Genomic DNA, 230686 nt, shown 5'->3' with positions numbered 1-230686 from the left:
TACCCTTGTAATCAGCCGTCAGGGATATGATGAGATAAAATGGGTGGTAACCAGCGATGAAGATAAAAATAAAGTTATTTTCTTACAGCATAAGCCGTTTCAGATTTCTGAAGTGGCCATCAATCACAGCTCGTTTTTATCAGCCATTACCAAAGTGGATCTGAATAAATTTCCGGTAAGCTCAGCGCAGGATCTGTTGAGAAAAGTTCCGGGATTGTTTATTGCACAGCATGCCGGAGGCGGAAAGGCTGAACAGCTTTTTTTAAGAGGATTTGATGCCGATCATGGTACGGACGTAAGCGTTAATGTTGACGGAATGCCGGTGAATATTGTTTCTCATGCTCATGGTCAGGGATATTCTGATCTGCACTTTGTGATTCCTGAAACCGTTAATAATATTGATTTCGGAAAAGGAGCTTATTATATGGATCGTGGAGACTTTAATACAGCAGGATATGTAGATTTTCAGACCTACAACGGGTTGAAAAACAGTATGATTAAACTGGAAGGAGGTTCTTTCAACTCAAAAAGAGTCTTGGGAATGTTCAATATTCTGCATGATGATCTGGGAAGAAAAAATGCCTATATAGCAGCAGAATACAACTATACAGACGGGCCTTTTGATGTAAAACAGAATTTCAACAGAGTCAATATTTTCGGGAAATATAACCAGTGGCTTACGGATAAAGATTATTTCAATATTCAGTTCTCAACATTCAATTCTTCATGGAATGCTTCCGGACAGATTCCGGAGCGAGCTGTAGATGAAGGAATTATTGGCAGATGGGGAAGTATTGATCCTACAGAGGGCGGTAAAACTTCCAGAACAAACCTTCAGATGAACTTTAAGCACATCATTTCTCCTTCCGAGCAGATTGATGCCATGGCTTTCTATTCAAAATATAATTTCAATCTGTATTCTGATTTTACCTTTAATTTAAAAGATAAAGACCACGGAGATGAAATTCAACAGACCGACGGAAGGAATATTTATGGTGCAGAAATAAAATATACAAAGACGTATTCCTTTGCAAACAGCTCTTTAAACTGGACTTCAGGAATAGGGTTAAGAAATGATGATATTAATACTTTACAGCTTAATCATGTCTATCACAGAGATATGCTGCTTGACAGATTATCAGATGTGACAGGAACAGAAACCAATCTTCACGCCTACTCAGGATTGGTATGGAAAACAGGAAAATGGACCATCAATCCAGCGTTGAGAGTAGATCATTTTATCTTTAATATGCACAATCTGCTGGATGTAGAACAACTGCCGTCCGGACAGTCAAAAGAAGCAACAAGGCTAAGCCCAAAATTGAACTTCTCCTACGCTCAGAACGACAATGTAATGTGGTTTCTGAAAACAGGGATGGGCTTCCATTCCAATGATCTCAGAGTAGTGGTTCCCAATAAAAACGAAAATACTCTTCCGTATTCTATCGGGGCAGATTTCGGGGTAAGATTACATCCGTTCAAATCTTTGATTATTACTCCGGCATTATGGTATATGGATCTGCAACAGGAGTTTGTGTATGTAGGAGACGATGCTGTAGTAGAACCTTCCGGGAAATCAAGACGCTTCGGTGCCGATCTTGGAGTCCGTTTCCAGCCGTTGGAAAACTTTTATCTGAATGCTGATATCAACTATTCTCATGCAAGATTTACAGAAGAAGAAAAAGGACAGGATTATGTTCCGCTGGCTCCGGTAGTAACCAGTACAGGATCTGTAAACTGGGATTTCCTGCATGGCTTTTCTTTAGGACTCCAGTATCGTTACCTTGGAGTAAGACCAGCTGTAGAGGATAACAGTATCAGAACCAAAGCTTACTTTGTAAACGATCTTATGCTTTCCTATAACCGTCAGAAGTGGGGTGCCAATATTCAGGTCAACAACCTTTTCAATGTACAATGGAATGAAGCCCAGTTTGCCACAGAAACCCAGCTAAAAGGAGAGGCAGAACCTATTACAGATCTTACCTATACACCAGGAAGTCCTTTTGGAGTGAGAGTAGGAGTGTACTATAAATTCTAAATGAATGAGTGAGAAAGTATAAGGTTTGGAAAGTTTTCGGGATACGTGTTTCGGGGGTTTTACCATTTACGCTTTAGCTTTTTCACTCTTTTACTTGCCTCCTTTGCTTTCAAATATTTTGTATAACTTTAAATAATCATAACAAGGATATGGAAGTTCTATCCAATTTTCAATATAAAAAACTTTTTCTTTCCAATATTACGGACAAGATATTAGCTAATAATGCTGATATACAGCTCTATCGGATAGAAAATTACCTTAAAGGCATTCTGATGCCGGTGATTCCGTACCGTACAACGTTTAATTTCATTATTTTCGTTACCAACGGTCATATGAGACAATACCTTGAAAATAAAGAATACTATGCTGAAAAAGGCGGGGTTATCTTTATCAAACAGGGAACAATAACAGCAACCGTAGAATTATCCGATGATATTGAAGGGTTCTTCCTTGCCTATGAAAATAATATCCTGTCTGAACAGGAACTGCCTAAGCATAAAAGCAGTATCTTTTTCATGACTCCCTTCCTGAATCTGGACAGCCTGACCTATGGAACCATTACCCAGCTTCTTCCCATTATGGAGCAGGAATTATGGTTGAATAATCTTAATATCAATGATGTAGTGGTTACGATGCTCCATCTTATTTTGATCAAAATGCTGAGTACAGATTCTGATACCCATCACAAATCTGCGACACGCCCTATGGAATTGTCCCTTCAGTTCCGGGATCTTTTGTTTAAATATCATGTGGGAGAAAAAAGAGTGGCATTTTATGCCGATAAACTGTCTGTAACAGAAAGCTATCTGAATAAATGTGTAAAAGGTGTTACCCAGAAATCCCCAAAACAATGGATTAATGAGATTGACATCAATTACAGTAAAGCATTACTTCACTCCAGTAAAGATATTGCAGAGATTGCTTACGAACTGAACTTTCATACCGCTTCCCATTTTACCCAGCTTTTTAAAAAAATTGCAGGCATTACCCCGAAAGAGTACAGAATCCAGTTTTTAAATAATAATAGGATTTCAGTTTGATGTAAAGAATATAATTTTAATATCAATGGTTAGTTTTTGCTGCGCAGGTGAATAGTCAATAGAATCCATGAAGTATAGTATAAAAATTCACTGCGAAGCAAATTCATCATTCACTATTGACCAAAAAATTCCTACATTCTCTCGTTTTCCAGAATTTTCAGAACAAGCCTTTCTTCTTGTGTCAGATCAGCTTTTCCGTCATTTTCTTCTATGATTTCAAGTTCGTCAAGGTATTTTTTGATGCTGTTGTTTTCGTAAAGATTGATAACCAGAGGATGAACGTAATACTTTTTGCAGACAGCCGAAGTATTTCCTAAATTCTCTGCAACCATCTCCAGGGCTTCTTTTACTTTCTTTTTATACTCAGTATTGTTTTCTGCATACCCTATTTCTTTAAATGCAATCAAAGCACTTACTGTTCCGGACCATGTCCTGAAATCTTTAGCTGTAAAATCTTCCCCGCTTATTTCCTTTATATAGTCATTCACCATCCCAGAATCCACAGAATGGCGGTTTCCTTCATCATCAAAATACTGGAAAAGTTCTTTCCCCGGAATATCCTTACATTTCTGAATAAGTCTTGCCAGCCTTTTACTTCTGAGATCAACGTTATGCATAATGCCTTTCTTGCCTTTAAAAGAAAATGTGATTTTCTGTCCATTTACCTTCACATGCTTGTCCTTTAAGGTAGTTAAACCAAAAGAACCGTACAGCTTTTCATAAATGGTATTACCAATACGAATATTGGTTCTTTGCATAAGACTTACAATTAAGGCAAGAATTTTCCGCTTCTCAAAATTTCTCTGAGCAAGATCCTGTTCTACCTGCAGCCGGATGTCTGGTAATGCATACCCGAACTGAAGCATCCTGTAAAATTTCGTATGATTTCTTAAAGCGCTCCAAAGAGGATGGTAGCGGTATTGTTTTCTTTTTTTGATGTCAAAGCCGGTTGCCTGAAGATGCCCGTTATCAAGGGCGCAGATCCATACATTTTCCCAGGCAGGAGGAAGTACCAGGCTGTTGATTCTTGTAATCTCTTCCTTATCCTTTATTTTTTTACCGTCTTTATAATAGGAATATTTTTTTCCTGTTTTCTTACGGGTAATTCCGGCGGTTTCTGCATCGGTGGTATATACAAGATGTACCGCCTTTGCAGAAGCTTCCGGGTCCTTCATTATTTTAACAATTTTGGAAGGCTTAAGGTGAGAAATCATCTCCAAATCTGTGTTCTTCTCCATAAAGCATGGTTAAGAGTTTTTACCCCTCGAAAAAATCAGTAAAAGAATCCCTACTATTACACAGACTAAGAGAATTCCCCACCACATTCCTGCCTTAAAAATTGTTTCTACTGCTTCACAACTTGTTAGTATCAACAAACTTAATATCGTGATACTGTAAAAGCTCCACTTTTTCATAAGATATATTATGTTGAGGTGTTAGATTCTGAGTCGGTCAGCCCTCCATTTTTTGATAGACCTTTTAATTTCATCTCCTGAGATGTTTTCATGAAGAGCTCTGTATAAAAGCTCCTTGAACTCATCGTCATAGGTAAATCTCAATGCAGCAATCTGATCAAATCTTAGTTTTTCAACAGTTTCATCTGATCTTTTATTGAAAATTTCAAAATACCGCTGCTTAAATTCAAGAATCACCATCCGGTTTTGAAGTCCCAATGCGTAATGCTGCCGTGTCATAAATGCCAGATAAAAAAGCAGAAAAATCACTATAGAAAATAAAATCCAGGTCAGCTGATTTCCAGGGTCATCCCAGATTTTATAAATTCCGAAAATCTCCAATAGGATGAGCAAAGGAAGATAAATAAAATGATGAGGTGGATAAAACTTCCTGTGGTTATTATAGTTCTGCTGTTTCATGGAGTAGAATACAGCAATAATCTTTCCAAAAATTTATTATTTTGATAATGTGGTAGTTTTTTTTAAGTGAAAATGATTTATTTTATCAAATATGTTTAACATTTTAATGAGAATATCAAAAGTGTTTTTGTGACTTTAAGGGGGAAATAATCAACATGATTTAATATAAAAACATAAAAAATCAAATTGCATATTTCCTCAAAAAGAATTCCTGATAAAATAACAGATTATTAAGTAAAATAGCCGTTAGATTTCAGCTCCCGACTTCAAATTTTTCGTAACTTTCGGTGTTTAAAAAAGAAAAGAATGACTTCAAAGGAAAAAGTTGCTGCACTTCGTGAAGAAATGCAGAAAAATAATGTTGATGCATTTATAGTATATTCTGCAGACCCGCATATGAGCGAATATCTACCTGAAGAATGGCAGGAGAGAGCTTGGTTGTCAGGTTTCCTAGGTTCCGCTGGTTTTGTGGTAGTTACCAAAGACAAAGCCGGACTTTGGACAGACGGAAGATACTTTACACAAGCCGCTATCGAGCTGGATGGTTCAGGAATCGATCTTTTCAAAGACGGTATGGAAGGAACTCCTAATTATATTGACTGGATCATTTCAGAAATCCCTTCTGGTGGTAAAGTGGCAGTAAATGCTTTAGCAGCTTCTAATGCCAACTGGGAACTGCTTTCTCAGAAATTTAATTCAAAAAATAGTACGTTAGTAGATTTTCCGCTTTTAAAAGAAGTTTGGAAAGAAAGAGGAACGCCGTCTGCCAACCCAATTTTTGTGCATCCGGTAGAAAGAGCAGGTAAATCTGTTTCTGATAAAATTGCTGCCATCCGCCAGAAAATGGAAGATCAGGAAGCTACCGTACACATCATATCAAGTCTGGATGATGTAGCATGGACAGCCAACCTGAGAGGAAGTGATGTAGAAAGCAACCCTGTATTTTTAGGGTATATTGTAATTACTAAAAATGATGCGGTTCTCTTCACAGGATTAGAAAAAATGGAAGTAGGGGCAAGAAAGCAAATGGATGATTCCTTTGTGAAAATGATGCCTTACGAAGAATTCTACAATTACCTGAAGACTTTCAAAAATGAAAAAGTACTGGTTTCTCCCAACAGCAACCAACAGATTTTTGAAACATTAAAAACAGACAACCAGTTTATTAAAGCTCCGGTTCCTGGTAACCTGATGAAAGCACAGAAAAACGAAACTGAGCTTGAAGGTTTCAGAAAAGTAATGGTAAGAGACGGAGTGGCTATGGTGAAATTCCTTTATTGGTTAACTCACAATGCCGGAAAAGAAGCCATGAATGAATATTCTATCGGACAAAAACTGAGAGGCTTCCGTGCAGAAGGAGAAAACTTTGTGGGAGAAAGCTTTGGTTCAATCGTAGGATATAAAGATAATGGTGCCATCATGCACTATTCTGCCAAAAAAGAAGGAAGTAAAGAAGTTACTAATGAGGAAACCATCCTGGTAGATTCAGGAGGTCAGTACCTTGAAGGAACTACAGATATTACAAGAACTTTCGCCTTAGGAACACCTTCGGAAGAGTTTAAAAGAAATTCAACATTAGTATTACAGGGATTGATCCGTTTATCAATGGTAAAATTCCCGAAAGGTACGAAAGGAGTACACCTTGATGCTATTGCAAGACTTCCGTTATGGATGGAAGGCAAAGATTTCAACCACGGAACAGGACATGGGGTAGGAAGCTTCATGAATGTACACGAAGGACCGCAAAATATCAGAAAAGACCTGAACCCTCAGGAACTTCTTCCGGGTATGGTATGTTCAAACGAACCTGGATATTACCTTGAAGGACATTACGGAATTCGTCACGAAAACCTGATTGCAGTAAAAGAAGCAGAAAAAACAATTCACGGAACGTTCTATGAATTTGAAACATTGACATTCTGCCCGTTCTTCAAAGATACAGTAACGAAAGAAATTCTTTCAGAAAGTGAAATCGCATGGTTGAATGGTTACCATAAAACATGTGAAGAAAAACTTGCTCCTTATTTGGAAGGAGAAGTTAAAGAATGGTTCCTGCAATTGGTAAGTCCTCTTTAATAAAGAAAAGTCAGGGTTTAAAGTAAATGAAATCATTGCTTTATATCTTGATTTTTAAACATCAAACAAAAGAATTGTTAGATAAACCAAAGTCCTGTAAGGTATTTCCTGCAGGGCTTTTCTTTTTATACAACCGTATTTTTACGGATATAATTCTAGGGATTCTACTGATGGATAAAAAACAGTGTTGACCTATCTTTGTTACAACAAAACATCATTCATATCTTCATAAATAACTCAAGTAAATTCAAAACGGTGATCATCTCGTCCTGAGATGATTTTTTTTTTGCTGTTAATTGAAGTTTGTATGGGTTATACATTCGCTTAAAAAGGATCAATGGAATTGATCTTATCTTTGCTCACTTAAAATAAAATCTTAGAAAAAATGAAAACTTTGCGTTTATAAAGCATGTTGCATTCATCTTTTATCTATTTTCGTGTTTCATTAGAATGCACTTAATTTGAAGAATGATGATACGTGATTACTTTCAAAGCTTTAATCTGTTTTCAGAGGATGAAATTGAAGAATTTCTGAAATTTTCCGAGGTAAGACTCGTTAATAAAAATGATTATTTTATACAGGAAGGAGAACTTTGCAGAGAAGTAGGATTGGTGAAATCCGGTATTTTCCGTTCCTTTTATACTTCAGATGAAGGAAAAGACATGACCTATTGCTTTAGGTTTCCCAATCATATGATCGCTGCCTATTCATCATTTATTTCAGGATGTCCCAGTAAAGAAAGTATGCAGGCTATTACCAATGCAGAGCTGATTATTCTTAAAAAAGAAGCAGTAGATGAGCTGGTAAAGAATAGCATTAACTGGACAAAATTTTTAAAGATTATTGCAGAACAGGAATATCTTGAACTTGAAACACGCTTTTTTCAGCTTCAGAGAGACAGCGCAGCGCAGCGGTATGAAACATTATTAAAGAATCATCCTGATTACATTCAGAAAATTCCATTACAGTATTTATCTTCTTACCTGGGAATTACACAAAGGCATTTGAGCCGTATCAGAAAGGAAGTTTCTTTTTAGACATTTGTCCTGTTCATTGCAATCCGAGCGCTATACTTTTGTCAAAAAAAGTTATGGAGCAAAATATTTTAATCATTGGAGGAAATGGATTGGTTGGTAAAACTATTTCCCGCATTCTGAAATCAAGAAACCCTCATCTTACTGTTTATATTGGAGGACGAAAAGGAGGACAAACGGATAAGCACCTGAAAATTGATGTCACAGATCCTTCTACTTTTAAGGTTATTCTGGAAAAAAAAATAAACCTCATTATTCTTTCTGTGAATGATAAAGAAGATTATGTACTTCGTTTTGCCATTGCCAATCATATAGATTATCTGGATATTACAAAACCTACTCCGGCATTGGTAAAAGCTTATGATATTGCAGGAAAAGCAGATGTGAACAGCAGAATTGTCTTCAGTTCAGGATGGATGGGCGGAATCGTACCGGGATTGGTCAATACCCTTTCCAATTCAGATGATATTGAGGAAGTAAAGGTATTTGTGTATTATTCTGTAAAAGATCTGGCGGGAGAGAGCTCAGCCCATTTTATGGCAGAAAATGTAGCCGTTCCTTTTGTGCATTATAAGAATGATAAGCCTGTTTCTATCAGACACTTTTTAAACACAGAATCTTTTAAATTCTCTTTTGGAATAGGAGAGAGAAGCGCTTATAACTTTGATGTGCCGGATCTCTATATTCTTAATAAAGTAGAACGGATTCCCGGAGTAAGTGTAAAAATGACTTATAACTCGAAATTCATTACCTGGCTGCTGGGATCTTTTCAATACCTGAGAATCTTTAATATTTTATCATTAAAAGAAAGAAAAATGATCTTTGGATCTAGCGGAAACGGAGATCAGTCTGTGTTTGAAATTGTGGTAAAAGATAAAGAAGGTCAGAAGAAACTGAGCTTACGAAGCATGAAAGGGCAGGCCGAACTTACCGCTTTATCTGCTGTTCTGCATACCGAAGAACTGCTGAGAAATCCGCATGAAAACAATGTTTATTTCAGCCATCAGCTGCATGAACCTTTAGCATTAATGGCGCAGCTTCATACCTATGAAACCATCAACATTAATGTCACACAATGAAAAAAATAGCAATTATCAACGGACATCCCAATAAAGATTCTTTCAACTTTGGAGTGGCAGAAGCTTACAGGGCAGGAGCCGTAGAAACAGGTGCAGAAGTAAAGGAAATTGTCATAAGAGAGTTGAAATTTAATCCTAATCTGCAGTTTGGCTACCAGAAAAGAATGGAGCTTGAGCCGGATCTGATGAAAGCGTGGGAAATTATTCAGTGGGCTGACCATTTGGTTTGGATACATCCTGTCTGGTGGGGAGGATTTCCAGCCGTGATGAAAGGATTTATAGACCGCCTTTTCTTACCGGGAATGGCCTATAAATTCCGTGAGAATTCTGTGTGGTGGGACAAGCTTTTAAAAGGTAAAACAGCCCATATCATTACTACATTAGATCAGCCAGGTTGGTATTACCGTCTGTTTTTTGGCAGACCCAGCGTCAATCAGCTTAAAAAATCCATATTGGAATACTGTGGCGTAAAACCTGTAAAACTGACTTATATCGGAATCATCCGAAATTCTAAAGATGAGCAGCGGGTTCAATGGTTAAGAAAAGTGAAGGAATTAGGGAAGAAACAGAAATAATTTAAATTTTAGGATGTAGTAATGATAACTTTATCCGTCAATAATTTTCTATTGTCGGATAAAGTTTCATTGTTACAGTGAAAATATCAACTGTTTGCCGTTTCTCACAATCCTTTTTTTCCTTCAATCCAATACGCTTGTGATTTTATACATTTGGGTGAAACTCCTCTGGCTTTAAGAAATTTCCTGATCAGAGACATTCGTTCTCCATTTCCGGTAAGGTAGAAAACAGCATCATCATTATAGATAGCTTCTTTTTCTTCCCTCAGAAAATCATTCAGCGCTTCAATCATTCTCATAGTATTGTTTTTTGGACAATGATAGCCGTATAAATTCAGTTTTTCAAGAGCAGAGCACTCTTCCAGTTCATGAAGACAGATAAATAAAGAATCATTTTCCTCCACAGCTTCTTTGATTGAAAGAGAACTTCCCAGTGAGGTTTCGTCCCCCACAGAAAAATGAATTTTCGCATCGGGAGCAAAAAATTGTTTTCCTCTGGGCATTAAAAGTTTTATGGAATCTCCGGGAGATAGCTGGGTCACAAAATGGCTTCCGGCAGCAGAAGAGTCATGCAGATGAAATAAAACATCAAAAGTTCCTGCTTCCTGGTTGAAGTTGAAGGGAGAATAATTCCGGAAATCACGCCCGTTGATTCTTATCCCAATTGCATAGGCAGGTTCGTAAGAAACATCCTGTAAATCTGTTTTAAAACGTATGAGACGAAGATCATTCGTAATTTTTTCTATATGGATAACGGTGCAGTCTTTAAATTTTGAGGACCAGACATTTTCTACTGTGTCATTGATCCATTTTGGTAAGCTCGGCATAAATGATTTTTATTGCAAAGGACGTTGCAAAATCAGAAAATACCGATAGCTGTTTCGTGGGAATAATTGGACTATTCGTGGTTAATGTTTGTTATGATGTAGGTTCCGGAATTCTGATGGAGATTGGTCTTCCAGTTTGGAAAATAAGCGGCTAAAATAAGTGTGATCGCTATATCCAAGCTCATAAGCAATCTCTTTTACACTTAGGCTAGTAAATACCAACAATCTTTTAGCTTCAATTAAAATTTCCTGGTGAATCCAGTGCTGCGCAGGCTTCCCGGTTGCTTCCCGGACAGCCTCCGTCAAATATCCTCTTGTAATATTTAAAATCTCTGCATATTCGGATGGACTTTTCGAGGTTTTAAAATCCTTCCTAACCAAGCTTCTGAATATTCTGGATAGTTGTAAAGTCCGGTTTTCACTGGAAGCAGGAGATTGATTATTTCGGGAATAGATCAGAGCAAACATTCCCAGGAACGCATTAAGCAATGACTGTACAACCAGAAATCCTTCTTTAGAGGAAAGCATCTCATCTGTATAAGAAGCATGGAGCATACCGGCTGTGGTATTTATTTCTTTAATGAGGCTTTTATCTATCAATAGTGGCTGTATTTCACTCAGAGATTCATCAAAAAAAGAACGCACCGTATCAGGAACAAGCTCTGCTTTTACAGCCACAAACCATCCGCAAACGTCTTTCATCAAAAGCCCCTGATGTACCTGTCCCGGCAATACACAGAAAATACCGGAATCTTTTGATTCAATCATTTTAAAATCTACCATCATTTTTACATGGCCGCTTTCCATACAGGTGAAAATATAATGACTGTCCCGGTGTATTCCTTTATCCAAAAGAATATCCTCAGCATCCTGAGTACGCTCATCCATTCTTTTGACATGGAATTTGTGGTGAGAAATGCCGTTTAAATCATACGTAGGAATTGTCTGCTTCATCTGTAAACCTGTTGTTATGAGGATAAATACGCAACCGTAAAATTACGTATTTTCACGGTTTTACATCCGGTATATTAATCTCAAATTCGCGGTGCATAGTGATGATGCTTTCTTCAGATCAGATTTTATATGAATATACACCGGAATTCGGAACAGAAAGAAACCTGTTCCGGATTCTATTTCGCTTTTGAAAATGCCATTTTTATAGCCAGATAGGTCAAGACACTTGCCATAAACCACTTCTGAACCTTTACCCAGACCGGATTGTTGGAAAAGAATAGCGCAACTCTTGCTGCTGTTAATACAATGATAAAGTTAATACTGAAGCTGATCAATACCTGAATAACTCCAAGTTCAAGGCTCTGTGTGAATACGGAACCATACTCAGGTTTGATAAACTGAGGGAAGAAAGACAGATAAAATACAGCCACTTTCGGATTTAATACATTCGTTAAAAAACCAATGGTGAAAAGCTTTTTAGGGCTGTCATGAGTTCCTGTCTTATCTACATCAAAAATATTCCTGCTCTTTGGTTTAATGGCCTGATAAGCTAAGTATAAAAGATAAACAGTTCCTAAACCTTTAAGAACGGTATAAGCCAATGGAACGGCAAGCAAAACAGCAGTCAGCCCAAAAGATACCATGATAATGTGGAATAAAAAACCGCATACCACTCCGGCTAAGGAGATAAACCCGGACTTTTTTCCCTGTGTTATCGATTTTGAAATCAGGTAAATCATATTTGGACCTGGACTGATCACTAAAATGAGTGCTGCCAGGATGAAAAATATAAGTTCGTGAAATGGAATCATTGGTAGTTGGTATTTAAATGAGAGTATTCCCGGCACAAAGATACAGACTGTACCTGATCTAATTTTATAAAAAATTGAGCAAATATTAATTTTTACTCAATTAAATTTTATTTTCCACTTGAATGTGATTTAAAAATAAATACCAGTCTGTTTTTTTTGTAATTTCAACACATAAAATAATTATCATTCACAAATAAATACTATCATGACTACTGAAAACATCTTTGAAGCCATCAGAAAATGGAAAAATCTTATTGATTCTTATAAAAACGGAATTGATACAAATGGGGCAGAAATTTTGAATTTTTTAAATCAGGGAACTCATTTCAGTGTTTCGGGTGAGAATATTGAACAATGGAAAAATAATCTTGGAACCGAAGAACTCAAGAGAATTCATGCGTATGTAGGCATTGATGGTGGTCATTTGAAATTTTTCCTGATTGATTCTAAAAGTGATAAAGATGCTAATTTTAGTAACATCATTATTAAAGAGTTTTCCCGCAATTTCAGTGAAGAAAAGATGGAAAGCAGAAATGACTTTGAGGTGAATCCTCCGCCCATTACTTCCGAATCAGCCATTAACCGTAATTTCAGATGGAACATGTTTGGTACTGCGTGGCTGCAGGCTCAGAAAACAGAAGATATTTTTCAGCTGATTTCTATTCCATTTTCAGATTATGACAGAATGGGAATTACTGGAGGACAAACCTGTACCAGTTTCTTCGGGCTTACTGATGATCTGGAGAAAAAAGATCCGGAGTTTCCTTATCATATCGAAATTATTACTGTGAAAAGCCTGGCGGTAAATCATATGAGTGAGACTGCAGAAAATTATTCCACGCCAAGACCTCCTTTTACCATTGATACTCTTAATGATTATCAACTTTTGAAGCAAAGCACCAGTGTTTTCGTATAACAGCTTATCCCTGTATTTACAAATTATTATTAACCTGGTCTTATGCACAGGATTGATTGTATTGGTAAAAGAAGGGATAAAAACAAAAATCCCTGTGATTGTGCTTCTTTCAGGTGAGTTTTTGCTGGAGCTCACGGACTTGGCAAACCGGCTGATGAAATTAAATACACTCAACATCTACAATTATACACTGAGCCAGTTTTTTGGTTTGATGATTCTTACCGTGATCTATAGTAACTATTATATCCAGCTTTCCCGTGAGGTAAGATGGGCTATCTACGGCTATGCAGTATTGACATTCATTACTAATATATTGTATGTACAAAACGGCAATCTGATTACTTTTTATTCCAATATTGTGACCAGTGTTATTATTTGTAGTTATGCAGCCTCTTATTTTATGAAGATTATCAAGGAGGGCAGGGCAGAGAAGAATATGTTTATTGTGAACGTTATTGTGTTTCTGTTTTTTTCTATTGAATGTATCATTTCTACTACCTTTAATTTCTTAATCAGTAACCATCTGAATTGGGTCGCTCCTATCTGGCTTTTCAGAGGCTTCTTGTTATTATCTTTTTATATTGCTTTTATTAATCTGGGATGTGGCGTTGGGAAAATCAGGATCAGATAGTTCTATGGATATGGATTGGTATTGCATTGTTTTTTTTAACAACGGTATTCATTACGTTATTGGTTATTAATTATTTAAAAAGTATTAAGAAAAACAAACAGAAAGTCTCTCAGCTTGTCCGGAATACGAAAAAGGAATATTGGGAGAACATGCTGCTTTTACAGGAACAGGACAGAGAGCGACTGGCAGAAGAACTTCATGATAATATTATCTCACAGCTGAACCTCATCCGTTTGAATCTTACGGATAAAAATTCTGAAGAGCTCAATCATGATTTAAAAAGATCCATGCAGCTGATACGGGAATTATCCCATAATCTTACACCGCCGGACCTCGATGAGATTGAACTGGCAGATTTAATTGCAGATTATCTGGAACAGGTTAATAAAAATATAGAGGTCATTTTCCGCCAAATCACCATAAAAACACAGATCAGCAACCCTGTAAAACTGAATCTTTTCAGAATTGTACAGGAACTGATTACCAATATTTTGAAACATGCTGAAGCCACCAGAGTAGATGTATCTTTGAGAATATCCCTAAATTATCTGATGCTGACCATAGAAGATAACGGGCGGGGTTTTATCATGGAAACCCATTCAGGAGGTATTGGGCTGAGAAATATTCAGTCACGAGCACAAAAAATTGAAGCAATCTATAAACTTAAAACACAGCCTGAAAAAGGAACAAAATTCATAGCCTGTATGGCAATACAATAAAAATAAACATGGAACACACAAAAATTAAAATCGGAATTGTAGATGATGATCTGCTGTTTGTACAGCTTTTGAAAAATTATATCGATAATAATGGGGATTATCAGGTTATACTGACCTCAACAGGCGGTTATCAATTTCTAACCGAGGATTCCGGGGCTTTAGATATTCTGATTCTGGATCTGAGAATGACAAACGGTGATGGCCTTGAAGTAATGTCCGAACTGGCTAAAAGGGAAACTGAAACAAAAATCATTGTTCTTTCCAGTTTTTACCGCCGTTCCTTTATGGGACAGATGCTGAAAATGGGAGCCCATGCTTTTTTGCCCAAAGAAATTGAATTGGAAGAATTATTGGCTGTCATCAAAACCGTTCATCACACAGGACATTATTTTTCAAATGATCAGATTGACGTTATGAGAAGCCAGCTTTCCAATAAGCTTCCGGAGTTTCATGCCTTTTCTAAAAATGAGCTTACCGACAGGGAAATTGATGTTCTGCGACTGGTTTGCCAGCAGATGAGTACTAAGGAAATTGCAGATTCTCTTTTTATTTCTCCTAAAACGGTAGAAACCCATAAAACCAATCTGATGATCAAAACAGGAGTGAAAAATATGGCGGGACTTGTTATTTACGCGGTGCAGAATCAGGTGATAGATCCGAACGAAATCGTATTATTTGATAAATAGATTGTATCCAAAAAAGAATCAGGGAGCACATGAATGTACTCCCTGACCACAAGAAATCTAAAAATACACTATAATTTAGGATTCAATACTTTAGCAATAGAAACCGCATCTGCTACAGTGTCCAGGCTATAGATCTGCAGAATACCCTGAGTGGTAGCTGCCTGACCTAAAATGTTTTGCTGGTTTTGTGCATTCACTGCATTTTCAAACATGATTCCTGTAGAATGAGCAGCGGATTGATATACGTTACTTAAAGCCATTGCAGGAGATTCTGCTACTACTTTTACGTTCGATTGCGTTACTGCGTCTGTGATTTGTTCGTTTACTGGCATAATGATTATTGTTTATTTGGGTTAAAGAACAACCAGGTTTTCAGGTTATTCGGATAATGGTATTTAAGCTTTTCGCAAAAATGGATTATGGATTAAGAATTTTGGCCATAGAAACCGCGTCTGCTATAGTATCCAGGCTATAGATCTGTGCAATTCCTTGTGTAGTAGCTGCTTGATTTACAATGTTCTGTTGGTTTTGTGCGCTCACCGCATTTTCAAACATAATTCCCGTAGAATGGGCAGCCGTTTGATATACGTTGCTTAAAGCTACTGCAGGAGATTCTGCAACTACCTTTACGTTCGATTGCGTTACTGCGTCTGTGATTTGTTCGTTTACTGGCATAATGATTATTGTTTATTTGGGTTAAAAACAACCGGATTTTCCGGTTGCTCGGACAATGGTATTTAAGCTGTTCGCAAAAATGAATTACGGATTAAGGATTTTCGCCATAGAAACAGCATCAGCAATGGTATCAAGACTGTAGATCTGAGTGATTCCCTGTGTAGTCGCTGCCTGAGTGACAATGTTTTGTTGGTTTTGTGTATTTACTGCATTTTCAAACATGATTCCTGTAGAATGTGCAGCTGACTGATATACGTTGGCAAGTGCCATTGCTGGAGATTCTGCTACTACTTTTACGTTGGATTGAGTTACTGCGTCTGTGATTTTTTCGTTTACTGGCATAATGATTATTGTTTATTTGGGTTAGAATAACCGGTTCTTCCGGCTTTTAAAAAGTTTTTATTTGCGGTCTGCAAAAATGAATTAAGGTTTAAGGATTTTAGCAATTGAGATGGCATCAGCTATGGTATCTTTACTGTAGATTTGAGTGATCCCTTGTGTAGTAGCTGCTTGCGTTACGATGTTGTGCTGATTTTGAGCAGTCATCGCATTTTCAAACATAATTCCCGTAGAATGGGCAGCAGACTGATACACATTACTCAAAGCCATTGCAGGAGATTCTGCCACTACCTTTACGTTCGATTGGGTTACTGCATCTGTGATTTGTTCGTTAACTGGCATAATGATATTGTTTATTTAGGTTAAAAAACGACCGGGTTTTCCGGCTGAGCATTACTTTTTATCAAAAAAGTCTAAAATTAAGGCTTAAGAACCTTGGCAATAGAAACTGCATCTGCTACCGTATCCAGGCTGTAGATCTGCAGAATACCCTGAGTGGTAGCTGCCTGACCTAAAATGTTCTGTTGGTTTTGTGCATTCACTGCATTTTCAAACATAATTCCTGTAGAATGGGCTGCAGATTGGTACACGTTGGCTAAAGCCATTGCAGGAGATTCTCCTACTACTTTCACGTTCGATTGCGTTACTGCGTCTGTGATTTGTTCATTAACTGGCATAATTGTTTTTGTTTTTGTTGAGATCTGATCTCGGTTAATAATTATTGAGGTAAACTAGTTTTCTATTTTATTTTAAACTCACTACAGATCCTGCAGATGAATACATTTCAAAAGCATTGGTATTGACAGGTTGTAAGTGATTGGATCTGAAGGATGGCTCTGAATACAATGATTGAAACCCTATCTGTAAAATCTGCGTGAGTTTTAAAGCATATATTTTGATAAAAAGGATGCGGTTTTTATTTTTAATATCTGTCTTAAAAATAAATTTCTACTGCAGGTATGCTGGCAATGCTGGATTCCTTTGGGCTAAAGATGGATTCTGAAAAATTGCTTCTGTACACAGACAGCATCTGAAAGGCGGTGTAAGATAAATGTTGACCTGATTGTATATATATGGAGGGCACCGGATTTCATCTTAACAGAGGATATAAACCGCATCCGTGGTTGTGTGGAAACCGGAACTAAAAACGTCCCTTCCTAATGGTCTCCAATTCTTTTATTTTCATATTCTTTGGACTCATTTTTTTTACTCCCATGACATAGCTGCTGATGGCGGTCATGTTATTTCGTTGCTGGTTCAAGGCAGAATTGATCTGCATTGCACCCGTAGAATGTGCACTTACCTGTGTTGAAATAGCGTTAGGTACAGCGGTAGACATTCCCATAACTATGGTATCAATTTCGTTCATACTATTATCTGTTGGTTTTGATGTTTTTATGGACGGATATTACCAAATCTGGCACTCAGCTTATTCATTCTGTCCATTATTTTGAGTTCTTTCTCCTTTACCTTTGCCGTAGATGCCTCCTGAAGTCTTTTCAATTGTTCTTCGTAGTTCATCATGGGAGCATCAGCCTGGGCTGGGGCGGCGGCAGTCTGTACCTGAGGAACTTCTTGCTGTTTCACGGCTTCTTCCAGCTTTTCCAGCAGTGGAGCCAGTGATTTCATCGTTTCTTTGATGGCTTTATCCCTGATATAAGTAATGATCTCATCTTCATGTCTTAAAACAAAAGGCATGATTTCTTTTTCGATGATTTCAGGTTCCGTTACAGGGATCGGAGGTTTGTGAGCGGGGGCCTTCTTGCGGATTCTTCTGCGCATAAGTACTGTTTTATAAAGTTGAAAAATGAGCGTTTACTTTACAGCAGATAATTAATAAATGCCGCCGCAGCCCTCCAGTCGTGGTTAATATCTTTTACTACATTATAACCAGTTATCTCTAAAGCTATACACGCTGAAATAGCAGTAGCTGACAACATTTCTTTTAACTGATTGGGAGGAAGGGTAAGGATATAATCATCCGGAATTACAGGAAGCCTGCCGTTGTTTGGAGGGTTTTCATTCACTACAATACTCAGGATTTCCTGGAAATAATGCGCAATCAGTTTAGAAGCCTGGAATTCCAGTTCTCTTTTTAATTCAATTATTTCTTCCTGGCTTACCAGTTCGGCAATAGCAGCTACATCCACATCATGTACCGAATACTGGGCTTCTCCCGTATCAGATGGCGTAATCGTGATATCAGTTTTAAGAATCCACTTTGCCTTTTCAAGATTAATCGTAAGAAGTTTTGAATCAAGATCTGAAACTGCAATTTCGTTTAAGGTGGTAAAAGGTAAAATTCTCACATTACAATAAAAAGCTTTTGGATCATCCAGTTTCACCATGATGACTGCAATTCCCGTTGATCTATCTATAGGTTCCACTACAAAAGACTGGAAATGATTGTATCTTTTATTTCCTCTGTTGATGCAGTTGACCAGTCTTATAGCAGGCTGAATATTAATGTTTGAGGTCTGAAGATTAAATATAACTCGCTCTGCATTATGTTCTGTCTTTTTCACATCAGCACTTCTCGTGTCAAAATAAGAAATATCACTGCTTCGGGTCAGGTAAAGTCGTTCATTTAAATCATTTAAATTTTCTAGATTTAAAATTTTGGCGGGTTTGGTTGTTGAAGAATAATTCATATTTTATTTATTTTAATTTTTTCAAGGAGTTGGCTTATTATTGTTTTTTTCTTTCGGTTAACTTCAGGTTCTACTGAAGGAATTACTGCTTCCTTAATCTCTGGTTTTACGAGTGGCTGTGTCAGTTTTACTGACTTTAATACTAATTTTCCCCCATGATCAGCCGTGATAAAGCTTTTTCTCATACCTTCCTTTTCTGATGAGATTTCTTCCGGAACCGGATCTACCTGTTTTTTTTTTCGGGATCTTCATTCTCAGGAGAAACTTCCGTAAACGAGGGAGGAGAAGGAAGAGCCACTGGAACCGGAGGCGTGTTGACATTATAAATAGTATTGGAAATCTTAGCCTTCACTTCAGCATATTCACTTACCATTTTGAATAAATCCTTCATCATTTCATTTCCTTTCCCTGCATCCTGGCCTTGCAGATGCTCTGCCATCTGAGTGGAGGTTTCCTTACTGCCCGGTGCCGGCCCGAAAGTCGTTCCATACGTCAGTAGATTATTGGCCAATCTGCTTAATGCAATCAAACCTACCTGCTCAAATCCTTTCAAAAAAGACTGTAAATCCTGAACCATCATTCCTGTAGACTGTTCTATCATTACTTTTGTCACTCCGGTCATTGGGGAAGCCTTAGGCGGGGCCAGTACCTCATTGTTCACAAATACTACAGCTTTCTCCGCCGGAGTGGTAGCATTTGCTGCCTGGGATTGTTGGGTTTCACTGTTGTTTTCACTCATGATCGTAAGGTTTTATATTATCCTTTTAAAATTTTAATGGCATCTGCAACAATCGCAGGGTTGAGCTGGTTCAAGTTCTGCTGATTCGTTACAGAATTCTGAATGGAAATTCCACTGGCATGGGTGGCCATCTGGTAAAGCATACTCATAGCCTGTGCGGGAGACTCACCAAGTACGGTAACATTGGTCTGCGTTACTGCATCTGTAGTCTGGGTGTTTACTGTTTCTGCCATATTCTGGTTTTAATGGGTTATTATTATTTTTATTTTCAAGCCTCTTTTTTCAAAGATTTTCTTTCAACTCAACCTTAATAGTATTTCTTGATTAAGTCTTAACTGTGAGACTGTTGATCTCTTTTGTCTGATACAAATTTCATCAAACGAAATAAATCTTCATTAAGGGAAAAAACTGAATTTTAAAAAATAAGGGAATTCTCCTACGAGTGAAATTTTTAGATAAAACATTGGATTTACTAAATAATAGAATCCGGAAAAATAAACCAGAATCTATAAGTGTATTTAATCATCATGAATGCATGATACACAAATACACTGTCTGCCGATACGGGTAAACCCTGAATTTCTAAAAATGGGTGGATCCCCTCTACTTAGCCGGGAGCTTTACCTTGAAATTTGTTCCCTAACGTAATAATAAACGATATGCCAAGAAATAAGACAAAAAAGAAAGCAGGTGCTTCCAATACCGATGATGCTAATCGCAGGCCAGCACCAAGACCAGAACCACAACGTGACCCTAAGCCTAAAGTTAAAGTACTTACCCAACCCGGTTATGCTACAGGTGATATGTTTGGGATTGCCGCGGCTTTAATTGATGATGAGGAACTTCATGTTGTCATCTCGAAAGGCGACGGTAGTCTTACAGATCATACGGATAAAGCAGATTCTATAAAAAAATTCTATGAAGATTCCGGAATAAGTGAGGACAGGATACATATTGTAAAAGTAAGACAGCTAAGGGGAGCCGGTAATAGAAAATTAGAAAATGAAGCACACAAGTATAAACGAAGAGGATATATTAAAGGGGTAAACTATGGAACAGATTACATTGCCAGAAAATACTCACCGGAATTAAGGGGTAAGCTAAAAGAAAGATGGAAGGTAAATATCAGTAACGATGAAAATGAGGCTATAAAAAGATGGCTGGAACAAAAAGGAATCCCTACCAGTGGAAACAATTTGCTTATTTTATGGTCACGTTTCAGTGGGAAAGGAGGAGATATTCATATAGAACACGATACCAGCTATACAGGAATCAGGCAGATTGTTTATAGAGTAGCAGATATGTATGATGCGATTATTATTACCGGAGACAAAGGCTATGTGAAAGAGAAAGGATCTAAGTTTGATGATATTGTCAATGATGTCAAAAGTACTATTCATCCTTCCAAAGTATTCAATATCACCGAATTCTGGGATGACAAAACACCATCTTTATTAGCATGGGGAGGTGATACGCGTTTTGGACAGTTTAAGCTGTATGAGTACTTTGAGAAAAACTTTACCCATGTAAAGCATCTGGGCTTCAGAAGCGGTAACCTGGAAGTGATGGCGATGTTAGGATACACGGTAAGGTATATGGAAGAAGAGGGAAGTGAGAGTGGTCGCAGAATGCTTGCCTGGAAGAAGGTAAATGGAGGCAAAACCCAAAAAGGAGGAGATGCCACCGGATACGAACGCTTACTGTTGAGTCAACCTCCAACACGATCAGGCAAATTTCTTCAGGAAAGAATAAGGGAAATCAATAAGAAAACTGCAGAAGAAAAGGCTAAGACAAGAGATGAAAAAGAAAAGGAAGCAATAGAGAAAAACGCTGGAAAGGAAAAAAGAGATTATATAGGACCGCATTTTGCTCCACGTAAGAAAGATGGAACAACCCCAACTCCCATATCAAAAGAAGAGAAAAGTAAATATTTGGAAGGATTTAATGATGATGATATGAAGACTATTCTCACATTCTTACGGCCAGAGCGCTGGATCGATAAAGAAATTACTTATAACCCTATCATTCCACAGAAAAGAAAAGATTACACAAAACTGTTGGAAATTGCCAATTAAACAGTAAGCCCGAACTTCACTGATATTTCAAAAAAAACAGTCTTCTACGCAGAAGGCTGTTTTTTTGACTATAATGTTATGCAGAAACAAGAGCATCTTCAGTACCTCTTTCAGGTAATTCTTTTCTTTTCCTCCAAAAGAAATAAGCTACAACAGCAGTTGCAATGGGCAGAGCAATACCAAACTCATCAATATAATAATTGGTGTTTCCCGTATCTACAGTAAGCGGTGTAAAAATAGACTGTATAAAAAGGTTGTGGCTAGCATGTAAAATAGCACCAGTCCATAAACTCCCGGATTTTAATCGCAGCCAGGTGAAAATGAAGCAGGATGCAAATATCATCACTGTAAAACATAAAAGAGCCAGCCACTTGGGCCCGCCCGTGTTGTAATTGGAAAACAGCAGAAGAGGATAATGATAAATAGCCCATATAAGACCCATCCAAAGAGAGGTAGCAGTATAAGAATTGATCTTAGCCAACTGCGGAGTAAGAAGACCCCGCCAGCCTATTTCCTCACCCAATGCTGAGCCCACAGAACGCACCATACCAAAGCTGCTCATCAGAATGACATACAGGATGATGGTCTGACCATCAGAAAGATTCCAGCCCATCCCTTTACCAGCTTCTGCTACAAACTCATGATTATAAAATCCGCCAGCTCCACTGATCCAAATGATGAGATAAGGAACAAAAGCGTAAACAATAGGAATACAGTAAGCTATGATCTGGTATTTCGTAAGTCCCCATTTCCAGCCCAGAGAAGAAACAGGAATTTTTCGGATACGGCAGGTAAGAAGTGCCGCAATAGCCGGACACCACATTACAATGGTAGCGTAAGATATAATTCCGCCACCCAGCTTGCCGGTACGAATACACATATAATACACTGGAAGACAAAAAAGCAGGGTAAGGCACAGATAAGTGGCAATATTTTTCCTGATTTCGGATTTGGATATTGTATTTTCAATAAACTGATCTGGTGTTGAAGTTTATAAACGGTTGAAAAATAGAAGGTTATTTTTAAATAAAAATACACTTATTTCTTATATGAATAATAATTTTAGCATTGTTCAATTTAAAAAAAGAGGTCTTCTGTTTTTAATAATGGAAAACAGTAAATTAGCCAAAACATTTTTTTTCCGAATTACTAGAACATGTCCAGACTAAAAGCGATAAGAGAACAAAAAAATCTGACTCAGGAAGAGCTGTCAGAAAAATCAAAAATTTCTGTAAGAACCATTCAGCGCATAGAATCCGGAACAGAACCTAAGGGACATACTTTAAGAGCGCTGGCGCAGACTTTGGAAATAGAGGAGTCTTTATTACTGCAGGAAGAAACCATCATTTCCCAGGAAAATGATGAGGTAAAAATAGAAACCGCAGAAGAAGCTGAAACGGTCAATTATTCTTTGGTTAAAATGATCAACCTTTCCTCCTTATTATTTGTGGTAGTACCGCCATTAAATATTCTGGCTCCCTTTCTGCTGATGTTTATCATGAAGCAGAGGAACAGCCTCATTAAACAGATTGTCTCTTTGCAGATGTTTTGGACTGCTATGGCACCCATTGTCTTTATGCTCGGTATCTTTTTAAAGCTCGGAAAACAGTTTACTCTTATCCTTATGATCCTTATTGTGCTGTCTAATGTATTCATGATCCTCCGAAATACCGCAGAGATTGATCGTAAAAAGAGATTATATTTTAAACTGAAATTCAGCATGTTATAATTTATGTCGTGGCTTTGTCGGGTTTTTGTCGGGTTCATTTTTATTTGAAAAACAAAATGAAATTGAATCTTTGTCAAAAAAATAACAATGACAAAATCAGCACGGTTTATCCTTCCTTTTTTTATTCTGTTGATGAATATGTTTTATGCACAGACAGAAAAAACAGATGCTCTTTACAAAACAATTCTATCAAAAGACAGCCTGTTTTTTTCAGAAGGTTACAATACCTGTAACATTGGAAAGATGGAAAGTATGTTAAGCGATGGGTTTGAATTTTATCATGATAAAGGCGGTTTTGAGGACAAAAAGAAATTCATTATTGATTTTAAAAACGGATTGTGCAAGTCTCCGGAAACCTATCAGTTAAAAAGAGTCTTAGTGGATAAAAGTACCGAGATTTATCCCATGTATAAAGAGGGAAAGATCTATGCAGCTATTCAGAATGGAGATCATTTGTTTTATGAAAAGGTAGGAGATCAGGCTGAAAAATTAGTCGGGGAAGCAAAATTTACCCATCTGTGGATCCTGGAAAATGCTGAGTGGAAACTTAAGAATTCATTGAGTTTTGATCACCATCCTAAGCAGACTACCGATAGTGACACAATGTTTGATAACGACCAGTCGATGCAAAGCTGGCTGAAAGAAAATAATATTCCAACTCTTGGATTAGGAATTATCGAAGGAGGAAAGCTACAACAGATAAAAGTTTTCGGAGATACAAAAAAAGGAGTTTTAGCTCCCGTGAATGCTTATTTTAACGTAGCATCCCTTACTAAACCTGTCACTGCAATGGTAGCATTAAGACTGATAGGTCTTGGAAAGTGGAAACTGGATGAACCTCTTGATTCCTATTGGACAGATCCTGATATCTCTAATGACCCGAGACATAAAAAACTGACCACTAGAACAGTTTTAACCCATCAGACAGGCTTCCCAAACTGGAGATGGATGAATACAGACAAAAAACTGAACTTTCAGTTTGATCCCAGTACAAAATACCAATACTCAGGAGAAGGCTTTGAATACCTTCGGAAAGCAATGGAAAAGAAGTTCGGAAAATCACTGGACCAACTTGCGCAAGAATTGATTTTTCAGCCTCTCAAAATGCATAACACCAACTATATCTGGGATCAGAACACAGATGAATCAAGATTTGTGACAGGATATAATGAAAAGGGAAATCCATATCCAATAGAAAAAATTAAAACGGCAAATGCTGCCGATGATCTGCATACTACGATTGAAGATTACGGAAATTTTATGATCAGTGTTATGAAAGGGAAAAATCTGAAGCCGGAAGTCTTTCAGGAAATGACCAAAAAACAGGTCAACGTAAAAGAAGGTAAATATTTCGGATTAGGCTTTGAAATCTATGATCTTGGAAATGGGGAATATGCTTTATCCCACGGTGGAGCAGACCAGGGAACAAGATGTATTGCCATTGTGCTGCCCAATTCTGGAAAGGGGATTGTAATATTTACCAATGTAGATGATGGCTACAAAGTGTATGAAAAACTGGTACTTCATTACCTGGGAGAGCAGGGACAAAAAATTATTAAGATAGAAACTAAATAACTATTTATGCTGTAATAAATCTTTGTATATTCGGGTATTAATCTGAAAACAAATGAAATAACATACTGTTTGTTTTCAGATTGTAATAGATATGAGCAGAAATAAAAAGAAAGTTATGTGGCAATATTATATCATTCTCGGTGCAGGAATAGTGCTGTTTATTTTTGCATTCTTAAGTTTAAGAAGTACTCTTTCATTCTTAAAGAAAGCAGAAAAGGCAACGGCAACCGTTACCTCATTGCGGGAATTTGAATCGGATGGAATAGTATTCAGTCCCCTCTTTACCTTCCGTACCCGGAATAATATTGAATATACCTATGAACTGCCGGAAGGCACCAATCCTTCAGCCTGGTCAGTAGGGGAGACGGAGACTGTTATTTACGATCCGAATGACCCTTCTTCCGTAGAATTATATACGTATTTCAGAATTTTTGCCTTGCCTTTAATCTTGATTTCTATTGCATTGCCATTACTGGTGATAGGAGGAGGTTATTTTATTGCAGACCAGTTTTTGAAATAACCAGCTCCTTCTGTATTTCTACTTTACCTTTTCAAGAAGATACAGTTTAGCTCCGGAAAATGCTAATTTTGGCATCAGGTTTCCTTCCAGAATCATAGTCTTATTATTGGCATCTATGACAGAAATATAATTGTTGGAATTGTATTCAATATAATTTTCCTTTTCTTTTGTTGAAGGATTTTTTCCGAACTCCATAGAATATTTCACCCAGTCTTCATCCTGTGAACTGCAGTGTACCGGTTTGAATTTAGACTTTTTAGCCTTGAAAACAATTTGATCAAAACCTTCCGTACAGTCTGAGGTGAATGAGCCGTCAGGATTCTGATCTTTTGAAAAATCCTCGAAAGAACCACGGTAAACACCTACCACTTTCCAGGTTCCGTCCAGACGGTCTTCATCAATCTTCCCTTTCGCTTTGCTTACCGCCCAGCTGATTCCGTTTACCGTTCCTTTTACGGCTTTATAACTTAAGCTTACAGCTCCCGATACCACTTTTGTAGCCGTTCTTACCACACATGAATTGAGAACAAGGACTGCCGAAGCCAGAAATATTATTTTCTTCATTTTGTCAAATTTTTTCAGGTACGAAGATAATGCTTTTGGAAAAACTGCTTGATGATGAATTGTGTTTTGCACATTTGGATAATACTTTCAGGCATCTTTAGGAATTCTGCTGTCTGGTTTACCGCCCGATAATCAGTATTCACCGTTCAATATGACCTGTTCAAAGTATTTACACTTATTCCTGGCTCTGTTTTACCATAATTTTACCATCACAAAACATCACGATTATGAATACTACATTGAACTTCAGTAAAAAAGTACAGGCCATTTTATCTTTGGTCATTTTTATAGGAATGGGAGTATGGTCTCTTAAAGCACAGACTTATACCACAGGCGGGAAAGATACAGAAAATACAGCTGTAAGATCAGCTTTCCAGAATACAAAGAAAATCAGAGCCGGGCTGCTGGATGTAGGCTATGCAGAAGTAGGGCCCGAAAATGGGAAACCTGTCATTCTTCTTCATGGATGGCCTTATGATATCCACAGTTTTGAACAATCCTCAGCTATCCTTGCTGAAAAAGGCTACCGTGTTTTGGTACCTTATTTAAGAGGTTATGGTACAACGACTTTTGTTTCACCCAATACAAAACGCAACGGCCAGCAGAGTGCTGTTGCATTGGATATCATTGCTTTTATGGATGCCCTGAAAATTGATAAAGCGATCATCGGCGGTTTTGACTGGGGAGCAAGAACTGCAGATATCATGGCAGCATTGTGGCCAGAACGTTGTACAGGCCTGGTTGCCGTAAGCGGATATTTAATTGGAAGCCCAAAGGCCAACGAAAAACCTCTCCCTCCAAATGCTGAACTTTTATGGTGGTACCAGTATTACTTTTCAACTGAAAGAGGGTATAAAGGCTATAAAGCCAATACTACAGCATTTAATAAACTGATCTGGAAAACGGCTTCACCAAAATGGGCTTTTGATGACCAGACCTACGAGCGCTCTGCCGGAGCATTCAATAATCCTGACCATGTTGATATTGTGATCCACAATTACCGCTGGCGTCTGGGATTGGCGAAAGGAGAAAAACAATATGATGCGTTTGAAGCTAAGCTGGCGAAGTCTCCTTCTATTACAGTCCCAACAGTTACGCTGGAAGGTGATGCCAACGGAGCTGCATTTCCTGCCCCGGAAAGTTATGCTTCCAGATATACAGGAAAATATGCCCATCATACCCTAACAGGCGGAATTGGACATAATTTACCACAGGAAGCTCCAAAAGCATTTGCAGATGCGATTGTAGAAGCAGACTCCATGTCACAGTCTAAATAAAATCTGTTGGATTTAAGAGGCTTTATCAAAAGTGTCATTCTGACGAAGGAAGAATCTCATTAATAAAAATTCTTCCTTCGTAAAATGGCAGTCAAATGATTTAATTGATGAGACAGTCTCTTTTTTACCCTAAACTATCCTTCAGAACCTTCTTCAAGCTTCAGTTTATTCACCAAAGGATTTGCATACATTGCAAGGAAATACTCCTTAGAAACGGGATCTGACGGATCTATACGCATTTCAAGCCTTCGGATAAACAACTGTTTCTCCTGTTCAGTATATTGTGAAGCGTAGGTATCTGTATTATGAATCAGATCGTAGGCAATATATTTTGTTGGCCAAAGCTTGTAATTCTTAATGATGGAATTATCAATCACCTGTGCAACAGCCTGCAATTGTTTGTTTTTATTCTCGATCGTAGCGGCAATTTCATCCAGTTCTGTATCAATAACGTCACCGGCATGCAGATGAATTCGTTTCTTTTGCCCTAATATACCGCTGAGCATAGTGGTAAAATCTTCATTTTTACCTTTGATGTATTCCTCATCCCTGTGCTGTGCCAGAAGCTGAGGCATTTTCAAGGAGTCCGTAGGATCATATTCGTAAGAAATAGATACAGGTACAATCTTTAAGGTTTTAAAATACTCTATCAGTGACTGATCTCCTGATGCCATGGCAAGCATTTTCAAAACACCCTGCTGAGTGGCATCATTACCGTTTTTAGTACGGCCTTCACGCTGAGCGATCCATACAGAGCGGTTTTCATGGTGTAATTGATAATCAATGTACTCAGACATGGTTTGTGAACTTTTAAGCTGATCACGAAGCGACAGTCCTCTTTGAACTAAAAAGTTACGGTTCAGTTTAGCCAATACATTCAAGAAGTTTCTTTTGACAAGATTATCCCCAATGGCTGAAGCAGTCATAATGTGGCCGCTTTCCAGAAGTGCAAGGTTAAGCAGTGAAGTATCCAGTACAATATCTCTGTGATTTGAAATGTAAAGGTATGGCGTATTTTTATCCAGCTTATCGAAGCCTGAGGTCGTTAAACCTTCAGAACTTTTTGCAAGGATCTGACGAACGGTATGTGCTACAAAATGATGCTGAAAATCACTTATAGAGTGGATCTCTTTAAACTGTTCCAGCCAGACCTGCTCATCCACACCGGGAAAAGTAAAGTTCATCAGTGCTTTCATCATAGGATCACGGGCTACACTCTGCAATCTTTCATTCACTTCATGATCATGAAAATACCGTATTTCATCAAACTTCGACATGCGATTATTTAAAAATTAAAACTTTTTGCAAAAGAACGAAAATTTATCTGGGGAATGGGTATAATGGGTGTTAAAGTATTATGAAGGGCGTAGGAGCTAATTGAAATAACCGTGTATAACAAAGCGCTCCACATACACACCCACCTTGTCATTCCGTAGGAATCTAAACTTTTATCTCATCATTATTATCCAAAAGCTTTTCTGTGTCTGGATTCCTACGGAATGACAAACAGTGCGGATAGTCTAAGCGAATAGTTTGTATTATTATCTAAAGCAAATAATTATTCATATAATGCATCATACACGCCCACCTTGTCATTCCGCAGGAATCTAAACTCTTTTTTATCATCATTTATTATCAAAAAGCTTTCTGTACCTGGATTCCTGCGGAATGACAAACAGTGTGGATAGTCTAAGCGAATAGTTTTTGTACCAAGGTCTGAAGCAAATAAGTATCCACATACGCATCATACCCGCTCACCTTGTCATTCCGCAGGAATCTAAACCTTTATTTTATCATCATTTATGTGAACATTCCATATCAAAACCAATTTTCAAACAGGTAATTCAAAAATTCTAAATTAGGATTTGTTCTCCTTATAAGTTCAAGCTTCTTAATTCTTGACCAGTTTTTAATTTCCTTTTCTCTTTCAATGGCGTTATGAATCCAATCATATTTCTCGTAATAAATTAGAAATTCAAGATTATATCTTGCTGTGAAGCTACTGGGGTTTAGCTTTGTTTTGTGTTGATGCAATCTCCTGTGGAGGTTTCCTGTAACGCCGGTATAAAGTACTTTTCTATTTTTATTGGTGAGAATATAGATATAGTAGGTATATCTTCCTTTTGAAAACTCAATCATTTGTGTGTTTGTTTTACAAAAGTTACAAAAAATATATTTCTACTAGGTTTTGCAATTGGGTTTAATCAAAAAACAATTGAAAGATGAAATGGTAGTTTCGTTCTCAATTGAGTATGCATACACATCATATACTCACCTTGTCATTCCGTAGGAATCTATGCTCTTTTTTATCATCATTTATTATCAAAAACCTTTCTGTGTCTGGATTCCTACGGAATGACAAACAGTGTGGATAGTCTAAATGAATACTTTGTATTATGGACTGGGGCAAATAATTATCCATATACACATCATACCCTCCCACCTTGTCATTCCGTAGGAATCTAAACTCTTATATTATGATCATTTATTATCAAAAAACCTTTCTGAATCTGGATTCCTACGGAATGACAAACTGTATGGATAGTCTAAACGAATAATTTGTGTTATAATCTAAAGCAAATAATTATCCATATACACATCATACACGCCCACCTTGTCATTCCGTAGGAATCTATGCTCTCATTCTATCATCAATTTATTATCAAATAACTTTCTGTGTCTGGATTCCTACGGAATGACAAACAGTGTGGATAATCTAAGTCAATACTTTGTATTATGGACTGAAGCAAATAAGTATCTATATATGCTTTACTTGTGATTCCGGAAGGAATCTAAACTTTTTATTATAAAATTTATATCCCAATCACTCTTTTAAGATACTTACATTCGAACTGCCTGAGCTAATAAAATTGTCTTTTGCAAATGATACAATATTTTGTTTCCATTGGTTAATCTCTTTGTGAGTGGAGATAAAAGCGATTCCGCAGGTAAGTTTATCCATTATTATATCATTTTCTATGGCTTCATCCTTTTTGTAAAACATCAAAAACTGAGCACCATCGGCATCTACTGCATTTTGCAAAAATTCGTAGACGGGCTGGCCATCCTTTGCCATGTCTAAAAATGATTTTAGCTTATTTTAGACCATTTTGAGTAGCACTGCTGCTATCCGTATCCCCAAAATATAAATCAAACCATCCTTTTGTTTTCGTAAACTCATAGATAAAAAAATACTGCTTATAAAAACAGTATTTGTATGGGTTTAGTCAAAGGTTATATCTTATATTTCCAGATATTTTAATTGGATTCCTACTTCAGTTTTCCATTCTAAGGGCCCACTTGCTGATCTTGCTAATGTAGCAGCAGCAGCTCTTGAGGAGGAAGTAAAAATATAGTCTTTTGTCAATTTATAAAATCCATTTTCTATTTCTATTATTCCCTCAGACAGCATTTTTCTTCTCTCAGATACAATACCATCAGATAGTGATGGCTGTTCGGCCATCATCAAAAGAGAATCTTTATATACAATAAAGCCTTCTGTAGAAGGGCTGCCTTTACCAGATGCACCAGCCCCATTTTTACAGAACAATATCAATTGACTGGTTTCATCCTGTTCTATTGTTTCTTCCAGGGATTCAAATATTTTATGTCCCAGAGCAGCGGTGAGTATTTTAATATTTGATAGAAACTCTTCCAGTTCTGCCTGTTCTGCTTCAGACAGCTCTGGTCGGTTAGGAGTGTTTTGATTGATTGTATATCGTTCTGCATTTAAAGCCAATTCATGTAAGCGATTCTCTAAATATTTAACACCAGCCTTATTTAAATACTGATCTTTACTACCAAAAAACAAGACTTCGTGCCAGAAATCCCTGTTAGTAATATGATGAGCAAGGCGGTCTGCAATTATTTCTGCTTCTCCAATATAGGCAACGTCTTCATTGTTATCTCCTTTACCAATCAGTATATATACGCCTGGCTTTCTAAACTCTGGGCGGGGACTGAATTCTCTTACTTTAATGCGTGGTACTTTTATACCTATTCCTGTCCAGTTACTAAGTTCTGCAGTGGTAAGGCTATGGGGAGTGCCATCTACAAGGAAGAGACGAATCGTTTTTCCAAAGGTGTTCATAAATAATTTAATGCTTTAATTATGGAAAGTTCCATGATTACTTGTTTACAACTAGCAATAATAATAAAAATCTCCAGTTTCTGCTTACGGGAAAACGTAATTTTCTTTAAAGTCACTATAAATATTGCTCAGAAATACCGCTAGCCCCTTCGGAAGTCCCTCTTACCCCTTCAACAAGCCCCTGGAGGGACTTATATAAGGGGATAGAAACCGTTGCTATACTAACTGGAGGGTGTTATTAAAGGGGGGGAAGAGGAGTAAAAGACTATTGTAAGAATCATGAGCACTATCCACCAGGCTTCATCGGTGGCGCAACCACCATTCCTTTGTTCCCTCTAATCATAAATCTTATTAATAAATTCTTTGCGTTTTAAAAATTTCCTACTTCTTCAGATACAATGATATATTATTTGTTTTAAACGCAAGGACGCAAAGTTTTTTAATATTGATCTGTTTTTTAAGGCGCAAGAAAATCAAAGATTTTCAGCAAGTGAGTATTATATTGGGATATAGAAATTTTATCGGAGATAATATCCTAGTGCCTTAAAAACCCTCCTTATAATAAGAAGTTGCGCCTTTGCGATTGCCAACCAAAATATGGTAAACAGATAACCATAAGAATAATGGGGTCTAGACCGCTACTATATATTTTGTTTCAAATATATTTCAGACTATTTGTAATACATTATGGGATTCCGTAAATACAATAGTTATTTCTAATCTGTTCATATAATTATAATAAAACCTTCTAAAAATTAGAAGGTTTTATACTTATTTTTTACAAGAGGATTTGATACTATTAATGAGTAGATTTAAATAAACTACGAATTTAAATCCATAGCAACAACTTTCGCTCTCCTACACATCCACTTCCTCAATCTCCACACCGGCAAATACACAAATACCACAGACAAAATCCCAGCTAAAATACCCACTACCACAGCCATTGCCGTAGCATCCAGCTTATAATCCTTTGAGAAATTATATTGTCCTATAAAGAGGAGGGAGAGTACCAATGAGCCTGTAATCAAGCCGTGTAGGATGCTTAGCTTGGTCATTAACTTTTTAATATTCAACTGTTCGTCTACCGTAAACTCTATGGCTTCCTGGCTGGCGGCATCCGTTACTCTTTTGATGATATCAATGGTAAGGACTACAGGAAGGAAAATGGCCATCGGCAGGGTAAGACGTGCCAGATTTTGGGTTCCTGAGAAAAAATGGGTGTAGCCTAACTCTTTGAAGCTGGCATAGGCAATAATGAAATTAAAAAATACATTCGGGAGGACATAGTAAATCGTACGCTTGATGAGAAAGCGTTTCAGGGTGGTTTTCTTGATGATTTTAGGCTTCGGAGGCTTTATTTTAAATTTCATAGAGAGGTGGTCAATAGCTCAATGGCTTTATCTTTTATCAGATGGGCTTCTTCTTTGGGAAGAAAATTTTCATTGGACATGAAGGTGAAGTCCATTTGATGGTTGTACGTACTGGTCACAAGGGTGGTTGAGTTCAGCCATGGGAAAGCCACGGTAGGACTGAACACGGTTTCCAGGTTGAAATTGGTGTAATCATTCGGGATATTCACCTTTCCCATATTGGATAAGGTCACATCATGCCCGCCTTCGCTTGATTTCAGCATCCTGATCATGCGGCTTACAATAGGGTGCATACGTTCTCCCATCCAAAGCAGTTCACGGGCTTCAAGCTTACTGATTTTCTCAATAAGGTCTCTTTTGATCTGTTTGGCATTGTCCAGAACATCCTTGCTGTCTTTCTTGATGGAAAGCTCCACCGTTGGGGCAAAAGCAAACAAATGATCTTCTTTGATTTCGGGAATGAAATGGCGTACATCTACAGGGCTGATCACCTTACCTTTGGCACGGTCTCCCTGAATATCACGGAAGGCCTGCATCACGGAAGAACACAGTAAAGCATGGACGGAGATTCCATTGGTCTTACATTTTTCAGTAATCAGTTTCGTATCCTCCGGAGTCATTTTCCAGTGGATGGCGTAGTTTTTTCCAAGGTTTCTCTTTTTACTTTTTCGCTGGATAGAAAAGAATATTCTGGCGAACAGCAGATAAAGACTGGCCTTATATTTTTTAATTCCTGTATTAAAATCCGAAGGCAGAAAATCATCTACCGATTCAAAAGCAACATAAGGAATTAATGGCGAATAAGGATTGTCTAGTAAACTCAAAAGTTCACGCATCAAAGTCACTCCAGTAGTTCCGTCTGAAATGCAGTGAGGCATGATCCAGAGGATTTCGGAAGTATCCTGTCCTTTCACCCATACTACTTCGGCCAGAGGCTTTTTGGGTTGGTCAAAGAGTTGGAACCATCCTTTTTCAGATTCTTTGAACCAGTCATCATCTGTCTTTCGTTCTACAATACGGAGTGGAATAGGTTCAATATCTCTCTGTCCCATAAAATAAGGATACCGTCCGATTGTATGATCAACGATAGCCCTCAGCATGGGATGTTTCTGCTGGATTTTGATCAGAGCTGTTTTAAAAGTTTCCTCAGAAATCTGCCCATTGATCTTTGCGGTATAAATGCAGTTTAAAGGTGTTTCAGGATCTACATACATGATCCTTTCCACCATCATTAATGGTCTTTTGATCATGATACTGCTTTCTGTTTAACTTGTGAATAAATTGTCTCTAGAACCTCATCACGGATGGCCGATACTTCAGAATACGGTATATAGCCCTCGCTTCCCATGATAGAAAAATCCATTCTTCCACGATAGGTAGAAACCACAAGGGTAGTGGTATTTCCCAGCGGACCAATGACCGATGGACTGAAGATGGTTTCTACCGAAAACTCTTTATATTCATGCGGAATCTGAAGCGGTCCCAGATTAGAAAACATACAGTCGTTGGATGACTTTCCGTTCTTTAGCAGCCTGGTGAAATTTTTCAGTGCATCATGTCCGGACTCCATGACCATCATGGTGATATACGGATCCAGCTTTGCGGCTTTTTGTTGAACAGATTTCTGCATCGCACGGAGATTCTCTGTAAAGCTTAGCTTTTCATCAGAAGAAATCACGATCATCAGCCCGAAAGCGAAAATGTGGTCTTCTTTAATCTGCTTGGCAAAACGTCTGATGTCTACGGGACAGGAAACTTTGTTGAAGGATTTTTTACCTCTCACTTTTTTAAATGCATGCAATAGCGCTACACTCAAAAATGTATTGACGGTCACTTCCTGAGATTTGCAATAAGCAATGACTTCCTGACTTGTCGTCTCATCCAGTTTTCCATGGATCAGATAGTCAGTCTGTCTTTCAACAGGTTTTTTGTTTACCGGAAGCCATTTGATTGCTGTAGCTGCCAGTCTTCCGATAAATTTAGCTTTCAGTTTCTGTTTTCTGCTGTTCAGAATATGGGCAGGAACTACATCCTGTATTCCCAGTATCGGATTTTCTATTCCTATATCGGCAGCCGGATTGTCTAGGACGATGAGAAATTCTTTTAAAAAGGCCATTGCAGAACCACCATCGCATAAACAATGGTGAAACGCAAACAGCATATCTGAAACTTCTTCCCCTTTGATCCAGATAAACCGGATCAGGGGTAATTTTTCGTAATTAAAAGTGGTGTTCCATTCTTTCCTGGATTCTTCCTGCCACTGATCTTCACTTTGTCTGGTGATGATTCTTACAGGAATGGAAACAGGTTTTTCCGGAACATTGAACCACGGAATATTTTTTTCATCATGGCTGATTAATGCTCGCAGCCAGGGGTGTTTATTTTGAATTTTGGCTAATGCCTGCTGGATCTCTTTTAATGTAAAAGTTCCTCTCAGTCTGAACGGAATGACCGCGTTAAAAGGTTCTGTTCCATCTCCCAGTAACATGCGCTCACCAAATAGCAATCTTCTTTTCATATGCTGATATCTATCTTTTTAAGGTCTTATGAAGCCCCAGGTCTTCATCTGCCTTTGTGTTTACAAATCATTGCGATTCCATAATTATACGGAAGCTAGTGTTGAATGCTCCTGTACAAAATTTTCTAATAACTCTACTGCTTTATCATTACCGCCGGCAAGGGTAAATGTATTTCTGACCTCCTGAGCAGCGGTTCTGTATTTTGGATTTTCCAACAATTCAAAAACAGTTTCACGAAGGGCATCTACACGCAGTCTTTTGTATCGGATGCTGATTCCGCAGCCTGCCTGCTCAATCAGTTTTGCAATATGGAAATGATCGTAAGCGATAGGCGTGATCAACATTGGTAAACCATTACGGAATGTATCGTTTACAGTATTGAAACCACCGTGGCAAATTACCATGTCCATTTGCTGCATCACCGCAGACTGAGGAACAAAGCTGTTCACGATAAAATTGTCCGGCCATTCTTCAAAGATTTCCGGTGGAGTAGCGGCAATCACTGTTACCGGCTGGTCTTTGAACGCAGCGATGATTTTTTCAAAGAAAGCTTTTCTGATATCTACGAGCAGCGTTCCCAATGATACGAAAATCTTTGGAGTGGTAGACGCATTTAATTTATCCCAGTCGAATGGAGCATCGTTAGGACGTCCTTTTACCGGACCTACAAATTTCATATGAGACGGAACGGTTTCAAATCCTGCGAAAGCCTGTGATGTAAACACCATATTCAGTTTGTGAGAATGGATATAAATTCCTTCCTCATGAATTCCTACTTCTTTTTGCAGGTCTTTGATGAGGTTTTGCTGCCATTCCCAGATTTTTGGAGCACTTTTTTCCGTATCTCCCATTACGTCCGGCGGAACAGGAGTTGTTGTTACACAAGGAATATTGTGTTTGTGAGCAAAAAGAGCCCCTCCGAAAGTGATACAGTCATTCACGATAACATCCGGCATCCAGCTTTCTGTCAGTCTGGTTAATCCCGGCATCATCATTTTAGCGAAAGGAACATAGGTTTCTTCCAGTGCCAGTTTCATTACTTCAGGACCTGAACAGGCCGGGCCGTCATCCTGTCTTTTTAAAATACGGGCAATTTCCTCCTGATACGGAATAAGATCTTCTTCAGGATAGAAATAAGAACCTCCTTCCGGAATATGTTTACTGTCTAAAGGCGTAATTCCGAACCATTTTACTTCATGTCCGCGGGCAATTAAACTTGCTCCCACACTTAAAGTAGGACTCACATGTCCGAAAAACGGAGGAATAACGAATAAAAACTTAGACGGTTTTTCAGGTTTTGAAGCCTTTGATATAGCTTGTTCCAACAAATTAGCTGCTGTAGCTGAGCCTCCTGCTTCCACAAAAGATTGTCCCACTTTCTGAGCTGCTTCTTTGTAGCTCGGATTATTTAAAATCTGGTGTACCGCTTCTCTCAGGTGATTGGCTTTAAATCTGTTAAAATTAAGACGTTCTCCTGCTTCTGTACGCACAACACGTCCTGCAACATGTGACTGGTCATAGGCAATCGGGATCACGACCAAAGGAATACCGTGTGATAGTGTTTCAGATACGGTATTGTGACCACCATGGCATACCACACCGTCAAGATGAGGTAACAGATCAAGTTGAGGAACCTGCTGATAGACCATAAAGTTATCCGGCCATTGCTCGAAAAGCTGCGGATCGGAAACCACTACAACGGTTAAATTTTCATCCTTAAAGGCATCAATGACCTTTTGGAAAAATGCTTTTTTATGATCATGATCGAAGGTAGTCCCAATGCTTACCAGTATCTTTTTGTTGTCATTGCTTTTTAATTTCTCCCAGTCAAACTCACATGAGATACGTCTTTCAGTAAGAACGGGACCTGTGAACTGATATTGAGAAGGGAGATCATCCATTTCGCCAAAGAAATAATTGGAGGTCAGAACAAGCGCCAACAGGTCTGAAGTCGCCAGAGAACGTTCTTCCTGGAAACCAAGTTCTTTCTGCAGAGCCACAATCTGATTCACTTCCCATTCATGTACTTTAGGCAGCTCATTCATGATTTTAATGGCCGCCGGAGCGGTAACGGAAGTCGCGTAAGGAATTCCCAGCGTTTTCGCTGCAACAGGAGCGGCAAATAACTGATGGTCTCCGATAATCAAATCAGGTTGGTATGTTTTAAGTAAAGAAACAACTCCATTATAGCAATGTCTGTTCAGCGGGATAAGAACCTCTTCATAAAGGAACTTCACGCTGTCAATTCCATATACTACTTTCTTTGAAATAATATCGAGATATTGTTCGCTTTCTTTTTTTTCTTCGTCGGTCTGATCGTACTGGATCAGTAATAATTTTCCTCCCTCGGGAAGTTTAGCCTCTAAAGTCGGGTCAAGGCTGATCCAGGCTACTTCATGTCCTCTTTCCAACAGAGTAGCACCGATGCTTAAGGTAGGGTTGACATGTCCTGTCAATGGTGGAACTATAAATGCAAATTTAGCCATGGTTTTTCGTTAAGATATTAGATAAAAATTGAACGATCGTTTCTGCAATCAGATTCGGTTCCTGAATAGGAATATTATGATCACCCGGAATTAATTCAAGTTCAGACTGGCTGATTTGAGATTGCAGCCACTCACCGGTAGGTCTGCAGTTCGAATCAGCGCCATAAAGCAATAAAGCAGGAGCCGTCAAACCACTGAATTGAGCTTCATCCAGGAAATGTTTCTCCCTGATCATATCGGCTTTAATGCTGGTCTGATTAAACAGAAATTCATACATACGGTGGTTCTTTTCCATTTGTCTTTTCCCCATCTGTACTTTGGTGGTATCTGTAAAATTGGCTACATAATGCTCAAGGAATTCTTTGCTGTATTCATCAATGATGTTACGGGCTTTTTCGTCCTGAGGATCCGGAGCTTCCATTACTACAAGCTGATTCACGCGGTCCGGGTATTCTAAAGCTGTTTTTAAAGCAATAAGACCTCCGAAGCTATAGCCTACAAGGTGTACTTTTTCCAGTTGTAGATGATCTATTAAACCTATCAGATCGGATGACATATTGTCAAGGTCGTACCCATCCGGAAAGCGTTCACTCATACCGTGGCTTTTCAGATCGTACATCACCACATGGAAATGCTTGGCCAGCACAGGGGCAATATTAAAATAATAAATAGACAGGTTACTGAACATACCGTGGATGAGTACCACGGTTTGTTCGGCTCCTTTATTGAGTTCCTGTATATGAACTTGTCTGTTATTGACAGTGATTATTGGCATTCGTAGATATAATTGATGATCATACTAAGGTCAAGATTGATAAGCTGGTCAAGATCCATAGAAGATAACCAACCTGTAAAGTCGATCTGATCGCCAAAATGCGCTTTGATCTTTTCAGAGAAAGAGACAATCTCGATGCTGTCCATTTCAAGATCTTTGGTGAATGAACTTTCAGGAGTAATGTCCATCTCTTCTACAAATTCAGCACCTATCACTTCAGTAATAAAACCTTTTAATAAAGTAAAAAGTTCTTCGTGGTTCATTTTTAATGTTGCGTTTACAGTGTCCATCCGATAATATAATTTTTATGTTTAATAATTTTGATTTCAATATTGTTGATCCACAGGTGATCGTCTTTTATCATTTCGACTTCGAAGGCTTTAGGATTTCCTTTCAGTCCTGTTCCCAGGAACTTTCCGTAAGCTTCCTTAGCTACCCAGAAACGGGTAGTCCATTCTGCCTGATCTCTGTCTTTTAATAAGGCTAATTCGTTGTCGGTAAATACCATGTCGTAGAATCCGGCGCTGCGTTCTTCCATCAGTTCCATGTCGATTCCTACAGATTTTCCATATCTCGCGATTCCCACGGCTTCTTTGCCTTTGTGAGCTAATGAAATATGAATATCTTCTGTAAAATCACTGATGAGGTAAGGTTTTCCCACTTCATCGGAACGGATCTCAAACGTAATCGGGAAGCAGGCATGATTTTTTTCCTGACGAAGAAGATTTCTCACGGCATCTTTTACAGCCACACGGCTTACCATCCAGTTTTTCTTTTTGTTGGGTAATAATTGCTGGTGATGCTGTTTTTCCGTTTGGTTGAAATATCTTTTCAGGATAAAATCCCATGAAGCCACTCTGGTATAGGCTTGGTGGAAAAAGAATACTTCAGGAGCAATCTCTTCCGAAAGTCTGTTGTGCAGCGGTGACATGGAAACATTCCATAGAGCGGCATCAATTTCCAGTCTTCTGTTCTGCCAGCCCGTAATGGCGCACCATACTTTTCCGTCTCTTTTCAGAATGATATTGGCGATGGCAAATTCATCATTAAGCTCGGTCAGCATACAGGTGCATTCAAAAATACCTTCCTGATCATGCATATCACCGAAGAATTCGATATCTCTGATTTTTACAGGGAATGCAATACGGTCTTTTACCAAAGTAAGCTGTAGCCAAAGCCCGAATAACTGTCCTGCATTGTCCAGCAGAGAACCTTTACCGCCGTTTCCTTTGATTTTTCCGATGATTCCTTTATCTCCAACAGCAGAAATTTCAGTAATTCCCTGATATTTTTCTCCATGGAACATGTGCATGTCATAGATTTCTTCAGGTGTTCTTTCGATGGGTAAAAGATTACCGATGGAAAGATTGAAATTCGGTGTTGGCACAGGAGAGGATTTTAAGATCACTTCTGCGTTGGCGAAGTTTTCAATATCCAGGTAAGCATGGTTGGCCCCACGCCATTCTCCTTTTACGGTTTTATCGAAAGGTTTGGCAACATTCATCCATTGGAATACACTTACGTTCATGATTTTATGAACCAGCGTTCCCTGAATTTCCGCTTCTGCAATTTCTGCAAGCTGCTCAAAGATCATCGTCATCGGAATTACCGGTTCCATATCCGCTACATGAGCCCAACCTTTTGGCTGTCTCAATAAGCTGTGATCGATCAGGTAAGGATGACTTTCCAGGGTGACATACAAGTCTTTGGTGAAAGTTGTACTTCTTGGTGTTTTTGGAGCAACATGTACTGCAGGAGAAGGACGCTGAATCGTAATTTCCGGACGGTTTTGGAATAATGTCAATACTTCTTCCTGCATACGGATCATATCGGCAACATTGTCCTGGAATGCCTGTACCAGCGGATGCCCGGATTTTGTAGCAATAGCTGAAGCCGTTGCGGTATATTGTTTTGGTGCCTCAAATGATTGAGCCAGCGCTTTCACTTCTTTAAAATTACGGATAATAGGAGAGCCTAATTCCAGTTTAATGCCTTTTCCTGATGCTCTTTTCGTGTGATTCTGAATCTCCAAAAAGTCAAGGGCAATTGTTTTACCTTCTACAAATAGTGAAGCGACTACACGCTGTAACTGCGCCAATGCAGAACGGGTAGGAACGCTGGAAGCAATCGTACTGAATGTTTTTCCTTTTAAGGTATCATCAATAAATCCGATCAGCCCTCCGGTACCCACCTGAATGAATACTCTTGCGCCTTCTTCATATAATCTGTCCGTCAGTTCACGGAAACGAACAGGCTGAACCAAATGCTCTGCACTCAGTTTTCTGATCGCTGCCTGATCTGCAGGATAAGGTTCTAATGTGGTAGCAGACCACAATGGGATTTTTGTCTGCTGAAACTGTGCTTTTTCCATTCCTGCAAGGATCACATCCAGTTTATCGGCAATAAAAGGGGAGTGGAATCCTGACTGGAACGGCAATACCTGATGAAAGATCTGCTTTGCTTTTAATAAAGGAACCAATTCATCCAAAGCAGCATTGCTTCCACAAAGAATCACCTGATTAGGGCAGTTGTCATTGGATACATACAGGTTTGAAATTTCATCAATAAAAGGTTTTATTGCTTCAATACCAGCTCCAATAGCAATGAATTTGGAATCTTTTAATTCAAAAGTTTCGGGATTCAGCACATCGATTAAGGCTTTTACAGAATTCGCTTCTGCCAGCTCAGATGAATATCCTGCCAGCCATTCTCCTAAACTGTGTCCGGCATTCATATCTGGAATAATTCCCAGTTTTTTCAGTGAATTGTCAAGGATACTGCAGTTGTTGAAAATGTTTAAAGCATCTGTTAAAAGTCCTTCACCTTCCGTTTCTATAGGTGCCGTTAATCCGAAATAGCGGCTTACGGTATCTATTTCACCTTTGGCCAGGCCGTCTAAGCCCGGAAATACAAAGGCTACCTTACCGCCATCCTTTAATAATGGGGTAGAGGTGTACCATATATCCTGTTTGTTTTTCCAGATGATATTCTTGGAAACAATTTTAATGGCTTTTTCTATTCTTGCAGGCGTTGGATCGAAGATAGCTACTCTGAAATCTCCTTCACCAATGGCTGTTTCGTTATTTTGTAATGCTGAAAGCAGTTCTTCATGGGTAGGTCTGGCCAATATCAACACGTGATCTTTTTTCGGCATATCATAGCCTTCCAAAACAACGTGAGCATTGATTCCTCCAAATCCGAAAGCATTTACTGCTGCTATTTTTGGCAGTCCTGTTTTTGACCAGTTTTTAGCTTCCTGTATCGGTTCAAATCTTGTATTCTGCATCTCTGCAGTAGGATTCTCACAATATAATGTTGGCGGTAAAGTATCATGGTGTAAAGCCAGACAGGTTTTGATCAATCCAGCGATTCCTGCAGCAGGCATTGCATGTCCGATATTGGATTTCACAGATCCGATACCAGCCACCGGAGTTTCTTCTTCTTTACCAAAGAACTGAGCCAAGGTTTGAAGTTCTGTTTTATCTCCAAGCGGTGTTCCTGTGCCATGAGCTTCAAGATATCCGACTTTATTTTTATCTAAATCAGCATTGATCCAGGCTTGTTCCAACGCTTTGAGCTGACCTTTTACGGACGGGCTCATTACGCTGGTTCCGGTACCGTCACTGCTTACACCCACGCCTTTAATAACGGCATAGATTTTATCCTGATCGCGAACAGCGTCTTCTAGTCGTTTTAACACGACGAAACCACAACCTTCACCAATCAGCAATCCGTCAGCATCCATACTGAATGGCTTGATCTGCTGTTGACGAGACATTGCACCCAGTTGGGCAAAAATACTCCAGAAAGCAGCGTTCTGTCCTGTGTGTACACCTCCAGCAATCATAATATCGGAACGACCTCTCTGAAGTTCCTGTACGGCATGATCTACAGCAATAAGTGCAGATGCACAAGCGGCATCTACCGTAAATGCAGCACCACCTAAATTGAAACGGTTGGCTACAAGAGAGGCAACAAGGTTGGGAATTAATCCCATAGCAGTATCGGCTGCAAAACGCCCTTTGCGTTCCTGAAAAGCATGTTTTACTTTTTCAATATCTGCAGAAGAAACCTGAGGCAGCAATTCCTGTAATAATGAGGATATCTGTTCTCCGGTTCTTACAATTTCGATGGCTCGGGTAGCTCCTGGACCGGTATAGTTTCCTTTACCGATGATGATTCCCGCTTTTTCAAGGGAAGTATTCTTTTGAAATACGCCTGCATCTTCCAGTGCTTTCTGTACCAGATCAAGGGTAAGCAAATGGTCAGGTTCCGTTCCTTCAACAGCCAATGGCAAAATACCAAATGCTGTAGGATCGAATGTATAATCAGGGATAAATCCTCCTCGTTGACAATAAAAACGGTCAACGGGACTTGTGGTATCACTGAAATGAACCGGATCTATCCGATCAGCCGGAGCCAGCTCGGTAGAATCGACTTTATTGACAATATTCTGCCAAAAAGTGTTGGCATCCTGTGCCCCGGGAAAGACACAGGATAAGCCAATTACAGCAACATCTGTTTTTTTCATACTTAGTTTATACAGAGATTTACCAATTATTTCCTGACATGATCAGCACCTGGCTTTCAGTTCCGTATTTAATCTCGTTAAGGAAGATTTCTTTTCCTTCGTCCAATGGGATCATAGAAATACCTCTGCGTTCGTATTCAGATTCCAGAGTGGAAGAAACCATTCCGGCTCCTTTCCATGGTCCCCAGTTGATAGAGATTACTTTTCCTTTTAATCTTTTATTTAAAGCATTCGCGTAATCATCCAATACACTGTTGGCAGCCGCATAATCTGTCTGGCCTTTGTTACCGTATACGGAAGCAATACTCGAGAACAGTACTACAAACTGGCAGTCTGTACGAAGTTGTTCAGCCAATACGCGAAGTGGTTTTACTTTGGTATCAAATACACGTCCGAAAGAGCTTGTTGTCTTTTGTTTGAATAATTTATCTTCTAAAAGACCTGCCCCGTGGATCACTCCGTCAAGACGGTCGTATTTTTCATAAATACTGCTGATAAGGTTACTCAAACCTTCTTCGTCACAAAGATCCAATGATTGGTAAATAATGGTATTTCCAAGTTCTTCCATGTCACGGATCGTGCGAAGGATCTGATTGTTTTTGAAAATCTTGGTGGTTTCTTTTTCTATTTCTGCAGGAGAAGTGAATTTTCCGGATCTGATCAGGAAACCTCTGATTTCCTCTTTGGTTTTCATTCCTTCTAATTCTTTTGTAGATGTTTCATTTCTTGGGTCTGCAGATCTTCCTACCAGAATATAAGTACATGGATAAGCCTGTGACATATGTTTTGACAATTCTGCAGTGATTCCCTGCGCGCCGCCAAGTACTAATACCACAGATTTTTGATCTAACTGGATATGAGCTTCACTTAAACTTGTTGACAATGGGGAAGGGATAATGTCTACTTTATGTCTCTGGTCATTTTTGTAAATGATTTCAGCAGGTTTATCATTGGTAAGGATTTCCTTTAAAGTAATTTCAGCAATCTGATCTACTTCCTGAGGAGTGCTCAAACTGATCAGTCTGCAGGTTGTATTGTCAAATTCTCTTGCCAGACTTTTGAAAAGTCCCGGATATCCCTGATGGTGGCGTAATACACTTACATCAGTAATTTCCTGAAGGTGTGCCGGAATATCTGAGATCAGGTATACCCATTTTGCTTTATCAAAATCCAGTTTTTTGATCAGATCTACATGATCGATAATGCTTGGTTTATCAGTTGTTGAGAATAGGTCCAGCATAATTAATCCGTCAACGTTTGAAAGATCTTTTTCTGTATCCACCAATTCTACGATGGCTCCATGTTTTTCCAATGCTTCTTTGATGGCAGAGGTTTGTTTGCTGTCATTCTGAGTAATGGCGAAACGTTTTCCTTGCAACACTTCTGTATTCTGTACTAAAGAAGCATCTGTGGGAGTAATATCAAAACGAAGACGTGATAAAACATTTTGAGCAGGCTCTACAGTATTGTTTTCTTTAACTTCATGAGTGGTTTCGTTTGTTTCACCATTCATTTCGTTGATCCAGCTTGCCAGACCACGAAGGGTTTTAATAGCAGCCAGTTTTTCCATAACATCATCGGCCTGTTCAAGATTTTGACCAAAACCGATTTTAGTTTTAAGATCACCGATGATTTCCATACGTTTAATAGAATCTATGCTCAAATCTGCTTCCAGATCTAAGTCAAGACCTAGCATTTCTTTCGGATATCCTGTTTTGTCACTTACAATATTCAGAATAGCATTTTGAAGATCTTCAAGAGAGAATGAAGGTTGAGCTGGTGATTGTGAAGTGGACGTTCCAGCTGCTGATCCATTTTTTTCAGGGGCTGCAGAAGTTTCTGTTCCTGTATATTCAGTAAGCCATGAAACAAGACCGCTTAAGGTTTTTATTCCTGCTAACTGTTCCATAACGGTATCTTCGTTGGTATTTCCGTTACCCAGAGTACCCAGTTCGTTACGAAGTGTTCCTATGATTTCTACTCTTTTAATAGAATCAATACTTAAATCAGCTTCCAGATCCATTTCCATACCCAGCATTTCCTGAGGATATCCTGTTTTGTCACTTACTACCTGTAGTAATAAGGATTTGATATCTCTTGAAGGGACTTGCTTCACAGCAGCAACGGCTGTTGGTCTTTCCTGCTGAACAGGCTGAACCGGAATAGTAGAGATCGGCTGATGAGCAGGAGTCTGTACTGGTGTATTATATACAGGAGAAGGGAAAGCCTGAGGATTCTGTCCCATAAAGGAAAGCATCACATCGCGCTGTGCCTGTATCATTAATTTCATGCTGTTTAAATATTCCTGCAGCATACGTTCAGCGGTAGATTGCGCTTCGGTAACTTGGGGCTGGTGATTATTGGTAAAATTGTTCATGGGAATTGGATTTAAAATAGGTAATGCACCATTAGCTGGTAGGTTACCTGTAGTTGGGTGGGCTGTTTGCCCGTTTACACGCCAGATAGCAGGGCTTTTCTTGTAAAGCTCAGGTTGGTTAAGATCAATAACCTTAACGCTTCTGCCGTCAAAAAGTTTGTCGATATTGAAGCTTCGGCCGGTTCCTAAATATTGTGCCAGCATACAAAGCAGATGGCTGAATTTATTACGGCTGTTGTCTTCAACATAGAGAGTCAGCTGATCTTTTTCAATACAGGATTTGGTCAATCCGGTAAGAACTTTTCCTGGTCCTACTTCGATGAATATTCTTGCACCGTCGTTGTACATCGCCTGAAGCTGTTCTACAAATCTCACAGGCTGTACCAGATGGTCAGTAAGTCTTTGTTTTATTTCTGTCGGGTTCGCCGGATATATTTCTGCTGTGGTATTGGACCATACAGGAATCTGCATTTCCCCGAAAGGAACATTTTTCAATACCTCAGCATATAAATCCTTGGATTTCGCTAATAACGGACTGTGGAATGCACAGGCAACTTCCAGTTTTTTAGCAGAAATACCTTCTTGTTTAAGAACTTCAAGTAATTTATTAATCGCTTCCGTACTTCCAGCAATAACACATTGGGTAGGAGCGTTGAAATTCACAGGATAACATCCTTCTACTTTTGCAATGATCGGCTGTAAACGTTCCGCTGTAGCACTTGCTGCCAACATTGAACCAGGATCTCCGCCTTCTACTGAATCTAAAATAGACTGAGCTCTCTGAACACTTAAGTCAACCAGTTTATCCTCTCCAAATACCCCTGCAAAGCATAAAGCTGGAATTTCACCGTAGCTATGACCTGCCAGCATGTCCGGAATAATGCCTAATGATTCTAAGAATTTAGCCAATGCAAGGTCTACAATTCCTAAAAGAGGTTGTGCTAAACGGGTATCTTTAATGGTTTCTTTCTGTTGTTTTAAATCAGCTTCATTGAAGGTTTTAGATGGGAAAACCACTTTTTCAAGTTCAGGATACTCATCAATAATCTTACGCATAGCCGGGAAAACTACAAATAAGTCACGAGCCATATTGATTCTTTGGCTGCCTTGTCCCGGGAATGTGAACGCTACTTTACCTTCTTTCTTGTTAACAGTGAAAGTATCTTTTGTCTCAATCCCTAGCAATACGAGTTCAAGCTTCATCATCAGGTCTTCAGCGGTGTCTGCAACAATACTGAACTGGATTGGCTTTTCTGAACTGATGCTTAAACTGTAAGCGATATCTTTTAATGGAATACCATCATTAATTTCTAATAAAGCTTTGACCTGGCTTGACTGGCCTTTCGCTTCTTCGTAAGTGTCTCCACGGAAAACAAACAGTTCTGAAGGCCATGACTGCATGGCAATTGAATTATCCTGTTTAGGATGGTTCGCAATTACCGTATGGAAGTTTGTTCCCCCGAATCCAAAAGCACTGATCCCTGCATATCTATTTTTCTCACCCCATAATCCACTTTCTGCATGGAATGCAAACGGGCTGGTTTCTGCATTATAATAGGAATTAGGCTGCTGAAGGTGAAGAGTAGGTGGCTTTACACCGTGATATACCGCAAGAGAAGCCTTGATTAATCCTGCTAATCCTGCCGCACACTTGGTATGCCCGATCTGTGTTTTCACAGAACCTAAATGAGTCTGCCCAGGCAATGCCCCTGAACGGCTGAATAAATTCGTTAATGCACTTAATTCAGTTTTGTCACCCACTACAGTTCCTGTACCGTGAGCTTCCACTAAACCTACAGAAGCAGCACTGATACCAGCTTGGGAATAAGCACGTTCTAATGCTCTTACCTGACCTATTTGTCTTGGAGCAGTCAATCCCAGTGCTTTACCGTCACTGGATCCGCCAACTCCTTTGATCACCGAATAAATACGGTCACCATCACGTACAGCGTCTTCATATCTTTTTAAAACAATGATAGCGATACCTTCTCCAAGAGCGATACCATCTGCATCACCGTCAAATGTAGCACACCTTCCTTTTCTGGAAAGAGCGTGCGTACTGGAGAACATCAGATAATCATTGATTCCGTTGTGTAAATCTGCTCCACCTGCGAGAACCATATCCGACTTTCCTAATACCAATTCCTGGCATGCCAAATCAATAGCTGCTAAAGAAGAAGCACAAGCTGCATCTACGGTAAAGTTTCTGCCGCCAAGATCCAGTCGGTTCGTAATCCTACCTGCGATCACATTGGCAAGAATACCTGGGAAAGAGTCTTCTGTGGTATGTGGGAAGGCTTCTTTTACTTCTTCATGAAGTTCTCCGAAAACCTGCTTATAATATCCTCTGAAACTATAGCTGTTGGCAAGGTCATTACCACCTTCAGCACCTATAATGACAGAAATGTTTTCTCTGTTGATGTGTTTTTCACCATACCCTGCATCTTCCATTGCACGTTTAGCAACCAATAAGGTTAGTAACTGTGTAGGTTCAATGGCAGCAAGAGACTGTGGCGGAATACCAAATGCCAATGGATCGAAATCAATTTTAGGAATAAATCCTCCCCATTTAGAATGAGAGACATCGGATTCATTGGAATCAGGTTTATAATAAAGGTCTTTATTCCATCTTTCATCCGGTACTTCGGTAACACTGTCTTTTCCTAAAATAATATTTCTCCAGTATTCATCAAGGTTTTTAGCACCCGGGAAAATACATTCCATCCCTACTATAGCAATATCCAATGGCTTTTCTGTAGAAACAGGCTCTTCCGGCAATGCAGCCTTCTGAACATGCTCATTATTGTCAACGATACTTTGGTGAAGAGCTGCCAATGATATCACTCGACTATGCATTGTTGCTATCTGTCCTATCATGTACATTCCTAAGTCTAGTTGGTCATCTTTAGGAATGTTGACAAGTTTATCACCTTGGCGCTCTATGCCTTTAGCCGCAATTCTTAAACGGCCTACGTTTAATTTTTCAAGCTGTTCCCACACCTGTTTTTTGTCCATTCCGGCAGCAAGAAGCTTTGCTTTTTCTGTATTGAAATGGTGGGCAAATGCTGTATTTAAACAACGGGTTTCGTGTCCTGGAGCGGTTTCCAGCAAGACTGTATCTTTTGCCTGCATCGCCTGTGCCTGGAATTCTTCCTGAATAGCTCCGGTTTGTACAGCTTCATGGGTGTAGAGATAAGCGGTTCCCATCAATACTCCAATTTTTACCCCTCTTGCAGCTAATGGCGCAGCCATGATAGAAACAAATGCAGTTGAAAATGCGTTATGAATTCCTCCTGCAAAAAAGACACTGATGTTTTCAGGGTGTTCTTCTTTTAAGATACGCTCAATTTGTTTTTCCCAAAGAACCATACTTGAAAGGGGACCTACGTGGCCTCCGCACTCACGTCCTTCAAAAATAAAATTTCTGGCACCTTCTTTCAGGAAAATATCCAGAAGGGCGGGAGAAGGAACGTGTAAGAATGATTTTATTCCAGCTTTTTCAAATACTTTAGCCTGAGCTGGTCTTCCGCCTGCAATTAAAACGACAGGAGGTTTGGCTTCTAATATATAAGAGGTCTGTTCTTCTCTTAATTCTTGCGGTGCAAATCCAAGGATACCTACACCCCATGTTTTCTCACCAGCCAGTTTTTTGGTATCCATTACCAGAGACTTTGCAGATTCTCCTTTCAATAAGGATAACGCAACAAAAGGTAAAGCTCCGGCATCTGCTACTGCATTGGCAAATAAAGGGACATCACTTACACGGGTCATTGGGCCTTGAGCAATAGGATATCGCAGACCCAGCTCCTGAGCCATTGGATTATCTTTGTTGATTACCTTCAGTGCTTTTGCCTGTTTCAGATGTCCATGCATAGCCTCTTTGAATCCGAAAACCAGTTTTTTCAGGGTTTTGAAATCCTCATACAGGTCTGTTGCCAGCGAAATGTCTTGTCCCATAGGGATATAACATGTGCTAAGGTCAAGACCGGTAAAGTATTTTTTCAGATCTTCAGCGGTTGCATTTTCAGGTAATGCAGGTGAATTGGGTCTTACCAATACACGATGGTTAGCAATCACCTTAGTTTCTGTACCATTCAGTTTTGAGCATACTTCTTTCAGATCCTTAGGAACTGAACTTTCAGGGAACAGAGCCAGCTGGCTGTCCAGTACAACTCCTGTTGCTCCCAATGCTTTTGATGCCGCTGCAGTATGGAGACCTATTCCTCCCTGTACCCACACCGGAATCTTCTGAATTTCTTTGATCACACGCTGAAATAATACAAACGTGGATTCATAGCCTACCCATCCACCTGCTTCATTTCCTTTGATAATGATTCCTTCTGCTCCCAATTGTTCAGCTTGTCTGGCTTCTTCCAAACTGCTTACCTGATAAACAGCTGGCAGATTGAGAGGCTTCGACATTCCGAACGGAAGGATAGCAAACCTTACTTTTTCAGGAATTTGAAGAGCGGTGAAATTGTCGTTAGAAAAATAAATACCATACGATGGTACGTCTATCTGGTCAAGTTGATGTAACGCATCCTGGGCAGTCGATAACTCATTTCCTAAACTTAGAACGGGAAATGCACCCGCCTGGTGTAGTTTAGGTATAAGGTTAACGTCCAGCTTTTCAAAAGGCGTCAGTCCAATAATGGTTAAGTTTTTCATGGCGTGATAATTATTGAATGATAGCAAGAGATTCTTAATAAAATGCGAAGCCTTTCGGTATAAGGCGTTGCTTTCTATTATGATATAATAAAATTGGTTTTTGTTAAATCGTTAACGATTTGTATCGTTTTATGGAAATTATTCAGGGATCTATTGTTTATTAATAGATTGTCTGATATAAGGTTGATGTCCGGCTTTTCAAGGGGCATTAGCCTGATTTTGGTCAAGTTTTTCATAGCATTTACGGTTTTGAAATAGTTGATGATCTCTCATTGCAAAACGCTAATACCATTGGCATAAACTGCGGTTTGCTGTTATGAGGAAATAAAAATAATAAAATTATATTATATCTTTAACCATAAAAGCAATTTGATAATGATTTTTTAATGAAAAAATATCAATTATTCAAATGCTATTAAAGTAGAGTTATTGTTTTCTTATTATTAAAAATGAGGCCGGTACAATCTTAATAACTGTAATTATAAATATTTATAGTTGCAATTATGTTAAGCAAATATAGGAATAAAAAATAAAATATTTCAAAAAAGAGAGATTTGTTTTTGGGTATATTACAAAAAGATAATATACTATGAATAGGGTCTGAAAATGTAAGAATAGCCTTTATCAATCTGATAAAACGGATATACGAATTTATGTAAAATTAATCAATATATTGTGATTTAATTTGAATTATTTATGAACTTTATCTATCTTTTTGATAAATAAACAGATAGGTATTTTAATAAATAATTAAAATATCTTTCCGAAATTCATAAAAAAACAGTAAGTATCTGGTATACTTACTGTTTTTTTATAGGTTGATCGCTAAGATTTTTCTGATAAATAAGCTTTTACAAGCTGTATCGGGTAATATGTTTTTTATTGTTCTATGAACTGTCTGTAAATTAACAGACTGTCAAAATTTAAAATATACTTAATCCGTATTGTTTTGCCAGGTCCAGAATCATATGATATCCTGCCAGTGAATTCCCATGCTGATCCAGTGATGGGCTGAATACACCAATTCCTAGTTTTCCGGGAACACTTACCGTAATTCCACCTCCAACACCGGATTTACTTGGAAGACCCACAGTTCTGGAATACTCACCACTGAATTCATACATTCCGGCAGTCAGCATCTGTGATTCTACGAGTTTTGCCATATCTGCATTCTTATAGGTAGTATCTCCGTCAAATCTTACACATTGGTTGGCAAAGAAGTAACCTATTTTTGCAAGATCTTCAGCGGTAAGTTCAATAGAACATTGCTTGAAATAATTATCCAGCTGGTCTTCATTTCCGGAAATCAATCCGCTGTTTTTCATTATATAGAACATACCGCGGTTACGATGTCCGGTTGCTTTTTCAGATTCGTAAACAGATTTGTTATACTCAATTGTTTGATTTTTGGTAATGTATCTTACCATATCCAGAATCTTAAGGAAGGGCTTCTCACCATCTCCTGAAATTAAAGAAGTGGTAAGGATAGCTCCTGCGTTCATCATAGGATTGAGCGGTTTTCCTGTAGTTTCAAGGTTTGAAAAATGATTGAAAGGTTTGTCGGAGCCAAAATACCCCATTTTATCAAAAATATGGGCTTCACCTTTTTCGTTGACGGCTACCATTAATGATATGATTTTGGAGATGCTCTGCATGGTGAATTTTTTATTTACATCACCTGTGTTGAATACTTTTCCGTTTTTATCTACTACTGAAAAGGCAATTGCTTTAGCATCCATTTTTCCCAGTTCAGGAATATAATCTGCTACTTTGCCTTGTGTATAATAAGCTCTGTTTTTTTCCAGAATGGTGTTTAATGTTTTTTCTGAAATTGTTGAAATGTCCGCGGTTTTTTGGGCGTAAACAATTGTGTTTAAGGAAAGAAAAGCTGCGGTGCAAATTCCTTTAGCAGAAAATAAAAAGCTGTTGTTTTTCATAGGGAAGATCTTCAAATAAAATGTTTATGATATGCCTTGAAAAACAAAGATAAAGTATTTTGATCTTGTCGGCAATGCTCCTTTGCGATACCTGTTGATGTTAATGGTATAAAGTAAGGATAATTGAAGTAAAATTTGAAGATTAAAAATGATGCGATCTGTGAGCAATTTCATTTAAAAATAATATTCCTTTTTAATGATTTTTAAAGTGATTAATTTTAATGTAAAGTTTATTTATTTAGTAAAAAATAAACATATTGTGTTTTTTGGTTATTGATTTGGTTTTAAATGTGATGAATATTCAGGATTTTATTTGGTTAAAAACCTTATGAAACCTCAAATATTGGGAGAGGGTAAAATTTTTTCAGATAACTAATATGTAGGTGAAATAACATATAATCATGAATTCATCTATATTGTTGGAATTCAATAGTGAAATAATGTTATTTTTTCACTATTAAATGATTTTTGTATTATTATTTTTATTAATTTGACAAAAAATTAATAACACTTTTTTAATAACTATGAAAAACAACACCTATTTTGGTAGGGAGCACATCTTTAGATGGCTGCTACTATGTTGGCTTTTGGTGCCCTGGGTACTACAAGCACAAGCTCGAATTACATGGACTGAACAGGTCGGATGCCAGGAATTCCGCGGCGAAAAAGAAGACCAGATTCCTGATAACGGAGTCGCTGTTTCCTACATCAATTCTTCCCAATGTCTACGTGTCTGTGAGAAATCAATAGATCCTGTCAAGTATCTTGTTCAGGGACCGAACGTTTCTAATGTACAATGGACTATTTCAGGAGGAACTTTAAACCCTTCAGGACCTGGGAATACCGCAGCGTATGTTACCTGGGGATCTGCAGGTAATGGCTCTTTACAGGCTGTTATTACATATAATGACGGAACTGTTGAAACCCAAACCATCTGTATTGAAAAAATCAACAGACCGATTGCTAAATTTGAATTGTTAAACCTGGATTATACTGTATGTAAAAATACAACGGTATATTTTGATAACCTTTCTGAACAAAACGGAGGATCGGATATTGTCAATTATTTCTGGGAGTTTGGAGATGGAGTTACCTCTACTTCCACGGCTTTTGAACCTTCTCATGTGTACACTAATCCTGGTACCTTTACTGTTAAGCTCACTGTAACCAATAAGTGCGGCTGCCAGAGTATCTATAAAAAGGAGATAAAGGTACTGAAATCTGATCCTGTACAGATCAACTGTGCATCCGTAGTATGTGAAGGCAGTGTTGAAAAATACAGCGCACAGGACGGATGTGGTAAAGGACAATGGAAAGTCATTGGAGGATCTATTGTGAATAATTACGGAAGTGAAATTGAAGTGAAGTGGGATCAGGTAGATCCGCTTGATGGTTTCGGTTATGTAATGTATATGTCTGAATGTGCTTGTCCTGAGTGGACTACTATCAAAATTCCTGTAGTTTTAGCTCATGCAAAAGTGAAAGGACAGGCGGTAGTATGTGCGGGTAAGCAATATACTTATTCAATTCCTCAATGGCCTACAACCAGTGTTCAATGGAATGTAACGGGCCCTGCTGGAGGTCAGTTGAACTATACTCAACAGAGAAACGAAGCTATTTTCTCTGCTACTCAGCCTGGTACTTATCATCTTGTAGCAAACTATCACAATACTTTGCTGCCATGTGAAGGTCAGGCTTCTATTGATATTGTAGTGGAAGCTCCGGTAGCGGTAAGTGGTGGTACAGATGAAATCTGTGCAGGAACAAGCCAGGTGTTTACAGCTACTCCTAATGTACCTGTTATCTGGAAAGTAACTACAGGAGGATCTGTTTTTACATCAGGAGTGACTACAGGGCCATTTACCTATAATTTTACAGCAGCAGGTACTTATACTATTACTGCTACTAAACAAGGTGGAGGTTGTGAAAGTAATGCGAGAATTATTAAGGTATTAGCAATTCCGCAGGCACCTACAGGAACTATCTCCGGAGAAACGAAAGTATGTTCTGGAAGACCTTATGTCTATACCATTAACCCTGTTGATGCTGGAATGGTCCCGGTTTGGAGTGTTACCAACGGAACGATTCAGGGAAGTAATGCTGGATCATCTGTGACGGTTATATTTAACGCTGGTGCTTCATCATATACGGTGTCTGCACAGAATAAATCAATCAGCAGCGCAGGATGTCTTTCGGCTCCAACTTCGTTCAGTGTAACGCCGTTAGATCTTAATACAATTACGATTAATCCTAATCCAGGGCCTTTCTGTCCGAGTAGTACTCAGACTTTCAGTGCCAATCTGAATGGGATTGTTCCGGAATTTATGGAATGGACATTTGGAAGTTCCAACTTCGGAAGTGTAATTGGAGGACAGGGTACAGCAAATATTACTGTAAACTTCAACGAGATCTCTTCTACAAGCAGCACAACTCTGAATTTAAGAATTGTAAAATGCGGGGTAACGAAAATTATCAGCATACCGGTATCTTTAATAACGCTTCCGGTAGTCAACTTTACAAGTGTTGGCGGAGTTTGTTTAGGTTCAAACCTTTCTTTCACTGTGAATCAGGGAACGATTACTTCGGCTACCAATGTGACTTTCACATTTGCTAACGGAACTACTTATACTACAGCATTCAATCCGTCTGGAAATTATAGCTTCCCAAATAGTGGGTATATCTCAAATAATTCAGGAAGCAATATTTCTCAGATCGTTACTGTAACGTATGCAGGAACTAACGGATGTAATTATAAGCCAACAGCAAGTGCCAACTTTACAATTTATCCAGAGACTATTATTACAATTTCTCCGGTATATAATATCACTGTTTGTGATCCGACAACAATGACACCGTATACTCTTACGGCTAACAGTTCTACAGGACTTACAAATATTATTTCATGGCAATGGTATAAAAACAATGGAATCATACCAGGGGCTACTACGAACTCATATACAATATCAGGTGCAGGTGCTTTTGGAACTTATAAAGTACAGGCAGTAGATATTAATAACTGTGTGGTGTATTCTCAGAATGTTAATGTAACCCAGTTATGTCCGAGCAGTGGAGGCTGTACAACAGACCCTCAGATCAATTTTGTTCCACAGTGGACAGGTTGTAATACGATTTCTGTTACCGGTTTATCTTACCTTGGAACTCCTGATCAGATTCAGTGGTTATCTGATAGTGTGCTTACTTTGTCTTCCGGACAGGGAACAGCTACACCAATATATCAGACGACTCTTGCTGGTGCACATATTGTTTTCGTACGTTTAAGATACGGTGCATGCTGGTACAGCAAAGGGGTAGAAGTAAGAAAGAATTACGAGCCTAAGTTCAATGTAAGTACAGTATGTAATGGAGGTGGTTACAATGTAACGCTTTTCAATACATCAACTATCTTTGAAATCAACCCGGCATCTATTACTTATACATTCTCCAGCCCGGGTCAGCCAAATCAAACAGGGCAGACGGCTACTTATAACAATCTGGCGCCAGGTACTTATACCTTTACAATGACAATGTCTGCACCTGGAAAACCAACGTGTACTACTACGCAGACTGTTACATTGGCTCCGGTTCCTAGTACCAACTTCCTTGTTCCGGCATGGATCTGTGTACGTGAGGCGATTACGTTCTCTCCTATATCATATGTTCCAGGGAATATTTATACCTGGATCTTTGATGGTACATCTTATGTAACCGGAGGACCAAATGCTACTATAACGTATAATACGAGCGGAACAAAAACAATACAGCTGAAAATTAAAACTCCTAATGGATGTGAATATACTTCAGCTCCAATTGGTATTAATGTGAAAGAAGCTACTCTTGATGGTAATATGGCGCCTCCGGCTCTTGTTGCCTGTATAGGAAGTGCTCCTAATATCCTGTTTACAAGTACTCTTGGAACTCCAAGTCATTATATCTGGATGAATGGTTCTCAGCCTGTGGCTGGAGCACCAGATGCTCCGGTCTTCACTCCAACTCAATCAGGAAGCTACTGGCCGGTGCTGGTATCTTCAGATGGATGTAGAACAAGCATCATGAGTACGAAAGCAATACCTGTTACACTTAAAAATCCTCCATATGTTAATATATCCGGAAAAGCTAATATCTGTGAAGGATCTTCTACAATCCTTAACGGCCTTGTAACGGATACAACATTGGAATACCAATGGAAGAAAAACGGAGGATTGGCATCACCTCCATGGAGCCCTGGTCCATATCCGATTACTTTCGATACGGGATCATTATCTGCAGGGACATATGTCTTTACGCTGGAAGTAAGAACTCCGGGTGCATCAGGATGTACAAGTTCTAAAAACTTTACCGTTACGGTAAGTCCTCCACCATCACCGGTTACGGTAACCTACAGTTTGGTGAGCTGCCAGCCTTATAAAATTAAGTTAACAGCATCAGGACCATCTGCAGGAGATTACAACTGGAGTAACGGAATGACAGGTCAGTCTATTACTGTAAATGAAGGGGGTGCTTATCAGGTTATTTATACGGCACCAAGCGGCTGTAAAGTAGCAGGTAACACAGAAGTGCCATTAAGCCTTGAGAGTCTGATGTGGGTATTCCCTACAGGATGTTATGATGAATGTCTTAGAAAGAATTATATTCTAGGACCAAAAGGAATCTTTGATCATCATGACTGGCAGTTGTTCGGAAACAGTATTCAAAGTGGAAACAATGCTTTCATTAATCCATTGTATATCGGTGCTCCGGGAACATACCAGTTACAGATCACTCAATTAGGATGCGTATTCACTTCAGGAACAATGAACTACTATCCTGGTAAAGAATGTGGATTTGAAACTGATTGTAAGTTAGAAGCTAGCATTAAAGGAATGAAATGGGTTGGAGATCATTATGCAGTTAATGGTGTCCTTCACAATATGGGAAGCCAGCCGATAAGCCTTACTGTTTCGAGTCTTTATGGATATGGAAGTTATGTTCCGTCTATCATCACTATTCCGGCAGGAGGAGTGTATGATATGAATGCTAATCCATTGGCGTTCTATCCAAACTCAAGCTTCCAGGGTACAGATGAGATCTTATTCTCAAATGAAACTTGTAAGTTTACAACCAAAGCAGTAGATCCGGACTGGATGGGTATGAGAAGTGCAGGAAGAAATGTGATTGCTACATCAGTTTCTTCTCTGAAAATGATACCAAATCCTGCGAAGGAAAAAGTGAAAATCTCGTATAATACGGGCAGTGAAAAATTACTTGCAAAACAGATTACAGTTTTTGATGCCATGGGCAATGTCAAATTCCGTAAAGAACTGAAAGCGGCTTCCGGTGAGGTAGACGTAGAAGTTAGCAGCTGGCTGCAAGGTGTTTACATTGTCATTGTACAAACGGGAGACACATCATTACAAGGAAAACTAATTAAAAATTAGTAGCTTATAAAGCAGTGTTCTCTTCGGAGAGCACTGTTTTTTTATAGTATGTGATAATTAAATGAATTTTTATGATACAATTAAAAAACAAACTGTGGGGACTGCTTCTGATACTGCCGGCATTATCTTTTAGCCAGACTTACCAATGGCAATGGGGTAAGCAGGCCGGAGGAATAACAGGCTCGGCCGATCCTGGGTTTCATTATGTATTTGATGAATCCATAAGGGATATTGTAGTAGATAACAACAACAATACCTATTATCTTGCAACCATGCGTGAGCAGGGACAAAACCTGAATGGTACCTCTGTAAACAATTATGGGCTTAGCGACCTTTTTCTATTCTCTGCCGATTGTGAGGGGAATATAAGATGGTCCAGACCAATAGGAGGTTCAGGAGACGGAGAAAATGCATGGCATATTAAACTGGATAATAATGGAGGGTTATATATGATAGCTACCATTTATAATAATTCTTATATAGGAGATCCTACTGCCGTTCCGGTACATTTTGATGATACCCATACATTACCTCTGTATACCCATTATGATCAAACGATAGATCCTGCCCATAAAGCAGCCTTTCTGTTGAAATATAATACTTCTGACGGTACATTGGCATGGAGCAAACCTTTGCAGGGAGATGTTAATTATTCTTCCCGTATGTGTGACGTTCAGATGATGTACATGGATTCTTCCAAAAACATTCATGCTGTTATGGGATTCCGGGCAGGAACTCATTTGAATGGTTTGATTACAGTACCTTCAACCTTTACTTCAGCCTATCAGTATTATGCAGTTAAGTTCAATTATGATAATGGTAATATGACACCTGCAGCACCTGTATTTCTTCCTATCACAGGAGATGCAGTATATGCAGTAGGAAGAGAGGGAAAAGTAAATCTGGTATACGATGAAAGCTTAAACCGCTATTATCTTGCAGGGAAAAGAATGGATGCCGGGTTTAGTACCTTGCTAGACCTTTCCTATAATAATGTACCATTCACCAAAGCTGCTTATGTTTTGGCTATTGATGGTACTACCGGAGAGGAGGTATGGAGAAAAGAACTTAATAATGGCTCGACGAGTACGGATGATGAAATTCATTCCATTATAAAAGATCCGGCTACTTCGGATATTTATATTTCAGGACGTTATTTCAATGGGATAACAGTGCCTGCAACTTTTGGGAGTTATACTTTTCCTTTAAGACCTTATGTTGAAGCCGTTCCGTTTGTCATGAAGCTTAATGCTCTTGGCTCGGTACAGTGGGCAAGAACTCCTGAAGGAATGTCCGGTCTTCAGTTTGGATACCGTTTTACGAAAGGAACCCTTGCTATTAATGGAAATGAAATCGCTTTTGCCAAAGGAAGCTGGTCTGATATCTGGGGCAGCTATACCATGACAAGACCTGATGGAGACCGATCAGATCCATTGTTGGTTAGGCTCAACAAAGATACGGGAGCTGTTCTGGGAGCAGGAGAAATCCGCAGTAATTTTAATGTGATAGATGAATTTACGGCAGTTGCTGCAGATAAAGATGGTAATTATATTGTGGGAGGTTTTTTCCATGACCAATTGTTTACAGATTCTAATGACAATGTCAATACAATGGCTGTCAATGTAGCAGGAGGAAAATCTCAGTCATTTTTTACAAAATATGCTAAATCAGCATGCAGTCAGATGTCGGTAGAAGAAACAGCTGTTCAGGCAGGAATACAATTATATCCGAATCCTGTTCAGGATGTACTTACAATCAGAAGTAAAGAACCTTTGGTTTCCTATGAAATCTTTGGAGCTGCAGGACAACTGATAAAACAGGGAACTTTGAATTTGATGCAGGAGCAAATAGTATTATCTTCTCTTCAGACAGGAGTGTATTATATTAAACTTAAAACAAAATCTTCTACAGTAACAGAAAAAATATTGAAGAAGTAAAAAACAAAACTGAAAATTAATAACCTTATATATAAAACAGTGTTCTCCAAAAGAGGGCGCTGTTTTTTTATGTTGATCAACTGATGTAATTGAATAACCTATTCCGTATTTTTGCAGAGAATTAAGATGCTAAACTGTTTATTCAAAAATATGAGCAATATATTTTCCGACAATCCTCAAATTGGGTTGGTTTCTTCTTTTTCTGAACTTGTAAATACCAATTTTCAAGGAACTATGAATGCCATTTGCTGGCATAGAAATCTGGGTGGTGATTTTAAAGAAATTATCTCTATGCTTCAGTTAGAAGAGAATATTACAGTAATCTCCTCAGAGGATCTTTTAGCATTGAATCTGTCAGAAGAGGGAAGTATAGCGAGAGAAATTATTTTAAATGATTTGCAGTTATTAACTGACTTTGGAGCATCTCCGGTTCTTAATTTACTTAAACATTATGAGCGGGACGAAGAACTCGGGTTTATTTCTACAGATGTATATTCGTATCATGTGGACCGTTCGCCTATCGGAACAGATACATTTCTATGTACCTATCACGGAACAGCAAGTGATATCATACCCAATGATCAGGTAGAACAGAAAGTTTTAATTCCTGAAATTAGGGAACAGCTCAAAAAATTACACGATGGCCCGGAAGAGGAATTTGAAGACTTCCTGAAAGAATATTTCTTTGATCTTCATTATCAGCCTAAACCCAATGCAGAACCTGTAAATCTGGGGGTAGGTCACCTTTGGCGAATCGCTGTAGATCATCCGGAACAGCAGGCATTGCCATGTGTTCATAGAGCTCCCGTGGAAAATGATGGTGAATATCGGTTGCTGTTGATTTGCTGATAAATTACATACTGAAAATAATAAGCAGAGTGTTCTTTTATTCTTGCCCTATGGCTGTTATTTGCATTAAATAATCCTTACCTTCAATATTCCCAAGTGCAAATTCGTGTTCCAACAGCTTGATCTTTTCCGTTTTGGTATAAGGACGGTTATAGATTTCATTCAAAATATCATTTTCATTAACGTTGGGGTTCAGAAGATGTTTTAGGTCACGGTAAGCATAATAATACCTGATTCCTAATAATCTTTGGGAATGTGCATTAAAATGAATGCCATCAGGATTAGCTGTAAGTCCTTTTGCGGTAACAAAATAACAGTTTTCATGAGAGTGGGCAAAATCTTCAAGTTCTCTGTTGACCAAAGAATAATGCTTAAAATACTGACCAAATATTCCGTTGGGTAAATAGTCTCCCAATCCTCCAATGATGAGAGGAACTTCAGGGATATTGAGTTCCTGGCGTAAAGCATCAATGATTGTAGAGAACTTTTCCTGATATTGGTCTGCCTTTTCAGGAGAACAGTCACTTTCGCCCTGATGCCATAAGATTCCTTTAATCTCACTTGTTCGCTGGGCAAGTCTGGCTTGTGAAACGGTATTCTCAAACAGAGCATTGCCTACGGCCCAGTCATCAAGGCTGGTTCCTCCATCAGCACATGGAATCAAGCCGATTTCATCCTGTTGATGATCTTGCCTCCAGAAAGCGGCAAACGATGAAGCGAGCCCCACACCCGAACTGGGCCGGTCAAAATTAATAGGTTCTGCCATGATCTGCCATAAGCCGTTTCTCAACATTTTAATATGTTCATCAAAAATAAACGGGACTTCTTTTGCATAACCGCGCCCGGCCATATTAGATTGGCCTATCATTAAAAAAGAATGTATCATTTTTGTTTATTTACTACTAAGCCTATACTTCTGCTGAATGAATTCCAGGCTAATTTTTTTATTTCATTAGGCGCAATATCTCCCGATCTGTATGCGGTGATAGTTGCTGTGATAACGTTTGTAAAAAGAATCTTTATCCATGCTAATGGCAGTTCGCTGTCTATCAATTGTTCTTTTTGCAGAGTTTCTATTGCCTTGAATATATTGTTCCTTGTCTTTAAATACTCCTTACTTATTTCAGTTGTATAAGCAGGCTCCACTTCGTTCAGCTTAATTAAAAAGGCATATTTCGTTCCGCTGTCAATACCGGCATATAATAAGTTTTCCAGTTGTACCAAGGGATTGGTAGAGCTATTACAGGCTTTAATAGCTGCTTCTTCCCAGGCCTTCATCATATTTGCATTGCAGGCTTCTAATAATTCGTTTCGGTTTTTAAAGTACCGATGCAATGTCCTGCGGTTAAGATTACAGCGTAGTGCAATCTCTTCAAATGTTGCCGAAAAATCCTCATTGAAAACAGATATCGCTGTATCAATAATTCTTTGTTGAGTATTCATTATTTTTTCAATGCCTCAAATATATAACAAATGTCTCAAAATTGAGACATTTAATTCTAAAAATAGCTGTGGATTGAAAAAGGATGTGAATATTAAATCTACAGTTGTTAAATAAATATAAGCAGATATCAGGAATTCTTTCACACTTATTAATTATCCTTTTACGATCCGGCTCAGAACTTTCAATTTTACATTATTAAAAAAATCAGAATAGATCTGCCATAAAAAAATAACTTAAAATCTAAATAAAATGAAAAAATTTATCCTATTGCTATCTTTTTTGCTGGTCTGCCAAAATCAATTCATGGCACAAATAATTATTGGTCCCGTAGAGACTTACAAAGCTACCTTTACCAGACACGATGATTATGGTCAGGGACATATTGCTTATGCCAATGCTGCTCTTACACTTGAAATAAATACCGGGGTTTCTGCTCCGCAATCTAATTTGTTTCCTCCTAATAATATAACTTCCAAAGACTATGCCTTTCCTTCATTTACTACTTCATCACAGGTTACGTATGTTAAAGCAAAGCTTAATGATTTGGGAGGCGCACAATTAGTTAGTGGATACTATCCGCTATCAACCGTAGTGGGAAGTCATACAACCATTTCAGATCCTAATCTGATTGCATATCAGCCAACCTATTCAGGGTATGGATATGGAGTAGATATTTATTGCGATGCACCAAACCAGTATACCATCAGGGTTACCAAGTTTTTATGCTATACATGTGTCCGCCCTACGGTTTCTAAAAATGGGAATCTTCAAAGTGATAATACAGTATTGGTACCTAATCCAAGCATGGGATTCTCTGAGCTTTACTATACGGCTGCGGATAAAGAAACAATTTCAATCAATGTTGTTGATATCAATGGTAAAGTAGTTAGAGCATATACTACAGATATAGAAGCCGGGCTAAACAAATTACCTATTGATCTCAAAAATTCTTTGGGAGGTACCTATGTTGTTCAGTGGAAATCCAGCATCGGTAAAAGTGGAACTTTAAAACTGATAAAGAATAAATAGTACTATTGCTACTCTATTCTCAACTCCTGCAAAACGCAGGAGTTTTTTGATGTTTTTACGATAATCTTCTGTGTTTTTTATCTTATTTAAAAAAATTCTGTATAAAACTACTGGTTCGATTAGGTCAATAAAGTTTTTTGTGTAAATCTGAACATCCCCAATGATCAGGTGGAACAGAAAATTTTGATTCCTGAGATCCGGGAACAGTTAAAAAAGCTGCATGATGGTCCGGAAGAAAAATTTGAAGATTTCCTCAAAGAATATTTCTATGATCTTCACTATCAGCCTAGACCCAATGCAGAATCAGTAAATTTAGGAGTAGGCCACCTTTGGAGAATTGCTGTAGATCATCCGGAGCAAAAAGGAGTCGCCATTTGTTCATATAGCTCCTGTGAAAAACGAAGGTGAATATCGGTTGCTGTTAATTTGCTAATAGTTCATCATATTCTTGCCTTATTGCTCTTACAAATGGTTGAAAATTGCCAATATTTTTTTAAATTTATTATCGTAAATAAACGGGTGAAACCTCTATTATGCTGCTGTCGTTTTAATAAAAATATTTACGAATTCTATATTCCGGAAATGGAAACATAAAACAAGCAAGTAAAATCGCTTGAAAAAATCGTAAAACCAATAATAAAGGACAGCAGCCAATGAATTTAAAATAAATTGTAGAATGGTATGGGGCATATTATTACTTATCCTTTTAAACCGATAAAAAATCCTAAACAAAACATCCATATAATATCTATTTCCGAAAGAATAGATAAAGGAAAGGATTCGGTACTGGTTCCCCACCGTACAGATTTCTATATTGTACATGTGATAACCGGAGGTAAGTCTTCCCATATGGTGGATTTCAATGAAATAGCCATAGAAAAGGGAGATGTATTGTTTACTGTTCCGGGCCAGGTACATGCTTTTCGGAAGGAAGAAGATTATGATGGCTGGCTGGTTGCCTTCTCAAGAGATTTCTTTTACCAGTCTTCCCAGGATAATTATTTTCTGGATAATGCCAATATTTTTAACAACCTGTATCCCATTACAAGCATCAATTTTAAAGAAGATGAATTGAACGCTATACTTGCTCTGATTCTGAAAATTACCGCAGAGCTGCAGAAAACATCCGATACCTTTCAACGCACTATCCTTCATAACGATCTGTCCAGCTTGCTGCTGCTTTCAGAACGTAAGTTTATGCAGGAAAATCAAGGGAAAACTCAAAACGGTCTTCAGACCCATGACAATAAACTCGTAACTGAATTTAAGAAACTGGTCACTAAATCTTTCCGTAATCAGACTATGGTAAAATATTATGCCGGGGAATTGTTTGTAAGTGAAAGAACACTGCAGAAAGCTACCATGACCGTATTGGGCAAATCACCTAAAGAATTGATCAATGAGCAGATTATTTTAGAAAGTAAACGACTCCTCGTTCATGAGCTCATGACGGTCAAGGAAATCGGTTATGATCTGGGATTTGATGAACCCTCCACTTTCACCAAATTCTTTAAAAAATATACCGGGATCTCACCCTCTAAGTTTAAAATGGACATTAGCTAGCCGGTCAAACAAAACATAGAAAAAAACAATAGAAAAGCCTGTCATTCATTGGATGACAGGCTTTTCTATTATGTATTGTCTGATTTTCAGTTCGCATTCTGCCACTTTTATTTCTGTTTTTAACCTTTATCACGATTCTTTTACGTCGTTAATTTGTACTACAAAATAATTAAATCATATCTGATGAATATAAAATCGAAGTTATACCTCCTTGGAACAGGGATTATAATTTTTTTTACACACAATGCAAATGCACAGAACATAAAAAAAATGGAAACAAAACACATTATTATACCTACAGAAACTGAATATGACTATATCATCGTAGGTGCAGGATCTGCGGGTGCGGTGTTGGGTAACAGGCTTTCCGAAGATGTTACAAAAAAAGTACTCGTACTGGAAGCAGGTCCCATATTTGATAAAAAAGGCTATCCGAATATACTGGCAAGCAGTGATGTTTTGGGAGCCAAGGGAGACAAAAGATATGAATGGGGATACCAGTCTACTCCAGGTTATATTGGTAAATCACTGAATGTGCCCAGAGGAAAAGTGCTGGGCGGAAGCTCATCAATAAACGGATCAGTTGCAGTAAGGGCTTTACCGGCAGACTTTGAAAGATGGACAAAGAAATATCATTTACAGCATTGGAATTGGGATGACGTTCTGCCATACTACAAAAAAATGGAAACATCAGAGATCAAAGATCAAAAATGGCACGGTGACCATGGGCCTTTTCTTATCCATCAGATGTCAAAAACAGAGGTAAGCCCTGCTCAGCTGGCATTCTTAGAAGCATCGAAAGCATACGGTTATGATGAAATCACAGATTTCAATGCGGATAAACAACATGGTGTAGGTCCATATCCAATGAATATTTTTAATGGTGTAAGATACAATACGGGAATGGCTTATCTGAATGAAGAGGTACGCAGCCGGCCAAACCTTACAGTCGTTGGAAATGCTCTTACAGACAGGGTGCTCTTTGAAGGGCAAAAGGCAAAGGCTGTCATTACTGATGACGGACGTGTTTTCAAAGCTAAAGAGATTATACTTTCCGCAGGAACATATGGGAGTGCTTCCATACTGCTTCGTTCAGGTATCGGACCAAAAGAAGAACTGGAGAAAAATAAAATTCCGGTTATTGCAGAACTTCCGGTAGGGAAAAAGCTTTATGACCATCCTTTTTATTACAACGCATATGCTTTAGACCCACAAAAAACAGGAAGACAGGTTCCTGTGATTGGAGTTAAACTCTGGACAAAATCATCCTATGCAAAACAAGGAGAACTGGACATCCATATCACGGCAACGCACCTCTTTCCACACGAACAGAGCCCTACAAAATTAGGATTTGTTTTAGCAGTAGCATTAACCAATCCTAAGTCAACAGGAAGTCTTAAGCTCTCAAGTAAAAACCCTAAAGATGCCCCTGTTATCGATCTGAATTTTTTAGGTGAAGAAGAGGACCGTAAACGATTATTAGAAGGAATCAAGCTTGCCCGTAAAATAGGAAATACCCAGCCTTTGAAAAATATTTTTGTACAGGAGCTGAACCCGGGTGCAGATGCTGTAAGTGACGAAGATATTCTTAAAAGCATAAAAGCCACGCTGGATACCTACCATCATCCTTTTTCAACAGTTCCAATGGGAGAAGAAAACGATAAAAGTGCAGTCGTAGATTTTTCCGGAAAAGTATACAAAACACAAGGATTGAGAGTAGTGGATGCTTCTATATTTCCTGATGCCGTTTCAGCAGCCCCCAACCCAACGGTCATAATGCTTGCAGAAAAGATAGCGGATGATATAAAAAAACACAAATAATATATATAACCAACTAAAAATAGTAATATGAAATTAGGAATAATAGGGGCTGGACATATAGGTCAGTCATTTGCCGGACATGCCTTGAAAGCAGGATACGAAGTAATACTGAGTGCTCAGGATATCAATAAAGTAAAAGACCTGGCACTACAATTAGGCAAGGGTGCTTCCGCAGGATCAGTTTCTGATGCAGCCAATGCTGACATTGTATTTTTAAGTATTCCTTTCTCCAGTGTAGAACAGGCCACCGCAGATATCGACTGGAAGAATAAAACCGTAATTGATGCTACAAATGCAGTAACCATGCCTGATATCAAATTGATAGACACAGGTGGGAAAAATTCCACAGAAATTGTGCAGGGTTATTTAAAAGGTGCAAAAGTAGTAAAAGCATTCAATACATTACCGGCTGCCTTGATGGGGGCGGATCCTAAAGTAAATGAAGGAGAACGTGTGCTGTTCTATTCCGGAGATGATGAAGAGGCCAATAAGAAAGTCAGTGAAATTATAGAAAGCTTTGGTTTTTCCGGTATTTATCTTGGGAAAATAGCTGAAGGCGGTTTGTTGCAGCAACTGATCATTGGCTCCCTAAGCCTTAACAATTTAGTAAAATATCCATTATAAAAGTATTAATGAATAACAAAATTCAGTCATGAAAAAAAAGATCGTATTAGAAGAACATTTGAGTACCAGCCTCAATAATAGTTTATGGGACGCATCAGGTGAAGCCGCCAGAAACGGAAAGAAATACATGGAAAATGTTGATCAGAAACTTTTGGATACTTCACAGAGACTAGCAGAAATGGACGAAAACGGAATTGATATTTCTATCCTGTCCTTAACTTCTCCCGGAGCTCAGTCAATTCTGGATATTCCTAAAGCCGTAGATTTTGCAAAGAAGACCAATGATGAGATCTATGATAAATTTACCTCAAAAAATCAGGACCGCCTGTCTGCCTTTGCCACAGTGGCCTTGCAGTCTCCCAAGGATGCTGCTGCTGAGATGGAACGTGCAGTAAAGGAATTAGGATTTAAAGGAGTATTAATCAATGGCTATACAAATATTGGTGATGAAAATACGGCCCAATATCTGGATGAAGAGCCTGTCTGGGAATTTTGGGATAAAGTAGCAGAACTGAATGTTCCCGTATACTTACATCCAAGAGAATCACTTCCAACACAACGCCGGATTTATGAAGGATATTCCTCTCTTGTCGGTTCCGCATGGGGTTTTGCCCATGAAACGGCAACCCATGCTATCCGTTTAATGCTTAGCGGTCTCTTTGATAAATACCCGAATATCAATATCATTCTTGGACATTTAGGTGAAGGTCTTCCGCTCATGCTGCCAAGATTGGAGCACAGATTAGAGATGCAAAGAGAAGGCGAAGGGTTAGGAAAAGCAAAGCAAAAGGTCAGCGAATACTTTAACAGCAACTTTTATGTTACTACCAGTGGACATTTCCATACCAAAGGTCTGTTGAATACCATTAGTGAAATTGGAGTAGACCGTGTTATGTTTTCGGCAGATTATCCTTATGAAAGCATGAAAACAGCAAGTGAATGGTTTGACAAGGCTTTAATCAGTGAAAATGACCGGATGAAAATAGGAAGAACCAATGCAATGAGATTATTTAATTTTTAAAATCAACTTAATTTAATTTACAAAAAATGAAAAACACAGTATTGAATTGGATTGGCGGAGAATGGGTAGATAGTGGTAACCATAAAGACAGTATTAACCCGGCAAACGGTGAGAAAATAGGAGTTTTCGCAGATGGAGGTCTGGAGGAAGCTGTACAGGGAATAGCTGCTGCAAAAAAAGCATTTAAGGAGACAGACTGGAAAGTAAACCGCCATTTGAGATATAAAGTTCTGAATGAGCTGGCAGACCAGTTTGAAGCATATCATGAAAAATTGGTTGAAATACTTGCACTGGAAAATGGGAAAGTACGTGGAGAAGCAGAATTTGAATTTAGTCTTGTCGCCCCGAAACTTCGATATTTTGCAGCTCAGGCTCTTGCTCAGGCCGGACGTGCCCTTGAAACCACACCTGGCTCACTGAGCGTTGTTCTTACAGAAGCTGTAGGAGTGGCAGGAATTATCGCTCCGTGGAATTCTCCTATCATCCTGATGATACGTTCTCTGGCCCCCGCACTTGCAGCCGGCTGTACCGCTGTAATTAAAATGCCCGCACAGACCGCACAGATCAATGCCTTGATTAACGAGGTTTTTGCCTCCGTAAAAAGTCTTCCGAAAGGAGTTATCAATCAGTTTACGGAAAGCGGAAGTGATGGAGCAGCTCTAATAGTGGAATCTCCGGATATCCCTACCGTTTCTTATACAGGAAGTACCCATACCGGTAAAATATTGATGCGTAATGGTGCTCCGCAGCTGAAGAAATTTGGTTTTGAATTGGGTGGTAAAACCCCGATGCTTGTATTTGATGATGCCAGTCTGGATAGAACAGTACCAGCGCTGGAAAAGGCAATCACTGTATTTGCAGGACAGTTTTGTATGACAGGAAGCCGTATCCTGGTACAAAAAGGAATTGCTGATGAATTGATAGAAAAACTGTCTAAGCGACTGGAAAATGTAAAAGTAGGACCTGCCGCTGATTCTCAAAGCGAGATGGGACCCATGATAGACAAGGCGAATGCAGAAAGGGTTGATAAGGCAGTAGATAAAGCGATCTCCGAAGGGGCTAAAGTACTTGTCCGAGGTGGAAGAGTAACCGAGGGTCCATTGGCTTCAGGTGCTTTTTACCGCCCTACATTACTTCAGGTAACCAATAATAAACTGGACATTGTACAGGAAGAAACATTTGGACCTGTAGCCACAGTACAGATTTTTGAAACCGCAGAAGAAGCTATTGAACTGGCTAATGATAATGTATATGGTTTAGCCGCTTCTGTATGGAGCCAGGATGTTGATTTACCTTTAAAAATAGTGAGAGAGCTTGAAGCAGGAACTGTATGGATCAATGCTTGGGCTGAAGTGAGAGATGAATTTGAAGAAGGAGGATATAAACTGAGTGGTCTGGGAAGACTGAATGGTCTGGCTTCTTTAGAAGATTTTCTGGAACACAAACACATTGTTCACCAGCACGGTACCTTATAAATTTTTATAACTGTCTGCTGTTGTCCCCAGGGAATAGTGGCAGGCAGTTTTAATAAAAAAACTATGGAAGACATTAATTTTGATTCAATAGAATTCGCAACCAATCCGGATAACATCCTGGCGGGACTGCGTAAGAAAGAAGGGCTTTATCCTTATCAGATTCCGGACGGTCCCAAAGTATGGCTTGTAACCCGTAGAAAAGAGGTTGAAGAAGTTCTTACATCAGGTAAAGTGTTTCAGGTAAGCCCGGCTACAGATGAGCAGACTTATTCCAATAATCCTTTTTCAGAGGCTATTCCAAAACCTCTACACCTGCTGGCTGCAGATGGAAATCAGCATAAAAGATTAAGAGAACCGCTTGAAAAGTTTTTTACCAGAGACGTGTTGGAAGGTTACCGTTATTACATTACAGAAAAAGTAAAAGAGATCCTTTCCGGATGGAAGAAAGGGGAAACCGTGGATCTCGCGAAAACTTTTTCATACCCTGTTCCTGTTAATATCATTTCGAAAATGCTGGGACTTGAATGGAATGAAGATTTTCCTCAGTATGCAATTTCTCTGCAGATGGTAAAAGCCTATCCGGAAGACCACTTGAAAAATGTAGTAGAATTTCATCATATTCTAAAAAGAACCATTGGACAGAAAAAGAAATCTACTGATGTTTCTGATATCATTTCAGTATTGCTGAATGCAGGGCTTTCTGATGATGAAGTTTTAAGTATCAGCCTTTTGTTGTTTATTGCAGGGTCTGGCACTACAGCGAGCCTGATTATTCAGGGATTGCGAAAGATTATCACCAGCGGACATGCACCGGAAAACAGATTGGTAGATGAAATATTATTTCGTACCTCTCCGGCCAACAGTGCTTTTCCCAGATATGTTCATGAAGAATATGAGCTCTCGGGTACAAAGTTATATAAAGGTGATTTGCTGATTGCCATATTAGCATCAGCTAATTATGATATTAAAGAAGGAGAAGATCCTTTGGCGGATTATTTTTCATTCAGTAAAGGAATTCATCATTGTATAGGATGGTACGTGGCAAAAATGGAGGCTGAGATTGCATTTGAACAATTCTATGAGTTTTTTCCGGATTCGAAGATTCTTTCTGAAGAATGGTTCAGTAATGTGATATCAAGAGATATTATTTCCCTGGAAGTGCAATTGGGATAGTCTCATCAACTTTAATTATTCAAAATAAGGAAATGCTGTATCGTGTTCAATATCAGGTAGTTATTAGTGTAGTGTTCTGAGAATAAGCACTGAGATATTCATTCACTTAAGAGAAAATTACTTAAGCTGAAACTGAATTTGTAATAACAATTCTTTTACTCTTTAATGTTCAATGAAAATAAGCAATAAAAAAAGAGCAATAAAGCATATAATTTTTCAGATAATGATTATTCTGTTACTCCTGGGAGCAATTATTCTTTTTAGGAATATTGATTATCATTTACTTTCTATGCTGTCTGTTGTTGCCAGTCTTTTGGTATTGCTGTATGGGAAAATAAAAAACAGGTTTATCTTCGAATATGAAAACTCAGATGAGATCATTTTCATAAAAAGTTATCAGTGGCCTTCACTTGGCAAAAATCCCCGTTTTGAAATCCCTCACGGGAAAATATTAAATATTGAAATAAAAAAAGAGTTTCTTCAGAAATACCTGATCATTCTATTTTCAGGTTATTCCGGAAATGTAGTAAGGGTGGATATTAATATCACTTTTTGCAGTGAAATTCAGGTGCATTTACTTTTTCGGGATATCATAAAAAATATGAAGATGCAAGACGATGAATATATTTCTACAAAGAAGCAGCCTTATTGCGAATAGTAAATACATACGTATAGAATGGAAAATTTAAAAGATATTCATATTGGAAATCTGCTGTATAAAGGAGTGATTGAAAAAGAATTGGAGATATATAGAATCTGTAAATTTCTACAGAAAACAGAAAGTGAAATCATAGAAATGTATTCTCAAAAATCTGCAGATACAGATGTACTTTTAAAATGGTCAAAACTTCTGGAGTATGATTTTTTCCGGCTGTACTCCAATCATCTGATCTTATATGCTCCAGCTCCCAATCCCCATAAAAAGAATAAAGAGTCTCAGATGCCTCAATTCAGGAAAGGATTATACACCAGAGAAATTATAGATTTTATACTGGAGCTTTTGGAAAATAACCAGATGAGCTCTTTAGAAATCAGAAATCGATACAGAATTCCAAAATCGACATTAAATAAATGGATAAGAAAATACGGGCGACCCATATAGGTCCCAATTACAAACAGATTTATTATGACTTTATCGCATCCAAATGTCCTGATAAAACAGAAATTGTTAAACATTTTCTGGCTAAGGATGAACTGTCCATTTCTGATGTATTGAAAATTAATAACATTTTATTTAGTGATACACTGTCTTCAAATCAAAAATTTAAATCCTATGATAAAGAAGCCGTTTTTGAAATCCTCAACTATCAGAAAAAACACAAATTAAACAATAGCCAATTGGGCAAATATTTTAAATTGAGTAGAAACACAATAGCCAAATGGAAAAATCTCAATCTTGATGAATGAGCGCGTAAACATCATTATTATTCTGAATTAATGTGTCAAGCTACAATCTTTGAATAGCAAATATTTTAAATGATCCGCTATAATTTTATTCATTTTTATCGTATTGGTAAAAGCGGATTTTAAAACTCATTAAGAATAAATAGTTATTATTACTGCCTCATTCTCTACTCCTGCACTTTGCAGGAGTTTTTTTATGTTCCTACTACGATAACCTTCTTTGTGTATTTTATTTTAAAAACTCTATATAAAAACGACTGGTTCGATTGGGGTCAATAAAGTTTTTTGTGAAAATCTGAACAAATAGGTGAAAATAATTAGCCATCACGGTAGGGAATTGGCTCTTGAATGCCTATGTTTAAAGACTTTTTGCTAATTTGCAGCCGTAAAATAAATTTATGTTTCAAAATATCATTAAAAACATTTCGCGGTTCGTTAGCTTAACACCTGAAGAGGAAAAAATTTATGAGGATTTGCTGACGCTTCAGAAGTTTCCGAAGAAAACACATCTTTTGCGCGAAGGAGAGATTTGCCAGTTTGAGGGTTTTATAAAAGAGGGATGTGTGCGAACGTATTATCTTGATGAAAATGGTTTTGAAGTGACGCTTCTATTCGCCGTTGAAGATTGGTGGATTACCGATATTGATTCGTTTAACAGTAAAACGCCCTCAAAGATTTTTATTGAAACTTTGGAAGATACCGAAATTTATATGCTGAATCCGGAAACGAAGGAAGAGTTATTACAGAAAGTTCCAAAGTTTGAAAGAGCTTTCCGACTAATGATGCAGCGGTATGTGGTGACCCTGCAAAACCGCTTGGTTAATACTATTTCTCAACCTGCAACAGATCGTTATCTGGAATTTATAAGAGTTTATCCAACGATTCCGCAGCGTGTGGCGCAGTATTATATTGCATCCTATCTTGGCGTTTCAAAAGAGTTTGTAAGTACCATCAGGAAACGTTTAGCGAATAAGCAGAAATAAACAATACATTTAAAATTATAAAATGTCGGATATAAAAATATTCGGCATTTTTTTATTGGAAACGTTTTTATTAAACTAGTTAAATTTTTAAGACTTCTATCTGTTCTACATTTGCCTTATTAATTTAAAATATAAAAAATGTCACAGGAAAATAAAACAGCAGAAGGCTTTGGAATGCCTTGGGAAGATATTTACGGATACGCACAAGCGGTAAAAAAAGGTAATACCGTTTGGATTTCCGGTCAATTGGGTCACAACGATAAAGGTGAATTAGCAGAAGGGATGGAAGCGCAGATGAAGCAAACCTATGCGAATATCAAAGAATTATTGTCAAGATATGATATGACCATGGAAAATGTAGTAGAAGAAGTGATTTATGCAATGGATATGGCGACTGCATTTGAGGCAAGAAAAAATTTCAAAACAGAATTTTATGATAATCCTAAAACCGTAGCCAGTACAATGGTTGGAGTAAGCGGACTTGCATTGCCAGGACAGCTTGTCGAAATTAAAATTATGGCAACGGTATAAGGCTACCATTGAATTTTCCAAAAATAGTCATTGATTAAGCAAGTTCAATGCATTTAAAATATTAGGCTTAGATTATGGAATCTAAGCCTTTTTTCTAAAAATGAGTTTTACTTTCCGATACAAAACTTAGAAAAAATATTCCCAAGCACTTCATCATTTGTAACCTCTCCGGAAATTTCTCCAAGATGTTCCAGGGCGTTTCTCAGTTCGTAAGCAAGCAATTCTGTAGAAATCTGGAAAACGATGGCTTCTTTTACTTTGTGAACAGCATCCAGAGATTTTCGCAGTGCTTCAAAGTGACGTTGGTTGGTAATCACAACGTTGTTTTCTTCAGATTTTAAATGCTCAACATAGGATGAAAGTTCATTTTTCAGATCCTGAATATTTTGATTTTCAACAGCTGATATTTTAATGAAATCAAATTCGTGAGAAAGGGCATTTCTGAAGATGTTTTCTACTGTTTCGTATTTGGTAGGAGTCACTTCATCAATTTTTGTTGCGCAGATAATCAGTTTCAGATCTTCTCTCAGTAGCGACTGAATCATTTCAATATCCTCCGAAAAATCTTCAGTAGCAGCATCAGCCAGATATACAAGGATATTAGCATTTTCTACCTTTTCTTTTGCTTTTTTTACCCCGATAGCTTCAATTTCATCCATCGTTTCGCGAAGTCCTGCCGTATCAATCAGTCGGAAGGCGTGTCCTTTAATATGAAGAATTTCCTCAATCGTATCTCTGGTGGTTCCCGCAATATTACTTACAATCGCTCTTTCTTCTTTTAAAAGAGAGTTCAGCAGCGTGGACTTTCCAGCATTGGGCTTTCCGATGATAGCAACAGCAGTTCCGTTTTTAATGGCATTTCCGTATTGGAAACTTTCAATAAGAGAATTTAATTTTAATTCAATTTTATCCAATAATCCGTTCAAAGCGCTTCGGTCTGCAAATTCTACATCTTCTTCAGCAAAATCCAGTTCCAGCTCGATCAGGGAAACAAAATTCAGAAGATCCGTTCTTAAAAGAGAGATTTCATTCGTGATTCCTCCCTTCAGTTGATTGATCGCTACTTTTCTGGAAGCTTCGTTTTCAGATGCAATCACATCAGCAATAGCTTCCGCCTGGGAAAGGTCAATTCTGCCGTTGATGAAAGCACGGAGTGTAAATTCTCCTGCTTTGGCCATTCTCGCCCCGTTTTTGATCAAAGTTTCAAGAATACGTTTTCCGATATGCGGAGAGCCGTGAAAAGCAATCTCCACAGAATTTTCAGTGGTGAAACTTTTCGGAGCAAGGAAGATAGAAAGTATTACTTCATCAATAGCTTCCTCCTCATCCATAAAATAACCGTAATGAATGGTGTGGGATTTTTGTTTTTCCAGATTTTTGGCCGGAAAACTTTTCTGAACTACAGATAAAGCCTCATTTCCTGAAACTCGGATGATGCCTAAAGCACCTATTCCATTGGCAGTAGCCAGTGCACATATCGTATCGTTATTCATGCTGCAAATTTACGGTTTTTAATGTGAATTTGCATGGAGGTCCGTCATTCAGATTATCTATTGTCTTATTTAGTTTAAAATACGGATGATTTGAAATTTGTAATGTTTTGAATGTGGTTTGCATCATAAATGGACATGTTGTATTAAAAATAAAGAATTCTTCTTGTTAAACATCCCCGGAAAACATCATTTTAAATTGAAAATAGATGAAATAATTCTGTTGAATTTGAACGGCATTTAAAGAGTGTAATTTGTTGTGGTGTACTATTTATAGAAGTTTTTTAACAGTGTTGAAGATGATGTGTTCGGGTCAAATATCATATAAATATTAAAAAATTAAACAAGCGTTTGGTATATTAATTGTTGTTAGTGGGGATGATGATGTTGAAAATTTAAATATTTTTTATTTAAATAATAATAATTTGTTAAAGTATTATAAATGTATATGAATAACCTATTTTTTTTAAATATTAATAAAAAATTATCTTTTTTATTAATGCTTTTTTTTAGTGCAATGACTTATGCTCAGTGTATTCCTTATACCGGACAGACGATCACAAGCGGAAATACCTATTGTCTCAACGGAAATCTTAGTGTAAGTACAAACATCAGCATTCCAAACGGAGCAACACTGATCATTCAATCCGGACAATTGCAGTCTAACAGTATTCAGGTTGATGGAGTGCTGGAAATTGGTAATGGAGCAAGTGTTAAGTCAACAGGAACAGTGAAAGTAGGGACTTTCGGATCTCAGAAAAATTCAAAAATTAAATTAGGAAGTAAATCTTTCTTATCTCTTGTAGGATCAGTTATTCAGGAAGATCCAACCTTTGGAGGTTTTTATCCGGGAACAACTTCTGTTATTGAAATGGGAACAAGTAGTGTTGTAGAAATTTGTGGAACATTTACCCAGCAGTCTACAACATATCCTTCTGTTGAATACGTAGGTATTTCTACTGGAAGAGCTTATTGTATTGCAAAAGCAGATGTAAGCGGAGGTGGAGGAGCTTCCATCATCAGTGATGATAACCAGATAGTAGCCATTGTTATGGGATCTGTAACAGGATTAGGAATGGGGAATTCAAGTTTCTGCGGACCGAATGCAACAAAAGCGATGTGTCCAACCTTATGGCCAGAAGGATTATCCGAAGATAAATCAAGTTGCGGAAATGCTCCTCTTATTATTGATGAGATTGATGGATTCTGTACAAAACCCGGAATTTCAGGTACACCTGACACATATACAAAATTCGGAATTACTGTACAGCAGAAAAACAATTCTTGGCCGGAAAGTATTCCTAATGGATTCATAACGCTGGAATCAAAAAATAAAGGGTTTGTCATGACGAGAGTTCAGCATGTAAGCCAGACTCCACAGCCTGGAGATGCCATTGCAGAGCCCAAAGAAGGAATGCTTCTATACGATATTCAGGATAAATGTGTAAAGCTTTATAATGGCACTGAATGGAAATGTGTACAAAGAAGCTGTAATGATTAATCTAACCGATAGATAATATGAAAAATATAAGAAATATAAGTATAGCAGCTGCCTTAGTGGTTTTTAATACATTTTTTGCTCAGGTTGCGATTGGTAAACAGTCGATAGACGGAAATAGTACCGTATTGGATTTTGATAATGTATCAGGAAATACAAAAGGTTTAATTCTTCCCGCTACATCCGGATTTCCCACAGGATCTTTAGTGAACGGAACATTCATTTTTGATGTGACAGATAGCAAAGTAAAAATGTATGAAAATGATGCCTGGAAACCCTTATCAGATGCCGGAAACTCAAGTGCGATTCTAGTCAACAGTTCTGCAGAAACAGGCAAAGGAGTTATAATGGGGGAAGCAGCCAGTGCAGCCGATGGTGTATTAGTTCTGGAATCCCCGAATAAAGCAATGATTCTTCCCAAAGTGGCAACACCGCATCTTAACGTAAAAAATCCTTATCCCGGTATGATCTGTTATGATACAACCAGCAAAACACTGGCAATATTTGATGGCTCAGTCTGGAATTACTGGAAATAAATAACAACAGAATAATTTAGAAAATTCTGGTTTAAAATGAAAAAGCGGCTGTATGTTTTATATAGCTGCTTTTTTTTAGCTTAAACAATCTGAGCACTTTCCTTGATACTATTCATCACAAAAATACTCTTGGTTTGTCCAATTCCCTCGATTTCTGATAATTTATTGACAAAAAATTCGTGAAATTCGTCCATATTGGGAGCAAGGATCTTCAGCATAAAATCAAAATCCCCACTGATATTATAAAATTCTACAACTTCTTTCAGTTTACCAACTTCCTCAATGAATTTTCCAGCTGTTTTCTTATTGTGAACATTTAAGGCAATCATACAGATCACCATCATTCCCTTATTGACCTTTTTACGGTCTACCACAGCCGTATATTCTTTAATGATTCCCTGTTTTTCCATACGTTTGATACGTTCGTGAGTAGGAGTGGGACTCAGGTTGATTCTTGCCGAAATATCACGGACACTCATCTTTGCATCTTTCTGAAGAAGGCGGAGGATAGACAAGTCTTTTTCATCAGGAATATAATTTTCAGTTGCCATTTTGTTCTGTTTTTATAGATTTTTTTTAATGTATCAGGTATTTTGTTCTTTTAAGAATTTGTTATTTTTAATATTGTTCCAAATTTAAGGTTAAATTTTCATATACGTTCTGTTAATTTTAATTTTGCAGGAAATTTGAAACATGGATACAAGGAAGAATTTAATATTAATATTAGCATCGGTAGGAACATTTGTAGAGGCGTTGGATATTGCCATTATTAATTTAACAATTCCTTCTATTCAGCAGCAGTTTCAAATCGGAGCAGAAACTGTTCAGTGGTTACAGACTCTTTATGTACTGTTTTTTGGAGGATTTCTGATCATTGGAGGAAAACTTTCAGACCAGATCGGGAGAAAGAAAATATTTTTATGGGGAGCGCTGATTTTTATGCTGACTTCATTAGGAGCAGGACTATCCCAAAACTTTGAGGTGCTGGCAATATTCCGTGCTTTGCAGGGATTGGGAGCTGCGCTGGTGATGCCTTCAGCATTATCCATTGTAACCAATACCTTCAGAGGAGAGCAGGAGAGGAACCGAGCCATCGGAATTTTCAGCTCATTTGCTGCCATTGGTTCGGGAAGTGGTCTTTCCGTAGGAGGAATTATCAGTACTTATCTGAGCTGGCATTGGGTTTTCCTGATCAATGTTCCTATTCTTTTAATAACACTTGTACTGTCTTATTATTATCTGCCCACAGATGAAAAAAATGAAACCACTCAGAAAACAGATATGGTTTCAGGAATATTGATGGTACTTGGATTGTTAAGCCTGACTTACGGAACCCACGAATTAGTCCATATTAAAGAACAGCCTTTCCTGGTTATAGGTTCTTTAGTTCTGGCAGTTTTACTTCTGGTTATGGTGTATTACCGATTGAAATCTGTTGCTGAGCCTCTGGTTGATTTAAAATTATTCAAACATAAATCTTTAGTGATTTCCAATGCCGTATTCTTTATGTTGGGTGCATTTTTTATCGGGTTTTTATTCCTGATTTCACTGATGCTTCAGAAAGATATGGGCTACAGCGCTGCTTCTGCAGGATTAATGCTTGTACCGTTCAGTATCATATCAGCTCTGACAGCTAAATTTATTTTGCCTCATATATCAAAACGCCTGAGCTCTTCTCAAATGGGAGTTTTAGGATGGCTATTTATGCTGATGGGAGGATTGTCACTGTTGATCTCCGTTTACACTGGACATCCGTTAGCTGTAGTTTTATTGGGAGCAGCATGCATTTCAGGAGTAGGAATGACATTCTGTTTTACTGCGCTTTCAGTAATGGGAATCCAGGATGTTGAACCTTCCCATTACGGATTGGCATCAAGTTTGAGCTCTACAAGTTACTTTTTGGGTGCTGGGATCGGATTGTCATTCATGACTTTAATGAGCCAGATTTTTCCTTCGGAGTTTTCAGTAGGAAGTCTGAATCTGATTATTTTAATCGGTTATGCTCTTTTGGCGCTTGGAATGTTGTTTTATTTTATATTGAAAAGCATAAAAGTAAAACAGGCAGAAGTAGCCGTTTCATAATAAGGATTTAAAAATACACAAACTATATGACGAAGAATCGGTGCTTAGGTATCGGTTCTTTTTTTGTCTTTACGCTTCACTTCATTACCTTTGTTTTTTTATAATACATCATGAAAATACAGGTCATCAGCGATCTTCACCGGGAATTTGGGAGTACGGAATTATGTTTTGATCATTCTGATATTGTTATTTTGGCAGGTGATGTCAATTTGGGAACCAAAGGAATTGAATGGATTAAAAAAGCAATTCCCGATAAACCTGTAATTTATGTTTTGGGCAATCATGAATACTATAAAGGTTCCTATCCGAAAACACTCAATAAGATCAGGGAAGTTGCTTTAAATTCTAATGTTCATGTGTTGGAAAATTCATTTGTAGATATTGACGGCATTCGCTTTCATGGTACCACTTTATGGACGGATTTTTCCATCTTTGGGAATCCTGTTCAGTACGGAATGCTTTGCCAGTCTAAAATGAATGATTATAAAATGATCAGGAGAGATCCTTCCTATTCCAGAATGAGAACACTGGATACCTTCAAAATCCATCAGTTTTCAAAGGAATGGTTAAAAGAAAGTCTTGAAAATTCAAAAGGACTTAAAAATATAGTCGTTACCCATCATGCACCCAGTCTCCAATCTGTTCCGGAACATTATAAAGAAGATCCTTTAACAGCGGCCTATGTTTCTGATCTGGAAGATCTCATTACACAATATCAGCCGTTATACTGGATTCACGGACATATTCATACCCCATGCAGATATAAAATTGAAGAGACGGAAATCATCTGTAATCCTCACGGTTATATAGATGAAAAATACAATGGATATGATAAAGAGTTGATCGTTATTGTTTAACAAAAGAATTATTCACTTATTGGTATTTTTAATTTTTTGACCTTAATTACTATCTTCGTGTTTAATTTTCTTTCCAATGTCTAAAAAATCCCAGCCAAAATCTGATTTTGTTTCGCAGTTAGCCTTTGATGAAGTGTTGCAGCAGGTGGAATTTGATCTTAGAATCAAGGAATTTGTGGTGATGGAAATCGGCAAAGCTGATTATATAATACAACCGAATACTCCCTACCGTTCAGATTATTTCTGCATTTTTATGATACAGAAGGGAGGTGTGACATTCAGATTAGATGATAAAAGTTATCAGGTGTCCAAAGGTGATATCGTGTTTTGTCCGATGTTGGAAACTTTTTGGCTGGATGAAATTACGGAAGATTACAATGCTAAATATATTTTCTTTTCCTTGAATTTTATTTCTGATGCAGGTTTTAATTATAAGTCAAATAATGTTCTGAAGAGCCTTTCATCAGATCCTACCCATATTATCAGGAATGAACCGGATGTATACAGGAAGCTGAATTTCCATCTCGATGAACTTAAGGTGTTGAATGATAAGGAAAAAGACAATTATTATTTCAATGAAATGATATGGCATCACTTCTCGCTGGTGATCTATGAAATTGATAATTATTTCAAGAAAACAGAAAAACCTCATCAGGTGACCAATAGAGAAGATGAGTTGACGACAAGTTTTTTTACGCTGGTTCAGAGCCATTTTAAAGAAGAACACAACGTTCAGTTCTATGCCGATAAGCTTTTTATCAGTCGAAAATACCTTACGAAGGTCATTAATAAAACGGTGTTCAAATCCCCCAGAGATATTATTCATCAGGTTTTAGCAGTAGAAGCCAGATTGCTGCTAAGAAATCCTAACCTGAATATTGCTGATGTAGCATCACAACTGAAGTTTTCAGATCATGCGTCTTTCAGTAAATTTTTCAAAAAACATGTGGGTAGATCTCCTTTGGAATACAGAAAGGATGATTTGTATTGATAATGAGTGATTTATAATTTTAAGACGTCTTTTAACCAAATTTCAACTATAATTTCGATTAAAAATAACAAATAGATTCATTTATATTGTCTATGAATGATATTTCTCATGTTTTTAAAAATAAGGAGTCTTTTTGACAAAACAAGGAGTTTTTTGAATAATCCTATTCAACTTTTTTCGTTCGATTTTTGTCCGGAAAATTTAAAAGGACTATTGTTATGCAAAGATTTTTTATTCAAAAATCAACCCTTCTTTTCCTCTCACTGATCGTTTTGACGGGGTGTGGAAAAGGCAATCAAAACCAAGGCTATCAGCAGCAGGCACCGGAATTGCCTGTTGCAAAAGTGACTCAGGGAGACGCTTCTGTTTCCAGAGAATATGCAGCATCTATCGAAGGGGTTTCCAATGTGGAAATCAGACCTCAGGTAACAGGATATTTAAGCAAAATTTATGTGGATGAAGGAGACTTTGTGAGAGCAGGGCAGCCTTTGTTTAAAATCGAAGATCAGGTTTTCCGCGAGCAGCTGAAAAGTGCTCAGGCTGCTTTGATCACCGCTCAGGCTACTCTTTCAACCTCTAAAATTGATCTGGACAGGAAAAAAGAACTGTTCAGAAACAAAATGGTTTCAGAAATTCAGGTGAAAGAGGCTGAAGCTGCTTACAATGGAGCAAGAGGAGCTGTAAGCCAATCTACATCCACTATTGAATCTGCGAAAATCAATCTTAATTTCTCTACCATCAAAGCTCCTGTAAGCGGATTTATCGGGAGATTCAACTATCGTTTGGGAAGTTTGATGACGCCGGGGAATCAGAACCCAATTACGTTATTGTCAGATATTCATCAGGTATATACGTATTTCAGTTTGAGCGAAAATGATTTTAATAATTTCCAGAAACAATACACCGGAAGCAGTATTGATGAGGTGATCAAAAATACTCCGGCAGTATCATTATTACTTTCCGGCGGTGAGCAATATGCTGAAAAAGGAAAGATTGATGCCGTAGAAGGACAGTTTAATAAAACAACCGGATCTATTACATTAAGAGCAAAATTCAACAATCCAAACCAGCTTTTGAGGAGCGGAAATACCGGGAAAATTGTACTGGATCAGTTCTATAGCAATGTTATTTTACTTCCTATTGCTTCTACCAGAACCATTCAGGATAAAGTGTTTGTGTTTACCATTCAAGGTGGGAAAGCAGCAATGCTTCCTATTGAAGTGAACGGAAAAGCCGGAGATAATTTCATTGTAGCCAAAGGTATTAAAGCGGGAGATGAATATATCACCAGCGGTTTTGACCGATTACAGCCGGGAACTCCTGTCGTGGCACAAAAGAAAAATGCTCAACAGAAAAAATCGTAAGAAGAAATCATGTTAAAGAAAATTATAAAAAGACCCGTACTGGCAACGGTTATTTCCGTATTGCTTGTGATACTGGGGATTGTCGGGATGGTAAGCCTTCCGATTACCAAATTTCCGGACATTGCACCTCCTACCGTTATGGTAACGGCTGCTTATCCGGGAGCCAATGCTGAAACAATCGCGAGGTCTGTAGCACCTCCGTTAGAAAACGCAATCAACGGAGTGGAAAATATGGACTATATTACTTCTACAGCGAGTAATGACGGTACATTGAGCATTACTGTTATTTTTAAACTGGGAACGGATCCCGATCAGGCAGCGATTAACGTGCAGAACAGGGTAGCTCAGGTTACCAATCAGCTTCCTGCAGAGGTTATTCAGGCGGGAATCACCACGGTGAAAAGACAGAACAGTATGATTGCAATGGTTTCCCTGACCAGTAAAGATGGAAAGATGAACGATCTTTTCCTTGAAAACTATGCAAAAATCAACATTGTTCCGGAGCTGAAAAGAGTAAAAGGAGTAGGAGATGCCATGGTATACGGAAATAAAGATTACTCTATGCGTATCTGGCTTGATCCGAATAAACTGACTTCATACAACCTTACGCCATCCGATGTTTCCCGTGCCATTCAGACCCAAAACCTGGAAGCAGCACCCGGAAGATTAGGAGAAAGAAGTAAAGAGGTCATGGAATATGTTCTTCGGTACAAAGGAAAATTTACAGAACCAGAACAATATGAAAATATCACCATCAAAGCGTTGAATGACGGTTCTGTTTTAAAGCTAAAAGATATTGCTAAGGTAGAATTTGGAGCTTACAGTTATACGGTTTCTTCCAATTATAATAAAAAAGCTTCGGTAACGATGGCGATCTTCCAGATGGCAGGATCTAATGCGAATGAAGTACAGATCGCTCTTCAGGAGAGAATGAAAGAATTGGAAAAGTCTTTCCCTGAAGGAATGGATTATGAAATTCCATACGCTACAAAAGAAGCGCTGGATCAATCCATAGAACAGGTTATTCATACTTTGATAGAGGCATTTATTCTGGTATTCATTGTGGTATATATCTTCCTTCAGGATTTCCGCTCCACTTTGATTCCGGCTATTGCAGTTCCGGTATCCATTGTAGGAACGTTCTTCTTTATGAAGGTTTTCGGATTCTCTATTAATATTCTGACGTTGTTTGCTTTGGTATTGGCGATTGGTATTGTAGTGGATGATGCTATTGTGGTTGTAGAGGCTGTGCATGCCAAGATGGAGCATAAAAAACTGAACCCAAGAGCAGCTACGATGTCGGCAATGAGTGAGATCACAGGAGCTATTGTTTCTATCACCCTGGTCATGTCTGCGGTATTCGTTCCGGTGGCTTTTATGAGTGGTTCTACGGGATTATTTTATCAGCAGTTTGCACTCACATTGGCAATTGCAATTGTGATTTCAGCGATCAATGCATTAACATTGAGCCCGGCTTTATGTGCTTTATTCTTAAAACAACACCATCCGGGAACGCATGAAAAAATGAATTTCAAAGACCGTTTCTTTGCAGGATTCAATGCCAGCTTTAATAAATTGACATTCCGTTACGGGAAAGCTGTTTTATTCCTTTTAAAAAGAAAATGGGTGGCTCTGATCATTATTGTAGCTTTCGGAGGATTGTTTGCATGGATGTCTATGACAACACCTAAAGGATTTATTCCGGATGAAGACCAGAGTTTCATTATTGTAACGGCAAACCTTGCTCCGGGAGCATCAAAGGACAGAACTTCAAAAGTAGTTTCCGATACAGAAGATTTGTTGATGAAAAATCCTGCCGTGGACAAAGTAATTTCAGTAGACGGATTAAACCTGTTCAGTGGTTCCATGTCATCTTCTGCCGCTTCTATTTTCGTTAAATTAAAAAAAGGAGGCGAAAGAGGGGCTGTTAATAACATCAATGATATCATCGGACAGACTCAGGGAATGCTTTCTCAAGACAAAAGAGCCAATTTCCTTGTCATCAATACGCCAACGGTAGACGGTTTCGGAAATACCAGTGGGATGGAGCTTGTGCTTCAGGACCGTACCAACGGAGAACTTCAGAATTTAGGAAATATCTCCTACGGAATGATGGGAGCTTTGATGCAGAGACCGGAAGTAGCGGTAGCGTTTACCACTTTCGATGTTACCTATCCTCAGTTTGAAGTACTTGTAGATGAAGTGAAATCTGCACAGTTGGGAGTGAATGTTTCTGATGTACTGGGAGTAATGCAGGGATATTACGGAAGTATTCAGGCTTCGGATTTCAACAGATTCGGGAAATATTACAGAGTTTTGGTACAGTCTACTCCGGAAACAAGACAGGATAAAGAATCCCTGAACGGAATTTTCGTTAAAAATAATTTAGGACAAATGGTTCCTATCAACACGCTGGTAAGCCTGAAGCAGGTAACGGGAGCTGAAGTGGTAGACCGTTTCAACTTGTTTAATTCATCTAACTTAACGGTAATGGCGGCTCCGGGATATAGCACAGGACAGGCGATGGCTGCAATTGAGGAAGTGAGTAAGCAGGTACTTCCTCCGGGATATACCTACGATTACAAAGGAATGAGCCGTGAAGAAGCAGGTTCCAGTTCACAGTCAGTAATGATTTTCGGATTGTGTATTGTATTTGTATTCTTCCTTTTATCTGCACAATATGAAAGTTATATCCTTCCATTAGCGGTATTGATCGCGATTCCGGTAGGTTTATCAGGAGTGTTTGTGGGAATTACATTCGCAGAATTATCCAATAATATTTACGTACAGATTGCTTTGGTGATGCTGATCGGATTGTTGGCGAAGAATGGTATTCTTATCGTGGAATTTGCCATCCAAAGACGTAGAGCAGGGAAGAGTCTTATTGCATCCGCTGTAGAAGGGGCAAAAGCCCGTTTACGTCCTATTTTGATGACCTCTCTGGCATTTATTACAGGATTGCTGCCATTAATCTTTGTGGTAGGACCTTCAGCAATGGGTAACCATTCTATCGGGTATGCGGCCATTTCAGGGATGCTTTTCGGAACGATCTTAGGAATTTTTGTGGTTCCGGTTCTTTTTGTGGTATTCCAGGCTTTGCATGAGAGAATCAACGGAAAGGTAGTTACAGATGCGGATTGGGAATATTAATTCAAATGATTTTAAAAATGAAAATTAAAAATATAGCATATATCGCATTGGTCTCAGGGACAGCAATTTCATGTAAAGTTCAGAAATATGAACAGCCTGAAATAAAAATGCCTGAAGCTTTCAGAAGTGATAGCATTGTTGCGGGACAAGAGGAGAATATTGCTAAGATCAGTTATAAAGACTTTTTCAAAGATCCGGTTCTTATAGGCTTAATAGATAAAGCGATGGTGCAGAATAATGATCTTCAGGTAGCTTTAAAGCAGATAGAATTTGCATCATTGGCTTATACTCAAAGTAAATGGGCTAATATTCCGACAATCAGTGCTTCTGCCAATGCTAATATCAACCGCCCTTCAGACAATAGTATGAACGGGATGATGGCCGGACAGTTCATGGGAAAAAGGTATATGGAAGATTATACAACTTCGCTTAGTTTTTCATGGGAAGCAGATATCTGGGGTAAGATCAGAGGAAGAAAAGAACAGGCATTAGCAGAATATCTGAAAACGCAGGAAGCAGCAAAGGCGGTAAAAACACAAGTGGTGTCTGCTGTAGTGCAGGGATATTATAACCTGCTGATGCTGGATACGCAGCTTGAGATTACAAAATCTAATCTGGCATATGCTGATAATACATTGAAGTTTCTGACGAAACAGCAGGAATTGGGATTAACAACAGCTTTGGCTGTACAGCAGCAGGAAATTGTGAAAGATCAGATCTTGAAATCAATTCCTGCGATTGAAAGCTCTGTGACAACCCAGGAAAATGCTTTGAGCCTGCTGACGGGTTCAATGCCCGGGAAAATTGAAAGAAGTGCAAGCCTGAACAATGTAAAGTCTCCGGATCATCTGGCGGCAGGAGTTCCTTCAGAATTATTAAGCTACAGACCAGATATTAAAACGGCCGAACTTGAGGTAAGAAAGAGTGCTGCAGCAATTCATGTTGCCAAAATGAGTATGTATCCTTCATTGAATATTACAGCGCAGGGCGGTGTAAATGCTTTTCAGATCAGTAAATGGTTCAGTGTTCCGGGATCACTTTTCGGAATGGTGGCAGGAGCTGTAGCTCAGCCAATTTTAAATGGAAAACAGTTGAAAACACAGTATGAGCAGTCTAAAGTAGTGGCTGATCAGGCGGAACTCAACTTTAAACAATCTGTTTTAAAAGCGGTAGCCGAAGTTTCAGATGCACTTATTCAGATCCAGAAACTGGAAGAACAGCAGAAAATTGCAGAAGGGCTGGCCTTGAAATCAGGTGAAGCAGTGAAGAAAGCTGATCTGTTATTTAAATATAATTCAGCAACTTATGTAGAGGTGATCATTGCACAATCTAATAAACTTCAGGCAGAATTGGAACTGGCTTCTCTGAAAACTCAGAGACTGAATGCTATAACAGCGCTTTACCGTTCTGTAGGAGGCGGGTGGCAATAAAGTAAAATTGAATCTGCTTCGTCTGTAATGATGAAGCAGGTTTTTAATCCATATCATTATGAAGACAAATATACAGGAGGGGATCATTTTAATTCCGGATTTCAGCGGATTTACCGAATTTGTGTTCAATACAAAATTGTATACAGGTGAGTATATTGTAAGACAGTTACTGTCTACACTGATTGATGTGAACGATCAGTATTTTGAAATTTCAGAGATTGAGGGTGATGCCATTTTATTTTACCGTTATGATGAAAATCCGTCTTACCAGAGTATTTCAAAAATGCTGTGGAAGATGAGAAGTGCGTTCAACAGGAAAATTGAAGAGCTGAGTAAGAGCTTGAGTACCAATATTGATCTGGCTCTCAAGTTTATTGTTCATTACGGCTCTTTTTCACAGTATAATATTGGAAACTTCAGAAAGCTATATGGGAAAACCATTGTGGAAGCCCATCAGCTTTTTAAAAACGGACTGGCAGAACAGCCTTCTTACGCTCTTTTCAGCAATTCTTTTCTGGAAAATAGCAAAAATCAGGAGTCTGATTTTAATAAGGATCCGCGTCGTCTGCCTGAAGTAGGGGTTATCCATTATTTTGAAAATTTAAACTAGCATATATTTTTTAATATTATTCCTTGTAAATTTGCTATTGCTAGCGGCCCGGGTGAGATCCGGGCTTTTTTATTGATAAGAATTTTGAAACTTGAATCATGAACTACTTATTTTCACAATAAAAGATTCACGCATTCATGACAAATTGTAAAGTTTTTTTAATAAAATTTAATTTACAGATAAAATATATTTTTAAGAATATTTATTATGGATGTGATTTTTATTACACTGATTTATTGAAAATTTTTCACTGTTTTTAAATTTATGGTTGGGTTTGTAATTTATATCTTATTGGGAATTAAGTATTTATTTTATTTTTTTTTACTTTTTGATGTAACAAACTTGTGAAGATAATGGTCTTATAGAAAAACTATAATTTCACATGAAAGTAATATTATTTCCAATAGCAATACTAGCAGGTTCATTTGCAATGGCTCAGCAGGCTCAGACCCCGGCCGTAAAGGATACTGTAAAAGGAAATACAAAAGAAATAGAAGCGGTTACTCTGGTTGCCAGAAAACCGACCGTAGAATCTAAGGTAGACAGAACTGTATTTAATGTAGCTAACAGTGCAATTCTGGCAGGAAATACAACATGGGATGTTCTTAGAATGACCCCTTTGGTAAGCATAGACAATAATGATGATGTAAAAGCTGAAGGACAGATGGTTACGGTATACATCAATGATAGGAAATCTGTTTTTACAGGAAAGGAATTAAAAGAATACCTTAAAACCATTCCTGCTGATAACCTGATGAAGATTGAAGTGATTACCAGTCCTTCATCAAGATATGAAACTTCAGGTTCCGTCATCAATATTGTTCTGAAAAAGAGAGATGATGAAGGATTGAAAGGAAGCATCTCCCTGAACAACAGACAAAGTACCAAGAATTCACAATACACAAATTTTAACCTGAATTACCATAAGAAAAAGTTTACCCAAACCTTTATAGGAAGTTACAACAGCGGAAATTATGTGCAGAAAACACAGACCTGGGATAACCGGTTTGAAGGCAATAAGCTCACCCAGTTCAATCTTGAAAACCTAATGAGAAATGAAAGCCCTTCTCTTTCCTCTACTTCAGAATTTGAAATCAATGATAAAAATAATTTCGGATTTGTGCTGGAATATTCACAGAACAGAAATTTACTTTCAGCAGAATCCGATGGGATGACGACAAAAGACGGAGATCCCGGTGAATCTTTTCGCCAGAGCCAGAATAACTGGGGATTCAGCCGAAATTTAGGAACTAATGCCTTCTACAAATACTATGATAAAGAAAAGAACAGGATTTTAGATGTTAATTTGGGAACCAATTATTCAGGCGATAACAATGATAATTTGATTGACAAACAAATTAATAAGCAGGGGGTGATTACCAACCAGCAGCTGGGAGTTATCAGTAGCAACCAAATGCGTAATTATTATCTGAAAATTGATTATACTCATCCTTTTGGTAAAACAGGAGGTACCATGGAAGTAGGAGGGAAAACTGAATTGAACAACCATGTTATTCCTAATAGGCTCTATGGATTCAGTATTGATAATGGTACACCAGAATACGCCAATCTATCCAAGAATGACAGATTCCATTATGAAGATCATTTAAGCTCTTTATATGCAAATTACAGCAAAACATTTTTTGAAAAACTGGAAACCAGAGTCGGAATCCGATATGAATATATTGATTATAAAGTAACACAGGATGTAGCAGGTACAGAGAGAAAAGATTCTTATGGAACTTTTCTTCCCAATCTATTGCTGAAGTATAGTTTTTCTGAGAAGTTTGATTTAAGTCTTACCTATAACCGAAGCATCTGGAGACCTTGGTATTCTGAGTTTAATCCTTTCGTGATGCCTGAAATTAACGGTACCTATTCCAGAGGAAATCTTAATCTGAACCCCAATCCTAATGACAGGCTTTATCTGAAATTCGGAATTCTGAAAAAGTATTTTATTTCTGCAAGGTATATGCATACCAATCAGGATTACTGGACGACTTATGTAACGGAAAATGGGAGAACAGTTTCGCTGCCAGGGAACTTTGATGGAAAAGTTGAAAAATATTACCTTTTTGCCAATACCAATCAGAACTTCCTGAAAAATAAGCTGAACGTCAATGCAGGATTTGGATGGTACTATATTAATAATAAAGATTTTAATGAAAAAAACAAGTTAGGAGCTAAAGATTACATCAGCTATTGGGGAGCTTCTGCGAATGTTTCTTATACCAATCTGTTCAATAAAAACATTAACCTGAGTGCGTGGGTGGAACTTGCCAATCAGAACAACGGAAATTCATATGCGAACAATACCAATGTTTTCCACAATATTTCAGTCACTAAAATATTCCCAAAAACCCAAATGGAGCTGAGTATGCAGCTGATGAATATTTTTAAAAGACCTTATGGAGATAACACAACTTATAGCCAGGATGGAACTTTCAGAGAATATTCAAAATGGGACTGGTACGGAGTTTCTCTTACGTTTGTGAAGCGTTTCGGAAACCAGAAGGTAAAAGAAAATACCAAAACCGATGTAGAGAAAAACGGCGGTGGCGGAAAATAATTTAAAATTTATCAGATAAAAATAAAAGCAGGTTTCAATTTGGAATCTGCTTTTTTATGAACCATATAAACACATGGTTTATCAGAAGGCGCACATAAAGTGTAGAAGATTAGTTGCTGTATTAACGCAATGCTCGCAAAGTTGAATTACATTATATACTTTTTCGGTCGCAGCGGCACTTCGTTTAGCAACTGGGTATTTGTCTCAGCTGAGTGTAGCGCCTTTGCGAACTTTTTTTCATAAAATTATTTCCAAAAGAATTGCGTTCTTTTTGCGTTAAAAAAATAACAACTTACAGATTTCGTAATTTGAGCATAGAGAAAATGGAGTGGTCTGGGGTAATAAAAAACAGATTCCAATTTGGAATCTGTTTGCATTCTATCAAATAATTATTAAATAGAGTTTATACTCTTAACTCTCAGTTTATTTAAGTGTAAATTTCACTTTTGTTTTAATGGCATCCGAAGAATTTCCAATAAGTGCTTCAAAATCTCCCGGTTCAGCTACCCAGTCATGTTTTTGAGCATCAAAGAAACTTAAAGCCGTTTTATCAATGGTAAAAGTAACTTCTTTCTGTTCTCCAGGATTCAGATATACTTTTTCAAAACCTTTCAATTCTTTTGCGGGACGTGGAACTGATGATTTTAAATCACTGATATACAGTTGGACGACTTCAGCACCTGCCTTTTTACCCGTATTCTTCACCGTTACTGTAAACGTAATTTTACCATCTTGTGAAATGGTGGTCTGATCTGCTTTAGCTTTTCCGAATTCAAAAGTTGTATAGCTCAGCCCATGTCCGAAACTGAACAGAGGTTTTATATTTTTAGTATCATGCCAGCGGTAGCCTACAAAAACACCTTCGTTGTAAGTAATGTTGATAGGATTTTTCTGATCTTTACCTTTTCCTGCTGCCAATTCATCTTTCTGTCCCGGATATTCTCCAAGTTGATGGGCTGAGTTGTCTTCAAGTTTTACAGGAAATGTAAACGGAAGTTTTCCTGACGGATTTGCATCACCTGCCAGAATAGAGGCGATAGAATTTCCCGCTTCAGAACCCAGATACCACGACTGTAAAACGGTGGGAACTTCTTTAATCCATGGCATAGCTACAGCATTTCCGGAAACCAAAACAACAGCAAGATTTTTATTCGCTTTTGCCAGAGCAGAGATCACATGATCCTGATTATAAGGAAGTCCGTAGCTTTTTCTGTCGTTTCCTTCACTGTCCTGGAAGTCGGCTTTATTCAATCCGCCTACAAAAATGACATAATCTGATTTTTTTGCTAATTCTACAGCTTCATTCAGTAATTCGGCCTCAGAACGGGTATCTTTTAAATCCTGCCCGGATTTTACCCCATTATATTCACCTCCGATATCTCCTACATAACCCCTCGCATATTGTACGTCGGCCTGTTTTCCAAACCTGTTTTTTATTCCATCCAGAGGAAGAGCTTCGTATTTCACCTTTAATGATGAAGAACCTCCACCCACAGTCATTATTTTAATGGCATTTTCTCCAATAACCGCTATTTTTTTAGCTTTATTAAGGTCAATAGGAAGAATATTTCCTTGGTTTTTTAAGAGAACGATTCCTTCTTCACCAATTTCTTTTGCAACCGCTTTATGTTCTTCAGAAGCAATATTTCCAAAAGGTTTGTTACGGTTCATCGTAGTTTTATAGGCAAGACGAAGCAATCTTGTTACTTTATCATCAAGTTCTGCAGTGCCTACTTTTCCAGCTTTAATCAGGTCAAGATAAGGCTTTGCCAGATAGTAGTTGTCGTAGGCATTTTTAGTTCCGGCAGAAAGCCCGTTGGTCCATGAACCGAATTCCAGATCAAGACCGTTGTGAATCGCCTGTTCCGTGTTGTTTACAGCGCCCCAGTCGGAGACTACAACCCCTTTATAATTCCATTCTTTCTTTAAAATATCATTTAACAGATATTTATTCTGGCTGGCATACTGACCTTTGTACATATCGTAAGCCCCCATGATTGTCCATGAATCACCTTCCGTCACCGCAGCTTTGAAGGGAGGAAGATAAATTTCGTAAAGCGCTCTGTCATCTACATTCACATTGCTCGTATGACGGAACATCTCCTGATTGTTCAGAGCATAATGTTTCACAGAAGTTGCTACTCCATTAGACTGCACCCCTTTAATATAAGGAACCACCATTTTTGAAGTCAGATAAGGATCTTCACCCATGTATTCAAAATTTCTTCCGTTCAGCGGAGTTCTGTAAATATTCACTCCAGGTCCCAGAAGAATATCTTTTTTTCTGTAGCGGGCTTCTTCACCCAAAGCTTTACCATAATTCCATGACATTTTTTTATTCCATGTTGCGGATAAAGCAGTCAGGGCAGGGTAGGCGATGATAGAGTCATTGGTCCATCCGGCCTGATCCCATTCGTCCCACATTACTTCCGGACGTACACCGTGAGGACCGTCAGTGGTCCAGAATTCCGGAATTCCCAATCTTGGAACGCCTGGTGAACTGAATTTTGACTGTGCATGAAGCATTGCCACTTTCTCTTCCAAAGTCATTCTTGATAATACATCCTGAATACGCTGTTCTACAGGTTTGGATTCATCTAAATAAACGGGAAGGGTATTATTAGTCTGAGCCATATAAGAAGCAGAAATAAAGGTGAATAAACTTATAATGACGGTTTTCTTTAACATGATGCCTTTCTATTTGATTAAAAACAAAAGTAAAGAAAATTTTTATTATCTCAAATTGAGAAAATAAATTTTAATGAATAAAAAAACTGTCCACATATTTGCAGACAGCTTATTGTTGAATATTTTTATTTGTAAAGAATGAAAAAGTGAAGAGAAGCATACAAGGCAAAAAAACTATCCTTACACACTCTCAAACCCTAAACCCCTCAAATTCTCCAACTCGTATCCCGAATCTCGAAACCCTCTCACTCATTAATCCCATCCTTTCACGGCTCCACCCTTGAAAATTTCTTTGGCTTTCTTTTCCACTTCAGGAGATTGGTAGGCTTTTACAAAGTTTTTTACTTTCTGACTGTTTTTATTATCCTGTCTGGCCACTACCAGATTTACATACGGAGAGTCTTTATCTTCCACAAGAATTCCCTGTTTTTCGGAATCTAATCCTGCCTGAGCGGCAAAATTGTTATTGATAATCCCTACAACAACATCTCTGTCATCTAAAACCCTTGGGATCTGTGCACCCTCAATCTCCATGATTTTCAGCTGCTTTGGATTTTCTGTGATATCTGTTACTTTTGGCAGAAGTCCTACACCTTCTTTTAATTTCAGCAGACCGCCTTTCTGTAGAAGAAGCAGAGAACGTCCTCCATTAGTTGGGTCATTGGGAATAACAACCGTATTGCCTTCCTGCAGCTGACTGATATTTTTAATCTTTTTTGAATACGCTATAATAGGATAGACAAATGTATTTCCAACAGGTACTAGGTTGTATCCTCTCTGCTTGGACTGTTCTGTCAAATAAGGAAGATGCTGAAAAGCATTGACATCAATATCTCCATTTGTCAGGGCTTCATTGGGAACTACATAATCATTAAAAGGAATAAGTTCCACTTCAAGATTATATTTATCCTTCGCTACTTTTTTGGCAACCTCCGCAATTTCCTGTTCAGGACCATAAGTGATCCCAACACGAATAAAGTTCGGATCATCTTTTCTTCCCGAACAAGCACTGAACAGTAGTATTCCAGCAGCTAATACACCAAAAATCTTTATTTTTTTCATTCTAATTTTTTATTTAAAATGGATGAAGACAGAGAACGAAAATAACTAGATTAATAACTTTCTATATTCTCAAACCCTCAAACTTAACTATCTGTGGTCAAAACTTTTTGATAAACGATCTCCCGCAAATTGTATAATGAAGACCAGCAAAACAAGCAGAATCAATACCGTATTCATAATGACAATATCATAACCGATATAACCATATTGATAACCAACCTGTCCAAGTCCGCCTGCACCTACAGCACCACCCATTGCAGAATATCCTACAAGCGTAATCAAAGTGATCGTTGCATTATTGATTAAGGAAGGAAGCGCTTCGGGAAGCAATACTTTTCTAATGATCTGTAAAGGAGAAGCTCCCAAGGCTCTTGCCGTTTCTATAAGACCATGAGGAACCTCAATAAGACTATTCTCAACAAGTCTCGCGATAAACGGGGCTGCACCCACACTTAGCGGAACCAAAGCTGCATTTACTCCAATAGAAGTTCCAGCCAGAATTCTGGTAAAAGGAATCATCCACACAATCAGAATAATAAAAGGAATAGCACGAAAAATATTAACCAGAATAGATAGTCCTCTGTGATAGACCACATTTTCCAGCAGTTGTCCTTTTCTGGTTAAAAATAACATGATTCCTACCGGAAGACCCAGCACAAATCCAAAAAATCCGGATAAAAATGTCATATAAACCGTTTCCCAGGTTCCTTTTGCCAAAAGGGCAATTACCGTATCACTAAGCATATCCTTTTACTGTATTTTGAATTTTATTTTGGTTGAAATAATAGATCGCCTGTTGGTTTTCTTCCTCTTCACCCTGAAGTTGCAGCAGAAGTTTTCCAAAATTGGAATTTCCGAAATATTCTACGTCAGCCTTTAAAAGTTTATAAGGGATTTTATATTGATTGTATAGCGTTGAAAGAATCTGTTCAACAGTGATGTTTTCGTTAAGTTCTATTTCGACCAGCGGAAATAAACCTTCTTTGGGTTCTTTCTGTAGTCTGTTGTTGAGTTCCTGTGGCAGGGTCATGATGTCTGAATTTATAAATTGCCGGATTATCGGGTTCTCTTTGTCCGAAATAATCTCGCTTAAAGTTCCTTTTGTTAATAATTTTCCTTGGTCTATCACTGCAACGTGGTTGCAGACCGCTTTGATAACTTCCATTTCGTGGGTAATTAAAAGGATGGTAATTCCCAGTCTCTGATTGATATCTCTTAAAAGCTGTAAGATAGATTGCGTTGTAGCCGGATCCAGTGCGCTGGTTGCTTCATCGCAAAGCAGAAGGTGAGGATCATTGGCCAGGGCCCTTGCAATGGCTACCCTTTGTTTTTGCCCTCCTGAAAGACTTCTTGGATAATCATTGGCTTTATCTTCAAGCCCTACGACCTTCAGTAATTCATTGACTTTTCTTTTGATTTCATCCTTACTGCTATGATCCAGTTCCAGAGGTAGCGCTATATTATCAAAAACAGTTCTCGAAGAAAGAAGGTTAAAATGCTGGAAGATCATCCCGATTTTTTTACGTTCCTCAGCCAGTTGCTTAGAATTGAGCTGGGTAAAATCTTTTCCATTAATAATAATCTGCCCTTCATCCGGTCTTTCCAGTAAATTGACTGTACGGATCAGGGTACTTTTTCCTGCGCCCGAAAAACCGATGATTCCTACAATATCTCCTTTCTCTATATTTAAACTCACCTTATCCAGTGCCTTAAAGGACTGTTTTTTCTGGTGAAATGTTTTCGATATGTTTCTGATCTCTATCATTCTGATTTTGTATACTGTTTAAATAGGCTGATATGGTCTGCCTGCTCTGTTAAAAAATCTTCTTACTCTTCTGATTTTTACCTTTGACCGTTTTGAAAGTCTGAAATACTTGGTGACATTCGTTAGAAGTACTCCCAGCAATATGATGAATAAACCATACAGCTGACCTCCATTGATGCTTTGGCTGGCAACAATCCAACCTGCAATCACTGTTACAATAGGATTGATATAGGTGTGGGTGCTTACCAAGGCAGCGGGTTTTACGGACAGAAGCCAAATGTACGACAAATAAGCGACTATCGATCCAAAGAAGATCAAAAACAGAACTCCAAACCATGCCGATAATGGAACAGCAGCAACTGAAAAATCAGTCCATTCTTTTCTTAGAAAAGAAATTAAAAAAGAAGCTAATCCCGCTACTATAAGCTGTTGAGCAATATTCATAAAGGTAGATTGGGAAGCTGGATTTTTCTTTGAATATAGAGAACCAAGTACCCATGCGATGGAACTTAATCCCAATACTATGAATGCGGTGATACGAAGGTTTCCGTCAGCAATAGCATGAGCTGCATTCGAATGTACGCTGCCTTTTAGAAACATAATTAATCCTGCAAATCCAATGGCCAATCCGATCGGAATAAATTTATCTGAGAAATAATATTTCCAGTTTTTTCTGTCGATTGCAATAAACCAAAATGGTCCGGTTGCAATAGAAATTGCTGCCTCAGGAGCCGTTACATATTGTTCTCCCCAGGCTACCAGCCCTGTTCCTCCGGTAAGAATTAGAATACCGGTAATTGCATTTTTCTTCCAGTTGATCAGAGAGTTTGCTTTTTCTCCTTTAGAAAGAAGATATCCTATCATCAGAATTCCGGCAACCAGAAATCTTAATCCTGAAAGAATAAATGGCGGAAAACCTTTTAAGCCAAATGAAATAGCTAAAAACGTAATTCCCCATATCACATAGATGTTTGTAAAAGCCAATGGAATCAACCATTTGTTTTTAGAATTGTTCATTTTTATTTTTTTGATGTTGTTGTGTTCAATGAAAAAGGCTCTACACCGTGGTAGAGCCTTTAAAATATATTTAAATAAAAGTAAGGTCAACCACAGTATTCTTGATGCATAGGCATACAGATATCCTTCATCATATTTTTGATGGTATGTTTACTTGTTGAATTATTCTTTAGTTCTGTGCTCATTTTGTTTTATTTCCTGAATACGTTTGCAAATATATAATATAATTTTTATTAGTCCACTAAAAAAGTAGGCTTTTTGAATATTAATTTATTGTTAATGAATTAAGTCGTTAATAATGAATTGATTGCGTATTTTGTTTTTTAATTGATTCTAAAAATAATATAATCGTTTTATATTTTTTAATTCAAGTAATACTGAAATTACATCTTAATTGATGTTGTGGAAAAGATAAAATAAGCTGATATTTTTAAGAATTGTGTAAAGGCGGTTTTGTGTTCTTATTTAAACGTATGATAAAACGATGTTGGCCGAAATGAAGCATTTGCATTTATTAAACTAGTTAAATGCACAGGATTTCAGTTCACTGTAATTTAGCATCAAAATTAAAAGACATGGACAATAGAATATTAGGTCTGCATCATATTACTGCAATAGCAGACAATGCCAAAAGAAATTTAGATTTTTATACTCAGGTTTTAGGAGTAAGACTGGTGAAAAAAACAGTGAATTTTGACGATCCGGGAACGTACCATTTCTATTTTGGAAATGAAAACGGAACACCGGGAACCATTCTTACGTTCTTTCCATGGGAAGGAATCGGTAAAGGAAACAACGGAAGCGGAATGGCGACCCACATTGGATATTCAGTGCCTAAAGGAAGCCTTGAATTCTGGAAAAACCGTTTACAAAACTTTAATGTAAACGTAGAAGAAGGGGAAGTGTTTGGAGAAAAAATGATTTCTTTCAAAGATCCGGACGGCCTTCAGTTACAGTTTATAGAACCATCTGGTGATGACAGCAGAAAAGTATGGACAACTGATGATATCAAGGATGAATATGCATTGAAAGGGTTTCATAATGTCACTTTAACCTTACAAAAAGCAGATCCTACGATCAAAGTTCTAACTGATGTTTTAGGTTACGATTTGCAGAAACAGGAAGGTGAAAGATACAGGTTCTCCACTGATGCCATTGATACAGCTAATCTTATAGATATTATTGAAAATGGTACAATTCCTGCCGGAAGAAATGCTGCCGGGACCAATCACCATATTGCTTTCAGGGTAAAAGATGACAATGTTCTGATGGAATATCGTGAGAAAGTATTATCTGCAGGACTGAGCATTACTCCGAAGATCAACAGAGACTATTTCTACTCCTTATATTTCCGTGAGCCGGGTGGTGTTCTATTTGAAATTGCAACCGACAATCCGGGATTTACTGTGGATGAACCTTTGAATGAGTTGGGAACAAATCTTAAGCTTCCTGCGCAGTATGAAGGAATGCGTGATAAAATAGAAAAAGCACTTCCGAACTTATCATAGATCATCGGCCAATACTGATAAAGATGCTAATTTTGAATCAAGAATTAAAAACAAAAAAATGGAAAGAACAGAAATAGTTTTAGAAGGAAGAAAAGGAGAAATCCAGCTTTTCTCAGACGATAACAAAGCAGGTAAAATGGATATTTCAGTTATTGGAAAAAAACTGACGGTCTATCATACTGAAGTGAATACTGAATATGAAGGAAAAGGCTTCGCTAAAATTTTATTAGAAAGATTGGTTTCCTATGCAAGAGAAAACGATTTGAAAATTGCACCATTGTGTCCGTATGTTCACGCACAGTTCAAACGTCATCCGGAAGAGTACAATGATGTGTGGATGAAGGAAGAACTCTAAAGAAATAGAAGTTTGAATATCAGAAAGTGGAAGTGTTTGAGAGTGTAAAGGCAAATAAGCTTATTGTAAATTTGTCTTTACTTCTTTTTACGATTTCCTCTTTACTTTCTCCATCTTTTTAACTTATCACAACAATTTTATTAACAACAATCAACACAATGAAACTTATCACAGGACTGCACCATGTTACGGCAATTACCGGAAATGCACAGGAAAATATAGACTTTTATACCGGAGTTTTAGGACTTCGATTGGTCAAAAAAACGGTCAATTTTGATTACTCAGATGTTTATCATTTTTATTTCGGAGACGAATATGGAACACCGGGAACAATCATGACTACTTTTCCGTATGGTAAGGATCTGATCAATGGCAGACATGGTAAAGGAATGCTCAACACCACTGCATTTTCAGTTTCTATAGATGCACTGGATTATTGGACGAACCGCCTGGAACAGTTTAATATTCCTTTCAAACAGCCGCAGCAAAGATTTTCTGAGGAAGTTTTTATTTATCTTGAAGATTTTGACGGGTTGGGTCTGGAGTTGGTTTTTAATGATAAGGACGAAAGAAAAGGATATTACAATGGCTATATTCCTAAAGATTATGCCATAAAAGGAATTCATCACGTAGAAATCTGGCAGGATGCTTATGAAAGAACAGCGGCTCTTCTGACGACTCAGATGGATCATAAAGTGATTAAGGAAACTCCTGACAGACTGAGATTGGGAACAGAGAATATGCCGGGGAAATATGTAGATCTGCTTTCTACGCCTAGTGCATTGAAAGGATTGGCAGGAAGAGGTACCGTTCATCATGTGGCTTTTGCTACTCCGGATGCTGCATCTCAGCTTGAAATGGTAAAGCGGTTAAATGCCTATGGATTGGAACATACTGAAGTAAAGGACAGAAAATATTTTACCTCAGTCTATTTTAAAGAGCCAGGTGGAGTTTTGTTTGAAATTGCCACTTCCGGTCCTGGGTTCGATGTAGATGAAGAAGCTGCATTTTTAGGAGAAGATTTGCAGTTGCCGCCGCAGTTTGAAAAAAGGAGAGAACGATTGATAGAAGTTCTTCCCGTAATTAATTATCCAACAGAAAAATACAGATAGAAATAATGAGTCATATTTTAAATATAAAAACAGCAGGAATACCATTAAAACAAGCAGAGAAAGCTTTGATAATGATTCATGGACGTGGAGGAAGCGCTCAGGATATTCTGAGTTTATCTCAACATTTGAATGTAAAAGATTATGCTTTATTAGCACCACAGGCTTTGAATCATACCTGGTATCCTTTTTCATTTATAGCACCAGTAGAACAAAATGAGCCATGGTTGTCATCAGCCATTGAAATGGTTGAAGAAACAGTAAAAGCCGCTGTAGATGCAGGAATTAAACCAGAAAATATATACTTTTTTGGATTTTCACAAGGTGCTTGTCTTACTCTGGAATTTTTGGCCCGTAATGCGCAAAAATTCGGTGGAGCAGCTGCCATTATTGGCGGGGTAATAGGAGATAAGATCAATCGTGAAAACTATAAAGGAGACTTTGCCGGAACCCCTGTTTTTCTGGGAACCAGCAATCCTGATCTTCATGTTCCTATAGAAAGAGTATATGCTACAGCCAATATTTTAAGAGAAATGAATGCTGAGGTAACAGAAAAAGTGTACGCCAATTTCGGACACTCTATTAATGAAGAAGAAATGGAATTGGCCAACTCAATACTATTTAAATAAGTACTTTTACATTGAATTATTTTTAAAGATCCTTTAAGTGTTTAAGTAATGGTGAGATCCCTACGGAATGACAAATATTGCGCTTTATCTATCCGTACACTTTGTCATTCCGTAGGAATCTAATCAAGAATCAAGAATCATTCAGTAAAGGTAGGCTTCAGCCCGCCTTACAATAAATAATTAAACCATGGGCTTTAGCCAAAACCTATATAATCCAGAATCTAAATTCTAACTTAAAAAACTATGCACGAACAACTACTTTTAATACTGGGACTTTTATTACTCGTTATGATGCTGGTCATGCTGGCACAACGGATTAAGATTGCTTATCCTATCTTTCTGGTGCTTGCCGGATTAGGAATTAGCTTTATTCCGGGAGTTCCTGTTTTAAAGCTGGATCCTGAAATTATATTTTTAATCTTTTTACCTCCTCTTTTATATGAAGCAGCGTGGTATACTTCATGGAATGATTTCTGGAAATGGAAACGTCCCATCAGTCTGCTGGCTTTTGGGTTGGTATTTTTGACCTCGCTGGTAGTTGCTTATACTTCACAGATGCTGATTCCGGGGTTTACTTTGGCATTGGGCTTTTTATTGGGAGGAATAGTTTCACCACCGGATGCAGTTGCTGCCACGACAGTTTTAAAAGGATTAAAAGTTCCAAAACGTACTCTTGCTATACTGGAAGGGGAAAGCCTGATCAATGATGCTTCTTCACTGATTGTTTTCAGATTTGCGCTGGCTGCAGTAATGACAGGAGCTTTCTCAATGCATGAAGCAACCGGGCAGTTTTTTCTGGTAGCAGGAATGGGAGTTGTTGTTGGAATTATCGGAGCTCATATTTTTTATGCAATTCACCGTTTTTTACCCACTACACCCGCCATTGATGCTGCAATTACAGTAATTACGCCTTATATTCTGTTTCTTTCTGCAGAACATTTTCATTTTTCGGGAGTCATGGCTGTAGTGAGTGGAGGTTTATTTATGTCTTTCCGTGCTCATGAAATTTTTAAAACAGGAACTACAAGAATCAATATGACAGGAGTCTGGAATACCCTGATCTTTGTAATGAACGCTTTGGTTTTTGTATTAATTGGTCTTGAACTTCCGGATATTATCAATGGATTGGGCGAAGTTTCATTAATGGAAGGAATAAAATATGGTTTAATTATAAGTTTAATCGTTATTGCAGTACGTATGTTATGGATTTATCCTGTGGCTCATATTCCAAGATGGCTTAGTAAAAAAGCCCGCCGTGATCCGAGTCCGGGATGGAAAAACCCATTAATTATAGGATGGGCAGGAATGAGAGGTGTAGTTTCTTTGGCCACAGCGCTGTCTATTCCGGTAATGATGAATACTCAGGCCGAATTTCCCATGAGAAACCTGATCATTTTTATCACATTTGTAGTCATTTTTGTGACATTGGTATTTCAGGGATTGACGCTGCCTCTTATTATTAAGCTTACTAAAATAGAAGAGATTGATCCTATTTTGCCATCCCATGAACAGCAGGCAGGTATCCAGATCAGACTAGATAATCTGGCGGTAAACAGATTAAATGAAAAATACGAATCTAGTTTACAATCCAACAGTCTGGTGGAAAACTTTAAAAATACGATTGAAAATGATATCTCTCTTCATCAGAGTCATTTAAGTTCTTTAGAAATGTGCTCCAACAGGCAGAATGATCTTAAAGAATATCATCAGATTATACTCGATATTTTTGCATTACAGAGAAAGGAATTATTTAAAATGAAACGTGAAAAATTATTCAGTGATGATGAGATTAGAAAAGCAGAATCTCAGCTGGATTTGAATGAACTGAAAATAACAGGGAATAAACATTTGTAGGATGGATGCGGGTTTCGGGATACGAAATTCGGGTTAGAGAGGGTATGAGCTGTGACAGATTGTATAAGATATGTGTTTTTTACTCAACCGTTTCTTACCTTAATCACAACATAAATATTGAATAAAATGAAAACATTACATTTTTTAGTCATAGGAAAGAATCAGGAAATTCTCGATACTTTAAAAAGAATTATAGAAAATAACGAAGGTTGGACTGCCGAAATACAAAGTGATGAAAATTTCTGCTACGAATATATAAAAGAGAATACAGTAGATATTGTGCTTTTAAGCTCCGGACTGGAGGAGGATTTTGAAAAAGATATTAAAATATTTTGTGCCGGATTAGATAAAGATGTTAAAGTAATTGATCATTATGGAGGAGGAAGCGGACTTTTAAAGAACGAAGTTTACAGTCTTTTTCCTAATTTGCAGGGATAAACCTGACATTATGTTTGAAAATATCATCAAAAATATTACACGATTTATCTCAACCACTCCCGAAGAACAAAAAATATTTACAGATTTGCTGGTATGCCAGTCATTTCCTAAGAAGACCGTTTTACTGAGAGAAGGAGAGATATGCCAGTTTGAAGGTTATATTCACAAAGGATGTATAAGGATGTATTGTTTGGATGATGCTGGTACTGAAGTTACGCTGCTGTTTGCCATTGAAGACTGGTGGATCAGTGATATTGCCTCATTTCAGGAGCAGAAACCTTCAAAAGTTTATATTGAAACCCTGGAAGATTCAGAAATCTATATGCTGAATCCTGCAACCAAAGAAAAACTGCTGCAGGAAATTCCGAAACTCGAAAGAGTTTTCAGAATGCTGGTTCAGAGAAATCTGGCAACACTGCAGAGCCGTTTGGTAAATACCATTTCCAAGACCGCATCAGACAGATACCTTGAATTTATCAAAGTATATCCTTCAATCCCGCAAAGAGTAGCACAGTATTACATTGCTTCCTATCTTGGGGTTTCAAAAGAGTTTGTAAGCACCATCAGAAATCGTCTTGCTTCAAAGGAGAAATAAAGCTTTCAAAAAAGGAGAAATAAAGCTTTCAAATTTAAAGAACCCTTTCCTTTATTTTATCAACTCAATAATCAATACTGATAAGAAATAGCGAGATTCCTACGGAATGACAAACTGTATGGAGAGAGAAAGCGTACTATTTGTCATTCCGTAGGAATCTAAACATATATATTCTTTACATACTCTAGTTTATTGGTAAAACTATACAAGACAAGAAAGAACAGGCTACTTATATCTCATTTATTTATAATCATACTGCCGGATACAAAACGTATCCGGCATTTTTTTTTTGCTGTAAACTCATTTATTAAACTAGTTAAATGTGCAGGGTTTCCGGTCTCTCTACATTTGTCCTATCAAACAAGAACAAATAACAATCTGATATGGACAGAAAAGATTTTTTAAAGAAAGGATTATTGGGAACAGGAATGTTTGTAGCATCAGCTTCTCTGGCGAATACTATGAAAAATGAGATTGATGAGATCGAACCATTAGAACCAATTGGATACAATCATCTTCCCAATACAGAATCAAAAATAAAAGAAAACTCTGTCATCCACAGAGCAGATTCAAGAGGAAAAGCAGACCACGGATGGCTGTTGAGCCAGCACACTTTCAGTTTTGCAAACTATTTCAACCCTGAAAGAATGCACTTCGGAGTATTAAGAGTCCTGAATGATGATAAAGTGGAAGCAGGAAGAGGTTTCGGAACCCATCCTCACGACAATATGGAGATCATCAGTATTCCTTTGGAAGGCGATCTTGAACACAAGGACAGTATGGGAAATACAGCCATTATCAAAAGCGGTGACATTCAGGTGATGAGCGCAGGAACAGGAATCATGCACAGCGAATTCAATAAAAACAGTGATCAGCTTGTAAAATTCCTTCAAATCTGGATCTATCCGAAAAAGAGAAATGTTACGCCAAGATATGATCAGATCACTTTAGACAAAACGAAAGGACACAATCAATTTCAACAGATCCTTTCTCCTAATGCAGATGACGAAGGAGTGTGGATTCATCAGGATGCCTGGTTTCATCTGGGAACTTTTGATCAGAATACGGAAGCACCTTATCAAATCAGAAAAAAAGGAAACGGAATTTATGTTTTCATTTTGAAAGGAAGCGCAGAAATAGGCGGAGAGACTTTGGAAGAACGTGATGGATTCGGAGTCTGGGACATTCAGAATATCAATATCAAAGCACTAAAAGAAGGTACAGAAATCCTTGTAATGGACGTACCAATGACACTATAATAAAAATTAAACAGAAAATAACAACCCTTAAATTAAATCATTATGAAAAAATTAATCCTATCATTTGCAGCTGGCTTATTATCCTTAACTGCATCAGCTCAAAACCCTGGAAAATCATTATTAAATCCTACCAATCATGCGGTAATACTTGTAGACCATGAAGGACAGATGGCTTTTGCAACAAAAAGCATCAGCATGGAAGAATTAAGAAACAATGTGGCACTTGTAGCAGGAGGATCAAAGATTTTTAATGTTCCTACAGTGGTAACAACGGTGGCAGAAAAATCATTCAGCGGGCCTGTTTTTCCTGAAATTTTAGAAGTATATCCTCAAGCAACAAGCGGATATGTGGACAGAACAACGATGAATACATGGGAAGATGTTAATGCTCACAAAGCCATTACAGGGAAAAATAAAAAGAAACTGGTTTTTGCAGGATTATGGACAAGCGTATGTATCGTAGGGCCTGTATTATCAGCAATTGATGAAGGGTATGATGTATATGTGGTAACAGATGCTTCAGGTGATATTTCTAAAGAAGCTCATGATCAGTCAATCACCCGTATGGTTCAGGCTGGGGCACATCCTATTACTTCTGTTCAGTATGTATTGGAACTTCAGAGAGACTGGGCAAGAAAAGAAACTTACAAACCTGTGAATGATCTGATGAAAAAACACGGTGGAGCTTACGGTATCGGAATTCAGTACGCTCAGGAAATGTTAAAACACTAATGGTCTGTTTCGGCAGGCTGAAAGCCTGCCGAAACCTTCAAACTAAAATATTGAAATAATGAAATTACTGAATACACTTATCTTTTCTGCGGTTTTAGGAACGGGAATACTACATGCTCAGAAAGCAGACATGATCATTACTAATGGGAAGATCACCACAATGGATGATAAGAATCCCGAAGTACAGGCTGTCGCTATAAAAGACCATAAAATCTTACAAACCGGAACGAACGCTCAGATTTTAAAACTAAAAAACAGCAATACCAAAGTCATTGATGCCAAAGGAAACAGAGTGATTCCTGGATTGTTTGACAGCCATTTGCATGTAATTCGTGGAGGTAGATTTTACAATACGGAACTTCGCTGGGATGGAGTAAAATCCTTAAAAAGAGCCCTTGAAATGCTGAAAGAACAGGCAGAGAGAACCCCAAAAGGACAATGGGTAAGAGTAATAGGAGGCTGGAATGAATATCAGTTTGAAGAAAAGCGACTTCCTACACTGACTGAAATTAATGAAGCAACAGGAAATGTACCCACTTTCGTCATGTATCTTTATGGAAAAGCATGGTTGAACAAAGCCGGATTACAGGAACTGAATATCAACGGAGATACTCCAAACCCAGCACAAGGATTGATAGAGAAAGACAACAACGGAAATCCTACAGGTTTACTGGTGGCAGAACCCAATGCTTTCATCCTTTATTCAACATTGGCAAAATTGCCGGAGTTGAAAGAAGAAGAAAAAGTAAATTCTACCCTTCAGTATATGACCGAACTGAACAGATTGGGAGTAACCGCTGTAATGGATGCAGGAGGAGGATTCCAGAATTTTCCTGATGACTATGGAACAACAGATAAGTTGAACAAAGAAGGGAAAATTACCGTTCGTTTACCTTACTATTTATTTGCCCAGAAGAAAGGCTCTGAGCTTGCAGATTACACTAAATGGATCGGGATGGTAGAGATTGACGATCATGGCCACAACGATTTCAACGAAATAGATTATCATGTCAACGGAGGAGGAGAAAACCTGGTATCTGATGGAGCGGATTTTGAAAACTTCCTTTTCCCAAGACCGGAACTTCCTGCAACCATGGAAAAAAATATGAAAGAAGTAGTAAGTCTTTTGGTTAAAAATAAATGGCCTTTCAGAATTCACGCAACCTATAACGAAAGTATCACAAGATTTTTAAATGTCATTGAAGAAGTGAACAAAGAAACTCCTTTGAACGGATTAGTCTGGTTTATTGATCATGCCGAAACCGTTACCGAAGACAATATGAAAAGAATCAAAGCAATGGGCGGCGGAATTGCCATACAGCACAGAATGGCTTATCAGGGTGAGAGTTTCATCCACAGATATGGTAAAAAACCAGCTTTAGCTTCTCCACCGGTGAAAAAAATGCTCGAAATGGGAATTCCCGTAGGATTGGGAACAGACGGAACCAGAGTAGCCAGCTACAACCCATGGGTTGCTTTATATTGGATTACTACAGGAAAAACAATCGGAGGAAATCAGGTAATGGGCAAAGAAAATACATTGGACAGGAAAATAGCCTTATCACTTTCTACCTATGGCGGATATGAATTAATAAAAGACTATCAGAAAGGAAAAATACAAAAAGGATATTTTGCAGACCTTACCATTTTAGACAAAGATTATTTCACAGTCAATGACGAAGAAATCAAGAACATTACTTCAAAACTGACGATTGTAGACGGAAAAGTAGTGTATGGAGACGACACTTACAAAACCGATGCTCCGGCACCTCTTCCTGTTATCCCGGGCTGGTCACCGGTAAAATATTACGGAGGCTATCAAACCAAATAATGTAAACCACAAAAGCCACAAATATTTCAACTGAAAGAGCAAAAATTACCCTCCTCCGGAGAGGTGGCAAAAATTCAAAGAATTTTTGACGGGGTGGCCCTACACGCAAAACCATCAGTAGTATAAAATATTCACAATCATCTGTGCCCATCCGTGTAATCTGCGGTTAAACAAAATTTTCTCAATCAAACTCACTCTTAAAAATTCCATTTAGATCATGAAAAAGCTAATCCACATCATAACCAATACCAATCCGTCAGGAAAATTAACAGACATGGCACTTTTAGTTTTCAGAGTCTTACTTTCTGCAGAATTAATCGTAGCTCACGGATTAAAAAAATTAGGAGTAGGTGTTTCAGAAGCAGAGCAGGTTCCAAACCCATTGCATCTTCCGGAAGCCTTCAACAGTCTTTTTGCAGATGCTGCCAACCTGGTATTTCCGGTGTTTGTGATCTTTGGATTTTTCACAAGAATTGCAGTATTGCCTATTTTGGCGGTGACCCTTACGGGATACTTTATCCTGCATTGGAATGATGCATTACTGGTGAAAGACACTCCTTTTATGTACAGCTTATGTTACCTGTTTTTACTGTTTATGGGGGCTGGGAAATACTCAGTGGATAATTTTTTAACCAAGAAATGATCATGAAAAAACTGATTGCCATTGCACTTTTGCTGCAAATTTTCATTCCAGCTCAGCTTTCTGCACAGTTCAAACTGATGAGGTTTGATGAGGATTATTCCACGTATAAAGACTCTGCAAAGACTTTTTATAATTCCATAAAATATATCCCTATTACGGAAAATAATAAGAACTATTTGTCGGTAGGGGGAGAAGCAAGACTGGAATTTGTAGATTTTAACAATGAAGATTGGGGAAGATCAGGAATTGGAAGCAATCCTTTTCTCATTCAAAGGTATAATATGCATGCAGATTTGCATTTAGGTTCACGGGTAAGAATTTTCGGACAGGTGAGAAGTGCTTGGGAAAACGGAAGGAAGAACGGACCGAGACCTATTGATGAAGACCATTTGAATATTCAGAATCTTTTCATTGATGTAGATATCCTGAAAAATGAGAAAGAAAAACTAACGGTGCGTGCCGGAAGACAGGAACTGGATTATGGAAGCGGAAGACTGATCTCCGTGAGAGAAGGTCCGAATTTAAGACTCTATTTTGACGGATTAAAATTCATGTACAAAAGAGAAAATTTCAGATCCGATGCCTTTATGATGGCCGCCAGTGAAATCAGTCCCGGAGCATTCGATAATAAATCTTCAAAATCAATTAACCTTTGGGGAAGTTACAACACGCTGATTATTCCAAGAAGTGGAAATCTAGAGTTGTATTATTTAGGAATTCACAGGAAAGATGTACGTTTTGAAGATGGAGTTTCAGATGAAAACAGACACACTTTAGGAGGGAGATTCTGGAGATATGGTGGTGGTTTTATCTACAATTTTGAAGCAGCCTATCAGTTTGGAAACTTCAATAAAGGGAATATCAGCGCATGGACGGCTTCTGCAGACATCGGATATATGTTCGAAAATGTAAAGGGAAAACCAACCATCAACCTTAGAAACGATTATATCTCAGGAGACAGCAATAAAGGAGACGGAAAGCTGGGAACATTCAACCCTTTGTATCCGAAAGGAGGATATTTTGGATTTAATCCTCAGATCGGACCTGTGAATCTGATTGATATTCATCCCTATGCAACTGTAGATTTGAGTGAAAAAATAACTGTTCAGGCAGATGTCGTTTTCAACTGGAGATATTCTACCCAGGACGGAATTTACAGACCCAGTGGAACATTGAACCTGCCATCTTCCAACTCAACAAAGAGATATATCGGAACCGCTTTCTTAGGAAGCTTTAATTATAAAATCAATAAATTCTTAACCTTTAATACAGGAATACAATATTTCAACACAGGCGCTTTCATCAACGATGTGATCGACAACCACAAAGATGGACTCTTTATCAACTCCAGAATTGTATTTAAATTTTAACAGATAAATTTTATAAAGATCAAAACCCGTAACCCGTATCCTGAACCCCGAAAACTCGCATCCCGAACCCCGCAACAAAAATTACCCCACATCAATGCACCTATCCATCACAGAAACTACCTTTGAAAAAACAAGAAATAGCCGGAGCAACGCGACTTGCGCCTTACAAAATAAAGTATGTAAAAACCTTGCGCCTTTGCGTTACCCAACAAACAACATTTACAACTCGCATCCCGAAACTCATAACAAATAACAAAAAATAAATCTCATGAAAAATACACTAAAAAATAGCTTAAGACACTCATTAGTAATCACAGCTTTAGCTTTCTCTACGCTAAGTTTTGCACAAACCACTACTACAGCATCTGCAAAGACAACTGCCATCGGAACCTCTAAAACATGGGGAACTGTAGACGGAATTTCCATGGTAGGATTGGTACAGGGACCTTCCTCCGCTGATGCCCAGCTTCAGGTAGCCTGTGTTTTTGAATATACAGAAGGAGACATCTTCAATGCTCAGGCTTTACCCGCAAAACTGAATGGCTTGGTTCATTTAGATGAGGCGTTAAAGGGTGAACTGACCAATATCAGAAAAGCAGGACAGTTTCAGGGACATTCTTTAGAAACCATTTTAATTACACCACCTGCCGGATCTATGTCTGCAAAGAAATTATTGTTAATCGGTTTGGGCGACCGTAACAAATTTACCCCTGACTTAATGACTTCCGTAGGAGAAGTGGCTGCCCGCGAAGCGATGAGATTAGGCGTTACCAATTTTGCCTTCGCCAGTGATCTGAAAGATGCAGGTATAGATTCTCCAACCGCTTTGATAGCAGGAAACGTGGTAAGAGGAATTGTACACGCCAACCGTTCTGAAAATTACCTGAAAGAACACAAACTATCCACCACAAAAAAATTAGAAAAAGTATATCTTCTGGCTGGTCCTGCCTTCTTTGAAACCGCAGGCGGCGGAATTGCCGATGCCATTTCAGAAGTCCAAAAGAAATAATGAACCTAGTTTCATTACTATTGTTGATTCGGCCTCCTTTTTTAAGGGGGCTTTTTGTTATATTTACTTTTAAGAAAATAATATGGGATTAGGACTTGAAATAAGTTTTGTGTTTGATAAAGAGGAACCTTTATGGCAATATCTGAACCTGAGAGATCAATACCGTTTTGATGGAAGAGACGGTTTAAATCTGGTTATGACCGGTGATGGCCTGGAAGATGATGACAGATTATTGTGTCAAATAGAAAGAGTCTTGCATATAGACTTGAAAATATTGGATTTCTGGAATTTTTATGAAGAATATATTGATATGGAGATTTTAAAATCTAATCTGATACAACTGAATGATGCATTGAAAAACCAACCCGATTTTTATAAAAAGATAGCGTATGGACATGATATTGAAGACGGTTACCTGAGGAAGAAGTTTGCTGAAGATGTAAATTTTCTTATTGAAAGGCTGGATTTGAATATAATAAATGGGGCAGAAAAAGTAATGTTTGTCAGCTCGTAATTATTAATATTGCTGGTAGGTTTAGAATACTCGTGTCTATAAATTATCAAAGATCAACACCGAACTAAATTAGCAAAATCCAAAAAAAATCCCGATTTTTGCCCTCTTCAATAAACCCCCGAGTTCATGAAATTATGTATTGCCGAGAAACCCAGTGTTGCCAGAGATATCGCCAAAGTATTGGGCGCTACCATGCCTAAACAGGGCTATATGGAAGGGAACGGCTATTGCGTGACATGGACGTTCGGACACCTTTGTACCCTGAAAGAACCTCACGACTACGGTCCACAGTTCAAATCCTGGAATCTTTTTTCACTGCCCATTATTCCCAACAGTTTTGGAATCAAGCTGATCCCGAATAAAGGCGTTGAAAATCAGTTTAAAGTGATTGAAAGATTAGTCGAAGAATGTGATGAGGTCATCAACTGTGGGGATGCCGGGCAGGAGGGAGAACTCATTCAGCGTTGGGTATTGCAGAAAGCAAAATGTAATAAACCTATCCAGCGTTTATGGATTTCTTCATTGACGGAAGATGCTATTAAAGAAGGTTTTGCAAGTTTAAAACCTGCAGAAGATTATAAAAACCTATATCTGGCGGGAAATGCCAGAGCGATAGGAGACTGGTTATTGGGAATCAATGCGACCAGACTTTTCACCAAAAAATTTGGTGGCAATAAGGCCGTTCTTTCCATTGGAAGAGTGCAGACTCCTACATTGGCCATGCTGGTGCAGCGTCAGAAAGAAATTGATGCCTTTACTACAGAAGAATATTGGGAGCTGAAAACCAAATACCGTGACGTTATTTTCAATGCAGCGATTGATCGTTTAAAAACATTGGAACGTGCAGAAAAAGGACTGGAATATCTTAAAGTCAATCCATTTGAGATCGTTTCTTTCGAAATTAAAGAAGGAAAAGAAAAAAATCCACGACTTTTTGATTTGACCGGACTTCAGGTGGAAGCCAACAAAAAATACGGATATTCAGCAGAAAATACGTTGAACTATATCCAAAGCCTTTATGAAAAAAAGCATGTAACCTATCCGCGTGTTGATACCACCTATCTATCCGAAAGTTTATATCCGAAAATAACAGGGATTCTTCAGAAAATGTATCCATATCAGGATCTGATTGCTCCGTTACTGGAAGCTCCGATTCCAAAATCAAAAACCGTTTTCGACGATACCAAAGTAACCGATCACCATGCGATCATTCCTACGGAAATTCCACCTTCTCAAAATTTGAGCAGGGAAGAAAAACTGATCTATGATCTGATTGCAAAGCGTTTTATAGCGGTATTCTATCCTGAATGTAAAATCTCCAATACGTTGGTAGAAGGGAAAGTAGGAACCATTCCATTCAAAACCAGCGGAAGACAGGTGCTTGAAGCAGGATGGAGAGCGGTTTATGCTAAAGAACCTAAAGAAGAAACCACAGATAAGGACAAAGAAAAAGAGGAAGAACAAACCATTCCTGAATTTATTGTAGGAGAAACCGGACCTCACGATCCAAAGATTCACCAGGGGAAAACTACGCCTCCAAAACCTTACACGGAAGCAACCTTGCTGAGAGCGATGGAAACGGCCGGAAAACAGGTGGAAGATGAAGAATTGCGTGAAATGCTGAAGAACAACGGGATCGGAAGACCATCCACCCGTGCCAACATCATTGAAACCCTTTTCAAAAGAAAATACATCGAGAAAAAAAGGAAAAACCTCATCGCTACCCAAACCGGAATTCAGTTGATCGACACCATCGAAGACGAACTTTTAAAAAGTCCGGAACTGACTGGTGAATGGGAATCAAAACTTCGTAGAATAGAAAAAGGTGAGTATGAAGCTAATCTTTTCAAAGAAGAACTGATCCAAATGGTGACAGAGCTTACCGAAAAAGTAGTGTACGGAAAAGGAAAAGTGATTACCCTGCAGGAAGAGGAAAAAGAAGAAGTAAAGGAGAAGAAAAAAAGAGAACCTGCACAGAAAAAAGAACTTCAGTCCTGGGAAGAAACAAAATGTCCGAAATGTAAAGAACACAACCTGATCAAAGGAAAAACAGCGGTAGGATGTTCCGATTTCAAAAACTGCGGTTTTAAAATTACCTTTGAAATTTTCGGTAAAAAATTATCAGATAAACAGCTTTTAGACCTTGTTTTAAAAGGGAAGACTTCAAAATTAAAAGGCTTTACCACTCATCCGGAAGCTATAGCAGAAGGTGTTTTGACTTTGAGCGATGACTTTCAGACACAACTTAGCTAGTTAAATATCATCATTGAGTGGAGAATACGGGATTCGAACCCGTGACCTTTTGACTGCCAGTCAAACGCGGTAGCATTCAATGTACGCTATATGAACATTGTTCTTCAAAGAAATAAAATAACGGCTGAAACTTTATACAGACAGCCGATACAATTTTAGATAGTATTGAATCTGGATCTTCGAATAATTTTAAATTTTATCGGATATAAAATCTTTGCGCCTTAAAAACAGACAACTTGGGAACAACTTGCGCCTTTGCGTTTTCCAACAATCTTCCGGTTTTTCATTTATACCGAGATTCTACGGAATAACAATTACAACGCTTAGTTTGTCCATACAGTTTGTCATTCCGTAGGAATCCACCCTTATTTTACAGACCTTCACAATCTTCATCATAATACAAATGCCTCAGCTGAAGCACAAAAATTCCCCTCTTTTGGAGGGGGGGCGAAAATTCAGAGAATTTTTAACGGCGTGGGTTTACTGTTTTTCTAAATACACTATCATCCTGAAATTTCCACATTCTCTTTTTTCTGCTTCATAAACTGAAAGATTGATCCAGCTACAAAAAGCAGGAAAATAACAAGCAGGGTCTGACCAATGATGGGATCATTGATGTCTTTAGCTAAAGGATGTCCGATGGGAACCCTTGTAAAAGTCTCATTAATTGTTGGAACAAGAGACAGAAAAAAGCTGAATGACAGCAAAAAATTCTCAAAATATCTGGCTTTCCTGTTTTCCTTTTTGCTCGAGAAAAGAAAGTAAGCAACAGAGATCAAAACGACTATAAACAGAGAGAAGACATGCCCGGCATTGAAACCTCCTGCTTTTGAGATTCCCAAGGCTGAAAGTGACGTAATGAGCGTAGCGTAAAAGTAGACCTTTCCGGATAGATGAGCTAGGTTAATCTTACCATATTTGATAAATCCGATTATTGCGCCGGCAAGGGCACTGATACCAATAATGGTATGGAAAATTCCTAAAATTGATAGATGCATATTGATAGTATTTTAAATTTATACTCATTCAGTTTCTTATTCTTTTTTGCTTTTCACGGCATCTGAAGAGGAAAGTTATTCCCTGAAACTGTTGGTACAAATTTGCGATAGAAACATAGAAATAGTTTTGTGATTTCGTTCAATAATTTGATATTTTGGTTCAAAAAAAGCACTTCTTATTGAAATAAGAAATGCAGGTGTAATTTGTATAAAATAGTTTTCCAATTATCTTTCTTTCCGTTCCTGACGATAGCCTGAAGGGGAAATATGAAATTTGTCGCTGAAATTTTTTGTAAAAGTCGCCAGATCATTAAATCCGCAGTCAAAAGCGATATCAGTAATCCGTTCATCTGATATTAAAAGCAGTTCGGCGGCCTTTTCCAGTTTTTTGTTTCTTATATAATTGGCGGGAGTATCATTATAGAGTTTTGCGAATTCTCTTTTGAAGGATGATATACTCAGATTACTTTGTTCTGCAAGCTGTTCAATGGTAAGCTGCGAAAATAAGTTGGCTTCAATAATTTGCTTAAAAGTATAGGTGGTAGGAGAGAAAAGTTGTGACAAAATCAATTGAATGGTATTCGCATTCTGTGATTGAGCCAGCAATAACATGATCTCTTTTAGCTTAAGAATTAATATATCTTCATTAATGAGAGAAGGATTTTCAAAGTAAAAAAGAAGCCCTTCTACATATTTTTGAATCAGAAAATCATTACTTATTTTCTCACTGGATTGATTTGAAACCATGTTTACAGGCCTTTGCAGTAAGGAAGGTAATTCTCTGTCGTAAATTCTTTTCAGGATATCGGGGTAGAAGGTCACAATGACGACCTGGCAGTTACTTTCTACATTTGAATTCTGAATATGCTTTCCAGAACTGATACAGTTCAGAAACAGGGAATAGTGGGCAGGAACATCAAATTCATGTTCATCTGTTTTATATTGAAACTCTCCTTTGATTACATACAGAAAACAGGCTTGCTCCGAAACCGGAAAATCATATCTGAATGGCCCTGTCATATCAATTTTTTGGATCAGAGTCTTTCCAAACAATTCGTGTTTTTTGTAATCATTCAGCATAATAGAAGAGATTTGTTTTGAAATGAATCACGGGAAATTTAAATAATTTTTTCTTTACAATAGCAAACTGTATTCTATTTTATGTTGGATGAAACATCTACACTTCTGCATTCTTCTTTCTCATTCATATTTTTAATGAATAAAAGTATACCGTTCCGCATATCCGCATACTTTGTCATTCCGTAGGAATCCAGCCATATACTTTTCATACCTTTTATTCTAATAAAAATATCTCAACTGAAGACGTGAAAATTCTCTTCCTCCGGACGGGGTGGTTTACCGGAACAATTTCTCATACCAGCCACCTACATCATTTTTAATCTCCTCATGATGCTGGTATAGAATTACTGCCAGTTCCAGTTCAGACCTTTCAGATTGATAAGGATTTACCGTAAAAAAGCCAAAGAAGTTTCCATCCTGATCAACGATTTTCAGAGGATAAGCCCCATACGCATTCCATGGAGAGTAGGTGCTGTGGGTACTTCCATAATTTCCATACCTATTCCAGATAGATTTTGAACTGAATGCATTTCCGTAATCACTAAACTTATTCCATATCGAAGTCTTATCAAAATTATCGCAGTTTAAGCATCCCAGATATTGATTCTGATCTGCACCGCCATACAAATGCAGAGTCTGCGCCTGAAAACTGAAGCCTGCAACTAAACCTAAAAATTGGAAAAAACTTTTTAAACCCATGATAAAGCTTTCCTGCAAAGCTAATCTTTTGAACTGAAAAATTTTAATTATTGCTGAACAAACCACACACCAAGCCTTACAGGTTTCCAATACCTATAAGGTTTAAATATTCACATAGAGATCAAGTAGCAGCATAAGTTGATATCAGTATCCTCAAAGCTACCTGCGGCTGGAAATTTTTAATCTTTAAATTCTTTAATCTTTAAATCAATTTCTACCTTTACATGCAAATTCAAAAAATAATGACACCAGAGAAAAAGAAACTCATTACAGACAGCTTCGGCCGCTCGGAAACACTACAGTTTTATAAAGCAGAACTGTTGGAAGTAGAAACCGATTTTATATCCATGAAGATTCCTAAAATGGAAATGATGACCAGAAAAGCAGGAATGTTCAACGGAGCTATGATTGCGTCTCTGGTAGATGTTTCTTCTGGATATGCAGCAGTAAGTCATTACCCAGAAGACTGTTATGTGGTAACAGTTGAATTGAAAGTAAATTATCTTCGTCCTGCCATGGGTGATGCGTTGGTTTCCAAATCCTATGTAATCAAAGGCGGAGGGAAAATCATTGTGGTGAGAACGGAAATTTATGTTCGGAATGAAGGTTCCGACTCAGAAAGTCACGTGGCCACCTCATTGGTCACCATGATGAAAATAAAATAACCGACTAAGGGAAATAAGAGACAAAATATTCTTTAAATAAAGGGTTTCACGGAATTCTTTTTTTCGAAATGGAATGGCTTTTGCTCCATACACCCCATAAACATTAAAAAATAACTCAATGAACTTAATTATCCGATTACTTGTAACAGCGATAGTAGCCTATCTTTTGACCAAAATCTTACCGGGAGTACATTTTGAAACGTTTTCTTCAGCCATTATCTTTGCTATTGTGCTTGGGGTTCTCAACATATTTGTAAAGCCGATTTTAAGCCTGTTTGGTCTGCCGTTAACGATCCTTACGTTAGGATTCTTTGCATTGGTAATCAACGCCGGAATTATCCTGATTGCAGACTATTTCATAGATAGTATGATGGTAGAAGGCTTCTGGTGGGCATTTATCTTCAGTATCCTGCTGTCAATAGTGACATCTCTGGCAAATTCAATGTTCTCAGATGGAGATTAATTAAAATAATAGATCACAATAAAAAATATCCGCTCAATTTTGAGCGGATTTTTTTATTTCTTAATGAATTTTACTACAACTAAATCACCTTGCTGGTCTTTCATTCTTAGAAAATAATTCCCTGAAATAAGATGGCTGATTGTAATTTCTTTGGTGAATTGATCCTGTAAAAGTACTTTACCACTTGAATCTATAATCTCATACTGCTGGAATTGTCGATCTGTATTTATTTTTAAAATATCTGAAACCGGATTCGGATATACCTTGATCAAAACAGTCTTATTCTTTGACATGGTTTCATGGCTTGTCAAAAATAAACATGAAGGTGGAGTTGTGATAATACCATTTGTAAAGTCATAGTATAATGTACTTCCTGCCGGAATAAGATTCGAACTTATGGTTTGAGGAATATTTTCAAAAAGAGTGCAGTTATTAAAACGAAGGTTGGCATTTTCAAACTCTCCGGTAGTCTTGTACCATGATTCGCAGCCTGCAGCCTGCATTGTTATTCCCGGCCAGAATGTATCCATAGCAAATCCGTTGACTGCATTAGGGTTAACCCTATCCACCATTACACAGCTTCCTCCCGTCCATGTAGAAGGCGCTTTAAAATAAATAACAGCAGAAGGAATAGTTCCGGTGTAATATTTTTTACTGATAACAACAGAAGGATTTCCCTGCCCGTTCACCAAAAATGCTTTGATTTCTTTATTATGATCAATAAGAATTTGCACACTGCTGGCAGCTGAGCTTGAACTTAGTGTCGGGGTGCTTCCATCAGTTGTGTAATAAATAGTTCCGATTCCGTTAATAGTGACCTGATAAGGATTATCATAATGACTTGCAAAAGGGCTCATCGTTAGCTGAGAAAAAAAGAATGATGATACAAGAAATGACGAAATAAGTAGAAACTTTTTCATGGAAGATGGATATTAGTTTGTTTTTTATAAAATTAATACAATTTACCTATTAATAAATAACTTACTTTAAACTTTAGAAAACTTAAATGTTAATTCTTTCGTTCATCTTTATTTTAAATATTAACTTTGGCAATCTTTGAGTTTAATAAAAGGAGGGTACGAAATCGGCAGGATTCTGTACATCCGTTAAAAATGAATATCGATATATGAAACTTAAGTACAGTCTGCTGGCCTTGGCAGCTCCGCTTTTAATGAATGCACAACAAGTAATGACACCTGAAATTCTTTGGACTTTGAAAAAAGTTGGAGTACAGGCTGTTTCACCGGATCAGGGTTCTCTTATCTATAAAGTAGGACAGGTAGATCTGAAAACAGAGAAAACAAAAAACGAGAACTATTTTCTGAATGTTCTTAATAATCAGTCTTCCAAAATTGATCTCGGTAAAAAAGCCCTTATTCAATGGGATAAAAACGGGATCTATGCTCAGGAAGGCGATAAAATCTATCTTTCTAAAGATGCAGGGAAAATCTGGACAGAATTTTATACCATCGGTGAAGTTGATAATGTTGTCATTTCTCCGGACGGGAAGAAAATTGCTTTCAGCAAGCAGGTATTGGTAGAAAAAGTAATGGGGAAAGATAAATTCGCTGATACTCCTAAAACTACGGCTCAGGTGTACACAGATCTGAACCACAGACACTGGGATTATTTCAATGAAGGAAAATACAACCATGTATTTGTAGTAAATACTTCTGATAAAGCAGAATCAGCTAAAGACCTGCTGGAAGGGAAAATGTGGGATTCTCCTCAGAGACCTTTCGGGGGTGCTGAAGACTTTATCTGGAGTTCAGATTCTGCACAGCTTTTATATGTTACAAAACCTAAAAGTGGAAAAGACTATTCTACAAGTACCAATACAGATATTTTTGCTTACGATTTAGCATCAGGTACAACCAAAAACCTTACGGAATCCAACAAAGGATATGATGTAAATCCTAAATTCAGTCCGGATGGAAAATCTCTGATCTGGCAGAGTATGGCCAGAGACGGGTATGAAGCAGATAAGAATGATGTGAAAATCATGGATTGGAAGTCTGGGAAGACAACTAATCTGACTTCAGGCTGGGACGAAAGTGTTTCTGGAGATGTACTTTGGGGAGCAGATTCAAAAACAATCTACTTTACAGCAGCATTCAGAGGAACGAAACAGCTTTTTGCCCTTGATTCAAAATCAGCAAAAGTACAGCAGATTACAAAAGGAGATTTTGACGTCAACGAAATCTTTACAGACAATAAAACTTCACTTTTAGTAGGAAGAACAGACGTAAACCACGCAACAGAACTTTTCTCTGTAAACGTTAAAAACGGAGAAATGAAGCAGGTGACTGAAGCCAACAAAGAAACTTATGCTAAGCTGGCTCAGGGGAAATCTGAACTTAAAATGGTAAAAACTTCAGACGGTAAAGAAATGGGCGTGTGGTTTCATTACCCACCAAACTTTGACCCGAACAAAAAATATCCTACTTTGGTATACTGTCAGGGTGGTCCGCAGTCTGCGCTTACTCAGTTTTTTAGTGTAAGATGGAACTTTGCCCTGATGACAGCCAACGATTATATTGTGGTAGCACCAAACAGAAGAGGTATGCCGGGCTGGGGAACAAAATGGAATGAAGAAATTTCAAGAGACTGGGGCGGACAGCCGATGAGAGATTATCTGGCAGCAACAGATTTTGCAAAAACGTTACCATACGTAGACGGTGACAGAGTAGCAGCTGTAGGAGCGAGCTACGGAGGATACAGCGTATTTATGTTGGCCGGAATTCATGAAAACAGATTCAAAACGTTCATCGCTCATGATGGATTATTTGATATGAAATCTTGGTATCTGACAACAGAAGAACTTTGGTTTGCAAACTGGGATCTTGGTTCACCATGGGAAAAGCCACAACCAAAAGCATATACAGAATTCAACCCAAGCAATTTTGTAGATAAATGGAACAAACCAATTATGATCGTTCAGGGAGGAATTGATTTCCGTGTTCCTTACGAGCAGGGTCAGGAAGCGTTCCAGGCTGCAAAATTAAGAGGATTAAAATCTAAACTGGTTTACTTCCCGAACGAAAACCACTGGGTACTTCATCCACAAAACGGATTGGTATGGCAGAGAGAATTTTTCGATTGGCTGAAGGAAACTTTATAAGATCAATAAGAATAAAATATCAATAGGAGCGGGCTTTAGCCCGCTTTTTTTATAAAAAAAATACAATGGCTTTAGCCAAAATATAAATAAGATTGTGTTTTTTAATCTGCATAATCCGTGAAATAAAATCTTTATATTTGAATATGCAAAACCGTATTTCTTCATTTTCACCGCTTATTGATGCTCAGTCTGAAATTATCATTTTAGGATCAATTCCAGGGGTGAAATCATTAGAAAAACAGCAGTATTATGCCCATCCTCAGAACAAATTCTGGAAAATTATTTTCGAATTACTGAACGAAGAATTTACTGAAGAGTATACTCAAAGAATTGAGATCGTAAAGAAACATCATATTGCCCTGTGGGATGTCATTGATTCCTGTGAGCGGAAAGGAAGCCTTGATTCTGAAATCAGAAACGAAGAAGCCAATCAGATTGCTGAATTGCTGGAAGAGCATCCAAATGTGAAAGCCATTTTCTGCAACGGAGGAAAATCCTATAAAAACTTACAGAAGCTGCTAGGAAAAAGCTATAAACTACCTGTTATTTTATTACCTTCCACAAGCCCGCTTCATACAGTTTCCTTTGAGAAGAAATTGGAAGAGTGGAAAGTGATTGTAGAGTTTTTGAGTTGAGAATGGGTTACGGGATTCGAGATTCAGTGTGTTGATTGAATGGTTTTTGGGGTTTGAGAGTGGGAGAGTTGGTGAGTAAGAGCGTTGAGATGATAAGAGTATAGATTCCTACGGAATGACAAAGTGTACGGATAAGTAAAGCGTTTTGTTTGTCATTCCGTAGAAATCTAGATATTGTATGTAATTCTTAGAATTATAATAACTTAGATCATTCACTTCCCAAATATGCTCTCAATCCTTTCAACAGCTCCAGTTGGTTTTTGGTTCGGTCTAAATTATGCTCAGGATATTTTGTAGAATAATAAACACTTCCGTTCAGGTAATCCGTTAAAAAGCGAAGCTCCTGGATATAAATGGTGACCTGTGCGGCATAGTCAAGATTATCAGATTCTTCCGGGGTTAGTTTTTCCTTCAGATAAAATAGAAATCCTTCTTTTACAGCTTTATACATTTCAGGGTTGAAATTGTCTCTGGCCTTTCCATCATCTTCATGGGTGGTATTGGTATAGGACTGGATCATTGTTCCAAAATCATACAGAATAGTAGAAATCATCATGGTGTCGAGATCAATTACTGCTAACGGATGATGATTTTGATCGAAAAGGATATTGCTGATTTTTACATCTGCATGGATAATTCTTTTCGGAATCTGATTGCTTTTCTCCATTTCTATCCATTGATCAGGCAAAGACAGAAGCTGGTTGGTGATTTCTATTTCAGTTTTTGCATTTTCTTTTAAATGGGGAGCTGCATTCTTTAATGAGTGTTTATAATCTGCAACCCTTTTCTCAAAATTTAAGAAATTGGGAAGTGTATCTTCAATAGCAGGTAGTTTTTCAGTATTTATGGTAGTCAGAAAATAACTGAAAGTTTTAGCTGCTTCAAAAGCCGTTTGTAAAGATGGAGCGGTAAGAAAGGTAGTGCTGTTTTCTACGAAGCTCAGCATGCGCCATGGATCATTATTAGCATCTTTTACCAGAAGTTTATCAGTAAGAGATGGGATAGGCTCTATGATTTGAAACTGATAGTTATTTGACCTTAGAAGTTCATTAATCATTAAATGATTGTTGACGATAACTTCCGGCTGTTTAAAAACATGATGATTGATCTTTTGCAGGATAAACTTTTTCCCCTGATCTTTATCTTTCAAAAGGTAGGTGGTATTGATCAGTCCGTCAGTAATAGGAGTAAGATCATAATTATCTGTGCCAATAAATTGAATGACAATATCATTTACCTCCATAAATCTTCCGGGTATCTGTTGTTTTTAATTTCTGAAGTCAGAAAACCTTTAATTTCCTTCTTATCATCAGCATAAGTGACACCCATCCATTGAGAAGGAGAGGCTTTTACCTGTACTTTTACTCTGTTTTCATCCATCATTCTCTGTACAGCAGAAGGAATATAAAACTCTTGGATTGGTAGTGGGTCAGATTCTATAAAATCATAAAAATAAGCCTCCAGATAGCAGAAAATATGAGGATGAAATATAAAAAAGTTCATAGATACCAATGTGTCAGGGTCTAATTTTACATTTTCTCCATTTTTAATATAAATGATAGAATTATTTATTCTTTGAATGGAAGTTTGTTCTTCAACCTTGATCAGATCATTTTCCGGATCCAGCGTGCATATTCCTCTGGCTACAGCTCCGTTACCGCTCAATGTAGTTCCTACAGGATAAGCAATCATTCCCAATTGTAAATCTGAAATATGGTGATGGTTGATTTCATGTGCAGCCAATTGATACGCTTCTTTTCCATAAAAATCGTCCGCATTGATCATCACAAACGGTTCCTGTATCGAATATTTGGCACAAAGTACAGCATGAGCAGTTCCCCATGGTTTTTCACGGTCAGGATAGTCAAAACCCTCCAACGAAAAAGGAATACTGTCTATTTCCTGATACACCCAATGCAGGTCAAAGTTTTTAGTCCTTGAAATGGTATTGAGCCTTTCAATATAACTTTGAGGAATCAGCTTATTGACAATAATGACCACTTTTTGGAAGCCGGCTTCCAATGCATCAAAGATAGAATACTCAAGAATCGGCGAACCATTATCAAGTATTCCATCCACCTGCTTGAGCCCTTTATATCTGCTGCCTAATCCGCCTGCTAATATGAGTAATGTCTTTTTAGAACTCATCGGTCATTCCAAATACAGGTTTACGGGTCTTCCATTTTCCATTGGTAAAATCAGGAATGTCAACTACCTGACCGCCTTTGGCAATAGACTCTTCACTCAATGGTGTAATAGAATACCACAACGCAAGATCATATACATCCATCGGGAATTCTATATTTCGTTTGATACATTCAATAAAAGTATTCATTACAAAGAAATCCATTCCGCCATGTCCTGCTCCTGCAGCCGAACTTTCAAACTTCTTCCACATTGGATGATCGTATTCTGTCATCCATTTTTCAGTATTATCCCAACGGTGGGTATGGTTCATTGTTTTCTCAAAATAAATATGCCCCTGGTTGAAATCTCCCCATCCGAAATCCTGCCACAATCCTTCAGTTCCCTGAACCCTGAAGCCAAGATCATAAGGTCTCTGTAAACTTGTATCATGAGTAAGAAGAATGGTTTCACCATTGGCGCAGGCAATTTGTGTTGTTACCACATCTCCCTGGTTGAATTTTACTTTCGCGCTAGGGTGGTTTTCTCCCCCTTTTGGGTGTTCTAGGATATATTTATGAAGTCCCACAGCTTTTGAAGAGAATGAAGAGAGCCTTGTTAAACGGTTTCCTCTGTTGATATCCATCATCATCGCTACCGGGCCTAATCCATGAGTAGGATAAAGTTCTCCGTTGCGCTTTACGTAATGTTCGGTTCTCCATTTTGCCTCACTGAATCCTTTCTCTCCAAATTCAGCACCGGAATTGTAAGGATTGATTCCGTCATTGAAAAGTACACCTCTCAGATCATGCTGATAGCCGCCTCTTCCATGTACCAGTTCACCAAACATACCTTTGCGGACCATATTCAGAATGGCCATGATATCTCTTCGGTAACATACATTCTCCATCATGAAGATAGGAACTTTTGTTTCTTCATATACCTTTACAAATTCCCAGCAGTCTTGAAGCTTTATCGCTCCTGAAACTTCCATGCCCACAATTTTTTTGGCACGCATTGCTTCCACCCCTTGCGTAAGATGCCATTCCCATGGAGTAGCAATCACAACAGCGTCTATTGTTTTTAATTTTAAAAGATTTCGATAGTCATATTCACCGTTGGAAAACTCCTGAGCAGCCGATTTATTATTGTCTTTCAATATTTTTTGTGAAGCTGCAAGCATTCTTTTCTCCGGATCTGCAAACGCTACAATCTCTACATCATTACGTTTTGCCAGTAATTTTACATGTTCTTGCCCACGAAGACCGACACCGATGAAACCGACACGGACTTTTTTATCTGTTTTAAAATCATTGGAATAGGCAAATAATGAATTGGGTAAAACCAATGCCCCAAAGCTTGCCAGAGCTGCCGTCTTAAGAAAGTTTCTGCGCGAATTGCTATTGTCCATCTATTTTTTTCTTAAATATATTAAAACTTTTGTAAATCCCGATGAGGTGATGGATAATAAGGAGGTGAGATTTGGAATACGAGGTGTAGGTGTTTGAGGGTGAGAGAGTGAGAAGGGTTTTAGAGTAAGAGCGTTGAAATTGTAAGAGTATAGATTCCTACGGAATGGACAACCTAAGCACTTTATGTATCCGCTCACTTTGTCCATTCAGTAGGAATCTAGATTATATATTTATTGCTTGGAAAAGAATTTTAGAGTTGTTGGGATGAAAAGGTTTGAGAGTAGGAGAGTATCTTCATTTATCTTTTGCCTCTTTGCCATTTTATCTAAGAATCTATTGATCGATCCAGGCTTTTCTGAGAGCCAATTGTTTTGAATCCGGGTTAGGGAAAGAGGTTACTTTTCCGGTGGCTTCATCATAGTTAAAACCTGCTTTTTCCAGATATTCTTTCAAAGGAATAGGCTGGGTACCTTCTACAAAATCTCTGAAAAAAATACGTATTTCCGGATAGGTTATTTTTGTAATTTCATCAAACAGATCATCATCATTGAAATATTTCCCTTCACCATATTTTTTCATAAGAAGCTGCATCAGATCCTGAGTTCCCATTTTACCGCCGGAGAGCTCTCTTAATCTAATATCAAGACATAACCCTACTAATGCTCCTTTCTGATAAAAATTCATATACTGATCCTGTCTTTCCATGGAGTTTTTACTCAGTTCCGTAAGAGAAGATTTGTTGTCAAACTCTTTCATACCGTGTATCTTTTCTTCCAGGCTTTTTTCAAAATCTTCCAGACTGATCATTTTTTGTTTGATAGGCATATGTATGGTCGCATATTCGGTCATTCCTTCATACAGCCAAAGGTGTTTAGACATAACAGGATTCAGGAAATCATAATGTTGAATTTCTCCTGAATGAATGTTGAGAGGAGTAACAATATGGAAAAACTCATGGGATGCCACCCTGTTTAAAGCATTCGGAAGAAACTTCATACTTCCCGAACGGTACAGACAGACTGTAGAATGGGAATGTTCCAGGCCATCTCCAAGAAATCCGCTCTCGTTTGAAGATTCATAGTAGATCAGAAAAGCATATTTATTTACTGGTAATGTTCCTCCCAGATATGCTTGTTGGTTTTTCAGAATATTTTCTATTTCACGGGCGATTGTTTTTGAATAATGCCGCTCTTTATTGTTATAGAATGAGACAAGAACTTCGGTATGGCCTATTTTCAGCCATGTAGTATCAGGAACACAATATAAGACAGGGGAGTCTACCAATTGTCTGTAATCTTTAGCCCAGACAACATCAGTATTTTTATCTTTCTGTTTATAATCCAGGGCAGAAGAAGCGTAAAAATCTTTGTTTTTTGTAATATTAATCTGATAAGGAATTTCTTTCATTTCTTCAAAATATCCTACTAAAGAATTATAATTGATCACGAAAACACTGTCTTTTACAAACATGCTGCCTGGAGATTTGGCTTCCTGAGTATCATTTTTTAAAGAGTCCCAGCCGTCAGCTATCTGATATGATATTTTGTGTACATGCTTAAGGTCGTGTACCAGCCAGCTGTTTTTATCCAAACGCTCAGTTGGTATTTTTTTTCCGCTTTTGTCGGTGGCTGTAAAATTCGAAACATATTGTCCGAAATTCATAGCCTGATAAAATCCGGGAACCAGCTTAGGAATAATAAACTTACCCTGTTTAAGATTGTTCCTTGGGGGAGCAAAAGAAACCCGGACTTCATCATTGGACATATGAAGAAGATCTATATTGTATTCATAATTATTCTTTGATTTTTGGGCTATAATTGTATTAGGAATTATAACGATCAGAAAAAATAGCTTTATAATAGTATTCATTGCTATTGCTTTAAGTACTACGAAAATACAAAATTACGTCTAAGGTTTGCGGACTTTATTTTTCCATATAATAAACTTCTTCATAAGGTTGAATCAGTACCCATCCGTGGCCAGAGAACTTCATCTGAAATTCTTCACCACTTCCTCTTCCGATAAGGCTTTTGAAAGAAACATTGGTTTTAAGTTCCGGGCTCAGATTTCCGGACCATGCAACAGTAGCATTGGGATCTGTGAACACAGGCGTATCAGGAGTTACCAGTAAAGTCAATGGATCTCCGTGAGTGGTAATTGCAATATGTCCCGTTCCTGAAAGTTTCACCTGGAAAAGTCCACCAGACATCATTCCTGCAATACTTTTAAGCATGGTAATATCACTTTTTACGCTTTGCTCATGGGCAAGAACATCATTTCCGTTCACACATACGGATTCATTATTCAGATAAAGAATACGGACTTTCTTTCCGGAATCTGCTACATACAATTTTCCGGTTCCTTCCGCTTTCATAAGCTTACTTCCTTCACCGCTGATCGCTTTTTTAAGGAGATTTCCAATTCCGCCAGCCAGCATTCCCTGTCTTTCAAAATTGACATTTCCCACGTAGCTTACCATACTTCCTTTTTTAGTCCATACCGCCTGGTTATTAAGATTGATTTCCAGAAGATGTTTGGTTTCCAGTTCAAAATAATCTCTTTGCTGTGGATTCTCTTTTGTTTCGTTGATAAATGCTTCAATTGAATATTTACTCATAATGATAATTTTTTTGATTGATTGTTTTATGCGGTTATCGATTTGATTTGTATTCTCTTTTATTCCTTTAATTTCCCAATAGATTTGGAATCTCAGGTGGGCAGTTCTTCACTTTCTTTTTCAGTATTTGCATATTAATTTTCAGTTTTTAAATGAAATTCAAACCCTATAAACTGATCCTTATCAATCCGACTACTCCAGATGGATGTACTTATTTTATGACCACTAGGATACGGATTATTAAGGGAGTAGATTTTGCTTACTGGCTCCATGGTGAATTTTAATTTTCCCAAAAATAAACTTTTTAAGCTTCAAAACTCCCCGTAAAATCACGGTTTTATATTTGATTGTAAATAATACTTGACAAAGGGGTATTCAATGTCGTATATTTGCACTCCGAAAATTACACCTTGTAATTTCAATAATTTTTAAACCGTAATTTAAAAAATGAAAACATCAGATTTTAATTTTGATCTTCCTGAGGAATTATTAGCAGAACACCCATCAGAGCACAGAGATGAAGCTAGATTAATGGTTCTTGATAGAAAAACACAAACTATCGAGCACAAATTATTCAAGGATGTAGTGGATTATTTTGATGAAAATGATTTATTTATTTTCAACAATACTAAGGTTTTCCCTGCTCGTCTTTACGGAAATAAAGAAAAAACAGGTGCTAAAATTGAAGTTTTCTTATTAAGAGAACTTGATAAAGAAACCAGAGTTTGGGACGTTTTGGTAGATCCAGCAAGAAAAATCAGAATTGGTAACAAATTATTCTTCACTGAAGATGAATCCTTAGTAGCGGAAGTTATCGATAACACCACTTCAAGAGGAAGAACGTTAAGATTCTTATTCGACGGTTCTTACGACGAATTCAGAACGAAATTAAAAGAATTGGGAGAAACTCCACTTCCAAAATATATCAAAAGAGCAGTAGAGCCGGAAGATGCAGAAAGATATCAGACCATCTATGCTAAAATAGAAGGAGCTGTTGCTGCACCTACTGCAGGTCTTCACTTCTCTAGACATTTGATGAAGAGATTAGAGATCAAAGGAATCAATTTTGCTGAGGTAACACTTCACGTAGGATTGGGAACATTCAACCCAATTGAGGTAGAAGATCTTTCTAAGCACAAAATGGAATCTGAAGAGATCATCATCGACGAGAAAAATGCGGACCTTATCAACAGAGCTGTAGAATCTCACAGAAGAGTTTGTGCTGTAGGTACTACAACGATGAGAGCATTGGAAACTTCTGTTTCTTCAAATAAAAAGATCTCTGCTTTCAACGGATGGACAAATAAATTTATTTATCCACCTCACGATTTCGGAGTTGCTACTTCAATGATCACCAACTTCCATACACCGAAGTCTACTCTGCTTATGATGATTGCTGCATTTGCCGGAAAAGATTTCATAATGCAGGCATATGAAGAAGCTGTAAGAGAAAAGTATAAATTCTATTCTTACGGTGATGCAATGTTAATTCTATAAAAAAGATAATAGGTAAAAGGTGGCAGGTAGTAGTTATCCGCCACCTGCTGCCTATAATCTACAACCTTACAATGAAAGATATCCGTATATTATCACTAGACCAGCTTAAAGATTACTTTGAATCTTTAGGAGAAAAACCGTTTCGTGCGAAACAGGTCTATGACTGGCTATGGAGCAAAAACCTCCATTCGATAGATGAAATGACGAATCTTTCGAAATCTCTTCGTGAAAAAATTTCCGAAGAATACACAATCAACCCTGTTTCCGTAGATCTTCTTCAAAAGAGTTCTGACGGAACCATCAAAAACGGTGTGAAACTTCATGACGGATTGATGGTGGAATCTGTTCTTATTCCTACAGAAACAAGAACTACAGCCTGTGTATCTTCGCAGGTAGGATGCTCATTAAACTGCGAATTCTGTGCTACGGCAAAACTGAAAAGGATGAGAAACCTTGAAGTAGCTGAAATTGTAGATCAGGTAGCCCTGATTGACAGCCAGAGTAGAATGTACTTCGAGAGACCGCTTTCCAATATCGTATTTATGGGAATGGGAGAGCCGATGATGAATTACAAAAACGTAGTGGAAGCCATCAAAAAAATTACCCAGCCGGAAGGATTGGGAATGTCTCCAAGAAGAATTACCGTTTCTACATCCGGTATTCCAAAGATGATTAAAATGCTTGCAGATGATGAACTGCGTGTGAAACTGGCTTTATCCCTTCACTCAGCTATCGAATCTAAGCGTAACGAGATCATGCCATTCTCTGATAAATTTCCGTTGACAGATATTATGGAGTCTCTTCAGTACTGGTATCAGAAGACAGGATCTATCATTACTTTTGAATACTGTGTATGGAAAGGAATCAATGATGGAGATGAAGATATTAAAGCTTTAATCAGATACTGCAAACAGGTTCCTTCAAAAGTAAACCTTATCCAGTACAACCCAATTGGTGATGGAAAATATGATCAATGTAACAAACAGGCGGAAGAAAACTATATCCGTCAGCTTGAAAATGCAGGCGTTACTGTAATGGTCAGAAGAAGCCGTGGGGGTGATATTGATGCTGCCTGTGGGCAATTAGCAAACAAAGCAACAGATTAAAATTTCCTTAAAAAAAATATAAGGCTTTCTTAAAGCATAGGCCAAACCCTACCTTTGCACAAATTATTTTGTGATGATGGATTTTCTTATGAATAAGGATGGGCTTGAAAATGTCTATGCATGGTCTATACCACTGCATGCGACGATTATTTTAGCTGAAATGATTTACAGCCACGTTTCAGAAGCTAAGCTGTATAGTGGGAAAGACCTTGCTACCAATGTTTATCTGGCATTGATGAACTTTGGTTTAGACCTTATCATGAAGGCTTTTGCCATGGGCGTTATGTTTTTCTTCTACAATCACAGACTTTTTTCATGGGATCTTGGTGTATGGTATCTGCTGGCTTGTTTTATCATCACAGATTTTGCCTATTATGTCCTGCATTATGTTGACCATCGTTCCAGAGCATTCTGGGCAGTTCATATTACACACCACAGTTCAGAATATTTTAATCTTACAACAGGATTCAGAAGTCCTGTACTACAGCCGCTTTACAGATATTTATATTTCTCACCGCTTGCATTTTTAGGTTTCAATCCATGGCTTATTATGGTGGCCTATGCGGTTGGCCAGGTATATGGAACCTGGGTTCATACCCAGACTGTGAAGAGAATGGGATTCTTAGAATACATTCTTGTTACTCCTTCCCACCACCGTGTTCACCATGCATGCAATGTAAAATACCTGGATAAGAACATGGGAATGTGTCTGATCATCTGGGATAAAATATTTGGAACCTTTCAAAAAGAAGATCCTAATATTCCCGTAAAATTCGGAATCTATCCTAAAATGCCGGACAACAGACCAGATACGGTTCTTTTTTATGAATGGCGGAAAATCTGGAAAGATCTTAAACAACCTGGATTAAAATTCACAGACAGGATCAATTATATTTTCAATTCACCAGGATGGAGACATGACGGAACCGGAAAAACGGTAAGGCAATACCAAAAAGAATACTTTGCAAAACAGGAAAAAAAGAAAGAACAACAGCAAACTCAGAAAGAGCAGAAAACTGCTTAACTTCTGTTTTTAAAATCAATAGAAATCTAAGGGAAAATGGGCTATTTTAGCCCGTTTTCCTGTTTTAGGAAGATGATGGTGAAAGTTGAAAGTGAAAAGCAAAAAGAGCCAAACAATTTGGAAAAAATATCTTTAACTCTCAAACTCTCTCAGACTTTCAAGCCTCCAAAATTAGAATTCTTTTTAAAGGACTACATACAATATTTAGATTCCTGCGGAATGACAAGGGGTGTGGAGTAATAAAACGATTAGTTTGTCCATTCCGTAGGAATCTATACTCATATAGTTTCAACATCCCAACTCACCAACTCAGAATAAAATCCTACTTTTGTTGTATGAAAAAAATCCTTCTGATTGTTGCTCTCATCATTGCTCAATCTGCATTTTCCCAACAGACCAACTTTCTGAAAATAAAAAAATACAGGGTTAATTATTTGAATGATAAGATTGAAGAAAATTCAGGACTTGATATTTTAAACGGAAAATTATACACTTTCAACGATAGTGGAAATCCAGCCGAGCTTTTTGAAATTGATAAAAATAATGGCGAAATTATTCGAACACTGAAAACCAATCTGATTAATAATGATTGGGAAGCTTTGGCTAATGACGGTGAGAATTTTTATATCGGAGATTTTGGAAATAATGCAGGAACAAGGAAAGATCTGATGATCTATAAAGTTCCTTACGAACGTCTTGATACTTCTATTAACATTAAAATTCCTGGCTCGGAAAGAGCTTTAGATGGAACGACAATTCTTTTTTATTATCCTGAACAAACTGAATTTACTTCCAAAAATGCCAGAAATGATTTCGATGCAGAAGCCATGATCTATTTGAATGGGAAACTGCATATCTTTACTAAAGAATGGGCTGCAAAAGCAAGCTCTCATTATATTATAGATCCCAATATTTCCGAACTGCAAAAAGCAGAAAAGGTAGAAGCTTATAAAACAGGTTTTGTGGTTACAGATGCTTCCTACTTTGATAAAAAGCTTTATCTGGTGGGATATACCAAGAAAACGGAAGTCTTTTTAGATATCTTTACGGAAACAGAGCCCGGAATATTTTTCAAACAAAAACCAAAGCACTACTATCTGGGAACAGCTCTTTCACTAGCTCAGATTGAAGGGATAAGTGTAGATGAAAAAGGAATTTATATCTCCGGGGAAAAATTCAAATCTCCATTGGGAACTACAAAACCCTCTTTTTATTTTATCCCGAAAGATGAACTCAAAGATTAATTTGTCTTAAAATTGAGCGAAAAAAATTATCTTTGTGATAATTAATAATTATTCACCCAGCATCGCAGATTTTGGCAAATATTGTAGAAGAGATTAAACGACCGATCAATGATGAAATGAAACTTTTTGAACAGAAGTTTTATGAATCAATGCAGAGTAAAGTGGCTTTATTAGATAAAGTAACCCGTTTTATTGTTACCACCAAAGGAAAGCAGATGCGTCCAATGTTTGTGTTTCTTTGTGCCAAACTGGTAGGTGAGGTGACTGAAAAAACCTACCGTGGTGCGTCCATGATCGAGCTGATTCACACTGCTACTCTTGTACATGATGATGTAGTGGATGAAAGCTTCAAACGCCGTAATTTCTTTTCAATCAATGCTTTGTGGAAGAATAAAATTGCGGTTTTGGTAGGCGATTATCTTTTGTCAAAATCCGTATTATTATCCACAGACCATAAAGATTATGATTTGCTTGGAGTAATTTCCAGAACGATCCGCGAAATGTCAGAAGGAGAGCTTCTTCAGCTGGAAAAAGCGAGAAAACTGGATATCACAGAAGATGTTTATTACGAAATTATCCGCCAGAAAACAGCGACTCTGATTGCTGCGTGCTGTGAAATAGGAGTTCTGTCCAACAATGCAGATGAAGCTCTTGCTAAGAAAATGATGGATTTCGGAACCTTTACAGGAATGGCATTCCAGATCAAAGATGACCTTTTCGATTATTTAAGTTCAAATGTGATCGGGAAGCCTGTAGGAATTGATATTAAAGAACAGAAAATGACCCTGCCTTTAATTCATACCTTGAAAATGGCTGATGAGAAGGATAGAAAGTATTATTTCGATACCATAAAACGTTATAATAACAATCCCAAGCGTGTAAAAGAACTTATAGAATTTGTTAAAAGCTCCGGTGGATTGGAATATTCCATTAAGGTGATGAAAGATTTTCAACAGAAAGCGAAAGATCTCCTGAATGAGTTTCCAGATTCTGAAGCAAGAAAATCATTACATAGTATGCTGGATTATGTAATTGAGCGAAAATTTTAAAAAATATTGATAAATATAAAGGCTTCGGCGCACCAAAGGTGCGCCGAAGCCTTTATATTTATGATTTTCCTGCTTATATTTTCTGTACCGTTACATTCGTTACATTTCCATTTCCTGTAGGCCCCATCTCTGTTGATAAGATAGTGCTTGCCTGGTTGGGAGCTGCCGTAAAACGAATCTGATAACCTGTTGTAGGCACTACAATTACTGTCGTGTAATTCATTAGTTCACCAATTCTTGTTGAAGCAGTCAGCGTAGGAGTTGAAGCTCCGGCATAGTGGCTTCCCCTTCCCAGATAATTGCTATCTGGAACAGGTCTGATTCCTAGAAGTAATTGCGCTCCTGCAGAAATATTGGCAAAACTTGCCTGCAAAGTTACAAGGTAATTGCCCGCCTGATTAAATGTCAGAACACCTGAAGAGGTATTGTAAGAATAAAATGGTGAGGTAGCAACTGGACTGGCAAACATGAGTGTCACAATTGAAGCAGCACTGCCAATGTTCTGATCAGCAGCCAAACGCGCATGGAATAATGAATAGGCTGTAAAGTCTATAGTTTTCAAGATACCTGTGGCATCTGCAACAACAACCCTATCTGTTCCTCCAATTCCGATATTGGAATTAATATTTCGAACACGTACATTTCCTGAACTTACATCCAGTTTTTCTGTTGGAATAGTTGTGCCTATTCCTACTTGAGCTGAATTAGTTACTGTAAAATCATTAGTTTGCTGTACTGCTGAAGGAGCTCCGGATGTTGAGTTGTCTTTGGCTCCATCAATATGAAAGGTCGTTTGAGGATTTGGTGTGTTTATTCCTACCTGTGCGAAGTAAAGTGTAGAAAAGGCAAAAACCTTAACTACGGTCAGTAATTTTCTTGTCATCTTATAGTGTTTTTAAAATAATTGTTAACACTAATTTCAAATAATATACCAGAAAACTGAAAATAAACAGTTTTCGATAAATATCTATGACTTATAGTCCGATAATGATAATTGAACTTGTGTTTTGGAATTAAATCATTTTTAGGCTTACAATAATAACGGCTAGAAGTATACAAAATAAAGCGATTAAAAATAAATAATCCGCAATACTCTCAAAGGTGTATTCCCGCTTTTCCGTTTTTGTTCTGATAGCCAGGAATGAAAAGAAACAGCTGCATGCAAAAAAGATGCTGGCAATGCCTGCAAATTCGTCCAAATACGTACTCTGGCTCATTTTAGTGATTTTAAGGGACGTCATTATAATCAATGAAAATCCTAAAAGATTGCTAGAAGCATTCAAAATGTGAGGTGATTTTTTTTCCATCTTTACAATTTTTATCAAAATAAAGCACAATTTTTTTTATTATCAAATTTTTAAAAAAGATTATTAAAAATTAAAATTAATTTAAAAAGTGTATATTAGCAAAATACTTGAAGATTAAAAAACTTTTTTACTTAGCTATGCAAACAACCTATATTGAAACACAGCAAATATCCTTTCAAGATTTTAAAAATCAGATACTTGAAGACTACAGGTTAGGAAGGATCTCTCGTGAAATGTCTTATCTCGGAAGGAGAGAAGTACTCACTGGAAAAGCTAAATTCGGAATTTTTGGGGATGGAAAAGAACTTCCTCAGCTTGCAATGGCGAAAGTTTTCAGAAATGGAGACTTCCGTTCAGGATACTACAGGGATCAGACTTTTGCATTAGCAATAGATGCCTTAATGGTAGAAAGTTTCTTTGCACAGATGTATGCAGATACAAGTGTTGAAAGAGAACCTGCTTCAGCTGGAAGACAGATGAACGGGCATTTCGCAACAAGAAGTTTAAATGAAGACGGAAGCTGGAAAGATTTGACAGCTCAGAAAAATATCTCTTCTGATATTTCTCCTACAGCAGGACAAATGCCAAGATTATTAGGATTGGCTCAGGCTTCTACAATTTATAAAAGTGTAAAATTTGACGGTTCAGAAAAATTCTCAAGAGAAGGGAACGAAATTGCTTTTGGGACCATTGGAGATGCTTCTACAGCAGAAGGTCATTTCTGGGAAACTCTGAATGCAGCATGTGCGCTTCAGGTTCCTATGATCGTTTCTATCTGGGATGATGGATACGGAATTTCTGTTCCTACTAAAAACCAAAGAGCAAAAGCGGATATCAGTGAAATGCTAAGCGGTTTCCAGAGAAAAGAAGGTGAGAACCAGGGATGTGAAATCATTCAGGTGAAAGCTTGGGATTATCCTGCATTATTGGATGCATATGCTAAGGCTGAACATTTTGCAAGAACAGAAAGTGTACCGGTAGTGGTTCATGTAATTGATGTTACTCAGCCTCAGGGACACTCTACATCCGGATCTCACGAAAGATATAAAAATGAAGAACGTCTGGCTTGGGAAGCTGAGTTTGATGGCTTGGCAAAATTCAAAGAATGGATTCTGAACTATTCTATTGAGATTGATGGAAATGAAGAGGTGATTGCTACTGCTGAAGAGCTTGAAGCTATTGATGAAGAAGCAAAAAAGATTGCAAAAGCAGGACAGAAAACGGCTTGGGAAAACTATCAGAAAGCAGTTTCAGAACTTATTCAGTCTATCTTACCTTTAGTAGAAAACCTTAAAGGACAGAATGCTGAAGTTGAAACATACATTTCTCAATTCAATAAGCTTGTTTCAAAAGCTAAAAAGGATATTTTCCATTTAGTAAGAAAAGCTTTACTGACAACAAGAGGTACCAACTCTGCAGAAAGAAATCAGCTGATGCAGAAATACAATGAAGTTGCTGCAGTTGAAAAAGACAACTATTCATCTCACTTATACTCACAGTCTGAGTGGAAGTCTGGAAACATTCAGGAGATCAAGCCTGTATATTCTGACAGCTCTGAGGATGTTGATGGAAGAGTAGTGATCAGAAATAACTTTGACAAAATTTTTGAAAAATATCCTGAAACTTTAATCTTTGGTGAAGATACCGGAAACATCGGTGACGTAAACCAGGGATTGGAAGGAATGCAGGAAAAATACGGTGCTTTACGTATCGCTGATACAGGAATTCGTGAAGCAACCATTCTTGGACAGGGAATTGGTATGGCAATGAGAGGTTTGAGACCAATCGCTGAAATCCAGTACTTAGACTATGTTCTTTACTGTTTACAGGGAATGAGTGATGATTTGGCAACCGTACATTACAGAACCAAAGGAGGTCAGAAAGCGCCGCTGATCATCAGAACAAGAGGTCACAGATTAGAAGGAATCTGGCATTCAGGTTCTCCAATGGCAGGTATTCTTAACCTTTCAAAAGGAATTCTGGTATTGGTACCTAGAAACCTTACTAAAGCAGCAGGATTCTATAATACGATGCTTCAGGCTGACGAACCTGCAATTATTGTAGAATGTCTGAACGGATACAGATTAAAAGAAAAACAACCGGATAACTTAGGAGAATTCACAGTTCCTGTAGGGAAAATTGAAGTAACCAAAGAAGGAAAAGACGTTACTTTGGTGACTTACGGTTCTACATGGAGAATTGTAACAGAAGCTGCTAACGAATTGGAAAAACTGGGAATTTCTGCAGAAGTAATTGATATTCAGTCGTTAATTCCTTTCGATTTGTCACACGAAATTGCTGAAAGTGTTAAGAAAACAAACAGATTAGTGGTGATTGACGAAGATGTGGAAGGTGGAACTACAGGATTTATCTTACAGCAGATCCTTGAAAAGCAGAAAGCATTCAGATATCTGGATTCAGATCCGTTGACGATCTCTGCAAATGATCACAGACCTGCTTACGCAAGTGATGGAGACTATTTCAGCAAGCCGTCTACAGACGATATGGTAGAAAAAATCTACGCAATGTTTAATGAAACAAATCCTCAGAAATATCCTGCGATATTCTAATTGGGATTTTAGATAAATTTTAAAACCGCTTCCTTTTGGGAGCGGTTTTATTATTTACAGTTACGGTAATCCGTAAATTATTTATAAGTAGAAATTTGTAAATTTGATTTTATATAAATTTTTATAATAACTAATGAACATTGAATCTTTATTAAGCAAGGTAAATCTTTTTGAATCTTTAGTAGTAACTTCTGGATTTAAAAGGGATATTGTAGATTATTTTAAATCTATTCAACAATCACAAAATCAGAATTTGGTTTATATGAAGGATTTATCTCTACGGATAAAAAAATCTTTTCAAAATTTTGATAATAATTTACTTAACGAGGAATTATTTTATTTGTTAAAAAATACAATTCCTTTTACACAATTAAATATTACTTCCAAACTCGATGAACTTGACGAAGATAGTTCACTAGATGCAAATGACTATTATTCAAATTTTTATCATATATTAAATACTTTAATTGATTCAATTACTGAAAATGAAGATGAGGTTAAAAAGTTAAAAGATATATTATATAAATATTCTGTAACAGAAGTTGAGCAACTTGCATCCGAAGGAAATGCTTTGATTTCAATTATTTTTAAAGATTTGAAATCTACAGGCACAATTAAAGAATTTACAAAAAGTCTTAATAAATGGAATAGGGCTTTACTTATGTATTATACTTTGCTTAAGTCGGATTCTCCTGAAGAGATTGATTTAGTTGAGATTCAAAATGGATCTATTGATGTTATATGTAATATTGATTTCGATGTTTCTTTAGACTTGACAAAAGTTGTTATGAGGGGATTGGAAGTTTATGGGGCATATTTATTATACAAATCCAAAACTGCAAAAGAGATAATATCTTCTTACATGGGAAATAAAAAGTTGATTGAAATGGAGAAAGAAAGAGAAAAGCTTATGCTTTCAAATATTAATGAGACATTAAGAGAGACTATCATTCAACAGCACAAAGAAAGCTTAAAAAAAGATAAAAAAATCAGTAAAGAAGGTGCTGATAAAAAGATTGAAGAAGTTAGTAAGATAATTGCGGAACATATTATTAAGGGAAATGAAGTTAAATTGTTAACTCATGAACCTCAGGTTGAAAAAGATATAGAAGAAAATGAATCATATGAAAGTAGTAAAAAACTGGCTGAAAGATTAAGGGAGGCCACTTCGATAGTCCGTGAACGATTTAATTATTTGGAAGAGCAAGATAAATTATTATTGTTAGAAGCTTATATCATAAAAGAAGATGACGAAATAAAAGAATAAATAATAAAAAGGCTGCTGAATATTAGCAGCCTTCTATTTTTTACTCCTCCTTAGCCAAAGTAATCCTCAGTTTATTCAAAGTATTCATCAGAGTTATACTTGCAGTAAGCTCTACAATCTCTCGTTCTGTAAATTGATCTATCAGCTTTGCTTTTATTTGTTGCCAATTATCTTTACTGTAAATAACAGCCTCTGCCCATTCTAAAACAAGCTTTTGCTGATCATTGAAGGCATTGGTATGTTTCCAGCCCGGGAGCCTGTTGATGACATCCTGTTCAAAGCCAAAATCAGAGAGTTCTTTAGCATGATAGCTGCAGCAATACGCGCAACCATTGATTTGAGAAACACGCAGCTCCACCAAAGCGATCAGTTTTTCATCAATACCGGATTTTCTAATGCTGTGGTGGGCTCTATACAGGTTTCCAATGGTTTCTTTTGCAATTTCTTTGTAATTCATAATGAATATTTTTCTGCAAATTTGCATCAGAAATGCTTTTGAACCTATATACTTACCTTTTCGTTCTATACTTACCTTTTTGAAAGTGCAATCCAAAATGAAAGGCTATCAAACATTGACAGCCTTTATATTTTTTACATCCTCATTTAAAAAAGTACAATCTTTATCTTCATGCTGCCCTTTTACCTGATATTTCGCTTCCCATTCCTCCAGTAAATATAAAATCGGTAGCAAAGCCAATCCTTTTTCTGTAAGTGAATATTCCACGCGTGGAGGAAGTTCCTTAAACTCTTCACGGATAACAAGTCCGTCTGTTTCCATCTCCCTCAGCTGATCAGTGAGTACTTTTCTGGAGATAACTTTGATTCGTACTGCAAGCTCTCCAAAACGTAACTTCCTGTCTTTAATAACCAGAACAATAATGGGCTTCCATTTGCTTCCCAAAGCGGCCATTGCCTTACCCAGAGGACAGCTGTATTGCATTAATTCATTCTTTTTCATAAGGAAATCTTTATTTTTAATATCATATGGAACCGAAGTTATATACGTTACTTTGATGTTACTAATGTAAGTTACTGCGAAGTTACCACTATTTTTTTAATAAAAGATACAAAAGTGAACTATTATTAGTTACTTTGTGTAACAATTATAAAATACAAATTTAAATATGAGCACATCATCATTATTTAAACCGTTTCAATACAAAAATTTACAGCTTAAAAATAGAATCGTAATGGCTCCTATGACCAGAGCACAGTCTGATAATGGAGTTCCTACACAAAGTATAGCAGACTATTACGGAAGAAGAGCCGCTTCAGAAGTAGGATTGATTCTTTCTGAAGGAACAGTGATCAACAGACCAGGATCAAAGAACTTACAGAATATTCCTGATTTCTACGGAAACGAAGCTTTAAACGGCTGGAAAAACGTAATTGATACTGTACATCAGAATGGAGGTAAAATGGGTCCTCAAATCTGGCACGTGGGAGATACAAGAATGGCAGAAGACTATCCGTTAGTTCAAATGGAAAAGGCTTCTACGATGACGATTGAAGATATTCAGGATACTATCGCACAGTTTGCAGCCTCTGCAAAATCGGCAAAAGACCTTGGGTTCGACTGTCTTGAAATTCATGGTGCTCACGGGTATCTTATCGACCAATTCTTCTGGGAAGTAACCAACACAAGAACAGATGAATATGGTGGTAAAACGTTAAAAGAAAGAAGCAGATTTGCTGTTGAAGTGGTGAAAGCCATCAGAGCAGCGGTAGGAGAGGATTTTACCATTATCATACGTCTTTCACAATGGAAACAGCAGGATTATAAAACCAGATTGGCATTTACTCCTAATGAAATGGAAGATTGGTTATTACCAATGAAAGAAGCTGGGGTAGATATTTTCCACTGTTCACAGCGTCGTTTCTGGGAACCTGAATTTGAAGGTTCTGATCTGAACTTTGCAGGATGGGCTAAAAAAATTACAGGACAACCAACCATTACAGTAGGTTCTGTAGGCTTAAACGGAGATTTCCTTAATGCTTTTGCAGGACAGGGAACAGAAAAAACAGATCTTACAGAACTGATCAGAAGATTGGATAATGAAGAATTTGATCTTGTTGCTGTAGGAAGAGCTATTCTTCAGGATCATCAGTGGGTACAGAAGATCAAAGACGGAAATACCGAAGCTCTTCTGGACTTTTCAGCAGAAAGTATGAGCGTTTTATTTTAATATCAATCAAGAATTGTGAATTCGCTTCGCTGTCGATTTTTTTAACAGCATAATTTATTCACTTGCGAAGCAAAATTGACGATTCAATCTGGTATTAAATCAGCATAATTCACTTTATTTTATATTTAATTTTCACCTATTTATTAAAGAATCGGCTTTCAGGATTTCCTGAAAGCCGATTTATAAGTTTACGGACACCCGATTGAATCTGGAACACATCTCCAACGGGGAGGGATCCCATTATTGCCGGGAATATAGCATGCTGTACTTCCTTCAGGGCACTCTGGAGCATTTCCTCCTATAATGTTCTTTAATGTCGATTTTGTTAATTTTCTTAGATTTTTCATATATAATAATTTGTTGATTTATACAAATATAATATATTTTGAAAGCCAAACAACAGTTTGCATTAATATATGAATATATTCTTTCAAAGATGGTATAGAATAAACCCGCTTCCGAAATCTTCGGAAGCGGGTTTTAACAGATTTAAATATCTAAAACTGCCCTTTAAAGGACAGAAATGATTTCTTACAAACCAATATTCTTGGTTGGTTTTAATTGCTTTAAGATGCTTTTTGGGATTGCATTTTTGTGAACAAGGATTGCTGTTGATTTGTATTCAACGTAAGGTCTTGTTACATAAATATATCCGGCGAAATCATTGGTTACTCCCCATGAATTTTTCACCATATAATACTCTTTACCAGTCTGATCTTTTGCCAAACCTACGATATGCATACCGTGATCATCCGTTGTAGAAAGATTGTTAAGTGCTTTCTGACGGATATCTTCAGTGATTGTTTTATCTTTTTTAGGCTCCGTAAACAAAGTCTGCTTGTTCTCTGCTGTGATCTGATCAAGATCCATATCAGGAACATAAGCCACACCGTTTTTGTAAGAGAAATAAGGCTCGGAAACGTCAGTTGCCCAACCTACAGAATATCCTTTAGTTACTGCATTGTCAATGATTGATGTAAGATCTTTCATCGGTACGTTCCAGTCAGAATCGTGGCTCCAGTTGTCAGGAATCGGAACTACAAATTTCTGATAATAAGCATAGTCTTTGTAAGAAGATAGCTCTACATAATCTTCAGCATCAATTCCTACCACTTCCTTTGCAAATGTTTTTGGAGTGTAGTTTTTTCCTTCATACGTAAAGTTAGCAGGTACTTTTCCTAAATACTCATCAAGAATAGCATCTACAGAATCCATCCAGTTATCTGTAAGTTTCCCTTTAGAAGAAGCTTGAACAAGACTGTCAAGAACCGGCTTCAGCTTCCCTTGCATTTCCTTGAAGTTGTTTGTAGTTTGTCCGGCTTTTAATCCTGAATAGACATCCTGAGGAACAGCGCCATACTTCTTGTACATATTGATTACGTCATGAAGTTCTCCTCCATCACCCCAACTGATTGCTCCATTATTTAAAACATATAATTTCGCCTTATCATGATAAGAGTTTCTTGCTGTAAAAATTTCGGCAAGATCTACAGGTTTTTTGCCCATTCTCTGCATTTCAGATTCAAGGAATGAATTTCCTGAGTAGCTCCAGCAGGTTCCTGATGAACCCTGGTTCTTTACAGAAGTTGCGCCAACGTCTTTTAACGTTGTGAACTGAAAATTAGCATTTTGTGATTGGTTGTTTTTTAACTTATTGATTAAGTCATCTTGGGCAAACATCATACTTCCTGCAGACAAAACAAAAAGTAATGATGCAATTTTGGCATTTTTCATTACTATAAAAAGATTATTTATATTAAGAGTCGTTGATAATAGAGATTTGTTACAGAAGTAAAAGTTAAATTTGAAATGCAAAAAAAATGTTTTTTTTACTATTTTTCTAAAAAGTTGACCATGTTTCCAACCCCAGCAAAAGTTTCTGCATCTATAATGATATAACTCCTGACTATGGAACACAAATTATTACTAGAATGCCAGCGTAGCGACCGCAATGCACAGCGGAAGGTTTACGAGAAAATGGCGGGTAGGCTTTACGCAGTCTGCAGACGCTATTTGAAAAACGACGAAGATATAGAAGAAGTATTGGCCGATACATTCTATAAAATCTTCACAAAAATCACTCAGCTTCAGAATCCTGAAACCTTTGAAGCATGGGCGAGAAAAATTGCAGTGAACGAATGCCTGCAGAAATTAAGATCTAATAAAGGATTGTTGATTTCTCTGGAAGAGAATTTCATAGATCATTCTGAAGGGACAACGGACAACCTTTCTTTGGAAAAAGATATTCTGAGTTTACTGAATTTTCTCCCAGAGGGCTGCCGAGCAATCTTTAATCTTTTCGCTATTGAAGGATATCCTCATAAAGAAATAGCAACTATGCTTTCCATTAGTGAAGGGACTTCAAAATCACAGCTCAATTTTGCAAGGAAAAAGCTGCAGGAACTTTTAGTGAATCAAAACATTTAAACTTTTACAACAATGGAAAATAATCATATAGATCAACAATTCAATGAAGCTTCCAAGCTTTCAGAAGAGCCAACTGTTTTTCCTGGTTTTGAAAAAGTATGGGGGAAAATTGAAGAAAAATTAGATAAAAAAGAAGAAAAAAAGAGAGCCGTTCCTATTTGGCTGCCGTATGGTATCGCCGCAAGTCTGGTCATTGGTTTAGGAGCTTTTTACTTTATCAATAAAAAAGAAACTGTAGAACCTTTACAACCTGTAATTGTAAAAAATACAACTTCAAGAGGACCAATTAACAAAACAGATATTGCAAAAATAGATAGTATAACAAAGGATAATCTCCAAAAAGAAAAGAAGATTGTTAAACCTGTAGAAAATCTGGCTATCAATCCGGATCCTATCAAATACTCTGTGACAGTTCCTCCACCTCCGGCTTTACCAATTCCTGTACCTTCAGATCATGTGTATCAACCGGTAATCTCTGAGTATTATACTGAAAGAGAAACCAATGCTGATAAAAAAGCAACTTATATTTCTTCCGGTCAGAGAAAAGATACCAATCAGGTTAAAAGTATTGAAGAGGTTGTAGTAATGGGATATTCAAAGACAGTTAAAAGAAATTATGTAACTGCATCCAATGCAATAGCAAGTACTTCTGTCAGTAATCAACCACAGCCTGCCACTTATTCATCATTACAGGGAAGTGCCCCAGGAATAAAGGTAAGTACTTCTTCAAGAAATAAAAGTACAGTTAACAGTATTAATCAAGGATTTCTTAGTAACAATAGCCCGATCCTGATCAGAGGAGTTGCTTCTGTTTCACCAGGAAATACCCCTTTATATGTAATTAACGGAATATTGACAAAAGCTGATGACTTCAAAAATTTAGATCCTAACAGAATTGAAAGTATGAATGTCTTAAAAGGAGGCTCTGCTACAGCGATCTATGGAAGTAAGGCAGCAAATGGAGTAGTTGTGGTAACTACCAAAGATCTTTCAAGAAGGGAAAGAAAAAGAATGAAAAAACTTCAGGAAGCAATTAATAAGCAACAGCAGGTTTCGCCAGTGACTCAGAATGATGAAAGCTATGATGCCTTTGTTGAGAATCCTTTTGAACTTACACGAAGCCAGCCGTTGTCTACTTTTTCTATTGATGTTGATAACGCATCTTATTCCAATGTAAGAAGAATGATCAATAACGGACAGGCAGTTGATAAAAATGCTGTGAGAATCGAAGAAATGGTCAATTATTTTAAATATGAGTATCCACAACCTCAAAATGGAGACCCTTTTTCAATTAATACCGAATACAGTGAATCTCCATGGAATCCGAAACATAAATTACTTAAAATAGGGCTTCAGGGAAAAAAGATACCAATGGACAGGCTGCCTGCATCTAATTTTGTTTTCCTTATTGATGTTTCCGGTTCAATGAATGAAGAAAATAAGCTTCCGCTATTGAAATCTTCCTTTAAAGTTTTGCTGAACCAGCTCAGACCTAAAGATAAAGTAGGAATTGTAGTATATGCAGGGAGTGCAGGGATGGTTTTACCACCTACCTCAGCAGGAGAAAAAGATAAGATTATTGAAGCATTGGATCATCTACAGGCAGGTGGAAGTACAGCTGGTGGAGCAGGAATTGAATTGGCCTATAAACTGGCCCAGGAAAATTTTGTAAAGGATGGTAATAACCGTGTCATTATCGCAACAGACGGAGATTTCAATGTTGGAATGTCTTCAACCTCAGATCTTCAAACGCTGATTGAAGATAAAAGAAAATCAGGAGTTTTCCTTACCTGTCTTGGTTTTGGAATGGGTAATTACAAAGATAATACCCTGGAAACCCTTGCAGATAAAGGAAACGGAAATTATGCCTATATTGATAATATGCAGGAAGCGAATAAGTTTTTAGGAAAAGAATTTGCAGGAAGTATGTATGCCATAGCCAAGGATGTCAAGATTCAGATTGAATTTAATCCTGAATATGTAAAATCATATCGTCTTATCGGTTATGAGAACCGAAAACTGAAAAACGAAGACTTTGTCAATGATAAAATTGATGCCGGGGAACTTGGAAGCGGACATACCGTTACAGCTTTATATGAAGTGATTCCTGTAGAGGTAAAATCAGATTTTGTTCCCAAAGACAGCGATTTGAAATATACTCAGAATACCTCACCAAAAGAATTTGGAGATGAATTGGCAACCATAAAATTCAGATATAAAAAACCGGATGGAGATACCAGTTGCGAGATCAGTAAGATTGTTAAAAATGATGACAGCAGGATATCTTCAGCGAGTCCGGATTTTAAATTTGCTTCATCCGTAGCATGGTTCGGTTTGGTACTCAGAAATTCGGAACTGATTACAAAAAAAGATCTTTCTGATATTGAGAAGCTGGCTAAAGAAGGCAAAAATAAAGATGAAGAAGGCTACCGATCAGAATTTTTAAGGTTGATAGAGAGTTATAAAACAGTTCAAAAGTAATTTTAGGAAGAGAGATTTCTTTGGAAATTTCTCTTCTTTATTTAGAAAAAATCGGTTTATCAAATATTTATTGATCAGTTTAAATTTATTTTAATAATTTCCTCCCGAAATTTGAAAAGATGAGAAAAATTCTAATAACCATGCTAGGGCTTGTTGCATTGACAAGCTGTAAAACTCAAAAAAACATCGAAACAGACAAAGGACCAAAGACTTACAGTGTCAGAAAAGATAAAGATCAGGACGGAATTCCTAATAAACTGGATAAATGTCCTGATATTGCCGGTCCGGTAGAAAATGAAGGATGTCCGTGGGTAGAATCGGATGGAGACGGTGTTATTGATAAAGATGATGCGTGCCCTACGGTGCCAGGACCTCCTGAAAATAATGGCTGCCCATGGCCGGATACAGATGGTGACGGTATTTTTGATAAAGATGATGCCTGCCCTACAGTTCCGGGAATGCCGGAATATAATGGCTGCCCGAAACCAAAATCAGTTACTGCAATGGAAGTAGAAAGTTCCAGATCATTCCATGAATCAGGAAGGGTTTATAACAATCAGGTTGGGGACAAAAAAGAGGTTCAAAAGCCAATAAAAACCGATGAAAATATTGATTATAATAATGAGGAATATGCCGGATTGATAGAGAATGCATTTGAGCTTACCAGCCGTCAGCCCCTTTCTACTTTCTCTATTGATGTAGATAATGCTTCCTATTCCAATATCAGAAGAATGATCAAGTATGGAGATAGAGTTGATAAAAATGCAGTGAGAGTCGAGGAGATGGTCAATTATTTTAAATATGATTATCCACAGCCTGCAAACGGATACCCTTTTTCAATTAGTACCGAATATGGCAACTCTCCATGGAATCCAAAACACAAGCTGCTGAAAATAGGTCTTCAGGGGAAAAATATTCCGATGGATGGTCTGCCTGCATCCAATATTGTTTTTCTTATTGATGTTTCAGGTTCAATGAGTGAGGAAAACAAACTGCCATTGTTGAAGTCCTCTCTTAAAGTTTTACTGAAACAGCTCAGACCAAAAGACAAAGTAGGAATTGTAGTGTACGCAGGTAATGCAGGAGTGGTTCTGCCTCCAACTTCAGCAGGAGAAAAAGAAAAAATTATTAAAGCGTTGGATAATCTTCAGGCAGGAGGAAGCACAGCAGGAGGAGCAGGAATTGAATTGGCCTATAAACTGGCGAAGGAAAATTTTATCAAAGGAGGAAACAACAGAGTGGTTCTGGCAACAGATGGTGACTTTAATGTGGGCGCTACATCCAATACTGATATTGAAACCTTAATTACACAAAAAAGAAAAACAGGAATCTTCCTTACCTGTCTTGGCTATGGGATGGGCAACTATAAAGACAACACAATGGAAACCCTTGCAGATAAAGGTAACGGAAACTATGCCTATATCGATAACATGCAGGAAGCGAATAAGTTTTTAGGAAAAGAATTTGCAGGAAGCATGTATGCTATTGCTAAAGATGTCAAAATTCAGATTGAATTCAACCCTAAATTTGTAAAATCTTATCGTTTAATAGGCTATGAAAACAGGAAGCTGAGAAATGAAGACTTTGTCAATGATAAAATTGATGCAGGAGAATTGGGAAGCGGACATACGGTTACTGCACTATATGAGATTATTCCTGCAAATGTAGAATCAGAATTTATTCCTAAAGAAACGAAATTGAAATACTCTGAAACATCAGATACAAGGAAATTTGGAGATGAGCTGGCAACGGTAAAATTCAGATATAAAAAGCCTGATGGTACTAAAAGCATGGAGATCAGTAAAGTGATTAAAAAAGAAAATCCATCTGCCTCAATAAGTCCGGATTTTAAATTTGCTTCTTCCGTAGCATGGTTTGGTTTGGTACTCAGAAATTCGGAACTGATTACGAAAAAAGATCTTTCTGATATTGAAAATTTGGCCAAACAGAGTAAAAATAAGGATGAGGAAGGCTACCGCTCAGAATTTATAAGGCTGGTAGAGAGTTATAAAACAATTCAAAAATAATTAATAAAAAAGAAATTTCCACGGAAGTTTCTTTTTTTATATTTTTAAGCATACTAATCACCGATGAAAAAGAATTATCTGCTGTTGCTGCCGTTTACCATTACCTTATTACAGGCACAAAACTCACAATTATATTACTCTGGAAAATTTTTAACAACTAAAGATAAAGCACAGAACTTTTTAAAGGTTTCTAATAAAAACAGTGGAGTTTATGAACTGACTGATGAGGAAGGATTTGCAATTATTGCTGCCAAACCTTATGATACCATCGCATGGAACCAGGGAAAAAATACGCATGTTATTTCTACCTATGAGCTCAGGGAATTAAAAACTATTCTGGAAAATCAGACAAGCAATAAAAATGTAGAAAATATCTACAGTAAAACATATGACAGTCTGGTTTCAAAAGAAACAAAGGATGATTTCAGTATTGAAAAAACGAAGACCAGCTTAAGTAAAAGATCTCATTCGTATTTTGATCAGATAAGAAAAGTAAAACAAAAGAATGACAGTATTTATATTGTAAAAAGACTCGATCAGAAAACATTACTTTTTAATGGAAGCTTTACCACATCCTTAGATATTAAAAACAGGAATGCTATTCCCGGAACTCAAAGCAAATATGTACAGGGAAGATCAGAAAACGGGAATCTTGTCTGGAAAGCCCCTGAAACCAATGAAATGTTCAGTTTTGGACCGGATATTTCTACATTAGGATTTGACGGGCTGGCTTATGAATACGACCGGAACGGAAGACTAATTCCGTGGGTTGATGGACTTCAACGTGCCCGAAAATATGATAACAGTCTTTTTAAAACAACAGTAGGATACAATAATCAGTTGAATGTAAATGCTTTTATAAAAGAAGGTAACAAAGAAAAAATCCGATTGTCTTTGAATCTTGGGCAGCAGAAGAACCAGATGTATTTTATAGATCAGTTTGATATTGCCAATACTTTTAAAGCCAAACTGAATACAGAACTAAGCGGATATTCCATTAATTTTGCTTTTAATTACGAAGAAGATAAAGCCACCAATACCAATAGAATAGGGCTGTTTAACAGAGCGTATCAGAATTCCTTGTTAACACCCGTTTCTTTTTCAAATGGACAAAATTCCCTTCTGAATAATGGCTCACAAAGAAGTTACAGCAAAGAAGCTGACAATCCTTCATTTCTTTTTGAGCAGGACAGCAAATACCGCTATCAGAACCGTGAAAGACAGTTTAGTTTTAATGTTGTTAAAAATTGGGATAAATTTAAACTGAATGTCAGCCAGTCTTATGAAAATAACAGCATCTGGAACAAAGATCAGTATAAGCCTTCTACTTCTGGTTTCAGCAACGGATTACTCAATGAAAGGATTCAAGAGAACAGCTTGTATCATTCCAACATATTAGGTTCCTATGCATTAGGGAATTATGATTTTAAAAATACGTTCAGCCTGAATTTTATTTTAAACGATAGAAAATCGGATGTTTATAACAGTCTGATCCATCAGCAATACCTTTATCAGAGAACTTCACAGGATCATATCTTTAATTACAATATGGATATTCGTGATTATGATTTTGAAGCAGGTCTTAATCTTGGAAATTCTTTTTACATCTCAAATACATCCCTGAAAAATAACTATTGGCTTCCCACAGCTAATTTCTATGTGAAATTTAATGACATTTTCAATTGGAATAATTACAGTTTTAAATTACTGGGAAGTTACACACAGTTGAGCTCAGAGCCGGAAATTACAAGATCATACGCTTCTTATGCCACAACTTTACTGAATGCCCAAAATTACAATCAATATTTCCCTATACAGGAAGCGGAAAGCTTCAGAGGTTTATCCAATATCAATACCAGGGAATTGAAAGTTGGTGCCAGACTTAACGTTGGCTATAATGTAAGCTTTGAAGGAGAATATTTCAATAGAAAAAATACAGATGATATATTTCCTGTTTTCGAAAACAATCAGCTGAGATTAAAAAATATAGCGGATCATACCTACAGCGGGTATGAATTCAATTTCGCCTATGACCGTTTGCGCTTGGGATACAACTTTTACAGCACCCATAAAGTTTCATTGTTTAAATATAAAGACATTGTAAACCGTATTGCTTCCGGCTATCAGAACCTGGCTGTTTCCGGATTTAAGGATATTTATAAAACATTGTCGGAGGGACAGGTTTTGGGAGCTGTCATGGGAAGCTACTTTGAAAGAAATGCTACCGGACAATTGATTATTGATGAGTTTGGATTCCCCAAAAAAGCAGACGGAATGAAAATTATAGCAGACCCCACTCCGGATTTTGTGATGAAATTCAACCATAATTTTGCCTATAAAAACTTCTCTTTAGATATCAATTGGGAATGGAAAAAAGGCGGCCAGCTCTGGAAAGGGACACAGGCAGTTCTCGATTATTACGGACGTTCTTTCGAGTCGGGAGAAGACAGAAATATCAAAAACTATGTTTTTCAGGGTGTACATGCTAATGGAACGATAAACCAGATTCCTGTAGATTTCTATGATCCCAACCTGAATGTTCAGGAAAACCGATGGTCCAGATATGGTTACCTTGGTGTGGCAGAAAACTATATTCAAAAGGCAGATTACATAAGAATCAGCAATATTTCACTGTCTTCCAGTTTTCCGGTCAACTATGGAAAACAGAATCTTAAACTTACTTTTTATGTGAATAATCTAATGCTTTGGCAGGCCAATAAAGGAGCAGACCCCAATCAGAATTTTTATGATGCGGATAACGGAAGAGGACTTGATTTTTTCAACCTTCCGTCATTTAAAACATTTGGATGTATTGTTTCACTCAAATTTTAACCCATGAATTTCAAGTTTATATCACCCTATATCATCTTGCTGAGCTTAGTATTATCAACGGTTTTTCTAAAAGCACAGCAGCCTTTTCAGAACTTTGAAAAGGAAAAGACCTACGTTCAGACCAACCATGTTTTTTATAAACCTGGTGAAGGAATGTACTTTAAAATATACGTTGTAAAAGGAAAAAATAACCTTCCGGTGGAAGACAGCAGAATCGTTAATTTTGAAATTATTGATCCCGCAGGAAGTGTTTTGAAAAAAATGAAATATGAAATTACCAATGGATATGCCCAGGGTTATTTCTATTTTGATGAAGAAATGAAAGGCGGAATTTATAAGATCAGAGCCTTTACCAACTGGATGCAGAATGAAGAAGGGAAAAATACCTTCGAGAAAGAAATTACCCTCCAGAAAATAGTATCTCCAAGAATATTAATGAAGCTGGATTTTCCTAAAAAAGGATACGGTCCGGGAGATGAGGTGACTGCTGACTTTTCGATGAGAAGTCTTAGTAACCTTCCCATTCCTTTTTATGAAGCGGATTATACAGTAATGATCAATGGAGAAACCGTTTCTGAAGGGAAACTTATCACCAATAAAGAAGGTAAAAATCAATTGATTTTCAAACTTCCTGAAATATTGAAATCCTCTGATGCACTTTTGAATATTAAAGTGAATTTTGATGGATTTACAGAATCTATTTCAAGAAATATTCCCATTGTTCTGAACAATCTGGATGTAAAATTCTTGCCTGAAGGTGGAACTTTTATCAATGGAATAGAACAAAATATTGCCTTTAAAATTCTGGATGAATTTGAAAAACCTGTAGATGCTGTTCTGGCTGTTTACAATCAGAATCATGAAAAGATAAAAGAAATTTCAGCCTATAATTTCGGGATGGGAAGCTTTCGTTTTACCGCTAAAAATGGAGAAACCTATTATGCAAAAGTAATAAAGCCCGAAAATAGTACCCAGACTTTTAATTTCCCGGCAGCAAAAGATGAAGGGTTGGTTTTAAATATTCAGAATGACAACAAAAAGCTGATTTTTGCCATCATTTCAACCCAGGAAAAAATGATTACCCTGCAAGGAAGTTTCCGTGGAAAAGCAATGTATACCAAAGATCTTCTGTTAAAAAAAGGCAGCAACGCATTGGAAATTGATGAAAAAGACTTCCCGATTGGAATCTGCAGATTTACCGCTCTGGAAAACAATATTCCTCTTGCAGAGCGTGTAGTTTTTACCAATAAAGAAAATCGGTTGAATATAAAAGTTAAACCTGTAAAACAGCATTATCTGCCAAGGGAAAAAGTAATGCTGAATATAGAAACTACCGATGAAAATGACAAACCTATTCCTGCCAATCTTGGGCTGAGTGTGGTGGATGATAAACTATGGACGTATGCTGACGATAAGCAGAATCATATCATTTCCTGGCTTCTGATGGACTCCGAGCTGAAAGGGAAAATTGAAAAGCCACAGTTTTATTTCGATAAAAAAGAAGAAAAAGCCAATAAAAGCTTAGACCTTGTTATGCTGACAAACGGTTACAGATACTTCGAATTGATCCCTGAAGTAGTAAAGACTAATAAGTACAAGTATCTTCCTGAAAAGAAAAATACAATCTACGGAATTGTGGAAGATGAAAACAAAAAACCGGTGAAAGCAGATGTTTTCCTTTTGGATACAGATAACAAAAAAATCCTCAAACAGACTGTTGCTGAAAACGGGAAGTTTTATTTTTCAGACCTGAATGCAGAATATTCATATAAAATGATAGCCAGATCTTCTCAGCCTAAACATCAATTGAAAATCAGGATTCTGTCTTATAATTTGGATATTAACCCTTTAGTGAAGCAGAAGCTTTCCAATATTGATGTAGAAGAAATTGTAAAAGAGGCGGAAAGAAAAGAAGAGATAAAGACAGAAAACAGAAATAATACCGAAACATTGAATAAACCCGGTCGATCAAGGAAAGATACTGTTCAAGATAAAAGGATTGAAGAAGTTGTTGTTTTGGGATACAGTTCGAAAAGAGAGAAAGCTGCAGTTAGTTCCACAACAATAACTTCTTCCTTGGAAATTCAAAACCCCAATGTAACTTCATTGCTAAACGGAAAAGTCGCTGGATTAACAATTGCACCAGCAGGGCAGTCTGCAGCTAGTGTACAGATAAGAATAAGAGGAGAAGCATCCATCACCAATAAAAATCCATTATTCATTGTAGATGGTACTCCTGTAGAAAGTTTCAATACCATCATAAACCCGAATGATATCAGTAGTATTACCGTTCTCAAAGATGCTGCCGCTGCCGCTGTTTATGGAAGCAGAGCCGCAAACGGAGTTGTGATTATTAATTCATATAAAAACAACAGCTCAAATATCAGTTTTGATATTACCCCGAAATCTTTTATTGCTGTTGAAGCAATACCTTATGGAAGGCTTATATCATATGCCAGATCAAGAGAATTTGCCTATCCGGAATATAAAACGACCAATACATCCTACCGTTTCGATTACCGAGAAGCATTGTATTGGAACCCTGTGGTGGAAACCGATAAAAACGGGAAAGCAAAAGTGGAATTTTATAATTCTGATGCCAATTCCACCTTTAGAATTATGACAGAGGGAATTGCTGCATCAGGACTTGTAGGAAATGATGAAACTACCTATGCTGCACAGAGCCTTATCTCAATAGATGCTAAAATTCCCCAGTATCTCACAAGAACAGATCAGATGACGATTCCTGTTGTGATTAAAAATAATTCTCCTGAAACACGGAAAATGACAATGAATGTTATTGTTCCCAATCATGTAAAACTGATCAATTCCGATAGCCTTATTACTCTGAAACCATTAGAATCAGGAAGATTATTTGTTAAAATACAAACAGACGAGATCGTAGATTCCAATATTCAATTTACCATAAGATCCGGGGACTTCAGGGAAACGATGATTCTTCCGTTTAAAGTAGAAGAGAAAGGATTTCCGCATCAATTTTCGATCATCAATAACAAAACGGAAGATATTAAAATCAATATTCCGGAGTATATCAATGGAAGTCTGTACTCCTCATATTATGTATTTGAGAACACTGCTTTACAGATGTTTGCAGATATTGAACAGCTGAAGAAAGAGCCTTACGGATGCTTTGAACAGCTTTCCTCAACGGTATATCCTAATATTTTTATTCTGGATTATTTAAAATCAAGTAAAAAAATAGATACAGCAACAGAGAATTTGGTCATTAAAAACATGAAAAAAGGATTCCAGAAAATGCTGAGCTATAAAAATAAAGACGGAGGTTTCGGATATTTCAGCAGCGAAGAATCAGATGTGTCACTTTCTGCATTTGCATTATTGGAATTTACAGATTTAAAAAAGTATGTAAACCCTGATGTTAAGCTTATGCAGGGGCTTTCCTCATTCATTTTATCCAAAAAGAATGCAAACGGATTATTTGAAGTAAGAAGAGGGTCTGAATTAAAGGAAAAATATTCAGAATATTCCTGGTCGAGAAATATGTATATCGTATATGCTTTATCCAAACTAGGCTTTAAAAATGAAATAGAAGATTCCTTTACAGTAATGATGAAAAGAGCTTTGGCTACAAAAGATACCTATCAGCTGGCTTTACTTGCTAATACTGCGGCTTATCTCGGAAAACAAAGAGAATATGATGATCTGATGAAGCTGCTGGACAAGCAGTATGAAATGAAGAATGTAAAATCTAACATCACTTTTACAGGCTCATGGGGAAGGTCTGCGGATTCAGAAACCCTTTCGTTATACATTATGGCACTTCAGAAAGAGGAGAAACTGAATCAGTTGAAAATCGCAGAAGCTGCTGATCAGCTTATTAATTTAAACGGATATTATGGGTTCGGTTCTACACAGGCAACAACGCTGGCAATACAGGCATTGTCTGATTTTTACTCCAAAAATCAAAAGCTTTACGGTAATGAAAGACCGGTTATCACCATCAATAAAGCAAATACTTATCCCAATATCAGCCTTTCATCAGCGTATAAAGCTGGAGAAAACAAGATCAATATTCATTATCCAGCCAAAAATGGACTGCCTTATAAACTGGAATATCAGTATTATGCATTGCAGGCTCCGGAAAGCAAAGATATTCCTCTTACCCTGGAAACAAAACTGAAATCTGCGGTGTCCAGAGTAGGAGAAACCAACAGAATGACAATGACCGTTAAAAATAAAATCAACGGTCAGCTTCCAATGACTATTGCGAAGATTGGTATTCCTGCAGGTTTGACCTTGCAAAATGCCTTACTAAAAGATCTGATTGATAAAAAGCAGATTTCCTACTATGAAATATTTGGTAATTATCTGGTGCTTTACTGGGAACATTTCAATGCAGAGGAAACAAAAACAATCAATCTGGATCTCAAAGTAGAATTTGCAGGAGCGTATACTGGTAAATCAAGTAATGTGTATCTCTATTATATGCCTGAAGCCAAATACTGGAATCAGGGAATAAAGACGAATATTGAACCTTAATTTTAATTTTTGATCAACCGAAACAGGCATTCTCAAGGGTGTCTGTTTTATTTTAAAAATTAATTTTCAATAATTATTGAAAATTCAAAAAATATAATTACATTTGTAATAGAAATCTAAAAGAAAACAAAATGCAACTTTCAGAAGCAAAAGAAAAATACATTCAGACCTGGGGAACCTTTGCTACCAATTGGGGGATCAACCGTACAATGGCACAGGTGCATGCACTGCTTTTGGCAAGTGGAAGAGCGCTTTCTACCGATGAAGTAATGGAACAGCTGGAGATTTCAAGAGGCAATGCCAATATGAATCTTCGTGCCCTGATAGACTGGGGAATTGTGAAAAAAGAATTTGTGAAAGGAGACCGTAAAGAATATTTTGTTGCAGAAAAAGATGTATGGTATCTCTTCAAACAGATTACCAAAGAACGCAGAAAAAGAGAAATAGAACCTGTAATTTCTTTTCTTGAAGAATTAAAGAATATTGAGGATAAAGACTCAGAAGAAGCTCAGGAATTTATCAAACTGATGAACGACTTCAGTTCGGTAACCGGAAAGATCAACAATATTATGGATCTGGCGATTAAAAGTGATGATCACTGGCTGGTAGGAAAGATTACCAATCTGTTGAAATAAAGAAATTGAAAGAGGATGAAAATCCTTTTTTATTTCGAATTAATTTTCAATAATTACTGAAAATATAAAATTTATAAAATGTTCAATATTGTTTCTTATATAATTTTCCTAAGTATCAGTTCATATATCACAATTGATGTAGGAAGAAGATGTTACCATGAAGGAAAAGCCTATTTGAAATACTTACTCCATGATGAAGGTCTTTGTCTGACAATTAACAGGATACTTCTTGGTTGTTATTATCTCTTGAATCTCGGTTTCATTGCAATTAATCTTACAATATGGAACAAAATAAACAGTCTGGAAGAAATGATAACCATTACTGCAACAAGAGTTGGAAGTATCATTTTAATCCTTTGTATACTGCATTATATGAACATTTTCATCCTTTACTTTTTGAGAAATAAATTAACATTAAAATAATACTATTATGGCAACTACAGTTTTAACCGCAACGTATAACTTTTCAGCGTACATGATTTATCTACCTATTGTAATTACTCTTACAGTATTGGTTTCTCAGTTTTTATTTAAAAATTCAAAAACTTTTATGATTGATATTTTTCATCAGAAAAAGGATATTGCTATGGCAACAAATTCCCTTTTTAAAATAGGGTTTTATCTTTTAAATATTGGTTTTGCCTTATGTATTATTGAGTTTTTTCAAATTGAAACAATGGAAAGATTAGTTGTTGCTCTAAGTAAGAAGATTGGAGGCTTTTCAATTTATCTTGGAGTAATGATGCTATTGAACTTACTATTATTCCTGAAAGGGCGTAAACATGCAATCAGAAAAGAAAAAATGTCTGCCGAAGAAAAGTAGTTTTTATTTGAAATTATTTTTCAAAAATTTCTGAAAATATAAAATAAATAATAATTATGAAAAATTTAATCATTCACTTATTCCTGATTATTTATTTCAGAAGAAAAGGCTCACTTTAAACCTTAATTACCATGAAAACATTTGCTAAATATGATTATTACATTCAGTTGTTCTTTATAATAATCGGACCTATGACTTTTATATTTGGTGGTTTGTCGGGATTGATTCTTTTTTATTTTATTGTAGGAATCCCACAATTGATAAGCTTCCTGATCAAACTATTTCTTGGAACAAAAAAGTCACTGTTATATATCGCCTATAGTATTGTGATAATACCAGTTTGGATCATTGTAACAATGTTATATATGGAAAAACATATCAATGATTTTTTTGGATATATTTTAATGGCATCTCTTCTCTATAGTCCTGTGATGGCAGCAGCATATGTGTATGATTGCTACAACACTTATGAATCTTACAAATGATCATTATGAAAACACTAAAAAACCACACCCTGATCTACGACAATGAATGTCCTATGTGTAATCTCTATTCCAAAGGTTTTACCCAATGTGGAATGCTGGATGAAGAAGGTAGAGAAGCATTTACAGAACTCTCTATTAGAAATAAAAGCCTAATCGATTTCAACAGGGCGAAAAATGAAATTGCCCTGGTAGATCATAACAAAAATGAAGTCATTTACGGATTAGACAGTCTGCTTCTCATTATTGGAAATTCTTTTCCTTTGTTGGCCAAAATCGCTCGGATAAAACCTCTGTATTGGTTTTTTCAAAAGCTATATTCCTTCGTTTCATATAACAGAAAACAGATCATCCCTTCCTCAAAAGACTATACAGAACAATCTTGTGTTCCGGATTTTAACCTGAAATACAGAATGGCATACATCAGCTTTGTTGTTATTTTTTCAGCCTATATCTTAAGTGAATTTTCAGCAAAGCTGGATGTTAATTTAGAAAGGAATTTCCTGAGAGAATTTGCTGTTTGTCTCGGCCAGATCCTTTGGCAGACCCTCTTTTTAAAAGCCTATCTCAAAGATAAAATCTGGGATTATCTTGGAAATATGATGACGGTTTCCTTAATAGGGACTTTACTGCTAATTCCTGCGCTGATGACCAATTTTACACCTGTTTTTTACATAATATACTTTGGAATAGTAGTATTGATCATGTTTCTGGAACATATAAGAAGATGCAGAATCTTAAAACTGAACTTTCTTCCTACCATTTCATGGATATTATTCAGGCTCACAGCACTGACCATCATTATTCTGACAATCATTTAAACTACAATTTGTATAATCATAAAACCTCTAAAATGTCAAGAATCTATTTAAATACCGTAATCAATGCAGATATTCACTATGTTTTTGATCTGGCAAGAAATATTGATCTGCATCAGCAGTCAACCTCAACATCTCATGAAAAAGCAATTGCAGGACGTACTTCAGGACTGATTGAAGAAAATGAAACAGTAACCTGGAGAGCAAAACATCTGGGAGTATACCAAAATCTCACCACCAAAATTGTCAGCATGGAAAAACCGGTTCAGTTCATTGATGTGATGCAAAAAGGAGCTTTCAAATCTATGCGTCATCGACATATTTTTAAAACGGTAAACGGAAAAACACTGATGACCGATGTTTTTGAATTCGAATCTCCGCTGTGGATCATAGGAAAAGTATTTAATGCCATTTTTCTTACCGGATATCTCAAAAATTTCCTGCTCAAAAGAAACGAAATGATCAAAACCATTGCAGAATCTGCTACCCGAGACGGAATAGCCATTTTTTAACCTCAAAAACACACCGTTATGAATTTTCTAAAAGCAGAATGGCGAAAACTGGCCATCATCAATTACGAAATTGATCCTGAAATCTTATTGCCTTATTTACCTACAGGTACAGAACTTGATTTTTACAACGGTAAATGCTATGTAAGCTTAGTAGGATTCATGTTTTTAAATACAAAACTGCTGGGATTGCCCATTCCTTTTCACCGGAATTTTGAAGAAGTAAACCTGAGATTTTATGTAAAGAAAAAACAAACCGGAGTCTGGAAAAGAGGCGTGGTATTTATTAAAGAAATAGTTCCCAAACCTGCATTGAGTTTCGTCGCCAATACCATTTACAAAGAAAATTATCATACAATGCCAATGAAAAACCAGATTCATGAAAAAGAAGGTGAACTGCTGATCCGGTATTCATGGAAAGATAAAAGCTGGCATTCTATTCAGATTATGGCTGACAGTATACCAAAACCTATGGAAGAAAACTCAGAATTTGAATTTATCACAGAACATTATTTTGGTTTTACAAAAAAAGAGAATACAACTTCAGAATACGAAGTATGTCACCCAAAATGGGATTGCTACACCATAAAAGACCACTGTTTGGAAATTGATTTTCAAAAAATTTACGGAGATGACTTTGAATGTCTGAATCATCAGGAACCTGTTTCAGTAATGCTTGCTGAAGGCTCAGAAATTGAAGTGAAAACAAAGAAATACATCAACTGAAAAGAACAAAAACACAAACCTCTGTACAAATCTGCAGCTGAACCTTAAACATTGAACCCAAAACCTTAAATTGTAAAACAATGAAAATAATTATAGCCGGAGGCACTGGATTTCTTGGTGAAAACCTTGAAAAATATTTTACCGAAAAGGGAAACCAAGTGTATATCCTGACCCGTAAACCTCAACGTAAAAACGAAATTTTCTGGGATGCCGGAACAATGGGTGAATGGAAAAGCAGTTTGGAAAAAGCAGATGTTCTGATCAATCTTACGGGAAAATCTGTGGACTGCCGGTATCACGAGAAAAATAAGCAGGAAATTTATGCTTCAAGAATTAACAGCACAAAAATATTACAGGAAGCGGTAGATCAATGTTCTGAAAAACCGAAAATTTGGCTGAATGCAAGTTCTGCAACCATTTATGTTCATTCCGAGCAACATCTGAATACAGAAGAAAACGGAATTATCGGAGATGATTTTTCAATGAATATTTGTAAAAGCTGGGAGAAAGAATTCTTTGCAGTAAAAAATGAAGGGATACGGAAAGCAGCTCTCCGAACATCCATTGTTCTGGGTAATAATGGCGGAGCTTTTCCAAAACTAAAAATGGTTACAAAGATAGGCTTAGGAGGGAAACAGGGACGGGGAAATCAAATGGTAAGCTGGATTCATATCGATGACTTTTGTAAAGCTGTAGATTGGATTATTGAACATGAGAATATGTCAGGAACCATCAATATAACCGCTCCGGCACCTGTTTCCAATGAAAATATGATGAAAAAATTAAGAAAAGAATTAAAAGCACCCTTCGGGCTCAATGCTCAGGTGTGGCAGTTGGAAATTGCTTCTTTATTTCTGAAAACAGAAACCGAATTACTTTTAAAAAGCCGCAATGTATATCCTGAAAGACTAATGAAAAGTGAATTTGAGTTTTCATTTCCAGAGTTTGATGAAGCTATTCTTAATCTCTTGGAATCCTAATGTTTGTGGATTTCGCAAAGGATAATTAAATTAGCGGAAAACTATTCCATATGCTGGTTATATCCAAAATAAAACCTTTTTTTCTTTCATCTTTTTTAATAAGTTCAGTAGTATTTTCACAGGCTCATAATGTATCTGACGGATATCAGAAACCCACAGACCCTCTTGTTGTTCAGAATCTGGACCAATGGCAGGACATGAAATTCGGGCTGTTTATGCATTGGGGAACCTACAGCCAGTGGGGAATTGTTGAAAGCTGGAGCTTATGCCCCGAAGACGAATCATGGACTCAGAGAAAACCCGAACACGGAAAATCTTACTACGAATATGTAAAGAATTATGAAAATCTTCAGACCACTTTCAACCCAACGCAGTTTAATCCTCAAAAATGGGCTGATGCCGTAAAAAAAGCAGGAATGAAATATGTGGTTTTTACGACTAAGCATCACGATGGTTTCGCAATGTTTGATACCCAGCAGTCGGATTATAAAATCACTTCTTCTAAAACTCCCTTTTCAAAAAATCCAAAATCAGATGTGACCAAAGAAATCTTCAATACCTTCAGAAAAGAAGGATTTAAAATTGGAGCTTATTTTTCAAAACCTGACTGGCATTCCGATGATTACTGGTGGTCTTACTTCCCCCCAAAAGACAGGAATGTTAACTATGATCCTAAGAAATATCCGGAAAGATGGGAGAATTTTAAAAAATTCACCTTCAATCAGCTGAACGAGATCACTTCCAATTATGGCAAAATTGACATTCTTTGGCTGGATGGAGGCTGGGTACGTCCTTTTCATACCATTGATCCAAAAGTTGAATGGCAGCGCACCATCAAAGTAGAGCAGGATATTGATATGGATAAAATAGGAACAATGGCCAGGAAAAATCAACCGGGAATTATTATTGTAGACCGTACCGTTCCCGGGAAATGGGAAAACTATGTCACCCCGGAACAGGCAGTTCCTGAACATGCTCTTACCATCCCTTGGGAAAGCTGTATCACAATGGGAGACTCCTTTTCCTACGTTCCGAATGACAACTATAAAACACCCCAAAAGATCATTGAAACATTGGTTAAAATCATCTCAAGAGGAGGAAACTACCTGATGAATATCGCTCCCGGACCTAATGGTGATTATGATCCCATAGTGTATGAAAGACTGCAGCAAATTTCCGGCTGGATGGACAAAAATCAGTCTGCTGTTTTTGCTACAAGAAGCATTGCTCCCAATCACGAAGGAAATTATTACTATACCCAAAGCAAGGATGGAAAAACAGTGAATATTTTTCACCTGGATGAAAAAACAAATTATGAGTCTCCATCAACATTAAGTTTTACAATTCCTGATAATTTTAAACCAAAATCTTTGAAAGTTTTAGGGTTATCAAACAAAATTCAATGGAAAAAATCAGGGAATTCAATTGAAATTAATTTGCCTGAAGAAAGGAAAAACCTGAAGTATGCAACCGTAATTCAAATAACAGAATAATGAGATTATTTCGTTTTAAACTTACGGGAGCCGTATTATTGCTCAATATTGTTATCATCTCTGCTCAAAAACCTTTATATAAAGACCCCAAACAGCCCATTGACACCAGAGTTCAGGATCTGTTGCAGAGAATGACTCCCGAGGAAAAATTCTGGCAGTGTTTTATGATACCCGGAGATCTGGATCATGTTCCGAAAGGGCAGTATTCCCATGGGATTTTTGGACTGCAGGTAAGTGCAGGAAACCAAGGAGGCGGTGCAGCAGGACAGTTACTGAAATATAACGCCAATGAAGATGCCGAGAGACTGGTGAAAAAAATCAATGCCATTCAGAAATACTTCGTTGAAGAATCAAGATTAGGAATTCCCATTATTCCCTTTGATGAAGCTTTACACGGATTGGTAAGAGAAGGAGCTACAGCTTTTCCACAGGCCATAGGTTTGGCAGCCACTTTCAACCCGGAATTAATGAATAAAGTCTCAACTGCGATTGCAAAAGAATCAAAATTGAGAGGAATCCGTCAGATTCTGACTCCGGTAGTGAACCTGGCGAGTGATGTGCGATGGGGCAGAACAGAGGAAACTTATGGTGAAGATCCTTTTTTGACCTCCGTAATGGGAATCAGTTTTGTCAGTTCATTTGAAAATATGGGAATCATCACGACTCCTAAACATTTTCTGGCCAATGTAGGAGAAGGCGGAAGAGATTCTTACCCTATTCATTGGAGCAAAAGATATCTTGAGGAGACCCATTTGATTCCTTTTAGTAACGCTTTTACAAAAGGAAAAAGCAGGTCGGTGATGACCTCTTATAACCTACTTGATGGAAGACCTTCAACAGCTAATCATTGGTTGTTGACGGAAAAACTCAAAAAAGACTGGAATTTCAAAGGCTTCGTCATCAGTGATGCCAGTGCTGTAGGAGGAGCAAATGTACTGCATTTTACAGCAAAGGATTATGACGATGCTTCCGCACAGGCAATCAATGCAGGGCTGGATGTGATTTTTCAGACCGAATATAAACATTATGAACTCTTTATTCCTCCCTTTCTGGATGGAAGAATTTCAAAAGAAAGAATTGATGATGCCGTTTCAAGAGTGTTGAGAGCGAAGTTTGAGCTTGGATTATTTGAAAACCCTTACGTTTCACTCAAAGAAATTGAAGAATTAAAAAAACTGAATCATAAGCCTCTGGCAGAAAAAACGGCTTCGGAATCTTTTGTTTTGCTTCAGAACAATAACCAGACGCTTCCCATTCCCGGAAATATTAAAAAAATTCTAGTGGTTGGAACAGATGCTGCTGATGCCAGATTAGGTGGTTATTCAGGGCCTGGAAACAAAAAAGTAAATATCGTAGACGGGATTAAAAATTATGTCAAAGATAAAAATATTGAAGTCGTTTATGCAAAAGGGATTGATTGGAATATAAAAGATTTTACCACGATTTCCAATGAATATTTATCCTCCGAAAACAAAAAAGGATTAAAAGGAATTTATTTCTCTAATACCGATTTAAAAGGAAACCCTGCTTTTGAAAAACAGGACGAACAGCTCAATTTCAAATGGACTCTCTATTCACCCGATCCTGAAAAACTTCAACCGGATCATTACAGTATCCGGTGGACAGGAAAACTGGAAGCTCCGGACTCAGGAAAATATCAATTGGGATTGCGGGGAAATGATGGTTTCAGATTATACCTTGATGGAAAATTAGCCATTGATCAATGGGAAAAATTAAGCTATTCCACCAAAACGATTGATATAGATTTTGTAAAAGGAAAAAAATATGATATTACGATTGAATTTCATGAAAACCGCGGTGAAGCCAACCTTGAGCTCATCTGGAACTATGGACTTCAGAATTACCGGAAAGACTATCAGGAAGCTTTAGATATCGCTCATAATGCAGATTATATTATTGTAGCTGCCGGCATCCATGAAGGAGAATTTCAGGACCGTTCCTCATTGAGTCTGCCAGGAAATCAGGAAGCATTTATTCAGGAAATTTCAACATTGAAAAAGCCCGTAACAGTAGTGTTGGTAGGAGGATCTGCGATAAAAACAACCACCTGGAAAGATAAAGTAGGAGCCATTTTAGACATTTGGTATCCGGGAGAAGAAGGAGGTAATACGGTGGCAAAAACACTTTTCGGTGCAGAAAACCCGTCTGGAAAATTACCAATAACCTTTCCAACTGAGGAAGGGCAGCTGCCTTTGACCTATAATCATCATCCAACAGGAAGAGGAAATGACTATTATGACCTGAGCGGTGAGCCGTTGTATCCGTTTGGCTTTGGTTTAAGTTATACCACTTTTGAAATCTCTGGTTTACAGCTGAACAAAGCGGAATATTCAGAAAATGAAACGATTATTGCTAAGGTCAACGTAAAAAATACAGGTTCAAAAGCAGGAAGTGAAGTCGTTCAGCTGTATGTGAAAGACTTATTAGCTTCAGTTTCAAGACCGGTTCTTGAGCTCAAAGGATTTCAGAAAATAGAATTGCAGCCTGGAGAATCAAAATCTGTCACCATTGAAGTTCCCATAAAGCAGTTACAGTTTCTGAATGAAAAAATGGAATGGGTTGTAGAAAAAGGAACTTACAGAATTATGGTGGGCAATTCATCCAAGAACCTTCCTTTAAAACAAAATATTGAAATTTTATAAAACAAAAAAGAGCAGAAATTTCTGCTCTTTTTAAATATATATTTTAAATGGATTAGTATTTTCTGGCCAATAGAACGTTCAGTAAGAATGTTCCCGTCCAGTTACTGTTATTGGATCCGTTATTTCCAATGAAATCTATACGGGCCACAGATACAGTAAGTCTTGTTCTTCCTGCAGTGCCATTATTGGCAAGGCTTACAAAAGATGCTGTAAATACATCCGGGAAACTTGAATTATTTCCTGCAGTAAGAATTGGGTACATATTGGTAACGTTGAACGGAGTACCCTGATATTCATATACCAAGGTCATTCTGCTGGCATTGGAATAGAGTGCCGTATGGGCATTATCTATTGATGTTTTACTAATAATCCACCATCTGTCGTTTGCTGCTCCTGTATCATAACCTGGATTACCATGATTGGTCCAGTCGGCCACAGGTGCAGTTCCTAGTCTGTGAGGTGGAATGAAAACCTGTGTTCCATAGATTTCCACGTTGCTCGGTTTAGGAAGCACAGTAAAGGACAAATCCCATGTTCCTCCGGTTGTATTACCGTTGTTTACGACTTCTGCATAAGCTCCTGTAGGAATCACAAAAGAAGCAACAGGAGTATTGTCAATTCTTAATGTATTACCGCTGGAAGCCTGGAGAGTGATATTATTCGGCGAAATGTTTTTGATCTTATAAATTCTTCCCGTGAAACTCGTTGTTCCAGTTCCGATGACAGGAAGGGTAAATGTGGCATCGGCTGTACCATTATAAGTAATGTAATGGTCAGTAGTCAGAATATTATAAGCTGTGGACGTGACTTCGCTATAGCCAGCCCGTAAGGAACCATTGACGGCAAGTGTACTGTTAGGGGTTGTTGTATTAATACCTACTTGTGCAGTTAAAGGAAGAGTTCCAAGTAAAAGGATCAAAATGTATTTTTTCATGTTTGAGAAATTTGGGTTCTATCAAATATATTAAAAAAATAAATAAAACTTAAATGAAAATTAATAAATTATCTATATTTAATTAAATCATTATCTAATATTGTAATAGATTTTGAAAATTATTAAATCAATCTGCACGGAACTTCCAAATCTTCGGTAAGATAATAACTGCAGCAGAGGCGGTGGTAGCCATCTGCAATAATCAGTTCATTTTCACCTCTTACCAGAAGTATAGGTGAAAGTTTTTTATTTTTTTCTACTTTTTTCAGGTTTTCTTTTACATGAATATTGGTCTCAGGAAGCAGGGAAAGCTTGCTTGCTCTTAAAATATCTTTCGATTTTTTTGTAATCGTAGGAACTGTCTTTAATTTTTCAACCAATTTTCTGGCTTTATCCGGCTCAAAAAGAAGTTCCAGATAATCCTGTGCTGCAGGAAAATCATGATCTTCAGGTTCTTTCATCCAGATACTGTCTTTGGTCAGATTACGATTTTTTACAGACGTTTTCATAAGTGTTTATTACAATATAAATGTATGAAAAATAGATCATTATTAACATTCATTATTTCAAATGTTCCAATGATTTGACAATAGTAAATTTTAGTTTTGCTAAAAATATTGGTATGATATATGCAAGATTCATGATGAACCGGAATGAATTTAATTAAGACTATTGAATTGATTGAAATCATTCAAAAAATAAGAACATTATGAAAAAGTTATTAATCTCAATGGTATTGTTACTAGGTTTATCAATGACTGTTTCTGCTCAGAAGCGTCCGCCAGCTCCTCCACATCCATCAAAAACGGAATTGGTTAATATTAAAATGCAAGAGCTTACTAAAAAATACAATACTGAGAAAAAACTCATCCTTAATCACCCTCTTGCCACCAAGCAGATGAAGAGAGATCAGATGAAAGCCTTAAATGACAGATATGCGGCTGAAAAACGATTGCTTAAACAGATGAAATAACGCTTGTTTTTTGCAGTTATTCAAATTGAAAAAACCGGGTTTTATATTTTGATTTTTGATAAATTTTCAATGTAAAGTAAAAAATATTGAAAGAGAATGCGTTTTGCGTTCTCTTTTTTGTGTAAAATTGAATAAAAACAGCCTTGTTGATGCATTTTAAGATCAGTTTTCAGAAACATAAAACATCCAATATTTTTCCTTAAATTCGCATAAAAATTTTTAAAGTAATGAATTACGATATTATTGTCATTGGAAGTGGTCCTGGTGGATATGTTACTGCGATCAGAGCAGCGCAATTAGGTTTCAAAACCGCAATTATCGAGAAAGAAAATTTAGGAGGAATCTGCCTTAACTGGGGATGTATTCCAACTAAAGCTTTATTGAAATCTGCTCAGGTTTTTCATTATATCAACCATGCTGAAGATTATGGTTTAAATAAAGTGGAGGCTAGCTTTGAATTCCCGAATGTAATTCAGAGAAGCCGTGGTGTTGCCAGCAAAATGAGCAAAGGAATCGAATTCTTGATGAAAAAGAATAAGATTGACGTAATTCTTGGTACTGCAAAAGTACAGAAAGGTAAGAAAGTTTCTGTGACAGATAAAGAAGGTAAAGTAACTGAATACTCTGCCAATAACATTATCATCGCTACAGGAGCTCGTTCAAGAGAATTACCAAACTTACCACAGGATGGTAAAAAAGTAATCGGATACAGACAGGCATTATCTCTTCCTGAGCAGCCAAAATCTATGATTGTAGTAGGTTCTGGAGCAATCGGGGTAGAATTTGCTGACTTCTATAACACAATGGGAACAAAAGTGACTGTTGTTGAATTTATGCCAAACATCGTCCCTGTAGAAGACGAAGAAATCTCTAAACACTTAGAGAAATCTCTGAAGAAAACAGGAATCGAGATTATGACAAATGCTTCTGTGGAAAGTGTTGATACAAGCGGAGAAGGAGTAAAAGCTACTGTAAAAACAGCTAACGGAAATATCACTCTTGAAGCTGATATCTTATTATCTGCTGTAGGTATTGCTGCTAATATCGAGAACATCGGATTAGAAGAAGTAGGAATCCAGACAGATAAAGGAAGAGTATTGGTAAACGAATGGTATGAAACTTCAGTACCTGGTTACTATGCAATTGGAGATATCATCCCCACTCAGGCTTTGGCTCACGTTGCTTCTGCTGAAGGAATCACTTGTGTAGAAAAAATCAAAGGAATGCACGTTGAAAAAATCGACTATGGCAATATTCCTGGATGTACATACTGTCACCCTGAAGTAGCTTCTGTAGGTCTTACTGAAAAGCAGGCTAAAGAAAAAGGATACGAAATCAAAGTTGGTAAATTCCCTCTTTCTGCAAGTGGTAAAGCTACTGCTAACGGAAACACAGACGGATTTATCAAAGTAATCTTTGATGCTAAATATGGTGAGTGGTTAGGATGCCACATGATTGGTGAAGGAGTAACTGATATGGTTGCTGAAGCTGTTGTTGCTAGAAAATTAGAAACTACAGGTCACGAGATCATTAAATCTATTCACCCGCACCCAACAGTTTCTGAAGCAATTATGGAAGCTGCTGCTGCTGCTTATGGTGAAGTGATTCACATCTAATTAGAAAATAAACCTAATTATATAATGAAAACCCGGAATTCTCCGGGTTTTTTTATTGAAAATGAATGTGTTAAATCTTACAGATGTTTTTAAACCTGTGAGGTTGAGTTATGAGAAAGCATTTTATTAGGTAGAAAAACCAGGCAGCTGATTGAATTTTTGATAGGGTTACAGTGAATTTTCTTAAAATAATTTTAAAATTAGCAGATTTATAAAAATTAACTTAATTATTTCAGGCTGTTTTCATACATTTATTCAATGAATTTCGAGAGAGTAGGACTTGTTTTATCAGGAGGCGGTACCAAAGGAATCGCTCATGCAGGAGTATTAAAATTCTTACAGGAAAAAGGTATTGAAATTGATATCCTTTCCTGCTGCAGCGCCGGATCTATTGTAGGCTGCCTTCATGCCATAGGAAAAACTCCGGAAGAAATTCTGGAATTTTTTAATTCCATTTATTTTTTCAACTGGAAACACTTTACATTCAATCAGCCGGGACTTGTTTCTTCGGTAATCTTCAGGAACTATCTGAAACCTATTTTTCATGAAATGAAATTAGGCGATCTTGATATAGAAGTGAAAATTGTAGCCACAGAACTTGTTGCCGGAACCCAGAAGATTTTTGATAAAGATTTTGAAATTGTGGATGCCATTATTGCATCATGCTCCATTCCCGGAATAACGACTCCTTACATCATTGGTGATGAAATGTACTGTGATGGAGGCGTACTGAACAACTTTCCGGCAGATATTATCAGAGACGATTGTGATAAGCTGATCGGTGTATTTGTATCTCCGCCCAATGAAGCAAAAATTAAAGATCTGAACTCCATTAAAGCCATTGTTTCACGATCTTACGATCTTCTTTCCTATAGGATTGAAAAAATAAAATTTGATTACTGTGACTGGTTCATTTCTTCCCAAAAACTATCTTCTTACGGAACTTTTGAACGTGGAAAAGACAGGCTGGAACAGATTTTTAATATCGGTTATAAAGCCGCTAAAGAAAGCTACGAAGCCAGTAGTTTTTTTGAAGAATTAAAAAAATCCGGAACATAAAAATATCCTGCATCAATGCAGGATATTATTTTATAAGAAAGGAAGATTCTTCCAGTTTTATATTCTTCTAATTTTTGACTACATAGCCGTCCTGGCGTACAATCTCAGTATCATTAGCATCATTTACAACCAGTGTATAAGGAGCTTTTTTCGGAGAATCAGTAAGGTAATTTCTCCAGATCTGATAGCTGTGTCCTTGATTACTGAATTCTATATAATAATTTCCTCCGGTACCGTCAGGAATCATTTCTCCATTGCTGATGATCATACTTGGTTTTGCGGTGATCTTCGCATTGGCATTCCACGACTGGTAAAGATACTTTCCGTTTGGCTGTTTATCGATTCTGATCTTGAATTTTTTTGTTTTAATAATGACTGTTTTGGGTACCTGCTGAAGAGCAGAAGAAGTTACAGAAATATCTGTTTTCGGAGTTGGGACTTCTTTGGCATATGCGAAAGAAAACTGAGCTAAACAGAAAGTCCCAAATAAAAGTTTTTTAATCATTTTCTTATATTTTGTTGTGATGTTTAAGCCTCATCAAATTTAGAGCCATTTTTCAATATTTAAGAAGAATAAATGGTGTTGCAGAAGAAATTTTCAGCTCCTTGAAGAGTTGTTATGTAAAATAATTATATTGATTTTCAATTGATTGTGTTTTTGTTTGAGAAATATTGCCAGCTTCTGCAACAACTGAATACTTTTCTTCTGTACATTTGTACCATCAAAGGATCTCGTTCCTTTATTATCAAAATGAAACTAATTAACTTTAAGTTTTTTCTATTAAAAGTATCAGAAATCATCTTCACGATTTTTAATACTTCCCCTCCTGTAATTTCTTAATTTTTTCGAAAGAATTATCATATAATTCGTACTCTGTTTTTTCAAATACCGAAAAATAGAGCACAATCCCTGTTTTCAAATATAATCAAAAACAAAAAAAACAAAACTATGGAATTAGCTTTTCATGGCTGGATGATTCCGGCCGTAATTGCACTTTTGTGCGTACTTTTTTATAAATTCATACTAAGAATTTTCTTTGGATTAATCATTGTTCCTCAGGACAAAATCGGGTTGGTAACCAAAAAATTCGTCTTGGTCGGTAAGCAGGAACTTCCGGAAGGAAGAATTATTGCGACCAACGGAGAAGCGGGTTTTCAGGCTCAGACATTAGCTCCGGGAGTGTATTTCCGAAAATGGATATGGCAGTATTCTATCGATTTTCAATCTTTTATAGTGATTCCGACCGGTAAAATAGGATTATTACTGGCTAAAGATGGTGCAGAATTAGAAACAGGAAGGATTTTAGCTAGAAAAGTCGACTGTGATTCTTTTCAGGATGCTGAAGCTTTCTTAAAAAATGGAGGGCGAAAAGGCCGCCAAACTGCAATTATTGCACCCGGATCCTATAGAATCAATACGTTGTTGTTTGAAATAGAATTAACGGATATGACTCAGATTCCTGATAATGCAGTAGGAGTTATTACGACAATGGAAGGAAGTCCTTTAGAAGAAGGTCAGATTGCAGGTAAAATTATCAATGACCATAATAAGTTTCAGGATGTTGATACTTTTTTAAATAATGGCGGCTACAAAGGTCTTCAGGAACAGGTGATCCTGGCGGGTTCTTACTTCTTAAATCCATGGTTTACAAAAGTTGAAATGGTGAAAATGACGGAAATTCCGATTGGTCATGTTGGAGTAATTATCAGCTATGTGGGAGAAGAAGGAAAAGATTTGAGTGGAGTTGATTTTAAGCATGGAAATATTGTTGAAAAAGGGCGTAAAGGCGTTTGGGCCGAACCTATTGGTCCCGGGAAATATCCAATTAATCCTTATATTATGAAGGTTGAACTTGTTCCTACCACCAATTTAGTATTGAACTGGGCTTTTGAAAGAATAGAATCTCACCAGCTCGATAAAAATCTTTCCACCATTACGGTACGAAGTAAAGACGGATTTCCTTTCAATCTTGATGTTTCGCAAATTATTCATATTCCTACCTATGAAGCTCCAAAAGTGATTGCTCGTTTTGGAAATATGATCAATCTTGTCAGTCAGGTTTTAGAACCAACCATTGGAAATTATTTCAGAAACTCTGCACAGGATAGTGACGTAATTGCGTTTCTGGGAACACGAAAAGAAAGACAGCAGTCGGCAAAAGATCACATCAGCAGTGTTTTGGAGCAATATAATGTCAATGCAGTTGATACTTTGATAGGGGCAATTGTTCCTCCGGAAAGTCTGATGAAAACTTTGACAGATAGAAAATTGGCAGAAGAACAGAAAATTACGTACGAAACTGAAATGCTGGCGCAGGAAACGCGTCAGGCTCTGGAAAAAGAAACGGCTGTTGCTGATATGCAGAAAGAAATTGTAAAAGCAGATCAGGGAGTTTTAATCGCTGAAAGAATTGCTGATGCATCAGTGAAAAAAGCAACCGGAGATGCCAATTCTGTAAGACTACAAGCGAATGCGGAAGGAGACAGATTGAAGTTGCTGGCAACAGGTGAAGCAGAAAAAACAAGACTTCTTGCCAAAGCTGAAGCCGAAAAGATAGAATTGCTGGCAAAAGCAAATGCAGAACAAATTTCATTAACAGGTAACGCAGAAGCAGAAAAAATTCTGGCCATTGGTAAATCTAATGCAGAATCCTACAAATTATCTGTAGAAGCAATGGGCGGAAACAACTTTACCCAATTGAAAATCATGGAGAATATAGCCAACCAGAATGTAAGAATAATGCCTGATGTTCTTATTGGGGGAAGCGGAGATTCAGCGAATGGAGGAATCAGTGGGCTTTTAGGACTTCAGCTTTTGGAGCAGGTGCAAAAGAAAAATGCTGAAACTGTTACTGTAATTGAAGAGAAACCGGATAATAACTCTTAAGTCTAAAAATAAAAGCTCTAACTTTTAAAAGCCAGAGCTTTTATTTTAAATTGTGGTTATTTGGATTAAGAAAATAATGTGAAGTAATTATTTAAATATTTCTTTGAACTCATCAATATAAGATAACTTTTCATAGCCTAGATACTTGAAATTTCCTTGAATGTAATTTTTTATATTAAAATAATTTTTATGATAGAATTGCGATATTTTTACAACTTTATTTCCAGCTGTGTATAAATAAAGATATTCGTAAGTTGCTCCTTTACCTGTTAAATGAGTATATTTCCAACCTTCAATTTCAGAAGTTTTATAAGTTTTAGTTAAAATTCCAAAAAATCTTTTTACAACAATTTCATTTTTGTTGATCGTTACATAGATACATTTTGTTCTTAGTTCTCCAAATAGTATAAGAAATGAGAAAATAAGTATACTTGGAATAAATATTCTTGGAAATAATGGTGTGTTATAATTTTCTGTAATAAAGATCCCGGGGATAACTGATATAATAAGATATAAAAAAGGAATTAACAATAAAGGTGGCAAAAATGCTTTAAAAGTAAATTTGGTCTTCAATATTCCTAATTTAATTTTCGAATTTAATCTCAAAATTCTGCGTATAACTTGCAAATGCCTCTTCCAGGCTTTCAAACTTACCTTTAAACTCATCAATAGGGCAGTCCTGAAGGATATTCCCTTTATGAATAAGAATTACTCTTGAACAAAGTGCTTCCACTTCCTGCATAATGTGGGTAGAAAGTAAAACGGTTTTCTGCTGGCCGATTTGTTTTACCACATTACGGATTTCAATGATTTGATTAGGATCCAGACCATTGGTAGGCTCATCCAGAATCAATAAATCCGGCTGATGAATAATAGCCTGTGCCAATCCTACACGTTGTTTGTATCCTTTTGAAAGCTGCCCAATCTTTTTGGATTTTTCAGGGGTGATTCCTACCAGTTCTATTACCTCATCTACTCTGGATTCAGGAATTTTGTGGATATTAGCAACAAACTGAAGGTATTCTTTTACATACATCTCCAGATAAAGCGGATTATTTTCAGGAAGAAAGCCTATTTTCTTTTTACTTTCAATCTCATGGTCTGAGATATTCATACCATTGAAAATGATTTCTCCCTGGTCAATTTTCAGTGCTCCGACAATAGATTTCATCAGGGTAGATTTTCCAGCACCGTTGGGGCCAAGAAGACCGATGATCTCGTTTTTATCAATTGAAATGTTGATATTGTCAAGGGCAGTCTGCTCACCAAATTTTTTGGTTAAATTGATTATCTGAAGCGGCATAAGTTTTACTATCTTTTTGCAAAAATAAAATAAAAAAACTCATCCGATAGAATGAGTTTCACAATATTTATAAAATATAATTATTTTCTTGATTTTTTCTTAGCTCCGCCCGTTGTGGGAGCAGCAGTAGAAGCGGTGTTGACAGCCCCTTTATTAGCCGTTGGGTTTACAGTTGCAGGCTTTTCATACATTGCATACTTTCCATTGGTTCTTCCAAAAATTTTCTCCACCTGTTTTTGAGTTAAAAACTGTGTTTTTCCTATATATTTTCGGTTCTTGTTGATCACCTGGATAAACTGTACGGTCGGCTGGCCGTAGTTCTTTTCATAATGAAGTTCGATAATATCATTAGGCAGTTCCAGGATAATATTCTCACCTGGAGCAGAGATAAACCCATCCATAATAAGTTTAAATAATCCGGTAACATCACCATTAAGGTTCTGAAATGAAAAAGATCGGATTGTATTCAGGTTGCTGGTGTTCAGATCCTGGTAGTTGACTGTAAATTTATCTTCCTTTTTATAGAGACCAACGGAATTATCTTTACCAATTTCCACCAAACTTTCATTCTTCAACACTTTAATTTGTGAGAAAACTGAAATACCGAACATACATGTAATAAGTAGAATTATTTTTCTCATGAATTGAATTTTAATGTTTTATAAAATTGGTGCACATAAATTTACTAATAAAAAGGCTAAAAAGCAATTTTATTTATTACAGCAAAAATAACAATTTTTTTTAATATTTCTATGGGATCATCCGCTGATGCTATGGATTTCATTGTTTACGTAAGTGTTTGTTAATTAGTTTTTTGGTTCTTTTCTGAGAAAGTGAAGCCCATTGGGTTTACGATTGATTGACAATTATCAATGTGATGTAATGTGTTGAAAAACAGATTGAAAATTACTGAAGTAAGGTTGGGAGAAAAGCTAATTTAAAATAAATGTTAAAAAATGCCTGTATAGATTAATTTCTAAAAGAGGAGCCGAAACAGAACAATGAAATGTTCGGAAACAGGTTTATAACAGTTTATTTCTGGAAACAGAAGAGATTAAGACATCAAATTCCTGCTTATAACTTCTTCCTACAGGAATCTTATGGTTGTTGACAACAATTTCATTATTATTGAATGCCGTCACAAAAGCAGAATTAATGATAAAAGACCTGTGAATTCTTACAAAACCTTTATCTGATAACGTCTGTTCAAGGTCTGTAATCTTACTTTTTGAAATAAAACTTTCATTGGTAATGAGTACTATTTTGATATCATTTCCCTGACTTTCAAAATAAACGATCTCTGAAAGCATTAATTTCTGGTGCATTCCTTCAGTTTTGATGAGGATAAAATCTTCTGTATGACCAGTAGTAGTTCTCAGGATACGTTCCACAGATTTGAAAAAACGTTCAAAAGTAATAGGCTTCAGGAGATAATCTACTGCTTCCAGTTCAAAACCTTCAATGGCAAAATCACGGTAAGCGGTGGTAAAAATGGTTTTAGGCTTTTGAGGAAGTGACTTCAGGAAATCAATTCCATTGAGGTGAGGCATCTGAATATCCAGAAACATCAGGTCCACAGTCTGATTTTGCAGTATTTTATAAGCCTGCATTGCATTTTGGGCTTTCCCGGTCATTTTTAAATCGTCGATCTTAGAAATATGGTTTTCCAGTAGTGACATGGCCAGAGGTTCGTCATCTACAATAATACAGTTAATCATCGTGTGAAGGAGTGGTTATTTCAACTTTAAAAATATTGTTTTCTCGTGAGATACTGAAGGTAAAATGTTTCTGATAATGATATTGCAATTGTCTTTGGATATTCTGCAGTCCGATTCCTTTTTCATTAGCCGTTTGGTGATCTGAGAAGGTATTTTCAATTGTAAAAACAGAATGATGGCCATCAGTTTCCATATCAATCTTTATTTCTGTGGTTTCCGAACTTTTTCCTACTCCATGTTTAAAAGCATTTTCTACCAACGTTAGATAGAGCAGGGGCGGAATGGTATTCTGGGAGTTTAATCTGATATTTTTCTGAATTTTTAATCTTTCATCATGATACCGCAGGCTTTCCAGTGCAATGTAATGCTCAATAATATCCAGTTCATCAGAAACTGAAACCCATTTTTTCTGTCCTTTGTATAAAATATAATCAAGAATATCCGAAAGCTGGCTGATGGATTGGGAAGTCTTATCAGAATGACTGATCGACAGAGAATAAATATTATTCAAAGTGTTAAAAAGAAAATGAGGGTTGAGCTGAGATTTGAGAGACTGCAACTCCAGTTCTGTCTTTTCCTTTTGCAGTTTGATAGTACGTTCCTTTTCATCCCTGTATCGTATGAAAAACATGATGGAAATAAAGATAAATGCCCCACTGATAATTGTGAATGTATAATGAAGCAAAAGATAGGGGATATCTGTAAAAATACTATAAACACTGTCTTTGACTTCATTGGTAAAAAGAGGTTCTGCAATATAAACAAGGAAAAACCTGTTGATAATAGAAATAAGATAAAGACTGATGATGAGATACAGCGAAAACTCAACATATCTTTTCTGGTCAAAAAAATGTAGGATCAGTATAAAATAAATAAAATTGGCTCCTGTAATCTGGAAAATCCAGTGGCAAAAGTTGTAAATCATCAATTCTTTAAAAGCTCCACTTTCATATTCTCCATACATTCTTGCCGTTCCGAATAAAAATAAAGCAGTCCAGAAGAACAGCTGGAAGTATAGAGTTTGTCTGATCTGATTTCCTGATGGAGTTTTCATCATCTTCAAAAATATAAAAACTTAAGCTACGCCAGAGAAATGTTTTGTGAAAGACCTTAAAATAATGTCAGATAACATCATTTATGCCATAAACTGCCTGTTTTGCTATTGGTAGTGAATAACCTGTTATCCGGATTCTATGTCGGAAAGTAGTTTGAAATTGGTCAATATTTGCATAAAAAAATAATGAATGAACGTTCTGAAAGGCTTTATGGATTAGATCATCTGAGGGCTGCTGCTATTGTACTCGTGTTATTGTATCACTACAGGGCCTTTAAACATCCCGGCTGGATAGACAGTATTGGAAGATTTGGATGGACGGGAGTAGATCTGTTCTTTGTTTTAAGCGGTTTTTTGATCTCAGGGCAGCTGTTCAGAGAAATAGAAAACAAGGGAGATATCAGTCTGAAAACATTTTATATAAAACGGTTTTTCAGAATTATTCCGGCTTATTTTTTCACCCTTTTTCTCTATTTTACATTTCCTTTTTTCAGGGAAAGGGAAGCGTTATCCCCTTTATGGAAGTTTGCTACCTTCACTCAAAACTATGGGCTGGATGTTATCAGTCGGGGAACATTTTCCCATGCATGGTCATTGTGTATCGAAGAACAATTTTATCTCATTCTCCCTTTGTTCCTTTTGATCCTGATGCCGACAAAACTGTTCAAATATATGGTGGGTCTGATGATTGCTGTCATTGGATTTTCTATTGCCGCAAGGCTGATGGCATGGAATGAATTTATTGCGATGGCAGATAATTCTTCCACAGATTTCTGGAAATTATGGTATATGAAAATATATTATCCTACCCACACAAGATTAGATGCCCTGGGAATGGGTGTTTTGATCGGGTATCTCATGCAGTATTCTTCAATATTTAAAAGAATGGTTGATAGCAATGGAAATAAGCTTTTCTTTCTTGGAATACTGCTGTTGGGTGTTTCCTTCTGGGTTTGCAACGAACAGGCGTCAGAAACTGCTTCTGTATTTGGTTTTACAATGGTGGCTGTAAGCTATGGAATTATTCTGATGGCTGCAGTTTCTCAATCGTCTTTCCTGCATCGTTCGAAGTCCTATATTACCACGCAGCTGGCTGCTCTGTCATATGCTGTTTACCTTTCACATAAAGGTATTATTCATATGGCGCAGGAAGTCCTTGGTTATTTTAAATTTGAAACCTCAGATACTATCACTCTTCTTATTTGTCTGCTGGCTTGTATTTTGGGTGGTTTGTTCTACCGATTTGCTATTGAAAAACCTTTCTCAGTCATTAAATCCAGAGTTTTGAAAAAATCTGCATAGGCTTCTGAATCTGCGATAATCAATACCAGATATTTATTCTTTTTAAACGCAAAGTTTTATTTTCCAATCTTAATATATAAGGGAGCAAAGCTGGAATCAATTTTAATGATTCTTATTAAGCGAACGATAATCATGCAGCTTCAAAGCGGCTTTGTTGCTGTTTCTTTGCTTTCTTTAATTGCTCTGTTTAAATTATTAAAATTTTCATTTAAGAATTTATGTCAAAGGTTTTAAAATTATTTGGATGTTATCGCCTTCAACACTGCATTCTTTATCGAAGTCTCTTTAAAACTCCAGTATTCACTTTTTTCAGGCATTTGATTTTCTAAAATGACCAAAGTAGTATCTGTAGAAGGAAAGTAGACATTAAGGCAGGTGAATCCATCACCAAGTCCTGTCACTGCAAAATAATCAAGACCTGCTTCTTTGATAAATCTTATGTTATATCCAAATCCCATGCTTTCTTTTCCAAAGACATTGTGCTGGGAGCTTGTGGAAGGGGTCAGGATCTGCTTTTGAAATTCCGGAGAGAGAAGCTTTCCTTTAAATAATGCATCGTCCCATTTTGCAAGATTCTGCACCGTAGAAATAACACCCGCAGCAGAAACAATATCATCATTCAGGAATGACTGTTTCACCTTTTCAAACTGATTGTTTTCGTTCATATAGCCAGGAACAACGGGTTGATTGTTCTTTGCATTGTACACCAGTGTTTTATCCATTTTCAGTTTTTTGAAAAGAGAAGTGGCAAGCTCTGTGAAATTTTTTCCTGTAGTATTTTTAAGGATTTCCCCTAGCAGCATATAGGATAAATTACCATATTTGAACTGGGAACCGGCTTTGAAAGCTGTTGGCTTATTGATATCTGTAATACCATGAGTATGATTCAGAAGATGATGAATGGTAACTGTATCTACCCAGCTTTGGGTAAGAGAGGGAAGATACTTTCTGATATGTATATGAAGATTCAGTTTCCCCTGTTCGGCAGCCTGTAAAATCAAAACGGCGGTAACCTGCTTTGAATTGGACATGATTTCAAACTGGTCATCTGTTTTCAAAGGGATTTTCTTTTCGAAATCTTTGTAGCCATTGGATTTCAGATATTGGATTTTTCCTTTTTGAGCAACCAAGACAACGCCATTGAATGCTATCGGACTGGAAGCTGTTATAATACTGTCAATTTTATGAGTATAAGTCTCTTTTTTCTGAGCGGCTGAGGGAATAGATAGAAGGGCTGCAAATGCGCCAGTGAAGAATAGTTTTTTTGTGATCATTATTTTTTTTGGTAAAATTCATACATTGCTTTCGAGATGTCTGCAATAATTGCTTCTGCATTTTCAAACTTTTCATAGGTATCATGAACAAAAACAGCAATGTATATCTTTTTTTTGTCTGAAAGCTCAATAATTCCAAAATCATTGATAGCGCCTGTCATTCCTTCTTTATTCGTAAAAGACGTTCCTGTTCTGTGCGCTACTTTTACATGTGACGGGAGATTGCCCTTAAGCCTTTTTGGTCCGGCAGTGTTATTGAGCATCGTGTTATAAAGCCACAGAGTATGTTCTTTGTTCAGTATTTTTCTATTGTTGAATGCTTCAAGAAGACGGATCGCTTCGTTGGGTGTTATTTTGTTTACAAACTGAGATTCCCAGTCTTTATGCATATCCTCTTCATTGTTTTGAATGATACAGTCTTTACTGTTGACCAGCTGCTGGATAGGCTCCGGCCCACCAACCAGCCTCATCAGGATATCACTGATATTGTTGTCACTGTATGAAACGATCCATCTCAGAGCTTCTTCCACACTGATTTCTATATTACCTTCAGGATGTTCTTTTTTGAACGGGCTCCAGGTATCTTCAAGAAGTTCTTCTTTTTTAATGAATAGTTTCTGCTGTAAAGAAAGTTCACCCTTTTCTACTTTCTTCAACACTGTTAAAGCAATAGGAAACTTTACCGTACTGAGCATAGGATACAGCTTATTACCATTAATCTGCATTGTTTCTTTCGGATAAGGTCCAATGATTGAAACACCTACATCAGCCTTCTTATTGGAGATAATGGATTCAATGGTTTTCTTAAGATCCGGAAGCTTTGTGTTCTGCGAAAAAAGAGGTAGACTGACCAGGAGAGCGAATAACGCAAAAATAATTTCTTTCTTCATTTGAGTCTGGCTTTAAAGTTTTTTTGATTTCCAAATATATGTATTTCCGCTCCTTCTTTTATTGTAAATATTTTAATAATTTAGTTTTATGAAAATTAAAATTATTAGCCTTATCATCATTCTTTTCTCTGTTATTTCCTGTAAAAAAGATAAAGAATATCCGAAATATGTTGAGCTGCAATCCGGTGGTGGAGAATATTCACTTTATATAAAAAACGGAACCTTTGAATTTTTGAAAACAGAACTTATAAGTTATGATCAGATCATAACAGCTCCATTTTCAGAAGGGAAATATGAAATATCAGGAGATGAACTGATTTTAAAAAGTGGTAAAGGGAAAAAATATACTTTCAAAATAGGAAATGAAGCAGAACTGATTCCTGAAAAAATGGATTCTTTAAAAGAGCTGAAAGGTTTGTATCCGATTCAGATTCTTCACGATAATAAAATGCCGAAAGAAATGGGGCGACTGGATTCTTTAGGCAGAAAAAATGCACTGTGGCTTTATTTCAATGAAAAAGGGAAGGTCATCAACCAACGGTTGTATAAAAATGGTGAACTGGTGAAGGACAATTATAAGTCTGATATTATTGTGAAATAGATAGATATTTGACACAAAGTTTATTTCTTACCTATACAATTTTTGAGGAAGCAAAGGTGGGATCAATTATATTGATTCTGTTTAAGCAGATATATTATCATACAACTTTACAATTAATAACAAAGGCACCATTTACTTGTAAATGATGCCTTGTCACTGAATATATTTGAATGTAAAATTGTTTTAGGTTTATCTATTCATTCTGTTTGATTTGTGGGTTATTATTAATCTCTTTATTAGGAATCTGGAATCTGAATTTATCAGGAGTAAGATTGAACCTTCCAAAAGTATGATTCGTTCCGGTGTATACTCTTTCTAAAGGAGCATTTAATCTTTTCATATCAAACCACGCGTAGCCTTCACCCCAAAGTTCTATCCTCTTCTGAAGAACGATCTCATTGATAAGCGCACTGCCTGACTTTGTAGAGAGTGTATAAGCCTTATCTCTTTTCGAAGTAATGTCAAATAATATTTGTCTTGCTTCCGCTTCTCTTCCCTGTTTGGCAAGGGCTTCAGCCTGTACATAATATAATGAGGAAGCTCTGATGTAAATATAATCTCCCTCAAAAAGAGTAGGATCTTTAAACTTCCAGCTTACATAAGGCGGATAATTTTTCGTTTTTCCGTTAAAAGTATAGGTTGCAGGCTGACTGCCATTGAACACTTTTTTACGGTAATCTGTTTCCAGAATTGCTTCATAAAGACGTTTGTCGATCAGTTTACGGATCTGTGCAGCTCCCGCATATCCTTCATTGGTATTATCAAACATCGAGAAGAATGAGGCATAATAATTTCCGATACTCATAGTAGAAATTGTATTATGAAAACCCCATATTACCTCAGGATTATTGATGTTGGAAAATCCGGTAGTAGTATAATCATCCTCTGTCATAAGACCAATTCCCTGTTTACTTTCTTCAGCATATTGAGCTGCTTTGATGTAATCTCCTGTTTCCAGGAATACTTCAGCGGCAATTGCCTTGGCGGTTCTTCTATCGATCTGGGCTCTGGACGGACGGGCATAAGTGTCCAAAAGTGTAATAGATTCCTCAATATCATTCTTGATTTGCCCATACACCTCAGCAACAGTTGATCTTGGAAGTCCCTGGCTTGGATTTTTTGCGGTAAGCACCAATGGAAGTCCCGGTTCAGACTGATGACCGTTATAATCATTGGCATAAAAACGGACCAAATAAAAGTAAGAATACGCTCTCAAAGCCAGTAACTGTCCTGCAATCGCTCTGTTTTTCGCATTTGCATTTTTATCTAAATCATCAAGAAGCTTATTGATCACAAATATTCTTGCATAAAAAGTGGTCCATACAATTTCAGAAGCAATATTACTGGCATTGGTAGCTTCATAATTATAAAACATTCCCAGATGCTGGTTTGTAGACTGGATGACGTCATTTGACATCAGGTCAGCACCTGCTTTGATGCCCATAATTCCAAAATCTGAGTGAACGGTAGTACCACCGGCGCCATTGCTTCGAAGATCAAGATAAATTCCTCCGAGGATTTTTTCCGGACTGGAAGAGTCGTTATTCAGCTGTTCACCGGAAATATCACCTTCCGGTAAGGTATTAAGGTCATTAGCACAGCTGTTAGTTATCAAACTAATTGTTACAGCTGTTATAAAGTATTTTATTTTGTTCATTCCTGTTCTTTTAAAAATTAAGTTTAAAGCCTAAAGAGACACTTGACAGCAGAGAATATCGGTAGGCATCAGAAACTCCTGTCAATGAAGCTCTTGGATCATATCCTTTTCTCTTAGACCACAGGTACAGATTGTTTCCTGTTACATAGATCTTCAGACCTGATAAACCTGCCTGCTGTGCAAAACCATCAGGAAGCTGATAGGAGAGTGTTACATCCTGAAGGCTGATATAATCCGACTTAATCAGATAAAGCGTTGAATTTCCGTTCTGGTTTGTAGCGGTAAGATCTACTCTCGGCATCGTTGCAGTCGGATTTTCTGGAGTCCATGTTTTATCCAGATCCGTTGAATAGTTAGATCCATAACTGTCAGAATGAAATAAACTTCTGTAAATATCATCATATCCATATCCTCCGAATTGATACGCAAAATTCACTGCCAGGTTGAATCTCTTATAGCTAAAATCTGTTCCGAATCCACCATACACCTTTGGAATGGCTGATTTACCAGTGTTATAATCCGTAGCTTCCTTATAATTGTTGGTGACCGTTCTTTCTTCCTGGTGAGTGACAGGGTTTAATGCAGTACGATACCATAAAGCGTCACCGTTTTCAGGATTTACCCCTGCAAATTCTTTAAGGAAATAGGTATAGCGGTCTCCACCTTCAGTAAGGATAAACAATCCGGAAACCAAACCTGTATTCCTTTGCTCAGCCGGTAATTTTGTAATCTTATTTTTATAATGAGTAGCATTGGCGTAAAAGGTCCACTGGAATTCATCACTACGGAGAATATCCATACTTAAATTGACCTGAACCCCTCTGTTGGTCATATCCCCGATATTTCCATATTTCACATAAGAGCCCGCATTGGACGGGGGAAGAGGAAGCGTATAGATCATATCCGATACTTTCCTTTCAAAATAATCAGCATTCAGGGTTATTCTGTTTTTGAAAAGTGACAATTCAAAACCGGCATTGAGGTTTTTGGAAGTTTCCCATTTTAAATCCTTATTACCTTGTTTTTTAAGCGAAAGAACAGGCTTGTCGTCCCCGAAATTATTAATTCCGTAGATATCCTGATACGCATAATAATCTCTGTTGGAACCTCCTAAAAGAATGTTGTCATTTCCCTGCTGGCCGTAAGAAGCCTTCAATTTTAAAGAATTGATCACGCTGTTATCCTTAAGGAAATCTTCTTTAGCAATATTCCAGGCCAGGCCCAATCCATAGAAATTTCCCCATCTGCTTTCCGGAGAAAAGACCGAAGAACCGTCTCTACGGATATTGGCATTGAAGAAATACTTCCCGTCATAATTATATAGTAACCTTGTGAAATATCCTTCCACAGCATATTCATAGCCGCTTCCTGATAAATCTGTAATTTTCACGGCATTGTCAAAAGACTGAGAGTCAGGTAATAAAAGCTGTTGTTTTGATCCTGAAAAACCATCATCTTTTATCTTGTTCAGTTCATGCCCTACAAGAAGATTAAAACTATGATTTCCCAATTTTTTCTGATAGGTAAGCAATTGCTGGTGGTTCAGGGTATATTTAAAATTTGAACCTTGTGAAATAGTTCCCCCTACAGAAGATGAAGTTCCTCCTTCCGTATTTCCGAACTGAAGGTTTCTGGTATTCTCAAGATAGGCTCCGAAGTTGTATGTGAAATCAAGTCCTTTGATGATTTCATAATTTAAACCAAGGTTAAGATTAGTGATATTGCTGACGATCTGAGACTTATCTTTCTGAAGATTACCGACAGGATTTTCAAAAACGGCATAAGATCTTGTTGCTCCGTTGGGCCCTTGTCCGTCTCCATAGTCGTATAAGGCATTTCCATTGTTGTCATACAATCTCTGGTAATTGTTATCTCTAAGGAAAACAGGATAGAAAGGAGCAATATTTCTGGCAAACTGGAAAGGGTTGGAAAAACCTCCTGTTTCCCCAAAATCCTGCTTACTGTAGGTATAAGACAACGCACTGGTCAACTTCAGTTTTGATGTAATGGAATAATCTACATTCGATCTTATCCCGAATCTTTCAAAACCTGAAGAAATTAAATACCCTTTATCATCCAGATAGTTAAGGGAAGTGTATGATTTTACCTGATCACTATTGGCATTGATACCAACGGTTGCCTCTCTTCGCAAAGAAGGTCTGAAAAGCAGTTTCTTCCAGTTGTCCTGATACAATAGCTGTGCATCCGGATTGAAAGAACCATCCTTTGAAATCAGTTGATTAAATGCTGTATTATAAACATTATATCCTAATTTGTTCAGTGCTGCAAGTCCCACATCATGCGGGCTAGTGCCGGAAGGAACCGCTCCGGGTTGTTTCAGTCTTGCGATTTCGCCAATTCTGGCTCTGTTATAATAAGCCGTATAATAATCCTGAGGAGAAGTATAAACGGAGTAATCCTCAATAGATCTGAAATTGACACCAGTTCTGACATCGGCTTCAATACTCAGCCCTTTACTCTTTCCTCTTTTTGTATTCACAATAATCACTCCATTGGCTCCTCTGGAACCATATAAAGCATTAGAAGAAGCATCTTCCAGAAAAGAAATACTTTCAATATCTGATGCTGCTATGCTGTTCAGGTTTCCGCTGTAAGGGATACCATCCAATACAATCAGCGGGTCGCTGGAAGCGTTGATGGAACCTATTCCTCTCATTCTGATGGTAGGCTGAGAACCCGGCTGGCCGGAAGAGATTACCTGTACCCCCGCTACTTTTCCTCCAATTCCCTGAAGGATATTTCCATTCTGAAGATTAGACAGGTCTTTTGCCTTTAATGACTGCACAGATCCTGTGATTTCTTCTTTTTTCTGCTTCCCGAAGGCTATCACCACCACTTCCTTTATTGAAGTTTCCTGGGAAAGGCTGTCTTTAGTTTGGGCAAAGCCATATTCCGCGAATAGGAGTAAGGCCAATACACCAAGTTTACATTGTTTCTTTTTCATTATATTAATCTAGGTTTAAAATTGAACTGTGTATTACTGCTGATCTCTCTGTACTCCATAATAATTTCCTTGCCTCCTTTTTCAGGGAGGATATAAGAAATAGATTGTAAAATTTACAGGAGACGTGCCCGGATTAAAGAAGCCTTGAACTCATGGCTTTCATTCCTACAGTAATGAATGTATCTCTTAGAAAGTTATGACATCATCATTTTGCACATCATATCAAAGCACATGTCTTGAGAAATACAGGTGTGCTGTGAAAGGCGGGACTCTGCAGAACACTTATGGTGTGTAGGAGCTGTTGCCGAGATGGTGCATACGTAAGAATCAAAGTGGTTCTTATTCATGAGAATAAAGTTTATATTTTTTTAACTGGGTCAAAATTATTTAATAAATGGTGAACCCCGGTAAAAGGAACATATGAGATAAATCATATTAACCTACTAAATTAGTAGACTAATTGAAGGTTGCAAAATATAATTATTGTATTTATTTGTAAATCAATCAATTAATTTATTATTTAAAATGTTAAAAAATTATAAAAAAATGATATTTATGGGAGTGAATTAAAGTTAACACAATAAGTCTATTGTTTTTATAGACTTTTATTTATTTTATAGCATTGTTAGCCATGAGAAAATGCATTAGGAGCTTTATCCTGTTATCCGCTCATACTCCTCGCACCTGGCTGAATCCATTGCCTGCTGTGGGGTAACCGCTGCTATCAGGGCTAGGGATGGTTTGAATTATAAATTATAAATTATAAATTATGAGTTATGAATTGTGATGGGAGAAAATCTGCTTTAGCCAAAGCCTATAAAAAAGAAGCCTACCTTTCGATAGACTTCTTATGAAAACAAGATTAAAATATGGATTTATTCTTTCTTAATATCCGGAACTGCCAAAGGAGCCTGATCCCAGCCACCGCCTAAAGCTCTGTATACTGCAACACTCGCTTTAAGCTGATTTACTTTCTTTTCCACCAGCTCAAACTTTGATTCCAATGCATCACGCTGAGTCAGCAAAACTTCCATATAATCAGCACGGGCATATTTGAACAGGTCGTTGGAAATATCAATCGACTTGGTTAAAGCATCCACTTCCTTCGATTTGATGTTCACACTACTTTCCAGATTATGGATTTTGGACAGCTGATTCGCAACTTCAATATAAGCTCCCAAAACTGTCTGCTCATAATGATACACCGCCTGAATCTGCTTCGCATTGGCATTGTAATAAGCAGCTTTAATCGCCCTCCTGTTAATCAATGGAGCAGTAAGTTCTCCCGCAAGAGAAAACAAAAACGACTGAGGCTTGATAATATACAAAGGATTGAAAGCCTGTAACCCAACTCCTGCAGAAAGATCAAGAGAAGGGTAGAACCTTGCTTTAGCTGCTTTGATGTCAAGTTTAGCTGCTGCAAGTTCATACTCAGCCTGTTTAATATCCGGACGGTTTTCCAGAAGTTCAGACGGAATGCCGCCATATACAGCCTGAGGAACTACAGAATCAAATGAATTCTGACTTCTTTCTACATGCTGAGGAAATCTTCCTACAAGAAAATTGATTCTGTTTTCCGTTTCAACAATTTTTTGCTGAATATCATACTGCATTCCCTGGGTTTTCAAAACCTGAGCTTCAAATCTCTGTACAGCCAGTTCATTGGAACGGGCATTCTTTTTTAAATCCCTGATAATTTCCAATGCATCATTCTGAATTTTAATATTTTGATTTAAAATAACAAGTTCATTATCCATGGCCAGTAATTCATAATAAGAATCGGCAATTTCTGAGATCAGATGGGTGGTCATGAAATTTTTTCCTTCAATGCTGGCAAGATATCGCTGTACCTGTGCTCTGGTTGCATTATGAAGTTTCCCCCAGATATCTGTTTCCCATTTCGCCTGGGCACCCACACCAAAGTCAAACAAAGGCTCAGGCATTTCGCTGCCCGGTTCTATTTCCGTATTGGCTTCCATAGCACCCATATTGGTATAACGGCTTACTTTATCTACTCCTGCCCCGGCTTTTAAACCAACGGATGGAAGATATTCACCTTTTCGGGCTTTAATTTCATTTTTAGACATTTCAATTTCCTGAAGAACAATATTCAGTTCCTGATTGTTCTGAAGGGCCTGGCTGATCAATTCCTGAAGTTGAGGGTCGCTGAAATATTCATTCCATTTCAGTTTTCCGGTATTGATAGTATCATTTTCTGCTGAACCATATTTTTCAGGAATAGTTTTATTCTCAGTTCGTTGTGCTATTTCTATAGGTTTACAGGCAGTAAGACTTAATAAGAAGACTGCCAGACCTGCATATTGATATATTTTTCTTTTATTCATAATGGATCATGTCTTCGCTTAATGGAGATTCATCTTCGTCTTTGATCATTTTTTTACCGTCAGACCATTTGGCAAATATGTAGTAAAGCCCCGGGATCACAATAACTCCGAATAGAGTTCCTATCAGCATTCCCCCCAATGAGGAAGCTCCGATGGTATGATTTCCGATGGCTCCGGCACCTCTTGCAAAAACAAGCGGAACCAAACCTGCAATAAAGGCAAATGAAGTCATCAGGATCGGTCTGAAACGGGCTTTGGCTCCTTCCACCGCTGCTTCCAGAATAGAATCACCTGCCTGGCGTCTTTTCACCGCAAATTCTACAATAAGAACTGCGTTTTTCCCTAATAATCCGATAATCATAATCAGTCCTACCTGTGCATAGATGTCATTTTCCAGTCCCATTGCTTTTAATAATAAGAAAGATCCGAAAACTCCCACCGGAAGTGAACAAAGTACAGCAAACGGAATAAGGAAACTTTCATACTGAGCCGCCAGAACCAGATACACAAACACAAGAACGACAAGGAATACATAAATGGCCTCATTACCACGCTGAGCTTCATCATAAGACAATCCTTCCCACGCTACTTTATATCCGTGAGGAAGTGTTTTTGCAGCAGTTTCATTGATTGCCTGAATGGCATCTGCTGTAGTATATCCTGCAGCAGGAAGACCTCGGATGGCAGCAGAGTTGTACATATTATAGCGGGTAATTTCGTTAGGTCCCTGAGTCTTTTTCATGGTCATAAATGCAGAATAAGGAACCATTTCATCACGGTCATTTTTCACATACAGATTCATAATATCTGTTGGAAGTCTTCTGAACTCAGGAGATGACTGTACATATACTTTAAAGAACTGTCCGAAACGGATAAAACCCTGCTCATAGGTACTACCGATCAGAATGTTGAGGTTGTCCATTGCTTTTCCGATGGAAACTCCTTTCTGCATCGCAGCATTATTGTCAAATACCAGTTCATACTGAGGATAATTGGCGGCAAAGAAGGTAAATGTTCCCGAAAGTTCTTTACGTTTTTTAAGCTGTGCGATAAAGTCTTTATTGGCCTTATCAAATTCCTGATAATCGGTCGTTCTGTTCATATCCAGCAATCTCATAGAGAAACCTCCCGAAGATCCGAATCCCGGTACAGCGGGTGGTTCAAAGAATTCAATAGTTGCTCCCAGATCCTTTGACTTTTCTTCAAGCTCCTTCATGATTTCTTTTACCGAATGCTCACGGTCATTCCAGCTTTTAAGATTAATCAGACAGGTACCGGCATTAGATCCGCGTCCTTCCGTCATAATTTCATATCCTGCCAGTGATGATACAGATTCTACACCGTCTACACCCATACAGATTTTCTGCAAGGTTCGGGAAACTTTATTGGTCTGTTCCAGAGTAGAGCCCGGAGGTGTCTGAATAATAGCATAGATGGTTCCCTGATCTTCATTCGGAATAAATCCACCTGGAAGAACTTTATTGATGATAAAAATTCCGGCACAGAAAACAATCAGAATTCCCCATGTCACCACTTTTCGGTTCACAATCTTTCTAAGGAATGAAGCGTATTTGCCTGTCACTTTATCAAAACCGCTGTTGAAAGCATCTAAAGATTTTGTGAAGATATTAGATTTTTTAGGCTTGCCGTGGTTGTTCTTTAAAAGCATTGCTGCTAAAACAGGAGTAAGTGTAAGTGCTACCACAGCTGAAATAACAATAGAACTGGCCATGGTAATAGAAAACTGACGATAGAAAGTACCTACAGGCCCTGTCATAAACGAAATCGGAATAAATACGGCTACCATTACGGCAGTAATCGCAATAATAGCGCCGGCAATTTCACCCATTACTTCTTTTACCGCTTTATAAGGCGAGATGTCACTTTCCTCCATTTTGGCGTGAACGGCTTCAATAACAACAATAGCGTTGTCAACAACAATTCCGATTGCCAGTACCAATGCAAAAAGGGTAACAAGATTAATCGTTAATCCGAAAAACTGAATGACAAAGAAAGTCCCGATCAAAGAAACCGGTACAGCAATAATTGGAATCAGGGTAGAACGCCAGTCGCCAAGGAAAATAAAAACTACAATGGCAACCAGGATAAATGCATCCCTCAACGTATGCATTACCTGCTCAATAGAAGCATCAAGGAACTGCGAAACGTCATAACTGATCTTATAATCAACACCGGGAGGGAAATTTCCTTTCATTTCTGCCAGCTTTGATTTCACATCTCTGATCACGTCATTGGCATTACTTCCGTAGTTTTGTTTCAATACGATAGAGGCTGAAGGATGGCCGTCAAGATTGGAATAAATATCAAAAAATTCACTTCCCAGCTCTACTTTGGCAATATCTTTCAGTTTTACATTTTCTCCTTCAGCATTAGAACGTACAATGATATTTTCATATTCTTCCGGCTTATTGTACTGTCCTTTGTAAGTCAGTACATATTCCAGTGACTGGGCTGCAATACCGGAACTTTGCCCGATTCTTCCCGGACGTCCGATAATACTTTGCTCGCCAATGGCTTTCATCACCTCATCTACAGAAATAGAATAGGCACGCATACGGTCAGGATTCAGCCAGATACGCATTGCATATCTTCGGCTTCCCAGAATCTGAGATTTGGCAATTCCATGAATACGGTTAATTTCCGGAATGATATTCACCATAGAGTAGTTATACAGGAACTTTTCATCCATGCTTTTATTGGTACTGTAAAGATTCACGTACATCAGCATACTCGGCTGAATCGGGTTGACTACAACTCCCTCTTTCTGTACAAGTTCCGGCAGTAAAGGCATTACCTGATCCACTCTCGTTTTTACCAGAACTACTGCTTCGTTCGGATCGGTTCCGGGATCAAAGACTACGTTTACGGTAGCTTCTCCGGCACTTGTAGCGTCGGTAGTGATATAACGCATTCCCTGAACACCATTGATGGCATTTTCAATCGTAATCAAAGACGATTTTACCAGTACGTCTGCACTAGCACCCGGATAGGCGATAGACACAGCTACAGTGGTAGGAGCAATTTTAGGAAACTGCTCAGTAGGAAGTTGTTTCATAGCGATACCTCCCATAAACAGAATAACAACCGATATTACGATAGCGAAAACCGGTCGGTGTATTACTTTTTTAAACATAATGCTGTTTTTGGGTTATTCGGCGTACAGATCCAGGTTCGACATCACTTTATCAGGCTTTTGGTATTTTGATCCTATCTTTTGGTTTTCCTGTACCATTCTAAGACCTTCCAGAAGAATTCTGTCATCCTTGGCAAGCCCGGAAGCAACTACATAAATATGTGGTAATTCAGCAGCTACTTTTATTTCTCTTGCATGTACCTTGCTGTCTTTGCCAATCACATAGACATATTTCTTTTCCAGCTCTTCGAAAGTAGCTTTCTGAGGAATCATCATTGCATTGGCATATGGGGAAGTAATGACGATGTTTCCAGTTTCCCCGTATCTCAACAGTCCTTTAGGGTTGGGAAATGTTGCTCTGTAGGCAATATTTCCTGTTTCATTGTCAAAATCAGATTCTATAGTTTGTACAATACCGTCTTGTGTGAATTCTTTGCCATTGGCCATTCTCAGGCGGACGTGCATGGGATTACTATCTTTTTTTGCATCCATTTGATTAAGGTATTCAGCTTCCGGAACATTGAAATAAACCCACATTTTGCTGTTGTCGGAAAGCTCAGTTACCAGTTCTCCTTCATCCACAAGGCTTCCTTTTCTAACGTGTAATTTTCCTACAATTCCGGTAAAAGGAGCACGGATTTCTGTGAATTTTAAATGCGTATTCATTGAAGCAAGTTCTGCCTGGGCTTTTTCATACTTCGCTTTAGCCATTGCCATTTCCTGTGGAGCAACAATGTTTTTGTCGGAAAGGTTTTTGGTATTCTGATATTCTATCTGTGCATATTTGGATTCTGCTTTTGCGCGGTTTACATCAGATTCATAAAGATTAGGCATGATTTTGAACAGCAGCTGTCCTTTCTGAACGAATTGTCCTTCATCCACATAAATAGACTGAATGTATCCTCTTTCCTGGGCACGAAGCTCAATATGATTGATAGAACGGATTTGTGCAACATAATCTTTGTTGACTAAAGTATCTTTTATAAGTGGGCTTGTAACGTTGAATGACGCTGCTTCTGTTTTTTCTGTTTTTTCAGATTGGCAGCCTGCAAACAAGAAAATAAGGCACAGGTTGATATACATGAGACTTTTCTTGACCATGATAATATATTGTTTTATAATAATTTATAATTGAAAAAATAGAGTTACCTGCTCTCAAACAAAATTTGAAAGCATATAAGAATTTTCGAAAAAAATATTATAAAATCACAGTCTGATGACCCTGTATTGGATATACAGATCATCATATAAAGGCTTTAAATGCTCTGATTGAGCGAGTGAAACAGCAATTTGTCTGTCGTGAAATGTAGTGACGAAGCCGGAGATCAGATGCCAGAAGCCATCTTTAAAAAGTGCCAGAAGTTCTGTAGAGCCTGATGTTTCTACATTTTCGTCATTCTCGTTTTCGTTTTCAGAAAGATTAGCTCTGATTTTGTTGTAGCGGGGATGGCTGATATGATAAGCATCATTGGCTTCCTGGTTTGTAAGAAACGCAAAAGATTCTTCGATGCTTTTTTTCTGGTGAACCAGAAGGTCAGCGGTAAAATGAAGGTCGGAAAGAGTATTAGTTGAGATATACTGTTGAATTTGCCCGTAATACCAACCTAAAACGGTAAGTAAAGCAAATAACAAGCTGTACAAATATTGATGAAATCTTTTCCGCATCCCAGAGGCAAAGGTAGGTAAACTTCAAAATAAGTGCAACCGTTCTGGATTAAAAAAGTGTTAAAAAGAGCTTGTTTATTGAAAAAAATACATCTATTTCACAAATTGTCTTTTTTGGCTAAGAAGAAGATAGATCCGGTGAAGTCTTCTTTAGATGCATTTCGGAATTTTACACCAACAAAAAATTAAAGAAATGAATATTGTTTTAACAGGTTCCATCGGGAACATCGGGAACCCGCTTACAAAAGAATTGGTACAAAAAGGACACTCAGTAACAGTGATCAGCAGTAATGGGGACAGAAGGGCCGCTATTGAAGTGCTGGGAGCAAAAGCTGCTATAGGAAGTATGTTTGATGTAGACTTTCTCACCGAAACATTTACAGGTGCAGACATTGTTTATTTAATGGAAACAATGGAAGCGGCAGGAGATATGTTTGATAAAAGCATTGATTTTATCGGAAAGATCAGTGAAATCGGCCGCCATTACAAAACTGCCGTGGAACGCTCAGGAGTAAAAAAGATTGTCCATCTCAGCAGTATTGGTGCCCATACAAATAAAGGGATGGGTATTATTGTATTTCATCATCATGTAGAACAGATTCTGAAGGAGCTTCCGGATGATATTGCGATTAAATTCATTCGTCCTGTCGGGATTTACTTCAATATGTTTTCGTTCATCCCTACCATAAAAAATAAAGGTGCTATTATTTCCAACTGGGGTGGCGATCAGAAAGAACCTTGGGTTTCTCCGCTGGATATTGCAGACGCTGTAGCTGAGGAAATTGAAAAGCCATTTGATGGGAGAACGATACGGTACGTGGCCAGTGATGAGGTTTCTCCTAATGAAATTGCAAAAGCTTTGGGAGAGTCAATTGGTAAGGTAGATCTGGAGTGGAAAGTAATTTCAGATCAAGAATTATTGGAAAACTGGCTTCACATTGGTTTCAATGAGCAGGTGGCCAAAGGTTTTGTAGAAACACAGGCAAGTCAGGGAAGCGGAATTTTGTATGAAGATTACTATCAGCATCAGCCTGTCTTGGGGGAAGTGAAACTGGAAGATTTTGCAAAGGAATTTGCTGCTGCTTATCAAAATGAAGAGGTGTAAAATAGTGAACCACAAAAGTCACAAAGTTTTTAAACACTTTATTAGCTCTAGAGAATATTCTTGCGTAGAGTAAGCACACATAAGCTTTTTAAAATCTTTGATTTTTTATAGGGCGCTATATTAACCGCAAACATCTGTGGAAATCTGTGAGATCTGTGGGAAATAAAACCACAAAAGTCACAAAGTTTTAAACACTTTAGTAGCTTTAGAGAATATTCTTGCACAGAGTAAGTTCACATAAGTTTAAAAAAAAATGTAAAATATTAACCACACCATCTGTAAAAATCTGTGCTCCTTGTGGTTTAATAACTTGTAAAACAATTTGTAAATTTATAGTATGGAACAACGGGTCACAAAAAGAATAAAAACCATCACAGAATTTCACCGCTCAAGAGGATTACCACCTCCTGAACACCCGCTCATCAGTGTAATTGACTACAAAGATGTTAAACGGCCAGCGGATATCGGAGAAGTTAATTGGATGCTGGATTTTTACCAGATTTCTTTAAAAATAGGAATGAATGGCAAGCTGAAATATGGCCAGCAGGAATATGATTTTGACGAAGGAACTCTGTTTTTTATTTCTCCGAATCAGGTTTTCAGAATTGAGGCAAATGCAACTCTGCAGGAGAAACAATCCGGTTGGATGCTGTTGATTCACCCTGATTTTCTGTGGTATACTTCATTGGCGAAAATCATAAAACAATATGACTTTTTCGACTATTCAGTGAATGAAGCGTTGTTTCTTTCAAAAAAAGAAGAGCTTATCATCAATGGAATTATAGAAAATATTGAACAGGAATATCATGCGGCGATTGATAAATTCAGTCAGAATATTATCATCTCCCATATTGAAACACTGCTCAATTACTCCGAAAGGTTTTACGAAAGGCAGTTTATCACCAGGAAAATAGCCAATCATACTATTCTGAACCGGTTAGAAACTTTATTATCTGATTATTTCAATGATAATGATTTGATTTCAAAAGGATTGCCCACGGTACAGTTTACGGCCAAAGAGCTTGGGATCTCACCCAATTACCTTAGCCGCTTGTTGACGACTCTTACCGGACAAAGCACTCAGCAGTTTATTCATGATAAATTGATTGAAAAAGCGAAACAAAAACTCTCTACAACAGATCTTTCAGTAAGTGAAATTGCTTATGAACTGGGCTTTGAGCATCCGCAATCTTTTACAAAATTGTTTAAAAATAAAACCCGGCTTTCTCCGCTGGAGTTTAGAACTTCTTTTCAGTAGAATAGAAAAATAAGATTCAGACAGCATTATTATAATCAATAATGCTGTTTGGATTTACTACCTGTTTTATTGTATTTGTTCCGGTATTCAATAGGGGATAACCCCGTAATTCTGCGGAATATTTCACGAAAGGCTTTTACATCAGAATATCCAGCTTCATACATGACTTCATTGATGGTTTTCCTGGAGACTTCCAGTTCTTTTTTAGCAGATTCTATCTTTACCCTTTGCTGATATTCAAGAGGGGTATTACCGGTTGCTTTTATAAATCTGCGGTCAAAACTACGTCTTCCGACCGTCAATTTTCTGGAAAGCTCTTCCATGGATATTTTCTCAGAGAAATTCTTTTCAATGTATTCCTGAGCCTGGATAATCATTTCATCACCATGCGATTTCTGCCCGTTAAAGATGATGAAATCCGACTGCGTTTCTCTGTCGATATCAATTTGAAATATCTTGGAACAATAAATAGCCGTTTGCCTGTCATAATATTTTTCAACCAGATAAAGAAGAAGGTTTAAGAAAGAATAGCCTCCGCCATTCGTATAAATACCGTGTTCATCCGTAATGATTTTTTCTGCCCTTACATTCACTTTGGGAAACAGCTTTTTAAAATTAGCAACCGTATTCCAGTGGATGGAACAGCTTTTTGAATCCAGAAGCCCTGTAGAAGCCAATATATAAGCTCCTGTACACATGCTGGCTACATCCGCTCCCTTTTTGTATTGGTCTGATATCCAATGGACAAGTGCTGTATTTTGGTCTTCTATTTTTGTGAAATTCGGAGCAATGGCAGGGATGACAATCAGATCGGTTTTCCGGATGGCTGCAATATTTTTTTGCGGGATCACCGTAAGTAAGCCATTTACAAAATCAGAATGCTCAGAAACTCCTGCAAGTTCGATGGTGAAAACCGTATCTTTATTATTGTGGTTGTAATACCTGTTGGCTTCCGTAAAAATATGGTAGGTTCCTATAATGCAGGATAATGTATTGGGTGCTGTCTGCGCATCGGGAACTAATATGGTTAAATGTTTCATATCGCAAAATTTAATGGTGGAATAAACTGTGCTGGTTGTAACCTCATCTGTATCATACAAATATAAAAAAATAAGATGTCCGGATCAACCTCTTATAATGTCTATTTTACACCCCTTACAGGTATTTCTATGTCCTTACCTTTGAAATAAGATATTACAATCCGAAAGGATTATCGAAAAGTAATAATTAACACTAATAACAAATAAAATTATGAAATCACAGGATTTTACAACAAGTATTACCGTTGATGCCATGCCACAACAGATATTTGATGCCGTTAATAATGTCCGGGGCTGGTGGTCTGAAAATATTGAAGGATCTACCTCTATACTGAACAGCGAATTTTTCTATCATTACCGGGATGTGCATCGCTGTAAGATAAAAATTACAGAACTACAGCCCAATACCAGAGTGGTGTGGCATGTTCTGGATAATGATTTTAACTTTATTGAAGATAAAACAGAGTGGGTAAACACTCATATCATCTTTGATATCCATGAAAAAGAGGGGAAAACAGAATTGATATTTACGCATCAGGGGCTGGTTCCTGAAGGCGAATGTTATGAAGTCTGTCATGACGCCTGGACTCATTATATTCAGGACAGTTTGAAATCTCTTATCACAACAGGGCAGGGTAAGGCAACTCCCAAAGAAGATTTTACAGCACCTGATCATCAGGAAATAAATACAGATACTAAAAGCATTTATCATAGATTGCTCATTACCGTACCAGTGGAAAAAGTATATGAAGCCATCACTACCCAGGAAGGATTAGCCGGATGGTGGACTCCAGATACGGAAGCCAAAGCTGAGATTGGGAGTATATTAAGGTTTGGTTTTGGTCCTGATTATTTTAAAAATATGGAAGTTGTCGATCTGAAGCCTTATAGTCTGGTGAAATGGCGTTGCGTCAAAGGATTTGAAGATTGGATTGGTACAACTCTTACTTTTGAATTGGAACCGCATAAGAAAGGTTGTATTTTATTATTCCATCATGATGGCTGGAAATCGTACAATTCAGAATTTGCATCCTGCAGCTTTGATTGGGCCTTATTTTTCAGAAGTCTAAAATCTCTCTGCGAAACCGGAAAGGGCTTTCCTTATCCGGATTTTGATAAAATAAATTAATGATGTACTCAATAATTATCTTATTCCCGATTGTCAGGATGTCTAAAAATAGATGATTCTTATCGTTTTGATAAAAAAATAATAAAATAGGGCTGTCTTTCAGGTAAGGCAGCCTTTTAAGTAAGATTGTTTTTGTAACTCAGTGAATTGCATTGGCTGCGGACTTTGAAAAACTGTTTCTGAAATTTAAAAAATTGATAATTCTCATCATTCTTAATGAAATTGGTGTTCTTTTACAGAAAAATTAATTATATTTTTGGTAATTATTTTATCTGCACAATTCTTTATCAAGGGCGATAAAGGATAACAATTGTAGAAAACCACACCAATAGTATGATGAAAAAATACCTTACTTATATAGCACTTTTGGGAGCACCTTTATTTTGGGGACAAAATAAAGTGACCGAAATATCTGCTTACCAGCAGAATTGGAAATCGTCAGAGAAAGAAAATCAGGATATGGCATTTGATGCTGATATAAAACTGTCTGATGCTGAAACAGCTTTGGATAAAAAGATATTTCAGGTGCGCAAGCAGTTTCTGAGTAAAACAGAATCCAAAAAAATATCTTTATACAACAGTTCTTTTTATGAAATAAAACCATTAATAGAAGGCAGTAAGCTGTATGAAGTCTTACAGAACATGCCGAAAGGAGGATTGCTGCATACCCACAGCGGAGGGATAACGGAAGTGAAATGGATCATTTCGGCTGCGAGAAAATACCAGGAATGCTACGTTTACGATCAGAAAGATAATGATCAGTTCATTTTCGGACAGCTGGCTTTTTTTGAAAAAGGAAAAGTGCCGAACGGATTTGTCAGTCTTGATAAAAAACTGAGTTCAAACCCGGATTTTGAAAAAGAACTGCAAGATCTTCTTACTCTGAAACGTGATAACTTATGTTCTTACACAGATTATTGGATTGAATTTGAAAAACGTTTTAAGCGTATCAATCTGCTGCTTCCTTATCGTCCTTTCTTTAAAGAATATTATTTGAAAGGATTCCAGGATTTGATCAAAGATAAAGTACAGCATGTAGAAATCAGATATATTTTTGACGAGCTTTATGATTTCCAGCATGGGAAATACCCGTTGAATACCTCCATCACAGATCTGCAGGATATTCTTAAAGAAGTACACAAGTCTGATCCGCAGTTCACTCTGAAACTCATCTATTCAAGCTTTAAATTCCTGGATAATGAAAGTATTGGAAAACAGTTGGAAACAGCATTTCAGATGAAGAAAGAATTTCCGGATATGATCTCAGGTTTTGACCTTGTAGCAGATGAAGCTGCAGGACATAACATCAGTTTTTTTGAGAAGAACTGGGCAAAACTGAACGAGCTTAATAAAAAGTACGGCGTGGAACTTCCTCTTTTTCTTCATGCCGGAGAAAGTAACTCTGCTCTGAATAAAAATGTTCTGGATGTTGCTTTACTAAACAACAAAAGAATTGGTCACGGACTGAATCTTATTTATTTTCCAAAAACAATGGAGCAGATCAGAAAGCAGAATAAACTGGTTGAAGTAAGTCCCATCAGTAATCAGGTCCTGGGGTATGTAAGTGACTTTAGAAACCATCCTGCCAGAGTATTAATGAGCAATGGAATACAGTGTTCCATCAGCAGTGATGATCCATCAGTATACGGATATACAGGTCTTAGCTACGATTTTTGGGTAGCGCTGGTGTATTGGGAACTGGACGTAAAAGCGTTGAAAAAATTGGTTTTCAATTCTATTAATTATTCTTCTCTGAATGAAAATGAGAAAAAGAAATCACTAATCTATCTGAATCAGCAATGGAATGATTTTGTCCAGAAAACAAATCAGAAGTTAAACTAATCGGGAGCATCCTGATAAAAATAAAATCGCATTATTAAGCCAATAATGCGATTTGTCTTTTAATAGAAGAATATATAATCAAAGGAAGCTATTTTTTAAACTTTAATCTGGATAATTCCTTTTTGACCATAGAACCTAATTTTGGCGGACTTACTTTGGTCAGCATTAGCGATTCACAGCCGTTAAAGACAGCAAAACGTTTTACGGTTTCTACAAAGGGTGTAAACCATATTTCAGGAGCTATAGTATGGTTTTCAATATGCAAATGGATAAGCTCAAACTTTTTTTCCTTTCTGTGCGCTTTACAGTCAACCCTTCCGATAAACTGATCACCGAAAAGGATCGGCAGACAGAAATAGCCATACTGTCTTTTTTCCTTTGGAGTATAGCATTCCAGCCGGAAATCAAAATCAAAAATCTGCTTGATCCGGTCACGGTGAATAATAGAATTATCAAACGGTGACAGCAGCCATACATTGGAGTCTGTCTGATCAAAGGTTTTTTCCAGCAGATCATTTTGAACAAAAACAAAATTTCCTCCATCAACCTTGACTTTCGAAATTCTCTCTTCTTCCAACATATTCTGCAATACTTCATTGACATTCTTTTTCAAATCATTTCCTTTACGAAGATGGGTAATTTGTTTTACCGTAGTAAATCCATAAGCGCGCAGGTTGGTTGTTACCAGATATTCCGCCAGCTCAAATGGAGTAGGTTCCGTAGTATCAATGGAAGATGGCAAGACTCTTTCAGCCAGATCATATGTTTTCTGCATCCCGGAACGTCCGCTGATCATCAGGTATCCCTGCATGAAAAGTCTTTCAAGAGCTAGTTTTGCAGGCTTCCAGTTCCACCAGGTTCCTGTTTTATGGCTTTCATTTTCGAAATCTCTTGCCCGTTTAGGACCTTCATTGCGGATGGTGTCTGTGACATATTCCATTACTTTCGGGTCTGCATTGTAGTAACGGGATTCTCCACGTTTGATGCTCAGCATTTGGGGCAAAACATACCTGAAATCCTGCATAGGAAGATAGGATGCAGCATGAAACCAATATTCAAATACCTGACGTTCTTCTACCAGTTCTTCCAGATAATTTGCCTGAAAGTCCGGGATTCTCGTCCAAAGCGTATGATGATGGGCGCGTTCCACCATAGAAAGTGTATCAATCTGTAGGTATCCGAGATGCTTCAATGCATTCAGAACCGCTTCTTTTCCGGTTCCGAACGGTGTGTTTTGTGTTAATCCCTGACGATCTAATGTTGTAAGCTTTAAGTGCTTCAATGACAACTTCTTTTCCATATGTTAAATTCAAAGCAAACAGGTTTGAGGATTTTTTTTCAAATATAATGATTTGACCAAATAGCAGTAAGGTGAAGAATCAGTTGTTCTGGTCGTTGTCCCTTTTCAATTCCCTTTCAATTTCATCCACATAAGGTAAAGGAAGATGAAAACTTTCTTCAATGTATTTCCTGATATTTTCATCAGTTTTGCCGTTTACCTTTCTGATAAAAAGTTGATTTCCGGATTTTAAGGATTCAATATAATTGAAGGTAGCCTGTGTATTTTGAAAAATTGATTTCTCAAGTACCGCTCTTTTATCATCATTGATGATGATATCATTAAATGAGGTATTCATAAGAACAGTCTGAAAAAATGATTCTGCTGGTAAAAAAGTATGAAGATAATAATCTTCAAAATCCAGTACAGTGGTATTATTGGTTAAAAATACGCAGGTTTCTCTTGTGAAAATAAACCATTTTCCGCCGATAAAAGGGATCACATCATTCATGAATGCTCTTTTGTGAATGAAAGAGGAGATCACATGGGCCAGTTCTGTGAAATAATTTTGTATTCTTTGCAGAGTATCCGGTCTGTAAAATTTCTGGTCGTAATAAAAAAGATAATTTCTGTCTTTATTGACGGAAAGAAATTGACGGATGATATTTTGTGATTTCAGAGGATAATCTTCGCCGCTTAGATTAATAAAATAATCCCATTCTTTACTTACATTTAAAAGGAATTCCATAGCATTCAACTCTGCCTGTACCATATTGAAGCCTCCCGAAACAATATTCAGGCTGTCCAGAATATAGACATTGGGAAACTGAACTATATAGAGCTGTATTTTTTCAATGAAATCGGGCTTAGCTTTTCTGTCGATATGGATAAGGTAAAACTGATCCCTTGTATAAATCTTCTGAAACATTTCCTTAAATACTTCAGGTTTATGATGTAGCATAATGAAATAAGCTATCCTTACATGCGGGCCTGTATGTGATTCTAGCGTTTTGGGGTAAGGTTTTGCTGTAGGAGCAGAGGTTTGCATGATTAGGAGTTTAAAATCATCAGCGCTGGCAAACAATTTGTTAATTGCTAGAAGGTAAGAATAATTTTTTGATAATCAATCAATTAAATAGAATTGTGTTTGTTTTTTTTATTGTATTTTTGCAGAACATTTATAAAACAGGTCACTGCCTTTGCTATTCTGTAATAGTTTAAAATCACATTTTTTTCTTTCAGTTTTGCTTTTTCAGCTACCAATTTATAGTCTTTGTTTCCTAGGCAGAAATCTGAGATTATAAAGTTCTATTGTAGAGGAGCGATGCGTCATGGCTGAATAATCCGTAATATGTTAAAGGATTATTGTTGCCAAAACAAGAAAAAGATGAGCAGAAAAGAATATTCTTTATTTGTTTATCCTTACCATATAAGAACTCAAATTCTGGTTAACAGATTTGCTTACAAAATACCGGAAAACCGGAATTTATAATGAATTTTAAAAATTTAAATTTAATTAATCCTATTATCCGTGCAGTGACAGAAAGCGGATATTCCAAACCTACTGAAATACAGTGTAACGCTGTTCCTCCTATTTTAGAAGGAAGAGACGTTGTAGGATCTGCTCAGTCTGGTACAGGAAAAACAGCAGCATTTGTGATGCCTATTTTGCAACTGCTGAAAAGACATACTCCGGAACATAAAGAAATACGAATTCTAATACTTACACCAACATCGGAATTGGCTATACAGCTAGAAGAAAATCTTGGTATTTACAGTAAATACTTACCTTTGTCTCAACTTTCCGTTTATGAAGGTATTCCCATTGGAAGCCAGCTTGCAGCGCTGAGAAAAAGAGTAGATATTCTTGTGGCAACACCAGGAAGACTGCTTGATTTGCAGAATCAGAGACATATTGATCTTTCCAAAATTGAGATATTTGTATTAGATAAAGCAGATAAAATGCTTAATATGGGATTCATTAATGATGTGAAAAATGTGGTAAAACTGCTTCCCCAGAAAAGACAGAATCTGTTTTTTTCTACAACAATGCCGGGAAGTGTAAGACATTTTGCCGGAACAATACTGAACAATCCTGTGGAGGTTATTGTCAATCCGGTTTCTTCAACAGGGCAGGCGGCTAAGCAGCCGGTTTGTTTTGTAGAAAAAGAAAAGAAAACAGATGTGCAGGCTGATGCACTGCAGAAAAAAAATATAAGATCATTGGTTTTTACACGTACTAAACATGTAGCCAATAAACTGGTTCAGCAGCCGTAGAACTTCCGGACATTTCAGAAAATCCGGAATAGAAAGAAATGCTATTTTTATAAATAGAATCTGTAACGTTTACAGACTATAATATACAATTTTTTAATAATAATTACAATGCAAGAAGGCACCGTAAAATTTTTCAATGAAGCAAAAGGCTTCGGTTTTATTACTCCAGCAGATGGAAGTAAAGATATATTTGTACATTCTTCAGGATTAACTACAAGATCAATCCGTGAAAATGATAAAGTAGTTTTTGATGTACAAAAAAGTGATAAAGGCTTAAATGCTGTTAACGTAAAGTTAGCATAATTAAAGTCTTGCTTGCAGGAATATTACAATAACATTCCTTCCCATATTAAGTCTCATATTTTTTATGCACATTCAAAACCCATGGAACCTGGTATCAGGATCTGTTGTTTGAAAAGTATAAGAAATATGCAGACTTAATTTACAATTATTACAGTGTGGTGATGTCAGCTGTAAATATTTTAATCCCTCAAAAGGTTCAGAAAATAATATGATTGTTATCAATAATTTTGATGAGTATAAGTCTCTTGAAGGACAGGTGATAGGAGATTCTGCCTGGCATACAATAGATCAGGATCAGATCAACAGATTTGCAGATGCTACTTTAGACAATCAGTGGATTCATACAGATAAAGAAAGGGCAGAAAAAGAAGGTCCTTTTAAATCAACCATTGCTCATGGTTATTTGACATTATCATTGATTCCTTATCTCTGGAAACAGATTGCAGATGTCCGGAATGTAAAAATGGAAATCAATTACGGAATTGAGAATCTTAAATTCGGAGATGCTGTTCCGGTAGATAGTGAAGTAAAGCTTCAGGCAACGGTAAAATCTGTAATCAATCTCAAAGGAACTGTAAAGGCAGTAGTTGAAGCCAAACTGCTCATTAAAGATCATATAAAACCTGCTTATACAGGTGATGTGGTTTTCCTTTATCACTTTTCCTGATCCTCAATTTTTAAATTGTTAATGCTTTATCAATAAAAAAGCATCATTGATTTCAATGATACTTTTAAATTTTTTGAGCTATTCATGCATCTTTATAATGATAGCACTATTTTACCTAATAGAGGTCTGTCCCGTTTAGAATCCTCCATTCTCTGATGGGCTTTTTGAATCTCTTCAAGAGGGTAGATGCTGTCTATAACTGGTTGTATCTGTCCGGTTTCTATTAATTGGGTAATATGATGAAGTTCATCCCTGCTTTGTCGGGTAAAAACAAAATGATAGGTAGCATTTTTTTCCCAGGCGTGGATAAGGTTTTGTGGCTGGGCAATATCAACCAACGTTACAACAGTTCCATAATCAGCTAAAGCAAGCGGACTGTCTGAAAGCGTACTTCCTCCAACTGTATCAATAATCACATCAACACCTTTTCCGTGGGTATAAGACTGTATTTTTTCAACCCAGTTGTCTTTGTGATGGTCAATAATTACATCCGCTCCCAGATGCTGAAGTTTTTCATGTAAACTGCTTTGTCCGGTCGTGTATACATAAGCACCTAATGAATGAGCGACCTGTATGGCGAGTGAGCCTACACCTCCTGCACCTCCAAGGATGAGAATGCGGTCTCCTTTTTTTAAATGAGCCCTTACTACGATCATTTCCCATACTGTTCCTCCAATAAGCGGAATGGCTGCTGCTTCCTCATAGCTAAGAGTAGCAGGCATTCTTGATAATGAGGATTCGTCGGTAACATGGTATTCAGAATAGCTGCCCGGACCACCAAAACGAGGGGAGTAATAGACTTTATCACCAGGTTTCCACTTTTTCACGGCTTCACCTACTGCGATAACATCACCGGCAATATCGTGACCGGTTGTGAGAGGCAATTCAAAGTGTGATGCATAGTCTCCGCGTCTTACCTGATAATCCAGAGGGTTTACCGAAGTGGCTCTCACTTTCACCAATACCTGTGAAGGCTCCGTTATAAAAGGAGTGGGGCTTTCCGTTACCTCCAGAACTTCCGGCCCGCCGTAGTTTTTAATGACAATTGTTTTCATGCAATAATTTTGTTTACTTTTTGAATAGTTTAAACCTACATTGACTATTGAGGCAGTGTTCCCATAAATTCAAATATTTCAACTCCTATTTCCTCAGCGTTTGTTTCCAGAGCGAAATGTCCGGTATCATAAAATTTTAATTTTGCATCCGGCAGATCCTTTTTATAAGCTTCAGCTCCTGCAGGAAGAAAATAAGGATCTTTATTTCCCCATACCAATAATACTTTCGGTTGGTGTTTTCTGAAATATTCATGGAATTTTGGATACAAAGCAACATTGGTTCTATAATCTTTTACCAGATCCAATTGAATTTCTACATTTCCCGGTCTGTCAAGAAATTTCTGATCAAGGGTATAGGCTTCCGGTGCAATTAAAGAAAGATCAGAAACTCCATGTTGATATTGAAACAGCGTAACTTCTTTAGAAACAAAACCTTTTAAAGCAAGGCGGTTTGCCTGTGATGGGTCTTTCCAGTATTTCTGTATAGGATTCCATTCTTTGCTTAGTCCTTCTTCATAGGCATTTCCGTTTTGAGAAACGATACCGGTAATTTTCTCAGGATTATTCATGGCGAGACGTAAACCTACAGGAGCGCCATAATCAAAGATATAAACTGCAAAACGTTTCATACCAAGTTGATCTACAAATGCCTGCATTGTTGCTGCAAGATTGTCAAATGTATAAGAGAACTGCTGATGATCCGGAGCATCAGAATAACCGAATCCGGGAAGATCCGGAGCAATGACATGATACTTTTTGCTTAAAATCGGAATCAGATTTCTAAACATATGAGATGAGGTAGGATATCCGTGTAGAAGAAGTATTGTAGGAGCATTCGCTGGTCCTGCTTCTCTGTAAAACAGATTTAAATCATTGACCTTGATGTTGCGGTAGTGAGTGGGATGGTTTTCCATAATGTGATTATTTAGATTTAAGTTTTGATGAGATTGAGCCATTGTCATATTGCTTGTGAATAGGGCAACCGACAGGCCTGCAATGAATGGTTTGGAAATTATTTTCATTTAATTTTTTTGATAGTTCAAAATTAATACAGATATTTGATTACTGAAAACGATTAATTATAATCAATGTGATCACTTTTAATGATTAATAGGTATGAATATAAATGATTTAAAAATATTTGAAGCCGTGGCAGAAAGTGGCAGTTTTACTAAAGCTGCTTCCATGATGTTTACGGTTCAGTCGAATGTTACCGCAAGAATAAAAAGTCTTGAAGATGAGTTGGATGCTAAACTTTTCTCACGTACCTCCCGAAAGGTAGAACTTACTTCCGAAGGCATGATCCTGATGCAGTATTCTAAGCAGATTCAGCATTTGGTGGAAGAAGCAAAAAATAATATCCGGAGCGGAGAAAATATCAGAGGATGTCTGAAAATAGGCTGTATAGAAACCACGATGGCATTGAAAGTACCTGAAATTCTCAATACCTTCGATGAAAAATATCCCGGCATTGAGCTGGAGTTTAAATCAGATACAAGAGATTCAGTGCTTTCCGGAGTTCTGGATTACAGGCTGGATGCAGCTTTTGTTTCCGCTCCGGTGAATGCCAAAGGACTGGAGAAGATCTGTATTAAAGAAGAACAGCTTGTCATTCTTGCCTCATCAAAAGGCCCGAATCTGCAGACACTCATTGCGAATGAACCGTTGAAGATTGTCGTATTTGATGAAGGCTGTATTTTCAGGGAAAGATTAGAATCCTGGTTAAGCCATAAGGGAATTCTGAACTATAAAAGTACCACCCTGAATTCTATTGAGGGAGTGATCAACTTCGTGGAAGCAGGGTTGGGAATCAGTATTCTGCCGGAAGAAATTATTTCCAAATATTACGCAGGAAGAGACATTAAGACTTATGGACTGAATAAACAGCTGGGAACCATGAATACCATTCTTGTTTTCAGAAAAGACGGTCCCCAGTCCAGGGCTTTACAGTGCTTTATTGAGATGCATGCGCAACTATTATAATCTGTTACAATTTGTTTTTGACTTCAGGAAGTGTAATTTCTTTGTTATAAAGCAGATTAACCACATTTTTTATGAAATCTTCCTTTTTAAGCCGTTCACCATTGGTATCATAAGCGATGGAGAGATCTGCCTCTTTATTATAGATGAGAATGGCGTGTGATCCTAAGGTATCGCCGCCATGACCGTAAAATGTAATGCCGTCAAAATCCCAGATTGCCATTCCTCTTCCCCAGTTTTCTTTTCCCAATACAGGTTCCATCAGTTTCAGCGTTTCTTTTTTCAGAATGACATTATGGAATAAGCTGTTGATGAAAATATTCAGATCATATGGTGTTGAAGAGATATCACCCACGCCAATTACATTGAGAAAGTCTATTTCCTTTTTCAACATACTCCAGGAATTGTTTTCATAACGATAAGGCAGGAATATATTTTTTTGATGGGCTTTGAAAGGTGTGAAATTTTTTAATTGGAGAGGTTTTATAATCTCTGATTGAACGATTTTGTAAAAAGACTTTTCATATTTTCTTTCGAGAATTTTCGTTAAAAGATAATAAGCAGAGTTAGAATATGCCACCTTTTCACCGGGCTCAAAACTCTTCCCCTGTTTGATGATCAGATCCATTATCTCTTTGTCACTTACTTTTCTGGTAACCCATACTTCTCCATCTTTCACCACATAGCTTCCTAGCCCGCTGGTATGTTCCAATAGATTTTTAATAGTAATTTTATCAGCATTGGGAATCTCAGGATAAAACTCAGAAAGTTGAGTATTGAGATTCAGTTTATTCTCTTCAATTAACTTGAAAATTAAAACGGCTGTAATCATTTTGGTCACAGAGCCTACCTGATATTTAGTATCTTTATTATAAGTGAATTCCGGGATGTTTTTTTGTCCGAAATTTTTAGAATAAACCTCTTTACCATTTTTAAAAATCGACAAACTGCCCACTCCCAGATTATTCTTTTCAATATAACTGAAGTATTGATCTAGTTTTTCCGGGTTGATGGTTTGGGAAAAAAAATAATTGGAAATAAGAAGAAGTAGTAATGCAATTTTAAAGTTCATGATGCGTCTTTGTGGGTCTAGTCATTTATAAAACAACCGGATGGGTAAGAATATTACATCGTATGATACTTTTGTCTTCCAATATACCTTGTGAAAGGGCTTTTAATTGTATCGCAATTATTTCTGTTGAGAGAGATAGTCTGCAAACTGTTTATTCAGTGCTTCACATTCATGCTGTAATATTCCTGTTTCTATTTCAGGTTTGTTTCCCCATTTGGGAATGGTTTCTGTTTCAAGGATTTTAAATTCCGAAGACTGTCCGCCCACCAAAGGAACGGAAACTCCAAACACAATTTTTGCAATTTTGTGATGTCTGATGAGGTAGGAGCACATGATGCAGGGCTCGTGTGTAGAGAACATCACAGACTTATCCAGCATATCTCTGTAGCCATTTTCCAGCGCATCTTTTACCGCCAGAATTTCAGCATGCTGTGTAATATCGCCGCTTGATTTTCCGGATTCAATGCCTCTGCCTATAATCTTGTCATTATAAACTAATAAAGAGCCTACCGGAGGGTTTCCCTTTTCCAATGCCTGCTTAGCGAGTTCAATGCATTGAAGCATATATTCATTGTAATTGTTCATTGTTATTTCTGATTAAGATTCGCAGCCTCTGTTGAACCCGATGGTATTTCTGTACATCTGAGGTGAGATATCTGTTTTATTTTTAAAAAGCCTGCTGAAATAATATTCATCCTCATAGCCCAGTTCATACGCTATTTCTTTGATCGTTTTGTCCGTAAGATACAATTCTCTCTTGGCTTCAATGATGATTCGCTCCATGATCAGATCAGAAAGGGTTTTATTAAAATGATTTTTTGTAATCCTTGCGAGTGAAGCAGGGGTCTGATTCAATAAATCTGCATAATCACTGGCAGAATGTTTCGTCCGGAAATGATCTTCTATCGCATTTTTAAGATTCTGAATAAGAAACTGCTGCTTGATATGAGCCGTTCCCGAATCCTGAACCGTCTGCTGTTCCAGTTTTATCCTTGTAGCGGTTACCAGCAGGATTTTAAGATAAGAAACCAAAACCTCATCTTTCCTGAAAGCATCTGCTTTTAACTCATTGGCAATTCCGCTGATCAGATTCAAAACAGAACTTTTACTGAATTCATCCAGGCAGATAAAAGGCTGCTGATAGACATTGTTAAATAAAATACCGTTAGCTGCAATTTCTTTATGATGTCTGTAAATACAGAAAAAATCATGGTGAAACTGGATCGCAATTCCCATAATCGGTTCTACGGAATGCAGCATAAAAGGCTGGTAAGGATACAATGCAAACAACGTATTTTCTTTGAATGAATAATCCGAAAGATCTACGGTAGCAACCCCTTCCCCTGAAGTAATCAGTATCAGCGTAAAATAATTATTGCGCTGGATATGATCAAAATAACTGTTGTTATCAAACTCAAATAGTTTGAACGCCAGATTTCCATTCTGCTGATTGATGAGCGTATATACAGACTGTGATAACATGATCTATGCAATTTAATTAATATTTTTAACAAAGGAAGAAGAAAGTTCTTGACATAGCAATCCGTTCTTTACTGGAAAAAATCCTTGTCAAGGTTCTAAACCTTGACAAGGATACATACATGACAATTGAAAAGCTGTTAGAAAATCAAAATATCATATCCGTCATTTCTGAGACTTAGGAAACTTGGCAGTCCCGGAGTTCCCTGTACTTCATTTTCGTTGAGTAATTCATATCCCGAAACCTCAGTTCCAAATACGGCAACGCAGCCTTTTGAAAGACCGTGAACATAGTCTTTTACTTCACTGTAAAGTCCATGTATAGGGTGATCTGCTTTTTCAAGCTGTTCCGGCCATCTGATCCCCGTACCCTGGAAAATAATCTTTACCTCTTCACCTGCATGTTTGAACTCGTATGCTGATGCCAAAGCATTAAACACTCTTCCCATAGCTTCTTCTGAACCAGCTTTAGGATCAGAAAGAATAATAATTGCTGTTTTTTTCATTTTGAAAATTTTATTTACTCTGCAAAGATGTGGGAATAACGGGCGCTAAAGAATGGATGATTTTTACTTTGTAATGGAGATTTTTGCAAGCTTAAAACCATTGTCTGCTCCAGGTGATTTCCGGTCTGCATAGGCTTATTGAAAAAATATAGCGAACCTTCATATGAAAGTTCGCTTTACAGGAATCAGCAGGAAAAAGACAGATTAGGATCCCGGTTTTACAAAGGTCTGCCAGCCTCTCATGGTTTCAATGAAGCGTTCACTGAGACCGCCTTCACGAAGATAATCTGCGGTTACAGGAAGCTGTGGGCTGTCATACAATGGGTTGGCTTTTACCTGAAGCGGGAAATCCCGTTGCAGAATTCCGGCTCTCGCAATCAGGACAAAATCACAGCCTTCATCCAGTAGTTCTCCTGCACGCTGTGCGCTCATTATTTTTCCGGCTGCTCCCAAACGGACTCCTTTACGCGGAAGTTCTGTGAAAACACTGAGCATCGTTTTCCCCTGAAATGTCCCTTCCCGTACCAGCTGTGCAGAATCCCAAAGTGCCAGATCAAGATAATCAATCAGTTCTTTGTCAAAAATTTCAGCGGTGATTTCCCGTAGTTCTTCCAAACGCAGTCCATACCGCTCAATAGACAAACGCCAGCCAATCTGAAAATCTGGACCACAGGCTTTGCGAATTCCTTCAATAACTTCAAGGGTGAAACGGGCACGGTTTTCTATACTGCCTCCATATTGATCCGCCCGGTCGTTGAGATTAGGAGACAGAAACTCCGAAAGAATCCATCCGAAAGCACCATGAACAGATACTCCGTCAAATCCTGAAAGCTGAGCCCTCCTGGCAGCTTCAATAAAACTGTCGCGGATTCGGCCCACTTCCTCGGTAGTGATAGCTCTGATATTAGGGACTGTTTTACTGGATGCAGGAGCAGGTATTCCTCCTACAGACGGTTTTGCCCTGTGTCCGGCGTGGTGCAGCTGTACAGCAGATAATGTACCTCCTTCACGGATTGCTGTGGCCATTTGCGTTAAACCCGGCAGGTGTTTGTCACTGTGAATTCCCAGCTGGCGTTCAAAGGCGATGGCTCCTGCTTCTACAGTAGAGGCACTGGTTTGTATCAGTCCGTAACCGCCCTGTGCAAGCTGTTCCATCCAGAGTTGGTCGTATAGGGATGCTGTACCATCATAATCACTTTGCTGACTCGTTAAAGGGGCCAGCATAAAACGGTTTCTCATGGCTGGACCATGGAGAAAGGTAAGGGGTTTGAATAAATCTGAAACAGACATTTTGTTTACATTTTAAGGTTGTACTTCTCTATTTTGTCTGTTGCAAAGTTGCATTTATTACCTACCGCTGGAAATGGATGATTTTAATGATATGATGGATGTTTTTTCAGCTTTCTATCTGGCTGTCTAATCTTTAAAATCATCTGAAAAATCGAAAATTTTTAAAAACTGATGTGAACTTATTCTGCATAAGGATATCCTCTAAAAACTACTAAAGTGTTTAAGGCTTTTGTGACTTTTGTGGTTTTGTTTTTAACCACAGATTGCACAGATGTTCACGATAAAGATTGTATACTTATAAAAAATCAAAGATTTTTAAAAACTTATCTGTCCTTACTCTGCGTAAGAATATCCTCCAAAGCTCGTTTAAGTGTTTAAAATTCTTGTGGTTTTGTTTCAACTTAAAGATCCTCAATTCGCCTACAAAGGTCTGCGATTAGCCTACAATTTGAGGAGACAGGCTTTATAATTTTGCTTTATCAAAAAAACATTTTAAAATTATGATACAGCAAAATAGAATCTGGTTCATTACCGGAGCATCAAGAGGTTTCGGACGCATCTGGACAGAAGCAGCGCTGGAACGTGGTGACAAAGTGGTAGCCACCACAAGAAAACTGGAAAGTATTGCCGATTTTAAAGAAAAATATGGTGATAATGTACTGACTTTAGCATTGGATGTTACCCAGCCTGAGCAGGTAAAAGAAGCCGTACATAAAGCGCATCAGCATTTCGGGAAACTGGATATCGTACTGAACAACGCAGGATATTCGCTGGTAGGAACCATAGAAGAGGCAGGTGCAGATGAAATCCGTGCTTTATATGAAACCAATATTCTTGGTCCTGTAAGTGTCATTCAGGCGGTACTGCCGATATTAAGAGAGCAGGGATATGGGCATATTCTGGGGACTTCAAGTAATCTGGGACACGTTACATTGCCAGTCATTGGATATTACAGTTCTTCCAAATGGGCTTTTGAAGCCATCCATGAGAGTCTTGCGGAAGAGATCAAGCAATTCGGGATTAAAGTAACCGTCATAGAGCCGGGAGCGTATGCTACAGAATTTGGAAGTCAGGACTCACTGAAGTTTTCTCAGAACATGGAGGTGTACAATGACTTTAAGACAGAATTTATAAAGACCATTCAGTCTTATGAACGGGGAAATCCTAAGGCGACACCAGAAGCGCTCTTCAAAATGGTAGATGCTGAAAATCCACCGTTGCGCTTTCATTTGGGAAGCCATAATCTTCCTTTGGTGAAGTCTGTGTATGCAGAAAGAATCAATCTTTGGGAAGCCTGGGATGAAGTTTCCAGCGCAGCGCAGGGATCATAACAAACAGTAACAGCCGGTTATAAAATTATAGCCGGTTTTTCGTACCTTTAAAATACCATTTATGAAAAAGACAGATCAAACTCCGTTCAAATTTGAATCGTTATCAGAGGCCAGTCGGTTTTTCGGACTGCCAACACCCAAGCATCCTCTCATTAGCTTAATGAATGGGGCGCATAATCTGGTGGCAACCGATAAATTGTCTCAAAAACATGTGCTGAGTTTCTATAAAATATCCTATAAACCCAAACTGGACGGCAGAATAGAATACGGACAAGGCTACTACGATTTTAATGAAGGCGGACTGCTCTTTGCAGCACCCGGCCAGGTGATAGGAGGGAACGGAAACAGTGATACGGTCTGTTCACAATATTCTCTGCTCATTCATCCTGACTTCTTTCTGGGATATCCCATCGCGAGAAAAATCAGACAATATGGTTTTTTCTCCTATTCTACGAAAGAAACCCTGCATCTTTCTGAAGAAGAGAAAAATACGGTACTTTCTATCTTTAATTTTATTGAATCTGAACTCAACAGCCGTATTGATGATTTCAGCCATGATGTGATGATTTCTCAGATAGAGCTGCTTCTTAACTATGCCAATCGTTTTTATAAACGCCAGTTCATTACCCGTAAAGCAACAAGCAGCACCCTTTTACAAAAATTTGAAGACCTGCTGGATGCTTATTTTAAAGATGAAATGTCCCTTAGCAAAGGAATACCCACTGTGAGTTATTTTGCGGAAAATCTCCATCTTTCACCCAGTTATTTAAGTGATATGCTGCGTTCCTTAACGGGGCAGAGTACCCAGCAGCATATTCATGACAAACTGATCAGCCAGGCCAAAGAAATGCTTTCTACCACCAGCCTGTCTGTAAGTGAAGTGGCGTATGCACTGGGGTTTGAGCATTCCCAGTCGTTCAGTAATTTATTTAAAACAAAAACCAAGCTTTCCCCTTTAGAATTCAGGAAATCTTTCAATTAATCTTTGCTGTAGATAGCTGTATTAACGGTCGAGTCTGTAAATAAATTCCTCAATCTCGGTTTGTCTGGCATTGGCGAAGCCTTTATCTGTACCGATTTTAACAAATCCACAGTTTTCCAATACCTTTTGTGAACCCAGATTGTCAAAAGCAACACGTCCAAAAATAGGTCTTGTGGTTTCAAGGGTGAGAAAGTCTTTCAATGCTGTTGTGGCAACTCCTTTTCCCCAGAAAGGTTTATCAATCCAATAGGTGATTTCTGCATTGCCTTCCATGATAAACTTGGCAATACTTCCGGCAATTACAGTATCAGCCATAATGGTCTGGTTGTTGACGGTGGGATCATCCAGCAATTTTGTGAATTTGGCCAGATAGGCTTCTTTATTGGTGGAATCCTTTGAAATAAAAGCTGCCAGATAATTGGCTTCAGGATCAAGCTGAAATTCGAAAAGAGTATCCAGATCAGCTACTACAGTCGGTCTGAGTTGTATTTCATAGGTATTATTTTTCATTTGGATTGGTGTGTTGGTTGATCTTCAAATATAGAACTTATTTAAGCTTTCTCCATTGAACTCTAATCTTTAAAGTGTTTAAAAACGGATGTGCCTTTTGTGGTTTTATTTCCCACAGATTTCACAGATTTTCACAGATGTTTGTGGTTAATGGAGCAGGCCTGTAAAAAATCAAAGATTTTTTTTAACCTTATGTGAACTTACTCTACGCAAGGATATCCTCTAAAACTACTAAAGTGTTTGAAAGCTTTTGTGCCTTTTGTGGTTTTATTTCCCGCAGATCTCGCAGATTTTCACAGATGTTTGTGAATATTTTATACTGTTGATGGTTTTGCGTGTAGGACCACCCCGTCAAAAATTTTTTTGAATTTTTGCCACCCCTCCGGAGGAGGGGAATGTTTGCCCCTTCAGTTGAAGTATTTGTGGCTTTTGTAGTTCATTTTAACCGCAGATATTTTTTACACCAACGCGGTCATGAAATTTTATGAATAAAAATATTAGCGGACAATAAGATAGATTCCGACACCAATTGCAGCATACGCTGTCACTGTAAGAATATCAGCGATGGGTTGTGAAAAGCGTTTCTCCGCAATTTTCTCACTATTGATCTGGTTCTTATGGAATTTCAGCGTTTGTTTAGCATTACGAACCGGATGTGCCACAAGGCTGTCGCTTTCCCATCGGTCAACGATTACTTTATAACTCTTGCCATTCACTTCAATTTTAACATTTTTGCCAGAGGCAAGTTTCTCCTGAATATTGATGGGAGCAGGAGCTTGTGCTGCGTTCAGGCTTGGAGATGCGGCGGCTGTACTATTCATTTGCGGAGAAGTAGTATTAGCAATAGCTGTATTTTTTTTAGAGTCTTGCTTATTGTCGGGCGCTGTATCCACTTGCTTTTTTACCTGGTAGGTATAGCAGCTGCTAAGAGAAAATAAGAGGATGATGAGATAAAGATTCTTTCGCATGAGCCAAATTTAAGAATTAAACGCAATATTTAGCATTTTCTTTTGAAAGATCCTGCTTTTTTTACTATCCCGATGCGAAAAGTCTTCTGACGCTGAGCCAATCAAATAATTTTGCTATGCTCCAAAGTTGGTTGACTTCGGAGGGTGAGTAGTGGTATAGAAAGCCTATTTTAGCCTTTTACCCCCTTAAGAAGTCCCTCCAGCCACTATGATAAGGGTCTCGAACCCCTTATGTAACCCCCTTTACCCCCTTATACAACCCCCTATACCCCCTTACCCAAGGGGGTAGATCCCCTTACTTAATAGGGTAGAGGCTGTTCCGAAGTCCCTGGAGAGGGTATGATAAGTGGGTAAAGCCCCTTAGATAACGGTCTGGAGGTGGTTTATAACTTTCAGGACACACTTGTATGATTGTCAATATACACTTATCTAAGTGTCTGCAGACAGTTTTTTAAGTGGTGAGAGCGACCAGGGAAGAAGCTGAAGATATTTCTGTAAGTGGTTCCGGACACTTGGGTAAGTGTTGCAGATTATTTTTGAAGATGTCGCAGACAGTTTGGAAAATCCTTCCGGATACTTGTGGAAATGTCCGGAGGCTCTTTGAAAGTGCCTTCAGCCTTTGTATTGAATTCTATGTTTTTTATGAAAGCGCTGAACCAGCGTGGTTAATAATATTCAAATACTCTTTCTGTTTTTTGTTGTATTGCTCCCTGATCATCTACTAATTCTTCATAAATGGAGTTGGCCTGCGGATCAAGTTTTATATTCTTATAAATGAGCTTAGATTTTTTTTGCTTAGTGGCATCTTCTAGAATGGTTTCACTTCTCATTTCATTGATGTAGGTGTAGAAAATAGTGCTGTTAACTAAGGTTTCAAAGAAATTTCCGGTTTCTTCTGTTTTTATAAGACGGTTATTTTTGTCAAAATAAAACAATTTGCTAAGAGATATATTGTGAGCAGAATCATTTGAAATTCTTTTGTACAGAGAATCCGAAACTTTTTCAAAATAACCTGTAGTTTCTATCTTCTTATTTCCAGGATTAAAGGCTTCAAAATAGCGTTTGGCTTTGTCCTTTGAATTATAAGTGATGATCTTATTGATAGATTTTTCATGAGAAGGTCTGCTTCCGATCGCATTGTAATATTCTATTTTTGTCAGAAACCCCTCTTTGTCATAATAGGAAATATTTTTATAAATGTTCTCCGGTGAATAAGTGGTGATCTCTGTTATGGTTTTGGGATGCCCGAAATAGTTAGAAAACTGCAGGTCATTAATGGTAGATTTTTCCTGGCCACTTACAAGAGCATATAACAGAATAAACAGATAGCTAAGTGTTGTTTTCATATGGTAAGTGTAGAGGTGTTCTAGAATTTCCGCTGAGTTTCAAATATAAGTAACTTTCATGCGGGAACATGGGCAATGAAAGTAAAGAAATCAGGCTGTAATTAATATGTGTCTATCTCCAACTAATTTCAAATTTTTTTTCAAGAAGTATAATTGATCAGCCAAAATAAACCGCTCCTTTTTCTTTTTTCTATTTGCTAAATGATGTGCAATCCTTTGATTAGCAAAAAAATGTAATAGATTAAGTAATTGATCAAAATTATAAGAATTGTGAATAGCAATTAACAATGATTTTTTTAATATATAATTGAGTTCGGATTTCATTTGTGCTACTAAATATTTTGAAGGAAAATTTGTCTTCTCTTGAATAAATTCTTCTTTAGAAGTGGGTAAATTCCCAAAGCCAATAAATGCCTTTGCACCATCTTTTATAACTTTTTGACTTAAATCACGTGAATTACAAGCTAAGCAAAAAAATAATTTGCCTTCAAATACATTAAAGTTAGACTCATTAAAAAATTCAGTTTTATAATAATTAATATAAAATTGATTCTCACGCATTGCTTCATCACTAGTGAATTCATACATTTCATAATCATCACTTTTACTTCCGCATAACACATCTTTTGTTCCATGTCCCATAAAAATAATTAAGCTATCTTCAGGCATAGATTTAATTAATTTTATACAATTTGCGTGTGAATTATCATTTGGCTTTACATTATAGTAATGAATTAAATTAGAAGAATTATTTACTAGGCAATTTTTTATTCTTTTTAAAAATTTAGTGCTTTTATCGTGTGGGTGAATAAGTAAAATTTTTTTCATTAGCTATAAGATGTAGTTAAATAAGCAATAACTTGCTCAATAATCTCTTTTTTAAATTCATTTCTCAATCTATCATTATTGCATATAAGTACATTTACCTCTTTAAAAGATTTTCCATTGAAACTGTCACTTACGAATCGATTTTTAAAAATCATTTCAGGAAACTTTTCTAATTCCTTTTCAATTAAAAAATCCAGTGAATCTTCTTCTTTCAAAATAGTTGAAATGATTTCTTGTTCATAACCATCTCTTTCAACAAAATCCTTAATATCTATTTTTATTAAAGCTTTTATCCGTTTTAGCAAACCATCTTTTTTTATTTGATTTTTTTTAAAAGCGTCAAGCTGACCGGATATTTTATCTTCAAGTAATCCAGAATATAATATTTTAGGAGTTTTTAACATTATTTTATCAGCATTTAATAATCTTATAAGTTCAACTCCATCAATTTTATCATCTCCTAAGTCCCAATCAAATGCAGCAATGTGAAAATTTGCTCCTCTACTAAATTTTTTTTTGAATTCGGTAATAACTTTAGAAATATCAATCTTACCGCTAGTTAGAAACTCGGTTTTTTCGGTACTACCAACATTAAATTGTTCACATGTTAATGTTATTCCATATCTTAACTTTGCATCCCTTTCTAATTTTTCTATTTCTTCAGATTGATCTTCATTATCAAATATTATACAATTTTTTTGCATGGTTAATTATTAATTAATATTTCAAACGTTGCTCCTTTTTCAAATAAATTATTTCCTAGAAAAGTTATTTTTCCTTGAATAGACTTTAAAGCTGTCCTAACTGAATTAAGGCCTATTCCTGAGCCATCTGTAGTAGTTACTCCTAATTCAAAAATTCTTTCAGGATTATCCAAAAAAATATCATTTACTCCATTGCCATTATCATTAAAAATAATCTTGAGGTTACTATTGTCTATATTTGAGATATTAATTAATATTTTATTTGCCCCAGCTTTTTCAGCATTAGATATTAAATCATCAAGAATTATAGATATATCAAGCAAGCTAACTTTTTTTACAAGCTCAGCATTATTACTATTGATTTTGAATGACATTTGAGTCTTCTCATAAAGATCTGAATAAATTTCAATATATTGTTCGATATATTTAACAATATCAACGATCTGTTCATTCTTATCTGTCTTAAAATTCGATCGGGTAATAATCTTACTTATTTTCAATGCCTTTTCAGCTTGAAATTTTATATTTCCTAATGATTTTAATATATCATTTTTTTTATATGTTTCTTCACTGATTTTATAATACAAATTATCAACAGTAGTGCTGATTTTTTTTGATGTTATTTTAATGTTATGGATGAGTCCTTTAGCATCTTCACTTAAAGATCTAGAAGAAGTCCTTAAATAAGTATTTTTATCTTTCTCTATTTCTAGCTCTTTTTGGAGTCTTATAGTTTCATCTTCTAGCTCTTTCCTTTTTTTGTATCCAGATTCTAACTGAGTCTTTAAATTTTGGACTTCGTTGAATAGATTTTCAAGTTCAAAATTTTCTGAAGGAAAATTTTTTAAATTAGCACTTGTTTTACTTATTTTTCCTATCAAATCATTTAACTGGGATGAGGTTAAATCCTTTCCTTTCAATTCATTAATGATAAAGTTGATTTGTTCGTGTGCTCTTTGGGCTTGCTCATGGGCTAATTCTTCAACAAATTTCTTATTTATAGATAACGATATAACATCATCGCCCCTTACATTTATAATTTTTTCTATATTAGAGATGATACGTTTATTCCTTTCCAAAGAATCCTCAATATATTTTTCATCTGATTCACTCCAGTTTTTATCATTTAAAACTTTTTTTTCTATCTCATTCTCTTTTATTAAAGAACTATCCCATTTAATCCCCTCTACTACAAACCTTTCTAGCCTTCGGAAAATTTTAAAATAGTAGCCATATGGTGAATCATTTTTAGTCAATTGTTCAAAATGCTTATTACTATCAACACCTGATCTGTTGGAAATAATAAAGAAGTCATCTCTTTCATCATCAAAATTAACTCCATTAATTTCAATTCTTCCTATCACTTCACGAGTTCCAAGAAATCTATTATATCCTTGACCCTTTCTTCTTTCCATGCCTAACCAATCATTACCTTGATCACCATATGGTGGTATTCTGAAACCATTAATAAATAAAAAAATAGAACCGAAGTCGACAGATCTAATACCTGTTTGTCTTCTAAAATATGCTTTTGAATAAGGATTTAAATAATAAATATTAATTTCTATATTTTTTAATAAAGTATATAAATTATGCTCAACTAAGGTGAAAATTTTCTTACCCCGATCAATTAATTCTGTTGTAATTAGCTTTCCATCCTCAGAAATGATAGAATTAATATAAGTAGCTTTAAAATTTAATTCACTAAAAATCCTATTTTTAATTATACCATTAATTTTTTCTACTTCTGGAATATTTAATTCATAATTTATAAATTCATTTGCTTCAATATTAATATCAAAAGATTCAGATTCAAAGTTTTGATTCGGATTTATAAAACGTTCAAGCTGTCTCTTGAGAGACTTTATTTTATCAAAATCCCAAATATCCCTTAAATTACTTATAAATAAAGTTGTACCATTATCAAAGACTTCAAGACCTGTTTCTTGAATATATTTAGTTGGAGAGATTTCAACTAAATCAAAATCAATATCTTGAATGTTTTTTTTAATATCATCTATTTTTTCAAATTTTGTCCAGTCAATTGATAGTCTTAGTAAAGGTTTATTTATTTTTTTAGTATATATAACGAGCGATTTTCCAAGTCTATCACATGAAAATCTGCCAACTCCTTTATTACCAGCTAAATTTCTGTTAAATTCTTGTTTTTTAGATTTTTTATCAGAATAAGCAATATTTAACCATTTGTTTATTAAATCGTATTCTGACATCCCAGAACCATTATCACGAAGTATAAATTTTGACTTGTTTGTTTTTTTATATTCTTCGGGTGTTTGATTAGTAATAACGTCTCTAAATATAATATTCGCATTATTAGAACCAGCATCAAATGAGTTTTTAACTAATTCTAATACTGCAACATTATCATCAGTAATTAAATCTTTGCCAATAATATTTTTTAATAATACATTGGTTCTAAAATTTACTTTTGCCATTATACTATGAGTTTTTGAAGTATTATACCTGCTTGTTCTGCAAAAAGAGGTGGAATAGCATTACCAATTTGAGTATAACGAGGAACCTCTTGAGTTCTTCTTTTTCCTCCGGTTGTATATTTGCCCTGAAATTCATACCAATCTGGAAAAGACTGTATACGTGCATATTCTCTAACGGTGAGTATACGAGGTTCAGAGTAATGTATGTAATCATCTGGAAGAGTTGTAATAGTAGGGCTTTTACTTGCTCCACATAACGGTATTATAGTATGCTTTTTTAAATTATATCTTTCACGAACATCTTTACTTAAATCAAGATTCCTGCGGTTAATTGATAACTCAAGTATTATTTTAAACCTTTCTAAAGTTATTGATGTATGTTTTGAAAATCTATGACTATCCGCAACTTCACGACGGATCCTTTTTCGCATGTATCTTTGATATGAAGATTGTTGTTGACCATATTTTCCTGCTTGAAAGCTCTTTGTATCTGGTGATTCTTCTGTTCCATTTGATTTAAGAAGATCAGAAATAGCATCTTGTAAGTTAGTATCTTTAGACAATCCTCTTTTTTGTAGAAAACTAAAAGATTTATATTGAAGAGACAAGAAAAAGTCATCAACTAATTCTTGAGATGAATTTTGAAGATCATTTCTAATACCAATAAGTATGAATCTAGTTCGTTTCTGTGGAACTCCATATTCTCCAAAATTTACTAGTTTCCCTTTTACATAATATCCAAGGCTTTGCAATTTTTGTGTTACAACTGAAGAGTAAGCAATCCCTTTCTCTTTATTTTTTTTGAATTCCATAGTAAAACCCCTAACATTTTCAAAAAAAATGATTTTTGGCTTAACATATTCTACAAATTTAATATATGAGTTTATTAGGTCATTACGTTCGTCAGTTTCATTACGTCTACCTGCCATTGAAAACCCCTGGCAAGGTGGACCTCCAGCAATAAGTGATACCGTTCCTCTCAAGGATTTTAAGTTTTTTTCATGAGTTTTGAGAACAGAGTTAATATCATGATTTTGTTTAGGTAACCATTCAGGCCAATCAAAATGATTTTTCTTATTCATTAAATTGTGTTCTAATGTTTTAAAAGCATCTGGGCTTTTCTCTATAGCGAATAAACCATTCCAACCTGCATTATGTAGTCCTAAAGAAAGGCCACCACAGCCAGCAAATAAATCGATGTATAGGTTGTCAGTTTTCATTTTGTAAAAATCGTTTAATATACAAAAGTATTTAATAACTATATAAGGTGAAAGAATTTTTTGAGAGAATAAAAATATTAGCTAATAAATGTTATTATTTAGTGTCGCCAAAAATATAAAACATTTCTTTTTATGCATTACGGCTTTCCGTAAACAGCAAAAATAAAAAACACGTTAAAATTTTGATTCAGTATTTTCACGGAAATTTTAAAGATTTCAACGAAAAATATCTTCAAAGCTTAGGCATAAAAAAATTCCAGTAATAATGGGATTTTTATTTGTCAATATCGAAATCAAATAATTCTTTTGTTGATATATCTAGCCCCTTTGCTAATTCTAAAACAGTAGACATTTGAATATTTCTTAATCCTTTTTCAATCTTACTAATATCACTATAGTCAATGTCGCAGTTTTGTGATAATTGTCTGAGGCTTAAGTTTTTTTCGGTTCTCAATGCTTCAATTCTCTTTCCGAAGCTTTTTAAGAATGCTATTTTTTCTGGTGTTACAGACATATTAAATTAAATAAAAAGCAAGTTCAATAGAAACAGATAAAAACTTGTGGGTAATTATTCCCACGTTTGATTTTTTTTATTACATTTATAAAAAAATACAAACATGAAAAAGACAAGCACGCATTTTGAACCTCAGCTTTGGAAAGGCGGTAAGAAGCGTTCCGGGTTACAGCTGATGGAGAACTTTTTCCAGTTCAATGACCTGGCAGCCTCTAAAGAGAAGTTAAACAGCATTATGAGTTACGCCATAAAGCGAAACAGCTGGATCAATGAAGATCCGTCAGTAGTTTTTCAGTTTCATCAGGCGGTGCGGTCGTTTGTACGTGCGTGCTACCTCATCCATTTGGAAGGAAGGAAATGGGTTGCTGATCCTCCGTTGGAAAATCCTTCTCCATGGGTTCTCGGCTTGCTTTCGGAGAAAGAATACCAAAATCCAGTGTTGGTTTTTAAAAAAGCATTCAAAGAATACAGTGTCAAAGAGTTTGATTATTTTATGTCCGGAATTGTCTATTTCTCAATGGGCATGTATGAAAATCTGCCGGAAAGAAATATCGTCAATCCCTATATTCATCTGATAAAAATGCTGGATGCGGGGCATCTTATGCTGGAAAGGAGAGGGAGGTAGAAGCTGGAAGAAGTGAGGTTGTCTCAGTCGTAATGAAGGGTAGCTCGTGTAGAAACATCTGAATTTCAACGCTGTCATTCTGAATGAAATGGAATGTAGTGAAGAATCTCATCTATTTCAGAGAGATTCTTCCTTCGTCAGAATGACAGTGTTAAGCTAAGGATTTAACGCAAAGGTTTACTATTATCATTATCCTATTACAAGGGAGCAAAGGTGGAATCAATTTCATTGATTTTTCTAAGCGGACACATAGCCATATGGCTTCATCCGCGACTTTGTCGCACTCTTAGCTCCCTTAAAGATAAAACGGTTTGAACTTGATCTTTGCGTTTTAAAGAAATAAAAGGCCTCCTTCATTCAATTGAGAAAAAAATTAGTCAGTGTCAATCTAATTTTTATATTTGCACATCTTGGGGGATAACCCAAATATGGGAAAACCTTCAATAAAAAAGACTAAAAATAAAATAACCAAAAACAAAGAAGAATAAAGAATGGATAAAAGTAACTTATTAATTATTGTAGGTGTGGTTTCCTTGTTCATTTCAGTGCTTCTTGCTATTTTCCTCGTTACAGTTAATACAAAACACAAACTAAGTAATTGCTTGTTTGCTGCTTTTCTAATGATCAACGCTGTAGATATTAGCGAACCCTTGTTTAATGTGATGGTTGATGGCCCATCTAACCTTGGAATGTTTAGAAATACGTTTGCTTTCCTGCAAGTTCCGGTTTTTTATCTCTACGTTTTATCTGTCTGTTATTCAGATTTCAGGCTTCAATCCAAACATATACTGCATGTAATTCCGTTTTTAATTGCCAATTTGGCTTTGTTTCCGCGTTTTTATGCTGTAGATCTTGCATCAAAAATGAGCTTTATCGAAAACCGACAAAGCATGATAGAGCTGCAGTTTACTCATATTCTGATTCATGTTCAGATGGTTATCTATTTCGTTGCCGTTTTCAGGGTATTAAGAAAAACAAAGAAGCTCTATCTTGAAAATTATGCAGGAAAAAATATCAATTCCTATAACTGGCTATTCCAGTTTACTGTGGTGTGGACTGTTTTGTATGCGATAGCTTTTATAAAAAATATTCTTAAATTTTCAGATTATCCCCACATTTCGGAAGGGATAAAGATTGGGCTTTTACTGTCTTCTCCTTTTATTATCTGCTGGTATCTTTTCAAAGCATTAAATAATCCGGGTCTTTTCAGAAACGTAGATTCAAAACTAAAGCTTGTATCTGAGATGATTTCGGAAGAGAAAAATAATGTAGAATCAGAGGTCAGTAATAAGGAGTATAATGAAGAGCTTTTGAGATTAAAAAATTATATGATTGAGAAAAAACCTTTTCTTAACTCTTCTCTCACCATTCAGGAAGTTTCCAGTGAAATTGAAATTCCTGTCCGGGATTTATCACTTTTGATCAATCACCAATTAGGCCAGCATTTCTATGATTTTATAAATACCTATCGTATAGAAAATGCCATGAATATCTTAAAAGATGTTACAAAAAGCAAGGTGACGATTCTTGAAATTCTGTATGAAGTGGGTTTTAATTCAAAATCATCCTTTAATACTGCCTTTAAAAAGCATACTGGTAATACACCAACTTACTATCGTAAAAACTTAGAAAACAGCACTTTGTAATTACTCGTACTCTTTTCATTAAAGATTCGTACTTATTTTTCCTGATTATTGGGATCGATTACTTTTATTCGGTCGCATAGCTTCAGCGTCTTTCACATCTTTGTATCGAAATAAATTTTTAACATTTAAAAAACGATACAATGAAAACTTCATTCTCACTTTTAGCACTATTCTTATTCATCAGCAGCTTTTCTTTTGGACAAAATACTTCCACAAAGATTGATTCTATTATACAGGATAATTATAAAAAAAATCCTAATGTTGGGATCAGTGTTGGCTTCATCAGTAACAACGAAGAGTATTATACTTCCTATGGTAATCTGAATGCGGAAAGCCAGACTAAAATTGACAAAAACTCTCTATTCGAAATTGCGTCCATCACTAAAATTTTAACTTCCAATTTAATTGCCCAGGCAGTTATTGATCATAAAATAAAATTAGATGATTATATAGACGGTTATCTTCCGAAGGAATATGTATTGAACCAGAATCTTAAAAACAAGATTAGAGTTTTAGATCTGGCATCCCATCAATCTGGTTTACCTGATATAGATTTTGCAAAACTGATTGAGCAGAATCCACAGCAGCCAGTAAGCGGTGTTACTCAAAATACACTGACCTCCATTATCAATAATTGCAGTGAGCTGAAAGATTATGGTAAATACAGATATTCTACCATGGGCTATACTTTGCTGGGGCAGATCCTGGAAAGAATCTATGGTAAGAGCTATGATATCATTATCAGAGACCAACTTATTCAGCCGTTGAAAATGACCACTACATTCACGAAAGATTTTAATGTAAAAAACAGAACAACTGCCCACAATCCGGAAGGAGGAATTCAGGAATTCTTCAACTGGAATATTACAGCACCCGCGGGATTAGTGAAATCTAATGCTGTTGATATGGTCAAGTTTCTAAAAGCTGTATTAAATAATAAAACGAGAATAGGGCAGGCGGCTACCATTGAGGAAAAAATCTTTTATAAAGATGAAAAAAGAGAAATGGGATTAGGTTTAGGGATCTTAACAGATGATAAAAATACAATTTATTTTAAATCAGGAGATTCTATGGGTCAGTCTTCCATTATATGTTACAACAGAGCAAAAAAATGGGGTTTCATTATCCTTCTTGATCAGAGAAACTCAAAAATGAGACAGGATCTGATGAACAAAATTTATGATACCGTTCTGAAATAAGTATAATCCAATATCGCCATTTTAACACAAAAAATCACACCATGAAAAGCTTTATCTACCTACTGATTCTTATCATAGTAATGACGGGATGCAATGCAGGTCACACAGCAATGTCTCAAAAAAAAGACTATAGTTTTATTACAGACAGTTTACATGCTGAAAAACAATTGGAGAAATATAAACTTCCGGGATTTAGTCTTGTTGTTTTTGAAAACTATAAGATTGTCTACTCGAATCAGGTTGGAGTAAAATCAATGAATTCTAAAGAAAAGCTTGATGAAAATACTGCTTTTTCCACAGCTTCTATTACAAAACCCATAACGGCACTTCTTTGCCATATCCTTGAAGAGAAAGGGTTGATTAATCTGAATGACCCTATAGATAAGTATTTAAAACGCTGGCATCTGCCAAAAAGCAAGTTTACTGAAAATAACAGCCCAACCTGGAAACAGTTTTTTAACCATACTTCAGGGACAAGTCAAGGTGGATTTTCAGATTATTACGTAGGAGATAAAATTCCCAATATAAAAGAAAGTCTTCTAGGGCAGATCCCGGGATATGGTAAGGAAATTGAATTTCTATTCACATCAGGAACTGATTTTGCATATAGCGGAGGCGGCTATGTAATTGTTCAAATGGCGTTAGAAGATACTTTGAATAAATCTATTGCAGAACTTGCTCAGGAATATATCTTTTCACCCCTTGGTATGAAGAATACTACCATGATACAGCCTAATGAAAAGGGATTTCCAACGAATGTTGCTTCTGTTCATGATAAAGACGCAAAAGTTATTAAAACAGGCTTGCCAATTACCCCACAGGTTGGAGCATCAGGAGTATGGTCTACCCCTACAGATCTGGCTAAGCTTTCTATTGAGATACAAAATGCTTTACGCAATAAAAATAACAAAGTGATTTCTCATCAGGTTGCCAAAAAAGTAGCAGAAGTAACGGCTTTGAAAAATGCTGTCGGCGGATGGGGTAATGGGTGGCAGAGATCTGTAGCTTATAACAACTATGACTGGTTGATGTGCAGTGGTTCTAATACCGGAGTTGGAGGAAGTATTTTTGCGACTATGAAAGATGGTAATGGCTTTGTAGTTCTTGCAAATGGTGAAAAACCTAACCGTATCCCGGTAATAAACCAGACAAGGATAAAAATTCTGGAATTAATGGATTGGAATAATAAGCGGGCAGATCAAAAGGCACAGGAGATTCCGGTAAGCGTAAAAAAACAACTCATCGGTACATACAACGACTTTCTTTATGGGCAAGGAGCGGATACAAAAATTGTAGAAAGAAACAATCGTCTGTATGTTGAAAATCAGTTTTTAGACTATTTTAAAGGAAAAAATGACAATGAATTGATATATCTGGAAAATGGACTTTTTGCCATTGTAGATTATCCGAATCTATTAAAATTCGATTTCAGCAATGGAAAGCTAAGCACTGTTATCTTAACCAGAGATGCGCTGGAGACAAAGATTGATATCACCAGCAAAAATAAATAAATACCCGTTTCACATGAAAAAATTACTGACCGGAATCGTTCTTTTTCATTCCCTGTTATCGTACGCACAGAAGGATGATAAAACAATCGTTCTTTCTGAAATTACAGAAAAAGTGAAGCGTTATTATATTGATCAGGAAGCTTATAAAAAAGTAGATTCTTCATTTCAAAGTGACCTTAAAAAAGGAACATTTAATAAGCTGAATAAAAATGATTTTGCAGCGCTTCTCGCTCAGAAGCTGAGATCGGATATCAAAGACTACCATTTTTCTTTTAGATATCTGGAAAACTATAGCCCCGAAAAGGTGGTTGATGAGAAAGAAAAGGAAAAACTGCATGATTTTCACAACAGTCTTGAGAATTTTGGTTTTGAAAGTGTTCAGCGATTGAAGGGAAATATAGGGTATATTAATTATAAAGGGTTTGCTTCCTCAAAGTCCAGTGCGCCTACCTTGGCTGCTGCCATGAATTTTGTTGCCAATACCAACTCCCTGATTATTGATCTCAGAGAAAATGAAGGTGGAGATAATGAAATGCTTCTCCTGTTCTGCAGTTATTTTTTTGATAAAAAAACAGACCTTTATACAACCTATTTCAGACATGAGGATAAAACCGTGGTGAACAGCACACAACCCGATGTTTTGGGGGCAAAATATCTCCATAAAAAAATCTATATCCTTACCAGTGAAAGTACTTTTTCTGCAGCAGAAGCGCTTGCTTACTTTTTGCAGCAACATAAACTGGCTGAAGTAATAGGCGAGAAAACACCGGGAGCAGCCAATCCGGTAGATCATTTTGTCATACAAAATCAATATTTATTGCTCGTTCCAACAGGAAAAGTAAGCTCTTTAATAGATCATAAAAACTGGGAACATATTGGTGTCGCTCCTGATCAGAAGGTAAAAGCTAAAGATGCTTTAAAAGCCGCTCACCTTACAATTTTAAAAAATATTTTAAAAACAGAAACAAAAACAGAGCTAAGCTCATCCGAAATAAAAAATCTTGTTTATAAACTAGAACAATAAATCAATAGAAGTTAGTTTTAATACGTTGTTATTATTTGAAAACTTATATTGTGTGTGTTTTTTAATGTGTTAATAAAAGGGACAGGTCTGTTTTCAGGCCTGTCCCGATATTATGATCTCTGGAATCTTTTTGGATGACTATTTTAAAATCTGCTGATCAAAAAGAAGATGGTCGTCTTCATCAAAGCTTATAATCAGTACTTTATATTGTTTTGCGCTGTCATTATTGAAGAATTTAATTCTTGGAGGAACGTAATCACTGTCAAATAAATTCGGGTTCCAGTACAGCGTTTCCCGGGTGTCATTTTCAATTTTTGCAGGAGCATCATCATCTATCATTTCCACAAGAAACTCCGAAGGCTTATCATATCCTTTGATGATAGCAGAATTGTTCTTTAGCGTTTCTTTTACATTGGTCTTAGATTTCATATTGCCTTTCATGGTGTAGATGGCTACGGCATCGCCTATTAACCCTGATCCTTTAATAATTTTTACCATCGCAATATTACTTACAGGAAGAGACGAAATCATCGAACCATCAGTGAGTACCTCATCTAAATACAGCTTAGCCTGCTGACCACGAATATAAGGTACGTTTACTCCTGAATTATTTCTTTGAAGTGTTAAACCTGCTGCTTTTCCTTGCAGCCAGTCTAATATATTGGTAGATCCTGAAGCATGCTGATCTTCATTCACAAAGTCAAACACAGTAGAATTTTCAGAACTGAACATTCCGCTGGATAGTTGTTTGTCTAATTCTTCTTTCGGGTCTTTCTTTTTTCCTACCAATGCTACTTCCTGAATTTGTATATCATTACTCTCTGTTTTTTTATAATTTTTTTGAGTGTTGATGGCTCTGGAAATGGCTGGAGGAAGGGTTTTGCTTTTATTGCCTTTTACCAATGTATATTTTGTACTCGGGAAATTACCTTTAAATTCTGAGGGATTTACCAACGGTTCTACAGTAACGAATAAATTATCAGTATTCGATTCTTTATTTTCTGAATTGACGAATAATGAAACATTCACAGGTTCATCATTGTTAAGATTATTTAAATAAACATACCCGTTTTGATCTGTTTTAAATTGATTAAAGGCAGGTTGATTTTTACCTAGCTGCAATACTAAATTTACGTCAGAATTGATCAGTAGAGCATTGTTTTTAATAGGTTTTACTCTGTAAGAAAGATATTGTTGAGATTTGGTTTTAATGGTAGGAGCAGTGCCGCTGAGTACGGAATTCCAGTCGAATCTTTTCCAGTTTTCAGAAATAAGCAGAGCATCCAGCGCTTCACTATTGGCATTTTTAGAAAAATACTGTGCAGGGCTGTCTATTCTTGTCGTAAAATCTCCCGTTAACCAAAGTCCGCTCAGAATGTTTTCTTCTTCCGGAGTTTGGGTACCGTCATTATCACTCACCACAACAGTATAGTTTTTGAAATAAGATTCCGGAGAGAGATCTATGCTGTTGAAAGCTCTTGGAGTTGGTTTTAAACTCTGACCTACTATTTCTGCTTTTTCAATCTTTAAATCCCCCGGTTTTATAAAGCAAAGTCTTTGGGCTACAAGGTTGTCCTGCTCATCAAAAACTGCTAATTGTAAAACACCGTTGGCTCCATTGCTGATCTTTGTAGGAATAAGACTTGAAGCTTCATTGGTTAAATGATTGATATTCGCTCTGTAAGCAAGATGGTTATTGATAAGTCCGACAATTTTATACCCCTGAAGCTGCTGTTTTAGATTAACGCCTTTTAAGGTATATTTGATTCCTTCTTTAGAACTGAAAATTTCTACATTCAGACCGCTGTCTGCAGCCTGTGGAAGATCTATTGTCTGGCTTTTCCCGGTATTATCCTGGATGACAGCCTGGTATTTTTTTCCTGATGCGGGAGTTATTGTAAAAGAAGCAACATTTTTATCAAAAGATTTGAATGTAGTGACGGGAGTTTTTGGATTTTGTACATCGATTATTTTTCCGGTCCAGCTTTCAGGCAAAGAAGAATTGGCAGATAGTCTTACGGCGAATTTGGTTGGCATCCCGTTGATGAAAGTCCCGCCTTCCGGAAAGGCTTTTGCAGACCAATCTGAATTTTTAGAAATTACTAATGATTCTGTGGAGTTGGGGTTGTATACCGGAAGTGTTTTAACGATTTGAAAATCTTCATTAAAATTGGTCATGTAAGGCGTATAAGCTCTCACAAAATAAACCTGCTCAGGAAGGTCTTCTTTCAGTTGAAAATCTCCGCTGCCTTCACCATTCGTAAGAAGTACCGTTTTCCAGTCTATTAATTTTTTGTCAGCATTGTACAATTCTACAAATAGGGTAGTGGATAACGCAGAACGGTTATATCCGTCAAATACAAAGCTTTTGAACCATATTTTGTCACCGGCAGCATATTGTGATTTGTCAGTAAGCAAGTATACTTTCTCCTGTTCATAATTATCCTCAAGATTGGTAATTGCTTTTTCTAATTTGGTTTGTGCCAGTACAGGCTGTGCCATTGAAATAAGCAAGACATAGAATATATTTTTCATAGAAATCTCAGCGCATTTTAATTCTGGGCTAATTTAATCATTTAAAGACTTCGGAAAAGGTTAAAAACTTATAATTATCCAATTTCAAGAGTATTTCTTTCAGATTTTGAAGCGAGGTTTTTTAACAGTAAAATCTGGCGGTTATTTTTTTCAAAAAAGACGCTGATAAAACAGTTTGATCCAGAGAAAATAGTCCGGAGCAGGGTAGTGCTTCATTAATAAAATAAGATGTGGTACGTTAAAATCGTAAATAAAACCTATCTTTAATTAAGTGAATTGGAGAAGCTTATAGGGACGTGGAAAGTAATTCCGGTGTCGGCAAGATAGTTGTACTCAATGAACAACCAAACCAAAATATAAACTATGAATGTACAGTTAAAACAGGATTGTCATTTAAAAAATGACGGTACCGATAATTTCGGTTCGGACGTTTTAAAAGGCTTGTCCGCTCATCCGAAAAAATTATCTTCAAAATATTTTTACGACAAAAATGGCGACCGGCTTTTCCAGCAGATTATGGCTATGCCAGAATATTATCTTACCAATTGTGAACTGGATATATTCCAGAATAAAACAGAAGAACTCGCAAAAGCAATATCCAATATCAATGAATCTTTTGACCTTATAGAATTGGGGGCAGGCGATGCGATGAAATCATCTTACCTTCTCAAAAACTTGGTGGAGAAAGGAACTGATTTTACTTATATGCCTATTGATATCTCAGGAAATATTCTTTCTGTATTGCAGGAAAACCTGAAGAAAAACCTGCCTGAACTGGAAATCTTACCATTGGAAGGAGAGTATTTTGATATGCTTGATAAAGCCACCAGTATTTCGAAAAGAAAAAAAGTGGTTCTTTTCTTAGGCGGAAATATAGGGAATATGGAAAGCGAGGAAGCCAGACATTTCTGTAATGAAGTGAAAAGAAAACTGAATGCCGGAGACTTGTTTCTCGTAGGTTTTGACCTTAAGAAAAACCCAAATACCATTCTTGCTGCTTACAATGATCCTGCGGGAATTACCGCTTCGTTCAATCTTAATCTTTTGACAAGGATCAACCGGGAGCTGAAAGCTGATTTCAAAGTGGAAAATTTTCAGCATTATCAAAATTACGATCCTATTTCAGGTGCCTGCAGAAGTTTTCTGGTAAGTCTTTGCGATCAGGAAGTTTATATAGGAAATCATTTGTTTCACTTTAAAAAAGATGAGCTGATTGATATGGAAATTTCTCAGAAATTTTCCGAACAGGATATCAAAAAACTGGCAGGAAATTCAGGGTTTCATATTCTTGTTGAGATAAAAGATACTAAAAACTGGTTTGTAGATTCTATCTGGGTGGTATAATTTAAAATGATTTTTATGAAAAAAGAAGCATTACTTGTAAAAGCAAATCCTCATAAAAACTGGATAAAAAGTTACTCTGAAATCAGAAATCATTCCGTTGAGATTTGTAGTCCTTTGGAAATTGAAGACTATGTGGTTCAGCCTATCGTGGATGTGAGTCCTCCGAAATGGCATTTGGGCCACACAACCTGGTTTTTTGAAACCTTTATTTTACAGCCCAATTTTCCGGGGTACGAAGTTTTTGATCCTCAGTATAATTTTGTGTTCAACAGTTATTACGAAACCATCGGTGCCCGTGTTATCCGTACCGACAGGGGAAATCTGAGCCGTCCATCTGTTTCAGATGTTTTTAAATACCGGGAATATGTAGATCAGAAGATGGATGAATTTCTTCAGAACGGATATCTTACAGAATCGTTGGAATCACTGTTGGAATTAGGCTTAAACCACGAACAGCAACACCAGGAACTGTTACTCACAGATATCAAATACATTTTAGGGCACAATCCATTATTTCCTGCTTACAAAAAAGAAAATATTGTAAATAAAGAAGCGGCCAGAACCCCGGAAATGATCAGTTTTTCAGAAGGAGTTTATGAAATCGGTTTTAAAAGTGAAGGGTTCTGTTTTGATAATGAACTCGGAAGGCACAAAGTCTATCTGAATGATTTTAAAATCTGCGGTCAGTTAGTGACCAATAAAGAATATTTAGAATTTATTGAAGCCGGAGGCTATGAGGATTTCAGACATTGGCATGCCGAAGGCTGGGATTGGGTGAAGCAGAATAATGCAAAATCTCCTTTATACTGGCATTTTATTGATGGGAAATGGATGAATTATACTTTGAACGGTTTACAGGAAATCGACCTTGATGAAGCAGTCTGCCATGTCAGTTTTTTCGAAGCTTCCGCATTGGCATCATGGAAAGGAAAACGCCTGCCCACCGAAGCTGAATGGGAAGCTGCATCAGAATATTTTGACTGGGGAAAGCGCTGGGAGTGGACCAATTCTGCCTATCTTCCGTATCCGGGATATAAAAAGGAAGCAGGAGCTGTAGGGGAATATAACGGAAAATTTATGGTGAATCAAATGGTGCTTCGTGGTGCTTCGGTGGCCACTCCGCCCGGACACAGCAGAAATACGTA

At 37.1% G+C, this 230686-nt stretch carries 195 protein-coding genes, 1 tRNA gene and 1 pseudogene (2 of these 197 cut by a window edge); 105 read left to right on the top strand and 92 right to left on the bottom strand.

What is annotated here, in order from left to right; translation table 11 throughout:
- Both AC57AW_RS19040 and AC57AW_RS19035 read left to right on the top strand, forming a co-directional pair.
- On the top strand, positions 1–2038 hold the 3' portion of the coding sequence (locus tag AC57AW_RS19040) for a TonB-dependent receptor (RefSeq protein ID WP_496353148.1). The gene continues 209 nt to the left of window position 1, outside the view; only the last 2038 of its 2247 coding nucleotides appear in the window; the start codon falls outside the window, past its left edge; its stop codon occupies positions 2036–2038.
- Positions 2039–2187: 149 nt separating this feature from the next.
- The gene (locus tag AC57AW_RS19035; RefSeq protein WP_496353147.1) at positions 2188–3078 is read left to right on the top strand and encodes a helix-turn-helix domain-containing protein; all 891 of its coding nucleotides are present in this window, start codon (positions 2188–2190) and stop codon (positions 3076–3078) included.
- A gap of 131 nt (positions 3079–3209) precedes the next feature.
- Here the strand turns inward: AC57AW_RS19035 and AC57AW_RS19030 are convergent, their stop codons facing one another.
- Together AC57AW_RS19030 and AC57AW_RS19025 are read right to left on the bottom strand one after the other, a co-directional pair.
- On the bottom strand, positions 3210–4316 hold the full coding sequence (locus tag AC57AW_RS19030; protein ID WP_496353146.1) for a DNA topoisomerase IB: 1107 nt from the start codon (positions 4314–4316) through the stop codon (positions 3210–3212).
- Positions 4317–4514: 198 nt separating this feature from the next.
- Positions 4515–4952 (bottom strand): DUF6526 family protein, encoded by a 438-nt coding sequence (locus tag AC57AW_RS19025; RefSeq protein ID WP_496353145.1) that lies wholly within the window; start codon positions 4950–4952, stop codon positions 4515–4517.
- Between the two features lie 306 nt (positions 4953–5258).
- On the opposite strand from AC57AW_RS19025, the gene AC57AW_RS19020 reads away from it, so the two are divergent.
- The 4 genes from AC57AW_RS19020 to AC57AW_RS19005 all read left to right on the top strand — a co-directional run bounded on the left by AC57AW_RS19020 (position 5259) and on the right by AC57AW_RS19005 (position 9717).
- Positions 5259–7028 carry an aminopeptidase P family protein gene (locus AC57AW_RS19020; RefSeq protein ID WP_496353144.1) on the top strand — a complete coding sequence of 590 codons (1770 nt, stop codon included), beginning with the start codon at positions 5259–5261 and terminating at the stop codon, positions 7026–7028.
- A 471-nt stretch (positions 7029–7499) separates the two neighbouring features.
- Positions 7500–8066, top strand: coding sequence for a Crp/Fnr family transcriptional regulator (locus AC57AW_RS19015; protein ID WP_496353892.1), 567 nt, complete (start codon positions 7500–7502; stop codon positions 8064–8066).
- A 53-nt stretch (positions 8067–8119) separates the two neighbouring features.
- Positions 8120–9142 carry a saccharopine dehydrogenase family protein gene (locus AC57AW_RS19010; protein ID WP_496353143.1) on the top strand — a complete coding sequence of 341 codons (1023 nt, stop codon included), beginning with the start codon at positions 8120–8122 and terminating at the stop codon, positions 9140–9142.
- Positions 9139–9717, top strand: coding sequence for an NAD(P)H-dependent oxidoreductase (locus AC57AW_RS19005; protein WP_496353142.1), 579 nt, complete (start codon positions 9139–9141; stop codon positions 9715–9717). Before AC57AW_RS19010 ends, AC57AW_RS19005 begins: the two co-directional genes overlap by 4 nt.
- A 104-nt stretch (positions 9718–9821) precedes the next feature.
- On the opposite strand, the gene AC57AW_RS19000 is transcribed toward AC57AW_RS19005, so the two are convergent.
- From AC57AW_RS19000 to AC57AW_RS18990, 3 genes are all read right to left on the bottom strand, one after another.
- On the bottom strand, positions 9822–10544 hold the full coding sequence (locus AC57AW_RS19000) for a siderophore-interacting protein (protein ID WP_496353141.1): 723 nt from the start codon (positions 10542–10544) through the stop codon (positions 9822–9824).
- A gap of 81 nt (positions 10545–10625) precedes the next feature.
- The gene (locus tag AC57AW_RS18995) at positions 10626–11498 is read right to left on the bottom strand and encodes a helix-turn-helix domain-containing protein (RefSeq protein WP_496353140.1); all 873 of its coding nucleotides are present in this window, start codon (positions 11496–11498) and stop codon (positions 10626–10628) included.
- A gap of 176 nt (positions 11499–11674) precedes the next feature.
- Complete coding sequence (locus tag AC57AW_RS18990) at positions 11675–12310, bottom strand: LysE family translocator (RefSeq protein ID WP_496353139.1); 636 nt, start codon at positions 12308–12310, stop codon at positions 11675–11677.
- Positions 12311–12515: 205 nt separating this feature from the next.
- Between AC57AW_RS18990 and AC57AW_RS18985 the strand changes: the two genes are divergently transcribed.
- From AC57AW_RS18985 to AC57AW_RS18970, 4 genes are all read left to right on the top strand, one after another.
- Complete coding sequence (locus tag AC57AW_RS18985) at positions 12516–13226, top strand: hypothetical protein (protein ID WP_496353138.1); 711 nt, start codon at positions 12516–12518, stop codon at positions 13224–13226.
- A gap of 154 nt (positions 13227–13380) precedes the next feature.
- The gene (locus AC57AW_RS18980; protein ID WP_496353137.1) at positions 13381–13857 is read left to right on the top strand and encodes a hypothetical protein; all 477 of its coding nucleotides are present in this window, start codon (positions 13381–13383) and stop codon (positions 13855–13857) included.
- On the top strand, positions 13827–14576 hold the full coding sequence (locus tag AC57AW_RS18975; RefSeq protein WP_496353136.1) for a sensor histidine kinase: 750 nt from the start codon (positions 13827–13829) through the stop codon (positions 14574–14576). The genes AC57AW_RS18980 and AC57AW_RS18975 overlap by 31 nt, the downstream gene beginning before the upstream one ends.
- 8 nt (positions 14577–14584) lie before the next feature.
- The gene (locus tag AC57AW_RS18970) at positions 14585–15262 is read left to right on the top strand and encodes a response regulator transcription factor (RefSeq protein ID WP_496353135.1); all 678 of its coding nucleotides are present in this window, start codon (positions 14585–14587) and stop codon (positions 15260–15262) included.
- A 68-nt stretch (positions 15263–15330) separates the two neighbouring features.
- On the opposite strand, the gene AC57AW_RS18965 is transcribed toward AC57AW_RS18970, so the two are convergent.
- The 11 genes from AC57AW_RS18965 to AC57AW_RS18915 form a co-directional block, all read right to left on the bottom strand.
- Positions 15331–15594, bottom strand: a complete 264-nt coding sequence (locus tag AC57AW_RS18965) for a RebB family R body protein (protein ID WP_047378387.1) — start codon at positions 15592–15594, stop codon at positions 15331–15333.
- Between the two features lie 85 nt (positions 15595–15679).
- Positions 15680–15937, bottom strand: coding sequence for a RebB family R body protein (locus AC57AW_RS18960; RefSeq protein WP_488842331.1), 258 nt, complete (start codon positions 15935–15937; stop codon positions 15680–15682).
- A gap of 84 nt (positions 15938–16021) precedes the next feature.
- The gene (locus tag AC57AW_RS18955) at positions 16022–16279 is read right to left on the bottom strand and encodes a RebB family R body protein (protein ID WP_047387826.1); all 258 of its coding nucleotides are present in this window, start codon (positions 16277–16279) and stop codon (positions 16022–16024) included.
- An 81-nt stretch (positions 16280–16360) separates the two neighbouring features.
- A complete protein-coding gene (locus tag AC57AW_RS18950) occupies positions 16361–16618 on the bottom strand; it encodes a RebB family R body protein (RefSeq protein ID WP_077418520.1) in 258 nt (85 codons plus the stop codon).
- A 77-nt stretch (positions 16619–16695) separates the two neighbouring features.
- The gene (locus AC57AW_RS18945) at positions 16696–16953 is read right to left on the bottom strand and encodes a RebB family R body protein (RefSeq protein WP_496353134.1); all 258 of its coding nucleotides are present in this window, start codon (positions 16951–16953) and stop codon (positions 16696–16698) included.
- 464 nt (positions 16954–17417) lie between these two features.
- A complete protein-coding gene (locus AC57AW_RS18940) occupies positions 17418–17645 on the bottom strand; it encodes a hypothetical protein (RefSeq protein WP_496353133.1) in 228 nt (75 codons plus the stop codon).
- A gap of 26 nt (positions 17646–17671) precedes the next feature.
- Positions 17672–18058 carry a hypothetical protein gene (locus AC57AW_RS18935; RefSeq protein ID WP_496353132.1) on the bottom strand — a complete coding sequence of 129 codons (387 nt, stop codon included), beginning with the start codon at positions 18056–18058 and terminating at the stop codon, positions 17672–17674.
- Positions 18059–18096: 38 nt separating this feature from the next.
- Positions 18097–18927, bottom strand: coding sequence for a hypothetical protein (locus tag AC57AW_RS18930; protein ID WP_318847116.1), 831 nt, complete (start codon positions 18925–18927; stop codon positions 18097–18099).
- Positions 18924–19112, bottom strand: a complete 189-nt coding sequence (locus tag AC57AW_RS18925) for a hypothetical protein (RefSeq protein WP_223599393.1) — start codon at positions 19110–19112, stop codon at positions 18924–18926. Before AC57AW_RS18925 ends, AC57AW_RS18930 begins: the two co-directional genes overlap by 4 nt.
- A gap of 38 nt (positions 19113–19150) precedes the next feature.
- Positions 19151–19666, bottom strand: coding sequence for a hypothetical protein (locus AC57AW_RS18920; RefSeq protein ID WP_318847117.1), 516 nt, complete (start codon positions 19664–19666; stop codon positions 19151–19153).
- A 17-nt stretch (positions 19667–19683) separates the two neighbouring features.
- Positions 19684–19899, bottom strand: coding sequence for a RebB family R body protein (locus AC57AW_RS18915; protein ID WP_034697211.1), 216 nt, complete (start codon positions 19897–19899; stop codon positions 19684–19686).
- A 426-nt stretch (positions 19900–20325) separates the two neighbouring features.
- Between AC57AW_RS18915 and AC57AW_RS18910 the strand changes: the two genes are divergently transcribed.
- On the top strand, positions 20326–21741 hold the full coding sequence (locus tag AC57AW_RS18910) for a hypothetical protein (protein WP_496353131.1): 1416 nt from the start codon (positions 20326–20328) through the stop codon (positions 21739–21741).
- Positions 21742–21817: 76 nt separating this feature from the next.
- On the opposite strand, the gene AC57AW_RS18905 is transcribed toward AC57AW_RS18910, so the two are convergent.
- Positions 21818–22621 (bottom strand): CPBP family intramembrane glutamic endopeptidase, encoded by an 804-nt coding sequence (locus AC57AW_RS18905; RefSeq protein ID WP_496353130.1) that lies wholly within the window; start codon positions 22619–22621, stop codon positions 21818–21820.
- A gap of 276 nt (positions 22622–22897) precedes the next feature.
- Here AC57AW_RS18905 and AC57AW_RS18900 point away from each other — a divergent pair, with 276 nt between their 5' ends.
- The 3 genes from AC57AW_RS18900 to AC57AW_RS18890 all read left to right on the top strand — a co-directional run bounded on the left by AC57AW_RS18900 (position 22898) and on the right by AC57AW_RS18890 (position 25565).
- Entirely contained in the window at positions 22898–23470 is a 573-nt protein-coding gene (locus AC57AW_RS18900) for a helix-turn-helix domain-containing protein (RefSeq protein WP_496353129.1), read from the top strand.
- An 87-nt stretch (positions 23471–23557) separates the two neighbouring features.
- The gene (locus tag AC57AW_RS18895; protein ID WP_496353128.1) at positions 23558–25045 is read left to right on the top strand and encodes a serine hydrolase domain-containing protein; all 1488 of its coding nucleotides are present in this window, start codon (positions 23558–23560) and stop codon (positions 25043–25045) included.
- 91 nt (positions 25046–25136) lie between these two features.
- On the top strand, positions 25137–25565 hold the full coding sequence (locus AC57AW_RS18890) for a DUF3592 domain-containing protein (protein ID WP_496353127.1): 429 nt from the start codon (positions 25137–25139) through the stop codon (positions 25563–25565).
- 18 nt (positions 25566–25583) lie between these two features.
- On the opposite strand, the gene AC57AW_RS18885 is transcribed toward AC57AW_RS18890, so the two are convergent.
- Positions 25584–26129 (bottom strand): hypothetical protein, encoded by a 546-nt coding sequence (locus AC57AW_RS18885; RefSeq protein WP_496353126.1) that lies wholly within the window; start codon positions 26127–26129, stop codon positions 25584–25586.
- Positions 26130–26356: 227 nt separating this feature from the next.
- Here AC57AW_RS18885 and AC57AW_RS18880 point away from each other — a divergent pair, with 227 nt between their 5' ends.
- The gene (locus tag AC57AW_RS18880; protein ID WP_496353125.1) at positions 26357–27406 is read left to right on the top strand and encodes an alpha/beta fold hydrolase; all 1050 of its coding nucleotides are present in this window, start codon (positions 26357–26359) and stop codon (positions 27404–27406) included.
- A gap of 134 nt (positions 27407–27540) precedes the next feature.
- Here the strand turns inward: AC57AW_RS18880 and AC57AW_RS18875 are convergent, their stop codons facing one another.
- The 13 genes from AC57AW_RS18875 to glsA all read right to left on the bottom strand — a co-directional run bounded on the left by AC57AW_RS18875 (position 27541) and on the right by glsA (position 52162).
- Positions 27541–28683 (bottom strand): 1-acyl-sn-glycerol-3-phosphate acyltransferase, encoded by a 1143-nt coding sequence (locus tag AC57AW_RS18875; protein WP_496353124.1) that lies wholly within the window; start codon positions 28681–28683, stop codon positions 27541–27543.
- Positions 28684–29224: 541 nt separating this feature from the next.
- Positions 29225–29545, bottom strand: a complete 321-nt coding sequence (locus AC57AW_RS18870) for a GIY-YIG nuclease family protein (protein WP_496353123.1) — start codon at positions 29543–29545, stop codon at positions 29225–29227.
- Positions 29546–30230: 685 nt separating this feature from the next.
- The gene (locus AC57AW_RS18865) at positions 30231–30482 is read right to left on the bottom strand and encodes a hypothetical protein (RefSeq protein WP_496353122.1); all 252 of its coding nucleotides are present in this window, start codon (positions 30480–30482) and stop codon (positions 30231–30233) included.
- A gap of 165 nt (positions 30483–30647) precedes the next feature.
- Entirely contained in the window at positions 30648–31496 is an 849-nt protein-coding gene (locus AC57AW_RS18860) for a GIY-YIG nuclease family protein (RefSeq protein ID WP_496353121.1), read from the bottom strand.
- A gap of 821 nt (positions 31497–32317) precedes the next feature.
- Entirely contained in the window at positions 32318–32869 is a 552-nt protein-coding gene (locus tag AC57AW_RS18855; RefSeq protein ID WP_496353120.1) for a hypothetical protein, read from the bottom strand.
- Positions 32866–34119, bottom strand: a complete 1254-nt coding sequence (locus AC57AW_RS18850; protein ID WP_496353119.1) for a phthiocerol/phthiodiolone dimycocerosyl transferase family protein — start codon at positions 34117–34119, stop codon at positions 32866–32868. The genes AC57AW_RS18855 and AC57AW_RS18850 overlap by 4 nt, the downstream gene beginning before the upstream one ends.
- Positions 34116–35387, bottom strand: coding sequence for a condensation domain-containing protein (locus AC57AW_RS18845; protein WP_496353118.1), 1272 nt, complete (start codon positions 35385–35387; stop codon positions 34116–34118). The genes AC57AW_RS18850 and AC57AW_RS18845 overlap by 4 nt, the downstream gene beginning before the upstream one ends.
- A gap of 84 nt (positions 35388–35471) precedes the next feature.
- Complete coding sequence (locus AC57AW_RS18840) at positions 35472–37874, bottom strand: glycosyltransferase (RefSeq protein ID WP_496353117.1); 2403 nt, start codon at positions 37872–37874, stop codon at positions 35472–35474.
- Positions 37867–38649 carry an alpha/beta fold hydrolase gene (locus AC57AW_RS18835; RefSeq protein ID WP_496353116.1) on the bottom strand — a complete coding sequence of 261 codons (783 nt, stop codon included), beginning with the start codon at positions 38647–38649 and terminating at the stop codon, positions 37867–37869. The genes AC57AW_RS18840 and AC57AW_RS18835 overlap by 8 nt, the downstream gene beginning before the upstream one ends.
- On the bottom strand, positions 38640–38939 hold the full coding sequence (locus AC57AW_RS18830) for an acyl carrier protein (protein WP_002977699.1): 300 nt from the start codon (positions 38937–38939) through the stop codon (positions 38640–38642). Before AC57AW_RS18830 ends, AC57AW_RS18835 begins: the two co-directional genes overlap by 10 nt.
- Positions 38927–43180 (bottom strand): type I polyketide synthase, encoded by a 4254-nt coding sequence (locus tag AC57AW_RS18825; RefSeq protein WP_496353115.1) that lies wholly within the window; start codon positions 43178–43180, stop codon positions 38927–38929. The genes AC57AW_RS18830 and AC57AW_RS18825 overlap by 13 nt, the downstream gene beginning before the upstream one ends.
- Positions 43181–43199: 19 nt before the next feature.
- Entirely contained in the window at positions 43200–50225 is a 7026-nt protein-coding gene (locus AC57AW_RS18820) for an SDR family NAD(P)-dependent oxidoreductase (RefSeq protein ID WP_496353114.1), read from the bottom strand.
- Positions 50226–51148: 923 nt separating this feature from the next.
- Complete coding sequence (gene glsA, locus AC57AW_RS18815) at positions 51149–52162, bottom strand: glutaminase A (protein ID WP_496353113.1); 1014 nt, start codon at positions 52160–52162, stop codon at positions 51149–51151.
- Between the two features lie 524 nt (positions 52163–52686).
- Here glsA and AC57AW_RS18810 point away from each other — a divergent pair.
- The 3 genes from AC57AW_RS18810 (at position 52687) to AC57AW_RS18800 (ending at position 60362) form a co-directional block, all read left to right on the top strand.
- The gene (locus AC57AW_RS18810) at positions 52687–57576 is read left to right on the top strand and encodes a PKD domain-containing protein (RefSeq protein WP_496353112.1); all 4890 of its coding nucleotides are present in this window, start codon (positions 52687–52689) and stop codon (positions 57574–57576) included.
- Between the two features lie 71 nt (positions 57577–57647).
- A complete protein-coding gene (locus AC57AW_RS18805) occupies positions 57648–59513 on the top strand; it encodes a T9SS type A sorting domain-containing protein (protein ID WP_318847143.1) in 1866 nt (621 codons plus the stop codon).
- Positions 59514–59663: 150 nt separating this feature from the next.
- Entirely contained in the window at positions 59664–60362 is a 699-nt protein-coding gene (locus tag AC57AW_RS18800) for a DUF1826 domain-containing protein (protein ID WP_496353111.1), read from the top strand.
- Between the two features lie 37 nt (positions 60363–60399).
- On the opposite strand, the gene AC57AW_RS18795 is transcribed toward AC57AW_RS18800, so the two are convergent.
- Both AC57AW_RS18795 and AC57AW_RS18790 read right to left on the bottom strand, forming a co-directional pair.
- Positions 60400–61248: a sialate O-acetylesterase gene (locus AC57AW_RS18795; RefSeq protein ID WP_496353110.1), complete on the bottom strand. Its 849-nt coding sequence runs from the start codon at positions 61246–61248 to the stop codon at positions 60400–60402.
- Positions 61245–61805, bottom strand: coding sequence for a TetR/AcrR family transcriptional regulator (locus AC57AW_RS18790; RefSeq protein ID WP_496353109.1), 561 nt, complete (start codon positions 61803–61805; stop codon positions 61245–61247). The genes AC57AW_RS18795 and AC57AW_RS18790 overlap by 4 nt, the downstream gene beginning before the upstream one ends.
- A gap of 304 nt (positions 61806–62109) precedes the next feature.
- On the opposite strand from AC57AW_RS18790, the gene AC57AW_RS18785 reads away from it, so the two are divergent.
- From AC57AW_RS18785 to AC57AW_RS18725, 13 genes and pseudogenes are all read left to right on the top strand, one after another.
- On the top strand, positions 62110–62835 hold the full coding sequence (locus AC57AW_RS18785) for a T9SS type A sorting domain-containing protein (RefSeq protein WP_318847147.1): 726 nt from the start codon (positions 62110–62112) through the stop codon (positions 62833–62835).
- Positions 62836–62988: 153 nt separating this feature from the next.
- Positions 62989–63268, top strand: a pseudogene (locus AC57AW_RS18780) (DUF1826 domain-containing protein); the annotation flags it as partial.
- A 248-nt stretch (positions 63269–63516) separates the two neighbouring features.
- Positions 63517–64398 (top strand): AraC family transcriptional regulator, encoded by an 882-nt coding sequence (locus AC57AW_RS18775; protein WP_496353108.1) that lies wholly within the window; start codon positions 63517–63519, stop codon positions 64396–64398.
- Positions 64399–64668: 270 nt separating this feature from the next.
- The gene (locus tag AC57AW_RS18770) at positions 64669–66219 is read left to right on the top strand and encodes a GMC family oxidoreductase (protein WP_496353107.1); all 1551 of its coding nucleotides are present in this window, start codon (positions 64669–64671) and stop codon (positions 66217–66219) included.
- A 27-nt stretch (positions 66220–66246) separates the two neighbouring features.
- Complete coding sequence (locus AC57AW_RS18765; RefSeq protein ID WP_496353106.1) at positions 66247–66843, top strand: NADPH-dependent F420 reductase; 597 nt, start codon at positions 66247–66249, stop codon at positions 66841–66843.
- A 28-nt stretch (positions 66844–66871) separates the two neighbouring features.
- Positions 66872–67864, top strand: a complete 993-nt coding sequence (locus AC57AW_RS18760; protein ID WP_496353105.1) for an amidohydrolase family protein — start codon at positions 66872–66874, stop codon at positions 67862–67864.
- Between the two features lie 26 nt (positions 67865–67890).
- Positions 67891–69339 (top strand): aldehyde dehydrogenase family protein, encoded by a 1449-nt coding sequence (locus AC57AW_RS18755; RefSeq protein ID WP_496353104.1) that lies wholly within the window; start codon positions 67891–67893, stop codon positions 69337–69339.
- A gap of 63 nt (positions 69340–69402) precedes the next feature.
- Positions 69403–70512: a cytochrome P450 gene (locus AC57AW_RS18750; RefSeq protein ID WP_496353103.1), complete on the top strand. Its 1110-nt coding sequence runs from the start codon at positions 69403–69405 to the stop codon at positions 70510–70512.
- A gap of 223 nt (positions 70513–70735) precedes the next feature.
- The gene (locus AC57AW_RS18745) at positions 70736–71170 is read left to right on the top strand and encodes a hypothetical protein (RefSeq protein WP_496353102.1); all 435 of its coding nucleotides are present in this window, start codon (positions 70736–70738) and stop codon (positions 71168–71170) included.
- Positions 71171–71188: 18 nt separating this feature from the next.
- On the top strand, positions 71189–71614 hold the full coding sequence (locus AC57AW_RS18740; protein ID WP_496353101.1) for a transposase: 426 nt from the start codon (positions 71189–71191) through the stop codon (positions 71612–71614).
- Positions 71584–71919, top strand: a complete 336-nt coding sequence (locus AC57AW_RS18735; RefSeq protein ID WP_496353100.1) for a helix-turn-helix domain-containing protein — start codon at positions 71584–71586, stop codon at positions 71917–71919. Before AC57AW_RS18740 ends, AC57AW_RS18735 begins: the two co-directional genes overlap by 31 nt.
- Before the next feature lie 395 nt (positions 71920–72314).
- Positions 72315–72899: a Crp/Fnr family transcriptional regulator gene (locus tag AC57AW_RS18730; protein WP_223599426.1), complete on the top strand. Its 585-nt coding sequence runs from the start codon at positions 72315–72317 to the stop codon at positions 72897–72899.
- Between the two features lie 138 nt (positions 72900–73037).
- Positions 73038–73430 (top strand): Rid family hydrolase, encoded by a 393-nt coding sequence (locus AC57AW_RS18725; RefSeq protein ID WP_496353099.1) that lies wholly within the window; start codon positions 73038–73040, stop codon positions 73428–73430.
- Positions 73431–73537: 107 nt separating this feature from the next.
- Here AC57AW_RS18725 and mnmE read toward each other — a convergent pair whose 3' ends face one another.
- A complete protein-coding gene (gene mnmE, locus AC57AW_RS18720) occupies positions 73538–74923 on the bottom strand; it encodes a tRNA uridine-5-carboxymethylaminomethyl(34) synthesis GTPase MnmE (protein WP_496353098.1) in 1386 nt (461 codons plus the stop codon).
- Between the two features lie 496 nt (positions 74924–75419).
- Between mnmE and AC57AW_RS18715 the strand changes: the two genes are divergently transcribed.
- Positions 75420–76421, top strand: a complete 1002-nt coding sequence (locus AC57AW_RS18715; protein ID WP_496353097.1) for a phage tail-like protein — start codon at positions 75420–75422, stop codon at positions 76419–76421.
- A gap of 17 nt (positions 76422–76438) precedes the next feature.
- On the top strand, positions 76439–76954 hold the full coding sequence (locus AC57AW_RS18710; protein ID WP_496353096.1) for a phage tail-like protein: 516 nt from the start codon (positions 76439–76441) through the stop codon (positions 76952–76954).
- An 80-nt stretch (positions 76955–77034) separates the two neighbouring features.
- Here AC57AW_RS18710 and AC57AW_RS18705 read toward each other — a convergent pair whose 3' ends face one another.
- Positions 77035–77505: an Lrp/AsnC family transcriptional regulator gene (locus tag AC57AW_RS18705; RefSeq protein ID WP_034696927.1), complete on the bottom strand. Its 471-nt coding sequence runs from the start codon at positions 77503–77505 to the stop codon at positions 77035–77037.
- A 142-nt stretch (positions 77506–77647) separates the two neighbouring features.
- Here AC57AW_RS18705 and AC57AW_RS18700 point away from each other — a divergent pair, with 142 nt between their 5' ends.
- The 8 genes from AC57AW_RS18700 to AC57AW_RS18665 all read left to right on the top strand — a co-directional run bounded on the left by AC57AW_RS18700 (position 77648) and on the right by AC57AW_RS18665 (position 90007).
- Positions 77648–79036, top strand: coding sequence for an MFS transporter (locus AC57AW_RS18700; protein ID WP_496353095.1), 1389 nt, complete (start codon positions 77648–77650; stop codon positions 79034–79036).
- A gap of 110 nt (positions 79037–79146) precedes the next feature.
- Entirely contained in the window at positions 79147–79893 is a 747-nt protein-coding gene (locus tag AC57AW_RS18695) for a metallophosphoesterase (protein ID WP_496353094.1), read from the top strand.
- A gap of 76 nt (positions 79894–79969) precedes the next feature.
- Positions 79970–80884, top strand: coding sequence for a helix-turn-helix domain-containing protein (locus AC57AW_RS18690; protein WP_318848831.1), 915 nt, complete (start codon positions 79970–79972; stop codon positions 80882–80884).
- A gap of 218 nt (positions 80885–81102) precedes the next feature.
- Positions 81103–82248 carry an efflux RND transporter periplasmic adaptor subunit gene (locus tag AC57AW_RS18685; protein WP_496353093.1) on the top strand — a complete coding sequence of 382 codons (1146 nt, stop codon included), beginning with the start codon at positions 81103–81105 and terminating at the stop codon, positions 82246–82248.
- A 9-nt stretch (positions 82249–82257) separates the two neighbouring features.
- Positions 82258–85398: an efflux RND transporter permease subunit gene (locus tag AC57AW_RS18680; protein WP_496353092.1), complete on the top strand. Its 3141-nt coding sequence runs from the start codon at positions 82258–82260 to the stop codon at positions 85396–85398.
- A 17-nt stretch (positions 85399–85415) separates the two neighbouring features.
- Complete coding sequence (locus AC57AW_RS18675; RefSeq protein WP_496353091.1) at positions 85416–86828, top strand: efflux transporter outer membrane subunit; 1413 nt, start codon at positions 85416–85418, stop codon at positions 86826–86828.
- Between the two features lie 58 nt (positions 86829–86886).
- A complete protein-coding gene (locus AC57AW_RS18670; protein WP_496353090.1) occupies positions 86887–87438 on the top strand; it encodes a DUF2652 domain-containing protein in 552 nt (183 codons plus the stop codon).
- Positions 87439–87820: 382 nt separating this feature from the next.
- Positions 87821–90007, top strand: coding sequence for a TonB-dependent receptor domain-containing protein (locus tag AC57AW_RS18665; RefSeq protein WP_496353089.1), 2187 nt, complete (start codon positions 87821–87823; stop codon positions 90005–90007).
- 423 nt (positions 90008–90430) lie between these two features.
- On the opposite strand, the gene AC57AW_RS18660 is transcribed toward AC57AW_RS18665, so the two are convergent.
- From AC57AW_RS18660 to AC57AW_RS18640, 5 genes are all read right to left on the bottom strand, one after another.
- A complete protein-coding gene (locus AC57AW_RS18660; RefSeq protein ID WP_496353891.1) occupies positions 90431–92641 on the bottom strand; it encodes a glycoside hydrolase family 3 C-terminal domain-containing protein in 2211 nt (736 codons plus the stop codon).
- A gap of 306 nt (positions 92642–92947) precedes the next feature.
- Positions 92948–93757 (bottom strand): methionine ABC transporter substrate-binding lipoprotein MetQ, encoded by an 810-nt coding sequence (metQ, locus tag AC57AW_RS18655; protein WP_496353088.1) that lies wholly within the window; start codon positions 93755–93757, stop codon positions 92948–92950.
- Between the two features lie 87 nt (positions 93758–93844).
- Positions 93845–94501 carry a methionine ABC transporter permease MetI gene (gene metI / locus AC57AW_RS18650; protein WP_105704006.1) on the bottom strand — a complete coding sequence of 219 codons (657 nt, stop codon included), beginning with the start codon at positions 94499–94501 and terminating at the stop codon, positions 93845–93847.
- Positions 94494–95522, bottom strand: a complete 1029-nt coding sequence (locus tag AC57AW_RS18645) for a methionine ABC transporter ATP-binding protein (protein WP_496353087.1) — start codon at positions 95520–95522, stop codon at positions 94494–94496. The genes metI and AC57AW_RS18645 overlap by 8 nt, the downstream gene beginning before the upstream one ends.
- Positions 95523–95540: 18 nt before the next feature.
- Positions 95541–96539 (bottom strand): EamA family transporter, encoded by a 999-nt coding sequence (locus tag AC57AW_RS18640; protein WP_496353086.1) that lies wholly within the window; start codon positions 96537–96539, stop codon positions 95541–95543.
- Between the two features lie 575 nt (positions 96540–97114).
- Between AC57AW_RS18640 and AC57AW_RS18635 the strand changes: the two genes are divergently transcribed.
- The 15 genes from AC57AW_RS18635 to AC57AW_RS18565 all read left to right on the top strand — a co-directional run bounded on the left by AC57AW_RS18635 (position 97115) and on the right by AC57AW_RS18565 (position 112638).
- Complete coding sequence (locus AC57AW_RS18635; protein ID WP_496353085.1) at positions 97115–98047, top strand: ring-cleaving dioxygenase; 933 nt, start codon at positions 97115–97117, stop codon at positions 98045–98047.
- A gap of 58 nt (positions 98048–98105) precedes the next feature.
- On the top strand, positions 98106–98402 hold the full coding sequence (locus AC57AW_RS18630) for a GNAT family N-acetyltransferase (RefSeq protein WP_496353084.1): 297 nt from the start codon (positions 98106–98108) through the stop codon (positions 98400–98402).
- A 158-nt stretch (positions 98403–98560) separates the two neighbouring features.
- Complete coding sequence (locus tag AC57AW_RS18625; RefSeq protein WP_496353083.1) at positions 98561–99514, top strand: ring-cleaving dioxygenase; 954 nt, start codon at positions 98561–98563, stop codon at positions 99512–99514.
- 5 nt (positions 99515–99519) lie between these two features.
- Positions 99520–100140: an alpha/beta hydrolase gene (locus AC57AW_RS18620; RefSeq protein ID WP_496353082.1), complete on the top strand. Its 621-nt coding sequence runs from the start codon at positions 99520–99522 to the stop codon at positions 100138–100140.
- Positions 100141–100383: 243 nt separating this feature from the next.
- Entirely contained in the window at positions 100384–101994 is a 1611-nt protein-coding gene (locus AC57AW_RS18615) for a Na+/H+ antiporter (protein WP_496353081.1), read from the top strand.
- 126 nt (positions 101995–102120) lie between these two features.
- A complete protein-coding gene (locus tag AC57AW_RS18610) occupies positions 102121–102432 on the top strand; it encodes a hypothetical protein (protein ID WP_496353080.1) in 312 nt (103 codons plus the stop codon).
- Between the two features lie 10 nt (positions 102433–102442).
- Complete coding sequence (locus AC57AW_RS18605) at positions 102443–103027, top strand: Crp/Fnr family transcriptional regulator (protein WP_496353079.1); 585 nt, start codon at positions 102443–102445, stop codon at positions 103025–103027.
- Positions 103028–103410: 383 nt separating this feature from the next.
- Positions 103411–104286, top strand: coding sequence for a pirin family protein (locus AC57AW_RS18600; protein ID WP_496353078.1), 876 nt, complete (start codon positions 103411–103413; stop codon positions 104284–104286).
- Between the two features lie 42 nt (positions 104287–104328).
- Entirely contained in the window at positions 104329–105018 is a 690-nt protein-coding gene (locus AC57AW_RS18595) for a hydrolase (protein ID WP_496353077.1), read from the top strand.
- A 58-nt stretch (positions 105019–105076) separates the two neighbouring features.
- Positions 105077–106849 carry an amidohydrolase gene (locus AC57AW_RS18590; RefSeq protein ID WP_496353076.1) on the top strand — a complete coding sequence of 591 codons (1773 nt, stop codon included), beginning with the start codon at positions 105077–105079 and terminating at the stop codon, positions 106847–106849.
- A gap of 217 nt (positions 106850–107066) precedes the next feature.
- Positions 107067–107492: a DoxX family protein gene (locus AC57AW_RS18585; protein ID WP_318848814.1), complete on the top strand. Its 426-nt coding sequence runs from the start codon at positions 107067–107069 to the stop codon at positions 107490–107492.
- A gap of 2 nt (positions 107493–107494) precedes the next feature.
- Positions 107495–108862 (top strand): alginate export family protein, encoded by a 1368-nt coding sequence (locus AC57AW_RS18580; protein WP_496353075.1) that lies wholly within the window; start codon positions 107495–107497, stop codon positions 108860–108862.
- Positions 108863–109130: 268 nt separating this feature from the next.
- On the top strand, positions 109131–109871 hold the full coding sequence (locus tag AC57AW_RS18575; protein WP_496353074.1) for a M17 family peptidase N-terminal domain-containing protein: 741 nt from the start codon (positions 109131–109133) through the stop codon (positions 109869–109871).
- Positions 109872–109953: 82 nt separating this feature from the next.
- On the top strand, positions 109954–110385 hold the full coding sequence (locus AC57AW_RS18570) for a hypothetical protein (RefSeq protein WP_496353073.1): 432 nt from the start codon (positions 109954–109956) through the stop codon (positions 110383–110385).
- Between the two features lie 126 nt (positions 110386–110511).
- Complete coding sequence (locus AC57AW_RS18565; RefSeq protein ID WP_496353072.1) at positions 110512–112638, top strand: type IA DNA topoisomerase; 2127 nt, start codon at positions 110512–110514, stop codon at positions 112636–112638.
- An 18-nt stretch (positions 112639–112656) separates the two neighbouring features.
- Here the strand turns inward: AC57AW_RS18565 and AC57AW_RS18560 are convergent.
- From AC57AW_RS18560 to AC57AW_RS18540, 5 genes are all read right to left on the bottom strand, one after another.
- Positions 112657–112726: transfer RNA gene (locus AC57AW_RS18560), tRNA-Ala, on the bottom strand.
- Between the two features lie 415 nt (positions 112727–113141).
- Positions 113142–113636 carry a hypothetical protein gene (locus tag AC57AW_RS18555; protein WP_496353071.1) on the bottom strand — a complete coding sequence of 165 codons (495 nt, stop codon included), beginning with the start codon at positions 113634–113636 and terminating at the stop codon, positions 113142–113144.
- Between the two features lie 225 nt (positions 113637–113861).
- Positions 113862–114716, bottom strand: coding sequence for a helix-turn-helix domain-containing protein (locus AC57AW_RS18550; RefSeq protein WP_496353069.1), 855 nt, complete (start codon positions 114714–114716; stop codon positions 113862–113864).
- A 74-nt stretch (positions 114717–114790) separates the two neighbouring features.
- Positions 114791–114925 carry a hypothetical protein gene (locus AC57AW_RS18545; protein ID WP_496353068.1) on the bottom strand — a complete coding sequence of 45 codons (135 nt, stop codon included), beginning with the start codon at positions 114923–114925 and terminating at the stop codon, positions 114791–114793.
- Positions 114926–114992: 67 nt separating this feature from the next.
- A complete protein-coding gene (locus tag AC57AW_RS18540; RefSeq protein WP_496353067.1) occupies positions 114993–115415 on the bottom strand; it encodes a hypothetical protein in 423 nt (140 codons plus the stop codon).
- A gap of 242 nt (positions 115416–115657) precedes the next feature.
- Here AC57AW_RS18540 and AC57AW_RS18535 point away from each other — a divergent pair, with 242 nt between their 5' ends.
- Together AC57AW_RS18535 and AC57AW_RS18530 are read left to right on the top strand one after the other, a co-directional pair.
- Positions 115658–116080 (top strand): PaaI family thioesterase, encoded by a 423-nt coding sequence (locus AC57AW_RS18535; protein ID WP_496353066.1) that lies wholly within the window; start codon positions 115658–115660, stop codon positions 116078–116080.
- Between the two features lie 118 nt (positions 116081–116198).
- Positions 116199–116543 (top strand): phage holin family protein, encoded by a 345-nt coding sequence (locus AC57AW_RS18530; protein ID WP_496353065.1) that lies wholly within the window; start codon positions 116199–116201, stop codon positions 116541–116543.
- Positions 116544–116596: 53 nt separating this feature from the next.
- Here AC57AW_RS18530 and AC57AW_RS18525 read toward each other — a convergent pair whose 3' ends face one another.
- Complete coding sequence (locus AC57AW_RS18525; RefSeq protein WP_496353064.1) at positions 116597–117463, bottom strand: T9SS type A sorting domain-containing protein; 867 nt, start codon at positions 117461–117463, stop codon at positions 116597–116599.
- A 206-nt stretch (positions 117464–117669) separates the two neighbouring features.
- On the opposite strand from AC57AW_RS18525, the gene AC57AW_RS18520 reads away from it, so the two are divergent.
- On the top strand, positions 117670–119664 hold the full coding sequence (locus AC57AW_RS18520) for a S9 family peptidase (RefSeq protein ID WP_496353063.1): 1995 nt from the start codon (positions 117670–117672) through the stop codon (positions 119662–119664).
- Positions 119665–119807: 143 nt separating this feature from the next.
- Entirely contained in the window at positions 119808–120299 is a 492-nt protein-coding gene (locus tag AC57AW_RS18515; RefSeq protein WP_496353062.1) for a DNA-deoxyinosine glycosylase, read from the top strand.
- Positions 120300–120507: 208 nt separating this feature from the next.
- On the opposite strand, the gene AC57AW_RS18510 is transcribed toward AC57AW_RS18515, so the two are convergent.
- The 5 genes from AC57AW_RS18510 to AC57AW_RS18490 form a co-directional block, all read right to left on the bottom strand.
- Positions 120508–121542 (bottom strand): phosphotransferase enzyme family protein, encoded by a 1035-nt coding sequence (locus AC57AW_RS18510; RefSeq protein ID WP_496353061.1) that lies wholly within the window; start codon positions 121540–121542, stop codon positions 120508–120510.
- Complete coding sequence (locus AC57AW_RS18505; RefSeq protein WP_496353060.1) at positions 121533–122447, bottom strand: sugar phosphate nucleotidyltransferase; 915 nt, start codon at positions 122445–122447, stop codon at positions 121533–121535. Before AC57AW_RS18505 ends, AC57AW_RS18510 begins: the two co-directional genes overlap by 10 nt.
- A complete protein-coding gene (locus AC57AW_RS18500) occupies positions 122437–123834 on the bottom strand; it encodes a Gfo/Idh/MocA family protein (RefSeq protein ID WP_496353059.1) in 1398 nt (465 codons plus the stop codon). The genes AC57AW_RS18505 and AC57AW_RS18500 overlap by 11 nt, the downstream gene beginning before the upstream one ends.
- A gap of 334 nt (positions 123835–124168) precedes the next feature.
- Complete coding sequence (locus AC57AW_RS18495) at positions 124169–125704, bottom strand: M61 family metallopeptidase (RefSeq protein WP_496353058.1); 1536 nt, start codon at positions 125702–125704, stop codon at positions 124169–124171.
- 55 nt (positions 125705–125759) lie between these two features.
- Positions 125760–126452 carry an AIM24 family protein gene (locus AC57AW_RS18490; RefSeq protein ID WP_047378211.1) on the bottom strand — a complete coding sequence of 231 codons (693 nt, stop codon included), beginning with the start codon at positions 126450–126452 and terminating at the stop codon, positions 125760–125762.
- A 447-nt stretch (positions 126453–126899) separates the two neighbouring features.
- Between AC57AW_RS18490 and queA the strand changes: the two genes are divergently transcribed.
- The 5 genes from queA (at position 126900) to AC57AW_RS18465 (ending at position 132372) form a co-directional block, all read left to right on the top strand.
- Complete coding sequence (gene queA, locus AC57AW_RS18485) at positions 126900–127949, top strand: tRNA preQ1(34) S-adenosylmethionine ribosyltransferase-isomerase QueA (RefSeq protein WP_318848794.1); 1050 nt, start codon at positions 126900–126902, stop codon at positions 127947–127949.
- Positions 127950–128020: 71 nt separating this feature from the next.
- Positions 128021–129055: a dual-specificity RNA methyltransferase RlmN gene (gene rlmN / locus AC57AW_RS18480; protein ID WP_496353057.1), complete on the top strand. Its 1035-nt coding sequence runs from the start codon at positions 128021–128023 to the stop codon at positions 129053–129055.
- A gap of 73 nt (positions 129056–129128) precedes the next feature.
- Complete coding sequence (locus AC57AW_RS18475) at positions 129129–130079, top strand: sterol desaturase family protein (RefSeq protein ID WP_496353056.1); 951 nt, start codon at positions 129129–129131, stop codon at positions 130077–130079.
- A gap of 335 nt (positions 130080–130414) precedes the next feature.
- Positions 130415–131323: a hypothetical protein gene (locus tag AC57AW_RS18470; protein WP_496353055.1), complete on the top strand. Its 909-nt coding sequence runs from the start codon at positions 130415–130417 to the stop codon at positions 131321–131323.
- 71 nt (positions 131324–131394) lie between these two features.
- A complete protein-coding gene (locus tag AC57AW_RS18465) occupies positions 131395–132372 on the top strand; it encodes a polyprenyl synthetase family protein (protein ID WP_318848790.1) in 978 nt (325 codons plus the stop codon).
- 73 nt (positions 132373–132445) lie between these two features.
- Here the strand turns inward: AC57AW_RS18465 and AC57AW_RS18460 are convergent, their stop codons facing one another.
- Positions 132446–133255: a hypothetical protein gene (locus tag AC57AW_RS18460; RefSeq protein WP_496353054.1), complete on the bottom strand. Its 810-nt coding sequence runs from the start codon at positions 133253–133255 to the stop codon at positions 132446–132448.
- Positions 133256–133385: 130 nt separating this feature from the next.
- Positions 133386–133679 (bottom strand): hypothetical protein, encoded by a 294-nt coding sequence (locus tag AC57AW_RS18455; RefSeq protein ID WP_496353053.1) that lies wholly within the window; start codon positions 133677–133679, stop codon positions 133386–133388.
- A 137-nt stretch (positions 133680–133816) separates the two neighbouring features.
- Here AC57AW_RS18455 and AC57AW_RS18450 point away from each other — a divergent pair, with 137 nt between their 5' ends.
- Positions 133817–136249 (top strand): alpha-ketoacid dehydrogenase subunit alpha/beta, encoded by a 2433-nt coding sequence (locus AC57AW_RS18450; protein ID WP_496353052.1) that lies wholly within the window; start codon positions 133817–133819, stop codon positions 136247–136249.
- Between the two features lie 133 nt (positions 136250–136382).
- Entirely contained in the window at positions 136383–137516 is a 1134-nt protein-coding gene (locus tag AC57AW_RS18445; protein ID WP_496353051.1) for a hypothetical protein, read from the top strand.
- Positions 137517–137556: 40 nt separating this feature from the next.
- Here the strand turns inward: AC57AW_RS18445 and AC57AW_RS18440 are convergent, their stop codons facing one another.
- Positions 137557–137973, bottom strand: coding sequence for a carboxymuconolactone decarboxylase family protein (locus tag AC57AW_RS18440; RefSeq protein WP_496353050.1), 417 nt, complete (start codon positions 137971–137973; stop codon positions 137557–137559).
- Positions 137974–138081: 108 nt separating this feature from the next.
- Complete coding sequence (locus AC57AW_RS18435) at positions 138082–138474, bottom strand: winged helix-turn-helix transcriptional regulator (protein WP_496353049.1); 393 nt, start codon at positions 138472–138474, stop codon at positions 138082–138084.
- A 166-nt stretch (positions 138475–138640) separates the two neighbouring features.
- Here AC57AW_RS18435 and AC57AW_RS18430 point away from each other — a divergent pair, with 166 nt between their 5' ends.
- Complete coding sequence (locus AC57AW_RS18430; protein WP_318848783.1) at positions 138641–139702, top strand: NADH:flavin oxidoreductase; 1062 nt, start codon at positions 138641–138643, stop codon at positions 139700–139702.
- A gap of 188 nt (positions 139703–139890) precedes the next feature.
- Here the strand turns inward: AC57AW_RS18430 and AC57AW_RS18425 are convergent, their stop codons facing one another.
- Together AC57AW_RS18425 and AC57AW_RS18420 are read right to left on the bottom strand one after the other, a co-directional pair.
- Positions 139891–140049: a bacteriocin-like protein gene (locus AC57AW_RS18425; protein ID WP_496353048.1), complete on the bottom strand. Its 159-nt coding sequence runs from the start codon at positions 140047–140049 to the stop codon at positions 139891–139893.
- A gap of 184 nt (positions 140050–140233) precedes the next feature.
- Positions 140234–141436 (bottom strand): C1 family peptidase, encoded by a 1203-nt coding sequence (locus tag AC57AW_RS18420; protein WP_496353047.1) that lies wholly within the window; start codon positions 141434–141436, stop codon positions 140234–140236.
- A 174-nt stretch (positions 141437–141610) separates the two neighbouring features.
- On the opposite strand from AC57AW_RS18420, the gene AC57AW_RS18415 reads away from it, so the two are divergent.
- The 14 genes from AC57AW_RS18415 (at position 141611) to AC57AW_RS18350 (ending at position 163119) form a co-directional block, all read left to right on the top strand.
- Complete coding sequence (locus AC57AW_RS18415) at positions 141611–142129, top strand: RNA polymerase sigma factor (RefSeq protein WP_318848780.1); 519 nt, start codon at positions 141611–141613, stop codon at positions 142127–142129.
- 12 nt (positions 142130–142141) lie between these two features.
- Positions 142142–144610: a vWA domain-containing protein gene (locus AC57AW_RS18410; RefSeq protein ID WP_496353046.1), complete on the top strand. Its 2469-nt coding sequence runs from the start codon at positions 142142–142144 to the stop codon at positions 144608–144610.
- Between the two features lie 119 nt (positions 144611–144729).
- Positions 144730–146637 carry a vWA domain-containing protein gene (locus AC57AW_RS18405; protein ID WP_496353045.1) on the top strand — a complete coding sequence of 636 codons (1908 nt, stop codon included), beginning with the start codon at positions 144730–144732 and terminating at the stop codon, positions 146635–146637.
- 63 nt (positions 146638–146700) lie between these two features.
- Complete coding sequence (locus AC57AW_RS18400) at positions 146701–149469, top strand: TonB-dependent receptor (protein ID WP_496353044.1); 2769 nt, start codon at positions 146701–146703, stop codon at positions 149467–149469.
- A 3-nt stretch (positions 149470–149472) separates the two neighbouring features.
- Positions 149473–153990 carry a TonB-dependent receptor plug domain-containing protein gene (locus tag AC57AW_RS18395; protein WP_496353043.1) on the top strand — a complete coding sequence of 1506 codons (4518 nt, stop codon included), beginning with the start codon at positions 149473–149475 and terminating at the stop codon, positions 153988–153990.
- 131 nt (positions 153991–154121) lie between these two features.
- On the top strand, positions 154122–154625 hold the full coding sequence (locus tag AC57AW_RS18390) for a GbsR/MarR family transcriptional regulator (RefSeq protein WP_318848775.1): 504 nt from the start codon (positions 154122–154124) through the stop codon (positions 154623–154625).
- 430 nt (positions 154626–155055) lie between these two features.
- Positions 155056–155448, top strand: coding sequence for a hypothetical protein (locus tag AC57AW_RS18385; RefSeq protein WP_318848774.1), 393 nt, complete (start codon positions 155056–155058; stop codon positions 155446–155448).
- A 131-nt stretch (positions 155449–155579) separates the two neighbouring features.
- Positions 155580–155933 (top strand): hypothetical protein, encoded by a 354-nt coding sequence (locus tag AC57AW_RS18380; RefSeq protein ID WP_318848773.1) that lies wholly within the window; start codon positions 155580–155582, stop codon positions 155931–155933.
- 5 nt (positions 155934–155938) lie between these two features.
- Positions 155939–156751, top strand: coding sequence for a DCC1-like thiol-disulfide oxidoreductase family protein (locus AC57AW_RS18375; protein ID WP_496353042.1), 813 nt, complete (start codon positions 155939–155941; stop codon positions 156749–156751).
- 32 nt (positions 156752–156783) lie between these two features.
- The gene (locus AC57AW_RS18370) at positions 156784–157260 is read left to right on the top strand and encodes an SRPBCC family protein (protein WP_496353041.1); all 477 of its coding nucleotides are present in this window, start codon (positions 156784–156786) and stop codon (positions 157258–157260) included.
- 18 nt (positions 157261–157278) lie between these two features.
- Complete coding sequence (locus tag AC57AW_RS18365) at positions 157279–157983, top strand: YqjF family protein (RefSeq protein WP_496353040.1); 705 nt, start codon at positions 157279–157281, stop codon at positions 157981–157983.
- Between the two features lie 80 nt (positions 157984–158063).
- Positions 158064–158963: a TIGR01777 family oxidoreductase gene (locus AC57AW_RS18360; protein ID WP_496353039.1), complete on the top strand. Its 900-nt coding sequence runs from the start codon at positions 158064–158066 to the stop codon at positions 158961–158963.
- A 50-nt stretch (positions 158964–159013) separates the two neighbouring features.
- Complete coding sequence (locus AC57AW_RS18355; protein ID WP_496353038.1) at positions 159014–160456, top strand: alpha-L-fucosidase; 1443 nt, start codon at positions 159014–159016, stop codon at positions 160454–160456.
- Complete coding sequence (locus tag AC57AW_RS18350) at positions 160456–163119, top strand: beta-glucosidase (protein ID WP_496353037.1); 2664 nt, start codon at positions 160456–160458, stop codon at positions 163117–163119. The genes AC57AW_RS18355 and AC57AW_RS18350 overlap by 1 nt, the downstream gene beginning before the upstream one ends.
- A 52-nt stretch (positions 163120–163171) precedes the next feature.
- Here AC57AW_RS18350 and AC57AW_RS18345 read toward each other — a convergent pair whose 3' ends face one another.
- Together AC57AW_RS18345 and AC57AW_RS18340 are read right to left on the bottom strand one after the other, a co-directional pair.
- A complete protein-coding gene (locus AC57AW_RS18345; RefSeq protein ID WP_318848766.1) occupies positions 163172–164053 on the bottom strand; it encodes a hypothetical protein in 882 nt (293 codons plus the stop codon).
- Positions 164054–164175: 122 nt separating this feature from the next.
- The gene (locus tag AC57AW_RS18340) at positions 164176–164562 is read right to left on the bottom strand and encodes a hypothetical protein (RefSeq protein ID WP_496353036.1); all 387 of its coding nucleotides are present in this window, start codon (positions 164560–164562) and stop codon (positions 164176–164178) included.
- Between the two features lie 200 nt (positions 164563–164762).
- Between AC57AW_RS18340 and AC57AW_RS18335 the strand changes: the two genes are divergently transcribed.
- From AC57AW_RS18335 to AC57AW_RS18325, 3 genes are all read left to right on the top strand, one after another.
- On the top strand, positions 164763–165026 hold the full coding sequence (locus AC57AW_RS18335) for a hypothetical protein (RefSeq protein ID WP_496353035.1): 264 nt from the start codon (positions 164763–164765) through the stop codon (positions 165024–165026).
- A gap of 227 nt (positions 165027–165253) precedes the next feature.
- Positions 165254–166642, top strand: coding sequence for a dihydrolipoyl dehydrogenase (gene lpdA / locus AC57AW_RS18330; RefSeq protein ID WP_318848763.1), 1389 nt, complete (start codon positions 165254–165256; stop codon positions 166640–166642).
- Positions 166643–166900: 258 nt separating this feature from the next.
- Positions 166901–167701, top strand: a complete 801-nt coding sequence (locus AC57AW_RS18325) for a patatin-like phospholipase family protein (RefSeq protein WP_318848762.1) — start codon at positions 166901–166903, stop codon at positions 167699–167701.
- A 67-nt stretch (positions 167702–167768) separates the two neighbouring features.
- On the opposite strand, the gene AC57AW_RS18320 is transcribed toward AC57AW_RS18325, so the two are convergent.
- Positions 167769–168206, bottom strand: a complete 438-nt coding sequence (locus AC57AW_RS18320) for a hypothetical protein (RefSeq protein WP_496353034.1) — start codon at positions 168204–168206, stop codon at positions 167769–167771.
- Positions 168207–168650: 444 nt separating this feature from the next.
- Here AC57AW_RS18320 and AC57AW_RS18315 point away from each other — a divergent pair, with 444 nt between their 5' ends.
- Positions 168651–170588 (top strand): SPFH domain-containing protein, encoded by a 1938-nt coding sequence (locus tag AC57AW_RS18315; RefSeq protein ID WP_496353033.1) that lies wholly within the window; start codon positions 168651–168653, stop codon positions 170586–170588.
- Between the two features lie 87 nt (positions 170589–170675).
- Here AC57AW_RS18315 and AC57AW_RS18310 read toward each other — a convergent pair whose 3' ends face one another.
- The 5 genes from AC57AW_RS18310 to AC57AW_RS18290 all read right to left on the bottom strand — a co-directional run bounded on the left by AC57AW_RS18310 (position 170676) and on the right by AC57AW_RS18290 (position 174666).
- Complete coding sequence (locus AC57AW_RS18310) at positions 170676–171161, bottom strand: hypothetical protein (protein WP_496353032.1); 486 nt, start codon at positions 171159–171161, stop codon at positions 170676–170678.
- A gap of 10 nt (positions 171162–171171) precedes the next feature.
- On the bottom strand, positions 171172–171891 hold the full coding sequence (locus tag AC57AW_RS18305; RefSeq protein WP_496353031.1) for an ABC transporter ATP-binding protein: 720 nt from the start codon (positions 171889–171891) through the stop codon (positions 171172–171174).
- Positions 171892–171971: 80 nt separating this feature from the next.
- Positions 171972–172532, bottom strand: coding sequence for a hypothetical protein (locus tag AC57AW_RS18300; protein ID WP_318848758.1), 561 nt, complete (start codon positions 172530–172532; stop codon positions 171972–171974).
- Positions 172533–172913: 381 nt separating this feature from the next.
- Positions 172914–173609 (bottom strand): LytR/AlgR family response regulator transcription factor, encoded by a 696-nt coding sequence (locus AC57AW_RS18295; RefSeq protein WP_496353030.1) that lies wholly within the window; start codon positions 173607–173609, stop codon positions 172914–172916.
- Positions 173602–174666, bottom strand: a complete 1065-nt coding sequence (locus AC57AW_RS18290; RefSeq protein WP_496353029.1) for a sensor histidine kinase — start codon at positions 174664–174666, stop codon at positions 173602–173604. The genes AC57AW_RS18295 and AC57AW_RS18290 overlap by 8 nt, the downstream gene beginning before the upstream one ends.
- Before the next feature lie 183 nt (positions 174667–174849).
- Here AC57AW_RS18290 and AC57AW_RS18285 point away from each other — a divergent pair, with 183 nt between their 5' ends.
- Entirely contained in the window at positions 174850–175965 is a 1116-nt protein-coding gene (locus tag AC57AW_RS18285; protein WP_496353028.1) for an acyltransferase family protein, read from the top strand.
- 236 nt (positions 175966–176201) lie between these two features.
- On the opposite strand, the gene AC57AW_RS18280 is transcribed toward AC57AW_RS18285, so the two are convergent.
- Positions 176202–177239 carry a serine hydrolase domain-containing protein gene (locus AC57AW_RS18280; protein ID WP_496353027.1) on the bottom strand — a complete coding sequence of 346 codons (1038 nt, stop codon included), beginning with the start codon at positions 177237–177239 and terminating at the stop codon, positions 176202–176204.
- Positions 177239–178129 carry a class A beta-lactamase gene (bla, locus tag AC57AW_RS18275; RefSeq protein WP_496353026.1) on the bottom strand — a complete coding sequence of 297 codons (891 nt, stop codon included), beginning with the start codon at positions 178127–178129 and terminating at the stop codon, positions 177239–177241. Before bla ends, AC57AW_RS18280 begins: the two co-directional genes overlap by 1 nt.
- 88 nt (positions 178130–178217) lie before the next feature.
- On the opposite strand from bla, the gene AC57AW_RS18270 reads away from it, so the two are divergent.
- Positions 178218–178730 (top strand): hypothetical protein, encoded by a 513-nt coding sequence (locus AC57AW_RS18270; RefSeq protein WP_496353025.1) that lies wholly within the window; start codon positions 178218–178220, stop codon positions 178728–178730.
- A gap of 193 nt (positions 178731–178923) precedes the next feature.
- Here the strand turns inward: AC57AW_RS18270 and AC57AW_RS18265 are convergent, their stop codons facing one another.
- From AC57AW_RS18265 to AC57AW_RS18240, 6 genes are all read right to left on the bottom strand, one after another.
- Positions 178924–180387 carry a RagB/SusD family nutrient uptake outer membrane protein gene (locus AC57AW_RS18265; protein WP_496353024.1) on the bottom strand — a complete coding sequence of 488 codons (1464 nt, stop codon included), beginning with the start codon at positions 180385–180387 and terminating at the stop codon, positions 178924–178926.
- Positions 180388–180397: 10 nt separating this feature from the next.
- Positions 180398–183352 (bottom strand): SusC/RagA family TonB-linked outer membrane protein, encoded by a 2955-nt coding sequence (locus tag AC57AW_RS18260; protein ID WP_496353023.1) that lies wholly within the window; start codon positions 183350–183352, stop codon positions 180398–180400.
- Positions 183353–184227: 875 nt separating this feature from the next.
- Positions 184228–185697, bottom strand: coding sequence for a TolC family protein (locus tag AC57AW_RS18255; protein ID WP_496353022.1), 1470 nt, complete (start codon positions 185695–185697; stop codon positions 184228–184230).
- Positions 185690–188851, bottom strand: a complete 3162-nt coding sequence (locus AC57AW_RS18250; protein WP_496353021.1) for an efflux RND transporter permease subunit — start codon at positions 188849–188851, stop codon at positions 185690–185692. Before AC57AW_RS18250 ends, AC57AW_RS18255 begins: the two co-directional genes overlap by 8 nt.
- A 15-nt stretch (positions 188852–188866) precedes the next feature.
- Positions 188867–189952 (bottom strand): efflux RND transporter periplasmic adaptor subunit, encoded by a 1086-nt coding sequence (locus AC57AW_RS18245; protein ID WP_318848747.1) that lies wholly within the window; start codon positions 189950–189952, stop codon positions 188867–188869.
- Positions 189953–190057: 105 nt separating this feature from the next.
- A complete protein-coding gene (locus tag AC57AW_RS18240; RefSeq protein WP_496353020.1) occupies positions 190058–190492 on the bottom strand; it encodes a hypothetical protein in 435 nt (144 codons plus the stop codon).
- A gap of 217 nt (positions 190493–190709) precedes the next feature.
- Between AC57AW_RS18240 and AC57AW_RS18235 the strand changes: the two genes are divergently transcribed.
- Positions 190710–191621 carry an SDR family oxidoreductase gene (locus tag AC57AW_RS18235; RefSeq protein ID WP_496353019.1) on the top strand — a complete coding sequence of 304 codons (912 nt, stop codon included), beginning with the start codon at positions 190710–190712 and terminating at the stop codon, positions 191619–191621.
- A 337-nt stretch (positions 191622–191958) separates the two neighbouring features.
- Entirely contained in the window at positions 191959–192879 is a 921-nt protein-coding gene (locus AC57AW_RS18230) for an AraC family transcriptional regulator (RefSeq protein WP_496353018.1), read from the top strand.
- Between the two features lie 35 nt (positions 192880–192914).
- On the opposite strand, the gene AC57AW_RS18225 is transcribed toward AC57AW_RS18230, so the two are convergent.
- A complete protein-coding gene (locus AC57AW_RS18225) occupies positions 192915–193919 on the bottom strand; it encodes a GlxA family transcriptional regulator (RefSeq protein ID WP_496353017.1) in 1005 nt (334 codons plus the stop codon).
- 211 nt (positions 193920–194130) lie between these two features.
- Here AC57AW_RS18225 and AC57AW_RS18220 point away from each other — a divergent pair, with 211 nt between their 5' ends.
- A complete protein-coding gene (locus tag AC57AW_RS18220; protein ID WP_496353016.1) occupies positions 194131–195048 on the top strand; it encodes an SRPBCC family protein in 918 nt (305 codons plus the stop codon).
- A 333-nt stretch (positions 195049–195381) separates the two neighbouring features.
- A complete protein-coding gene (locus AC57AW_RS18215) occupies positions 195382–196890 on the top strand; it encodes an amidohydrolase family protein (RefSeq protein ID WP_496353015.1) in 1509 nt (502 codons plus the stop codon).
- 88 nt (positions 196891–196978) lie between these two features.
- Here AC57AW_RS18215 and AC57AW_RS18210 read toward each other — a convergent pair whose 3' ends face one another.
- Both AC57AW_RS18210 and AC57AW_RS18205 read right to left on the bottom strand, forming a co-directional pair.
- A complete protein-coding gene (locus AC57AW_RS18210) occupies positions 196979–198190 on the bottom strand; it encodes a winged helix-turn-helix domain-containing protein (protein ID WP_496353014.1) in 1212 nt (403 codons plus the stop codon).
- A 79-nt stretch (positions 198191–198269) separates the two neighbouring features.
- A complete protein-coding gene (locus tag AC57AW_RS18205; RefSeq protein ID WP_496353013.1) occupies positions 198270–199217 on the bottom strand; it encodes a beta-1,6-N-acetylglucosaminyltransferase in 948 nt (315 codons plus the stop codon).
- A 443-nt stretch (positions 199218–199660) separates the two neighbouring features.
- On the opposite strand from AC57AW_RS18205, the gene AC57AW_RS18200 reads away from it, so the two are divergent.
- The 3 genes from AC57AW_RS18200 (at position 199661) to AC57AW_RS18190 (ending at position 201416) form a co-directional block, all read left to right on the top strand.
- Positions 199661–200446: a DEAD/DEAH box helicase gene (locus tag AC57AW_RS18200; protein ID WP_496353012.1), complete on the top strand. Its 786-nt coding sequence runs from the start codon at positions 199661–199663 to the stop codon at positions 200444–200446.
- Between the two features lie 108 nt (positions 200447–200554).
- On the top strand, positions 200555–200749 hold the full coding sequence (locus AC57AW_RS18195; protein WP_318848737.1) for a cold-shock protein: 195 nt from the start codon (positions 200555–200557) through the stop codon (positions 200747–200749).
- Positions 200750–200957: 208 nt separating this feature from the next.
- A complete protein-coding gene (locus AC57AW_RS18190) occupies positions 200958–201416 on the top strand; it encodes a MaoC family dehydratase (RefSeq protein WP_496353011.1) in 459 nt (152 codons plus the stop codon).
- A 92-nt stretch (positions 201417–201508) separates the two neighbouring features.
- On the opposite strand, the gene AC57AW_RS18185 is transcribed toward AC57AW_RS18190, so the two are convergent.
- Together AC57AW_RS18185 and AC57AW_RS18180 are read right to left on the bottom strand one after the other, a co-directional pair.
- A complete protein-coding gene (locus AC57AW_RS18185; protein ID WP_496353010.1) occupies positions 201509–202471 on the bottom strand; it encodes a zinc-binding dehydrogenase in 963 nt (320 codons plus the stop codon).
- A 44-nt stretch (positions 202472–202515) separates the two neighbouring features.
- The gene (locus tag AC57AW_RS18180) at positions 202516–203493 is read right to left on the bottom strand and encodes an alpha/beta fold hydrolase (RefSeq protein ID WP_496353009.1); all 978 of its coding nucleotides are present in this window, start codon (positions 203491–203493) and stop codon (positions 202516–202518) included.
- 94 nt (positions 203494–203587) lie between these two features.
- Here AC57AW_RS18180 and AC57AW_RS18175 point away from each other — a divergent pair, with 94 nt between their 5' ends.
- A complete protein-coding gene (locus AC57AW_RS18175) occupies positions 203588–204454 on the top strand; it encodes a LysR family transcriptional regulator (protein ID WP_496353008.1) in 867 nt (288 codons plus the stop codon).
- A gap of 4 nt (positions 204455–204458) precedes the next feature.
- Here AC57AW_RS18175 and AC57AW_RS18170 read toward each other — a convergent pair whose 3' ends face one another.
- The 5 genes from AC57AW_RS18170 to AC57AW_RS18150 all read right to left on the bottom strand — a co-directional run bounded on the left by AC57AW_RS18170 (position 204459) and on the right by AC57AW_RS18150 (position 208798).
- Positions 204459–205523 carry a serine hydrolase domain-containing protein gene (locus AC57AW_RS18170; protein ID WP_496353007.1) on the bottom strand — a complete coding sequence of 355 codons (1065 nt, stop codon included), beginning with the start codon at positions 205521–205523 and terminating at the stop codon, positions 204459–204461.
- A gap of 117 nt (positions 205524–205640) precedes the next feature.
- Positions 205641–206108, bottom strand: coding sequence for a nucleoside deaminase (locus tag AC57AW_RS18165; protein ID WP_496353006.1), 468 nt, complete (start codon positions 206106–206108; stop codon positions 205641–205643).
- Positions 206109–206120: 12 nt separating this feature from the next.
- Positions 206121–207005, bottom strand: a complete 885-nt coding sequence (locus tag AC57AW_RS18160) for a helix-turn-helix domain-containing protein (protein WP_496353005.1) — start codon at positions 207003–207005, stop codon at positions 206121–206123.
- Between the two features lie 137 nt (positions 207006–207142).
- Positions 207143–207508: a DsrE family protein gene (locus AC57AW_RS18155; RefSeq protein ID WP_496353004.1), complete on the bottom strand. Its 366-nt coding sequence runs from the start codon at positions 207506–207508 to the stop codon at positions 207143–207145.
- A gap of 204 nt (positions 207509–207712) precedes the next feature.
- Positions 207713–208798 (bottom strand): NADH:flavin oxidoreductase, encoded by a 1086-nt coding sequence (locus tag AC57AW_RS18150; protein WP_496353003.1) that lies wholly within the window; start codon positions 208796–208798, stop codon positions 207713–207715.
- Between the two features lie 500 nt (positions 208799–209298).
- On the opposite strand from AC57AW_RS18150, the gene AC57AW_RS18145 reads away from it, so the two are divergent.
- Together AC57AW_RS18145 and AC57AW_RS18140 are read left to right on the top strand one after the other, a co-directional pair.
- Positions 209299–210129: an SDR family NAD(P)-dependent oxidoreductase gene (locus AC57AW_RS18145; protein ID WP_496353002.1), complete on the top strand. Its 831-nt coding sequence runs from the start codon at positions 209299–209301 to the stop codon at positions 210127–210129.
- A gap of 61 nt (positions 210130–210190) precedes the next feature.
- Positions 210191–211111, top strand: coding sequence for a helix-turn-helix domain-containing protein (locus tag AC57AW_RS18140; protein ID WP_496353001.1), 921 nt, complete (start codon positions 210191–210193; stop codon positions 211109–211111).
- A gap of 21 nt (positions 211112–211132) precedes the next feature.
- On the opposite strand, the gene AC57AW_RS18135 is transcribed toward AC57AW_RS18140, so the two are convergent.
- From AC57AW_RS18135 to AC57AW_RS18100, 8 genes are all read right to left on the bottom strand, one after another.
- The gene (locus AC57AW_RS18135) at positions 211133–211621 is read right to left on the bottom strand and encodes a GNAT family N-acetyltransferase (protein WP_496353000.1); all 489 of its coding nucleotides are present in this window, start codon (positions 211619–211621) and stop codon (positions 211133–211135) included.
- 497 nt (positions 211622–212118) lie between these two features.
- The gene (locus AC57AW_RS18130; RefSeq protein ID WP_318848724.1) at positions 212119–212589 is read right to left on the bottom strand and encodes a hypothetical protein; all 471 of its coding nucleotides are present in this window, start codon (positions 212587–212589) and stop codon (positions 212119–212121) included.
- A gap of 665 nt (positions 212590–213254) precedes the next feature.
- Positions 213255–213935, bottom strand: a complete 681-nt coding sequence (locus AC57AW_RS18125) for a hypothetical protein (RefSeq protein ID WP_496352999.1) — start codon at positions 213933–213935, stop codon at positions 213255–213257.
- A gap of 90 nt (positions 213936–214025) precedes the next feature.
- Positions 214026–214763 (bottom strand): hypothetical protein, encoded by a 738-nt coding sequence (locus AC57AW_RS18120; protein ID WP_223599560.1) that lies wholly within the window; start codon positions 214761–214763, stop codon positions 214026–214028.
- Positions 214763–215467 carry a hypothetical protein gene (locus AC57AW_RS18115; protein ID WP_223599561.1) on the bottom strand — a complete coding sequence of 235 codons (705 nt, stop codon included), beginning with the start codon at positions 215465–215467 and terminating at the stop codon, positions 214763–214765. The genes AC57AW_RS18120 and AC57AW_RS18115 overlap by 1 nt, the downstream gene beginning before the upstream one ends.
- 2 nt (positions 215468–215469) lie before the next feature.
- Positions 215470–217923, bottom strand: a complete 2454-nt coding sequence (locus tag AC57AW_RS18110) for a sensor histidine kinase (protein WP_496352998.1) — start codon at positions 217921–217923, stop codon at positions 215470–215472.
- Positions 217923–219143, bottom strand: a complete 1221-nt coding sequence (locus AC57AW_RS18105; protein ID WP_496352997.1) for a DNA cytosine methyltransferase — start codon at positions 219141–219143, stop codon at positions 217923–217925. The genes AC57AW_RS18110 and AC57AW_RS18105 overlap by 1 nt, the downstream gene beginning before the upstream one ends.
- A gap of 274 nt (positions 219144–219417) precedes the next feature.
- A complete protein-coding gene (locus tag AC57AW_RS18100; protein ID WP_223599564.1) occupies positions 219418–219657 on the bottom strand; it encodes a helix-turn-helix domain-containing protein in 240 nt (79 codons plus the stop codon).
- Positions 219658–219760: 103 nt separating this feature from the next.
- On the opposite strand from AC57AW_RS18100, the gene AC57AW_RS18095 reads away from it, so the two are divergent.
- From AC57AW_RS18095 to AC57AW_RS18075, 5 genes are all read left to right on the top strand, one after another.
- Complete coding sequence (locus tag AC57AW_RS18095) at positions 219761–220282, top strand: hypothetical protein (protein WP_496352996.1); 522 nt, start codon at positions 219761–219763, stop codon at positions 220280–220282.
- Positions 220283–220773: 491 nt separating this feature from the next.
- Positions 220774–221928: a helix-turn-helix domain-containing protein gene (locus tag AC57AW_RS18090; protein ID WP_496352995.1), complete on the top strand. Its 1155-nt coding sequence runs from the start codon at positions 220774–220776 to the stop codon at positions 221926–221928.
- A 140-nt stretch (positions 221929–222068) separates the two neighbouring features.
- Entirely contained in the window at positions 222069–223127 is a 1059-nt protein-coding gene (locus tag AC57AW_RS18085; RefSeq protein WP_496352994.1) for a serine hydrolase domain-containing protein, read from the top strand.
- Positions 223128–223168: 41 nt separating this feature from the next.
- On the top strand, positions 223169–224638 hold the full coding sequence (locus AC57AW_RS18080; protein WP_496352993.1) for a serine hydrolase domain-containing protein: 1470 nt from the start codon (positions 223169–223171) through the stop codon (positions 224636–224638).
- Positions 224639–224651: 13 nt separating this feature from the next.
- Positions 224652–225662, top strand: coding sequence for a S41 family peptidase (locus AC57AW_RS18075; protein WP_496352992.1), 1011 nt, complete (start codon positions 224652–224654; stop codon positions 225660–225662).
- 138 nt (positions 225663–225800) lie between these two features.
- On the opposite strand, the gene AC57AW_RS18070 is transcribed toward AC57AW_RS18075, so the two are convergent.
- Positions 225801–228197 (bottom strand): hypothetical protein, encoded by a 2397-nt coding sequence (locus tag AC57AW_RS18070; protein ID WP_496352991.1) that lies wholly within the window; start codon positions 228195–228197, stop codon positions 225801–225803.
- A 363-nt stretch (positions 228198–228560) separates the two neighbouring features.
- Between AC57AW_RS18070 and egtD the strand changes: the two genes are divergently transcribed.
- Positions 228561–229541, top strand: coding sequence for an L-histidine N(alpha)-methyltransferase (gene egtD / locus AC57AW_RS18065; protein WP_496352990.1), 981 nt, complete (start codon positions 228561–228563; stop codon positions 229539–229541).
- A gap of 15 nt (positions 229542–229556) precedes the next feature.
- Positions 229557–230686, top strand: the 5' portion of a protein-coding gene (egtB, locus tag AC57AW_RS18060) for an ergothioneine biosynthesis protein EgtB (RefSeq protein WP_496352989.1). The gene runs 61 nt beyond the window's last position; 1130 of the gene's 1191 nt are visible here — the first part of the coding sequence; the start codon lies at positions 229557–229559; its stop codon lies off the right edge, out of view.

This window comes from Chryseobacterium sp. BGA-UO-ETr-SB22, assembly GCF_059567885.1.
Note: the sequence above shows the minus strand (reverse complement) of the source record. Positions and strands in the feature narration are given on the sequence as shown.

Excerpts from the sequence above, each read along its gene's own strand:
- bla (WP_496353026.1), bottom strand. The coding sequence starts at position 178,129 with ATGAAGAAAGAAATTATTTTTGCGTTATTCGCTCTCCTGGTCAGTCTA.
- AC57AW_RS18400 (WP_496353044.1), top strand. The coding sequence starts at position 146,701 with ATGAAAAAGAATTATCTGCTGTTGCTGCCGTTTACCATTACCTTATTA.
- AC57AW_RS18985 (WP_496353138.1), top strand. The coding sequence starts at position 12,516 with ATGACTACTGAAAACATCTTTGAAGCCATCAGAAAATGGAAAAATCTT.
- AC57AW_RS18380 (WP_318848773.1), top strand. The coding sequence starts at position 155,580 with ATGAAAACATTTGCTAAATATGATTATTACATTCAGTTGTTCTTTATA.
- metI (WP_105704006.1), bottom strand. The coding sequence starts at position 94,501 with ATGCTTAGTGATACGGTAATTGCCCTTTTGGCAAAAGGAACCTGGGAA.
- AC57AW_RS18290 (WP_496353029.1), bottom strand. The coding sequence starts at position 174,666 with ATGATGAAAACTCCATCAGGAAATCAGATCAGACAAACTCTATACTTC.
- AC57AW_RS18945 (WP_496353134.1), bottom strand. The coding sequence starts at position 16,953 with ATGCCAGTTAATGAACAAATCACAGACGCAGTAACGCAATCGAACGTG.
- AC57AW_RS18920 (WP_318847117.1), bottom strand. The coding sequence starts at position 19,666 with ATGAGTGAAAACAACAGTGAAACCCAACAATCCCAGGCAGCAAATGCT.
- AC57AW_RS18270 (WP_496353025.1), top strand. The coding sequence starts at position 178,218 with ATGAAAATTAAAATTATTAGCCTTATCATCATTCTTTTCTCTGTTATT.
- AC57AW_RS18210 (WP_496353014.1), bottom strand. The coding sequence starts at position 198,190 with ATGGAAAAGAAGTTGTCATTGAAGCACTTAAAGCTTACAACATTAGAT.
- AC57AW_RS18325 (WP_318848762.1), top strand. The coding sequence starts at position 166,901 with ATGAATTTCGAGAGAGTAGGACTTGTTTTATCAGGAGGCGGTACCAAA.
- AC57AW_RS18475 (WP_496353056.1), top strand. The coding sequence starts at position 129,129 with ATGATGGATTTTCTTATGAATAAGGATGGGCTTGAAAATGTCTATGCA.
- AC57AW_RS18250 (WP_496353021.1), bottom strand. The coding sequence starts at position 188,851 with ATGTTTAAAAAAGTAATACACCGACCGGTTTTCGCTATCGTAATATCG.
- AC57AW_RS18970 (WP_496353135.1), top strand. The coding sequence starts at position 14,585 with ATGGAACACACAAAAATTAAAATCGGAATTGTAGATGATGATCTGCTG.
- AC57AW_RS18225 (WP_496353017.1), bottom strand. The coding sequence starts at position 193,919 with ATGAAACATTTAACCATATTAGTTCCCGATGCGCAGACAGCACCCAAT.
- AC57AW_RS18425 (WP_496353048.1), bottom strand. The coding sequence starts at position 140,049 with ATGAAAAATCTAAGAAAATTAACAAAATCGACATTAAAGAACATTATA.
- AC57AW_RS18540 (WP_496353067.1), bottom strand. The coding sequence starts at position 115,415 with ATGGGTTTAAAAAGTTTTTTCCAATTTTTAGGTTTAGTTGCAGGCTTC.
- AC57AW_RS18595 (WP_496353077.1), top strand. The coding sequence starts at position 104,329 with ATGAAAAAATTAATCCTATCATTTGCAGCTGGCTTATTATCCTTAACT.
- AC57AW_RS18360 (WP_496353039.1), top strand. The coding sequence starts at position 158,064 with ATGAAAATAATTATAGCCGGAGGCACTGGATTTCTTGGTGAAAACCTT.
- glsA (WP_496353113.1), bottom strand. The coding sequence starts at position 52,162 with ATGAAAAACAACAGCTTTTTATTTTCTGCTAAAGGAATTTGCACCGCA.
- AC57AW_RS18315 (WP_496353033.1), top strand. The coding sequence starts at position 168,651 with ATGGAATTAGCTTTTCATGGCTGGATGATTCCGGCCGTAATTGCACTT.
- AC57AW_RS18730 (WP_223599426.1), top strand. The coding sequence starts at position 72,315 with ATGTTTCAAAATATCATTAAAAACATTTCGCGGTTCGTTAGCTTAACA.
- AC57AW_RS18530 (WP_496353065.1), top strand. The coding sequence starts at position 116,199 with ATGAACTTAATTATCCGATTACTTGTAACAGCGATAGTAGCCTATCTT.
- AC57AW_RS18585 (WP_318848814.1), top strand. The coding sequence starts at position 107,067 with ATGAAAAAGCTAATCCACATCATAACCAATACCAATCCGTCAGGAAAA.
- AC57AW_RS18255 (WP_496353022.1), bottom strand. The coding sequence starts at position 185,697 with ATGAATAAAAGAAAAATATATCAATATGCAGGTCTGGCAGTCTTCTTA.
- AC57AW_RS18205 (WP_496353013.1), bottom strand. The coding sequence starts at position 199,217 with ATGCAAACCTCTGCTCCTACAGCAAAACCTTACCCCAAAACGCTAGAA.
- AC57AW_RS18880 (WP_496353125.1), top strand. The coding sequence starts at position 26,357 with ATGAATACTACATTGAACTTCAGTAAAAAAGTACAGGCCATTTTATCT.
- AC57AW_RS18785 (WP_318847147.1), top strand. The coding sequence starts at position 62,110 with ATGGCACAAATAATTATTGGTCCCGTAGAGACTTACAAAGCTACCTTT.
- AC57AW_RS18520 (WP_496353063.1), top strand. The coding sequence starts at position 117,670 with ATGAAACTTAAGTACAGTCTGCTGGCCTTGGCAGCTCCGCTTTTAATG.
- AC57AW_RS18450 (WP_496353052.1), top strand. The coding sequence starts at position 133,817 with ATGCAAACAACCTATATTGAAACACAGCAAATATCCTTTCAAGATTTT.
- AC57AW_RS19020 (WP_496353144.1), top strand. The coding sequence starts at position 5,259 with ATGACTTCAAAGGAAAAAGTTGCTGCACTTCGTGAAGAAATGCAGAAA.
- AC57AW_RS18440 (WP_496353050.1), bottom strand. The coding sequence starts at position 137,973 with ATGAATTACAAAGAAATTGCAAAAGAAACCATTGGAAACCTGTATAGA.
- AC57AW_RS18495 (WP_496353058.1), bottom strand. The coding sequence starts at position 125,704 with ATGAATACTATTATAAAGCTATTTTTTCTGATCGTTATAATTCCTAAT.
- AC57AW_RS18915 (WP_034697211.1), bottom strand. The coding sequence starts at position 19,899 with ATGGCAGAAACAGTAAACACCCAGACTACAGATGCAGTAACGCAGACC.
- AC57AW_RS18170 (WP_496353007.1), bottom strand. The coding sequence starts at position 205,523 with ATGAACTTTAAAATTGCATTACTACTTCTTCTTATTTCCAATTATTTT.
- AC57AW_RS18230 (WP_496353018.1), top strand. The coding sequence starts at position 191,959 with ATGGAACAACGGGTCACAAAAAGAATAAAAACCATCACAGAATTTCAC.
- AC57AW_RS18630 (WP_496353084.1), top strand. The coding sequence starts at position 98,106 with ATGGAAAGAACAGAAATAGTTTTAGAAGGAAGAAAAGGAGAAATCCAG.
- AC57AW_RS18490 (WP_047378211.1), bottom strand. The coding sequence starts at position 126,452 with ATGAGTAAATATTCAATTGAAGCATTTATCAACGAAACAAAAGAGAAT.
- AC57AW_RS18995 (WP_496353140.1), bottom strand. The coding sequence starts at position 11,498 with ATGAAGCAGACAATTCCTACGTATGATTTAAACGGCATTTCTCACCAC.
- AC57AW_RS18135 (WP_496353000.1), bottom strand. The coding sequence starts at position 211,621 with ATGAAAAATAATACCTATGAAATACAACTCAGACCGACTGTAGTAGCT.
- AC57AW_RS18105 (WP_496352997.1), bottom strand. The coding sequence starts at position 219,143 with ATGAAAACTGACAACCTATACATCGATTTATTTGCTGGCTGTGGTGGC.
- AC57AW_RS18150 (WP_496353003.1), bottom strand. The coding sequence starts at position 208,798 with ATGTCTGTTTCAGATTTATTCAAACCCCTTACCTTTCTCCATGGTCCA.
- AC57AW_RS18125 (WP_496352999.1), bottom strand. The coding sequence starts at position 213,935 with ATGAAAACAACACTTAGCTATCTGTTTATTCTGTTATATGCTCTTGTA.
- AC57AW_RS18620 (WP_496353082.1), top strand. The coding sequence starts at position 99,520 with ATGAGTCATATTTTAAATATAAAAACAGCAGGAATACCATTAAAACAA.
- AC57AW_RS19015 (WP_496353892.1), top strand. The coding sequence starts at position 7,500 with ATGATACGTGATTACTTTCAAAGCTTTAATCTGTTTTCAGAGGATGAA.
- AC57AW_RS18300 (WP_318848758.1), bottom strand. The coding sequence starts at position 172,532 with ATGAGAAAAATAATTCTACTTATTACATGTATGTTCGGTATTTCAGTT.
- AC57AW_RS18775 (WP_496353108.1), top strand. The coding sequence starts at position 63,517 with ATGGGGCATATTATTACTTATCCTTTTAAACCGATAAAAAATCCTAAA.
- AC57AW_RS18960 (WP_488842331.1), bottom strand. The coding sequence starts at position 15,937 with ATGCCAGTAAACGAACAAATCACAGACGCAGTAACGCAATCGAACGTA.
- egtD (WP_496352990.1), top strand. The coding sequence starts at position 228,561 with ATGAATGTACAGTTAAAACAGGATTGTCATTTAAAAAATGACGGTACC.
- AC57AW_RS18110 (WP_496352998.1), bottom strand. The coding sequence starts at position 217,923 with ATGGCAAAAGTAAATTTTAGAACCAATGTATTATTAAAAAATATTATT.
- AC57AW_RS18085 (WP_496352994.1), top strand. The coding sequence starts at position 222,069 with ATGAAAACTTCATTCTCACTTTTAGCACTATTCTTATTCATCAGCAGC.
- AC57AW_RS18510 (WP_496353061.1), bottom strand. The coding sequence starts at position 121,542 with ATGGAGGTAAATGATATTGTCATTCAATTTATTGGCACAGATAATTAT.
- AC57AW_RS18745 (WP_496353102.1), top strand. The coding sequence starts at position 70,736 with ATGATTATTCTGTTACTCCTGGGAGCAATTATTCTTTTTAGGAATATT.
- AC57AW_RS18930 (WP_318847116.1), bottom strand. The coding sequence starts at position 18,927 with ATGAATTATTCTTCAACAACCAAACCCGCCAAAATTTTAAATCTAGAA.
- AC57AW_RS18625 (WP_496353083.1), top strand. The coding sequence starts at position 98,561 with ATGAAACTTATCACAGGACTGCACCATGTTACGGCAATTACCGGAAAT.
- AC57AW_RS18840 (WP_496353117.1), bottom strand. The coding sequence starts at position 37,874 with ATGGCTAAATTTGCATTTATAGTTCCACCATTGACAGGACATGTCAAC.
- AC57AW_RS18870 (WP_496353123.1), bottom strand. The coding sequence starts at position 29,545 with ATGATTGAGTTTTCAAAAGGAAGATATACCTACTATATCTATATTCTC.
- AC57AW_RS18415 (WP_318848780.1), top strand. The coding sequence starts at position 141,611 with ATGGAACACAAATTATTACTAGAATGCCAGCGTAGCGACCGCAATGCA.
- AC57AW_RS18635 (WP_496353085.1), top strand. The coding sequence starts at position 97,115 with ATGGACAATAGAATATTAGGTCTGCATCATATTACTGCAATAGCAGAC.
- rlmN (WP_496353057.1), top strand. The coding sequence starts at position 128,021 with ATGAAAGATATCCGTATATTATCACTAGACCAGCTTAAAGATTACTTT.
- AC57AW_RS18340 (WP_496353036.1), bottom strand. The coding sequence starts at position 164,562 with ATGAAAACGTCTGTAAAAAATCGTAATCTGACCAAAGACAGTATCTGG.
- lpdA (WP_318848763.1), top strand. The coding sequence starts at position 165,254 with ATGAATTACGATATTATTGTCATTGGAAGTGGTCCTGGTGGATATGTT.
- AC57AW_RS18980 (WP_496353137.1), top strand. The coding sequence starts at position 13,381 with ATGAAATTAAATACACTCAACATCTACAATTATACACTGAGCCAGTTT.
- AC57AW_RS18660 (WP_496353891.1), bottom strand. The coding sequence starts at position 92,641 with ATGGCTCAGACTAATAATACCCTTCCCGTTTATTTAGATGAATCCAAA.
- AC57AW_RS18795 (WP_496353110.1), bottom strand. The coding sequence starts at position 61,248 with ATGATACATTCTTTTTTAATGATAGGCCAATCTAATATGGCCGGGCGC.
- AC57AW_RS18555 (WP_496353071.1), bottom strand. The coding sequence starts at position 113,636 with ATGCATCTATCAATTTTAGGAATTTTCCATACCATTATTGGTATCAGT.
- AC57AW_RS18570 (WP_496353073.1), top strand. The coding sequence starts at position 109,954 with ATGGGATTAGGACTTGAAATAAGTTTTGTGTTTGATAAAGAGGAACCT.
- AC57AW_RS19010 (WP_496353143.1), top strand. The coding sequence starts at position 8,120 with ATGGAGCAAAATATTTTAATCATTGGAGGAAATGGATTGGTTGGTAAA.
- AC57AW_RS18385 (WP_318848774.1), top strand. The coding sequence starts at position 155,056 with ATGGCAACTACAGTTTTAACCGCAACGTATAACTTTTCAGCGTACATG.
- AC57AW_RS18790 (WP_496353109.1), bottom strand. The coding sequence starts at position 61,805 with ATGAATACTCAACAAAGAATTATTGATACAGCGATATCTGTTTTCAAT.
- AC57AW_RS18640 (WP_496353086.1), bottom strand. The coding sequence starts at position 96,539 with ATGAACAATTCTAAAAACAAATGGTTGATTCCATTGGCTTTTACAAAC.
- AC57AW_RS18545 (WP_496353068.1), bottom strand. The coding sequence starts at position 114,925 with ATGAAAAGTATATGGCTGGATTCCTACGGAATGACAAAGTATGCGGAT.
- AC57AW_RS18405 (WP_496353045.1), top strand. The coding sequence starts at position 144,730 with ATGAGAAAAATTCTAATAACCATGCTAGGGCTTGTTGCATTGACAAGC.
- AC57AW_RS18845 (WP_496353118.1), bottom strand. The coding sequence starts at position 35,387 with ATGAAAAGAAGATTGCTATTTGGTGAGCGCATGTTACTGGGAGATGGA.
- AC57AW_RS18705 (WP_034696927.1), bottom strand. The coding sequence starts at position 77,505 with ATGGCAACTGAAAATTATATTCCTGATGAAAAAGACTTGTCTATCCTC.
- AC57AW_RS18665 (WP_496353089.1), top strand. The coding sequence starts at position 87,821 with ATGAAAGTAATATTATTTCCAATAGCAATACTAGCAGGTTCATTTGCA.
- AC57AW_RS18680 (WP_496353092.1), top strand. The coding sequence starts at position 82,258 with ATGTTAAAGAAAATTATAAAAAGACCCGTACTGGCAACGGTTATTTCC.
- AC57AW_RS18115 (WP_223599561.1), bottom strand. The coding sequence starts at position 215,467 with ATGCAAAAAAATTGTATAATATTTGATAATGAAGATCAATCTGAAGAA.
- AC57AW_RS18860 (WP_496353121.1), bottom strand. The coding sequence starts at position 31,496 with ATGAACACCTTTGGAAAAACGATTCGTCTCTTCCTTGTAGATGGCACT.
- AC57AW_RS18580 (WP_496353075.1), top strand. The coding sequence starts at position 107,495 with ATGAAAAAACTGATTGCCATTGCACTTTTGCTGCAAATTTTCATTCCA.
- AC57AW_RS18320 (WP_496353034.1), bottom strand. The coding sequence starts at position 168,206 with ATGATTAAAAAACTTTTATTTGGGACTTTCTGTTTAGCTCAGTTTTCT.
- AC57AW_RS18305 (WP_496353031.1), bottom strand. The coding sequence starts at position 171,891 with ATGCCGCTTCAGATAATCAATTTAACCAAAAAATTTGGTGAGCAGACT.
- AC57AW_RS18895 (WP_496353128.1), top strand. The coding sequence starts at position 23,558 with ATGACAAAATCAGCACGGTTTATCCTTCCTTTTTTTATTCTGTTGATG.
- AC57AW_RS18885 (WP_496353126.1), bottom strand. The coding sequence starts at position 26,129 with ATGAAGAAAATAATATTTCTGGCTTCGGCAGTCCTTGTTCTCAATTCA.
- AC57AW_RS18160 (WP_496353005.1), bottom strand. The coding sequence starts at position 207,005 with ATGTTATCACAGTCTGTATATACGCTCATCAATCAGCAGAATGGAAAT.
- AC57AW_RS18435 (WP_496353049.1), bottom strand. The coding sequence starts at position 138,474 with ATGAAAAAGAATGAATTAATGCAATACAGCTGTCCTCTGGGTAAGGCA.
- AC57AW_RS18600 (WP_496353078.1), top strand. The coding sequence starts at position 103,411 with ATGGACAGAAAAGATTTTTTAAAGAAAGGATTATTGGGAACAGGAATG.
- AC57AW_RS18590 (WP_496353076.1), top strand. The coding sequence starts at position 105,077 with ATGAAATTACTGAATACACTTATCTTTTCTGCGGTTTTAGGAACGGGA.
- AC57AW_RS18175 (WP_496353008.1), top strand. The coding sequence starts at position 203,588 with ATGAATATAAATGATTTAAAAATATTTGAAGCCGTGGCAGAAAGTGGC.
- metQ (WP_496353088.1), bottom strand. The coding sequence starts at position 93,757 with ATGAAAAAAATAAAGATTTTTGGTGTATTAGCTGCTGGAATACTACTG.
- AC57AW_RS19005 (WP_496353142.1), top strand. The coding sequence starts at position 9,139 with ATGAAAAAAATAGCAATTATCAACGGACATCCCAATAAAGATTCTTTC.
- AC57AW_RS18070 (WP_496352991.1), bottom strand. The coding sequence starts at position 228,197 with ATGAAAAATATATTCTATGTCTTGCTTATTTCAATGGCACAGCCTGTA.
- AC57AW_RS18155 (WP_496353004.1), bottom strand. The coding sequence starts at position 207,508 with ATGAAAAAAACAGCAATTATTATTCTTTCTGATCCTAAAGCTGGTTCA.
- AC57AW_RS18695 (WP_496353094.1), top strand. The coding sequence starts at position 79,147 with ATGAAAATACAGGTCATCAGCGATCTTCACCGGGAATTTGGGAGTACG.
- AC57AW_RS18810 (WP_496353112.1), top strand. The coding sequence starts at position 52,687 with ATGAAAAACAACACCTATTTTGGTAGGGAGCACATCTTTAGATGGCTG.
- AC57AW_RS18455 (WP_496353053.1), bottom strand. The coding sequence starts at position 133,679 with ATGGAAAAAAAATCACCTCACATTTTGAATGCTTCTAGCAATCTTTTA.
- AC57AW_RS18670 (WP_496353090.1), top strand. The coding sequence starts at position 86,887 with ATGAAGACAAATATACAGGAGGGGATCATTTTAATTCCGGATTTCAGC.
- AC57AW_RS18940 (WP_496353133.1), bottom strand. The coding sequence starts at position 17,645 with ATGAACGAAATTGATACCATAGTTATGGGAATGTCTACCGCTGTACCT.
- AC57AW_RS18690 (WP_318848831.1), top strand. The coding sequence starts at position 79,970 with ATGTCTAAAAAATCCCAGCCAAAATCTGATTTTGTTTCGCAGTTAGCC.
- AC57AW_RS18295 (WP_496353030.1), bottom strand. The coding sequence starts at position 173,609 with ATGATTAACTGTATTATTGTAGATGACGAACCTCTGGCCATGTCACTA.
- AC57AW_RS18390 (WP_318848775.1), top strand. The coding sequence starts at position 154,122 with ATGCAACTTTCAGAAGCAAAAGAAAAATACATTCAGACCTGGGGAACC.
- AC57AW_RS18875 (WP_496353124.1), bottom strand. The coding sequence starts at position 28,683 with ATGTCGAAGTTTGATGAAATACGGTATTTTCATGATCATGAAGTGAAT.
- AC57AW_RS18685 (WP_496353093.1), top strand. The coding sequence starts at position 81,103 with ATGCAAAGATTTTTTATTCAAAAATCAACCCTTCTTTTCCTCTCACTG.
- AC57AW_RS18215 (WP_496353015.1), top strand. The coding sequence starts at position 195,382 with ATGATGAAAAAATACCTTACTTATATAGCACTTTTGGGAGCACCTTTA.
- AC57AW_RS18355 (WP_496353038.1), top strand. The coding sequence starts at position 159,014 with ATGCTGGTTATATCCAAAATAAAACCTTTTTTTCTTTCATCTTTTTTA.
- AC57AW_RS18245 (WP_318848747.1), bottom strand. The coding sequence starts at position 189,952 with ATGGTCAAGAAAAGTCTCATGTATATCAACCTGTGCCTTATTTTCTTG.
- AC57AW_RS18725 (WP_496353099.1), top strand. The coding sequence starts at position 73,038 with ATGTCACAGGAAAATAAAACAGCAGAAGGCTTTGGAATGCCTTGGGAA.
- AC57AW_RS18990 (WP_496353139.1), bottom strand. The coding sequence starts at position 12,310 with ATGATTCCATTTCACGAACTTATATTTTTCATCCTGGCAGCACTCATT.
- AC57AW_RS18855 (WP_496353120.1), bottom strand. The coding sequence starts at position 32,869 with ATGAAATTTAAAATAAAGCCTCCGAAGCCTAAAATCATCAAGAAAACC.
- AC57AW_RS18700 (WP_496353095.1), top strand. The coding sequence starts at position 77,648 with ATGGATACAAGGAAGAATTTAATATTAATATTAGCATCGGTAGGAACA.
- AC57AW_RS18615 (WP_496353081.1), top strand. The coding sequence starts at position 100,384 with ATGCACGAACAACTACTTTTAATACTGGGACTTTTATTACTCGTTATG.
- AC57AW_RS18500 (WP_496353059.1), bottom strand. The coding sequence starts at position 123,834 with ATGGACAATAGCAATTCGCGCAGAAACTTTCTTAAGACGGCAGCTCTG.
- AC57AW_RS18470 (WP_496353055.1), top strand. The coding sequence starts at position 130,415 with ATGAAAAAAATCCTTCTGATTGTTGCTCTCATCATTGCTCAATCTGCA.
- AC57AW_RS18280 (WP_496353027.1), bottom strand. The coding sequence starts at position 177,239 with ATGATCACAAAAAAACTATTCTTCACTGGCGCATTTGCAGCCCTTCTA.
- AC57AW_RS18375 (WP_496353042.1), top strand. The coding sequence starts at position 155,939 with ATGAAAACACTAAAAAACCACACCCTGATCTACGACAATGAATGTCCT.
- AC57AW_RS19025 (WP_496353145.1), bottom strand. The coding sequence starts at position 4,952 with ATGAAACAGCAGAACTATAATAACCACAGGAAGTTTTATCCACCTCAT.
- AC57AW_RS18350 (WP_496353037.1), top strand. The coding sequence starts at position 160,456 with ATGAGATTATTTCGTTTTAAACTTACGGGAGCCGTATTATTGCTCAAT.
- AC57AW_RS18955 (WP_047387826.1), bottom strand. The coding sequence starts at position 16,279 with ATGCCAGTAAACGAAAAAATCACAGACGCAGTAACTCAATCCAACGTA.
- AC57AW_RS18080 (WP_496352993.1), top strand. The coding sequence starts at position 223,169 with ATGAAAAGCTTTATCTACCTACTGATTCTTATCATAGTAATGACGGGA.
- AC57AW_RS18715 (WP_496353097.1), top strand. The coding sequence starts at position 75,420 with ATGCTTTTTTTTAGTGCAATGACTTATGCTCAGTGTATTCCTTATACC.
- AC57AW_RS18565 (WP_496353072.1), top strand. The coding sequence starts at position 110,512 with ATGAAATTATGTATTGCCGAGAAACCCAGTGTTGCCAGAGATATCGCC.
- AC57AW_RS18420 (WP_496353047.1), bottom strand. The coding sequence starts at position 141,436 with ATGAAAAATGCCAAAATTGCATCATTACTTTTTGTTTTGTCTGCAGGA.
- AC57AW_RS18675 (WP_496353091.1), top strand. The coding sequence starts at position 85,416 with ATGAAAATTAAAAATATAGCATATATCGCATTGGTCTCAGGGACAGCA.
- AC57AW_RS19035 (WP_496353147.1), top strand. The coding sequence starts at position 2,188 with ATGGAAGTTCTATCCAATTTTCAATATAAAAAACTTTTTCTTTCCAAT.
- AC57AW_RS18100 (WP_223599564.1), bottom strand. The coding sequence starts at position 219,657 with ATGTCTGTAACACCAGAAAAAATAGCATTCTTAAAAAGCTTCGGAAAG.
- AC57AW_RS18835 (WP_496353116.1), bottom strand. The coding sequence starts at position 38,649 with ATGCCAATAATCACTGTCAATAACAGACAAGTTCATATACAGGAACTC.
- AC57AW_RS18805 (WP_318847143.1), top strand. The coding sequence starts at position 57,648 with ATGATACAATTAAAAAACAAACTGTGGGGACTGCTTCTGATACTGCCG.
- AC57AW_RS18575 (WP_496353074.1), top strand. The coding sequence starts at position 109,131 with ATGAAAAATACACTAAAAAATAGCTTAAGACACTCATTAGTAATCACA.
- AC57AW_RS18345 (WP_318848766.1), bottom strand. The coding sequence starts at position 164,053 with ATGAAAAAATACATTTTGATCCTTTTACTTGGAACTCTTCCTTTAACT.
- AC57AW_RS18515 (WP_496353062.1), top strand. The coding sequence starts at position 119,808 with ATGCAAAACCGTATTTCTTCATTTTCACCGCTTATTGATGCTCAGTCT.
- AC57AW_RS18260 (WP_496353023.1), bottom strand. The coding sequence starts at position 183,352 with ATGAAAAAGAAACAATGTAAACTTGGTGTATTGGCCTTACTCCTATTC.
- AC57AW_RS18890 (WP_496353127.1), top strand. The coding sequence starts at position 25,137 with ATGAGCAGAAATAAAAAGAAAGTTATGTGGCAATATTATATCATTCTC.
- AC57AW_RS18140 (WP_496353001.1), top strand. The coding sequence starts at position 210,191 with ATGAAAAAGACAGATCAAACTCCGTTCAAATTTGAATCGTTATCAGAG.
- AC57AW_RS18610 (WP_496353080.1), top strand. The coding sequence starts at position 102,121 with ATGAAAACATTACATTTTTTAGTCATAGGAAAGAATCAGGAAATTCTC.
- AC57AW_RS18220 (WP_496353016.1), top strand. The coding sequence starts at position 194,131 with ATGAAATCACAGGATTTTACAACAAGTATTACCGTTGATGCCATGCCA.
- AC57AW_RS18165 (WP_496353006.1), bottom strand. The coding sequence starts at position 206,108 with ATGAACAATTACAATGAATATATGCTTCAATGCATTGAACTCGCTAAG.
- AC57AW_RS18075 (WP_496352992.1), top strand. The coding sequence starts at position 224,652 with ATGAAAAAATTACTGACCGGAATCGTTCTTTTTCATTCCCTGTTATCG.
- AC57AW_RS18505 (WP_496353060.1), bottom strand. The coding sequence starts at position 122,447 with ATGAGTTCTAAAAAGACATTACTCATATTAGCAGGCGGATTAGGCAGC.
- AC57AW_RS18925 (WP_223599393.1), bottom strand. The coding sequence starts at position 19,112 with ATGAGAAAAAGCTTTATCACGGCTGATCATGGGGGAAAATTAGTATTA.
- AC57AW_RS18145 (WP_496353002.1), top strand. The coding sequence starts at position 209,299 with ATGATACAGCAAAATAGAATCTGGTTCATTACCGGAGCATCAAGAGGT.
- AC57AW_RS18335 (WP_496353035.1), top strand. The coding sequence starts at position 164,763 with ATGAAAAAGTTATTAATCTCAATGGTATTGTTACTAGGTTTATCAATG.
- AC57AW_RS18410 (WP_496353046.1), top strand. The coding sequence starts at position 142,142 with ATGGAAAATAATCATATAGATCAACAATTCAATGAAGCTTCCAAGCTT.
- AC57AW_RS18235 (WP_496353019.1), top strand. The coding sequence starts at position 190,710 with ATGAATATTGTTTTAACAGGTTCCATCGGGAACATCGGGAACCCGCTT.
- AC57AW_RS18395 (WP_496353043.1), top strand. The coding sequence starts at position 149,473 with ATGAATTTCAAGTTTATATCACCCTATATCATCTTGCTGAGCTTAGTA.
- AC57AW_RS18850 (WP_496353119.1), bottom strand. The coding sequence starts at position 34,119 with ATGATCAAAAGACCATTAATGATGGTGGAAAGGATCATGTATGTAGAT.
- AC57AW_RS18605 (WP_496353079.1), top strand. The coding sequence starts at position 102,443 with ATGTTTGAAAATATCATCAAAAATATTACACGATTTATCTCAACCACT.
- AC57AW_RS18195 (WP_318848737.1), top strand. The coding sequence starts at position 200,555 with ATGCAAGAAGGCACCGTAAAATTTTTCAATGAAGCAAAAGGCTTCGGT.
- AC57AW_RS18905 (WP_496353130.1), bottom strand. The coding sequence starts at position 22,621 with ATGTGTATTCGTACCGGCAAGCTGGGTGGCGGAATTATATCTTACGCT.
- AC57AW_RS18755 (WP_496353104.1), top strand. The coding sequence starts at position 67,891 with ATGAAAAACACAGTATTGAATTGGATTGGCGGAGAATGGGTAGATAGT.
- AC57AW_RS18830 (WP_002977699.1), bottom strand. The coding sequence starts at position 38,939 with ATGGACACTGTAAACGCAACATTAAAAATGAACCACGAAGAACTTTTT.
- AC57AW_RS18760 (WP_496353105.1), top strand. The coding sequence starts at position 66,872 with ATGAAAAAAAAGATCGTATTAGAAGAACATTTGAGTACCAGCCTCAAT.
- AC57AW_RS18820 (WP_496353114.1), bottom strand. The coding sequence starts at position 50,225 with ATGAAAAACTTAACCATTATTGGACTGACGCCTTTTGAAAAGCTGGAC.
- AC57AW_RS18770 (WP_496353107.1), top strand. The coding sequence starts at position 64,669 with ATGGAAACAAAACACATTATTATACCTACAGAAACTGAATATGACTAT.
- mnmE (WP_496353098.1), bottom strand. The coding sequence starts at position 74,923 with ATGAATAACGATACGATATGTGCACTGGCTACTGCCAATGGAATAGGT.
- AC57AW_RS18535 (WP_496353066.1), top strand. The coding sequence starts at position 115,658 with ATGACACCAGAGAAAAAGAAACTCATTACAGACAGCTTCGGCCGCTCG.
- AC57AW_RS19030 (WP_496353146.1), bottom strand. The coding sequence starts at position 4,316 with ATGGAGAAGAACACAGATTTGGAGATGATTTCTCACCTTAAGCCTTCC.
- AC57AW_RS18120 (WP_223599560.1), bottom strand. The coding sequence starts at position 214,763 with ATGAAAAAAATTTTACTTATTCACCCACACGATAAAAGCACTAAATTT.
- AC57AW_RS18765 (WP_496353106.1), top strand. The coding sequence starts at position 66,247 with ATGAAATTAGGAATAATAGGGGCTGGACATATAGGTCAGTCATTTGCC.
- AC57AW_RS18910 (WP_496353131.1), top strand. The coding sequence starts at position 20,326 with ATGCCAAGAAATAAGACAAAAAAGAAAGCAGGTGCTTCCAATACCGAT.
- AC57AW_RS18445 (WP_496353051.1), top strand. The coding sequence starts at position 136,383 with ATGAACATTGAATCTTTATTAAGCAAGGTAAATCTTTTTGAATCTTTA.
- AC57AW_RS18710 (WP_496353096.1), top strand. The coding sequence starts at position 76,439 with ATGAAAAATATAAGAAATATAAGTATAGCAGCTGCCTTAGTGGTTTTT.
- AC57AW_RS18740 (WP_496353101.1), top strand. The coding sequence starts at position 71,189 with ATGGAAAATTTAAAAGATATTCATATTGGAAATCTGCTGTATAAAGGA.
- AC57AW_RS18185 (WP_496353010.1), bottom strand. The coding sequence starts at position 202,471 with ATGAAAACAATTGTCATTAAAAACTACGGCGGGCCGGAAGTTCTGGAG.
- AC57AW_RS18200 (WP_496353012.1), top strand. The coding sequence starts at position 199,661 with ATGAATTTTAAAAATTTAAATTTAATTAATCCTATTATCCGTGCAGTG.
- queA (WP_318848794.1), top strand. The coding sequence starts at position 126,900 with ATGAAAACATCAGATTTTAATTTTGATCTTCCTGAGGAATTATTAGCA.
- AC57AW_RS18645 (WP_496353087.1), bottom strand. The coding sequence starts at position 95,522 with ATGATAGAGATCAGAAACATATCGAAAACATTTCACCAGAAAAAACAG.
- AC57AW_RS18460 (WP_496353054.1), bottom strand. The coding sequence starts at position 133,255 with ATGACAAGAAAATTACTGACCGTAGTTAAGGTTTTTGCCTTTTCTACA.
- AC57AW_RS18180 (WP_496353009.1), bottom strand. The coding sequence starts at position 203,493 with ATGAAAATAATTTCCAAACCATTCATTGCAGGCCTGTCGGTTGCCCTA.
- AC57AW_RS18935 (WP_496353132.1), bottom strand. The coding sequence starts at position 18,058 with ATGCGCAGAAGAATCCGCAAGAAGGCCCCCGCTCACAAACCTCCGATC.
- AC57AW_RS19000 (WP_496353141.1), bottom strand. The coding sequence starts at position 10,544 with ATGCCGAGCTTACCAAAATGGATCAATGACACAGTAGAAAATGTCTGG.
- AC57AW_RS18095 (WP_496352996.1), top strand. The coding sequence starts at position 219,761 with ATGAAAAAGACAAGCACGCATTTTGAACCTCAGCTTTGGAAAGGCGGT.
- AC57AW_RS18865 (WP_496353122.1), bottom strand. The coding sequence starts at position 30,482 with ATGGCAAAGGATGGCCAGCCCGTCTACGAATTTTTGCAAAATGCAGTA.
- AC57AW_RS18130 (WP_318848724.1), bottom strand. The coding sequence starts at position 212,589 with ATGCGAAAGAATCTTTATCTCATCATCCTCTTATTTTCTCTTAGCAGC.
- AC57AW_RS18950 (WP_077418520.1), bottom strand. The coding sequence starts at position 16,618 with ATGCCAGTTAACGAACAAATCACAGATGCAGTAACCCAATCGAACGTA.
- AC57AW_RS18265 (WP_496353024.1), bottom strand. The coding sequence starts at position 180,387 with ATGAACAAAATAAAATACTTTATAACAGCTGTAACAATTAGTTTGATA.
- AC57AW_RS18800 (WP_496353111.1), top strand. The coding sequence starts at position 59,664 with ATGAGCAATATATTTTCCGACAATCCTCAAATTGGGTTGGTTTCTTCT.
- AC57AW_RS18525 (WP_496353064.1), bottom strand. The coding sequence starts at position 117,463 with ATGAAAAAGTTTCTACTTATTTCGTCATTTCTTGTATCATCATTCTTT.
- AC57AW_RS18285 (WP_496353028.1), top strand. The coding sequence starts at position 174,850 with ATGAATGAACGTTCTGAAAGGCTTTATGGATTAGATCATCTGAGGGCT.
- AC57AW_RS18550 (WP_496353069.1), bottom strand. The coding sequence starts at position 114,716 with ATGCTGAATGATTACAAAAAACACGAATTGTTTGGAAAGACTCTGATC.
- AC57AW_RS18370 (WP_496353041.1), top strand. The coding sequence starts at position 156,784 with ATGTCAAGAATCTATTTAAATACCGTAATCAATGCAGATATTCACTAT.
- AC57AW_RS18090 (WP_496352995.1), top strand. The coding sequence starts at position 220,774 with ATGGATAAAAGTAACTTATTAATTATTGTAGGTGTGGTTTCCTTGTTC.
- AC57AW_RS18430 (WP_318848783.1), top strand. The coding sequence starts at position 138,641 with ATGAGCACATCATCATTATTTAAACCGTTTCAATACAAAAATTTACAG.
- AC57AW_RS18900 (WP_496353129.1), top strand. The coding sequence starts at position 22,898 with ATGTCCAGACTAAAAGCGATAAGAGAACAAAAAAATCTGACTCAGGAA.
- AC57AW_RS18975 (WP_496353136.1), top strand. The coding sequence starts at position 13,827 with ATGTGGCGTTGGGAAAATCAGGATCAGATAGTTCTATGGATATGGATT.
- AC57AW_RS18190 (WP_496353011.1), top strand. The coding sequence starts at position 200,958 with ATGATTGTTATCAATAATTTTGATGAGTATAAGTCTCTTGAAGGACAG.
- AC57AW_RS18735 (WP_496353100.1), top strand. The coding sequence starts at position 71,584 with ATGGATAAGAAAATACGGGCGACCCATATAGGTCCCAATTACAAACAG.
- AC57AW_RS18750 (WP_496353103.1), top strand. The coding sequence starts at position 69,403 with ATGGAAGACATTAATTTTGATTCAATAGAATTCGCAACCAATCCGGAT.
- AC57AW_RS18365 (WP_496353040.1), top strand. The coding sequence starts at position 157,279 with ATGAATTTTCTAAAAGCAGAATGGCGAAAACTGGCCATCATCAATTAC.
- AC57AW_RS18965 (WP_047378387.1), bottom strand. The coding sequence starts at position 15,594 with ATGCCAGTAAACGAACAAATCACAGACGCAGTAACGCAATCGAACGTA.
- AC57AW_RS18825 (WP_496353115.1), bottom strand. The coding sequence starts at position 43,180 with ATGAAAAAAACAGATGTTGCTGTAATTGGCTTATCCTGTGTCTTTCCC.